Source organism: Streptomyces abyssalis (assembly GCF_001751365.1).
Classification (GTDB): domain Bacteria; phylum Actinomycetota; class Actinomycetes; order Streptomycetales; family Streptomycetaceae; genus Streptomyces; species Streptomyces abyssalis.
On record NZ_LJGT01000037.1, the window covers coordinates 709,798 to 940,483 of the forward strand.

Annotated in this window: 181 protein-coding genes, 5 pseudogenes and 1 riboswitch (1 of these 187 cut by a window edge); of the genes and pseudogenes, 111 read left to right on the forward strand and 75 right to left on the reverse strand. The window is 72.2% G+C overall.

The genetic code is table 11. The features are described from left to right. The 3 genes from AN215_RS06285 to AN215_RS06295 all read right to left on the reverse strand — a co-directional run. Positions 1-672 carry the 5' end (the start) of an acyl-CoA synthetase gene (locus AN215_RS06285; protein WP_070009775.1) on the reverse strand. Its footprint begins 819 nt before the window's first position, so 672 of the gene's 1,491 nt are visible here — the first part of the coding sequence; it begins with the start codon at positions 670-672; its stop codon lies beyond the left edge, outside the window. Between the two features lie 42 nt (positions 673-714). Next, on the reverse strand, positions 715-1,491 hold the full coding sequence (locus AN215_RS06290; protein WP_070009774.1) for a bestrophin-like domain: 777 nt from the start codon (positions 1,489-1,491) through the stop codon (positions 715-717). A 109-nt stretch (positions 1,492-1,600) separates the two neighbouring features. Continuing rightward, positions 1,601-2,407 carry a hypothetical protein gene (locus AN215_RS06295; RefSeq protein WP_139140692.1) on the reverse strand — a complete coding sequence of 269 codons (807 nt, stop codon included), beginning with the start codon at positions 2,405-2,407 and terminating at the stop codon, positions 1,601-1,603. A gap of 316 nt (positions 2,408-2,723) precedes the next feature. On the opposite strand from AN215_RS06295, the gene AN215_RS06300 reads away from it, so the two are divergent. Beyond that, positions 2,724-3,146 carry a hypothetical protein gene (locus AN215_RS06300; RefSeq protein WP_070009771.1) on the forward strand — a complete coding sequence of 141 codons (423 nt, stop codon included), beginning with the start codon at positions 2,724-2,726 and terminating at the stop codon, positions 3,144-3,146. A 91-nt stretch (positions 3,147-3,237) separates the two neighbouring features. On the opposite strand, the gene AN215_RS06305 is transcribed toward AN215_RS06300, so the two are convergent. Both AN215_RS06305 and xylB read right to left on the reverse strand, forming a co-directional pair. Then, complete coding sequence (locus AN215_RS06305) at positions 3,238-4,449, reverse strand: ROK family protein (protein ID WP_079122739.1); 1,212 nt, start codon at positions 4,447-4,449, stop codon at positions 3,238-3,240. A 117-nt stretch (positions 4,450-4,566) separates the two neighbouring features. Then, the gene (gene xylB, locus AN215_RS06310) at positions 4,567-6,015 is read right to left on the reverse strand and encodes a xylulokinase (protein WP_070009768.1); all 1,449 of its coding nucleotides are present in this window, start codon (positions 6,013-6,015) and stop codon (positions 4,567-4,569) included. A gap of 136 nt (positions 6,016-6,151) precedes the next feature. On the opposite strand from xylB, the gene xylA reads away from it, so the two are divergent. Then, positions 6,152-7,318, forward strand: coding sequence for a xylose isomerase (gene xylA, locus AN215_RS06315; protein WP_070009767.1), 1,167 nt, complete (start codon positions 6,152-6,154; stop codon positions 7,316-7,318). Positions 7,319-7,409: 91 nt separating this feature from the next. Here xylA and AN215_RS06320 read toward each other — a convergent pair whose 3' ends face one another. Together AN215_RS06320 and AN215_RS06325 are read right to left on the reverse strand one after the other, a co-directional pair. Next, complete coding sequence (locus tag AN215_RS06320) at positions 7,410-8,444, reverse strand: sigma-70 family RNA polymerase sigma factor (protein ID WP_070009766.1); 1,035 nt, start codon at positions 8,442-8,444, stop codon at positions 7,410-7,412. Between the two features lie 275 nt (positions 8,445-8,719). Then, the gene (locus AN215_RS06325) at positions 8,720-8,995 is read right to left on the reverse strand and encodes an SGM_3592 family protein (protein ID WP_079122740.1); all 276 of its coding nucleotides are present in this window, start codon (positions 8,993-8,995) and stop codon (positions 8,720-8,722) included. Between the two features lie 353 nt (positions 8,996-9,348). Here AN215_RS06325 and AN215_RS06330 point away from each other — a divergent pair, with 353 nt between their 5' ends. Further along, positions 9,349-10,827 carry an amino acid permease gene (locus AN215_RS06330; RefSeq protein WP_070009865.1) on the forward strand — a complete coding sequence of 493 codons (1,479 nt, stop codon included), beginning with the start codon at positions 9,349-9,351 and terminating at the stop codon, positions 10,825-10,827. Between the two features lie 70 nt (positions 10,828-10,897). Here the strand turns inward: AN215_RS06330 and AN215_RS06335 are convergent, their stop codons facing one another. Then, the gene (locus tag AN215_RS06335; protein WP_079122741.1) at positions 10,898-11,965 is read right to left on the reverse strand and encodes a DMT family transporter; all 1,068 of its coding nucleotides are present in this window, start codon (positions 11,963-11,965) and stop codon (positions 10,898-10,900) included. Between the two features lie 408 nt (positions 11,966-12,373). After that, positions 12,374-12,811 carry an ATP-binding protein gene (locus AN215_RS06340; protein WP_245694276.1) on the reverse strand — a complete coding sequence of 146 codons (438 nt, stop codon included), beginning with the start codon at positions 12,809-12,811 and terminating at the stop codon, positions 12,374-12,376. Between the two features lie 186 nt (positions 12,812-12,997). Here AN215_RS06340 and AN215_RS06345 point away from each other — a divergent pair, with 186 nt between their 5' ends. From AN215_RS06345 to AN215_RS06360, 4 genes are all read left to right on the forward strand, one after another. Further along, positions 12,998-13,867 (forward strand): Sco1979 family transcriptional regulator, encoded by an 870-nt coding sequence (locus AN215_RS06345; protein ID WP_070009765.1) that lies wholly within the window; start codon positions 12,998-13,000, stop codon positions 13,865-13,867. Positions 13,868-13,870: 3 nt separating this feature from the next. After that, entirely contained in the window at positions 13,871-14,107 is a 237-nt protein-coding gene (locus AN215_RS06350) for a DUF397 domain-containing protein (protein ID WP_070009764.1), read from the forward strand. A gap of 23 nt (positions 14,108-14,130) precedes the next feature. Continuing rightward, positions 14,131-14,946, forward strand: coding sequence for an SAM-dependent methyltransferase (locus tag AN215_RS06355; RefSeq protein WP_245694279.1), 816 nt, complete (start codon positions 14,131-14,133; stop codon positions 14,944-14,946). Between the two features lie 487 nt (positions 14,947-15,433). Beyond that, positions 15,434-16,234, forward strand: coding sequence for an SGNH/GDSL hydrolase family protein (locus tag AN215_RS06360; protein WP_070009763.1), 801 nt, complete (start codon positions 15,434-15,436; stop codon positions 16,232-16,234). An 82-nt stretch (positions 16,235-16,316) separates the two neighbouring features. Here the strand turns inward: AN215_RS06360 and AN215_RS30265 are convergent. Further along, positions 16,317-17,880: pseudogene (locus tag AN215_RS30265) on the reverse strand (SWIM zinc finger family protein). Continuing rightward, positions 17,877-20,969 (reverse strand): DEAD/DEAH box helicase, encoded by a 3,093-nt coding sequence (locus AN215_RS06370; RefSeq protein WP_245694280.1) that lies wholly within the window; start codon positions 20,967-20,969, stop codon positions 17,877-17,879. Before AN215_RS06370 ends, AN215_RS30265 begins: the two are co-directional and overlap by 4 nt. A 149-nt stretch (positions 20,970-21,118) precedes the next feature. Between AN215_RS06370 and AN215_RS06375 the strand changes: the two genes are divergently transcribed. Together AN215_RS06375 and AN215_RS06380 are read left to right on the forward strand one after the other, a co-directional pair. Continuing rightward, positions 21,119-21,301, forward strand: a complete 183-nt coding sequence (locus tag AN215_RS06375; RefSeq protein ID WP_070009760.1) for a hypothetical protein — start codon at positions 21,119-21,121, stop codon at positions 21,299-21,301. 73 nt (positions 21,302-21,374) lie between these two features. Further along, the gene (locus AN215_RS06380) at positions 21,375-22,277 is read left to right on the forward strand and encodes a hypothetical protein (RefSeq protein ID WP_139140693.1); all 903 of its coding nucleotides are present in this window, start codon (positions 21,375-21,377) and stop codon (positions 22,275-22,277) included. A gap of 91 nt (positions 22,278-22,368) precedes the next feature. Here AN215_RS06380 and AN215_RS06385 read toward each other — a convergent pair whose 3' ends face one another. Then, a complete protein-coding gene (locus AN215_RS06385; protein ID WP_070009758.1) occupies positions 22,369-23,154 on the reverse strand; it encodes a hypothetical protein in 786 nt (261 codons plus the stop codon). An 87-nt stretch (positions 23,155-23,241) separates the two neighbouring features. Here AN215_RS06385 and AN215_RS06390 point away from each other — a divergent pair, with 87 nt between their 5' ends. After that, positions 23,242-24,144 carry an oxygenase MpaB family protein gene (locus AN215_RS06390; RefSeq protein WP_070009757.1) on the forward strand — a complete coding sequence of 301 codons (903 nt, stop codon included), beginning with the start codon at positions 23,242-23,244 and terminating at the stop codon, positions 24,142-24,144. A gap of 43 nt (positions 24,145-24,187) precedes the next feature. On the opposite strand, the gene AN215_RS06395 is transcribed toward AN215_RS06390, so the two are convergent. Together AN215_RS06395 and AN215_RS06400 are read right to left on the reverse strand one after the other, a co-directional pair. Then, positions 24,188-24,799 carry a class I SAM-dependent methyltransferase gene (locus AN215_RS06395; RefSeq protein ID WP_070009756.1) on the reverse strand — a complete coding sequence of 204 codons (612 nt, stop codon included), beginning with the start codon at positions 24,797-24,799 and terminating at the stop codon, positions 24,188-24,190. A gap of 62 nt (positions 24,800-24,861) precedes the next feature. Next, the gene (locus tag AN215_RS06400; protein WP_070009755.1) at positions 24,862-25,290 is read right to left on the reverse strand and encodes a PPOX class F420-dependent oxidoreductase; all 429 of its coding nucleotides are present in this window, start codon (positions 25,288-25,290) and stop codon (positions 24,862-24,864) included. A gap of 128 nt (positions 25,291-25,418) precedes the next feature. Here AN215_RS06400 and AN215_RS06405 point away from each other — a divergent pair, with 128 nt between their 5' ends. Then, positions 25,419-25,811, forward strand: a complete 393-nt coding sequence (locus tag AN215_RS06405) for a roadblock/LC7 domain-containing protein (RefSeq protein ID WP_070009754.1) — start codon at positions 25,419-25,421, stop codon at positions 25,809-25,811. A 261-nt stretch (positions 25,812-26,072) separates the two neighbouring features. Next, positions 26,073-27,170 carry a DUF6397 family protein gene (locus AN215_RS06410; RefSeq protein ID WP_070009753.1) on the forward strand — a complete coding sequence of 366 codons (1,098 nt, stop codon included), beginning with the start codon at positions 26,073-26,075 and terminating at the stop codon, positions 27,168-27,170. Here the strand turns inward: AN215_RS06410 and AN215_RS06415 are convergent. Continuing rightward, a complete protein-coding gene (locus tag AN215_RS06415) occupies positions 27,151-28,017 on the reverse strand; it encodes an acyl-CoA thioesterase (RefSeq protein ID WP_070009752.1) in 867 nt (288 codons plus the stop codon). The two genes, AN215_RS06410 and AN215_RS06415, sit on opposite strands and share 20 nt — an antisense overlap. Positions 28,018-28,075: 58 nt before the next feature. Next, complete coding sequence (locus tag AN215_RS06420) at positions 28,076-30,604, reverse strand: DEAD/DEAH box helicase (protein WP_070009751.1); 2,529 nt, start codon at positions 30,602-30,604, stop codon at positions 28,076-28,078. A gap of 181 nt (positions 30,605-30,785) precedes the next feature. On the opposite strand from AN215_RS06420, the gene AN215_RS06425 reads away from it, so the two are divergent. Beyond that, on the forward strand, positions 30,786-31,580 hold the full coding sequence (locus AN215_RS06425) for a metal-dependent hydrolase (RefSeq protein ID WP_070009750.1): 795 nt from the start codon (positions 30,786-30,788) through the stop codon (positions 31,578-31,580). 172 nt (positions 31,581-31,752) lie between these two features. Here the strand turns inward: AN215_RS06425 and AN215_RS06430 are convergent, their stop codons facing one another. Then, positions 31,753-33,567, reverse strand: coding sequence for an ABC transporter ATP-binding protein (locus AN215_RS06430; RefSeq protein ID WP_070009749.1), 1,815 nt, complete (start codon positions 33,565-33,567; stop codon positions 31,753-31,755). Continuing rightward, complete coding sequence (locus AN215_RS28450; RefSeq protein ID WP_079122745.1) at positions 33,564-35,570, reverse strand: ABC transporter transmembrane domain-containing protein; 2,007 nt, start codon at positions 35,568-35,570, stop codon at positions 33,564-33,566. Before AN215_RS28450 ends, AN215_RS06430 begins: the two co-directional genes overlap by 4 nt. Before the next feature lie 263 nt (positions 35,571-35,833). Between AN215_RS28450 and AN215_RS06445 the strand changes: the two genes are divergently transcribed. Continuing rightward, entirely contained in the window at positions 35,834-36,643 is an 810-nt protein-coding gene (locus AN215_RS06445; RefSeq protein ID WP_107374280.1) for a L,D-transpeptidase family protein, read from the forward strand. A gap of 346 nt (positions 36,644-36,989) precedes the next feature. Then, positions 36,990-38,357: an alpha-amylase gene (locus tag AN215_RS06450; RefSeq protein ID WP_070009747.1), complete on the forward strand. Its 1,368-nt coding sequence runs from the start codon at positions 36,990-36,992 to the stop codon at positions 38,355-38,357. A gap of 85 nt (positions 38,358-38,442) precedes the next feature. Here the strand turns inward: AN215_RS06450 and AN215_RS06455 are convergent, their stop codons facing one another. Continuing rightward, positions 38,443-41,406 carry an FAD-binding and (Fe-S)-binding domain-containing protein gene (locus AN215_RS06455; RefSeq protein WP_070009746.1) on the reverse strand — a complete coding sequence of 988 codons (2,964 nt, stop codon included), beginning with the start codon at positions 41,404-41,406 and terminating at the stop codon, positions 38,443-38,445. Between the two features lie 277 nt (positions 41,407-41,683). On the opposite strand from AN215_RS06455, the gene AN215_RS06460 reads away from it, so the two are divergent. Next, complete coding sequence (locus AN215_RS06460) at positions 41,684-43,624, forward strand: ABC transporter ATP-binding protein (RefSeq protein ID WP_079122746.1); 1,941 nt, start codon at positions 41,684-41,686, stop codon at positions 43,622-43,624. A 130-nt stretch (positions 43,625-43,754) separates the two neighbouring features. Next, the gene (locus AN215_RS06465; protein ID WP_070009745.1) at positions 43,755-45,062 is read left to right on the forward strand and encodes an MFS transporter; all 1,308 of its coding nucleotides are present in this window, start codon (positions 43,755-43,757) and stop codon (positions 45,060-45,062) included. Positions 45,063-45,495: 433 nt separating this feature from the next. On the opposite strand, the gene AN215_RS06470 is transcribed toward AN215_RS06465, so the two are convergent. Further along, positions 45,496-46,788: an exo-beta-N-acetylmuramidase NamZ family protein gene (locus tag AN215_RS06470; RefSeq protein ID WP_070009744.1), complete on the reverse strand. Its 1,293-nt coding sequence runs from the start codon at positions 46,786-46,788 to the stop codon at positions 45,496-45,498. Between the two features lie 159 nt (positions 46,789-46,947). Here AN215_RS06470 and AN215_RS06475 point away from each other — a divergent pair, with 159 nt between their 5' ends. Then, the gene (locus AN215_RS06475) at positions 46,948-47,478 is read left to right on the forward strand and encodes an O-acetyl-ADP-ribose deacetylase (protein WP_070009743.1); all 531 of its coding nucleotides are present in this window, start codon (positions 46,948-46,950) and stop codon (positions 47,476-47,478) included. A gap of 30 nt (positions 47,479-47,508) precedes the next feature. On the opposite strand, the gene AN215_RS06480 is transcribed toward AN215_RS06475, so the two are convergent. The 9 genes from AN215_RS06480 to AN215_RS06520 all read right to left on the reverse strand — a co-directional run bounded on the left by AN215_RS06480 (position 47,509) and on the right by AN215_RS06520 (position 60,439). After that, entirely contained in the window at positions 47,509-48,600 is a 1,092-nt protein-coding gene (locus AN215_RS06480) for a questin oxidase family protein (protein WP_070009742.1), read from the reverse strand. A 199-nt stretch (positions 48,601-48,799) separates the two neighbouring features. Beyond that, the gene (locus AN215_RS29735) at positions 48,800-49,195 is read right to left on the reverse strand and encodes a VOC family protein (RefSeq protein WP_070009741.1); all 396 of its coding nucleotides are present in this window, start codon (positions 49,193-49,195) and stop codon (positions 48,800-48,802) included. Positions 49,196-49,320: 125 nt separating this feature from the next. Continuing rightward, positions 49,321-49,968, reverse strand: coding sequence for a LutC/YkgG family protein (locus tag AN215_RS06490; RefSeq protein WP_070009740.1), 648 nt, complete (start codon positions 49,966-49,968; stop codon positions 49,321-49,323). After that, positions 49,965-51,464, reverse strand: coding sequence for a lactate utilization protein B (locus AN215_RS06495; RefSeq protein ID WP_070009739.1), 1,500 nt, complete (start codon positions 51,462-51,464; stop codon positions 49,965-49,967). The genes AN215_RS06490 and AN215_RS06495 overlap by 4 nt, the downstream gene beginning before the upstream one ends. Beyond that, entirely contained in the window at positions 51,461-52,177 is a 717-nt protein-coding gene (locus AN215_RS06500) for a (Fe-S)-binding protein (RefSeq protein ID WP_070009738.1), read from the reverse strand. Before AN215_RS06500 ends, AN215_RS06495 begins: the two co-directional genes overlap by 4 nt. Before the next feature lie 50 nt (positions 52,178-52,227). Continuing rightward, positions 52,228-53,643 carry a rhamnulokinase gene (locus tag AN215_RS06505; RefSeq protein ID WP_070009861.1) on the reverse strand — a complete coding sequence of 472 codons (1,416 nt, stop codon included), beginning with the start codon at positions 53,641-53,643 and terminating at the stop codon, positions 52,228-52,230. A gap of 200 nt (positions 53,644-53,843) precedes the next feature. Beyond that, positions 53,844-55,889, reverse strand: a complete 2,046-nt coding sequence (locus AN215_RS06510) for a bifunctional rhamnulose-1-phosphate aldolase/short-chain dehydrogenase (RefSeq protein WP_070009737.1) — start codon at positions 55,887-55,889, stop codon at positions 53,844-53,846. Between the two features lie 6 nt (positions 55,890-55,895). Beyond that, positions 55,896-57,068 (reverse strand): L-rhamnose isomerase, encoded by a 1,173-nt coding sequence (rhaI, locus tag AN215_RS06515; RefSeq protein WP_070009736.1) that lies wholly within the window; start codon positions 57,066-57,068, stop codon positions 55,896-55,898. A gap of 137 nt (positions 57,069-57,205) precedes the next feature. Further along, positions 57,206-60,439 carry a family 78 glycoside hydrolase catalytic domain gene (locus AN215_RS06520; RefSeq protein ID WP_070009735.1) on the reverse strand — a complete coding sequence of 1,078 codons (3,234 nt, stop codon included), beginning with the start codon at positions 60,437-60,439 and terminating at the stop codon, positions 57,206-57,208. A gap of 307 nt (positions 60,440-60,746) precedes the next feature. On the opposite strand from AN215_RS06520, the gene AN215_RS06525 reads away from it, so the two are divergent. The 7 genes from AN215_RS06525 to AN215_RS06555 all read left to right on the forward strand — a co-directional run bounded on the left by AN215_RS06525 (position 60,747) and on the right by AN215_RS06555 (position 68,630). Then, complete coding sequence (locus AN215_RS06525; protein ID WP_070009734.1) at positions 60,747-62,282, forward strand: sugar ABC transporter ATP-binding protein; 1,536 nt, start codon at positions 60,747-60,749, stop codon at positions 62,280-62,282. 18 nt (positions 62,283-62,300) lie between these two features. Further along, positions 62,301-63,350 carry an ABC transporter permease gene (locus AN215_RS06530; protein ID WP_070009860.1) on the forward strand — a complete coding sequence of 350 codons (1,050 nt, stop codon included), beginning with the start codon at positions 62,301-62,303 and terminating at the stop codon, positions 63,348-63,350. Positions 63,351-63,364: 14 nt separating this feature from the next. Continuing rightward, complete coding sequence (locus AN215_RS06535; protein ID WP_070009732.1) at positions 63,365-64,423, forward strand: ABC transporter permease; 1,059 nt, start codon at positions 63,365-63,367, stop codon at positions 64,421-64,423. Positions 64,424-64,522: 99 nt separating this feature from the next. Beyond that, entirely contained in the window at positions 64,523-65,608 is a 1,086-nt protein-coding gene (gene rhaS / locus AN215_RS06540; RefSeq protein WP_070009730.1) for a rhamnose ABC transporter substrate-binding protein, read from the forward strand. A gap of 33 nt (positions 65,609-65,641) precedes the next feature. Further along, the gene (locus tag AN215_RS06545; RefSeq protein ID WP_070009728.1) at positions 65,642-65,971 is read left to right on the forward strand and encodes an L-rhamnose mutarotase; all 330 of its coding nucleotides are present in this window, start codon (positions 65,642-65,644) and stop codon (positions 65,969-65,971) included. A gap of 32 nt (positions 65,972-66,003) precedes the next feature. After that, positions 66,004-67,485, forward strand: a complete 1,482-nt coding sequence (locus AN215_RS06550; RefSeq protein ID WP_079122749.1) for an L-fucose/L-arabinose isomerase family protein — start codon at positions 66,004-66,006, stop codon at positions 67,483-67,485. Between the two features lie 128 nt (positions 67,486-67,613). After that, positions 67,614-68,630 carry a LacI family DNA-binding transcriptional regulator gene (locus AN215_RS06555; protein WP_070009726.1) on the forward strand — a complete coding sequence of 339 codons (1,017 nt, stop codon included), beginning with the start codon at positions 67,614-67,616 and terminating at the stop codon, positions 68,628-68,630. A 294-nt stretch (positions 68,631-68,924) separates the two neighbouring features. On the opposite strand, the gene AN215_RS06560 is transcribed toward AN215_RS06555, so the two are convergent. Beyond that, positions 68,925-70,151, reverse strand: a complete 1,227-nt coding sequence (locus AN215_RS06560) for an FAD-dependent oxidoreductase (protein WP_079122750.1) — start codon at positions 70,149-70,151, stop codon at positions 68,925-68,927. Between the two features lie 62 nt (positions 70,152-70,213). Here AN215_RS06560 and AN215_RS06565 point away from each other — a divergent pair, with 62 nt between their 5' ends. Beyond that, positions 70,214-70,636 (forward strand): YjbQ family protein, encoded by a 423-nt coding sequence (locus AN215_RS06565; protein ID WP_070009724.1) that lies wholly within the window; start codon positions 70,214-70,216, stop codon positions 70,634-70,636. 38 nt (positions 70,637-70,674) lie between these two features. Here AN215_RS06565 and AN215_RS06570 read toward each other — a convergent pair whose 3' ends face one another. Next, a complete protein-coding gene (locus AN215_RS06570; protein ID WP_079122751.1) occupies positions 70,675-71,442 on the reverse strand; it encodes an IclR family transcriptional regulator in 768 nt (255 codons plus the stop codon). A gap of 191 nt (positions 71,443-71,633) precedes the next feature. Between AN215_RS06570 and AN215_RS06575 the strand changes: the two genes are divergently transcribed. The 9 genes from AN215_RS06575 (at position 71,634) to AN215_RS06615 (ending at position 80,768) form a co-directional block, all read left to right on the forward strand. Beyond that, positions 71,634-72,653 carry an HpcH/HpaI aldolase/citrate lyase family protein gene (locus AN215_RS06575; protein WP_070009723.1) on the forward strand — a complete coding sequence of 340 codons (1,020 nt, stop codon included), beginning with the start codon at positions 71,634-71,636 and terminating at the stop codon, positions 72,651-72,653. Continuing rightward, positions 72,650-73,840 (forward strand): CaiB/BaiF CoA transferase family protein, encoded by a 1,191-nt coding sequence (locus tag AN215_RS06580; protein ID WP_070009721.1) that lies wholly within the window; start codon positions 72,650-72,652, stop codon positions 73,838-73,840. The genes AN215_RS06575 and AN215_RS06580 overlap by 4 nt, the downstream gene beginning before the upstream one ends. Next, on the forward strand, positions 73,837-74,349 hold the full coding sequence (locus AN215_RS06585) for a MaoC family dehydratase (RefSeq protein ID WP_070009719.1): 513 nt from the start codon (positions 73,837-73,839) through the stop codon (positions 74,347-74,349). Before AN215_RS06580 ends, AN215_RS06585 begins: the two co-directional genes overlap by 4 nt. Beyond that, positions 74,346-75,494, forward strand: coding sequence for an acyl-CoA dehydrogenase family protein (locus tag AN215_RS06590; RefSeq protein ID WP_070009717.1), 1,149 nt, complete (start codon positions 74,346-74,348; stop codon positions 75,492-75,494). Before AN215_RS06585 ends, AN215_RS06590 begins: the two co-directional genes overlap by 4 nt. Positions 75,495-75,586: 92 nt before the next feature. After that, positions 75,587-76,594: an LLM class flavin-dependent oxidoreductase gene (locus tag AN215_RS06595; protein ID WP_070009715.1), complete on the forward strand. Its 1,008-nt coding sequence runs from the start codon at positions 75,587-75,589 to the stop codon at positions 76,592-76,594. Next, positions 76,591-77,622 carry a TRAP transporter substrate-binding protein gene (locus tag AN215_RS06600; protein WP_070009713.1) on the forward strand — a complete coding sequence of 344 codons (1,032 nt, stop codon included), beginning with the start codon at positions 76,591-76,593 and terminating at the stop codon, positions 77,620-77,622. The genes AN215_RS06595 and AN215_RS06600 overlap by 4 nt, the downstream gene beginning before the upstream one ends. A gap of 10 nt (positions 77,623-77,632) precedes the next feature. After that, positions 77,633-78,271, forward strand: a complete 639-nt coding sequence (locus AN215_RS06605) for a TRAP transporter small permease (RefSeq protein ID WP_070009709.1) — start codon at positions 77,633-77,635, stop codon at positions 78,269-78,271. Continuing rightward, a complete protein-coding gene (locus AN215_RS06610) occupies positions 78,268-79,575 on the forward strand; it encodes a TRAP transporter large permease (RefSeq protein ID WP_070009707.1) in 1,308 nt (435 codons plus the stop codon). The genes AN215_RS06605 and AN215_RS06610 overlap by 4 nt, the downstream gene beginning before the upstream one ends. Continuing rightward, the gene (locus AN215_RS06615) at positions 79,572-80,768 is read left to right on the forward strand and encodes an MmgE/PrpD family protein (RefSeq protein WP_070009705.1); all 1,197 of its coding nucleotides are present in this window, start codon (positions 79,572-79,574) and stop codon (positions 80,766-80,768) included. Before AN215_RS06610 ends, AN215_RS06615 begins: the two co-directional genes overlap by 4 nt. A gap of 94 nt (positions 80,769-80,862) precedes the next feature. Here AN215_RS06615 and AN215_RS06620 read toward each other — a convergent pair whose 3' ends face one another. Beyond that, positions 80,863-81,546, reverse strand: a complete 684-nt coding sequence (locus tag AN215_RS06620) for an HAD family hydrolase (RefSeq protein ID WP_070009857.1) — start codon at positions 81,544-81,546, stop codon at positions 80,863-80,865. 140 nt (positions 81,547-81,686) lie between these two features. On the opposite strand from AN215_RS06620, the gene AN215_RS06625 reads away from it, so the two are divergent. Next, positions 81,687-82,775: a lactonase family protein gene (locus tag AN215_RS06625; protein ID WP_070009704.1), complete on the forward strand. Its 1,089-nt coding sequence runs from the start codon at positions 81,687-81,689 to the stop codon at positions 82,773-82,775. Between the two features lie 164 nt (positions 82,776-82,939). Here AN215_RS06625 and AN215_RS06630 read toward each other — a convergent pair whose 3' ends face one another. The 5 genes and pseudogenes from AN215_RS06630 to AN215_RS06650 form a co-directional block, all read right to left on the reverse strand. Then, the gene (locus AN215_RS06630) at positions 82,940-83,941 is read right to left on the reverse strand and encodes a sirohydrochlorin chelatase family protein (RefSeq protein ID WP_171904135.1); all 1,002 of its coding nucleotides are present in this window, start codon (positions 83,939-83,941) and stop codon (positions 82,940-82,942) included. 106 nt (positions 83,942-84,047) lie between these two features. After that, positions 84,048-85,019: an N-acetylglucosamine kinase gene (locus AN215_RS06635; RefSeq protein WP_070009696.1), complete on the reverse strand. Its 972-nt coding sequence runs from the start codon at positions 85,017-85,019 to the stop codon at positions 84,048-84,050. Between the two features lie 104 nt (positions 85,020-85,123). Beyond that, the gene (locus tag AN215_RS06640) at positions 85,124-85,801 is read right to left on the reverse strand and encodes a uracil-DNA glycosylase (RefSeq protein WP_070009694.1); all 678 of its coding nucleotides are present in this window, start codon (positions 85,799-85,801) and stop codon (positions 85,124-85,126) included. A gap of 51 nt (positions 85,802-85,852) precedes the next feature. Next, complete coding sequence (locus AN215_RS06645; protein ID WP_070009693.1) at positions 85,853-86,962, reverse strand: WD40/YVTN/BNR-like repeat-containing protein; 1,110 nt, start codon at positions 86,960-86,962, stop codon at positions 85,853-85,855. A gap of 467 nt (positions 86,963-87,429) precedes the next feature. Then, a pseudogene (locus AN215_RS06650) lies at positions 87,430-88,062 on the reverse strand (TetR/AcrR family transcriptional regulator); the annotation flags it as partial. A 377-nt stretch (positions 88,063-88,439) separates the two neighbouring features. On the opposite strand from AN215_RS06650, the gene AN215_RS06655 reads away from it, so the two are divergent. After that, the gene (locus tag AN215_RS06655; protein ID WP_070009691.1) at positions 88,440-88,841 is read left to right on the forward strand and encodes a peptidase inhibitor family I36 protein; all 402 of its coding nucleotides are present in this window, start codon (positions 88,440-88,442) and stop codon (positions 88,839-88,841) included. Between the two features lie 160 nt (positions 88,842-89,001). Then, positions 89,002-89,511 carry a hypothetical protein gene (locus AN215_RS06660; protein ID WP_070009689.1) on the forward strand — a complete coding sequence of 170 codons (510 nt, stop codon included), beginning with the start codon at positions 89,002-89,004 and terminating at the stop codon, positions 89,509-89,511. Positions 89,512-89,596: 85 nt separating this feature from the next. Here AN215_RS06660 and AN215_RS06665 read toward each other — a convergent pair whose 3' ends face one another. From AN215_RS06665 to AN215_RS06680, 4 genes are all read right to left on the reverse strand, one after another. Then, positions 89,597-90,325 (reverse strand): phosphatase PAP2 family protein, encoded by a 729-nt coding sequence (locus AN215_RS06665; RefSeq protein ID WP_070009687.1) that lies wholly within the window; start codon positions 90,323-90,325, stop codon positions 89,597-89,599. Positions 90,326-90,358: 33 nt separating this feature from the next. Further along, complete coding sequence (locus tag AN215_RS06670) at positions 90,359-91,303, reverse strand: M56 family metallopeptidase (RefSeq protein ID WP_070009685.1); 945 nt, start codon at positions 91,301-91,303, stop codon at positions 90,359-90,361. 65 nt (positions 91,304-91,368) lie between these two features. Beyond that, positions 91,369-92,016, reverse strand: coding sequence for a DUF5134 domain-containing protein (locus AN215_RS06675; RefSeq protein ID WP_070009683.1), 648 nt, complete (start codon positions 92,014-92,016; stop codon positions 91,369-91,371). A 140-nt stretch (positions 92,017-92,156) separates the two neighbouring features. After that, positions 92,157-92,549 (reverse strand): VOC family protein, encoded by a 393-nt coding sequence (locus tag AN215_RS06680; RefSeq protein ID WP_070009682.1) that lies wholly within the window; start codon positions 92,547-92,549, stop codon positions 92,157-92,159. Between the two features lie 46 nt (positions 92,550-92,595). Here AN215_RS06680 and AN215_RS28455 point away from each other — a divergent pair. Beyond that, positions 92,596-93,172, forward strand: a pseudogene (locus AN215_RS28455) (GNAT family N-acetyltransferase). On the opposite strand, the gene AN215_RS06690 reads toward AN215_RS28455, so the two are convergent. Further along, complete coding sequence (locus AN215_RS06690) at positions 93,144-93,827, reverse strand: glycerophosphodiester phosphodiesterase (protein ID WP_070009678.1); 684 nt, start codon at positions 93,825-93,827, stop codon at positions 93,144-93,146. The pseudogene AN215_RS28455 and the gene AN215_RS06690 sit on opposite strands and share 29 nt — an antisense overlap. A 172-nt stretch (positions 93,828-93,999) precedes the next feature. On the opposite strand from AN215_RS06690, the gene AN215_RS06695 reads away from it, so the two are divergent. The 4 genes from AN215_RS06695 (at position 94,000) to AN215_RS06710 (ending at position 98,394) form a co-directional block, all read left to right on the forward strand. Further along, positions 94,000-94,995: an alpha/beta hydrolase gene (locus AN215_RS06695; protein ID WP_245694281.1), complete on the forward strand. Its 996-nt coding sequence runs from the start codon at positions 94,000-94,002 to the stop codon at positions 94,993-94,995. Between the two features lie 102 nt (positions 94,996-95,097). Continuing rightward, complete coding sequence (locus AN215_RS06700; protein WP_070009677.1) at positions 95,098-96,495, forward strand: DUF6421 family protein; 1,398 nt, start codon at positions 95,098-95,100, stop codon at positions 96,493-96,495. Positions 96,496-96,556: 61 nt separating this feature from the next. Then, a complete protein-coding gene (locus tag AN215_RS06705) occupies positions 96,557-97,336 on the forward strand; it encodes an SDR family NAD(P)-dependent oxidoreductase (protein ID WP_070009675.1) in 780 nt (259 codons plus the stop codon). Then, a complete protein-coding gene (locus AN215_RS06710) occupies positions 97,315-98,394 on the forward strand; it encodes a threonine aldolase family protein (protein ID WP_070009673.1) in 1,080 nt (359 codons plus the stop codon). Before AN215_RS06705 ends, AN215_RS06710 begins: the two co-directional genes overlap by 22 nt. Positions 98,395-98,443: 49 nt before the next feature. On the opposite strand, the gene AN215_RS06715 is transcribed toward AN215_RS06710, so the two are convergent. Then, on the reverse strand, positions 98,444-99,163 hold the full coding sequence (locus tag AN215_RS06715) for a lysophospholipid acyltransferase family protein (RefSeq protein WP_070009669.1): 720 nt from the start codon (positions 99,161-99,163) through the stop codon (positions 98,444-98,446). Between the two features lie 176 nt (positions 99,164-99,339). Between AN215_RS06715 and AN215_RS06720 the strand changes: the two are divergent. The 9 genes and pseudogenes from AN215_RS06720 to AN215_RS06760 all read left to right on the forward strand — a co-directional run. Continuing rightward, positions 99,340-99,780 (forward strand): annotated as a pseudogene (locus AN215_RS06720) (thioredoxin family protein); the annotation flags it as partial. A 337-nt stretch (positions 99,781-100,117) separates the two neighbouring features. Further along, positions 100,118-100,903, forward strand: coding sequence for an electron transfer flavoprotein subunit beta/FixA family protein (locus tag AN215_RS06725; RefSeq protein WP_070009667.1), 786 nt, complete (start codon positions 100,118-100,120; stop codon positions 100,901-100,903). Positions 100,904-100,979: 76 nt separating this feature from the next. Continuing rightward, a complete protein-coding gene (locus tag AN215_RS06730) occupies positions 100,980-101,942 on the forward strand; it encodes an electron transfer flavoprotein subunit alpha/FixB family protein (RefSeq protein ID WP_070009666.1) in 963 nt (320 codons plus the stop codon). Between the two features lie 150 nt (positions 101,943-102,092). After that, positions 102,093-103,091: an NAD-dependent epimerase/dehydratase family protein gene (locus AN215_RS06735; protein ID WP_070009665.1), complete on the forward strand. Its 999-nt coding sequence runs from the start codon at positions 102,093-102,095 to the stop codon at positions 103,089-103,091. A 116-nt stretch (positions 103,092-103,207) separates the two neighbouring features. Further along, complete coding sequence (locus tag AN215_RS06740; RefSeq protein ID WP_070009664.1) at positions 103,208-103,921, forward strand: class I SAM-dependent methyltransferase; 714 nt, start codon at positions 103,208-103,210, stop codon at positions 103,919-103,921. A 133-nt stretch (positions 103,922-104,054) separates the two neighbouring features. Continuing rightward, a complete protein-coding gene (locus tag AN215_RS06745) occupies positions 104,055-105,548 on the forward strand; it encodes an amino acid permease (protein ID WP_070009663.1) in 1,494 nt (497 codons plus the stop codon). Between the two features lie 10 nt (positions 105,549-105,558). Next, complete coding sequence (locus tag AN215_RS06750; protein WP_070009662.1) at positions 105,559-106,014, forward strand: Lrp/AsnC family transcriptional regulator; 456 nt, start codon at positions 105,559-105,561, stop codon at positions 106,012-106,014. Between the two features lie 224 nt (positions 106,015-106,238). Next, positions 106,239-107,039, forward strand: coding sequence for a carbon-nitrogen hydrolase family protein (locus tag AN215_RS06755; RefSeq protein WP_070009855.1), 801 nt, complete (start codon positions 106,239-106,241; stop codon positions 107,037-107,039). A 195-nt stretch (positions 107,040-107,234) separates the two neighbouring features. Next, positions 107,235-108,989, forward strand: a complete 1,755-nt coding sequence (locus AN215_RS06760) for a flavin monoamine oxidase family protein (protein ID WP_070009661.1) — start codon at positions 107,235-107,237, stop codon at positions 108,987-108,989. 14 nt (positions 108,990-109,003) lie between these two features. Here the strand turns inward: AN215_RS06760 and AN215_RS06765 are convergent, their stop codons facing one another. The 3 genes from AN215_RS06765 to AN215_RS06770 all read right to left on the reverse strand — a co-directional run bounded on the left by AN215_RS06765 (position 109,004) and on the right by AN215_RS06770 (position 110,908). Next, a complete protein-coding gene (locus AN215_RS06765) occupies positions 109,004-109,696 on the reverse strand; it encodes a DUF899 domain-containing protein (RefSeq protein WP_070009660.1) in 693 nt (230 codons plus the stop codon). A 67-nt stretch (positions 109,697-109,763) separates the two neighbouring features. Then, positions 109,764-109,910 carry a hypothetical protein gene (locus AN215_RS29740; protein ID WP_171904117.1) on the reverse strand — a complete coding sequence of 49 codons (147 nt, stop codon included), beginning with the start codon at positions 109,908-109,910 and terminating at the stop codon, positions 109,764-109,766. After that, positions 109,910-110,908 (reverse strand): RNA polymerase subunit sigma-70, encoded by a 999-nt coding sequence (locus AN215_RS06770; protein ID WP_070009659.1) that lies wholly within the window; start codon positions 110,906-110,908, stop codon positions 109,910-109,912. The genes AN215_RS29740 and AN215_RS06770 overlap by 1 nt, the downstream gene beginning before the upstream one ends. Before the next feature lie 215 nt (positions 110,909-111,123). Between AN215_RS06770 and AN215_RS06775 the strand changes: the two genes are divergently transcribed. Beyond that, positions 111,124-111,780, forward strand: coding sequence for a class I SAM-dependent methyltransferase (locus AN215_RS06775; RefSeq protein WP_070009658.1), 657 nt, complete (start codon positions 111,124-111,126; stop codon positions 111,778-111,780). Here the strand turns inward: AN215_RS06775 and AN215_RS06780 are convergent. Continuing rightward, on the reverse strand, positions 111,777-113,015 hold the full coding sequence (locus AN215_RS06780) for an alpha/beta fold hydrolase (RefSeq protein WP_070009657.1): 1,239 nt from the start codon (positions 113,013-113,015) through the stop codon (positions 111,777-111,779). The genes AN215_RS06775 and AN215_RS06780 overlap by 4 nt on opposite strands. Positions 113,016-113,073: 58 nt before the next feature. Then, the gene (locus tag AN215_RS06785) at positions 113,074-114,003 is read right to left on the reverse strand and encodes an LLM class F420-dependent oxidoreductase (RefSeq protein WP_070009656.1); all 930 of its coding nucleotides are present in this window, start codon (positions 114,001-114,003) and stop codon (positions 113,074-113,076) included. 215 nt (positions 114,004-114,218) lie between these two features. Here AN215_RS06785 and AN215_RS06790 point away from each other — a divergent pair, with 215 nt between their 5' ends. Then, complete coding sequence (locus tag AN215_RS06790) at positions 114,219-114,926, forward strand: class I SAM-dependent methyltransferase (RefSeq protein ID WP_070009854.1); 708 nt, start codon at positions 114,219-114,221, stop codon at positions 114,924-114,926. A 95-nt stretch (positions 114,927-115,021) separates the two neighbouring features. Here the strand turns inward: AN215_RS06790 and AN215_RS06795 are convergent, their stop codons facing one another. After that, positions 115,022-115,822, reverse strand: coding sequence for a DUF5995 family protein (locus tag AN215_RS06795; protein WP_420856110.1), 801 nt, complete (start codon positions 115,820-115,822; stop codon positions 115,022-115,024). Between the two features lie 121 nt (positions 115,823-115,943). Continuing rightward, positions 115,944-117,221, reverse strand: coding sequence for an MFS transporter (locus tag AN215_RS06800; protein WP_070009655.1), 1,278 nt, complete (start codon positions 117,219-117,221; stop codon positions 115,944-115,946). Positions 117,222-117,526: 305 nt separating this feature from the next. Next, positions 117,527-117,657, forward strand: a riboswitch (FMN riboswitch). 215 nt (positions 117,658-117,872) lie between these two features. Between AN215_RS06800 and ribD the strand changes: the two genes are divergently transcribed. From ribD to AN215_RS06850, 10 genes are all read left to right on the forward strand, one after another. Continuing rightward, positions 117,873-119,000, forward strand: a complete 1,128-nt coding sequence (ribD, locus tag AN215_RS06805; protein ID WP_070009853.1) for a bifunctional diaminohydroxyphosphoribosylaminopyrimidine deaminase/5-amino-6-(5-phosphoribosylamino)uracil reductase RibD — start codon at positions 117,873-117,875, stop codon at positions 118,998-119,000. After that, a complete protein-coding gene (locus AN215_RS06810) occupies positions 119,001-119,669 on the forward strand; it encodes a riboflavin synthase (protein ID WP_079122755.1) in 669 nt (222 codons plus the stop codon). A gap of 11 nt (positions 119,670-119,680) precedes the next feature. Next, a complete protein-coding gene (gene pnuC / locus AN215_RS06815; protein WP_420856116.1) occupies positions 119,681-120,340 on the forward strand; it encodes a nicotinamide riboside transporter PnuC in 660 nt (219 codons plus the stop codon). A 74-nt stretch (positions 120,341-120,414) separates the two neighbouring features. Continuing rightward, the gene (locus AN215_RS06820) at positions 120,415-121,797 is read left to right on the forward strand and encodes a bifunctional 3,4-dihydroxy-2-butanone-4-phosphate synthase/GTP cyclohydrolase II (protein WP_070009653.1); all 1,383 of its coding nucleotides are present in this window, start codon (positions 120,415-120,417) and stop codon (positions 121,795-121,797) included. An 86-nt stretch (positions 121,798-121,883) separates the two neighbouring features. Further along, positions 121,884-122,357, forward strand: a complete 474-nt coding sequence (ribH, locus tag AN215_RS06825) for a 6,7-dimethyl-8-ribityllumazine synthase (RefSeq protein WP_070009652.1) — start codon at positions 121,884-121,886, stop codon at positions 122,355-122,357. A 60-nt stretch (positions 122,358-122,417) separates the two neighbouring features. Continuing rightward, complete coding sequence (locus tag AN215_RS06830; RefSeq protein WP_070009651.1) at positions 122,418-122,690, forward strand: phosphoribosyl-ATP diphosphatase; 273 nt, start codon at positions 122,418-122,420, stop codon at positions 122,688-122,690. Positions 122,691-122,804: 114 nt separating this feature from the next. Further along, positions 122,805-123,653 carry an ATP phosphoribosyltransferase gene (hisG, locus tag AN215_RS06835; RefSeq protein WP_070009650.1) on the forward strand — a complete coding sequence of 283 codons (849 nt, stop codon included), beginning with the start codon at positions 122,805-122,807 and terminating at the stop codon, positions 123,651-123,653. Between the two features lie 29 nt (positions 123,654-123,682). Then, positions 123,683-124,129, forward strand: coding sequence for a PH domain-containing protein (locus AN215_RS06840; RefSeq protein WP_070009649.1), 447 nt, complete (start codon positions 123,683-123,685; stop codon positions 124,127-124,129). 250 nt (positions 124,130-124,379) lie between these two features. Further along, complete coding sequence (locus tag AN215_RS06845) at positions 124,380-125,765, forward strand: hemolysin family protein (protein ID WP_070009648.1); 1,386 nt, start codon at positions 124,380-124,382, stop codon at positions 125,763-125,765. Beyond that, entirely contained in the window at positions 125,762-127,015 is a 1,254-nt protein-coding gene (locus AN215_RS06850; protein WP_070009647.1) for a hemolysin family protein, read from the forward strand. The genes AN215_RS06845 and AN215_RS06850 overlap by 4 nt, the downstream gene beginning before the upstream one ends. Here AN215_RS06850 and AN215_RS06855 read toward each other — a convergent pair. Next, complete coding sequence (locus AN215_RS06855; protein ID WP_070009646.1) at positions 126,936-129,005, reverse strand: AAA family ATPase; 2,070 nt, start codon at positions 129,003-129,005, stop codon at positions 126,936-126,938. The two genes, AN215_RS06850 and AN215_RS06855, sit on opposite strands and share 80 nt — an antisense overlap. 505 nt (positions 129,006-129,510) lie before the next feature. Further along, positions 129,511-130,113: a uridine kinase family protein gene (locus AN215_RS06860; RefSeq protein WP_070009645.1), complete on the reverse strand. Its 603-nt coding sequence runs from the start codon at positions 130,111-130,113 to the stop codon at positions 129,511-129,513. 176 nt (positions 130,114-130,289) lie between these two features. Between AN215_RS06860 and AN215_RS06865 the strand changes: the two genes are divergently transcribed. The 13 genes from AN215_RS06865 to AN215_RS06920 all read left to right on the forward strand — a co-directional run bounded on the left by AN215_RS06865 (position 130,290) and on the right by AN215_RS06920 (position 163,964). Then, complete coding sequence (locus AN215_RS06865) at positions 130,290-131,660, forward strand: C39 family peptidase (protein WP_070009852.1); 1,371 nt, start codon at positions 130,290-130,292, stop codon at positions 131,658-131,660. A gap of 330 nt (positions 131,661-131,990) precedes the next feature. Beyond that, a complete protein-coding gene (locus tag AN215_RS06870; protein ID WP_070009644.1) occupies positions 131,991-132,197 on the forward strand; it encodes an MbtH family protein in 207 nt (68 codons plus the stop codon). Between the two features lie 419 nt (positions 132,198-132,616). Beyond that, on the forward strand, positions 132,617-133,663 hold the full coding sequence (locus AN215_RS06875; protein ID WP_338057907.1) for a 3-oxoacyl-ACP synthase: 1,047 nt from the start codon (positions 132,617-132,619) through the stop codon (positions 133,661-133,663). Beyond that, positions 133,660-133,917: an acyl carrier protein gene (locus AN215_RS06880; protein WP_070009643.1), complete on the forward strand. Its 258-nt coding sequence runs from the start codon at positions 133,660-133,662 to the stop codon at positions 133,915-133,917. The genes AN215_RS06875 and AN215_RS06880 overlap by 4 nt, the downstream gene beginning before the upstream one ends. After that, positions 133,914-135,095, forward strand: coding sequence for an acyl-CoA dehydrogenase family protein (locus AN215_RS06885; protein WP_070009642.1), 1,182 nt, complete (start codon positions 133,914-133,916; stop codon positions 135,093-135,095). The genes AN215_RS06880 and AN215_RS06885 overlap by 4 nt, the downstream gene beginning before the upstream one ends. Next, a complete protein-coding gene (locus AN215_RS06890) occupies positions 135,092-136,165 on the forward strand; it encodes an HAD-IIIC family phosphatase (protein WP_070009641.1) in 1,074 nt (357 codons plus the stop codon). The genes AN215_RS06885 and AN215_RS06890 overlap by 4 nt, the downstream gene beginning before the upstream one ends. Positions 136,166-136,177: 12 nt before the next feature. Then, positions 136,178-138,142 carry a non-ribosomal peptide synthetase gene (locus AN215_RS06895; RefSeq protein ID WP_070009640.1) on the forward strand — a complete coding sequence of 655 codons (1,965 nt, stop codon included), beginning with the start codon at positions 136,178-136,180 and terminating at the stop codon, positions 138,140-138,142. Between the two features lie 67 nt (positions 138,143-138,209). Then, on the forward strand, positions 138,210-143,936 hold the full coding sequence (locus AN215_RS06900) for a condensation domain-containing protein (RefSeq protein ID WP_070031122.1): 5,727 nt from the start codon (positions 138,210-138,212) through the stop codon (positions 143,934-143,936). A gap of 37 nt (positions 143,937-143,973) precedes the next feature. Then, on the forward strand, positions 143,974-144,978 hold the full coding sequence (locus tag AN215_RS06905; RefSeq protein ID WP_079122756.1) for a 3-hydroxyacyl-CoA dehydrogenase family protein: 1,005 nt from the start codon (positions 143,974-143,976) through the stop codon (positions 144,976-144,978). Continuing rightward, positions 144,971-152,305, forward strand: a complete 7,335-nt coding sequence (locus tag AN215_RS06910) for a non-ribosomal peptide synthetase (protein WP_070009638.1) — start codon at positions 144,971-144,973, stop codon at positions 152,303-152,305. Before AN215_RS06905 ends, AN215_RS06910 begins: the two co-directional genes overlap by 8 nt. A 25-nt stretch (positions 152,306-152,330) precedes the next feature. After that, complete coding sequence (locus AN215_RS30270) at positions 152,331-153,176, forward strand: condensation domain-containing protein (protein ID WP_245694282.1); 846 nt, start codon at positions 152,331-152,333, stop codon at positions 153,174-153,176. Further along, positions 153,068-162,799, forward strand: coding sequence for a non-ribosomal peptide synthetase (locus AN215_RS06915; RefSeq protein WP_245694310.1), 9,732 nt, complete (start codon positions 153,068-153,070; stop codon positions 162,797-162,799). Before AN215_RS30270 ends, AN215_RS06915 begins: the two co-directional genes overlap by 109 nt. Positions 162,800-162,938: 139 nt before the next feature. Continuing rightward, positions 162,939-163,964, forward strand: a complete 1,026-nt coding sequence (locus AN215_RS06920; protein WP_070009636.1) for a pirin family protein — start codon at positions 162,939-162,941, stop codon at positions 163,962-163,964. 69 nt (positions 163,965-164,033) lie between these two features. On the opposite strand, the gene AN215_RS06925 is transcribed toward AN215_RS06920, so the two are convergent. After that, positions 164,034-164,876, reverse strand: coding sequence for a LysR family transcriptional regulator (locus AN215_RS06925; protein WP_070009635.1), 843 nt, complete (start codon positions 164,874-164,876; stop codon positions 164,034-164,036). 72 nt (positions 164,877-164,948) lie between these two features. Between AN215_RS06925 and AN215_RS06930 the strand changes: the two genes are divergently transcribed. Beyond that, on the forward strand, positions 164,949-166,205 hold the full coding sequence (locus AN215_RS06930) for an MFS transporter (RefSeq protein ID WP_107374285.1): 1,257 nt from the start codon (positions 164,949-164,951) through the stop codon (positions 166,203-166,205). Here AN215_RS06930 and AN215_RS06935 read toward each other — a convergent pair. Further along, a complete protein-coding gene (locus AN215_RS06935) occupies positions 166,202-168,610 on the reverse strand; it encodes a penicillin acylase family protein (protein WP_079122758.1) in 2,409 nt (802 codons plus the stop codon). The genes AN215_RS06930 and AN215_RS06935 overlap by 4 nt on opposite strands. 288 nt (positions 168,611-168,898) lie before the next feature. On the opposite strand from AN215_RS06935, the gene AN215_RS06940 reads away from it, so the two are divergent. The 3 genes from AN215_RS06940 (at position 168,899) to AN215_RS06950 (ending at position 170,975) form a co-directional block, all read left to right on the forward strand. Beyond that, complete coding sequence (locus AN215_RS06940) at positions 168,899-169,315, forward strand: hypothetical protein (RefSeq protein ID WP_079122759.1); 417 nt, start codon at positions 168,899-168,901, stop codon at positions 169,313-169,315. Between the two features lie 89 nt (positions 169,316-169,404). Beyond that, positions 169,405-170,001, forward strand: coding sequence for an alpha/beta hydrolase (locus tag AN215_RS06945; protein ID WP_338057909.1), 597 nt, complete (start codon positions 169,405-169,407; stop codon positions 169,999-170,001). A 140-nt stretch (positions 170,002-170,141) separates the two neighbouring features. Next, positions 170,142-170,975 (forward strand): endonuclease/exonuclease/phosphatase family protein, encoded by an 834-nt coding sequence (locus tag AN215_RS06950; RefSeq protein ID WP_070009634.1) that lies wholly within the window; start codon positions 170,142-170,144, stop codon positions 170,973-170,975. Positions 170,976-171,027: 52 nt separating this feature from the next. Here AN215_RS06950 and AN215_RS06955 read toward each other — a convergent pair whose 3' ends face one another. From AN215_RS06955 to AN215_RS06970, 4 genes are all read right to left on the reverse strand, one after another. Further along, entirely contained in the window at positions 171,028-172,131 is a 1,104-nt protein-coding gene (locus AN215_RS06955) for a PP2C family protein-serine/threonine phosphatase (protein WP_070009633.1), read from the reverse strand. Between the two features lie 187 nt (positions 172,132-172,318). Continuing rightward, positions 172,319-172,972, reverse strand: a complete 654-nt coding sequence (locus tag AN215_RS06960) for a dihydrofolate reductase family protein (RefSeq protein ID WP_070009632.1) — start codon at positions 172,970-172,972, stop codon at positions 172,319-172,321. 179 nt (positions 172,973-173,151) lie between these two features. Beyond that, positions 173,152-175,041: a propionyl-CoA synthetase gene (locus AN215_RS06965; protein ID WP_070009631.1), complete on the reverse strand. Its 1,890-nt coding sequence runs from the start codon at positions 175,039-175,041 to the stop codon at positions 173,152-173,154. A 188-nt stretch (positions 175,042-175,229) separates the two neighbouring features. Next, positions 175,230-175,859 (reverse strand): TetR/AcrR family transcriptional regulator, encoded by a 630-nt coding sequence (locus tag AN215_RS06970; RefSeq protein ID WP_070009630.1) that lies wholly within the window; start codon positions 175,857-175,859, stop codon positions 175,230-175,232. Between the two features lie 502 nt (positions 175,860-176,361). On the opposite strand from AN215_RS06970, the gene AN215_RS06975 reads away from it, so the two are divergent. Together AN215_RS06975 and AN215_RS06980 are read left to right on the forward strand one after the other, a co-directional pair. Then, the gene (locus AN215_RS06975) at positions 176,362-177,264 is read left to right on the forward strand and encodes a TIGR03619 family F420-dependent LLM class oxidoreductase (RefSeq protein WP_070009629.1); all 903 of its coding nucleotides are present in this window, start codon (positions 176,362-176,364) and stop codon (positions 177,262-177,264) included. Positions 177,265-177,400: 136 nt separating this feature from the next. Further along, positions 177,401-178,228: an aldo/keto reductase gene (locus tag AN215_RS06980; protein WP_070009628.1), complete on the forward strand. Its 828-nt coding sequence runs from the start codon at positions 177,401-177,403 to the stop codon at positions 178,226-178,228. Positions 178,229-178,317: 89 nt separating this feature from the next. Here AN215_RS06980 and AN215_RS06985 read toward each other — a convergent pair whose 3' ends face one another. After that, a complete protein-coding gene (locus AN215_RS06985) occupies positions 178,318-179,286 on the reverse strand; it encodes an aldo/keto reductase (protein ID WP_107374305.1) in 969 nt (322 codons plus the stop codon). A 199-nt stretch (positions 179,287-179,485) separates the two neighbouring features. On the opposite strand from AN215_RS06985, the gene AN215_RS06990 reads away from it, so the two are divergent. The 3 genes from AN215_RS06990 to AN215_RS07000 all read left to right on the forward strand — a co-directional run bounded on the left by AN215_RS06990 (position 179,486) and on the right by AN215_RS07000 (position 184,764). Further along, positions 179,486-180,391 carry a LysR family transcriptional regulator gene (locus tag AN215_RS06990; protein ID WP_070009626.1) on the forward strand — a complete coding sequence of 302 codons (906 nt, stop codon included), beginning with the start codon at positions 179,486-179,488 and terminating at the stop codon, positions 180,389-180,391. A gap of 171 nt (positions 180,392-180,562) precedes the next feature. Continuing rightward, the gene (locus AN215_RS06995) at positions 180,563-183,985 is read left to right on the forward strand and encodes an amidohydrolase family protein (RefSeq protein WP_079122760.1); all 3,423 of its coding nucleotides are present in this window, start codon (positions 180,563-180,565) and stop codon (positions 183,983-183,985) included. A 365-nt stretch (positions 183,986-184,350) separates the two neighbouring features. Then, positions 184,351-184,764 carry an HIT family protein gene (locus AN215_RS07000; protein WP_079122761.1) on the forward strand — a complete coding sequence of 138 codons (414 nt, stop codon included), beginning with the start codon at positions 184,351-184,353 and terminating at the stop codon, positions 184,762-184,764. A gap of 79 nt (positions 184,765-184,843) precedes the next feature. On the opposite strand, the gene AN215_RS07005 is transcribed toward AN215_RS07000, so the two are convergent. Both AN215_RS07005 and AN215_RS07010 read right to left on the reverse strand, forming a co-directional pair. Then, positions 184,844-186,586 (reverse strand): bifunctional 3'-5' exonuclease/DNA polymerase, encoded by a 1,743-nt coding sequence (locus tag AN215_RS07005; protein WP_070009625.1) that lies wholly within the window; start codon positions 186,584-186,586, stop codon positions 184,844-184,846. A 111-nt stretch (positions 186,587-186,697) separates the two neighbouring features. Further along, positions 186,698-187,993 carry a glycoside hydrolase family 18 protein gene (locus AN215_RS07010; RefSeq protein ID WP_070009624.1) on the reverse strand — a complete coding sequence of 432 codons (1,296 nt, stop codon included), beginning with the start codon at positions 187,991-187,993 and terminating at the stop codon, positions 186,698-186,700. 395 nt (positions 187,994-188,388) lie between these two features. Here AN215_RS07010 and AN215_RS07015 point away from each other — a divergent pair, with 395 nt between their 5' ends. Beyond that, on the forward strand, positions 188,389-189,564 hold the full coding sequence (locus tag AN215_RS07015) for an acyl-CoA dehydrogenase family protein (RefSeq protein WP_070009623.1): 1,176 nt from the start codon (positions 188,389-188,391) through the stop codon (positions 189,562-189,564). Between the two features lie 120 nt (positions 189,565-189,684). On the opposite strand, the gene AN215_RS07020 is transcribed toward AN215_RS07015, so the two are convergent. Continuing rightward, the gene (locus tag AN215_RS07020; protein WP_070009622.1) at positions 189,685-190,356 is read right to left on the reverse strand and encodes a hypothetical protein; all 672 of its coding nucleotides are present in this window, start codon (positions 190,354-190,356) and stop codon (positions 189,685-189,687) included. Between the two features lie 117 nt (positions 190,357-190,473). Further along, positions 190,474-190,875 (reverse strand): hypothetical protein, encoded by a 402-nt coding sequence (locus AN215_RS07025; protein WP_070009621.1) that lies wholly within the window; start codon positions 190,873-190,875, stop codon positions 190,474-190,476. Between the two features lie 201 nt (positions 190,876-191,076). On the opposite strand from AN215_RS07025, the gene AN215_RS07030 reads away from it, so the two are divergent. From AN215_RS07030 to fxsA, 5 genes are all read left to right on the forward strand, one after another. After that, on the forward strand, positions 191,077-191,517 hold the full coding sequence (locus tag AN215_RS07030) for an Lrp/AsnC family transcriptional regulator (RefSeq protein ID WP_070009620.1): 441 nt from the start codon (positions 191,077-191,079) through the stop codon (positions 191,515-191,517). 68 nt (positions 191,518-191,585) lie between these two features. Next, positions 191,586-193,226: an amidohydrolase gene (locus tag AN215_RS07035; RefSeq protein ID WP_070009619.1), complete on the forward strand. Its 1,641-nt coding sequence runs from the start codon at positions 191,586-191,588 to the stop codon at positions 193,224-193,226. A 671-nt stretch (positions 193,227-193,897) separates the two neighbouring features. Then, the gene (lnt, locus tag AN215_RS07040; RefSeq protein WP_420856106.1) at positions 193,898-195,838 is read left to right on the forward strand and encodes an apolipoprotein N-acyltransferase; all 1,941 of its coding nucleotides are present in this window, start codon (positions 193,898-193,900) and stop codon (positions 195,836-195,838) included. Then, entirely contained in the window at positions 195,835-196,605 is a 771-nt protein-coding gene (locus AN215_RS07045; RefSeq protein WP_070009618.1) for a polyprenol monophosphomannose synthase, read from the forward strand. The genes lnt and AN215_RS07045 overlap by 4 nt, the downstream gene beginning before the upstream one ends. A 3-nt stretch (positions 196,606-196,608) precedes the next feature. Continuing rightward, positions 196,609-197,247: an FxsA family membrane protein gene (gene fxsA, locus AN215_RS07050; RefSeq protein WP_070031124.1), complete on the forward strand. Its 639-nt coding sequence runs from the start codon at positions 196,609-196,611 to the stop codon at positions 197,245-197,247. 154 nt (positions 197,248-197,401) lie between these two features. Here fxsA and AN215_RS07055 read toward each other — a convergent pair whose 3' ends face one another. The 4 genes from AN215_RS07055 to yczE form a co-directional block, all read right to left on the reverse strand. After that, positions 197,402-197,785, reverse strand: coding sequence for an RNA polymerase-binding protein RbpA (locus AN215_RS07055; RefSeq protein WP_028434437.1), 384 nt, complete (start codon positions 197,783-197,785; stop codon positions 197,402-197,404). A gap of 255 nt (positions 197,786-198,040) precedes the next feature. Continuing rightward, complete coding sequence (locus tag AN215_RS07060) at positions 198,041-199,399, reverse strand: MFS transporter (RefSeq protein WP_070009617.1); 1,359 nt, start codon at positions 199,397-199,399, stop codon at positions 198,041-198,043. An 88-nt stretch (positions 199,400-199,487) separates the two neighbouring features. Continuing rightward, positions 199,488-200,330 (reverse strand): glycerophosphodiester phosphodiesterase family protein, encoded by an 843-nt coding sequence (locus tag AN215_RS07065; protein WP_079122798.1) that lies wholly within the window; start codon positions 200,328-200,330, stop codon positions 199,488-199,490. Further along, complete coding sequence (gene yczE / locus AN215_RS07070; RefSeq protein ID WP_245694284.1) at positions 200,330-201,073, reverse strand: membrane protein YczE; 744 nt, start codon at positions 201,071-201,073, stop codon at positions 200,330-200,332. Before yczE ends, AN215_RS07065 begins: the two co-directional genes overlap by 1 nt. Before the next feature lie 122 nt (positions 201,074-201,195). On the opposite strand from yczE, the gene yczR reads away from it, so the two are divergent. Next, positions 201,196-202,695, forward strand: a complete 1,500-nt coding sequence (gene yczR / locus AN215_RS07075) for a MocR-like transcription factor YczR (RefSeq protein ID WP_070009616.1) — start codon at positions 201,196-201,198, stop codon at positions 202,693-202,695. Here yczR and AN215_RS07080 read toward each other — a convergent pair. Then, a complete protein-coding gene (locus tag AN215_RS07080) occupies positions 202,683-204,317 on the reverse strand; it encodes an FtsK/SpoIIIE domain-containing protein (protein WP_070009615.1) in 1,635 nt (544 codons plus the stop codon). The two genes, yczR and AN215_RS07080, sit on opposite strands and share 13 nt — an antisense overlap. Positions 204,318-204,390: 73 nt before the next feature. After that, positions 204,391-204,585 (reverse strand): hypothetical protein, encoded by a 195-nt coding sequence (locus AN215_RS07085; RefSeq protein ID WP_070009614.1) that lies wholly within the window; start codon positions 204,583-204,585, stop codon positions 204,391-204,393. 383 nt (positions 204,586-204,968) lie between these two features. On the opposite strand from AN215_RS07085, the gene AN215_RS07090 reads away from it, so the two are divergent. The 7 genes from AN215_RS07090 to AN215_RS07120 all read left to right on the forward strand — a co-directional run bounded on the left by AN215_RS07090 (position 204,969) and on the right by AN215_RS07120 (position 212,760). Then, on the forward strand, positions 204,969-208,055 hold the full coding sequence (locus AN215_RS07090) for a Na+/H+ antiporter subunit A (RefSeq protein WP_070009613.1): 3,087 nt from the start codon (positions 204,969-204,971) through the stop codon (positions 208,053-208,055). Next, positions 208,052-208,696 carry a Na(+)/H(+) antiporter subunit C gene (locus AN215_RS07095; protein WP_070009612.1) on the forward strand — a complete coding sequence of 215 codons (645 nt, stop codon included), beginning with the start codon at positions 208,052-208,054 and terminating at the stop codon, positions 208,694-208,696. Before AN215_RS07090 ends, AN215_RS07095 begins: the two co-directional genes overlap by 4 nt. Positions 208,697-208,814: 118 nt before the next feature. Beyond that, on the forward strand, positions 208,815-210,512 hold the full coding sequence (locus AN215_RS07100) for a Na+/H+ antiporter subunit D (RefSeq protein WP_245694285.1): 1,698 nt from the start codon (positions 208,815-208,817) through the stop codon (positions 210,510-210,512). After that, the gene (locus AN215_RS07105; protein ID WP_216093808.1) at positions 210,509-211,288 is read left to right on the forward strand and encodes a Na+/H+ antiporter subunit E; all 780 of its coding nucleotides are present in this window, start codon (positions 210,509-210,511) and stop codon (positions 211,286-211,288) included. Before AN215_RS07100 ends, AN215_RS07105 begins: the two co-directional genes overlap by 4 nt. Next, a complete protein-coding gene (locus AN215_RS28465; protein ID WP_216093811.1) occupies positions 211,273-211,683 on the forward strand; it encodes an MrpF/PhaF family protein in 411 nt (136 codons plus the stop codon). Before AN215_RS07105 ends, AN215_RS28465 begins: the two co-directional genes overlap by 16 nt. Then, entirely contained in the window at positions 211,680-212,132 is a 453-nt protein-coding gene (gene mnhG / locus AN215_RS07115) for a monovalent cation/H(+) antiporter subunit G (RefSeq protein ID WP_079122765.1), read from the forward strand. The genes AN215_RS28465 and mnhG overlap by 4 nt, the downstream gene beginning before the upstream one ends. A 211-nt stretch (positions 212,133-212,343) precedes the next feature. After that, positions 212,344-212,760: an ATP-binding protein gene (locus tag AN215_RS07120; protein WP_070009610.1), complete on the forward strand. Its 417-nt coding sequence runs from the start codon at positions 212,344-212,346 to the stop codon at positions 212,758-212,760. A 115-nt stretch (positions 212,761-212,875) separates the two neighbouring features. Here the strand turns inward: AN215_RS07120 and AN215_RS07125 are convergent, their stop codons facing one another. Continuing rightward, positions 212,876-213,223: a hypothetical protein gene (locus AN215_RS07125; protein WP_070009609.1), complete on the reverse strand. Its 348-nt coding sequence runs from the start codon at positions 213,221-213,223 to the stop codon at positions 212,876-212,878. Positions 213,224-213,507: 284 nt separating this feature from the next. On the opposite strand from AN215_RS07125, the gene AN215_RS07130 reads away from it, so the two are divergent. After that, the gene (locus tag AN215_RS07130; RefSeq protein WP_070009608.1) at positions 213,508-213,693 is read left to right on the forward strand and encodes a hypothetical protein; all 186 of its coding nucleotides are present in this window, start codon (positions 213,508-213,510) and stop codon (positions 213,691-213,693) included. A gap of 267 nt (positions 213,694-213,960) precedes the next feature. Then, entirely contained in the window at positions 213,961-215,499 is a 1,539-nt protein-coding gene (locus tag AN215_RS07135; RefSeq protein WP_171904148.1) for a purine-cytosine permease family protein, read from the forward strand. Positions 215,500-215,526: 27 nt separating this feature from the next. Here AN215_RS07135 and AN215_RS07140 read toward each other — a convergent pair whose 3' ends face one another. Continuing rightward, positions 215,527-216,459, reverse strand: a complete 933-nt coding sequence (locus AN215_RS07140) for a class I SAM-dependent methyltransferase (RefSeq protein ID WP_070009607.1) — start codon at positions 216,457-216,459, stop codon at positions 215,527-215,529. 175 nt (positions 216,460-216,634) lie between these two features. Next, positions 216,635-217,702: a ScbA/BarX family gamma-butyrolactone biosynthesis protein gene (locus AN215_RS07145; RefSeq protein ID WP_070009606.1), complete on the reverse strand. Its 1,068-nt coding sequence runs from the start codon at positions 217,700-217,702 to the stop codon at positions 216,635-216,637. A gap of 107 nt (positions 217,703-217,809) precedes the next feature. Between AN215_RS07145 and AN215_RS07150 the strand changes: the two genes are divergently transcribed. The 5 genes from AN215_RS07150 (at position 217,810) to AN215_RS07170 (ending at position 221,826) form a co-directional block, all read left to right on the forward strand. Further along, positions 217,810-218,427 (forward strand): ScbR family autoregulator-binding transcription factor, encoded by a 618-nt coding sequence (locus AN215_RS07150; RefSeq protein ID WP_070009605.1) that lies wholly within the window; start codon positions 217,810-217,812, stop codon positions 218,425-218,427. Next, positions 218,424-219,401, forward strand: a complete 978-nt coding sequence (locus tag AN215_RS07155) for an NAD-dependent epimerase/dehydratase family protein (protein ID WP_070009604.1) — start codon at positions 218,424-218,426, stop codon at positions 219,399-219,401. The genes AN215_RS07150 and AN215_RS07155 overlap by 4 nt, the downstream gene beginning before the upstream one ends. 235 nt (positions 219,402-219,636) lie before the next feature. Beyond that, the gene (locus AN215_RS07160; protein WP_070009603.1) at positions 219,637-220,302 is read left to right on the forward strand and encodes a ScbR family autoregulator-binding transcription factor; all 666 of its coding nucleotides are present in this window, start codon (positions 219,637-219,639) and stop codon (positions 220,300-220,302) included. Between the two features lie 362 nt (positions 220,303-220,664). Beyond that, complete coding sequence (locus AN215_RS07165; RefSeq protein ID WP_079122766.1) at positions 220,665-221,138, forward strand: DoxX family protein; 474 nt, start codon at positions 220,665-220,667, stop codon at positions 221,136-221,138. A 205-nt stretch (positions 221,139-221,343) separates the two neighbouring features. Continuing rightward, entirely contained in the window at positions 221,344-221,826 is a 483-nt protein-coding gene (locus AN215_RS07170) for a DoxX family protein (RefSeq protein WP_070009602.1), read from the forward strand. A gap of 94 nt (positions 221,827-221,920) precedes the next feature. On the opposite strand, the gene AN215_RS30830 is transcribed toward AN215_RS07170, so the two are convergent. Together AN215_RS30830 and AN215_RS07175 are read right to left on the reverse strand one after the other, a co-directional pair. Continuing rightward, entirely contained in the window at positions 221,921-222,277 is a 357-nt protein-coding gene (locus tag AN215_RS30830; protein ID WP_171904149.1) for an arsenate reductase family protein, read from the reverse strand. Positions 222,278-222,307: 30 nt separating this feature from the next. Next, positions 222,308-223,279, reverse strand: a pseudogene (locus AN215_RS07175) (helix-turn-helix domain-containing protein); the annotation flags it as partial. A 94-nt stretch (positions 223,280-223,373) separates the two neighbouring features. On the opposite strand from AN215_RS07175, the gene AN215_RS07180 reads away from it, so the two are divergent. Further along, on the forward strand, positions 223,374-224,321 hold the full coding sequence (locus AN215_RS07180; protein ID WP_070009600.1) for a hypothetical protein: 948 nt from the start codon (positions 223,374-223,376) through the stop codon (positions 224,319-224,321). Here AN215_RS07180 and AN215_RS07185 read toward each other — a convergent pair. Beyond that, positions 224,318-225,319 carry a LacI family DNA-binding transcriptional regulator gene (locus AN215_RS07185; RefSeq protein ID WP_079122767.1) on the reverse strand — a complete coding sequence of 334 codons (1,002 nt, stop codon included), beginning with the start codon at positions 225,317-225,319 and terminating at the stop codon, positions 224,318-224,320. The two genes, AN215_RS07180 and AN215_RS07185, sit on opposite strands and share 4 nt — an antisense overlap. Positions 225,320-225,518: 199 nt before the next feature. Here AN215_RS07185 and AN215_RS07190 point away from each other — a divergent pair, with 199 nt between their 5' ends. The 3 genes from AN215_RS07190 to AN215_RS07200 are packed head-to-tail and all read left to right on the forward strand — an operon-like array spanning position 225,519 to position 230,629. Then, positions 225,519-228,290 carry an alpha-mannosidase gene (locus AN215_RS07190; RefSeq protein ID WP_070009599.1) on the forward strand — a complete coding sequence of 924 codons (2,772 nt, stop codon included), beginning with the start codon at positions 225,519-225,521 and terminating at the stop codon, positions 228,288-228,290. Positions 228,291-228,293: 3 nt separating this feature from the next. Continuing rightward, positions 228,294-229,610 (forward strand): extracellular solute-binding protein, encoded by a 1,317-nt coding sequence (locus AN215_RS07195; protein ID WP_070009598.1) that lies wholly within the window; start codon positions 228,294-228,296, stop codon positions 229,608-229,610. A 23-nt stretch (positions 229,611-229,633) separates the two neighbouring features. After that, entirely contained in the window at positions 229,634-230,629 is a 996-nt protein-coding gene (locus AN215_RS07200) for a carbohydrate ABC transporter permease (protein ID WP_079122768.1), read from the forward strand. The last annotated feature ends 57 nt before the right edge of the window (positions 230,630-230,686 follow it).

The following is a 230,686-nucleotide window of genomic DNA, read 5'->3' on the forward strand; positions in this document are numbered from 1 at the left end:
CCCGCCGCCGGCGAGGGCGCTCGCCACGGCCTCCGGGGAGAACCTCACCAGGTGGTGCAGGGAGCCGCCGCGGCGAAGCGGCCCGAGAAGGCCCAGGACCAGGCCGTGCACGTGGAAGAGGGGCAGCGCGTGCACGACGACGTCGTCGGCAGTCCACTGCCAGGCGTCCTCCAGCGCGTCGAGGGTGCAGGCGACGGCGCGGCGGGAGAGGACGACGCCCTTGGGTGACCCTGTGGTTCCGGAGGTGTAGACGATCAGCGCCGCCGACTCGGCGTTGGGCTCGGGCGCGAGGGACCACGCGGTGGTCGTCTCGGCCTCACCGCTGACGACGACGTCGATACGGGGCGTCCCGCCGAGCACCTCCGGCAGTTCGGCTTCCGGTTCCGCCAGCACGGCGGAGGGCGCGCTGTCGGCAACGACGTGCTCCAGCTCGCGCTCGCCGCTGCGCGGGTTGAGGGGCACCACGGGAACCCCGGCCTGAAGCGCGGCCACCACCGCCACGGCCGTCTCCAGGGCAGGGGTGGCCCAGACCGCGATCCGTCCCGAGTCGCCGATGAGAGCGGCCGTCTCACCTGCCGCTGCGGCCAGTCGCCGGTAGCTGAGGGTCCGCTCGCCGAAGCGCAGCGCCGTGCGGTCCGACTCGGTGTGCAGCGCGGGCAAGAGCAGTGACACCCGGTTCTCCTCAGATGATCCCGACCGTGGACGGTCAGCATCTCATCCGCCTGCGACGCCGCCGCCCGCCTGGGGAAAGAGCGCCGTGAACGCACCGGCCGGGTCGGTCAGCCCCCGCGCGAACGGCTCGTCGAAGTGCCGTACGAGGAAGAGCAGAAAGGCGATCAGTGACGTGAACAGCCCGGCCAGCAGCAACTCCCTCGCCGAACGCTGGATCTGGAGCGCGAAGAGCATCCCGACCGAGACGACCGCTCCGGCGAACAGCCCGAACCAGACCACGCCCGGCAGGGTCGGTTCCGCGCTCGCCGCACGGCCGTTGCGTGCGGCGTCGGCCGCCGCGACCCGCTCCGCCAGCGCCGCGTACGTCTGCTCCTCGCGTGCCGTGCGCGGCTCCCACTCCAGTACGTCCTTACGCAGGTCCGCGAGCAACCGGTCGCCGCGGCCCGTGAGTTCACCGTGCTCCACCATGTACGGCCACTCGGTTGTGACCGCGTGGCGCACATAGGCGTCCACGTCCGACCTGATCTTCTCGCGCTGGGCGGGCGGTGCGATGCGGGCACGCTCGTGGATCTCGTGGAGGGCCTGCGCCTCGTCCTTGGCCACGGCGTCGGCCACGTTGCGGGCTTCCCACACGCCCGCGATGGCCAGTCCGAGCACGATCGCGTACACGACGCCGGTCATCATCGTCATGTACTCGATCACATCGGGGGTTTCGGACGGGTCGTCGTCGTCCGTGCGCCGTTGCCGCAGCACGACGGCCGCGGTGACTACGGCGCAGGCGGTGAGGGTGGCGAGAACCAGGACCAGCCATTCGGGCACGGTTGCACTCCCGTGGTGTCGGCGGGGCAGGCAGAACGGGACCGGGACGAGGAGACGGCGTACAGGCGCGTGTTGCGGGTGAGGTCTGCCGGGTGCGTGGCCGGACGGGTCAGCGGGCGAAGGGCGACGACGGTGGTGAGGGCGGGCCCGAACCGGGGCCCCCGCTCGGGGAGTTGCCGCCGCGCCCGCTGCGGGCGCGCAGCGCGGCGGCCGCGAGCACGGCGGGAGCCACCAGCAGCAGCAGGTACGTGGCGAGGGGGAGCCGGCCCGTGTGGTGCGGCCGGACGGGGTCGAGCCGGGCAGGCGTGGTCAGCCGGGAGCGGGTGGGACCGGGGGAGTGTGAAGGTGCGGCCTCAGCGGCCTCATGTGCCGGGCGGTGCCGGACTCGGTCCGGCGCGGCGTGCCGGGCCGGCGCCGCCGGCTGCTGCGCCGCCGCGGCCTCGGTGGGCCGGCTGCTGTGCGACGGCTCCGGAGAGCCGGTGCCCGCCGGCGGCGACGGCCGCGGGGGGACGGGGGACGGCGGGGGCGTGAACGTGGGCGTCGGGGCGGGAACGGGAGGCGGGGGTGCTTCCGGCCGGCAGGCGCACTCCCCGTGGCAGAGCTTCGCGACGAGTGCGAGCTGATGGTGACCGGCGACTAGGGAGAGGGAAGCGGTGTGGCATCTGCCGAGCCGTGCCTCCAGGGAGGCCCGTGCGCCGCCCGCTTCGAGCGGCAGGCCGAAGCCGTCGGATGCGGGGCCGGGAGGGAGGCCGGCGGCGCCGGCGGAGCTCGGCACGGGTACGGGTACGGGGCCGTCGCCGCCGGCTCCCGTCGCCGTCGGGGACCAGGCCGCTGCAGGTGCGGCGCAGATCAGAGCAAGTGCCGTACCGGCCACGGCCGTTGATGCGGTGCGGTGCCATAGGTGGCGTCGTGTCACACGACCGAGGATGTGGGGCGCCGCGGGCGCACGACACGGCATCCGTCCGGTAATCGCCCGAAGTGCTGAATGGCGCGGGCATGTTGACCAGCTGCGCCGTGCCGTGCCGTGCCCTGTGTGCCGCCGGACCCCGGCCCTGCCCACACCGGCACCGTACGGCCGGCCGCTGTGGTTCGGCCACGTCCGAAACACATGGGCGTCCGCTCCCTGGATTCCTACTGTGATCGCGGGGAGTGAACGAGCCACTGCACAGAGGCTCGTCACCTCCTCATGTCAGGACCCGACACAGTTTTCTCAACGGAGGGGGAGTTCCATCATGCGCAGGATCTTCAAGGCTTCGGCGACGCCGCTGGCGGCGCTCGGTGCGGTGTGCGCGCTGGCGATGCCGGCTGCCGCTGCGCCCGGCGACGGGCCGGCCGCGATGGGCAGCAACGAGACCGTAAAGGTCTACGACAGGTCCAACGGCTACAAGGACTACGCGGGCTACGTGCAGTTCAAGCACAAGGGCGACTGGTTCCACACCTACCGCCAGAAGAGCCCTGGCAACCGCATCTACGTCCAGTACGACAAGGACGACGTCCTCGACAGGGTGAAGACCATTGATGGCGGTCTGATGCCGGGCGACCGCACGAGCCGCAACAAGAACCTTCCCGAGGGGACGGTCTACAACATCAGGGGCTGCGTGCAGGTGGATGGAGCGTCCGACTACTGCTCCGGGTGGAAGAAGTTCACCGCCTGACTCCTATGTCAGGCGAGGGGCGCCGGGCCGGGGGGCCCGGCGCCCTTTGGCCGGGCTGGAGAAGGCACGGCCGTCCACCGCAGTGTCGCTCTCAGTGTGCGACGGCGTACGGCAGCGGGTCGTTGAGCACCGCCCGTACGACCGAGTGCGCGGCCCCGAGTGACGGACCGTCGCCGCCAACGGCCGACACCGCCACCTCGGGCGCCGCGCCCTGCGTGGCCGTCCGCAGACGCAACTCCTGCTCCAGCGCGGGCAGCACCCACGGCGCCAGCCCCGCGAGTGCCCCGCCGAGCAGCACCGAGCGCGGATCGAGGAGGTTGACCGCGCCGGTGAGCGCGATGCCCAGCGCCCGGCCGGCACGCTTCAGTGCCCGCAGCGCGCCGTCGTCGCCGTTCTCGGCGCGGGTCCGCAGCCTCTCCAGCGCCGCGCTGCGCCCGCCCGTGCCGCGCACCGAGACCCCGGCGGCACGCAGCAGCGCGGCCTCGCCGGCGTACTGCTCCAGGCATCCCGACCCGCCGCACGCGCAGCGGGGCCCGTAGGGCTGCACCGGCACATGGCCGAGCTCGCCCGCGAACCCCCTTGTGCCGCGCAGGAGTTCACCGTCCAGGACGATTCCGGCCCCGATGCCGACCTCGGCGGAGACGTGGATGAAGTCCCGCCGGGGCGTGCCCTGGTCGCCGAGCCAGAGCTCCGCCAGGGCACCGAAGTTGGCCTCGTTCTCCACCGTCAGGGGCAGGGGCGGCAGACCCGCCGTTGCGAGATGCGCTGCGATGTCCTGGTCGACCCAGCCGAGGTTGGGGGCCCGTACGACCTTCGTCGAGGAACGTGCGACCAGCCCGGGAACGGCGACGGCCAGCCCCGCCGGGCGCAGCCCCGCCGCACCGGCCTCCGTGGTGACGCGGTCCAGGAGCGAACTCAGGCGCCGCAGCACGGAGTCGGGGCCCGCCTCACCGTTGGGTGTCTCGTCCACGGCGCGGGCGCGGACCCGTCCGCCGAGGTCGACGGCGCACACGGTCAGATGGTCCACACCGATCTCCGCACCGACACCGCACGGGCCCAGACCGGTGAGCGCGAGCGCGTTGCCGGGCCGGCCGACCCCGCCGGACCGCCCCGGCCCCAGCTCGACGAGGAACCCCGCCCGCAGCAGCTCCTCGACGAGGGTGGACACGGACGCCCGGGTCAGTCCGATCCTCGCGGCGATGGAGGCACGTGAGACAGGACCGGCGTCGGCGACCGCGTACAGCACACGGGAGAGGTTGCGCTGACGCATCTCCTGCTGCGAGTTGGGCGGGACGAGTGCCATGTACGTAACGTCCGTTCCTCCGTGGCGGATTGGATGGATCATGTGCCGGGCAGGCCCGGCGCCGAGCGCGCTCGGGGACGCCCACCAGGCCCCGGGGAGGGTTCCGCCGGAGGGCCGTCAGCGCTGTCGCAGCAGGGTATCCGCACCCCCGAGGGTGTCGGCGACACGGGTCACGGTGGCCTCGTCCCGCGGGACCGCGTCGTATGCCGGGCCCTCTGCCGTGCCCCAGCGCCTGGCCACCGTGGCCGGATCCTCCTCAAGCAGCAGCCCCGCCGCCTGGGCCGCCGCCCCGAGCGCCACCAGTTCCTCGGCGCGCGGCACCTGCACGGGCCGGCCCGACAGCCGCCGCACCGTCTCCCGCCAGGCGGTGCCCTTGGCACCCCCGCCGATCAGCAGCAGCGGCGCGCTGTCGTCGGCGCCCCCGTCCGCTCCCGCGCCCTGCCCGTCCAGGACCTCGTCGAGTGCCCGCAGCAGGGCGAAGACCGCCCCGTCGTAGGCGGCCTGCAGCACCTGCCCGGCGGTCGTGTCGTGACGCAGTCCGCTCAACAGCCCTGACGCGTACGGCAGGTTGGGCGTTCGCTCGCCGTCGAGGAACGGCAGCAGCACCGCTTCGCCGCCGCCCTCGACGGCCTCGCGGTGGAGTGAGAGCAGCGCGGCGACACGGTCGACGGCGAGCGTGCAGTTGAGGGTGCAGGCCAGCGGCAGCCAGTCGCCGCGCGCGTCGGCGAATCCCGCGACCGTGCCTGTCGGATCGGTGGGCCGGCGCGTGGAGACCGCGTACACGGTGCCCGAGGTGCCCAGGCTGAGCACCGGCTGCCCGGGACGCAGCCCCAGCCCGAGGGCCGCCGCCATGTTGTCGCCGGTGCCTGCGGCGACCAGCGCTCCCGTGGGCAGCGGAAGGCCCGGCCGCACGGTGCCCGCCGCTTCGCCCGGAGTCAGCACGCGCGGCAGCAACTGCGGTGCGAGACCGATGAGTTCGAGCATCTCCTCGTCGTAGCCGCCGGTGGAACTCGCCCACCATCCGGTGCCGGACGCGTCGCCCCGGTCGGTGGTGGCCTCGCCGGTGAGACGGCCCGTCAGATAGTCGTGCGGCAGCCGGACGGCCGCGGTCGCGGCTGCGGACTGCGGCTCGTTCTCGCACAGCCACGCCCACTTGGTGACCGTGAACGCGGCGGCGGGAACGCTGCCGAAGCGTTCGGCCCACACCGCAGGGCCGCCGAGCTGCCCGATCAGGCGGTCGCTCTGCGGTGCGGAGCGCACGTCGTTCCACAGCATCGCCGGACGCACCGGCCGTCCACCGCCGTCCAGCGTGACGAGCCCGTGCTGCTGGCCGCCGACGGAGACCGCCGAGGCCTGCTGCGCCGCGCGGCCGCACTGCGCGAGAGCGTCTTCCAGCGCCTGCCACCACTCCTCGGGATCGCTCTCGCGGCCCGGTCCCGGGGTCACGGTGTGCGGCGCCTGGCCGCGGGCGACCACCTGGCCGGTGGCGGCGTCCACGACGAGTGCCTTGGCGGACTGCGTGGAGCTGTCCACGCCGATGACGAACGGTCCCTCTGGTGCGGACATGAAACTCCTCAGACTTCGTGCCCCGCCGTCCCGCGGTCTCTTCCCACGCTGCGGCCCTGGGCGCATACTAATTTGTCAACGGTCATGACTAATAGCCGTGTGCGCAACGAAGCGCCACGGAGAGAGGGGCGGCGCGATGAGCTACGAACCGACGCCGGAGGACAGGTTCAGCTTCGGACTGTGGACGGTGGGCTGGCTGGGACGCGACCCCTTCGGCGAAGCGACCCGCGCGCCCCTGGATCCCGTCGAGGCCGTCCACCGGCTCGCCGGGCTCGGCGCCTGGGGGATCACCTTCCACGACGACGACCTCATCCCCCACGGCACGGCTCAGGCCGGACGCGAGGCCCACGTCAAGCGGTTCCGGCAGGCGCTGGAGGCCACCGGCATGACCGTGCCGATGGCGACGACGAACCTCTTCTCCCATCCGGTCTTCAAGGACGGTGCCTTCACCGCCAACGACCGCGACGTGCGCCGCTACGCCCTGCGGAAGACGATGCGCAACATCGACCTCGCTGCCGAACTGGGTGCCCGGACGTATGTGGCCTGGGGTGGCCGCGAGGGCGCCGAGTCGGGTGCGGCCAAGGACGTACGGGCGGCGCTGGACCGCATGAAGGAGGCGTTCGACCTCCTCGCCGAATACGTCACCGAGCAGGGCTACGACCTGCGGTTCGCCATCGAGCCGAAGCCGAACGAGCCCCGCGGCGACATTCTGCTGCCCACCGTCGGGCACGCTCTGGCATTCATCACCCGGCTGGAGCGCCCGGAACTCTTCGGCGTGAACCCGGAGGTCGGCCACGAGCAGATGGCCGGGCTCAACTACCCGCACGGCATCGCCCAGGCCATGTGGGCGGGCAAGCTCATCCACCTCGACCTCAACGGCCAGTCGGGCATCAAGTACGACCAGGATCTGCGTTTCGGGGCGGGAGACCTGCGAGCCGCCTTCTGGACCGTCGACCTGCTGGAGAGCGGAGGCTACGAAGGACCCCGCCACTTCGACTTCAAGCCGCCCCGTACCGAGGACTACGACGGAGTCTGGGCTTCGGCCGCGGGCTGCATGCGCAACTACCTGATCCTGCGTGAGCGGGCGGCCGCCTTCCGCGCCGATCCCGCGGTGCGGGAAGCGCTGCGCGGCTCACGGCTCGACCAGCTCGCCCTGCCCACGCTGGCGCCCGGTGAGACACCGGCGCAGCTCCTCGCGGACCCCTCCGCCTTCGAGGACTTCGACGCGGACGCGGCGGCCGGCCGGGGCATGGCCTTCGAACAGCTCGACCAGCTCGCGATGGACCATCTGCTCAGGGCCTGAACCGTCCGCCGGTGCGGGCACGGGTGCGGGGGCGCGGACACAAGCGGGAAGGCTCCCGCCCGCGGCCCCACACCCGTGCCCGCACCGGAGCTCAGTGCGGGACGGCGTCCGCGGGCACGGAATCGGGCAGCCCGAACGTACGGAAGAGGTCCTCGCCGAAGAACGCGCCCACGTGCGCCACTTCGCCGTCCTCGATGGTGAGCACATGCAGCTGGAACGGCTTGTAGTCGCCGCCCTCGTGCCGGCTGTAGAGCGCGAACCCGGGCTGGCCGTTGGCGGCCACGGGCATCATCAGGCCTTCGCCGGGGCCTATGGGGCACTGTGCGCCGATGAGCCGTGATATGGCGTCGCGGCCCCGGAACCACTCCGGGAACGGAGGCATCTCCCAGACCGCGTCCTCCTTGAAGAGCTGGACGATCGCCGTGACGTCGGAGTTCTCGAACGCCTTGGCGTAACGGTCGAGAAGCTCGCGCTGCGCGGGATCGGTCGGCTCGGACAGCTCCTCCTCCGTGAGGGCTGCCTGCTGCAGCTGCGCGCGTGCGCGCTGCAGCGCGCTGTTGACGCTCGCGGTCGTGGTGTCGAGCAGCTCGGCCACCTCCGCGGCCCGCCACTTGAGGACCTCGCGCAGCAGCAGCACCGCCCGCTGTCTCGGCGGAAGATGCTGCAGGGCGGCGACCAGGGCGAGCCGCATGCTGGAGCGCGAGACGACGACCGCGGCCGGGTCGGCGGGCTGTTCGCCGCGGAACATCGCGTCGGGCACGGGCTCCAGCCACGGGACCTCGGGAGCCTCCACCACGGGGCGTTCCGGATCGTCGCTGGGCGCGCCGATCCCGGAGGGCATGGGCCGGCGGCCGCGGCTCTCGATGGCCGTCAGGCAGGCGTTCGTCGCGATCCTGTAGAGCCACGTACGCAGAGACGAGCGTCCCTCGAAGCGGTCGGCCGCACGCCATGCGCGCAGATACGTGTCCTGCACGAGGTCTTCGGCGTCGTGCACCGAGCCCATCATGCGGTAGCAGTGCGCCAGCAGTTCGCGACGGTACGGCTGCGCCCGGTCCAGCAGGTCGTCACGGCTGAGCGGGACGCCGGCGGAAGCGGTGACGGAGTCGCCGAGGGTGCTGTCTGTCATGATCCAGCCTTTCGCCTTTCGACGCCGCGGATGCGGGCGGTGGAGGTCCGGCGCATCAGTATCGCAATCTTGTGCGATTTTCGGGAGTCGAACGGGGAGATGTCTCGGTTCATACTGCTATTGATACGGACATTCTCGACCCATGAGGCACCCCACCGGAATGGTCCGGCTGGTAAAGAAGAGTCGCGTGAGGGCGAACAGCCGCGGACGGCGCGACCGCTTCCGGTCACTTCGGCAGCGGAACGGCTGGTCCGGACGCGCGGTCTCCGGGCTTCTCAGTCCTCGCCGCGGCGCCGCTTGCGTGCCCGGCGGCGGCTCTTGCTGAAGAACCAGCCCGCGGGTGGAGCGTCGGCACGCCAGGGCTGAGGCTCGGGCGGGCTCTCCCGCCAGCGCTCGCGGAGCATCCGGGTCCGTGCCGCGGGCTCCCTCACCTCGGCGCCCCGGATGAAGTCCTCGTCGAGGTCGAGCTCGTCGTCCCAGTTCGCGCCGCTCTCCCTGCTCTCCTTCGGTTCGTCCCCGTCGCCGCTGCGGCCCCGTGGCTCCATGTCCATGGGCCATGCCTCCGTCTCTTTTGTCCATATCGTCGAGATCTGATATGTGAACGCCTCGACGGGCGCCTGTGTTCCACGCACCTGTCTCCCGGGATACCTCTCACGGAATGCGGACGGAAGCGGGGGCGGGGAAGGGGGCCGGAATGTGTCGGTCCGTGCAATAGCTCCTTAACTCGCGGCATCGCTGAGGAGGCGGGTGATCACTCCGTGTGTAAGTGATGCGGATCACATTGACCGTTCGCTGGTCCTGGCTGTTCAGTGGCCCACTGACTGAGTCCGCAGAGAATTCCTTGGCAAAACCTTTGAATGAAGCTCAGTTCGAGGAATTGCCCAGGGAAATGAAGGAACGTGCGATGGGCATGCGACGGCCGAAAGTAACTGAGAGTGCGGATGAGAGGCGTTCCGAGCAGACGTCCGCCGAGGCGCCCGCCGAGCAGGACTCACTGAGAGCAGGCCTCAAGAACCGGCACCTGTCGATGATCGCGATCGGCGGCATCATCGGGGCGGGCCTCTTCGTCGGCTCCGGCGCCGGCATCGCCAAGGCGGGGCCGGGCATCATCCTCTCCTACGTAATCGCCGGACTCCTCGTCGTCCTCGTGATGCGGATGCTCGGCGAGATGGCGGCGGCCGATCCCTCCTCGGGCTCGTTCTCGACGTACGCCGACCGCGCTCTGGGACGGTGGGCGGGGTTCACCATCGGATGGCTGTACTGGTGGTTCTGGGTGGTCGTCCTCGCGGTGGAGGCCACGGCGGCGGCGACGATCCTCACCAGCTGGGTGCCCGCCGTACCGCAGTGGAGCTGGGCACTCATCGTGATGGTGCTGCTGACCGCCACCAACCTCGCCTCCGTGGGCTCCTACGGGGAGTTCGAGTTCTGGTTCGCCGGGATCAAGGTCGTGGCGATCGTCGCCTTCATCGTGATCGCCGGGCTCGCCGTGTTCGGGCTCATCCCCGGCTCGGAGACCTCGGGAGCCTCGAACCTGACGGAACACGGCGGCTTCCTGCCGAACGGTCCAGGAGCGGTCCTGTCCGGGATGCTGCTCGTCGTCTTCTCCTTCATGGGCAGCGAGATCGTCACGCTCGCGGCCGGCGAGTCGCCCCAGCCGGAGAAGATGGTGCGCCGTGCCACCAACAGCGTGATCTGGCGGATCGGCACCTTCTACCTGGGGTCGATCATCCTCGTGGTGATGCTGGTGCCGTGGAACTCCAAGGCAGTGGTGGACAAGGGTCCGTACGTGGCGACCCTCGACCAGATGGGTATCCCGCACGCCGGCACGATCATGGACGTCATCGTCGTGACCGCCGTGCTGTCCTGCCTCAACTCCGGTCTCTACACGGCCTCCCGCATGGCCTTCTCGCTCGGCCGCCGCGGTGACGCGCCCAAGTCGTTCTCGCAGGTGAACAACAGGGGAGTGCCGGCGGCGGCGATCTGGTCCTCGGTGGCCTTCGGCTTCGTCGCGGTCATCTTCAACTACACCTCGCCGGAGACCGTCTTCCAGTTCCTGCTCAACTCCTCGGGAGCGGTGGCGCTCTTCGTCTGGCTCGTCATCTGCTTCTCGCAGCTGCGGATGCGGCCCGTGATCGAGCGGGAGATGCCGGAGCGGCACACGGTGCGGATGTGGCTCTTCCCGTATCTGACGTACGCGACGATCGCCCTGATGCTCTTCGTCATCGGCTACATGTTCTACGACGACGAGGGCCGCCAGCAGATGGTGATGTCCGTGTCGGTGGCGGCCATCGTGCTCTTTCTCGGCATCCTGCTCCAGCGCAGGCACCGGCTCCAGGAGTCCGACGGGACCCGCGAGCAGGAGAAGGCAGCCGTCGAGAGCTGATCGCACGAAGCCCGGCGTGCGGGCGGCGGCTACCGGAACATCCGGGGCCGCCGCCCGCACGCGTGCGTGCTCAGCTCCGTCCCGTCTCCTGTGACGGGACGGTCTCCGCGCGGGATGCCCTCCGTGAGGCGCGGCGCCGGGCCGGCGGCACAGGGACCGTCACAGTGAGGACGAGCAGCCCCAGCAGGACCAGCCCCGTGCCCGCCCACGCCCACGCTCCGAGACGTTCGCCGACTACGGCCACGCCGAGCGCCGCGGCGACCACGGGCTCGAAGAGGGAGAGCGTCGTCGCCGTGCCCGCCGTGACACGTGCCAGACCGGCGCCGAAAAGTACGTAGGCCACGCACATGGGCACCACGGCCAGGTAGGCCGCGACCAGCAGCCCGCGCGGCGTGCTCAGCAGAGGGCCGCCAGTGACGGCCAGCACCGGCAGCAGCACGAGGGCGCCCAGCCCGAAGAGACCGCCCATCGCCGCGCGGGAGGAATGCCCGGCGCGGATGATGCGTGCCCCATAGCAGGTGAAGACGGCGTACGAGGCACCGGAGAGGAGCCCCAGCGCGACGCCGCCCGGCACGTCGTGGCCGGCCTCCGCGCCGCCTCCGGCGGTCAGCGCCAGCAGCGCACACCCCGCCGCGGCGGACACGGTCGCCGCGAACCAGCGCAGCGTCAGCCGCACCCCGACCAGCAGCCGCTCCAGCAGGGCGGCGAAGACGGGGGAGCAGCCGATGGTCACCACCGTGCCCGCTGCCACTCCAGCCCGGTCCATCGAGGAGTAGAAGGCAAGGGGATACACGGCGACGGCGATGCCGCCGAGGAGCACCCACAGCGGCACCGCGCGCGGGCCGCGCAGCACGCGCACCGCCGAGCGGCCCGCGATCAGAAAGGTGAGAAGGCCGCCGACGCCCATGGTGGCGGCGCCGGTCGCCAGCGGGGACGCGCCGGCGGGGGCGAAGCTGGCGGCCGTGCCGGTGGTGCCCCACAGCGCCGCGGCGGCGAGTACGAGCAGGGGCCCGGCACGGCCCGGGGAGCGGGGGCCGCCGGAGGGTGCGTCCTCGGACGGATGTGTGTGCGGCGCGGACGGGCCGGGCTGTATCTGCGCACCTGCGCGCGATGCCCGGCGGGCAGAGGAGAATGACATGCGGAATGCGTCCTGATCCGTTGAAGGCCGGTGTTGACGGTCATCGGAAGGGCGCAGCAGCCGGCAGCGCTCGGCCCGGCCTCATGGCGCGCCGCGTCGAGCGGCGTGCGGAGGTCGGCCCGGCTGCCGGGGGAGCGGGTGAACGGCCCAGTGCCGTCGGCCCGCGGATGGGAGTGCGCCCTCAGAGGGACGCGGGAGGCGGTGTGACCGCGTGCCAGTAGATCCTGTCCATGCGTGTGAGCGTAGCCGAGCCGGCGGCGGGGCGGGACCCGGGGCGGCCGCACATCACACGGCACAGCGCCACCGCCCCCCGTGCAGGGCGGTGGCGCTGTGCCGTGGCAGCCGGCTCGCGACGAAAGCCGGCGCGTGGCTGTGGCATTGGCCGTGCGGGGCGGCCGGCCGGGGGCCTCAGTGCCCTCTTGCGGCTGGGGAACAGGTCAGCTCCGCCCACACGGAGTGTCCGCCGCCCGGACCACCGTCGAGGCTGCGGCGGATGCCCCAGTCGTCGGCGAGGACGCTGACGAGCAGCAGACCCCGTCCGCTCTCCCCGTCGGCGTCCACAGGGTCGCCCGGACGTGGCCGGAGGGGGTGCGGGCCGCCGCCCTGGTCGGTCACCTCCAGGCACAACCGCAGGCCCACCAGCCAGAGTTCACAGCTGACCTTCTCGCTGGTGGTGTGACGCACGGCGTTGGTGAAGAGCTCGGACACCAGCAACTGGGCGTCCTCGCACACGTGTTGGTCGACTCGCCACTCGTGCAGGCGGTCGAGGACCCGTCTCCGCGCCTGCGCGACAGAGGTGTCGACGGCAGGCAGGCGGAACGCGTCCCGGAGCGGGCGTACCGACACAGCTGAGGGCCGATCTTCTAAAGAGAGGGCGTCATGGGGGGAAGCCACGGCTCCACTATGAGCTTGTCCGGTCACACTTGGCAAGGATCAGTCTGCAAATTACAGAATCGTTCGAGCCAGGCTGTGCCCGCACATGACGTCCATGCCAAACTGCTTGCCCATGACAGGAGTTGGAGGCGAGAGATAGTGGTGGACTCGCGGCCGGGCGGTGGCGCGCCCACCGTTCTGCGGGTGGTTCTCGGCCGGCGTCTGCAGCACCTGCGGGAGAGGTGCGGCCTGTCGTACGAGGAGGCAGGGCAGGCACTCGACGTCACCCATGCCACGGTCCGGCGGATGGAGAAGGCCGAAGTCGGCCTGAAGGTCCTGTACGTGGAGAAGCTGCTGCAGACCTACGGCGTGACCGACCGGTCGGAGGTCGACCAGTTCCTCTCCCTGGCGCGCCAGGCCAACCAGCCCGGCTGGTGGCACCGTTACCGCGACGTGCTGCCCGAGTGGTTCAGCGCGTTCGTGAGCCTGGAGAGCGAGTCGCACGTCATCCGCGCGTACGAACCTCACTACGTGCCGGGGCTGTTGCAGACCGAGGGGTACGCACGGGCGGTGCTGCGCGCCGGGATGCCCCACGCGCCGGAGGAGGAGATCCGGCGGCAGGTCGCGCTGCGGCTGGAACGCCAGGCCGTCCTGGAACGGGAACAGCCGCCCATGCTGTGGGTGGTGATGGACGAAACGGTGCTGCGCCGCTCACTCGGCGGGCCCGAGGTGATGCGTGAGCAGATCGACGCCCTGATCGAGGCCGGCCGGCGTCCGCAAGTGCGGCTCCAGGTCATGCCGTTCGGCGCCGGGCCGCACCCGGCCATGTACGGCCCCTTCCACCTCTTCCGATTCCCCATCGATGAACTGCCGGATGTCGCTTGCGCCGAAAGTCTGGTCGGAGCCGTCTACTTCGACCAGCGCGACGACGTGACGACCTTCCTGGAGGCACTGGACCGGATGTGTGCCCAGGCCGCGCCTGTTTCGCGGACGGAGGCGATCCTCAGTGCGATGCGCAAGGAGATCTGAACCATGGGTCGTATCTACAACGGCATGCCCGCCAAACACCTCGGCACCGAGGGCTGGCACAAGCCCTGGAGCGGCGGTAACGGCGGCAGTTGTGTGGAGGCTCTGAAGCTGGACGACGGGCGGGTCGCCCTCAGGCAGTCCACGGACCCCGACGGGCCCGCTCTCATCTACACCCCCCACGAGATCAGGAAGTTCATCCAGGGCGTTCAGGCCGGCGAAGCCGACTTCCTGCTCGCCTGACCCGCACCACCAGGGAGGACCACGTGTCGGAGACGGGCTTCAGCCCCCAGCAGATCGACACCTCCACGCCGCATCCCGCCCGGATGTACGACTACTTCCTGGGCGGCATGGACAACTACGAGGTCGACAGGGAGGCCGCCGAACGCGTCCTCGGACACGCGCCGTTCATCCGTCCCACCGCGCAGGGGAACCGCGTCTTCCACCACCGGGCGGTGCGGGCCGTGGTGCAGCGCGGCATCCGGCAGATCATCGACATCGGCACCGGCATCCCCACCTCGCCCAACACCCACGAGGTCGCGCGGGCCGCAGCGCCGGACACGCGCGTCGTCTACGTCGACAACGACCCCATCGTGGCGACCTACGCGGGCGCGAAGCTGACCAACTCCGGGGGCGCGGGCTTCGTACTGGGCGACCTCCGCGAACCCGGCGCGATCCTCGACGACCCCGTCACCCGGGACCTGATCGACTTCGCTGAGCCGGTCGCCCTGACACTCCTCGCCGTGGTCCACTTCATCGTCGACGACGAGGGTCCCCGGGAGATTCTCTCCACGCTCACCAGCCGCCTGCCCGAGGGCAGTTGCCTGATCCTTTCGCACATCACCGCCGACTTCGACGAGGCCGACGAGATGGCGAAGGCGTCGGAGGTGTACAAGAACTCGACGGCGCAGCTCGTCGCACGCCGGCACGACGAGGTCATGTCCTTCTTCGACGGCTTCGAGCTGCTCGAACCGGGCCTGGTGAAGCCGCCGTTGTGGCGCCCGGACGGCCCCGTTCCCGGCGCGGACGAGCTCTACGACCACCGGGGCTACGCGGGCGTCGGCGTCAAGGGCGGCGCATAGCGGCGCATTGCGTGAGCGACTGCCGCGACCTGCGGCCGGAGACGGCCACGCCGGGCAGGGCGGCAGCCGTCACGGAGCGGCGGTGTCCCTGCCCGGCGGGCGTTCGTGCGTGCGGCCATGGGTGGGGGCTCCCGCGCACGCGAAGCGACAAGTGCCCTACCGCAGGCGATAGCAGGGCACGCCGGGCGCCGTTCGGGGGCGCCCGGCCCTGCGGCGCGAAACTTCCGACTGCCCCTGCGTGTAGGGATCTTCGCCGGTTGGAAGCTACCTTCCGGTACCCGTGCGTCATGACATGACCGGCCGGTGAGCCGGTCCGGCGCGAAAGCGCTTGCCCGTATCCGAGGTTCCGTCAACAACCTTTCTCCGCAAGGGGTTCACGTTTTCGGCAGCATTCTTGACATGAGCACTTCCAGTTGAGCCCCGCCCCTGATAACTGTGTACATGACAAAGGCACCTCCATGTCGACCCCCCACCATGAAGAGGTCCCATGAATCGACGCAGATGGACGACCGTGGCTGCCGCTTCGGCGTCCTTCCTGGGAGTGACCACCCTCACCGGTGCCGCGCCCGCCCTCGAGCAGGACGCGGCACCGGCGTACGTCGCCCTCGGCGACTCCTACTCCTCCGGTCTCGGAGCGGGCGACTACGGTGACAGCGGTGACTGCAAGCGGAGCGCGAACGCGTACGCGCAGCAGTGGGCCGCGGCCAACTCGCCCTCCTCGTTCGACTTCACGGCGTGCTCCGGCGCCCGCACGGGCGACGTGCTCTCCGGTCAGCTGGGACCGCTCAACTCCTCGACCGGTCTGGTCAGCATCAGCATCGGAGGAAACGACGCGGGCTTCGCCGACACCATGCAGGCATGTGTGCTGCAGGGCGAAAGCGTGTGCCTGGAGAAGATCGAGGAGGCGAAGGGCTACATCGCCGGCACGCTTCCCGGCGAACTCGACTCCGTCTACAACGCCATCAGCGACCGTGCGCCCTCCGCCAAGGTCGTGGTGCTGGGCTACCCCCGCATGTACAAGCTGAACGGTGAGTGCTCCGTCGGCATCAGCGAGGCGTCACGCGCGGCCATCAACTCCGCGGCGGACACCCTCAACGAGACGATCGCCAAGCGGGCGGCCGACCACGGCTTCTCGTTCGGCGATGTGCGCGACGCCTTCACAGGACACGAGATCTGCTCCGGCGACTCGTGGCTGCACAGTGTCACGTTCCCGATCGGGGAGTCCTACCACCCGACCGCGAACGGGCAGACCAGCGGATACCTGCCCGCGATGGAGCAGAACGCGTAACACCACCCGCCGGACCCGTACTTCAGCTGTACGTGTACGGAGGTACGGTGCGGCACCCTCCCCGGCCGGGGCGGGGCGGAGCTCAGGCTCTCCCGTCCCGGCCGGGTTCGCTGTCTCCTGCGGCGACCGCCAGCGCCGCGGCCGGGTCCTGTTCGGGACCTCCCGCAGGCCACCAAGTGCCGTTCCCGTCCCGGCGGTAGGGCCACCAGCGGCCGTCACGCCCGTGGCGGAGCTGGGCTCCGCCGTCGGGTGTGCTCCAGCGGTTGTCCTCGCCGCGCAGCATCCACGCGGGCAGGTCCTCGCCGCGCACTTCCCCGCCGTGCAGATCCGGTGCCGCGTCCGGCGGGCCCGGCGAACGTGGAGCCCCCGGAGGCGGACCGCCCTCTGCCCCCGGTTCCCTCTCCGGTCCGGACCCCGGCTGCGACTCGGGTTGCGGCTCGGGGTCCGCGAGAGCCGTGGCGAGCCGGCCCCGGATCCGCGCCAGTGCCTCCGGGCCCGGGGTCCAGGGCTCTTCCCATACGGACAGCCCCTCGGCACCTCCCAGTTCCCATGCCCGTACGGCCGGCGCCAGCCCGGCCGTGGTGAGCCCGCAGCCTCTCGCGAGCCGCCCGGCGATGCGCTCGCCCGGCCCGTGCGCGGCGAGCCGCACGGCGTCCTCCCGCCGGGTCAGCGGTAGGGGCACCGCACTGTCGGCGTGCGAGGGTGCCAGGGCTTCCTGAAGCATCCGCCGCGCCCTGGCGGCCGCATCCGAGGCGAGCAACTCCAGGGCATCGAGGTCCAGTCCCCGGAGGGGCCGGAGATGTGCCGCTCGCCGGAGAGGGCGGCGTGCCCGGTTCCGCGACCGGCTCGGGAAGGGCGGGCAGCGGCGGCAGGACGGCCGCGAGGGCGTAGGCCTCGGCCGCCGGAACAGCCGCCGGACGACGGCGAGTCGCAGCGCCGCCGACGCCCGGTGCGCCCTCCGCCCGCTCCTCGGCGGCGGGGCCCTCCGGCCCGGCGGTCGCGGCAGCGGCGTCGCCGCGCATGCCGAGGCCGGCGAGGAACCTGCCCTCCGTACGCCCACGCAGCAACAGCAGCGCGAACGGGTCCTCGTCGAGCAGCCGCGCCGTCTGGTAGCACAGCGCGGCGGTATGCGGACACAGGTCCCAGGCCCCGCAGTCACATGTGGCTTCCAAGTCGCCGATACCCGGGAGGAGTTCGACTCCGGCGCTCTCCGCGTCCTCCACCAGGCGCGGCGGCATGTCCCGGTCGAGCAGTGCGGCGACGTGTCCCGCCTCGCGCCCCACGACCACCTGGAGCCGTTCCCACTCGGTGCCGGTGAACTCCCGCAGCAGCACGTCGGCGCGCTGCGGCGCACCGTCCGATCCGTGCACGACGGCCGTGATTCTCCCCGGACGCACCGAGACCGCGCCGACGGTGCCCTGACGCGCCAGCCGGCGTCCCCGGCGCAGCTGTTCGGTCTCCAGCGCCGTGTCCTCCAGCGCCTTCAGCCACCGCACGCCCCACCACGTGCGCGCGAAGGCCCGGCCGCGGGCCGGCGGCAGCGCGGCGAAGATGCGTTCACCGTCGTCGCCGTGCCGCCCGGCCTCCCCGAAGCCGCCGTCGCCGTCGTCCGCCTGCCCGGCCGGCGTTCCACCGGTCCCAGTCATGTGTGGCTCCTTCGCAGCCCCACGAGGTCCGCGAGCTCGCTGTCGGAGAGCTCCGTCAGCGCTGCCTCGCCGGAGCCGAGCACCGCGTCGGCGAGGGCCTGCTTACGCTCCAGCATCGCGGCGATGCGGTCCTCGACGGTCCCTTCGGTGATGAGTCTGTGCACCTGAACCGCCTTGTCCTGGCCGATGCGGTAGGCGCGGTCGGTGGCCTGCGCCTCGACGGCCGGGTTCCACCAGCGGTCGTAGTGGACGACATGAGTGGCGCGGGTCAGATTGAGGCCCGTGCCCGCCGCCTTGAGCGAGAGCAGGAAGACCGGCGCTCCGCCGTCCTGGAAGTCGCGCACCATCTCCTCCCGTTGCGCGACGGGCGTACCGCCGTGCAGCAGGAGCGACGGCACGCCACGGCCGGTGAGATGCCGCTGGAGCAGCCGCGCCATCCGCACGTACTGGGTGAAGACCAGGACACCGCCGGGGTCCTCACCGGCGAGGATCGCTTCCAGCAACTCGTCGAGGAGTTCCAGCTTTCCGGAGCGTCCCGCCAGTGTGGGAGCGTCCTCCTTGAGGTATTGCGCCGGATGGTTGCAGATCTGCTTGAGAGAGGTCAGCAGCTTCACGACCAGGCCGCGGCGGGCGAAACCGCCGGTGCCCCCGAGCTCGGCGAGGCCCTCGCGTACGACCGCTTCGTAGAGTCCGGCCTGCTCGGCCGTGAGCGAGACGGCCCGGTCGGTCTCGGTCTTCGGCGGCAGTTCGGGCGCGACGCCCGGATCGCTCTTGCGGCGGCGCAGCAGGAACGGGCGCACGAGCCGGGCGAGCCGCTCGGCACCTGCGGGGTCACCGCCCTCGGCGGCCTCCGCGTACCGTCTGCGGAAGGTGCCAAGACGGCCCAGCAGCCCCGGCGTTGCCCAGTCGAGGACGGACCACAGCTCCGAGAGATTGTTCTCCACCGGGGTGCCGGTGAGGGCGACGCGTGCCCCGCCTGGGACCGTACGCAGCGCCCTGGCGGTCGCGGAGAAGGGGTTCTTCACATGCTGGGCCTCGTCGGCGACGACCAAGCCCCAGCTCCGCTCACCCGGAAGGGAGGCGAGGCGGGCCGCGTCCAGCCGGATCGTTCCGTAAGTCGTCAGTACGAACTCGCCGTCCTCCAGGCCCTCCAGGCTGCGCGACGGTCCGTGGTAGCGGCGTACCGGCGTGCCCGGAGCGAACCGCTCCGTCTCACGCTGCCAGTTGCCCAGCAGCGACGCCGGGCAGACCACCAGCGTGGGGCCGCTCGTGACGGGATCCAGCTGCCGGTGCAGATGCAGAGCGATCAGCGTGACGGTCTTGCCCAGGCCCATGTCGTCGGCGAGACAGGCGCCCAGACCGAGTGACGTCATCGTCTCCAGCCAGTCCAGGCCGCGGAGTTGATAGTCGCGCAGGGTCGCATGGAGGGCTTCCGGCTGCCGGACGGCGGGAACGCGCGCGGAGTGAGGGTCCGACAGCTCCGACAGGCGGGAGCGAAGCGACTCCAGCGGGCCGGAGGCACGCACCTCGTAGAGCTCGCCCCCGGCCTCGGTCGTCCCCGTCAGCGCCGCGCCCAGCGCGTCGAGGGGGGTGACGCCGGTGTGACGCCGCCGGCTGACGCGGCGGACGGCCGCGGGATCGATCAGCACCCACCGGCCGCGGAGCCGGGCCAGCGGCCGCCCGGTCTCCGCGAGTTGCTCCAGCTCCTGTGCGGTCAGTTCCGTCCCGCCGACCGCGAGACGCCAGTCGAATCCGAGGAGCGTACCGGCGCCCGGCAGCGAGGGGAGACCGGACGGCGGGCCGTCCGCGTCTGCTCGCCGCCCGGTGCCGGAGTCCGCTGTGATGACGGCACGCGTCGTCACGTCACGGGCGAACCGGCCCGGCCAGTGCACCTCCACTCCTGCCGCTTGCAGGGCCTCGGTCACCGGGGCGGAGAGGAGTTCGGAGATCTCCTCGTCGTCCAGTTCGACGCGGTCCGGGGCCGGTGCCGACAGCAGCGGCGTGAGCGAGCCCCAGGCCGCGGCGGCCCGGCGCAGCGTCAGAAGGGTGTCCGTACGGACGCGTGGGCCGAAGGCCTCCGCGGAGCGCGAGGCACCCGGCCAGACCTCGGCGGCGTCGGCCACGATCCCGGGATCGGTGAGGCTGTGCAGCTGGAGCACCGCGCGGAAGCGCGCGGCGTCCGGTGCGGCCTCCACGCCTGGTGCCGTCTCCACGCCTGGTGCGGCCCCGGCGTCCGGTGCGGCCTTCGGACCGGCTGCCGCGGACTCGTCCGCGGGAGAGGGCGCTTCGCGGACATCCTCTTCCGGGAGCCCCGCGACCTCGATGCGCAGGGACAGCCGTACGCCCGCGTCATGTCCGGCGGCGACGTCCGCCGCCCATTCCTGCTGCTCGGGGATGTGCTGCGGAGCGAGGGCCGCGAACGCCGGATGACCTGTGGCGAGGTCCGCCGCGGGCGTGCGGGGCAGCACGTCGGCGACGGCGTCGAGGAAGGCACGGATCTGCTCCTCGGGGGCGGGAAGCAGCAGCGGTGACGCCCCGGAAGGGCTCCCCGCCGCCGCGGGCAGGGGCACGGCGTACGCATGCGCAGGCATCGAGGCCGCCAGCTGCCGCAGCGCTTCGTTCTCCGCCGGCCCGAGAGGGGCCGGCCTCCAGGCGTCGTACCCGGCGGGGCTCAGCCCGGGCAGCAGCCTTCCCTGCGCGGCGAACCGGAGAGCGAGGAGGGCCGCCGCACCCCAGAAGACCGCCGCAGGCGGCCGCTGCCGGTGTCGGTGTTCGTGCTCGGTACGCCGGGCACGGGTGAGCACGGGCAGCGCGTCGCTCACCGTGAGCACCGCGGCGGGGACGGTGTGCGCGCGGAAGGAGCCGTCCTCACAGGGCAGCGCGACGGTCAGCTCTTCCAGCTCCTCGTCCCCGTGTGGAAGCGGTGGAGCCCCGTCCGTACGCCAGAAGGCCACGCGTGAGGTGCGGGGCGGGTCGCCGCGCAGCAGCACCGCTTCCGAGCGGGCGAGGGAGGCGAGCTGGGAGGCGGTGTGGGAGGCGGGACGGTGGGTGGCGGAGGGCGTCGTCACGGTAGGGGTCGCAGTGCCCACGCAATTCCTCAAGTTTGACTAGTCGACTTGAGCCGCCGAGGCTACCTCAGGGGAGCGGCAAGCCGGAAACCCAGAGGGAACCCCTTCGGGCGAATCGGCGTTCTAATGGACAGAGGGCGGGCATGCTGACCTGCCCTGAAGGAGGAGAGATGACCAACAGAGGCAAGATCGCCGTGACGGGCGTGGCTGTCGGGCTGCTCCTGTGGTGGCTGACCACGTTCTGGATCGCCCTCGCCGTGATCGTCGGCGTCCCCGTGATCGCGTACCTGGCGCTCGACCCTTCGCAGCGGAACCGGCTCCGCCGGGTGAGCCGCAAGGAACTCGGCCGCTGATCCCGCCGCTCGCCCCGCGCCGGGGCGGGCGGGTCCCGTACGCAACATGCCGCCGGGTCCATAGAGTTGGGCCATGAGTTGGTTGGCGCTGGAGACCGGCGACGCCGCGACGTGGGGCGGCACCGTGGTGACGTTCGGCATGGCCTGCTACGCGATCGCGCAAGGTGTCGGCCAGCGGCGCGACCTGCGCCGCCAGAACGAACTGCAGGCAGAGGCTTCGCAGTTGCAGCGCCGCCAGATCGAGGCCGCGGAGCGGCACACGCTCGCCATGGAGCAGCTTCTGGGGCAGCTCACGGCCGCGTCCCGGCAGGGGACGCCGGTGCCGGCGGCCGAGCCGCCGGCATGGCAGTCCGTCCCTCCTCTCCCTCCCGCACAGCGGCCTGTACCGCCTCCGCCTCCGCTTTCGAGGCCGGCGCCCGAGGAGACCCCCTCCGCCGAGGACGCGTGGGAAGACGAACGGGAAGAGCCCGCCGAGCCGTCCTCGGGGCGCGAGCCCGGCGGACCCGCCGCCCCGCCGGAGCACCGGCCGCAGCCCGACCCGTACGGATCTCCGGTTCCCGCCGGGCCGCCCGTCTCGGCAGGACCCCCCACCACCCCCGCGTACGGATTCCCGCAGCAAGGCGGGTACGCGGCTCCGCAGGTGCAGCAGCCGGGCGCGGCCCCCTGGGGGGCCGGTCCCGCTCCGTTTCCGCCGGTGCCGCCGTGGACGCCGGCCGGCATCTGGCGTGTCGAGCGGGTCGGGCGCCACGGCTTCGCCCTGCGCAACACCGGCACCGAGACCCGCACGGGCGTCCGGGTCAGCCGCGTGAACCTCCCCTCCTCCGCGCGAGGTGTACCGGAGGACGCCGTCGTACGGCCCGGGGAGTCGGCCGAGTTCCTGATGGCCGCCGAGCGGGGGCAGCCTGTGCCGGGCGCGGTTCTCGTCTCGTGGCACGGACAGCCCGGTGAGGTGGGGGTGCCGGTCCCGCAGGGCTGAACCGGCACGCAGCAGGAGGCCGGAGCCGCCGGACGGGCGGCGAGGCGGACGGTGCGGCGAGCGGAGGCGGGCGAGGCGCGGCGGGGCGGTGTCAGGCGGCGGGGCGCAGCGCCATTCCGTCCAACGCCTCCAGCAGGCCGGGCAGTTCGGCCCCTCGTCCGACCGGCAGGACCTCTCCCGGCTCGTCGTCGAGTAGCAGGAACGCGATGTCGTCGGTGCGTGCCACCATGCTCCAGCCGGGTCCGTCAGCGCGCAGTGTGCGCGCCTCCCCGGAGGCGAAGGCTGAGCGGACGCGGCCGGGCGGCGGCGGGCTGTGCAGATACTCGCGGACTTCCTTCAGCACCCGCTGCACCGACTCGTTGGGGCTCTCGCCCGCGTCGACGAACTCCACGTCGTCCTCGACCTGTTCGCGCCACACCGCCCACTGCAGCGCGATCTCGTCGGCGCCGAGCCGCCGCTGCGCGGGCCCCCAGTGCTCCGTGTCCGGCGGTACGAGCGCCGAGCGGCCGCCGTCCGTCTCCGGCTCCGGCGCGGGGTCGTGGGGCGCGGCCACCCCGGGGGCCGAGACGGCCACGTGCAGCGGCCAGCCCGGCAGCGCCGCGGCCACGGAACGGTCGGAGGGGGAGAGGTCGTAGTCCATGCCGCAGTCCCACGCGGCGATCGCGCAGGCGACGAGGGTGACGTCGTCGGTGGCCACGGTCCAGCGGGCGCCTGAGCCGTCCTGGCCGAGAACCAGCCCGTAGCCCTCGGCGTACGGCTCGAGGCCGAGTCTCGCGCACGCCTCTGGGTAGTCGTCGCCCAGAACGCTCGGAAACTGGGCGGGAGTCAGAAGTACAGCCGTCAGCACAAACAGCGCGTCATCGTCCTCGGCGGCCACGGCGCCTCCCCTTCCGTGAGTTCTGGGGAACCTTAACTCTAGAGTCAGTTCGTTCACAGACCAGGGCTGCTGACGGAGGGACGCGACGTGGGGCGCTACGACCGGCTCAGGCACATCCTGCAACTCGACCCGGAAGAGGACTTCCTGGAGATCTACCGGCTCTCGTCGACGTACGAGTTCCCCTGGGACTTCGCACGCTCGCTGGAGCTGGCTCTCTACCGCACGTACGCGGTGCCGAGCATCGGACGCCTGCTTGCCCGCACGGCGGAGCTGACCGACCGCACGCAGAAGCGCTACGACGACACGGCGCTGCTCCTGGACGCGGTGGTCGAGCACGGTTTCACGTCCGACGAGGGCCGCACCGCCATCCGCCGGATCAACCAGATGCACAACAGCTACGACATCTCGAACGACGACATGCGCTACGTGCTCTGCACGTTTGTGGTGATGCCGAAGCGGTGGCTCGACGCGTACGGCTGGCGGCGCCTGTCACGCCACGAGCAGGAGGCCTCCGCCGCCTACTACCGCACGCTCGGACGGCACATGGGAATCACCGGACTCCCCGGCGGCTACGGCGATTTCGAGACGTGTCTCGACGAGTACGAAGCCGCACATTTCGCCTGGGACCCGGACTCCCGGCACGTGTCGGACTCGACGCTGGAACTCATGGCGTCCTGGTATCCGTCGGCGCTCGCTCCGGCGGTGCGCGGCGCGAGCAAGGCGCTGCTGGACGACTCGCTGCTGCGGGCCTTCCGTTACGGACCGCCACGGCCGGGCGTGCGCGGGCTCGTACGGGGTGCCCTGCGGGCGCGGGCGCGTGCCGTACGGCTGATGCCGCCGCGGCGCACGCCGCACTACGCACGGCAGAACCCGGAGATCAAGGGCTACCCGGGCTATCCGGTGGGCTACCGGCTGGAGGACCTGGGCACGTTCCCCGGGCGTGAGGCGCGGGCCGCCGGCGGATGTCCGGTGCCGCACGGCAAGGCGTAGCGGACGGGCCGGGGCGGGGTCTTGTCCCGGTCTCGTGCCGCGTTCACGGCGTCCGTGCCGCCAGTGCCAGGTAGCGGTCCTCGTCGTCGGCCAGGGACGTCAAGCGCCAGCCCGAACCGGCAAGCAGCGTACGGAGGTTGGGCTCCGCACGGAGGTCGTCCGCCGTCAGGGTGCGGCCCTGGCGCGCGGCGAGCGCCGCACGGCCGACGGGATGGAAGAGGGCGAGAGTGCCGCCCGGACGCACGACACGGGCCAGCTCGCGAAGGCCCCTGCCCGGACCGCCCAGATGGGAGATCAGACCGGCGGCGAACACGGCGTCGAGGCAGGCGTCGCGCAGCGGAAGCCGGCTGACGTCGGCGAGCAGCAGACGCGCACACGAATCCCGCCCCGCGCGCACGGCTTCGGAGATCATCTCCGGGGTGACGTCCGCACCGAGCACGGTGCCGCGGCGACCGGCGGCGGCGCGGAGCGGCGGCAGCGCCCGCCCGGTGCCGCAGCCCGCGTCGAGCACCGAGTCGCCCTCGTGGAGGCCGAGTTCGCCGACCGCCGCCTCGTAGGCGGGGCCGTCGTCGGGGAAGCGTGCGTCCCAGCGGGCCGCGCGGACGGAGAAGAACTCACGTACACGGGCGGTCTCTTCGCTCGGCTCCTGCGGCATGGGCCTCCTGATGACGGACGGACGGACGGGCGGGGTGGGGCACGGGGGCGCGGCGCGGCCGGTCAGTCCGCGATGCCGGAGAGCGCCACGACCTTGCCGATGCGCACTCGTACGAGCAACTCGCCCGGCACGGCGTTGCGTGCGCCGAACTCCGCCCCTGCATCCTCGCCCATGTAACGGGCGCCGATGCGGGTGGCCCAGTGCAGCATTTCGTCCATGTCGCGGCTCAACTCGGCGCGGCCGTCCAGGACCACGAATGCGAACGGCGGCCGTTCGTCGTCCACACAGAGGGAGACGCGGCCGTCGCGGGCGAGATTGCGCCCCTTGACCGTGTCCTCACCTGTGTTGAAGAGCAGATCGCCGCCGTCGAGCACGAACCACACGGGGGCGACGTGGGGGCGTCCGTCCGCGCGCACCGTTGAGAGTTTGCCCGTACGCGTGCCCTCGGAGATGAAGCCGCGCCACTCGTCTTCCGTCATCCTCACAGCCATGGGTCCATACTGCGCCATGCGTACACGGACCGTGGCACTGAGTGCGGCACGTGAGCGTGTGGTTGCTCGCCGCGTTGTGGTGGGTAAGGGTGGCACGGCAGCAGCTGAGGAGAAGGGGGAACGCCGGGATGGCGCTGAACACAGGGCTCGACTGGCTGCTCGATGACCTGACGGAGCGGATCTCGTCCGTACGGCACGCGATGGTGCTCTCGACCGACGGTCTGGTCACCGCGAACAGTCAGACCCTGGAGAAGGCCGACGCGGAGCATCTCGCCGCGGTCGCGTCCGGTCTGCAGTCGCTGGCGAAGGGGTCCGGGATCCAGTTCGGTTCGGGACGGGTGCGGCAGACGATGATCGAGTTCGAGGAGGGGTTGCTCTTCGTGACCTCCGCGGGCGAGGGGAGCTGCCTGTGCGTGCTGACAGGCGACGACACCGACGTGGGGGCTGTCGCCTATGAGATGACGCTGCTGGTGAACCGCGTCGGCGAGCATCTCGGACTGGCGGCGCGTAACGGCATGTAGCCCTGTGACCAGCAGGGTTCGCCGGTCGGGGACGCGCCCCCGGGCCTTGCCTCCCGGGCGGTGCCGTGAAGCGGTCCCGTGCCCGTCCGCCTTGCGGGCCCGCAGGCCGAGTTATCCACAGGCCGGGCGGGATGCATGCCTGTCGTCTACTGTCGTCACTGTGAGTAGCGGGGATCACCGGCTCTTGATCAGGCCTGGAGCAGGTCCGGAACAGAGCTGGGTCCCGGCTGGATACGACGACAGGACGACGGGGGAGAGACCATGCTGGACGATGTCGCGATGAGCACGGCGAGGCGGCAACTGGGCCTGACCTCAGGGGCGATGGAGCTGGCCGTGCAGCTCGGAGAGGTGCGTACCGTCCGAGCTGTACGAGAGGTGCGTGCCGCGGGAGCGGTGGACGCGGTCCGCACGGCGGCGGCCGGCGGGTGGACGCCCGGCAGGGTGCCCCGGGAGGAACTGGCCCGGCTGCGTGCCGCCGAGGATTTTCCGCACGGGCTGCAGGAGCGGCTGCGTGTGGTGGACGCGGGCGGCGGTGCGCGGGTTCTCGGTGTCACAGCGGCACGGTTCGCGCGTCTGGCGCGGGGTGGCTGCTTCAGCCCGGTGCGCTTCTACGTGAACCGCTACGGAACCGTGGTCTGGCTGTATCCGGAGACGGAGCTGCGTGCCTTCGCCGAGAACCGGCCGGAGCTGCTTGCCGGAAGGCTCCCGCGCGGGCTGCGCATGCTGCTGGCGGAAGGGGTGGACCTGCGAGCCGGGCACTGGCGCGGCCGCCGGGTCCGCGCGCTGTGCCGGGAGGCGGACGGGCCATGGGAAGCGGCCGCGGCGCGGGCGGCGCTGCTCGGCGAGGAGGCCCTGGAGGAAGCCGTTCCCGATGCGGGTGAACGGGCCCGGTTGAGCGCCCTCAGGCCTGAGTTGGCGCCGTTCCGGGCGAGGTCTGCCGTCGTGCGGGAGGTGGTGGAAGCCTTGTGCAAGGCGGACGGTGAGGACGAGGTCTTCTGGCAGCGGCTCATGCTCGCCGCCGACTTGGAGAGCGCACGCGCGTCCGGGGAACCCCCGGCGTCAGCGGTGGCCGCGGCTTCCGCGTGCCCGTCCGCTCCTGGCGGCGGCGCAGAGGTGACCGTGGAGGGGCCGGGCGGCGGCCGGGGGGCCGTGAAGGCGCAGGCCGCGCCGCCGGTGCGGGACTCCGCCGGGGTGAGGTCACCGTGCGCGGGCGCCGGCGCAGGCCGCGGCAGGACGCGTGCCGTCGAGCGGAGGGCCCGGGCGCTGACGGTGCTGCGTGCCCGGCGGCAGCGCCCCTTCCCGTCGCGTCCGGACGTGCTGCGTGTACGGAGGCGAGGGCTCAGCCGCCCAGCTTTCTGAACAGGCCCTCCTGCATCACCGAGACGATCAACTGGCCCTCGCGGTCGAAGATCTGGCCACGTGCCAGTCCCCGGCCGCCCGTCGCGATGGGTGACTCCTGCTGGTACAGGAACCACTCGTCCGCGCGGAACGGCCTGTGGAACCACATCGCGTGATCGAGGGAGGCCATGTCGAAGCCCCGCGGGCCCCACAGCGGCTCGACGGGGATGCGTACGGCGTCGAGGAGCGTCATGTCGCTGGCGTAGGTGAGGGCGCAGGTGTGCACGAGCGGGTCGTCACCGAGCGAGCCGCTTGCCCGCATCCACACTCCGCTGCGCGGCTCGACGTCGCGCAGTGACCCGGCGTCCCAGCGCAGCCGCTCGACATAGCGGATGTCGAAGGCCATGCGGCGTTCCATGCGTTCCAGGGACTCGGGGAGTTCGCCGAGGTGGTCGCGGATCTCGTCGGCCAGCTTCGGAAGGGTCTCCGGGTCCGGCACCTCGGGCATCGGAACCTGGTGGTCGATGCCGGGTTCCGGCTGATGGAAGGAGGCGGTGAGGTTGAAGATGGTCCGGCCCTGCTGCACGGCCACGACGCGCCGGGTGGTGAACGAGCGGCCGTCCCGCACCCGTTCGACCTGGTACACGATGGGCACCCCGGGGACGCCCGGCCGCAGGAAGTACGCGTGCAGGGAGTGCACCGGCCGGTGGCCGTCCGTGGTGCGTCCCGCGGCGACGAGGGCCTGCCCGGCGACCTGGCCGCCGAACACGCGCTGGAGGTTCTCCTGCGGGCTGCGCCCGCGGAAGATGTCGATCTCGATCCGTTCAAGGTCGAGCAGCCCGGCGAGCTGTCCGGCTGGGCTGGTCATGGGGAGTGCTCCTCTTCCTGGTGCCGGGGGCCGGCGTTCACATGCCGCGTGCCGGGGCTCACAGCCGGCCCACGTCGATCACCTTGATCACGGCGCGGCCCTCCTCGTCGGAGGCGGTCAGATCGACTTCGGCGGAGATGCCCCAGTCCCTGTCGCCCTCGGGGTCTGCGAAGGTCTGCCGGACGCGCCACAGCGCCTCGTCGGGCACCTCCTCGATCCGCAGCAGTCCGGGGCCGCGGGCGTCGGGGCCGGTGCCCAGGTCGTCGTACTCGTCCCAGTAGCCGTCCATGGCACTCGCCCAGGCGTCCTCGTCCCAGCCGGACTCGGCGTCCAGCTCGCCCAGTTCACCTGTCTTGTCCAGCGCGGCGAGCTCCACCCGGCGGAACATGGCGTTGCGCACCAGTACGCGGAAGGCGCGGGGGTTTGCGGTGACAGGCCGGACGTGGTCGGCGCGTTCCTGCGCCTCCTCGGCGCTCTCCTCCTCGGGGTTGGCGAGCTGCTCCCACTCGTCCAGGAGGCTGGAGTCGACCTGCCGGACCATCTCGCCGAGCCACTCGATGATGTCCTGGAAGTCCTCGGACTTCTTCTCGTCGGGGACGGTGTGCTCCAGGGCCTTGTAGGCGCCGGCCAGGTAGCGCAGCACGATGCCTTCGGTGCGGGCCAGTTCGTAGAAGGAGACGAACTCCGCGAAAGTCATGGCCCGTTCGTACATGTCGCGGATGACCGACTTGGGGGAGAGAGGGTGGTCGCCGACCCACGGATGGGACTTGCGGTAGAGGCCGTAGGCGTGGAAGAGCAGTTCGTCGAGCGGCTGGGGATGGCTGACGTCCATCAGCCGCTCCATCCGCTCCTCGTACTCGATTCCGTCGGCCTTCATCTGTGCGACGGCCTCGCCCTTGGCCTTGTTCGTCTGCGCGGCCAGGATCTGGCGGGGGTCGTCGAGCGTGGACTCGACGACGGAGACCATGTCCAGGGCGTAGGACGGGGATTCGGGATCGAGCAGCTCGAAGGCAGCCAGCGCGAAGGTGGACAGCGGCTGGTTGAGCGCGAAGTCGTGCTGCAGGTCGACGGTGAGCCGCACGGTGCGGCCCTGCGCGTCCGGCTCGTCCAGCCGCTCGACGACACCTCCGTCCAGCAGCGAGCGGTAGATGGCGATCGCTCTGCGGATGTGCCTCAGCTGGGAGCGGCGGTCCTCGTGGTTGTCCTCCAGCAGCTTGCGCATCTGTGCGAAGGCGTCGCCGGGCCGTGCGATCACGGACAGCAGCATCGCGTGGGTGACGCGGAAGCGGGAGCCGAGCGGCTCGGGATCGGAGGCGATCAGCTTCTCGAAGGTCTGCTGCCCCCAGTTGACGAAGCCCTCCGGGGCCTTCTTGCGCACGACCTTCCGGCGTTTCTTCGGGTCGTCGCCGGCCTTGGCGAGCGCCTTCTCGTTCTCGACGACGTGCTCGGGGGCCTGCGCGACGACGAAGCCGGAGGTGTCGAAGCCGGCCCGCCCCGCGCGGCCGGCGATCTGGTGGAACTCCCGGGCGCGCAGCGTACGGACACGGATGCCGTCGTACTTGGTGAGCGCGGTGAACAGCACTGTGCGGATGGGCACGTTGACGCCGACACCGAGGGTGTCCGTGCCGCAGATGACCTTCAGCAGGCCGGCCTGCGCGAGCCGTTCGACGAGTCTGCGGTACTTGGGCAGCATGCCTGCGTGGTGCACGCCGACGCCGTGGCGCACGTAGCGCGAGAGGTTGCGGCCGAAGCGCGTGGTGAAGCGGAAATTGCCGATGATCTTGGCGATCTCGTCCTTCTCCGCGCGGGTGCACATGTTGATGCTCATCAGCGCCTGCGCCCGCTCCACCGCCTGGGCCTGCGTGAAGTGCACGATGTAGACGGGCGCCTGACGGGTCTCCAGGAGTTCCGTGACCGTCTCCGTGAGCCCGGTGGTGCGGTATTCGTACGACAGCGGCACGGGACGGGTGGCGGAGCGTACGACCGTGGTGTCGCGGCCCGTGCGTCGCTTCAGGTCGTCCTCGAAGCGTGTGACGTCGCCGAGCGTCGCGGACATCAGCACGAACTGCGCCTGGGGGAGTTCCAGCAGCGGGATCTGCCATGCCCAGCCGCGGTCCGGTTCGGCGTAGAAGTGGAATTCGTCCATCACGACCTGGCCGATGTCGGCCTGCGAGCCGTCCCGCAGCGCGATGGAGGCGAGTACCTCTGCCGTGCAGCAGATGACGGGGGCGTCGGGGTTGACGGACGCGTCGCCGGTGAGCATGCCGACGTTCTCCGTGCCGAAGATCTTGCACAGGTCGAAGAACTTCTCCGAGACCAGCGCCTTGATCGGAGCGGTGTAGAAGGTGACCTCGTCCCGGGCGAGAGCGGCGAAGTGGGCGCCCGCGGCGACCAGGCTCTTTCCGGAGCCGGTGGGCGTGGAGAGAATCACGTTCGCGCCGGAGACCACCTCGATCAGCGCTTCCTCCTGGGCGGGGTAGAGCGAGATACCCCTTTCCTCCGCCCAGCCGGAGAAGGCCTCGTAGAGGGCGTCGGGGTCCGCGTCGCTCGGCATCTGATCGATGAGGGTGGCTGTCACGCACCCCATACTGCCTTCCTCGCTTCCGCTACCGGGAACCGGTGGCAGTCGCGTGATCATCTGCCGATACGCTGTCTCGCCGACGAGGTGTCAGCGGACCGGGCGATCAGAGCGCGCACGGCGGCCGGTTGGGACCGGGGCCGCTCGCGTGCGGCCCCACCGCGAGCAGCCACAGGGGTGGGGGACGGACATGATGGGACCGGCGCATTCGCTGTCGGGGGCGGCCGCCTGGCTGGGAGTGGGAGCCGGGGCCGCGGCACTGGACCACCCCATGCCCTGGCCGGTGCTGCTGGCGGGTGCCCTGATCAGCTCGGGTGCTGCGCTGGCCCCGGACCTCGACCACAAGTCGGCCACGATCTCCCGAGCCTTCGGGCCGATATCCCGGGGGCTGTGCGGAGTGATCGACAAACTCTCCGAGTCGGTCTACAACGCGACCCGCGGGAGCGGAGAGCGGCGCCGCTCAGGCGGGCACCGCACCCTCACACACACCTGGCCGTGGGCGCTCTTCCTCGGAGCCGGCTTCTCCGCGGCAGCGGTCTTCGGCGGCCGCTGGGCGGTGCTGGTGATCCTCTTCATCCACATGGTGCTGGCCGTGGAAGGGCTGCTGTGGCGTGCCGCCCGGGTCTCCAGCGACATCCTCGTGTGGCTGCTGGGCGCGACGAGTGCATGGATCCTCGCCGACGTACTCGACCAGCCGGGCAACGGCGCAGGGTGGCTCTTCACAGGCCAGGGTCAGGAGTATCTGTGGCTCGGGCTGCCGATCGTGCTGGGTGCGCTGGTCCACGACATCGGCGACGCGATCACCATCTCGGGCTGCCCGGTCCTGTGGCCGCTGCCCATAAAGGGAAAGCGCTGGTACGCGCTCGGCACACCGCGGTTCATGCGCTTCCGCGCCGGGACCTGGGTCGAGAACTGGCTGCTGATGCCCCTGTTCATGGTGCTCGGCGGTGTGGGAGGGCTCTTCGCGCTGGGCGTCATAGGCTGACGCCCAGCGCGGGCAGGGCCGGAGGCGGTCCGTTCCGCGGTGTCTTCACCGGCGCGGCCCCGTCTCCGCCCTGCACAGCCCCGTTCCCGGACACCCCGTTCCCGGACGGCCACTGGTCCTCGCCGGGCATGCTCCGATCCTTCTCGTCCGGTACGCCGGCGCGCCCGGCCGTTCAGCTGTGCCAGGAACGCCACAGCGCCGCGTAGGCGCCGTCCTCCGCCACCAGGGTGTCGTGGCTGCCGAGTTCGCTGATCCGGCCGTCCTCCACGACGGCGATCACATCCGCGTCGTGAGCCGTGTGCAGCCGGTGGGCGATGGCGACGACGGTGCGCCCGTCGAGCACTTGCGCCAGCGAACGCTCCAGGTGCCGTGCCGCACGCGGATCCAGCAGCGACGTGGCCTCGTCCAGCACCAGCGTGTGCGGGTCGGCCAGCACGAGACGGGCCAGGGCGATCTGCTGGGCGTGCGCGGGGGCGACGGAGATCCCGCCGGAGCCGACCTCGCTGTCCAGTCCGTCGGGCAGGGACCGCGCCCACTCGCCGGCGCCCACCGCGCCGAGCGCGGCCCACAGTTCGGCGTCGTTCGCGCCCGTACGGGCCAGCAGCAGGTTGTCCCGGAGCGATCCGACGAAGACATGGTGCTCCTGGTTGACGAGCGCGACATGGCGGCGTACTCGTTCGGCAGGCATCCGCGACAACTCGGCCTCGCCCAGGGCGACATGGCCGGTGCCCGGTCCGTAGATGCCCGCCAGCAGCCGCCCCAGGGTGGACTTGCCCGCCCCCGAGGGGCCCACGAGCGCGACCCGGGTGCCCGGCGGCACGCGCATCGTCACGCCGTGCAGTACGTCGGTGCCGGCGCGGTAGCCGAACCGGACATCCTCGGCGCGCAGTTCGCGGCCACGCGGTGCGAGACTCCTGTCACCGGAGTCCGGCTCGATCTCCCGCACCCCGACGAGCCTGCCCAACGAGACCTCGGCGACCTGGAGTTCGTCGTACCAGCGCAGAATCAGCCCGACCGGTTCGAAGAGCATCTGGGCAAGCAGCGCCCCCGTCGTCAGCTGGCCCACCCCGATCCAGCCCCACAGCACGAACACGCCACCGAGGATCAGCACCCCTGCCACAAGCAGCAGGTTGGTGACGTTGACGACGGGGAAGAGGACGGTGCGCAGCCAGAGCGTGTAGCGCTCCCACGCCGTCCACTCCGTGATCCGCTGCTCGGACAGTGCGATGCGGCGCGCGCCCAGCCGGTGGGCCTCAACGGTGCGGCCCGCGTCGACCGTCTCGGCCAGCGCGCCGGCGACGGCCGCGTATCCGGCGGCCTCGGAACGGTAGGCGTCCGGTGCGCGGCGGTAGTACCAGCGGCAGCCGGCCAGCAGCACAGGCAGCACGATCAGCACGGCGAGCGCCAGCGGTGGCGCGGTGGCCGTGAGCGCCCCGAGCAGCATCGCCGTCCATACGACACCGATCGACAGCTGCGGCACGGCCTCGCGCATCGCGCCGGCCAGGCGGTCGATGTCCGTGGTGATCCGGGACAGCAGGTCGCCCGTGCCCGCCCGCTCCAGCACGCCGGGCGGGAGGGCGACCGAACGCACCAGGAAGTCCTCGCGCAGGTCCGCCAGCATCCGCTCGCCGAGCATGGCCCCGCGAAGCCGCACCTCTCGCACGAAGAAGGTCTGTACGGCGAGCGCGACCAGGAACAGGGCGACGACGCGGCCGAGTTGGAGATCCTTGCTGCCGGAGGTGAGGTCGTCGACGACGCCGCCCAGCAGATAAGGCCCGGCCATCGAGGCCAGAACCGCCACGGCGTTCACGGCGACGAGCGTGACGAAGGCACGCCGGTGCCTCCGCAGCAGCTCGCGCACATAGCCGCGGACGGTGGCCGGCCCTCCGACCGGCAGTGTGGTCGCGTTCTCCGAGGCGGCCGGATCGTAACCGGGCGGTGCGACGCCGAAGGAGGTGCCGCCTGCGGAGGCCGTGGAAGCGGTCATGCGCGTTCGGCTCCTTCCGCCTGTGCGAGCCGCGGGCGGCCGTCCAGTACGGGCGTGGTCGTGTCAGGTGACGAGGCCGCCCCGGCGGCTGCCTCCTCGTCGGGGAGTCCGCCGGTTCCGTCCGGGTCGCGTGTGACGACGGACCGGTATCCGGCGTGGGTGCGCAGCAGTTCGCGGTGGGTGCCCGCGGCGAGCACCTCCGCCCCGCGCACGAGGACGACGACGTCCGCCTGGTCCAGCATGAGAGGGCTGGAGGAGAAGACGACGGTCGTACGGCCCGCGCGCACCCGCCGCAGGGACCGTGCGATGCGGGCCTCGGTATGGGCGTCCACGGCCGAAGTCGGCTCGTCCAGCACCAGCACCTGCGGATCGGTGACCAGCGAACGCGCCAGCGCAAGCCGCTGCCGCTGCCCACCCGAGAGGGACCGCCCCCGCTCGGTGACGGACGCTTCGAGCGGATCGCCGCCGGCTTCGGGGCTGCCCTGCCTGAGCGCGTCCAGTACGTCTCCGCACTGCGCGGCCTCCAGCGCGCGCTGCGCCGTCACCGCCCCCGACCCGGGCACGTCGAGCAACTCCCGCAGCGTGCCCGAGAGCAGCACCGGGTCCTTGTCCTGTACGAGTACGGCGGTGCGGGCGCTCGCGAGCGGCGCGTCGTCCAGCGGGACGCCGCCGAGCAGAACCGATGCGGAGCCGTCGCCCTCCGGCGCATGGCCGCCCAGCCGGTCGGCCAGCCTGCCTGAGACCTCCGGGTCGCCGCACACCACGGCCGTCAACTGCCCGGCGGGGGCGAGCAGTCCGGTGACGGGGTCGCAGAGATCGCCGCCGAGGGGGTCCTCCGCTTCCGGCTCCGGCGCGGGCGGCTGGGCCGGTGCCCCGCGCTCCGGCTCCCGGCCGGTGCGCGTGCCGTTGCCCGCGCCGGAGCCCATGTTTGCGGGGCCCGTGCTTCCGGCGCCGGTCCTGCCGGTGCCTTCGCCCCTGAGGCCGGCCTCGCCCTCTCCGTCCCCGCTCGCCCTGCGCAGCGACAGGACGCGGGCTGCCCGCTGCGCGGACGGCCGGGAGAAGGAGTAGGCCATGGCGAACTCCTGGAAGAGCCGCAGCGGGAAGAGGAGGAAGCTCACGGCTCCGTAGACCGTGACCAGTTCACCCACGCCGATGCGCCCGTCCAGGGCGAGCCGGGTGCCGTGCCAGACGACGCCCGCCAGGAGCAGACCCGGCAGTGCGACCTGAACGGCCTCGATCAGCGCCCACATCCGTGCCGTGCGCACGGCCGCCCGGCGGACTTCCTGCGAGGCGCGCCGGTACCGGGTCAGGAACAGTTCCTCGCCGCCGATGCCGCGCAGGACGCGCAGCCCGGCGACGGTGTCGGCCGCCAGCTCCGTGGCCCGCCCCGCCTTCTCGCGCTGCAGATCGGCCCGGCGCGTGGCGCGAGGCAGCAGCGGAAGGACCGTCAGGGCCAGCACCAGCACCCCCACGGAGACGAGCACTCCGAGCTGGGGTTCGTAGAGGACGAGCCCGGTGCAGACGCCGACCGTGACCAGGAGGGCCGCGCTGAAACGGGAGGCCGCCTCGACGCACCAGCCGATCTTCTCGATGTCGCCGGTCGAGACGGCCACCACCTCGCCCGCCGCGACCCGCTTGGTGAGTGTCGACCCCAGGGCGGCCGTGCGGCGTGCCAGCAGCTGCTGGACACGGGCCGCGACCGTGATCCAGTTGGTGACCGCGGTGCGGTGCAGCATCGTGTCGCCGACGGTCACCGTGACGGTGATGACGGCGAGCACCGCCCCCGCTTCCGCGAGGCCGCCTCCGGAACCGGACACCACTGCCTGCAGGGCAAGCCCGACGACAGCCGGCACGAAGGCCACGGAGGCCATGTGCAGCGTGCCCCAGCCGAGCGCTTTGGCCTGCCCGCGCAGCTGCATGCGGCCCAGCCACAGCAGGAAGCGCGCACCCGACCGCACATCGGGGACGCCCGGGTCGGGAAACGGTAGATCGCGAATCTGCATGACGTCCCAGAGCGGTTCGGTACGAGTGGTGACCCGGTGTGCGTGGCGGCCCGTTGAGGGTGTCGCGGCCGTCCAGCAAGACTCGCCGTGCCGGAGATGTCACGCAACGGGTTTTCCGGCCCGAGCCGCCGGCCGGTCCGGTTTCCGTGACCCGTCCCGGTCATCGGACGGCAGGCCCCTGACCGGCCGTTGGACTGCTCCTCCGGCCCGCCCTTCGCCCGGTCGGCGCTGTCTTCCCGCGCAGTAGTGGGACCATGGGGCCCATGCGCGGGACTCGGGCTTCTCAGGAGTACAACAGGCGGGCGGCGCAGGGCCGTACGGCGGTCGCGCGGGTGGCGAGGTCGGCCGCGCCCGTGACGCTCGCCGCCGCCCTCGCCGTGACGCTCACCGCATGCGGCAGCGCAGGCGGTGCCGACGGCGGCCGTGACACGCCTGCCGCCGGGGAACGGGGCGGCAAGGAGCCCGGTGCGGACGGCGCGCAGAAGACCGACCCCACGCGCATCCCGGGGGTGGGTGACTCGCTGCACAGGGAGATCCCCGAGAAGTCCAGCCAGATCGTGGCCGTCTACGGCAGGGGAGAGGACTCGGCCGTCGCGACGGTGCGGCTGTTCACCAAGAAGGGTGAGGAGTGGACCCGCGAGCGCAGCTGGCCCGCGCACAACGGACGCAAGGGCTGGACGCGCGACCACCGGGAGGACGACAAGCGGAGCCCCGTGGGCGTCTTCACCCTCACCGACGCGGGCGGTGTACGTCCGGCGCCTGACGCGAAACTGCCCTACACCGCGAGTGCCGACTTCACCCCGCCCCCGTACTGGCCGAAGGAGACGCGGAACGACTTCGACCACGTGATCGCCATCGACTACAACCGCGCCAAGGGCACCTCGCCGCTCGACCCGACGCGCCCACAGGGGCAGTCGAAGGGCGGGAGCATCTGGCTGCACCTGGATCACGGGAGCGGCACGTCGGGCTGCGTGAGCATCTCGCGCGAGGGCATGCGGTACCTGCTCCGGACGCTGGACCCGGACAAGCACCCGGCCGTGGTCATGGGGGACAGGGCGGCACTCGCCCGTTAGCGGCCCCGCCGTGGCGTAACCGCCGGTGCCGGCAGCGGGCGCGGCCGTCGGTGCGGGCAGCGCCGGCCGACTCCTCAAACGCTGCCTCAAGTGCTCCTCAAGTGCTGACTCAAAGTGCCGCTCCCGGAACGGCGGTCGGACGGGCAGCCGGAGGTGCCGTCGGACGCCGCGCTGCCAACTCCGCCTGGGAGCAAGAACTTTCAGAAAACCGTTGGAAACGCTTGCTCCACATCTTGACGTGCACGCGAGGGCGGCGGCAGGCTCCTTCCCGAACCCCCCACGGCGGCCTGGCGCGTGGCTGCCTTCCTCGGCACCTCTGTGTCCGACGACGAAGGAGCCGCACACGATGAAGAAGCGTCTGATCTGCGCGAGCACGGCCGCGGTCCTGGCAGCGGGCGGTGTCACCGCCGTCACGGCATGGCCGTCCCACGCGACGCCACCTGGTGAGAAGACGGTGACGGCAACGCTGTTCGAGAGGCCGTTCGCCGAAGTCGGCAAGGCGTGCACGGACACGCTCGGCCCCGCCGGATACGGATACGTCGAGGTCTCTCCGGCAAGTGAGCACATCGAGGGCGAGCAGTGGTGGACCTCCTACCAGCCCGTCAGCTACAAGATCGCCGGACGGCTCGGTGACGCCGACGCCTTCAAGAGCATGATCGCCACCTGTCACGAGGCGGGGGTGAAGGTCATCGCGGACGCGGTCATCAACCACATGTCGGCCGGCTCCGGTACGGGCACGGGCGGCACCCGGTACAGCAAGTACGACTACCCGGGCACCTACGGCGATTCCGACTTCCACGCCTGCCGCAAGGACATCTCCGACTACAACAACCGGGAGGACGTGCAGACTTGCGAACTCGTGAGCCTGTCCGACCTCGACACCGGCAGCGACAAGGTGCGCTCCACCATCGCCGGATATCTGGACGGCCTGCGGGACATGGGCGTCGACGGTTTCCGCATCGACGGTGCCAAGCACATGTCCGCCGACGACCTGAAGGCCGTCAAGGGCAAGATGGCGGACCCCGGCTTCTGGGTCTCCGAGGTCATCCACGGCGAGGGTGAGGCCGTACAGCCGGAGGAGTACACGGGCCTCGGCGACGTCGACGAGTTCCGTTTCGGCAAGCACCTCAAGAGCGCCCTCCAGGGCGGCGACACGGGCGGCCTGAAGAACATCGCCGACGGCAAACTGGAGAGCGGTCAGGCCCGTACGTTCGTCGACAACTGGGACACCGAGCGCAACGGTTCGACGCTCACCTACAAGGACGGCGACCTCCACAAGCTCGCCAACGCCTTCATGCTGGCCCATCCCTACGGTTCGCCGAACGTCTTCTCCGGCTACGAGTGGTCCGACAAGGACGCCGGGCCGCCCAGCGGCGGCGACGGCTGGACGGAGATGCACGCGCAGCAGGAGATCACCGGCATGGTCGGCTTCCGCAACGCCGTCGGGAACGCCGAGATGACCGACTGGTGGTCGGAGGGCGGCGCGCTGTCCTTCGCACGCGCGGGCAAGGGCTTCGTCGCTCTCAACGCGGGTGACGGAGAACTGAAGCGCACCTTCTCGACGTCGCTGCCGGCCGGTACGTACTGCAACGTCGCGAAGGCCGCGCCGGACAAGTGCGACGGCAACACGGTCACCGTCGGGGACGACGGCAAGGCCGAGGCCACGGTCCCGGCGAAGGGCGTGGTGGCGCTGCACGCCGGCGCCAAGTCGTAGGCCGCGCACCGCGGTAGCGCCCGTACGCCACGCCACACCAGGGCCACGCAACACCCGGCGCGGAGCGTGGCGTACGGGCGACGGGTCACTCGGGCCGTGTCGCCCGTTCCAGCTCCAGCAGCACCGAGCGGTAGCCCCGGCCGCCCGTCGCGTGGTCCATGCCGACCTCGCACATCCGGTTCGCCGACAGGTACGCGTCGAAGTCGCGCGCGGTCACCTCCGCCGCCTCAGGCGCCGCCGCGGAAGCCGTCAGCTCCTTGTGCAGCATGCCCCGGTCGCCCGCGAAGCCGCAGCAGCGCGCGTCCAACGGGACGACGACCTCCTCGGCACACGCCTCGGCGACCGCGCGCAACTGCTCGGTGGCGCCCAGGTGTTGCATGGAGCAGGTCGGGTGGACCACCGCCGAACCCGCGCGCCGCTCGATGTCCAGCCGCGGCAGCAGCTCCTCGGCCGCCCACGCGACGGAGTCGACGACCCTCAGCCGCTCGTGCAGCTTCCGGTTGGCGGGGCTGAGGTAGGGCACCACCTCCTCGCCGATGCCCAGCGTGCAGGAGGAGGCGTCCACGACCAGCGGCAGCTCGCCGCCGTCCGTCCAGCGCCAGGCGGCCTCCACGATCCGGTTGGCCATCAGGGCGTTGCCGGCCTCGTACCCCTTGGAGTGCCAGATCGTCGCGCAGCAGGTGCCCACGACGTCGTCCGGAATCCACACCGGCCGACCCGCCCGCGCAGAGACGATCACCATCGACTGCGGCAGCGACGGGCCCACGTAGCCGTCCGGTTCGCCGAAGATTCGGTTGACGCACGCCGGGTAGTAGACGGCGGCAGCTGCGAGGCGGTCCGTGGCGGGCAGCCGCTTCGCCGCGGCCGCGGGGATCTGCGGCAGCCACTCCGGTACGAGATCGGGACGCACCGCCTTGCGAGCCGCGCCCGTCAGGGACTCCAGCAGCTTCTCGCCCCGCCGCGGCATCACCTTGCGGCGCACCCCGTCCGCGGCGGCGACCGCCAGCCTCGCCGACCTCTCCACGAGGTGGAAGCGACGTGCCGCACGCTCGGCGTTGCGCTCCTCACGCGGCGAGTGCCGGCGGTGGCGGAAGTCCTTCATCATCGCGCCCGTGTCGATGCCGACCGGGCACGCCAGCGCACACGTCGAGTCCCCGGCGCACGTGTCGACGGCGTCGTAGCCGTAGCTCTCCAGCAGGCTCTCGTTCACGGCGGACCCGGCCGGCTGGCGCAGCATCTCGCGGCGCAGCACGATGCGCTGGCGCGGCGTGGTCGTCAAGTCCCCACTGGGGCAGGTGGGTTCGCAGAAGCCGCACTCGATGCACGGATCGGCCACCTCCTCGACCTTGGGAATGGACTTCAGCCCGCGCAGATGGGCCTTCGGGTCGCGGTCCAGCAGCACGCGGGGCGCCAGCACGCCGTCCGGGTCGACGGTCTGCTTGATGCGCCACATCAGTTCGGTGGCCCGCTCGCCCCATTCGAGCTGCAGGAACGGCGCGATGTTGCGCCCCGTGGCGTGTTCGGCCTTCAGCGAGCCGTCGAACCGCTCGACCGTCAGCCGGCAGAAGTCGTCCATGAAGGCCGCGTAGCGCGCCACGTCCCCCTCTTCGGCGGCGTCGAACGCGAGCAGGAAGTGCAGGTTGCCGTGCGCGGCGTGGCCGGCGACGGCCGCGTCGAAGCCGTGGCGTTCCTGCAGGGCCAGCAGCGCCTCGCACGCCTCGGCGAGACGGGACGGCGGCACCGCGAAGTCCTCGGTGATCAGAGTCGTACCGGACGGACGGGAACCGCCGACCGCCGACACGAACGCCTTGCGCGCCTTCCAGTAGAAGCCGATCGTCTTCGCGTCGCGCGTGAAGGCGTTGGTCACCGACGGTACGGGCGCCACGAGTTCGAGCTGGGCCATCAGGGCCGCCGCCTCCTCCTCCCGCTCCCGCTGCGCCGCCTCGTCCGGTGTGCGGAACTCCACCAGCAGCGCCGCGGTTCCCTTCGGCAGCTCCGCCCAGTCGGCCGGTACGCCCGCCACGCTCACCGATGCGCGGAGCGTGTTGCCGTCCATCAGCTCGACCGCCATCGCGCCTGCCTCGTTGAAGCGGGGCACCGCGGAGGCCGCGGCCGCGAGCGAGGGGAAGAAGAGCAGCGCCGTCGAGGTGCGGCGGTGGAGCGGGAGCGTGTCGAAGACGACCTCGGAGATGAAGCCGAGGGTGCCCTCGGAGCCGACGGCGAGGCCGCGCAGGATGCTCACCGGGGAGTCTCCGTCGAGGAACGCGTCCAGACGGTAGCCGTTGGTGTTCTTCAGCTCGTACTTGGCGCGGATGCGGGCCGTCAGCTCCGTGTCGGCCTCGATCTCCGCCTTCAGGGCCATGAGCCCCTCGCACAGGGCCGGTTCGGCATGCGCCAGATGCTCCTCGGCGTCCGGCGCGGCGGTGTCGACGACCGTGCCCGACGGCAGGACGAGCGTGAGAGAGGCGACCGTGCGGTAGGAGTTGCGGGTCGTGCCCGCGGTCATCCCGGAGGCGTTGTTGGCGACCACGCCTCCGACGGTGCACGCGATCGCGCTCGCCGGGTCCGGCCCGATCAGCCGCCCGTACGGGGCGAGCGCGGCGTTGGCCCGTACCACCGTCGTACCGGGCCGGATGCGGGCACGGAGGCCGTCCTCGCCGAGCACCTCCACCCCTGCCCAGTGCCGGCGCACGTCGACGAGGATGTCCTCGCCCTGCGCCTGGCCGTTCAGCGAAGTGCCAGCGGCGCGGAAGACCACCTGGCGGCCGTGGTCGCGGGCGTAGGAGAGCACCTTCGAGACGTCACCGGAGTCCTCGGCGACCACGACGACCTGCGGCACGAAGCGGTACGGGCTGGCGTCCGAGGCGTAGCGCACCAGGTCCGAGACCTTCCACAGCACCTTCTCCTCGCCGAGCAGCCGCACCAGGTCGCGGCGGAGCGGCTGCGGCGTGCCGCCTGCCAGACCCTCCGGGACCCGGTCGTGTGCGGGCACGTGACCGGCGCCCGGCTGGGGCCGCAGCGCGCCGTGTCCTGGGTCGAGCAGCGGCATGGTCTCTCCTGGGGACGCGCGTACGGACGGATGTGCGGCCCATGCTAGGGGCAGCCCGCGGGCGCGGTTCCGGCCGGATTCACCGTTCGGAGCCTCCCCGCGCTGCGCGTAGTCTCGAATGACCGTTTGGCGAGCGGCGTCCGGGAGGCAGGGCTTCCGGTCCCTCCCGGAAGCCCGCCGGGCCCCGGGGCCCCGCACCGGCCCCGCACCGGCGCCGCACCCCGGCGTCCCACCCTGACGCCTGCCCGGCGTACGAACCCCGAGCCCGAGGAGCCAGTTGCACCCCGAGACCGCCGAGTGGACCCCCCACCCGAAGGACGGCGAAGCCGGGCACGAGCCCCGGCAGGTGAGGCGCATCCTGCGCATCTTCCGCCCCTACAGGGGACGCCTCGCCGTGGTCGGACTGCTCGTCGGTGCCTCCTCGCTGGTCTCCGTCGCCTCGCCCTTCCTGCTCCGCGAGATCCTCGACGTGGCCATTCCCGACCGGCGCACCGGCCTGCTGAGCGTGCTCGCGCTCGGGCTGATCGGCATCGCCGTGATGAGCAGCGTCTTCAACGTGCTGCAGACGTATCTGTCCACCACCGTCGGGCAGCGCGTCATGCACGACCTGCGCACCGACGTCTACGCCAAGCTCCAGCGGATGCCGCTGGCCTTCTTCACCCGGACCCGCACAGGCGAGGTCCAGTCCCGCATCGCCAACGACATCGGCGGGATGCAGGCCACCGTCACCTCCACCGCCACGTCACTCGTCTCCAACCTCACCGGCGTCGTCGCCACCGTCGCCGCGATGCTCGCCCTGGACTGGCGGCTGACGGCCGCGTCGCTGCTGCTTCTTCCGTTCTTCGTCTGGATCAGCCGCCGCGTGGGGCGGGAGCGCAAGCGGATCACAGCCCAGCGGCAGGCGCAGATGGCCTCCATGGCCGCTCTCGTGACCGAGTCGCTCTCCGTCAGCGGCATCCTGCTCGGCCGGACGATGGGCCGTGCCGAGGACCTCACCCGCAACTTCGCAGGCGAGTCAGAACGCCTCGTGGGACTGGAGGTCCGCTCCCACATGGCGGGCCGCTGGCGGATGTCCGTCATCGGCATCGTCATGGGCGCCATCCCCGCGCTGCTGTACTGGACCGCCGGAATGCTGGTCCACCTCGGCGGGCCCGGCCTCTCCATCGGCACGCTCGTCGCCTTCGTCACCCTCCAGCAGGGTCTGCTGCGGCCCACGGTCTCCCTGCTGTCGACCGGCGTCGAGATGCAGACCTCGCTCGCCCTGTTCCAGCGCATCTTCGAATACCTCGACCTGCCCGTCGACATCCGGGAACCCGCCGCGCCCGTACGGCTGGAGCACGTACGCGGCGAAGTCCGTTTCGAGCAGGTCTGCTTCGCCTACGGCGGCGAGGACGCCCCCGCGACGCTGCAGGGCATCGACCTCACCGTCCCCGAGGGCACCTCCCTCGCCGTCGTCGGCGCCACCGGCTCGGGGAAGAGCACGCTCGGCCATCTCGTGCCGCGCCTGTACGACGTCACCGCGGGACGCGTCACCATCGACGGCGTCGACGTACGCGACCTCGGCTTCGACACCCTCTCGCGGGCCGTCGGTGTCGTCTCGCAGGAGACGTACCTCTTCCACGCCTCCGTCGCCGACAACCTGCGCTTCGCCAAGCCCGGCGCGACCCGGGAGGAGCTGATCGCCGCCGCGGCGGCGGCCCAGATCCACGACCACGTCGCCGCGCTGCCCGACGGCTACGACACCCTCGTCGGGGAGCGCGGCCACCGCTTCTCCGGCGGCGAGAAGCAGCGCCTGGCCCTGGCCCGTACGATCCTGCGCGACCCGCCCGTCCTGATCCTGGACGAGGCGACGAGCGCTCTGGACACGCGCACCGAACGGGCCGTCCAGCAGGCCGTCGACGCGCTCTCCGCCGGCCGCACGACGATCACCATCGCCCACCGCCTCTCGACGGTCAGGGACGCCGGCCAGATCGTCGTGCTGGACGGCGGACGCATCGCCGAGCGCGGCACCCACGCCGAACTCCTCGCCGCGGACGGGCGGTACGCGGCGCTCGTGCGGCGGGACGCCCGGCTCTCCACGCCGCCTTCGCCGGCCCGGGAGACCGCACCGGCTGCTACGGACTCCGGCCCGGCGGCAGAGGCGAGCACCGGCGGGGCGGCCGGCACGGGGGAGGGCGACACGAAGGCCGGTACCGCGGCCGAAGCGCCCGCGCGCTGAACCGCGCGGGCCCGGCACCACCGACGGCGCCGTCCCCACCAGAACGATCAAGTCCGGTGAAGGCGGACAGGTTTCGTGAGCGTGCGTTCACACGCGTGTGCGCACATGAAATCTGGGGAGGCGACGGGCCATGACGCAGCCCACCGATGCCCCGGGGCCCACACAGTCCGGCCCTGCGACGCCGCAGATGCGCCCCGGCCGTCAGTTGCTGGCTGCCTCCGTGGGCAACGCAGTCGAGTGGTACGACTGGCTCGCCTACACCTTCCTCGCCACCTTCATCGCCGCCGAGATCTTCCCCAAGAGCGCCGACAACTCCCTCGTCCCCCTGCTTTCGACGTTCGCCGTCTTCGCCGTCGGCTTCTTCATGCGTCCCATCGGCGGGCTGCTGCTCGGGGCGATCGCCGACCGCAGGGGACGCCGTGCCGCGCTGACGGTCACCATTCTGCTGATGGGCGGCAGCAGCCTCCTGCTGGCGCTGACGCCCACCTACGCTGCCGCCGGGCTGCTCGGCCCCGTCGTGCTCGTCATCGCGAGGCTGCTGCAGGGTCTCTCCGTGGGCGGCGAGTTCGCCGCGGCCACCACCTTCCTCGTGGAGTCGGCCCCGCAGGGCCGGCGCGGGCTCTTCTCCAGCTTCCAGTACGTCTCCACCACCGTCGGGCAGCTCATCGCCTCCGGCGTCACCGCGCTGCTCGTCGCCGGCATCGACGACTCGGCGATGCACCAGTGGGGCTGGCGGGCGGCGTTCGTGCTCGGAGCGGTACTCAGCCTCGTGGGCTTCTGGATCAGGCGCAGCTCGGAGGAGACCCGCAGCGCCGAACAGCAGGCCGCACCGCGGCCGGGCCTGTTCGAGGCGCTGCGCACGCACCCCCGGGAATCGCTGCTCATCTGCGGCATCACCACCGGCGCGACGATCGCCTACTACACCTGGACCTCCTACCTGCCGACGTACGCGCAGGTCAACGTCGGCTTCGACAAGGGCGATTCGCTGCTGATCGGCACCATCTCGCTCGCGTTCTTCGCCCTGCTGCAGCCGCTGGGCGGGCTCCTGTCCGACCGCGTCGGGCGCAAGCCGCTGCTGCTCACCTTCTCCGTCGGCTTCGCCGTGCTGTGCGTGCCCCTGCTGAACTCCATAACCCAGTCGTTCACTTCGCTGCTGCTCGTGCAGTGCGCGGGCATGATCCTGCTCACCGGCTACACCTCCATCGCCGCAGCGGTGAACGCCGAGGTCTTCCCCGCCCGGGTGCGCGCGTCCGGCATCGGCTTCCCGTACTCCGCGACGGTGGCACTGTTCGGCGGCACCGCTCCGTACATGGGCACGCTCTTCAAGGACCTCGGCCGGCCTGAGGCCTTTCCCTGGTACGTGGCCGTGCTGTGCCTGATCTCCGCGCTCGTGTATCTGAAGCTGCCGGAGGGCGCGGACAAGCCCCTGGAGCGGTAGCCGCACTGGACTCGGCGGCACAGGATCCGGGAGCTCCGGCCGGTCGCGGCGTCCGCCGGCCCGCCACCGGGAGGACTCGAATTTGTGAATGTTTCTTCTGAACCATTGCCAATGCGGACAACTCGGCGCACTCTCGGCATCAGGTCTCGTGAGCCGGATACGGCTCAAGGCTCCCGTTCGCTCCTGTGGGGGGTGGCGAGCGGGCTTGCCCCGTCTGCTCCCGCAGTGGAGCGGGCGGGGCCCCTTGTCTTGCGTCCCGGACGTGACGGGAGCACTCTCGGTATCAGCCCTCAGGGCCAGAGCCCCCGCTTCGCCGGACACACCCCCAGTTTGTCCGGCGGAGTGGGGGCACTGCTGTGCCGGCAGGCCCCCTGACCAGGGATGATCAGGGGGACGACCCGGGACGACGGGAGCCCGTCCGGGGCCGGAACAGCTAGCCGCGGTAGAGGAAGTACTGCCGCCGGGTGCGGTCGAAGGCGCGGACCTCGTCCTCCCAGGCCCCGGTGATCTCGTCGGTGTCCTTGCCGGCGTCGAGCATCGTCCGCAGCCGCGTCGAACCGGACAGTTTGTCGATCCAGTACGGGCGGGGGTCGTCGTCCTTGCGCCAGGCGAAGCCGTCGTAGCGTGCCGCCTCGGCCAGCATCGCCACCGCCGTAGGAATGGGACGGTAGCGGCGCGGGTCGGTGACGTGCAGCTGGACGCCCGCGCAGGTCTTGCCCACGTGCTTGCTGAAGGTGGGCACGAAGTAGCCCTCCCGGAACCGGACGCCGGGCAGCTTCCTGGCGTTGAGCCTGTCGCTGTAGTGGTAGTCGAGGTAGGGGGCTCCGATGAGCTCGAAGGGCCGCGTGGTGCCCCGTCCCTCGGAGAGGTTCGTGCCCTCGAAGTAACCCGTGCCCGAATACACGGTGGCGGTGTCGGGGAACGGCATGTTCGGAGACGGCGGCACCCACGGAAGCCCCGTCTCCTGCGCGGGAGCCGATGGGTCCAGTCCCTGGACGCGTACGACCTCGAGATCGGCCTTGCCTCCCTTGCCCTCCCCGGGCAGGAGCTCGCCGTTGAAGTAGCCGGCCAGCTCACCGACCGTCATGCCGTGCTGCTGGATGATCGGCTTCAGACCCACACCGGAGGTGAAGTCCTTCGTCATCATCGGCCCGTCCGCCCGCCGGCCGGCGGGGTTGGGACGGTCCAGGACGATGAAGGCGGCCTTCGTGTCGCGGGCGGCGACCATCGCCTGGTACATCGTCCAGATGTAGGTGTAGAAGCGCACACCGACGTCCTGGATGTCGAAGACGATGGTGTCCGCGCCCGCCTTGCGGAACAGCTTCGCCATCTTCGCGGCGTCCGCGCCGTACGCGTCGTAGACCGTCAGGCCCGTGCGCGGGTCCTCGAACTCCGGCTCGGACTCGCCCGCCTGCGCGCTGCCGCGGAAGCCGTGTTCGGGGCCGAAGACCCCGACGATGTCCAGCTCCTTCCGCGCGGCCATGGAGTCCACGATGTGGCTGGTGTCCCGCAGCACCCCCGTCGGATTGCTGACCACTCCGACCTTGCGGTCGCGCAGCATCCTCCAGCCGGATGCCGCCGCGGCCTCGGCGCCCGTGACGACGCGCCCGTGCGCGGGTCCGCCGGGAGGAGTGGCCGCGGACGCGCTGCCGGCGGTGAGCAGCGGGGCGCCGAGGGCGGCAGCCGTGCCGCCGAGGATCGAGCGGCGGGAGGGGGCGCTGGACATCGGCGGGCGTCCTTCCGGAGAGGGGCGGTCGGGGCAGCGGGTGGCGGCCGGGACACAGCTGGTGACGCAAGTTATCCCACGGTCATGGTGGCTGCCAGGGTGCGCGCACGCCGCCAGTGGTACGCACAATGGCAGCAGCACGGTGGGAGGATGACCCGTATGCCGAATCCGACGAACGCAGGCGTCACGATCGTCCGGGGCGACATCACCGAACAGGACGTGGACGCCGTGGTCAACGCCGCCAACTCCTCGCTGCTGGGCGGCGGGGGAGTCGACGGCGCCATTCACCGCAAGGGCGGAGGCGACATCCTCGCGGAGTGCCGCGAGCTGCGCTCCTCCAGCCATCCGGACGGCTTGCCGACCGGGCAGGCCGTCGCCACGACGGCGGGGCGGCTGCCGGCGCGACGGGTGATCCACACGGTCGGACCCGTCTGGGCCAAGAGCGAGGACCGCTCGGAGCTGCTGGCGTCCTGCTACCGCGAATCGCTGCGCGTCGCACGGGAGTCGGGCGCCCGCACGGTGGCCTTCCCGGCGATCTCCACCGGCGTGTACGGCTGGCCGCTCGACGACGGGGCGCGTATCGCCGTGGCCACCGTGCGCGAAGAGGCGGACGACTTCGACGAAGTGCGGTTCGTGCTCTTCGACGAACGCTCCTACGAGATCTTCGCCGCCGAGCTGTCGGGGCGGTGAGACCGGTGCGCGCCCCGTCCGGGGGTGCGCTCACAGGGCAGGGTCGATGAGCTCGACGGCGCGCAGCGCGGCTGCCAGGGCCGTGCGGCCGTCGGCGTCGTCCCTGTGCTCATCCCATGCGGTGACGTCCACAGCGGTGTCGGTGAGCTTGATCGTGTGCTCGTCGCCGTGGGCCGCCGCACGTTCGAAGACCTCCTCGGCGGTGAGACGCGAGGCCGTCCCGGCGGGCGGGGTCGCGGCGTCGGCGGGGGTGTAGGCGGCGGTGACCGCGGCGGCCGCCGACCAGGCGGCGTCCAGACTCGGCAGCCAGAGATGCTCGGGCAGTGCGGGCAGCGTCCGCAGCACCGCGTTCGGCGCGGTCGCCGCGTGTACGAGCATCACGGGTGAGCCGTGCGCGTGCGTCGCGTAGCGGTGGGTGGCAGCCCGGACGACGTCCTTCAGGCGCTTCTCGGCGTGCGCCGGGTCCTGCCCTGCGGTCGCGGGACGGGCCGGCAGGGCTTCGAGCTGGGCCAGCCGCCCCCGGATGCCGCCGCTCTGGTCCGGTATGGCACGCACGGCGGCGAGACCTTCCGCCGCCGAGTCCGCGGCCGGCAGGAGCGTGATCCCGGGCAGAACCGAGTGGCGGGCCGCCCAGTAGCCGAGTGCGTGTGCGAGCTCCGCCACCCTGGGCGAGGCCGGAGGGCTGCCGGGACCGGCCTCCTCCGGACCGAGCAGCGTCCGCACGGCGTGCCCCACCCGGATCACGCCGTGCGTCGCCGCCGCGCTGATGCCCGGCAGCAGCCGGGGCCACCACTGCGTGAGCACCTCGCGCCAGGGACGTTCCTCCAGCGCACGCGTGAAGTAGCCGATCCAGTCGGCCAGTCGCCCGGGGTCGCCCAGGGCCTCACGCCACACCTCGTCCGTCACACGCGAAGACGGCGAGGGCATCTCCTCGAGGTGGTCCCGGTAGCGGTCGATCCAGCGGTGCACGGCGGGCGCCTGCCCGTGCCGCACCAGCGCCTCGACGGCCATGGGGGCGTGGTTGGTCAGCCAGTCGTCGCGTTCGGGGCCGCTGCTGTGCAGGCGCTCCAGCGCCTCGTCCAGCGTGCCGCTGCTGTCTGTTCTGCCGGTGTCCTTGTTCATGTCCGCCGACGCTAGAGCGCGTTCCGGCGGTGCGTAACGGCCCGGCGGCCCCTCCGCTGGACCCTTCGTGAACGCGACTCGGGGACTAGGCCCCGCGGGGAGAGAGTCCTAGGGCCGTTCGTCCGGCGACCGGTCGCCGGCGCGTGCGTCCGGTCGCCGGTCCGGGACGGACGTCAACGGGCGGGCGGGGGGCGGGGGTTCACCCGGTGAACCCGGCCTGGGCGCCCTGCCGTTCGGCCGCGCTGCGCAGCACGCAGAACTCGTTGCCCTCGGGGTCGGTGAGCACCGCCCAGCCGGAGCCGTCGTCGTTGCGGTGGTCGTCGCTCATCGACGCGCCCCGCTCCAGGAGCCGTTCGACTTCCCGGTCGCGCGATTCCCGCGCGGCCACGCACAGATGGAGGCGGTTCTTCACGGCTTTGGGCTCGGGGACCTTCAGGAACAGCAGCTCCCGGCCTCCCTCCAGGGGCAGGCCCACCTCGGTGTCGCCGGGCTTGTCGTCCGGGTGTACGGGCACGCCCAGGACCTCGCTCCAGAAGCGGGCCAGCGCGTAGGGATCGGAGCAGTCGACGGCGATGTTCTGCAGGGTGGAAGTCACCCGCACAGTCTTCCGTGAGCCCTGACGCCGGGCCACCCGATTCCATGCGGCAGGCGCTGCAGCCGCTGCACGTGTGTCGGGTGTGCGGGCGTCCGAGGGCCACGCGGGCGGCGCGGGCCCGCGGGTCACGGTTCCGGTGAGGTGATGATCACCTCCAGGGTGCGGGGGCCGTGCACCCCCTCGACGCGGTCGAGTTCGATGTCGCTGGTGGCCGACGGGCCCGAGATCCACGTCTGCGGACGGGCCGGGTCCAGCCGTCTCAGAGCCTGCGGCACGGAGTCCACGATCTGCTCCGGGGCGCGCACGACACAGATGTGGTGGTCCGGCACGAGCGAGATGCGGCGCCGTCCCTGGTCCTCTCCCGCGTCCAGCACGATGGTCCCCGTCTCGGCGACCGCCACGGCGCAGCCCGTCACGACGCTGTCCAGTGCGTCGAGTTCACGGGGGGACGCCGCCGGGTCGTCGGCGACCCGCTCGACCTCCGCTGGCAGCCACTCTTCCGGGATGCCGGGGGGCGCCACGACGCTGCGGGCGCCGCGTGCCCGGAGGAGTTCCGCGATCGTGGCGGGCAGTTCCCCGGCGCCGCAACGGTGCACCAGGGCGCGGTAGTCGGCGAGGTTCTCCGCGAGCAGGTCCAGCCGCTCGGCGTCGCTGCGCTCCGCGTGGCTGGTCCAGTAGTCGCGCGGTACGTGCGTCTCGTCGGGGCCCTCGTCGCGCGGCACGTCGGCAAGCGCGCGGCGTACCCGGCCCAGTACGGTCTCCCGGCTGTTCACTCGGGGTCTCCTTCGTGCCCGGCGGTGTCCGGGCCGCGGTTGCGCAGCCACCAGTCGCGGAAGGACTCGGGCGCCGGCCGCGGCAGGTCACGGCTGTCCGACCAGGCCTTGCCCGCGCCGGGCAGCGGAAGCCGCCGCGGCGTCAGCCGCCGGCTGCGGGCGGCCAGGCGCTGCCCGGCACGCAGCGCCCGGGGATGGTCGAACGTCCACCGGGCCGCCCGCATCACGGCACGCTCGGCGGCATGCCCCTTCGCCGGCTTGATGGTGGTCTTCTGCCCGCGGACCGTGACCGTGCCGCCCTCGACGACGCGTTCGCGCAGATGCACGAGGACTTCCGGGATGTCGATGGCGACGGGGCACACCTCGTAGCAGGCGCCGCACAGCGACGACGCGTACGGCAGCGAGGCGTCCAGCTCGCTCTGCACGCCCCGCAGTTGAGGAGTGAGGATGGCGCCGATCGGCCCGGGATAGGCCGATCCGTAGGCGTGGCCCCCGGCGCGCTCGTAGACGGGACAGACGTTCAGGCAGGCCGAGCAGCGGATGCAGCGCAGTGCCTGCCGGCCGACGGTGTCCGCCAGCGCGTCGGTACGGCCGTTGTCGAGCAGCACGAGATGGAAGGCCGACGGCCCGTCCTCGTCGGTGGTGCCCGTCCATGTGGAGGTGTAGGGGTTCATGCGCTCCGCGGTGGAGGAGCGCGGCAGGGTCTGCAGGAAGACCTCCAGGTCCTGCCACGTCGGCACGATCTTCTCGATGCCCACGACCGAGATCAGCGTCTCGGGCAGCGTCAGGCACATGCGGCCGTTGCCCTCGGACTCCACGACCACGAGGGTGCCGCTCTCGGCGACCATGAAGTTGGCGCCGGAGACGCCCACCTTGGCGTTCAGGAACTTCTCCCGCAGATGCAGCCGCGCGGCCTCGGCCAGCTCCGCCGGGTCGTCGCTGAGGTTCCTCGGCGCGGCCCGTCCCCAACTGCCCATCTTCTCGCGGAAGATGTCGCGGATCTGGTCGCGGTTGCGGTGGATCGCGGGGACCAGGATGTGGGAGGGCAGGTCGTCCCCGAGCTGCACGATGAGTTCGGCGAGGTCGGTCTCGTACGCGGAGATGCCCGCCTCCGCGAGCGCGTCGTTGAGCCCGGTCTCCTGCGTGGCCATGGACTTGACCTTCACGACCTCGCTCTCGCCCGTCTCCCGGACCAGCTCCGTGACGATCCTGTTGGCCTCCTCCGCGTCGCACGCCCAGTGGACGTGCCCGCCCGCGGCGGACACCGCTGCCTCCAACTGCTCCAGATAGTGGTCGAGATGGCGCAGCGTACGGTTCTTCAGGGCCGCGCCCGCGGCGCGCAACTGCTCCCAGTCGCCGAGCTCTTCGACGGCCTTGGCCCGCTTGGCGCGGATGGTGTGCGTGGCGTGCCGCAGATTGCCGCGCAGCCGCATGTCGCGCGTCGAAGCCGCGGCGGCCCGTGGGAAGGAGGGCATGCCCAGATACGTACCGCTCACAGTGCTGCCTCCTCGGTACCGGCCAGGATCTCCGCGATGTGTACGGGTCGGGTCGCGGAGCCGCGACGGGTGAGGGTGCCGCCGATGTGCATGAGGCAGGAGTTGTCCACCGTGCAGACCGCCTCCGCGCCCGTCTCCTCGATGTGGCGGGCCTTGTCCGCGCCCATGGCGGCCGAGACGTCGGCGTTCTTCACGGCGAACGTGCCGCCGAATCCGCAGCACTCCTCCGCGCCCTCCAGCTCCACCAGCCGCAGCCCCCGCACGGCCTCCAGCAGCCGGCGCGGCCGGTCGCCGAGGCCGAGCATCCGCAGGCCGTGGCAGGTGGGGTGGTAGGTGACGGTGTGGGGGTAGTACGCGCCGACGTCCGTCACGCCGAGCACGTCCACGAGGAACTCCGTGAGCTCGTAGGTGCGGGCCACGGAGCCGGCGGTCGCCTCCGCGTCGATCCGCGGGTAGTTGTCCCGCACCATCGCTGCGCAGGACCCGGAGGGGACGACGATGTGGTCGTAGCCGCGGAAGACGTCCGCGTAGCGGCGCGCCAGCGGCACGGCCTCCTTGCGGTAGCCCGTGTTGAACTGCGGCTGCCCGCAGCAGCTCTGGCCGCCGGGGAAGCCGACCTCGATCCCGAGCCGCTCCAGCAGCGTGACGACGGCCTGGCCCGTTCCGGGGTAGAGCGTGTCGTTGATGCAGGTGATGAAGAGTGCGACCCGCACGGTCCCTCTTCCTCCTCGTCTTGTCTGCGGCCCGTCTCCGGGCGTCTGGTTCAGCGGCCTGCCCGGACCGCCGCGGCGGCACCGGCCCACTCCTGCGGACTGCCGTGGTCACCGGAGGGCTGGTACGTCCTCAGCGGCAGCGTGTCATACAGGAGCCGCCTGACCAGCCCCGCGTCGTCGCCGATCACCCCGTGCGCACGGGCCTGCACGGCGACGTTGCCGAGCGCGGCGGCCTCCGCCGGACCCGCGACGACGGGCAACCCGCAGGCGTCGGCGGTGAGCTGGCACAGCAGCTCGTTGTGCACGCCGCCGCCGACGACGTGCACCACGTCGACCTCGGTGTCCGCGAGGCGCTGGGCGTCCTCGACCGCCAGCCGGTGTGCGATCGCGAGCGAGTCGAGCACGCACCGGGCCGTCCCGGCGGGGCCGTCAGGTACGGGCCGTCCCGCACGCCGGCACGCCTCGCCGATCCGCTGCGGCATCCTGCCGGGGGCGAGGAACTCCGGATCGCCCGCGTCCACGACGGACCTCAGGGGTGTGCGGGAGCCCGCGTCGCGCAGCAGCGGCTCGAACTCCTGCGGGCTGCCTGCCGATTCCCAGGAGCGCATGCACTCCTGCAGCAGCCACAGGCCCATGATGTTGCGGAGGTAGCGGACGGTCCCGTCGACGCCGAGTTCGTTGGTGAAGTTCGCGCGCCTGCTCTCCTCGGTCAGTACGGGCTCCGCCAGCTCCAGCCCGGCCAGCGACCAGGTGCCGGTGGCGATGTAGGCGAAACGGCCGCTGCGGGCCGGCACCGCGGCGACCGCCGACGCGGTGTCGTGCGAGCCGACGGCCGTCACCGGGACCGGCCCGTCCAGCCCTGTCTCGTCGAGTACCTCCGGCAGGAGCTCCCCGGCCGCGTCCCCGGGACGGCGCAGCGGCGGGAACAGGGACAGGGGCACACCGGCGGCCTCGGCGACCGTCTGCGACCAGTCGCGTGTGCGCGGGTCGATGAGCTGCGTCGTGGAGGCGTTGGTCAGCTCGGTGCCGCGCACACCCGTCAGCCAGTACGAGATCAGATCCGGTATGAGCAACAGCGCCCGCGCGGCAGCGAGTTGAGCGGAATCACGGGCCGCGCCGAGCTGGTACACCGTGTTGAAGGGGAGGTACTGCAGGCCCGTGTGCGCGTACAGCTCCTGCGGCGGGAGAGTCTCCGCGAGGCGGCCGGCCATCCCCTCGGTGCGGGCGTCCCGGTAGTGGACCGGGTTGCCCAGCAGTACGCCGTCGGCGTCCAGCAGTCCGTAGTCCACCGCCCACGAGTCCACACCCACCGACGCCACGGGCCCGGCCCGGCGGAGCCCGTCGAGCACGCCCTGGTGGAGCGCGAGTATGTCCCAGTGCAGCGTTCCGCCCGTACGCACCGGCCTGTTGGGGAAGCGGTGCACCTCCCGCAGCTCCAGCGAGTCCGGCCCGACGGCGCCGGTCATGACCCGTCCGCTGGACGCACCGAGATCGACGGCGGCGAACCGGGCCGCGGTGCGCCGCGACGACGCCGGGTGCGCGGTCGATGCGGAAGGGGCAGGTGACACGGCGGCTGGTCCTCGGGGTCGGGCCCTCGCGGTCCGGGCGGTGGGCGATGGTCGGGCGATGGGCATTGGGCGGTGGACGGTGGCGTGCGGCGGGACGCTCAGCGCAGGAACGCGGCCGGCACGCCCGCGTCGACGGGGATGTGCAGCCCGGTGGTGTGGCTCAGATCGCCTCCCGTGAGGGCGAAGACGGCGTTCGCGACGTGCTCGGGCAGCACCTCCCGCTTCAGCAGCGTCCGCTGGGCGTAGAACTCGCCGAGCTTCTCCTCGGGCACGCCGTAGACCGCCGCGCGCTGCGCGCCCCAGCCGCCCGCGAAGATCCCCGAACCCCGTACGACACCGTCCGGGTTGACGCCGTTGACGCGGATGCCCAGCTCGCCGAGCTCGGCGGCCAGAAGCCGGACCTGGTGCGCCTGGTCGGCCTTGGCCGCGCCGTAGGCGATGTTGTCCGGCCCCGCGAACACGCCGTTCTTGGAGGCGATGTAGACGATGTCGCCGCCCAGTCCCTGCGCCTTCATCACCCGGGCACCCTCACGGGAGGCCAGGAAGGAGCCGCGGGCCATGATGCGGTGCTGCGTGTCCCAGTCGTCCGCGCTGGTCTCCAGCAGCGGCCTGGAGAGGGAGATGCCCGCGTTGTTGACGACGAGATCGACCCCGCCGAAGGCGAGCGCGGCCGCACGGAAGGCCGCCGCGATCTCCTCCTCGGACGTGACGTCGACCGCGGCGGCGACGGCCTTGTCCGGGCCGCCCAGCTCGGCTGCGACCTCCTCGGCGCTCTGTGTGTTCCGGTCGGCGACGACGACGCACGCACCTTCCGCGGACAGCCGGTGTGCGATGGCCCGCCCGATGCCCGAGGCGGCGCCCGTCACCAGCGCGACACGCGTCGCCAGCGGCCTGGGCGGAGGCATCCGGCGCAGTTTCGCCTCCTCCAGCTCCCAGTACTCGATGCGGAACTTCTCCGACTCGGGGATGGGGGAGTAGGAGGAGACGGCTTCGGCACCGTGCATCACATTGATCGCGTTGAGGTAGAACTCGCCCGCCACGCGGGCCGTCTGCTTGTCCTTGCCGAAGGAGAACATCCCCACGCCCGGGACCAGCACGACCGCCGGGTCGGCGCCGCGCATGGGCGGCGAGTCAGGGCCCGCGTGCCGTTCGTAGTAGGCGCGGTAGCCCTCGCGGTACTCCTCGTGCAGCTCCCGCAGCCTGGCCTCGGCCTCCTCCAGGGGAGCCGCGGCGGGCAGGTCGAGGACGAGCGGGGAGACCTTCGTCCGCAGGAAGTGGTCCGGGCAGGAGGTGCCGAGCGCCGCGAGCCGCTGATGCTCCTCGCGGGAGAGGAAGTCCAGCACCGCCCCTGAGTCGTCGAAGTGGCCGATCTGCGGCCGGTCCGCCGAGGCCAGCCCCCGGATCAGCGGTGCCAGCGCGGCGGCACGCTCCCGCCGCTCCTGGCGCGGTAGCGGCCCGAATCCCTCCAGAACGGGGCCGAACGGCTCCGGCCTTCCACGCTCGGCGAGGAAGCGGGCCGCCGTGCCGATGATGTGCAGCGAGTTGCGTTCGCACTCGTCGCTCGAATCGCCCCATGCGGTGATGCCGTGGCCGCCCAGCACGCACCCGACGGCCCCCGGGTTGTCCTCCTTGACGGCGGCGATGTCCAGGCCCAGCTGGAAGCCGGGGCGCCGCCAGGGCACCCACACCACGCTGTCGCCGAAGCAGTCGCGGGTCAGCTTCTCCCCGTCGGCGGCGCAGGCCAGAGCGATCCCGGAGTCGGGGTGGAGATGGTCGACGTGCGGTGCGTCGAGCAGGCCGTGCATGGCCGTGTCGATGGAGGGCGCAGCCCCGCCCTTGCCGTGGAGGCAGTGGTCGAAGGCGGCGACCATCTCGTCCTCGCGGCCGACACCCGGGTAGACGCCCTTCAGCGCGCGCAGCCGGTCCAGTCGCAGCGCGGCCAGGCCCTCGCCGGTGAGGGTGCCGAGGTCGCCGCCGGAGCCCTTGACCCACAGCAGTTCGGTGTCCTGCCCGGTGACGGGGTCGGCGGCGAGACCCTTGGCCGAAGTGTTGCCACCGGCGTAGTTGGTGTTGCGCGGGTCGGCGCCGAGGCGGTGCGAGCGTGCCAGCAGTTCGCCGACCGTGTCGTGCTGTCGTGCCGTCATGCTGAACTACGCTCCCCAGCCTGCTTGTTGGCCGCCCTTGCGTTCCTCGGTGATCCTCTGCGCCCATCCGGAGCGGTGGTACGCGGCGACGGGGTCGGCGTCGCGGCCGCTCTCCTCGCGCACCTGGGCGAGTAGCGGCCGTACGTCGGTGTTGTAGGCGTCCATCAGCACCGCGTTGGCGCCGAGCACGTCACCGGACAGCTGAGCGCTCTCCAGGGCGCCGCGGTCCACGAGCAGGGCCTTCGCCGTGGCCTCCTGCACGTTCATCACGGAGCGGATGATGGCGGGGATCTTCGGCTCGATGTTGTGGCACTGGTCGAGCATGAAGGCGATCCCGGCGGCGTCGTCCATGCCGCCGCCGCGTATCACCTCGCACATGATGCGGAAGAGCTGGAACGGGTCGGCGGCGCCGACCATCAGGTCGTCGTCCGCGTAGAAGCGGGAGTTGAAGTCGAAGCCGCCCAGCTTCCCCTCGCGCAGCAGGAGCGCGACGATGAACTCGATGTTGGTGCCCGGCGCGTGGTGCCCGGTGTCGACCACGACCTGTGCCTTCGGGCCGAGCTTCAGGCAGTGGGCGTAGGCGGTGCCCCAGTCGGGAACGTCCGTGGTGTAGAAGGCCGGTTCGAAGAACTTGTACTCCAGCAGCATCCGCTGGCCCTCGCCCAGCCGGTCCCGTACCGCCGTGAGCGCCTCGGCGAGCCTGTCCTGACGGGCCCGGATGTCGTCCTGGCCGGGGTAGTTGGTGCCGTCGGCGAACCACAGCTTCAGGTCGCGGGAGCCGGTCGCGTCCATGATGTCCACGCACTCCAGCAGGTGGCCCAGGGCCTTGCGGCGGACCGCCGCGTCGGGGTGGGTGACCGACCCGAGCTTGTAGTCGTCGTCCTGGAAGACGTTGGAGTTGACGGTGCCGAGGCCCAGCCCGCGCTCCTTCGCGTACGAGGCCAGCGCGCCGTAGTCCTCCACCTTGTCCCAGGGGATGTGCAGCGCCACGGTGGGCGCGACTCCGGTGTGCTCGTGTACGCGGGCGGCGTCGTCCAGCTTCTCCTCGGGGGTGCGCGGCACCCCCGCCTGCGCGAACACCTTGAAGCGGGTTCCGGAGTTCGCGTACGCCCACGAGGGAGTCTCGATCCGCTGTGCGGTGAGAGCGGCCCTGACGGCCGCCCGGTCCGGCTCTGACATGCGTCTCCTCCGTGTGGCACGGCGGGTTCGGGCCGGGGCCCGCCCGATCCCGCCGTGCCATGAAACGTTTCAGGAAAGCTACTTGCGCAGGTGACCGCCGTCAATAGCCCAGTGCCCCGGGGCCGCACGGCGGGGTCTCATCCGCCGTCCGACACGAACCGGTGCGTGCCCGAACCGGCCTCGAACACGGCGCAACCCTGCCGGGCGTGCAGGAATCGCGCTCCCCGCGCGCTCACGGCCGAAGGGTCCGCGGCCGGTACCCACACCTCGCCGGTGGTGTTGGGCGGCAGGACGACGGTGAGGCGGAAACGGTCCCCGGGGTCGAGGGTCCAGTGGGTGCGGACCGGTCCGTAGAGCGTGTCGTGCCTGGCGTCCACCCTGCGTACTCCGCCGCCGGGCCGCGGCCGCACCAGCGTCCTGCGGAATCCCGGTTCGGCCGGTGCGATCCCCGCCAGGTTCCGGTACATCCACTCGCCCACGCAGCCGTAGGCGTAGTGGTTGAAGGAGTTCATCCCCACGTCCTGGAAGCTGCCGTCGGGTCTGATCGAATCCCACCGCTCCCACATCGTCGTCGAGCCCTTGTCGATCTGATAGCCCCAGGAAGGGAACGTGCGCCGGTGCAGCAGGCGGTGGGCGAGGTCCGTGTGCCCCGTCCCGGTCAGCGCGGGCAGCAGTCGGGGAGTGCCCAGGAAGCCCGTGGACAGGTGCCCGCCGCGGGCCTCGATCAGTTCCACGAGACGGTCCGCCGCCGCGCGCCGCGCCGCCGCCGTCGGCAGCAGGTCCATCGAGAGCGCCAGCACGTATGCGGTCTGGGTGTCGCCCTTGATCCGGCCGTTCCCGTCCACGTACGCGGCGTCGAACGCGTCCCTGATCCGCCGGTGAAGCCTCTCGTACGGGCCGGAGTCCTCCTCCAGCACCCGGGCGGTTTCCGCGACGAGCCCGGTGACGTGGGCGAAGCAGGCGGTGCCGATGACGTCCTTGGGGGTCTCGTCGTCGACGTTGAGCCAGTCTCCGTACCCCTCGGCGGGCCGCAGAAGCCCGTCGCTGTGCTCCTGGAGGTACGCGATCCACCGGCGCATCGCCGGCCAGTTCTCGCGCAGCACGCGCACGTCCCCGTACGCCTGGTGCAGCGCCCAGGGCACCGTCACACCCGCGTCGCCCCATCCGGCGACGCCCTTGCCGAGCGGGCCGGCGAAGGGTGCCACGTCAGGGTAGGCGCCGTTCTCGTCCTGCCCGTCGCGCAGGTCCTGGAGCCACTTGGTGAGGAAGCGCGCGGACTCCATGGTGTAGGCGGCGGTGGGGGAGAAGACGTTGATGTCGCCCGACCAGCCGAGCCTCTCGTCGCGTGCCGGAGTGTCGGTGGGGACCGAGAGGAAGTTGCCGCGCTGGCCCCAAGTGATGTTGGCGTGGAGCTTGTTGAGCATCGGGTCGTCGGTGGAGAAGTCCATCGTGAACGGGGCGGCCGTGTGCATCACCAGGCCGGTGACCGCGTCGCGCGGCGGCCTTCCGGGCCAGCCGGTGACCTCGGCGTAGCGGAATCCGTGGAAGGTGAACCGCGGCTCGTAGGTCTCCCGTCCGCTCCCGTTCAGCGTGAAGGTGTCGACGGCGCGGGCGGTGCGGAGATTGGCGACGTAGAGGGCACCGTCCTGGTCGAGGACCTCCCCGTGCCGCACGTGGATCCGCCGGCCGGTCTCGCCGCCCTCGACGGTCAGGCGCAGGCAGCCGACCATGTTCTGGCCGAAGTCGAACAGGAAGACGCCGGGGCGTACTTCGGTGGTCCTCTCCGGTGAGATCTCCTTCATCACCCGGGTCGGTGCGTCCGTCATCGCGACGACGGCCGGGCCGTCACTTCCGGGGCGGGCACCGGAAGGGACCGCGGGCTCCCAGTGCGCGTCGTCGAATCCGGGCTCCCTCCAGCCCGGGGTCTCGGCGCGGGCGTCGTACTGCTCGCCCATCACGAGGTCGGCCGTCACCAGCGGCCCTCTCGCGGCCCGCCACTGCGCGTCGGTGCCGACACGGGTGGTGCGGCCGTCCTCGTGGACGATCTCCAACTGGGCCAGCAGCGCGGGGTGTTCGCCGTACTGGTGCTGTCCGAACCAGCCGACGTTCCCGGCGTACCAGCCCGGCGCGAGAGTCACCGCGAGGGCGTTGTCACCCTGCCGCAGCGCCTCGGTGACGTCGTAGGTCCGGTACGCCACGCGCTTGCCGTAGTCCGTCCAGCCGGGGGTGAGCCGGTCCTCGCCGACGCGGACGCCGTTGATGTGTGCCTCGTAGAGCCCGAGCGCGGTGGCATGGAGGCGTGCCCTGGCCACGCGCCGGGCGGGGAGCCGGAAGGAGCGGCGCAGCTGCGCGGGCGACTGTTCCGGACGCACCTTGCCCCAGGGGTCCTCGCCCCAGGCGGCGGCCCTCCGGGCGTGTGGCCAGGCGCTGTCGTCGTAGCCGGGGGAGCGCCAGTCGCCGGCGGGCTCCCCGTCCGTGGACCTCCAGGTCGCGTCGGTGGAGAACCGCTCGGTGCCGTCGCCGGTGGTCACCTCCAGTACGGCCAGCAGACCGGCCGGCGACGCCTCGGAGTTGACCGCCTCGAGCGCCAGCGTGTTGGCACCGGGGCGCAGTTCGCGGGTGACGTCGAGCAGCGCCGGCCTGCTCCAGCCCTTCTGCACCGGCAGGGCGTCACGGGAGGCGACCTCGGTCCCGTTGACGTAGGCGGTGAAGCCGTTGTCGGCGGCGACGACGAGCCGCGCCGCACGCACCGTTCCGGATATCCCGGTGCTGCCGCGGAACCAGCGGGTGCCGGCCGGTGCCCGGGAGGACGGGTCGCCCTCGGGGAACCAGATCCACCCGGTCCCCTCCAGCGCGGGCGGCGCGACGAGGGAGGGCGGCGCAGTGATCCACTCCGAGCGCCACTGTGCGGCGTCCATCAGCCCGGTCTCCCACCAGGACGGCGCCGACCAGGGCGAGGGCCCTCCCTCCCCGCCCCACACGCGCACCGACCAGTGGTAGCGCGTGCGGGGCTCCAGGCGCGGTCCGCCGTACGGCACGAGGACCGAATCTCGCGAGGTGACCCTGCCGCTGTCCCACACGTCGGGGTCGGAGAGGCGGCCGGGGCTCGTGGCCACACGGATGCGGTAGGCCTGCTGGAGGCGGTCCGGCAGCCGTGAGCCGAGGCGCCAGGTGAACCGGGGACGCGGGGCGTCGAGGCCGAGCGGCCGGTCCGCGTACTCCGTCGTCGTGGCGGTGACGTGGAGTCCTCCGCCGCCTGCTTCCCCGACGCCGGTGCCGGCGGCGACGGCGGCCGGGGAGCTCGTTCCCAGTGCTGTCGCGGACATGCCGGAGACGGTCGCGGTCGCGAGCAGATGACGTCTGCTGATCAATGTGCACCTCCTGTGGCGGCGCCACCTCGGTGGACGCCGGGTTGGTGAGGGGCAAAACGTTTCAACCGAGCGGCGCCAGGAACGTAGAGCCACCGGCCGCGGGCGTCAATGGCGCCGGTGCGAAGGCACTTGCCTGGAGCGTGACCCTTGACGCGCCTGAGGTGCGGGGCTAGCTTCCCCGAAAGCTCGTTGAAACATTTCATTTCAGAGCAGGCTCCCGCCCCACCGGCACCCGCCGCACCGGGATCACGCCCCGGCCCCACGCCGCGTGTCCGGGCCGCGGTCAGCAGCACAGGAGGAGCAGGACATGACCCAGCCAGAACCGGGGGCGGCCCCGGTGCCGGTCCTCGCCCTGGAGGGGGTGAGCAAGTCCTTCGGCAACGTCCGCGCCCTGCAGGGCGTCGACCTGGCCCTGCACGCGGGAGAGGCACACGCCCTGGCCGGGGAGAACGGCGCGGGCAAGTCCACACTCATCAAGATCCTCGGCGGGGTCCACACGCCCGAGGCCGGCACCGTACGGCTCGACGGAAGCCCCGTCGTCTTCGCGGGCCCCGCCGGCGCGCGCGACGCGGGCATCGCCGTCATCTATCAGGAGCCCATGCTCTTCGCGGACCTGTCCATCGCTGAGAACATCTTCATGGGCCGTCAGCCCCGCCGCGCGCTCGGACGCATCGACCACGGCGCCGTGCGCGAGGCGACGGCGGCACTGATGCGACGTCTCGGCGTCGACCTCGACCCGGACCGCCCGGCCCGTGGACTGTCCATCGCCGACCAGCAGATCGTCGAGATAGCCAAGGCCCTCTCCTTCGACGCCCGCGTGCTGATCATGGACGAACCGACCGCCGCCCTCACCGGCACCGAGACCGCGCGGCTCTTCTCCGTCGTCGAAGCGCTGCGCGCCGCGGGCGCCGCCGTGCTGTTCATCTCGCACCGGCTGGAGGAGATCTTCCGGCTCTGCCGCCGCGTCACCACACTCCGCGACGGCCGGCTCGTGGCCACCGAAGCACTCGAAGGGCTCACCGAGGACGACCTCGTACGCCGCATGGTCGGCCGTGACCTGGAGGAGCTGTACCCCAAGCAGGACACCACGCCCGGCGCGCGGGCCCTCACGGTGCGCAGACTCACCCGCGAAGGCGTCTTCCACGACGTCTCGTTCGACGTGCGCCGCGGCGAAATCGTCGCCCTCGCAGGCCTGGTGGGCGCCGGACGCAGCGAAGTCGTGCAGGCCGTCTTCGGCGTCGACCGCGCCGACGCGGGCGAGGTCGAGGTCGACGGAACGGCGCTGAAACCCGGTTCGCCGACCGCCGCCATGGACGCGGGAGTCGCCCTCGTACCCGAGGACCGGCGGCAGCGCGGACTGGTGATGGAGATGTCCATCGAGCGGAACATCGCACTGACCGGACTGGACAGGCTCGGCAGCGCGGGCATGGTGCGCCGTTCCCTGGAACGCTCCCGCGCGGCCGACTGGGCGGTGCGGCTGCGGCTGAAGTACAACCGGCTCACGGACACCGCGGGCGTGCTCTCCGGCGGCAACCAGCAGAAGGTCGTGCTCGCCAAGTGGCTGGCCACCGAGCCCGGCGTCCTCATCGTCGACGAACCGACGCGCGGCATCGACGTCGGCACCAAGGCCGAGGTGCACCGGCTGCTCACCTCCCTCGCGGAAGAGGGCATCGCCGTGCTGATGGTCTCCTCCGACCTGCCCGAAGTCCTCGGCATGGCCGACCGGGTGCTGGTGATGCACGAGGGACGGCTCGTGGCCGAGATACCCCGGGCGGACGCCACCGAGGAGTCGGTCATGGCGGCGGCCACCGGACGGCCCATCAAGCGACCTTCAGAAAGGTAGGGCCGCGTGAGCGACACCCTGGAGAAGCCGCCGCCGCAGCCGTCCGGCACCGCCCGCGGCGGCCGTCCCGCGCCCCGGCGCTCGGCCCGCTCCCTGACCGACCTGGTCTTCCGCATACGGGAGTTGAGCATCGGCGGCGCCCTCGCGCTGCTGATCCTCGGCACGTATCTCGTCAACCCCGGCTTCCTCGACGACCAGGGCGTGCAGGACCTCCTGCTCAACTCCGCGATCCTGGTGCTGCTCGCGACCGGGCAGTCCGTCGTCGTGCTCACCCGGAACATCGACCTGTCGGTCGGATCCGTCGTGGGCCTGACCGCGTTCGCCTGCGGCAGCTTCGTCTCCGGCACCCAGCACAGCGCGGTCACGGTGGTGCTGCTGGGCACCGGGATCGGCGTGCTGTGCGGGCTGGTGAGCGGACTGCTCGTCAGCTTCGGCAGGGTCCCCGCCCTGGTGGTGACCCTCGGAATGCTCTACGTCATCCAGGGCGCCGGACACGTCTGGGCGCACGGCCGGCAGATCAACGCCGTCAACGTGCCCGACGGCGTGCTGGAGCTGGGCAGCGGCAGCGTCCTCGGGATTCCGTATCTGCCGCTGATCTCCGCCGTGGTGCTGGCGGCCACCGCGTACTACCTGCGCGCCTACCGCAGCGGGCGGGAGCTGTACGCCATCGGCTCCAGCCCCGAGGCGGCACGCCTGGCCGGGATTCCCATCCGCCGGCGGGTGCTCGCGGCGTACGCCTTCTCCGGGGCGGTCGCCGGATTCGCCGGCGCGCTGTGGCTCGCCAGGTTCGGCACCGTCGTCGCCGACGCCGCCAACGGATGGGAGCTGACCGTCGTCAGCGCCGTCGTCGTCGGCGGCATCGCCATCACCGGCGGCGTGGGCACCGTCCTGGGGGCCGCCCTCGGTGCGCTGCTGCTGACCACCATCGGCAGCTCCCTCGTCGTCCTCAAGGTCAACCCCTTCTGGGAGCAGGCGATCACGGGCGCGCTGCTGCTCGCGGCCATCAGCACCGACCGCGTCGTACGCAGCCGCACGACCGAGGCGCTGCGGAAGAGGAGCCGGAATTGAACGCCCCGACGCCCATGACACCCGCGGCAGACGAGACGGCCCCCACGGGTGCGGCCGCGGCGCCCAGCGGTGGCGGTGGCGGTGGCGCTCGTGGCGGCGGCGCGGGCAGGTTCCTTCGCTGGGACACCGCCGTCGGCATCCTGCTGATCGCCGTGATGCTCGCCGGCGCCGGCACCACCGACGGCTTCGCCGAGATCACCAACCTCTCCGCCGCCCTCAACGACATCGCGGAGATCGCCCTCATCGCCCTGCCCATGACCCTGCTCGTCGTCGCGGGCCAGGTCGATCTGTCCGTCGCTTCCATGCTCGGGCTCTCCAGCGCGCTCGCGGGTGCCCTGTGGGACGCCGGCTGGGCGTTCGAGCTGATCGTGCCGCTGTGCCTCGTCGTCGGCGTCCTCGGCGGACTGCTCAACGGCTGGCTCGTCACCCGCGTCGGGCTGCCCGCACTCGCCGTCACCATCGGCACCCTCACCCTCTACCGGGGGCTGGCCTCCGTCGTACTCGGCAACAAGGCCGTCTCCGACTTCCCCGAGGCCTACGCACAGTGGGCCTCCTACACCGAGCCGGTGCCGGGCACGTTCATCCCGTACCCGATCGCCGTGTTCATCGTGCTCGCCGTACTCGCGGCCGTCGTGCTGCACTGCACCGCTGCCGGGCGGGCCTTGTTCGCCATCGGGGCGCAGGAGGACGCGGCACGCTTCGCGGGCATCCGCGTCAGGCGGATCAAGCTCGCGCTGTTCGCCGTCACCGGCTTCATGGCGTCCTTCGCCGGGATCGTCTACACCCTGCGCTACGGCAGCGCCCGCGCCGACAACGGGCTCGGGCTGGAACTGGTCGTCATCGCGTCCGTGCTGCTCGGCGGCATCGACTTCAACGGAGGCAAGGGCACCCTCGGCGGTGCCGTGGCCGGCGTGCTGCTGATCGGCGTCCTCAACAACCTGCTCACCCTCAACGACATCTCCAACGAGATCCAGGTCATCGTCACCGGCGTACTGCTGGTGGCGTCCGTGCTCACGCCGCGGGTGATCGCCCTCGTCACCGAGCGAAGGGACCGGAGGGCGGCCGTCACCTGACGCGGACGGTGGCCGGCCCCGCGGGACCGGCCACCGTCGCCCACGGCCGCTCGCCCGGCTCGACTTCCTTCCCGTGCCCATCAGTTGAAAGGCCCCGCCATGCGAACCACGACACGCCCGCGCCCCCGGCTTCTCGCCGTCGCGGCAGCAGCCTGCACGCTCTCACTGGCCCTCGCCGGATGCTCGGGAACCACCAAGAGCGACGCGAAGGACGACGCCAAGGACGAGGCGCAGGGAGCGAAGGCGGACCCCGACGCGCCGCTGAAGAAAGGGCTGAAGCTGGCCTTCCTGCCCAAGCAGATCAACAACCCGTACGAGAAGATCGTCGACGAGGCCGGGATCGCCGCCGCCGAGGAGTACGACGGCAAGGCCAAGGAGGTCGGCCCCTCCGACGCGAAGGCCTCGTCCCAGGTCAGCTACATCAACACCCTCGTACAGCAGCGGCAGGACGCCATCCTCATCGCCGCCAACGACCCCAACGCCGTGTGCGGGCCGCTGAAGCAGGCGATGAAGCAGGACATCAAGGTCGTCGCCTACGACTCCGACACCGACAAGGACTGCCGGCAGCTCTTCATCAACCAGGCCAGCTCCGAGGAGGTCGGCCGCTCGCTGATCCGCCGCACCGCCGAACAGGTCGGCCACGAAGGCCAGATCGCGATCCTCTCCGCCACGCAGAACGCGACCAACCAGAACGCGTGGATCGAGTACATGAAGAAGGAGCTGAAAAAGCCCGAGTACAAGGACATGAAGCTGGTCAAGACCGCCTACGGCGACGACGACGACCAGAAGTCCTTCCAGGAGACCCAGGGCCTGCTCAAGGCATACCCGAAGCTCAAGGCGGTCATCTCACCGACGACCGTCGGCATCGCGGCCGCCGCCCGCTACATCAGCGACTCCACCTACAAGGGCAAGGTCGTCCTCAACGGGCTCGGCACTCCCAACCAGATGCGCAAGTACATCAAGGACGGCACCGTCGAGGAGTTCTCCCTCTGGGACCCCAAGAAGCTCGGCTATCTCGGTTCCTACGCCGCCGCCTCCCTCGCCTCCGGCCAGATCACCGGCAAGGAGGGCGAGAAGTTCAAGGCGGGCCAGCTCGGCGAGCGCACCGTCGGCAAGGACGGCGAGGTCATCCTGGGCCCGCCCACAGTCTTCGACGAGAAGAACATCGGCAAGTACGACTTCTAGTGCCGGTCACGGCACCAGGAAGGGAGTTGAGCCGTGCAGCGTGTCTGCTTTCTGCTGAAGGTCCGCTCCGGCCGGGTGGCCGAGTACCGCGAGCGTCACTCCGCGGTCTGGCCGGAGATGCTCGAGGCGCTGTCCGCGTGCGGCTGGCACAACTACTCGCTCTTCCTGCGCGAGGACGGACTGCTCGTGGGCTACCTGGAGACGGACGACTTCGCCGCGGCACGCGCCGCGATGGACAGGACGGAGGTCAACGACCGCTGGCAGCGGGAGATGGCCCCCTTCTTCGAACCGGTCGGCTCCTCCGGTACCCGGCGGGCCGACGAGGCGATGACTCCGCTCACCGAGGTATTCCATCTCGACTGACCCGCGGCACACGCAGCGAGGAGCGTCCATTCATGAGCACATCCGCGACCCCCGGTGACGCCACGCCGGGCACGGCCCCCGCCGTGCCGGCCGCGGCCGGTCGTGCGCCCGCCCGCCGCCCCAGGATCGGCCTCGTCGCCGGCGGACTGGGCGCGTACTGGCCCCAGTTCCCCGGCCTGCTGCCCCAGCTGCGCAGATCCGCCGCCCGGGTCGCCGACCGCATGGGCGAGTTCGACGCGGACGTCGTCGACGCCGGTTTCGTCTCCGACGCGCAGGAGGGCGCACAGGCCGCCGAGAAGCTGCGTGCCGCCGGCTGCGACCTGATCGTCGGCTTCCTCACGACCTACATGACGGCGACGATGCTCGTGCCCGTCGCCCAGCGCAGCGGCGCACCGGTGCTGCTGATCAACCTCCAGCCGACCGAGGCCATGGACCACGCCACCTTCGACACCGGACAGTGGCTGGCCTACTGCGGCGCCTGTCCGCTGCCGGAGATGGCCAACGCCTTCGAGCGCGTCGGCGTCGAATTCCGTTCTGTCTCCGGCCACTTGGAGGACGAGCGCGCCTGGCGGCGCATCGGCGGCTGGATACGCGCGGCAGGAGTCCGCGGAGCGCTGCGCTCCTCCCGTCACGGCCTGATGGGGCACCTCTACCCGGGCATGTACGACGTCTCGACGGACCTGACGATGGTGCCCGCCTCCTTCGGCGGACACGTCGAGGTGCTGGAGTTCGACGATCTGCGGGTCAGGGTCGAGGGTGTGGGGCAGAAGGAGACCGCCGCCCGCGTGGCCGAGATCGAGGAGACCTTCGAGCTCGACGCCTCGGTCGACGAGGACGACCTGGCCTGGGCCGCACGTGTCTCGGCGGGACTCGACCGCCTCGTCGACGACTTCGGCCTGGACTCCCTGGCGTACTTCCACCGCGGCCTGGACGGAGAGGTGCACGAGAGGCTCGGAGCGGGGATGATCCTCGGCGCCTCGCTGCTGACCGCCCGCGGCGTCCCGGCCGCCGGAGAGTACGAGCTGCGCACGTCGCTGGCCATGCTGATATGCGAACGGCTCGGCGCGCCCGGCTCGTTCACCGAGTTCCAGGCGCTGAACTTCCGGGACGGCGTGGTCGAGATGGGACACGACGGCCCCGCACACCTCGGCCTCGGCGGACGCCGTCCGCTGCTGCGCGGGCTCGGCGTCTACCACGGCAAGCGCGGATGGGGCGTGTCCGTCGAATGCACCGCTCGCCACGGTCCCGTCAGTCTCGTCGGCGTCGGCCAGACGCGCGACGGCCGCTACCGGCTCGTCGCCGCCGAGGGCCGGGCCGTCCCCGGACCCCTGCTGAAGATCGGCAACACCACCTCCCGCGTCGACTTCGGATGCGACCCCGGCGAGTGGACCGACGCGTGGAGCGCGAGCGGCGTGGGCCACCACTGGGCCCTGGCCACCGGTGAACTGCTGCCGGGGCTGCGCGCGCTGGCCGGTCTGAGCGGTCTGGAGCTGACCGAGGTACGTCCCGGATGAACGGCCCGCCGCGGCGGCCGGACACGGGCATCAGCGGACCGTGCTCCAGCCGGAACCCGGCGTCCGCCGCTCCGGTCTCGGCGTCCCGTCCCCCTGACCGCTGCGTAGCATGAGGGCTCGTGGCAGGAATGGTGGGCATCAAGGACGTCGCGCGAGCGGCCGGGGTCTCGGTCGGCACGGTCTCCAACGTCATCAACCGTCCTCAGACGGTCTCTTCGGCGACCCGCGACAAGGTGCGCTCGGCGATACGGCAACTGGGTTATGTGCGCAGTGAGTCGGCGCGTCAGCTGCGTGCGGGGCGGAGCCGGATCATCGCGTTGCTGGTGCTGGACATGGCGAATCCGTTCTTCGTGGAGGTGGCGAGCGGTGCGGAGCGTGCGGCGCGGGAGGCGGGTCTGGGGGTGATGCTGTGCAACAGCGCGCAGAATCCGTCGGAGGAGGCGGAGTATCTGTCGCTGTTCGCGGAGCAGCGGGTGCGGGGGGTGCTCGTCACTCCGGCGGACACCACCGGCCGCAATCTCGCCCGCTTCCAGCGCCAGGGCATCCCGTACGTCTCCGTCGACCGGGTGCTGCCCAGCGCCGAGGGCTGTTCCGTCTCGGTCGACGACGTGCGCGGCGGCGAACTCGCGGCGCGCCACCTGCTCCAGCACGGCCACGAGAGCATCGTCTACGTCAGCGGTCCCATGCATCTCACGCAGTGCCAGGACCGGTACACGGGTGTCGTGGGCGCGCTGCGTGAGGCCGGTCTGCGTGAGGAGGACGCGCTGCGTCAGGTGGAGTCGGCGCGGCTGGATGTGGCGGCGGGGAGGGATGCGGGGGCGCGGCTGCTGGGAATGTCTCCGCGTCCGACGGCGGTGTTCTGTGCGAATGATCTGCTGGCGCTGGGCGTTCTGCAGTCGCTGTACGAGGCGGGGGTGGAGGTGCCCGGGGAGGTGGCGCTGGTGGGGTATGACGACATCGAGTTCGCGGCCGCCGCGGCGGTGCCGCTGACATCGGTGCGGCAGCCCGCGTACCGGATGGGGCGTGCGGCCGCGGACCTGCTGATCGAGGAGACGGCGGAGGAGACGTCCGGACACGAGCATCAGCGGATCGTGCTCCAGCCCGAGCTCGTCGTCCGCCGCTCCAGCACCCCCGTACGGACCTGAGCGCGCCACGGCGGGCAGGCACCGGCCGGACGGCGGAAGCACACCGGAGCGCACGAGACGGCGCCGCCCCTCCGTGCGATACGGAGGGACGGCGCCGCGGGGACATACGTCAGACGAGCCAGCCGACATAGTGGACGAGACAGGCCAGCGCGTTGGTGATGACGTTCATTCGGTGCTTACTCCTTGTGCTCCTGATTGGGACAACTCACCGGCTCTCGTGGGACGTTGAGCCGGAGACGCATGCGCGGACCGTGGCCCCGCGCTTGCGCACCGTAAGGATCGCCCAACCCGCAGTCACCGGCGCGCGGAATGCGCAGCGGCCAGTCGTTCGGGTGAACGCCCGTCTCCGCGTTCGTACGGCGGCCGGTGCTCGTGAACTGCCGTGGCGGGACCGGGAGTCGGCTCACCGCCGAGGAGCCGGTGGATGTCGCGTGCGGCGGCCCGGCCCGCCCGGTTCGCACCCACCGTGCTCGCCGACGGTCCGTAACCGACCAGGTGGACGCGGGGTTCGCCCACCACCCGCGTGCCGTCCATGCGGATGCCGCCGCCCGGCGCGCGCAGACCCAGAGGTGCCAGGTGCCCGATGGCGGGCCGGAACCCGGTCGCCCACAGCAGTGTGTCCGCCTCCATTCGGCGCCCGTCGCTCCACTCGACGCCTTCGGGCACGATCCGCTCGAACATCGGCTGCCGCACCAGCACTCCGCGTTCGCGTGCCCGGCGCATCTCCTCCGTCATCGGCAGCCCCGTCACGGAGACCACGCTGCGCGGGGGAAGGCCCTGCCGCACGCGCTCGTCGACGAGGGCGACAGCCCGGCGGCCCAGCTCCTCGGCGAACGGCCCTTCGCGGAAGGCCGGTTCGCGGCGGGTGACCCACGCCGTCTCCGCGGCCACCCCGGATATCTCCAGCAGGTGCTGCACGCCGGACGTGCCGCCGCCGATCACGACGACGCGCTTGCCGGCGAAGACCTCCGAGTGCGGGCCCGGATACGTGGCGGTGTGCAACTGCCGTCCGCGGAAGGTCTCCTGGCCCGGAACGCGGGGCCAGAACGGACGGTCCCAGGTGCCCGTCGCGTTGATGACGGCCCGCGCACGCCACACACCCGCCGACGTCTCAACCCGCAGCCGCCCGGTCCGTCCCCGGCCCTCGGCACCGGCTCCGGCTGGGTCCTCGTCCCCTTCCTCGCGGACCGCCCGTACGTGGACGGGGCGGCGCACCGCCAGGGCGAAGGTCCGCTCGTACTCCGCAAAGTACTCACCGATCACGTCGGAGGAGCGGCGCCGCGGGTCGGCCCCGGTCAGCTCCATCCCCGGCAGGGAGTGCATGCCGTGCACCTTGCCGTACGTCAGGGTGGGCCAGCGGAACTGCCAGGCGCCCCCCGGCCGCTCCGCGTGATCAAGGACCACGAAGTCCACGCCGGGCTCATGGCCGAGGCGCCGCAGATGGAAGGCGCTCGACAGGCCGGCCTGCCCGGCCCCGATCACGACCACCGCGACATCCGAGATATCCGCGACATCGTCCATGTCCCCTGCAACGGCCCCGCGCCCTCGGAACTTCCCACGCCCGGACCATGGAGGATGGAGGCATGACCGACGCACTGCAGACCGACGTCCTGCACATCGCCACCGGCTCCGGCGAGACCGTCACCGACCTCACCCGCGAGTGCGAGTCCTTCCTCAGCGGCGCCGCCCGTGGCGGGGACGGGCTGCTGAACATCTTCGTCCCGCACGCCACCGCGGGCGTCGCCGTGCTGGAGACGGGCGCGGGCAGCGACGAGGACCTCCTCGCCGCCCTGCGCGACCTCCTGCCTGCCGACGACCGCTGGCGGCACCGGCACGGCAGCACCGGCCACGGCCGGGACCACGTGCTCCCTGCCTTCATCGCGCCCCACGCCACTCTTCCCGTCATCGCCGGCAGGCTGGAACTCGGCACGTGGCAGTCCGTCTGCCTCGTCGACACCAACGGCGACAACCCGCACCGAAAGGTACGGCTGAGCTTCCTGGGGTGAGCGGGCACCGCGCGCCCTTCAGCACCTGACGCTGCGGCTCAGCCGGGCGGCAGGTCGGCGCTGATGCGCCGGGCCGCCCCTGCCGCGAGCGGCCCGAGCTCGCGGGCACGATCCGCGTCGTAGCGCTGAACGGGCACGGAGATCGCAATCGCGCCGACCGGCCGCCCGTGGGGGTCCACGAGCGCGGCCCCGACGGCGCCGACCCCCGGGCGCCACGCGCAGTCGTTGGTCGCGTACCCGGCCTCGCGCACCCTGCGGAGGTCCTTCAGCACCGCTTGCCGGTCGGCGGGCGTCGTCCCGGAGAAGCGCTCCAGTTCGTCGCCGAGCAGCCGCTCGACCTCCCCGTCAGGCAGCCGGGCGAGGACGGCCCGGCCGCTGCAGCTCGCGTGCAGCGGCACGCGTGCGCCCAAGTGCACCCACGTACGCACCGGTTCGTCGCTGTCCATCCGGTCCACGACGACCAGCTCGCCGTCCGTGCCGTAGCTGACGAGGTGGATGGTCTCGTGGGTCTCGTCCCGCAGCTCCCGCATCGTGGGCAGAGCGGCGTCGCGGAGGCCGAGCCCGACCGAGGCGTGGATGCCGACGGACAGCGCGCGGCCGGTCAGCACCCACCGCGTCGCATCGGTGCGGGACGTGGTCAGCCATTCCGCTTCGCGCAGGGTCACCAGACAGCGGTGGACGGAGGTCTTCGGGATCCCCGTGCTTCTGGCGATCGCGGAGACGCCGACGGGCTGCAGCTCAGCAACTGTCTCCAGAACACGAAGAGTTGTGATGACCGCGCGCATGCCGCTGCCGGCGCCTGGCATCAGTGACCGCCCCCCTTGACCGAGTGCCGTTCCGGATGGTGCCTGCACAACCCTTGACAGTACGTGAGCGCCCTCACCAAGGTAAGGGCGATCGTACCGCCAGATGGTACGTGTTCCGCCTCGCGGAACACCCCTCGTGACGGTCCGATCCGGAACAGCCGGAACAGCCGGAACACGGACAGGGAGTGCTCATGGACGTCGGACGGACGCTGCTGTTCGTCCCCGGCGACCGCCCGGACCGCATCAGGAAGGCCCTGGCGAGCGGCGCCGACTCAGTAGCCGTCGACTTCGAGGACGCGGTCGGCGAAGGGTCGAAGGACGCCGCACGCACCCTGACCGCCGAAGCGCTCACCGGCCTCGTCCCCCTGGAGTCCGGCGGTGCCGGTGGACCCGGCGAGGCAGTGCCGCCGCCCCGTGCCGGGCGACCGGGCGTCCACATCCGCGTCAACGCGCTGGAGACCCCCGAGGCCGAAGCGGACCTCGCTGCGGTCTCGTCCCTGATCGGCAAGGTCCGTCTGGACGGGCTGATCGTCCCCAAGGCCCGTTCCGCGGCCCAGCTCACCGCGCTGGAGGAGATGCTCACCGCAGCCGAGGCGGCCGCGGGCGTCCCGCACGGGCTGCTGTCCTTGCTGCCGGTGGTGGAGAGCGCGGCGGGCGTGCTGGAAGCGGGCGCCGTCGCCGCAGCCGGGCTCCGCGTGCGCATGCTCGTCTTCGGCACGCTCGACCTGGCCGCCGAACTCGGCGTACATCCCACCGCCGACGGCCGCGAACTGCTGCACGCCCGCTCCCAGGTGGTGCTCGCGGCCCGCGCCGCCGGGCTGCCCGGCCCCCTCGACGGACCCCACGCCGCGCTGGACGACGAGGAGGGACTCCTGCGCTCCAGCCGTGCCGCGCGCGAACTCGGCTTCACAGGGCGCGTCGTGCTGCACCCCCGTCAAGTGCGCCCGGTCCGCGAGGCGTTCGCTCCGACGGAACGGGAACTCGGCCGCGCCCGCGAGGTGCTGGCCGCCTACAAGGAGGCCGCCGGGCGCGGCCTCGGAGCGGTACGGCTGAGCGACGGGACGTTCATCGACCGCCCGGTGGTGACCCGTGCCGAGGCCCTGCTCCGCGAGGCGGGCACGGACGTAGCGGGCACTGACTCGGCAGACAGGGCCTCGGCAGGCACGGATGCGGCGGGCCCGGACTCGGACGAGGCGGAGGCGGCCCGGTGACGCCGCCTGCCGCAGCCGCAGGCGCCTCACGCGCGCGGCTCCCGCTGGACGGCGTCACCGTCGTCGCCGTCGAACAGGCCGTCGCCGCCCCGTTCGCGACGCGCCACCTCGCGGACCTCGGCGCCCGCGTGATCAAGGTCGAGCGGCCGGACGGCGGCGACTTCGCACGCGGCTACGACGACGCGGTGCACGGCGAGTCCAGTGCGTTCCTCTGGCTCAACCGCGGCAAGGAGTCGGTGCAGCTCGACCTCAAGGACCCGGCCGCGCTCGAGGATCTCCACCTGCTGCTGGAGCGGGCCGACGCCGTCGTCGCGAACCTCGCCCCTGCCGCGCTCGGCCGTCTCGGTCTCGACGCCGCCGCCCTGCGCGAGCGCCACCCCCACCTCATCGCCTGCCTCATATCCGGATACGCGCCCGACGGGCCCCTCGCCGCCAAGAAGGCCTATGACGCCCTCATCCAGGCCGAGGCGGGAGTGATGTCGCTGACGGGAACCCCCGCGGCACCGGCCAAGGTCGGGGTCTCCATCGCCGACATAGCCGCCGGCAGCTACGCCTTCAGCGGCGTCCTCGCGGCCCTCCGCCACCGCGACACGACCGGCGAGGTGCTGCCCGTCCAGGTCTCCCTCTTCGACGCCCTCACCGAATGGATGGCGCACCCGCTCTACTACACCCGGCACTCGGGCAGCGCGCCCGTTCCCATGGGGACCTCGCACCCTTCGATCGCGCCCTACGGGGCCTTCACCGCCGCCGACGGCACATCGCTGCTGATCGCCGTGCAGAACGAGCGTGAGTGGACGCGTCTGTGCACCGACGTGCTGGACGCGCCGCCGCTCGCGGCCGACGACCGCTTCCGCTCCAATCCCGCACGTGTCGCCAACCGTGCCGCTCTCGACGCCGAGTTGACGCGGCGCTTCGCCGCGCACACCTCCGGGACGCTGACCGGGAGGCTGGACGCCGCCGGGATCGCATGGGGACGGATGACGGCCCTCACCGACCTGCCGTCACATCCCGAACTGGCCAGGGACGGGCGCTGGCTGGACACCGGCACCCCGGGCGGCCCCGTCCGCACCCTGCGTCCGCCCGGCACCCCCGGCGGACGGACCGCCGGAGGCGGGGCGCTGCCGGCCCTCGGCTCGCACACCGCCTCCGTACTCGCCGAACTCCACGCCGACGAGGGAGAGTCATGACCACCCACACCGGCTGGCAGGGCCGGTTCTACGAGGACTTCGTCGTCGGCGACGTCTTCGAGCACCCGCTGGGCCGCACGGTCACGACGACCGACAACATCTGGTTCACGCTGCTCACGCAGAACACCGCGCCGCTCCACTTCGACCACGAGTACGCGCGGCGCACCGAGTTCGGCAAGCCGCTGGTCAACTCCGCCTTCACGCTGGCACTCGTCGCCGGCCAGAGCGTCACCGACGTGTCCCAGAACGTCTTCGCCAACCTCGGCTGGGAGGAGATCTCCCTTCCCTCCCCGGTTTTCGAGGGCGACACCATCCACTCGCGGTCGAGCGTGCTGCGGACGAGGGAGTCCGCGTCGCGTCCCGGCCTGGGAGTCGTCACGGTCCGTACCACCGGCCACAAGCAGACCGGTGAGGTCGTCATCGAGTTCACCAGGACGCTGCTGGTCTACAAGCGCGGCCACGGACCGCGACAAGAGAGCGGCCACGAGAGGGACGAGGAGGGGCAGTGACGAGTGAACTCCGCCGCGACCTGCGCCAGTTGATCGACCGCATTTGCGCGGACCACCCGGACTCCTACTGGCAGGAGGTCGACGCCGCACGCCGCTACCCCGAGGAGTTCGTCGACGCCCTGACACTGACGGGCTGTCTCGGCGCCCTCGTACCGGAGGAGTTCGGCGGGCTGGGCCTCGGCCTCGGCGACGCCTCCGTCATTCTCGAAGGCATCAACGCCAACGGCGGCAACGCCGGCCCCGTACACGCACAGCTCTACACCATGGGCTCCCTGCTGCGACACGGCAGCGACGAGCAGAAGAGGCGCTATCTGCCCGCGATCGCCTCCGGCGAACTGCGGCTGCAGGCGTTCGGGGTCACCGAACCGACCGCCGGCACCGACACCACCAGCATCCGCACCACCGCCGAGCGCACCGGCGACGGCTACGTCGTCAACGGCCAGAAGGTCTTCATCTCACGCGTGCAGCACTCCGATCTGATGCTGCTGCTGGCCCGCACGACACCGCTGGACGAAGTGACGAAGAAGTCCGAGGGGATGTCGCTGTTCCTGATCGACCTGCGCGAGGCCGAGGGCGTCGACCTGCGCCCCATCCGCACCATGGTCAATCACGAGACGAACGAGGTCTTCTTCGACGACGTCCACGTGCCGGCCTCCAGCCTCATCGGCGAGGAGGGCCGCGGATTCCGGTACGTGCTCGACGGCATGAACGCCGAACGCATCCTCATCGCGTCCGAATGCATCGGCGACGGGCGCTGGTTCGTGGAACGCGCCTCCCGGTACGCCAGTGAACGCGTGATCTTCGGCCGTCCCATCGGGCAGAACCAGGGCGTCCAGTTCCCCATCGCGCGGGCACACGTGAACGTCGAGGCCGCGGACCTCATGCGCTGGCGGGCCTGCGACCTCTTCGACGCGGGCGAACCCTGCGGCGCCGAGGCCAACATGGCCAAGCTGCTCGCCGCCGACGCCTCATGGGAGGCGGGCAACGCCGCGCTGCAGACCCACGGCGGCTACGGCTTCGCCGCCGAATACGACATCGAGCGGAAGTTCCGCGAGACGCGGCTCTACCAGGTGGCTCCCGTCTCGACGAATCTCATCCTCGCCCACATCGGCCAGCACGTACTGAAGATGCCGCGCTCGTTCTGAGCCGGCCCCCACCGCGCCCGCGGAACCCCGTCCGACGAGAGAACCCGAGAATCCGGCAGATCCCGCGTCGTCCGAAGGAGGACCCAGAGCACATGACTTCGGCTCCCGGCTACGGGCTGGTGCTGTGCAGCCAGTTCACCTCCGACGACGACGTGGTGGCACGCTTCGCCGAACAGGTGGAACAGGTGCGCTTCGCCCGCGACGCCGGCTTCGGCTCGGTGTGGGCCACGCAGCACTACCTCGCCGACCCGTTCCAGTACCTGCACCCCCTCGCCGTGCTCTCCCGCATCGTCCCCGAGTCAGGCGACATGCGGATCGGCACGGCGATCACGCTGATGGCGCTCCAGAACCCGGTCGACCTCGCCGAGGAGCTGGCCACCCTGGACATCATCAGCGGCGGCCGGCTCACCGTCGGCGCCGGACTCGGCTACCGCGACACGGAGTTCGACGCCTTCGGCGTGCCCCGGCACGCGCGGCTGCGCCGCTTCCTCGACAACCTCGACCTCGTACGCCGGCTGTGGACCGAGGACGAAGTGACCTTCACGGGGGACGCGGTCAAGCTCGACGCCGTACGCCCGGTGCTGCGCCCGGTGCAACGCCCCCACCCGCCGTTCTGGCTCGCCGGGCACACCGACGGTGCGCTGCGCCGCGCAGCGCGGCTGGGCCTGCCCTGGATCGCCGCCGCGGCCCACGTCGACCGCGACTACCTGCACCGGCAGGTGGCCTTCTACCGCGCCGCCTGCGAGGAGCACGGGCACGGTGAGCCCCGCATCCAGGTCCTCCAGGAGATCTACGCGGGCGAGAGCGACGAGTCGGCCGTCGAGGACGTACGTGCCGCGATGACCGTGAAGTACGCCGCCTACCGCGCCTGGGGTCAGGACCGGGTGCTGCCGCCCTCACAGAGCTTCGACGCGGAGTTCGACAAGCTCCGGAAGGGCCGGTTCATCCTCGGCAGCGCCGCCTCGTGCCGGGCGCAGCTCGCCGATCTCGTCGACCACGTGGCACCGGAGAACATCCTGCTCCGCCCGCAATGGCCCGGGATGCCGCAGGAAAAGGTCATGGCCAGCTTGAAACGCCTTAGGGACGAGGTACTCCCATGAACACGAGAGCGATCGGACGGCGGAACTTCCTCTCCGCCGCGGGCCTGGGCCTGGCCGCGGCCGGTGCGGCGGCGTGCGCCCCCGCGAACGCGAAAGGCGGGGGGAAGCGGACGGTGGCCACGTATCTGCCGTCCTCCTACGGCGACCTGTACCCGGGCATCGAGATGTTCAACAAGGCGGCGGCCGAACGCAGCGGCGGACGGCTGGCGTTGGACCTGTACGACTCGGGATCGCTCCTCGGCGCCGAACAGCTCCTGCCCGGGCTGCTCTCCGGAGTCGCAGACGTGATCTTCCAGACCAGCTCGTACGTCTCCTCGACATACCCGGTGCTCGGCGCCATGGAACTGCCCTTCGTCACCGAGGACTACGGCAAGCTCCGCCGCGCCATCGAGCCCGGGCAGCCGCAGTTCGACCTCGTCAACGAGAACCTCGCCCGCAAGGGCGTGCGCATCCTCGGCGGCATGCCCACGACGTTCGAATACCTGTGGACCGTGGACAAGCCGATCCGCAGGCCCGAGGACGTACGCGGCCTGCGCCTGCGCGTCGCGGGCGAGATCGAGGGCGAGACGGTCAAGGCGCTGGGCGGCGCCCCCGTCACCATGGGCTCCGCCGAGGTCTACCAGGCACTGGAGAAGAACACCATCGACGGTCTCGTCAGCTACATCGGCACCGTCGTCTCCCGCGACCTGCAGAAGATCGTCAAGTACGGGACGGCGGGGCACTTCGGCGCCTACACCGTCGACGCGTACTGCCGCAGCGACTGGTACGAGCAGCAGCATCCCGCGGTCCGCAGGGCGCTGGACGCGGCCGGGAAGACGCTGTACCACGAGGGCACCGCCCACATGGTCAAGGTCCACACGGAGGAGTACCTGCCCAAGGTGAAGGCCGCCGGCGTGGAGCTGGTCGAGCCGGAGGGCGCCGGCATGGAGGCCTTCCGCAAGGCGATCGCACCGGTGCACGCGGACTGGAAGCGGCGCCTCGGCGCCCGCACGGCCGCGCAGGCACTCGAATCCATCAGGAACGCGTGAGGGGCCGGGCATGAGCGCACTGAACTCGCTACGCAAATACGTGCTGGCCTGTGCCCTGGCGCTGGCCGTCGTCGCCATGGCCGTCGTCGGACTGATGATGCTGACCATCACCTACGACGTGATCGTCCGCTACGCCCTCGCCGCGCCCACGGACTGGGCGTACCCGCTGAACGCCGCCGGACTGCTCGCCGCGACGTCCCTGGCGGTCCCGTACTTCTACGCCAAGGGCCAGCACATCTCGATGGACCTGGTGCACCGGGCGCTGCCGTCCGGACTGCGCCGTGCCGCCGATCTGGTGACCGCCGCGGCGACCCTCTTCCTCGGGCTGGTGCTCGCCGTGACCGCCTTCCGCTCGATGGCGGTGGCGATCAAGGGCGGTCTGACCGGTGCCGGCACCTTCAGCATCCCCCTGTGGGTCCCCGACGCCGTGCTGTTCACCAGCGGCGTGCTGCTGGCCGTCGTCGCCGTGCTCTTCCCGCCGGGAACCGCGGAAGACGTCGCGGAAGCCGAACACCCGCCCGGCGAGGCCCCGTCCACGGGCGAGGCGCCCGGGGACGCCCCAGCCACCGCGGCACCGTCCGAGGGAGCCCCGGCCCGCGGCGAGGGCCGCGCCGCTCCCGGCACCGGAGAAGGAGAGACCCGCTCATGATTCCCGACTCCGGTGTCGCGGCCCTCGCGGTCGTGCTCCTCCTGCTGCTCATCGCTCTGCGCACACCGATCTTCGTGGCGCTCGCCGTCTCCGGCATCGCCGGACTCATCGGTCTGGACGGCCTCTCCGGCGTCGAGCTGGTGCCGCTCTCCCTCGTCGCGCAGCTCCAGAACTACGCACTCGTCGCCGCTCCGCTCTACATCCTCCTCGGCGAGGTGCTGGCGGTCAGCGGCCTGGGCCGCGACCTGTTCGGCGCGGCGTACCGCTGGTTCAACCGGGTCCCCGGCGGTCTCGGAGCCTCCGCCGTCGGCTCCTCCACGGTCTTCGGCGCCATGTCAGGCGTGAGCATCTCCTCGGTCGCGGTGATCGGCCGCATGGCCGTCCCCGAGATGCTCGCCCGCGGCTACGCCCCGGCGTTCGCCAGCGGTTCCGTCGCCGCCTCCGGGGCGCTCGCGATGCTCATCCCGCCGAGTCTGATGTTCATCCTCTACTCGTCCGTGACGGGCGTGAGCATCGCCGAACTCTTCGCCGGCGGCCTGATACCCGGTCTGCTGCTCGCCGCATTGATGATCGTCTACGTGGTGCTGCGGGCCAAGGTCTCACCGGCGCAGGCACCGAGGGTGGACGAGAGGTTCACCTGGCGGGAGCGCCTCTCGGCGCTGATCAAGATCTCACCCGCACTGGTGCTCATCGTCCTCGTCCTCGGATCGATCTACACCGGATTCGCAACTCCCACCGAGGCGGCGGCCGTCGGCGCGCTCGCCGCGTTCGCCGTGACCGGATGGGTCTACCGGAAGCTGGGCTGGGCGAACCTGCGGACGGTCTTCGTCTCCACCGCGCACGTGACAGCGTCCATCCTGGCCATCGTCGGGGCCGCATTCGTCTTCACCCAGATGCTCGTGGCCGCGCGGATCCCCGATGCGGTCTCCACGTTCGTGGTGGGCCTGGACATCTCGCCGTACCTGGTGATCGCGGCCATCATGCTGGTGCTCGTGCTGCTGGGCTGCCTGGTCGACGCCGCTTCGCTGCTGCTCGTGGTGACGCCGATCCTGGTACCGGCGATCGAGGGACTCGGCTTCGATCCCCTGTGGTTCGGAGTGCTGCTGGTGATCAATCTGGAGATGGCGGTGATCACACCGCCGGTCGGGCTGAACCTGTACACGTTGAAATCCGTGGTGCCCGGACTGGACCTCGCCGACATCTTCCGGGGCATCCTGCCGTTCCTCGCCATCGAGGCCGGAATGCTGGCGCTGGTCACCGCCGCACCCGCGCTCGCCACCTGGCTGCCGGGGCTGATCTCATGATCGCCCGCCTCGCCGACTGGGCCGCGGCGCTCGACCCCCGGGACGCCGACCTCGAACTCGCCCGCACAGCGCTGGTGGACACCGCCGCGGTCACCCTCGCCGCGGCCGGCGAACCGGTCGCCGCCATGACGGCCGGGCTGCCGGAGCCGCTGCGCTGGGCGGCGACGGGACACGTCCTGGACTTCGACGACGTCCATCTGCCCTCCACCTCGCACATCAGCGTCGTGTGCGTCAGCGCGACGCTGGCGTGCGGGGGCGGGCCGCGCGCCTACCTCGCGGGAGCGGGCGTGATGGCCCGGCTCGGCACGGCACTGGGCTGGACCCACTACGGCAGCGGCTGGCACACCACCTGCACAGCGGGAGCACCCGCTGCCGCGGTCGCCGCCGGAGTCGCCCTGGGCCTGGACGAGGACGGACTCCGGCGGGCCATGGCGCTGGCCGTGCCCGCCGCGGGAGGCGTGCAGCGCGCCTTCGGCACCTCCGGCAAGTCCCTCCAGGTCGGTTTCGCCGCCGACGCGGGCGTGCGGGCGGCGCGGCTCGCGGCCGCGGGGGCGACGGCCGACCCGACGGCGCTGGACGACTGGTTCGCCCTGGTCGGGGGTGAGTCGGCGCCCGAGCCGGCAGGGCCCGCCGTCCCCGGCGGACTCGCCGTCAAGCTGCACCCCTGCTGCTACGCGATGCAGCGGCCCATCAGCGCGGCACGCGAACTGCCGGGCGGCGCCCGGCCCGTCGAGGGGATCTCACGTATCACCGTCACCACCCCCGAGGCAGGCATGCAGCCGCTGATCCACCGCCGCCCCCGTACCGGGCTGGAGGCGAAGTTCAGCATGGAGTACGCGGTCGCGACGGCGCTTCTCGACGGCTTCCCCGGCATGGCCGACTTCACGGACGCGGCCGCCGCCCGCCCCGAGGTGCGGCGGCTGCTGGAACGTACCGAGGTGCGCGTACTCCCGGACGGCGCCGCTCAGGGGCTCATGGGAGGCGAGACCCGCGTCGTCGTCGAACGCTCGGGCGGTGAACGGGACGAGGCCGCACTGGAGTTGCCGCAGGGGCACCCGCAGCGTCCCGCGACCGCAGCGGAACTTGCCGCCAAGGTCGCCGCCTGCGTGGGCGAGGAGCGTGCGGCCCAGGTCGCGGAACTGACCTGGGAGGCGGCACCTCAGCTGCTCCGCGACACCCTCCCCGGGCGCTGAACCGACGGCGGGGGGCGAGGCCCGGGCCGGGCCGGGCGGGCGGCAGGTCAGTCCGCGCCTGTGCGTCCTCGGCCCGTCCGCACGCGGCCTGTGCTCACGAGGCCGTGATCCAGCGGTAGGCACGCTCCGCGTCGAACTCGTCCTGGCCGCCCGCGAAGAGCAGCCCCGCCGAGGCGAACCATGCCTCGCCCTCCGTGCCGCGTACGTACGGAACAGCCACGCAGCGCATCCCGGCCCGGTGCGCCGCCTCGGCGCCGGGCGGCGCGTCCTCCAGCACCACGCAGCCTCCCGGCTCCACGCCCAGCCGCCGTGCCGCCTCCAGGAAGACGTCGGGTTCGGGCTTGCCTTCGGCGACCTCCTCCGCGGAGACCCGCACGGGCAGCAGCGCCCCCAGCCCCGACCCCGCGAGCACCGCGTCGATCGCCGCCCGCGAGGAGCCCGAGGCCACGGCGAGCGGATACGCGTCGGCGTGCAGCCGTTCCACGAGGTCCCGCATCGCGGGGAAGACCGGCGTGGAGCGTCCGGCGAGTTCCAGATAGCTGCGGTTCTTCTCCACCAGCAACTGCTCGACGGATGCCGCGATCCGGTGCTCATCGCGCAGCGTCTCCATGGTCTGACGGGTGCTGATCCCGATGAAACGGGTGTGGTCGCGCCATGTGAAGTCCGCGATTCCGTGCGCTGCAAGCACCCGCCGCCCCGCCTCGTAGTAGTGGGGTTCGCTGTCCACGAGGGTGCCGTCGAGGTCGAAGATCACAGCGGTGGCGGGAGAGCTGTCCATGGTCACCAGGGTGCCAAGAGACACTCCGCGGGTGTGAGCAGGGCCGCAGGCGGGTGTGATCGAGTACGCCCCGGCCCCGGTCAGGCGCTGCTACCGTCGGCCAAGATCGCGGAACTCTCTGGCAGGAAGGGCGCAGCGCGGTGAGCGAAACGAACGGGCAGTGGGCCGACAGGGCGTACATCGGATCGTTCACCTCGGCGGGCGGCAGGGGCATCACCACCGCGTCACTCGACCCGGACAGCGGTGCGCTGACGGAGCTGCACCACACCGAGACCGTCGTCCCCGACCCCTCCTACCTCACCCTCGCCGAAGGCCCCGGCGGTCCGGGCAGCCCGGGCGGCCACCTCTACGCCGTCAGCGAGCGAGACACCGGCGGCGCGGCCGTCTTCTCGCTGGCCGACCGGGACAGACCCGAGCCGCTGGGCGAACCGACCCCCGTGCGAGGCGGGGGGCCGACCCACCTGGCGCTCGCCGCCGGCCACCTCGTCACCGCCAACTACGGCTCGGGGAGCATCAGCGCACTGCCCGTACGGGCCGACGGCACGCTGGGCAGCCGCGCGGCCGTGCACCAGCACACCGGAAGCGGCCCCGAGACGCAGCGTCAGGAAGGGCCGCACGCGCACGCCGTCGTGCCCGACCCGACGGGGCGTTGGCTGCTCGCCGTCGACCTCGGCACCGACTCGGTGTGGATCTACGACCTGCGGCGCGCCTGCCCGGAGGGCGAGCCGCTGCCGTACGCGGAGGCGCCGCTGCGCCCGGGAAGCGGGCCGCGGCATCTGGTCTTCCATCCGCGCGGCGACCACGCGTACGTCGTGGACGAGCTCGACTCGTGCGTGACCGTGTGCAGTTGGGACGCGGACACCGGCGAACTCGAAGCCCTCCGCGGCATCGCGACGGTGCCCGACAGCGCCGCCCCGGAACGCAACTACCCCTCGGAGATCGTGGTTTCGCCGGACGGGCGCTTCGCCTGGGCCGCCAACCGCGGCCACGACAGCATCTCGGTGTTCGCCGTCGCCGCCGCCGGCGACTCGATGGAACTCACCGGGACGGTGCCGTGCGGCGGGCACTGGCCGCGCGATCTCGCCCTGCACCCGTCCGGCCGCTGGCTCTACGCCGCCAACGAACGCTCCGGCGACGTCACCTGGTTCGGCATCGACCAGGCCACCGGCACCCCGCGCCGCGCGGGCACGATCGCGGCTCCGGCCGCGAGCTGCGTCGTCTTCGGCTGAGCGGCGCCTGCCGGTGCGGCCACCGGAGGCCACTCATGAAGAGGCGGCGCGCTCCGTCCTCCCCGACGGGCACACCGCCTCCGTTCCGCACCGGTGCGTGTACGGGACACGCGCACCGAAGAGCCCTCCCGGCCGGTGCGTCACCGCAGCCGGGCGTCACCGTCTCAGCGCGCCGCCATGCCCTGCGGCGACTGCTGCTGCGTGATGCCGAGCTTGGCCGCGTACGTCGACGCCACGAGCTTGCCCACCGCCGGGTACGCGCCCAGCGGCTCGGCCACGGCGCAGCCCGCCTCGGCCGCCGCCGCGTCGAGCAGGCCCTCAGGAACCTCGGGTCCGATGAGGCAGGGGGCGACGGCGAGTTGCTGGGAGCCCGACTCGCGCAGCTGTGCCGCCACGCGTGCCACCGCGCCGGCCTCGTCGAGGCCCGCGGCGAGCACCGGAACCGCGAGCCGCGCGGCCAGCAGCATGCCGGTGATCCCCGCGGCCTGCACCGCTTCCTCACCGCCGACGGAGGCGAGGATGATGCCGTCCGCGGCGGTCGCGACGGTGAAGAGCCGCGCCCGGTCCGCACGGGCGAGACCGGCCTCGGAGAGCTTCACGTGCACGCCCTCGGCGAGCAGCGGGTGCGGCCCCAGCACGTCGGTGAGTTCCGCGCCCGTACCGCTGGAGAGCACCGCCTGCCGTATCTGACGCATGCCTGCCGCGTCGGGGCCCGCGAGCAGCGGGATGACGAGAGCGACGAGACGCTCCTCGGCACCCGTCTTCGGGCCCCGGGGCGCCTCGGCGCCCGCGCCGGGCTCCGGCCGGCCGCTGCCGGCGGCCTCCTCGGCGGCTTCGACCGCGGCCAGTTCCGCGGCCCGCTCCTCGGCGGCCTGCTGGTCGGCGGCGGTCTGCGTCAGTACGCCCCCGAGGGTCGGGTACTCCTCGCCGTCGCCCTCCACGTATCCGATGCGGGCATCCATCCCCGGCAGCTCCGAGCGGGCGATGCTGAGGATCTCCTCGGCGATGCTGCGGACGGTGCTGGAAGGGGCGCCGGGCACGGCGAGTACCAGCGCAGGGGCGTTCTCTGGTGCAACGACAGGCTCCGGCTTGCGGTGCCTTCCGGGCCTGCGTGGACGCGGCATTCGTACTGGCAGGCCGTTGTCCGGGTCAGTGGGGGAGCTCATGCGCCCGCATGCTAACGCCTTGTGGGACCTCGCAGTTCAGGCGGGGGAGACTGGCCTGAAATGCCCTTTTAATCGAGGGGTGGCTTGTTCTGATTTGCCGGAATTCTCAACTCACGGACAGCAGAGCGGGATCGCGCGGAAGCCGCAGCGTCCCCTCCGTGAGCCGGGCCGCGACGAGAAGCGCACCGTCCAGCGGACCGCCCGCGGGAGTCACGGCACGGGCATGGGGGACATGCCGGGCCAACTCGGCACGCAACGGCTCAAGGAGCGGTGCGCCCGCCTTGAACAGACCACCGGTCAGGGCGATGACGGCACCCTCGCCGGAGGGGCACACCGCGGCCGCTGCCGCGGCGATCTCCAGCGCCGCCGCGGACATGACCGCGGCGGCGACCGGGTCTCCGTCCGCGGCGCAGGCGGTGACGTCGGGCGCGAAGGACGCGAGCACCGCCGGCCGGTCCGTACGGGGATACAGCTGCGGAGGCAGCCCGCTCAGCGGCGCACCGAAACGGGCCTCGGCGCGCTCCCGCAGCGGCTGTGAACCCCCTTCGCGTCCGTCGAACGCGCGCATCGCGGCCTGCAGACCCGCCTGACCGATCCACGCCCCGCCGCCGCAGTCGCCCAGCAGATGCCCCCAGCCGTCCGCGCGCCGCCAGCCGTCCAGATCCGTGCCCACCGCGATCAGGCCGGTCCCGCCGGCGACCACGGCTCCGGGCAGATCGCCGAGCGCGCCCGCGTACCCGGCCACCGCGTCGGCGGCGAGTGCCACGTGGCGCGTGCCGAACTCCCGGTTCAGCGCACCGGGAAGCGTCGCACGCAGGTCACCGCCCAGCGTGGCCATTCCTGCCGCGCCCACGCAGACGGCGTCAAGGCCTTCGCCCTCCCCGCCTGCCTCGGCGAGCAGCCCGCGTACGGCGGGCACCAGTTGGGCCAGCATGTGGCCGGCGTCGATGCCCTCGGAGCCGGTGCGTACCGGCTCCGAGGAGGTGACGGTGCCCACCGTCTCCGGGGCGGCGCCCGGCTGTGAGGTGCGGGCCAGCGCGATGCGCAGACCCGAGCCGCCCGAGTCGGCGCCGAGCACCCATGAACGTGGCCGCGCCGTACCGTCCTCGGCCGGAGCGCGTGCCGCAGCCCCAGCCGGAACCGCAGCCGCAGCTCGTGCCGCCCGGCCGGGAGACTCCTCCGTCACGGCAGTTTCCAGTCCACCGGGTCCGCACCCTGCTGTGCGAGCAGGTCGTTGACGCGGCTGAAGGGGCGCGAGCCGAAGAAGCCCCGGTCGGCCGACATGGGCGAGGGATGCGAGGACTCCACGACCGGCCGGTTCTGCAGCAGCGGCCGCAGATTGCGTGCGTCACGGCCCCAGAGCACCGAGACCATGGGCCGCTCCCGCGCGGCGAGCGCGCGGATGGCCTGCTCGGTGACCTCCTCCCAGCCCTTGCCCCGGTGAGCGCCGGGGCTGCGCGGTGCAGTCGTCAGCGCCCTGTTGAGAAGCAGTACGCCCTGCCGCGTCCAGGGCGTCAGGTCCCCGTTCGACGGACGGGGGAGTCCTAGGTCGCTGCCCAGCTCGCGGAAGATGTTCTCCAGGCTGCCCGGCAGGGGACGCACGTCCGGCGCGACCGAGAACGAGAGCCCCACGGCGTGCCCGGGAGTCGGGTACGGGTCCTGCCCGACGATGAGGACCCGGACCTCGTCGAAAGGCTGCTGAAAGGCACGCAGTACGTTCTCACCGGCGGGGAGGTAGGTTCTCCCCGCGGCGATCTCCGCGCGGAGGAACTCGCCCATGGAGGCGACCCGTTCGGCCACGGGCTCCAGCGCCTTGGCCCAGCCCGGTTCTACGATCTCGTTCAACGGTCGTGCAGCCACGGGCGGTTACTCTACTGGCTCCGCCGCGGTGCTTCCGTCGCCCGGCGGGCTTCAGTCGATCACCACCGCCCGGACGCACAGCACGTCGGGAAGATGCCCGGCCAGTTGCTGCCAGTTCTCTCCCTCGTCGGCGCTGGCGAAGAGCTCGCCGTTGCGGTTTCCGAAGTAGATGCCGGCCGGGTCGGCGCCGTCCGTGCACATCGCGTCGCGCAGCACCGGACCGTAGTGCGCCGGTTCCGGCAGCCCCGCGCCGAGTTCCTGCCAGGTGGCACCCGCGTCGTCGGTGCGGTGGACCCGGCAGCGGTGCCGTGCGGGAACCCGGTCGGAGTCGGCGTTGAGCGGGAAGACGTACGCGACGCCGCCGCGGCGCGGATGGCTGACGACGGGGAAGCCGAAGTCGGAGGGCAGCGAGTCGCCGATGGACGTCCAGCTCGTCCCGTCGTCGTCGCTGCGGTAGACGCCCCAGTGGTTCTGGAGGTACAGCCGCGCCGGGTCGGCGGCGTCACGTGCGACCTTGTGCACGCACTGCCCGTACTCCGGGAAGCGCATGTTCTCCGGCAGGAACACCGCCTCGACGCCGCGGTTGCAGGGCTCCCAGCTCTTGCCGGCGTCCGCGGTGCGGTAGGCGCCGCCTGTCGAGACCGCGACGGTCAGCCGCCTCGGGTCCCTGGGATCGACCAGGATGGTGTGCAGACCGAGACCGCCTCCGCCCGGCACCCACTCCTTCCGCGTGGGGTGCTCCCACAGGCCGCGTACGAGTTCGAAGCTGCTTCCGCCGTCCTCGGAGCGGAACAACGCGCCCGGTTCGGTGCCTGCCCAGACCACGTCCGGCTCGTCGGCCCCGCCCGGCTGGAGCTGCCAGACCCGCTCCAGGGAAACCTCCGTGTCCTGCGGGAACTTCACGGCCGGTGCGGGCGGCTCCGTCCAGGTCGAGCCCAGGTCGTCGGAGTGGAAGACCGACGGGCCCCAGTGCGCGCTGTCCCCGCCCACGAGGATTCTGGGCGCGGAGCCGCGCCGGGTGTCGAAGGCGACCGAGTAGACCGCCTGAGCGTTGAAGTGCGGGCCCTCGAACTCCCAGCCCGCGTCCCGCCGCGCGCCCACCGGCCGCCGGGCGAGGAAGAGTCCCTTTCTGGTGCCTGCCGCGAGTAGTACGTCTGACATGTCTGATCCCGCCTTCATGACGTCTTTGTCCGAGGTGTGTGAGGTGGGCCATAGTCTGCACCCGGCCACCGACAATGACGCCGGTGCTGCTGTCCCCGCAGGTCAGCGCGGCGCGTGCGAGGGCTTCACGGGTACGGGGCGAGGGGTATGGGACGGACGGCGCGAGGGCCTGTCTCCGGAAGGAGCCTCGGAAGGGTGCCTCGGAACGGGGTCTTCGGGGGCCCGGCGAGGACGGCGTCCCGTCTCCGGTACGTTCCGCGCGTTCAGTTCGCCGAGGGCCGGCGCGGCCGTCCGGCCGGCGGATTCGGCCGTCGCAGCACCTCGTACGGCTGCGACGGGGGCTGCGGCGCCTCCGTCGCAGATGCCTGCACAGGCGCCTGCTCCGGCACCTGCGACGGAGACTGCGGAGCGGCCTGCGGTGCGGCCGCCGTCCCGGTGGCGGCCGGCTGCGGCCCCGCCGCCCGGCCGGGCTGGCCGCAGGCGGGGCCTGCCGGGAGCTCCTGCGGCGGTCTGCCCAGCTCCCACTCCAGCCCGTACCGCGCGAAGAGTTCGGCACGCAGCCGCGCCGTCGGCATCGGCGCACCGGGAAGCAGGATCGCGACCACGGCGCCCATCAGCAGCGCGCGCAGCAGCGGGTAGTCGGCGTCCGGGTCGGATGATCCGTATCGCTCGACGGTCTCCCTCAGCAGCGCCGCCAGCCGCTGCTGCTCGGGGCACTGGACGAATCCTTCCTGCTGGAGGATTCCGGCCATATGCGCACGCATCAGGACGGGCCGGTCGCGTCCCAGTCCGAGGACGGCGTCGATGGCCCGTGCGAGCGACTCGTCGCCGGCGCCGGGTCCCTCCGGCAGCGGCGGGCGCGTCAGGGCCTCTTCGAGCGTGAGGTGCATCAGGCGGTGCACGGCGGACTGGAAGAGCTGGCGCTTCCCCGGGAAGTAGTACGAGATGAGACCGCGCGCGGCGCCCGCGCGGTCCGCGATGTCGCCCAAGGTCGTCGCTTCGAAGCCGCGCTCGCCGACGAGATCGACCGTCGCCTGCAGCAGCCGTTCCCGTGAGCGTCTGCGCAACTCTTCATTGACCGAGGCGCTCCTAGGGGACATCCTGTTAGCTCCAATGTTGACTGGCTCCCAGCCAATATACTCGTGGAGACTTCGGACGCACGCCCCGACCAGGCTGCTTCCGGCCGGACCGCCGGTATTGGGCGACGCGGGGGATCGCCCAATACCGGTCTGACCCCCGGTGCCGCGGCCTCCACCGGCGGCACAGCCTTCCACCGTTCCGGGCCCCCCGCCCCCTCCGCCACGAACCTGCACGGCGCGTGCGGCGGCCCCGGTGCCGTCCCCCGCGGACAGCCGTCCTGATCCTGTCCCCCTGCCGCGTACGTGATTCGGGTTCGGCCGAAACACGTGGCCCGCCCGCACCCGGGCCGTCACCGTCGGAGGTGACACACACAAGCTCGATCACGGGGGAAGCGATCATGCGCACATCGAATCTCAAGTCCTCGGTCACCGCTGCCGCCGCGGTGGCGGCGCTCGGCTGCGGTGCCCTTCTCGCGGCATCCGGCACGGCATCCGGCGCGTCCGCTGCCGCGGCCGGATGCCCGAAGGAGTACTTCTGCCTCTACGACGGCGGCGACCAGTCCGGCCGCATCGTCATGAAGACGAAGGGCAACTGGACGGGAGACGCGTGGGGGACGTCCGTCTTCAACAACGGCGTCCACAGCCCGGGCAGGGACCACGTGCAGGTCACCTGGTACAAGTACCAGGGCGACACCGCGCGCAAGTACACCAAGTGCGTGCACTACGGCAGCCCCGAGGGCAAGACCAACCTCGGCTCGGGAAGCAACGTCACCAAGGTGGTGTGGCGCGGTGAGTGCTGAGCCCCGTGCCCGTAGCGTCAACTCCCTTTGTCCAAACCGTTGTTGAATGGCGGACAAGCAATAGGATGAGTGAACGAACACGCTGAGACGGGCACTTGTGCACGATCTTCCGCTGCCTGTTCTGCGGCCTTCCGGTATCCGCGGCCCCTCAAGGAGAGCCATGCCGTTAGCGGTGGTCTCGCTCATCTGGGATGCACAGAAGTCCTCCGGCTCGCAGCGCGTCGACTACGACGACGACGGCTACCACCTTGTCCGGTTCCCCTACGGGGAGCAGGAGTCCTACGACCCGTGGAACATGCACGCCGCCCGGCGCGGGGGAGACACCTCCGAGTTCCCGGACGCCCGCTCGGGTCTCGTGTACCCGAGCCATGAGGGCTGGGGCATCCTCTCGGCGATGGTCCACTGGAAGAAGGACGGCGATCCGCACGAGTACCGCGCCCGGTTCGTGCGCGATCCGCTCGGGGACGGGTACGACTCGACGGCGACGACGGACGCCGCCGAGACGGGCGGCGGCCAGTACAAGGCGTACCTGTGGCAGATGTTCGTGTATCCGGACGTGCCGATCGGCCTGAAGGTCTCCGCGCGCGGCAAGGGCGACACGAAGATCGCCACGCCGCTCCTGCACGCCCAGTTCAAACTCGCCATCCACACCGACGTGATCACGCCCTGAGACCCGGACGCGGCGACGGCTCAACGCCGGGCGGCGGCCGGGCACAGGACAACGGATGGCCACCGGGCGGCGGGCACTCCCGGCTTCAGTCGTCGGCAGGCGTCCTCGCGGGCTCGGCGGCCTTCCGGTTCTCCAGCGAGATCCACAGCCCCGCGGAGGCCGAAGCGAGCGCGATTCCCAGCATCGCCCCCACGACGGTGTCCGTGAGCCAGTGGACGCCCAGCACGATCCTCGTAAGGCAGACTCCGGCGACCGAGATGCAGACCAGCGCGAGAACCGTCGCCCGCAACGCCTGACCGGCGCCCGAGCGCTGGACCAGCCACAGCACCAGCACGCACGCGACGGCGGCGGTCATGGCGTGGCCCGAGGGCATGGCGGCGAAGTGGGCCGAGTCGACGGGCTGCTGCCATTGCGGCCGCTCCCGGTCCAGAAGTGCCTTGAGGCCCTGCTGAACTCCCACGCCCAGTGCGGCCGTTGCCACGCACCAGACGGCGAGCAGCCGTTCGCCCCGAAGCCAGACCCACACCGCTGCCACGCCGACCAGGATCCGCATGGTCACCGGGTCCCACACCCAGTCGGTGAGGACCCGGTTGGTCCCCGTCCAGGCCGGATTCGCCAGGGCGTGTGCGTGCAGCAGGCCGGCGACGTCTCCGTCCACGCGCAGCAACGGCCTCCAGCCTGCCTCGACCAGCAGGATCACCGTGAGTGTGGCGGTGCCGAGCGCGAGCGCCGTCCACAGCCACCGTGCCGCGGACGCGGGGGAGTTCGCGGTACGTGGCCGGGCCGGAGGCGGAGCATGAGTGGGTCCGTGCATACGTCGATCTTCACCCGGCGGGCACGCTCGCCGCTAACGCAGCGCAGAGAGTCCCGGAACGAAAGCGACAAGCAGGGGCACGGCGGGTACGAGCACGGCCGCCGCGGTCATCCGCAGGCGGCGCGAGACGGTGAGCCGGGGAGCGGCGGACAGCAGACGCTGCACCCTGTGGGGGACTTGAGCCAGCGGCGTGGGGGCCGGCCCGAACACCCCGCGGTCCTCGTTGAGTTCCACCAGGGCGAGGGCGATGGTGAGCCGTCCGTACCGCTTCGACGCGGCGTCGTCGGCGGCCATCTCGACCAGGGTGTGCACCTGGTCGCGGAACGCGGCGAAGACCGGCACCCGGGGGAAGCCCGCCGCGAGCGCGGAGGAGCAGTGCATGAGCCAGTCGTGGCGGGCACGTGCGTGACCCTGCTCGTGTTCCAGTACCGCGTCCAGCTGGCGGCCCTTCAGGCGTCGGAGCGCGGCCGTGGTGACGACCAGGCGCGGTGTGCTGCCGGGCAGCCACCAGGCGTCCGGCCTGTTGCCCTCCAGCACCACCAGAGGGCCTGCGCCGGAGGGCTCCTCGCCGGGCAGCCGCGGGGCGCGCTCGCGCAGTTCGGCCCGCCGCCTGCGGCGCCTCACCCTTGCCTCGTGCACCTCGCGCAGCAGCATCGCGCCCGTCCAGGCGCCGCCGCAGGCCAGGAGCACCGCGAGGCCTCCGGCCCAGGGACCGTAGGTGCCGAGCCCGAGGCCGTAGGCCTCCTCGACGCCGCTCGGCGCCGGCGCGAAGACATGACCCCGTACGACCTGCCACGCCGCCGCGGCCGAGAACGCCATGGCCAGCAGGCAGCACAGCAGCACCGCGGCGACGACGCACTGCCACACCCAGAGCCCGAGCACGGGCTCCCGTTCCGGCCAGGACGAACGGGCCAGTACGCGGGGGGCGACGGCAGCGGCCAGCCCGCCGAGGACGAGCAGCGCCAGCGGGACCATCATGACTGCAGACTATGAGCCGACGGGCGCGGGGCGGTACGTCCACCAGCGCAGAAGTGACCGATCCCTCACAGCATGAGCAGCATCGCCAACATGCCGGTGCCCATGGCGACTCGGCATGCCGCCGCCAGCCCCGGCACGTCGTGCGCCGCGCAGCCGCCGCCGGCCGTCCCGGCCGCGCCGCTCCCGCCGGAGGGCGCGGCCGGCAGCAGAAGCAGCCCCGTGCGCAGCACGTAGGCCGCGTAGTAGACGAGCAGCGCACCCGTCACCAGCGGAAGACCGGAAGCAGCCGCGCTCGCAGCGGCATGCCCCCCGGCGCCTGCCGGGGCGCCGTGGGACGCCTGCATCGCGAGCGCCATGTAGATCATCGCCAGCGCACCCACGAGGTGGTGAAGGTGATGGAAGTGGCGGGGGCGCCGTGGCTGCTCCGGGCCCGCGGGCCCGGGCAGCTGCCCGCCGGTACGCCGTGCCTCCAGCAGCAGCGCCAGCTCCCGCACACTGACGGCGCCGAAGAGCATCAGGAAGACGAGCGGGGACAGTGCCGCGGACACGCTGCCGGGCAGCGCCATCGCCGCCATCCCCAGCCCCATCAGGGCCTCGCTCGTGGCAGCTCGCCGCCGCATCCCCCCGGCGCCCCTCGCGCGCAGGAGGCATACGGCGGCGACGAACGCGCACAGCGCCGACAGCAGCCAGCCGACCGTCGCTGACCCGTGCATCACCACCTCCCCGCCCGCCCCGGGATGAGGCTGCCCGCCGGGACGCCGTCACACGGGAGCGCACGAGGGCAACGAGGGAGCGCTCAGGGGCTCCGACCGGCCCGCCTCGTACGGGCAGGCGCCGGGCCTGAGGCTTCGGCTCAGATCCCCGGCCGGTAACGCATCGGATGGTCCTCGGGAACCTCGACGACGCAGATGCGTACGCCGTCCGGATCGGCGATCCACATCTCGACCAGGCCCCACGGCTCCCGCACGGGACCCCGCAGGACCTCGGCGCCGGCCCCGGTCAGCTCGCGCTCGGCCTCGCGGGCGTCCCGCACCTGAAGCCACAGTGAAAGGCCGGGCGCGGGAGGGGAGTCGGAGCGTCCGGACACCTCCAGGTAGCCGCCGCCGAGGAAGTAGACCGTGCCGCGCTCCGGGCCCGTCCCGAACTCGCGGGCGACCGCGAGCCCGAGCGTCTGCCCGTAGAAGACCCTTGTGCGCTCCGGGTCGGTCGGCCGCAGCAGCATGCGGCTGCTCAGTACGTGCACCATGCCGACCGACCCTAATCCCGGGCGCGGTGCCTTAGGGTCTCCGACCATGGAGAACGTCAAGGAGACCAACGTCGAGGAGACCGGTGAGCTGAGCTTCCGTGTCGCCGGGCGGGAGGACGTACACGCTCTCGTCGCGCTCCTGGAGTCGGCCTACCGGGGCGACTCCAGCCGTGCAGGCTGGACGACCGAGGCCGACCTGCTGGAAGGCCAGCGCACCGACCCCGAGGGCGTCGGCGCCGTCGTCGCCGGTGACGGCAGCATCATGCTGGCCGTCGAGCGGCAAGGCGGTCTCGTGGCCTGCTGCCAGCTGGAAAGGCGCGGCGAGGCTGCCTACTTCGGGATGTTCGCGGTCCGTCCCGACCTGCAGGGTGCCGGGCTGGGCAAGGCCGTGCTGGCGGAGGCCGAACGCACCGTCGCCGCCGAGTGGGGTTCGCGCGAGATGCACATGACGGTGATCCGGCAGCGCGACGACCTGATCGCCTGGTACGAGCGCCGCGGCTATTCCCGTACGGGCAAGGTCACGCCTTTCCCGTACGGCGACGAGCGGTTCGGGATTCCTTCCCCGGCGGGGCGATCTCGCCTTCGAGCTGCTGGTCAAGCCGCTCGGCGCGCTGCCCTCTTGATCTCCGGCATATCGGTCACCAGGCCGTCGAGCCCCAGTTCGCGGACGCGTGCCAGTTCCTCGTCGGTGTTCACCGTCCAGGTGATGACCTTGATTCCGTGGGCGTGGCAGCGCTCCACGGTCTCGGCCTCCAGCCACTGCAGCTCGCACGAGACCATGAACGCGCCGAGTTCCCGGGCCCGTTCGGGCGCGGTGGGCGTCGAGCGGCCGGTGACCAGCACCAGGGGCATCTCGGGCAGGTGCTCGCGGACCTCGCGCAGAGCCTCGTCGTGGAAGGAGATGACGGTGACGCGGTCGTGCAGCCCGAGCTCGGAGATCACCCCGGCCAGGACCCGCGCGGCGGCCCGGTCCTTGATCTCGGCCTGCAGCGGGGACCGTACGGCGTCCACGACCTCCTGGAACACGGGGATGCGTTCGCCCTGCCCGGCGTCGAGTTCGCGCAGTTCGGCCAGGGTGAAGTCGCCGATGGCGCCCGAACCGTCCGTGGTGCGCGAGACGTCGGCGTCGTGCATCACCACCAGCGCGCCGTCCTTGCTCAGATGCAGGTCCAGTTCGATGACGTCGAGCCCCTCGTGCTCGGCGCGGACGAAGGAGCGCAGGGTGTTCTCGGGCTCGACGCCCATCACTCCGCGGTGGCCGACGGTGAGCAGTGACACGGCACCTTCTCTCTTCCCTGTGGTGACGGGCGCACATGGGGGACGTGCGCGGCGGACAGACTAGCCGCCCGGGGAGGCCCGCCCCGTTCCCCGGCCACCCTCGGCGCCACCGGTGGCTCCGGGGCGAACTCCCGGCGGACGAAACGTACATACGCGACGAAGGAGCAGCAACGTGAGTGGCAGCACCGCGTCCCACGGACCCGAGCGCCTCGCCCCGGGAGCCCGCGAGCTGATGGATCTCCTGACAGCCGCCTTCCCCGATGTCGGCGCGACCGTCCACGACGCCGCCGAGGCCCGCCGCATCCTGGCCCTGTCGATGCCGGAGCCGCCGCGGCTGCCCGAGGTGGGGGAGGTCTGCGACCGGCTGATCCCCGGCCCCGAAGGCGCGCCCGAGGTGCCGGTGCGCGTGTACCGCCCGTACGGGGAGGGGCCGGCCCGTGCCGGTGCGCCCACGGTGGTCTTCTTCCACGGGGGCGGCTGGGTGCTGGGAAGTCTCGATTCGCACGACACGACGGCGCGCGCCATGTGCTCGGCGTCCGGCTCCGTGGTCGTCTCCGTCGACTACCGGCTGGCACCCGAGGCCCGCTTCCCCGAGCCGGCCGAGGACGCCTACGCGGCGGTGTGCTGGGCCGCGGAGAACATCACCTCTCTCGGCGGGGATCCGCAGGCCCTGCTGGTCGCCGGCGACAGCGCCGGAGGGAATCTGGCCGCCGTGTGCACGATCATGGCCCGCGAGCGGGGTGGTCCGCGGATCGCGCACCAGTCGCTGATCTACCCCTCCACCGACCCGCTGGCGGAGACGGAGTCCCGGCGCCTCAACGCGGAGGGCTACTTCCTGACCGAGGCGGCCATGCGCTGGTTCGGTGCGCAGTACTTCGGTCCGGACTCCGATCCGACGCACCACTACGCGGCGCCGCTCCGCGCCGACCTGGCGGGCCTTCCGCCCGCACACGTGATCACCGCGGGCTGCGATCCGCTGTGCGACGAGGGCCGGGCGTACGCGGCGAAGCTGCGCGAGGCCGGGGTGGCCGTGACCGAGGCGCACTTCCCGGGGATGTTCCACGGCTTCCTCGCCGTCGGCGAGCTGCTGCCGGACGCCTCGGAGGCCATGGCCGGACTGGGCAAAGTCATTGCGATGACCGTGTCAGACAGGAAGATCGACGGTTGAGACCGGGGTTACGGCGAATGATTTCCTGTTGCTCCACTTGAGAGCACGCTCTGGCCCGGCTACCGTTTCCCTGACGCCAGGTTCTTCTGTGGAGGGGTAGTCATGACGGAAATGCTTTCGTCCAAAGCCGCGGACGCCGGGGACTCGTCCGCAGCACGCGTGGTCGAACACCCGGCATGGGCAGTGCTGAAGGCCGCCGTCGAAGCGATCCGTCCCGCGCAGTCCAAGGACGGCTCGATCGACTTCGAGGCAGAGGGCGCGCCGTCCCGGGCCGCCGTCGAGTCCGATCTGGAGCAGATCTGTAACGCCGTGCGGGACCTGACCCCGCTGCTGCCGCACGACTCCTCGTACCACGAGGCGCTCGTCGCCGACCTGCGCGGCTGGGCGGGGGCCGGTTTCGGCGTCCCGGACTTCCTCGACTCCCTGCTCGCCTTCCAGCCCGCGCAGAACCGTCAGGACGGCCTCCAGCACCTGGTCGTCTTCCCGATGTACACCCAGAACGGCAACCCCGACCGCAACCTCGAAGCCGTCGTGCTGCGCATGGTCTGGCCCGACTGGCTGGCCGAGCTGGAGCGCACCCGCTACGACAACCCGCTCTTCTGCGGCATCACCTTCGAGGACTTCACCTCCGGCTACGACACGAACTCGGCGGTCCTCTTCCCGGAGACGGTCGCCGTGCGCGAGGCGCCCGAGCGCTTCTCGTGGGGCGGCATCTTCTGCGACCGCGAGGCCGCACGCTTCCGCCGCGTCGTCGACGCGGCCTGCGACGTCACCAGCCTGGAGCTCCCCGAGTACGCTCGCGGGCTCGTCACCGACCAGTCGCGCTGCCAGCAGACCTTCGTGCTGTGGGACATGATCCACGACCGCACCCACAGCCACGGCGACCTGCCCTTCGACCCGTTCATGATCAAACAGCGTCAGCCGTTCTGGATGTACGGACTGGAGGAGCTGCGCTGCGACCTGACCGCCTTCCACGAGGGCGTACGCCTGGAGGCCGAGGGCTACCCGCAGGGCCGTGACGTGCAGTTCGCCGTGCTGCTCGACCGCCTCTTCCGCTTCCCGGTCACCGGCGAGCGCAACCGCAACTACGACGGTCTGGGCGGCCAGCTCCTCTTCGCCTACCTCCACCAGCACGGTGCGCTGCGCTGGACCGACAACAAGCTCGCCATCGACTGGGACCAGGCGCGCCAGGTGACGGTGCGGCTGCGCGAGGAGATCGAGAGCCTCTACCGCGCGGGCATCGACCGGCCCAAGCTCGTCCACTGGTTCAAGGCCTACGAGCTGGTCTCCGGCTACCTCTCGCCGCACCCCGGCTCCACCTGGGCCAAGGGCCCCGACGCGCTCGATCTGAGCCTCCCGCCGCGCAAGCTCGTGGACGAGGTGCTTCCGGATGAGTTTCCGCTGAGCATGTTCTATGAGGCCCTCGCGAAAAAGCTCCGATCCGTGATCGCATCGACCAAGGGCATCACAGCGGAGACCCCGCTGCAGGCCGCCGCCTGAGCACACGGGCGGGCGGCAGGAGAAGAAGCGGCGGGGCGTCGAGGACCAGGAGGCGACAGGGATGAGCAACACGACGGCACGCGGATACCAGGGGAACGGCAAAGGCAGCCTCGAAGGGTCCGTCATCGCCGTCGCCGGAGCGGCGGGTCCGGCCGGAGCGGCGGCCCTGCTCCGGCTCGCAGAGGAGGGGGCCACCGTCGTCGCGGCCGACTCCGACGTCGAGCGCCTCGCCCAGGCCGTCGACGCCGCCCGCTTCGCCCACGGCGGCGCGAGCGTCACGGGGGAGACCGTCGACCTGCTCGACCTGGCCGCGACCCGCGAGTGGGCAGCACGTACGGAGAAGGAGTTCGGGAAGGTGCACGGGCTCGTGCACCTCGTGGGCGGCTGGCGCGGCTCGGCGACCTTCGCCGAGACCGATCTGGCGCACTGGGACACCCTGCACGAGCTGCTGATCCGTACGGTGCAGCACACCTCGCTCGCCTTCGAGGCTCCGCTGGCACGCAGCGGCAACGGCCGCTACCTGCTGGTCAGCGCCGCCGGGGCGAGCAGCCCGACAGCGGGCAACGCCGCCTACTCCGCGTCCAAGGCGGCGGCCGAGGCGTGGACGCTGGCGCTCGGCGACTCCTTCCGCAAGGCAGGGGGCGAGGCCGGACCGCAGGCGGCTGCTGCCGTCCTTGTCGTCAAGGCACTGGTGAACGACCAGATGCGGGCCGAGCGCCCCAAGGCCAAGTTCGCGGGCTTCACCGACGTCAAGGATCTGGCGGACACCATCGCCGGCACGTGGAGCAAGCCCACCGAGGAAGTGAACGGACAACGCCTGTGGCTGACCCCGAAGCCGTGACCACCGACGCGAAGCGCCGCCACGACCCCGGCGTGCGCGGATTCGCGAGCGACAATTACGCGGGCGCGCACCCGGAGGTCCTGGCGGCGCTCGCCCTCGCCAACGGCGGCCACCAGCCGGCGTACGGCGACGACGAGTACACGGCGCATCTCCAGCAGACCGTACGCAGCCACTTCGGGCCGCGTGCCGAGGCCTACCCGGTCTTCAACGGCACGGGCGCCAACGTGATTTCGCTGCAGGCGCTGACGGACCGCTGGGGCGCCGTCATCTGCGCCGACAGCGCCCACATCCACGTCGACGAGTGCGGCGCACCCGAACGGGTCGGCGGGCTGAAGCTGCTGACCGTGCCCACCGAGAACGGCAAGCTCACGCCCGAACTCATCGACCGCGAGGCGCACGGCTGGGACGACGAGCACCGCGCGATGCCGCAGGTCGTGTCCATCACCCAGAGCACCGAACTCGGCACCCTCTACACGGTGGAGGAGATCCGGGCGATCTGCGACCACGCCCACGAGCGCGGGATGAAGGTCCACCTCGACGGCGCCCGCATCGCCAACGCGGCGGCGGCGCTCGACCGGCCCATGCGCGCCTTCACCAACGCCGTCGGCGTGGACGTCGTCTCCCTCGGGGGCACCAAGAACGGAATGCTCTTCGGCGAGGCCGTCGTCGTGCTCGACCCCGGCTCCGTCCGTGCGATGAAGCACCTGCGCAAGCTGTCGATGCAGCTCGCCTCCAAGATGCGCTTCATATCCGCCCAGTGGGACGCCCTGCTCTCGGGCGACCTGTGGCTGCGCAATGCCCGGCACTCCAACGCCATGGCCCGCCGGCTCGCGGAGGGGGTCAAGGACGTCGACGGCGTCGAGATCCTCCATCCCGTCCAGGCGAACGCGGTGTTCGCGCGGCTCGCGAACGAGGTCAGCGAGCGCCTGCAGAAGCGTTACCGCTTCTACTTCTGGGACGAGGCCGCGGGCGACGTGCGCTGGATGTGCTCCTTCGACACCAGCGAGGAGGACGTCGACGGATTCGTCGCGGCGCTGCGCGACGAGATCGGCCGCTGAGGCGCCGGCTGTGAGGGCGGCGGGTGCCCGCCGCCCGGTACGGCGAGCGCTACATCGCCCTCGCCTCGGCCGGCGTCGGTGCCGTGCCGCCCATGTGCGCCGGCAGCCACCACGAGTCGTGCGGGCCTTCCGGGACGGCCGGGTAGGCGCGCTGCGCGGCCTCCAGCAGCTCCTGCATGCGCTCGCGCATCCGGGACGTCAAGCCGGCCGCCGGTTCGTCTGCCGTGGTGTGCAGGGGTTCGCCGACGCGGATGCCGACGGGGAAGTGGTTGCGTCCGAAGTCCCGCTTGCGGCCCTTGGTCCACAGCCGCTGCGTCCCCCACAGGGCGACGGGCACCAGGGGCACCCGCGCCTCCTGCGCCATCCGCGCCGCCCCGGACTTGAAGTCCTTGAGCGTGAAGGAGCGCGAGATGGTCGCCTCGGGGAACACCCCGACGACCTCACCCGAATCCAGCGCCTTCAGCGCGTGTTCGTAGGCGCCCTCCCCGCGCGACCGGTCGACGGGTATGTGCTTCATCGCCCGCATCAGCGGCCCCGAGACCTTGTGCCGGAAGACCGAGTCCTTCGCCATGAAGCGCACCAGCCGCTTCGCCGGCAGCGCCGCGAGGCCGGCGAAGACGAAGTCCAGATAGCTGATGTGATTGCTGACCAGCACGGCACCGCCGCGGCGTGGCACGTGCTCGGTGCCCTGGATGTCGAAGCGGAGATCGAGCGTCTTGAACCAGGCACGCGCCGTGGCGATCACGGGTGGGTAGACGAGTTCTGCCATCTCGGGAGCCCTTCCTGTCCGTCCTGTCCGTCCTGGAAGGGAGTGGCTCCCGCCAGGTGCGCAACCGTACCTACGGACGCGTAACTTCTGTCCGACGCAGATGGTTCCCCATCGGCAACCCGATGGCTACACCCGGGGCCTTCCGGTGGCCCGCCGCCGTCCGCCGCTGGGCGGGAATGCCCTCACATGCGGCATGTGCTGCACACTGCGAGGCGGCGGCGTCGCGGCACACCGGGGCCGGGCGCCGGCAGACCCATCGGCACGCGACGGAACGGGAGGACGGAGTGCGGCAGCAGACCGGAGGCGGCGGCGCGCGCCTGGGCGCCGCGGCGCTCGGGCCAGGAGTCCTGGGGCGCCGGGCGACGCTGGTCCAGTTCTCCAGCGCCTTCTGCCAGCCCTGCCGTGCGACGAGACGCATCCTGCGCGAGGTGAGCCGGATGGTTCCGGGCGTGGGTCACGCGGAGATCGACGCCGAGGAACACCTCGCGCTCGTACGGGCCCTTGGCATCGTGCGCACTCCGGCGGTGCTCGTCCTGGACACCGGCGGACGGGAGGTGAGCCGCGCGTACGGCCAGCCACGCAAGGCCGACGTCATCGCGGCGCTGGGCGCGGCGGTGGCGGCAGGGGAGGACCAGGACGCCGCCGCCGGGCGACAGGAACCGGGGGAGGGCGACGGACACGGGCGGACCCGTGATTGATGTCGCATCCCGTGGTCCTTTCCTTGACCCTCCCGCACCGCCTCGGCACGGTGACAGCGCGGTCGCCGATGGCGTCGCCGCGCAGCCGCCGTGATTGAGTTGGGCCCGTGCTCCGGCGGGCCCGGGGGTTGGCAAGGTCACAGTTCCCGGCCTTGAGAACGGGGTACGCGCTATGTGTACTGGCGAGTAATATAGTGAACGGGGTGCCGGTTCAGCGACGGACCGGAACCGTAGGACAAGCAGTAGGAGAGCCGGCGTGAGCCTGAGGATCGTTGTCTGTGTGAAGTACGTGCCCGACGCCACCGGCGACCGGCACTTCGCCGAGGACCTGACCACCGACCGCGAGTCCGTGGACGGCCTGCTCTCGGAGCTGGACGAGTACGCGGTGGAGCAGGCGCTGCAGATCTCCGAGGAGTCGGACGACGCGGAGATCACCGTGCTGACCGTCGGTCCCGAGGACGCGAAGGACGCGCTGCGCAAGGCGCTGTCCATGGGTGCCGACAAGGCCGTCCACGTCGAGGACGACGACCTGCACGGCACCGACGTGCTGGGGACCTCGGCCGTACTGGCCAAGGCCATCGAGAAGACCGGATACGACCTCGTCGTGTGCGGCATGGCCTCCACCGACGGCACCATGGGCGTGCTCCCGGCCATCCTCGCCGAGCGCCTGGGCGTGCCCCAGGTGACGCTGCTGTCCGAGGTCTCCGTCACCGACGGCAAGGTCAACGGACGTCGCGACGGCGACACCGCGACCGAGCAGCTGGAGGCCTCGCTTCCGGCGCTCATCTCGGTCACCGACCAGTCCGGCGAGGCGCGTTACCCGTCCTTCAAGGGGATCATGGCGGCGAAGAAGAAGCCCGTGGAGTCCCTGGACCTGGACGACCTGGACATCGAGGCGGACGAGGTCGGACTCGGGGGCGCCTGGACCAAGGTCGACGACGCCACGGCGCGGCCGCCGCGTACCGCGGGCACCGTCGTCAAGGACGAGGGCGAGGGCGGCAAGCAGCTGGCCGAGTACCTCGCGGGCCAGAAGTTCATCTGAGGCCCGCCCGGCGACGCCGAGTTGACGCGAGAGCCCGCCCGCACAAACCGCCCCACTCTTCCGCAGGAGCAACCCCATGGCTGAAGTCCTTGTCTACGTCGACCACGTGGACGGTGCCGTCCGCAAGCCGACCCTCGAACTGCTCACCCTCGCCCGCCGCATCGGCGACCCGGTCGCCGTGCACCTCGGCCCCGGTGCCGACGAGGCCGCCAAGACGCTCGGCGAGTACGGCGCGGTGAAGGTACTGGCCGCCGAGGCCGGCGAGTTCGCCGACTACCTCGTCGTGCCGAAGGTGGACGCTCTGCAGGCGGCCTACGACGTCGTTTCGCCGTCCGCCGTGCTCGTCCCCTCGTCCGCCGAGGGCAAGGAGATCGCCGCCCGCCTCGCGGTGCGCATCGGCTCCGGGATCATCACGGACGCCGTCGACCTGGAGGAAGGGGACGAGGGGCCGGTGGCCACCCAGTCCGTCTTCGCGGCGGCCTTCACCACCAAGTCCCGCGTCAGCAAGGGCACTCCGGTCGTCACGGTCAAGCCCAACTCCACCTCGCCGGAGGCAGCACCGGCCGCGGGTGCGGTCGAGCAGCTGCAGGTGTCCTTCGGTGAGGCGGCGACCGGCACCAGGATCGTCTCCCGTACGCCGCGCGAGTCGACCGGGCGTCCGGAGCTGACCGAGGCCGCGATCGTGGTCTCCGGCGGCCGCGGCGTCAACGGCGCCGAGAACTTCCACATCATCGAGGAGCTGGCCGACTCGCTCGGCGCGGCCGTCGGCGCCTCCCGCGCCGCCGTCGACGCCGGCTGGTACCCGCACTCCAACCAGGTCGGCCAGACCGGCAAGACCGTTTCCCCGCAGCTGTACGTCGCGACCGGCATCTCGGGCGCGATCCAGCACCGGGCCGGCATGCAGACGTCCAAGACGATCGTGGCCATCAACAAGGACGCCGAGGCCCCGATCTTCGACCTCGTGGACTACGGCATCGTCGGCGACCTCTTCGAGGTCGTGCCGAAGCTGACGGAAGAGGTCAAGACCCGCAAGGGCTGAGCACCGGCCCGGCTGTTCCGCCCGGCCTTCCGCCGGACCGCCCCCGTACGCCGCCGGCGACGGGGGCGGCGTGCGTGCGGCCGGCCCGCACCGGTTTCGCCGAGAGCGGGAAGCGGCCTGCGCGCGCAGGCATACGGGCACAGTCGCAGCATGAGACTGCTGATGCTGGGCGGCACGGAGTTCGTGGGACGGGCCGTCACCGAAGAGGCTCTCGCGCGCGGCTGGCAGGTGAGCGTCTTCCACCGTGGACGGCACGAGGCGCCTCCCGGCGTGAGCGTGCTGCACGGAGACCGCACCATGACGGGCGGCCTGGCCGCCCTGGCTCACGGCGAATGGGACATCGTCGTGGACACCTGGTCGGGAGCACCGAGGGCGGTACGGGAGACGGCCCGGCTCCTGGCCGAGGGCGGCCGGGCGGGACGGTACGTCTACGTGTCCAGCCGGTCGGTGTACGCGGAACCCGTCGCCGCGGGGCTCGACGAGGAGGGGCCCGTGGTGGAGGCGTCCGCTGCGGACGGAGACGTCGACTACGCACGGGCCAAGCGGGGAGGGGAACTTGCCGCGTCGGAGGCCTTCGGCGGTCGCGCCCTGCTGGCCCGTGCGGGGCTGATCCTCGGGCCCTGGGAGAACGTGGGCCGGCTGGCGTGGTGGCTGCTGCGGACGGCACGTGGCGGGGCGGTGCCGGCGCCGGGGCCGCGCGAGCTGCCGATCCAGTACATCGACGTACGGGACCTGGCGGAATGGGTGCTGGACGCGTCGGCAGGAGGCCTCGCCGGTGCCTACAACCTGGTGTCCCCGCCCGGGCACACCACCATGGGGGAGCTGCTTGAGTCGTGCGTACGTGTCACGGGCGGCAAGGCCGAACTGCACTGGAGGAGCCCGGAGTCGGTCCTCGCCGCGGGCGCCGAACCGTGGACGGGGCTGCCGGTCTGGCTGCCGCCGGGTGCCGCGGACTACGACCACATGCACCGGGGCGACGTCTCGAAGGCACTGGCGGCAGGTCTGCGCTGCCGTCCCGTGGCCGAGACGGTGGCCGGCACCTGGGAGTGGCTCGGGCGGCTCGGCGGAAAGGCCCCGATGCGGCCGGACCGTCCGCCGAAGGGGCTGGACGCGGAGACGGAGGCCAGGCTGCTGGCCATGCCCGGGTGACGAGCCCCCCGCAGCCCAGGGCCGGGCCGGAGTATGGGCTGCGTGTGCGGACGGGGTGGGTTTCGTGGTGGGACGAATCGTTTCCGGGCCGGTGCCCGCCGTGCTGCGATCCGTTCATGACCTCATTCACACGTGACGGGCACTCAGGCACCGGTCCCGGCGAATTCACCCGCGACGGCTGCTCGGTGGAGATGTACAAGCGGCTGCCCGGCAACGGCGAGACCGCCGTCATCCTCGAGGCCGTGCCGCCCGGGGCCTCCGTGCTCGAACTCGGCGCCGGGGCGGGCCGTATGACGCGGCCCCTCGTGGCGGGCGGCCTCCGCGTCACCGCTGTCGACGAGTCGGAGGCGATGCTCGCGCACATCGGCGGCGTGGCGGAGACGGTGCACTCCGCGATCGAAGACCTCGACCTCGGGCGGCGGTTCGACGCCGTGACGCTCGCCTCGTTCCTCGTCAACACCGCAGACGACACGCACCGCGCCCGGCTGCTGCGGACCTGCGCCCGGCACACCGCACCGGACGGCTGCGTCCTCCTCCAGCGCGAACGCGACGGCCTCCACACGAGCCTGAGCCCCGGGACGTCGTGGAGCAGGGGCGACATGACGGTGTCGGTCGTCTCCATCGAACCGCTGGACGAGGTCACCTCCCGTACGTGCATCGCCTATGAACTCGGGGATGCACGGTGGACCCAGACGTTCTTCTCGCAGCGCCTGCCCGAACCGCGTTTCGAGGCGGCACTCGCCGAGGCGGGACTGGCCGTGGACGCCTACCTCACCGAGGACCGCACCTGGGTGCGGGCACGCCTGGAGGGCGGTCAGGCCCGCACCTGAACGATTCGCCCCCACCGGCCTTCCGCGCGCAACGGATCGCCGCGTACGCGCAAGGATGCCCAGTTACCGGTCGCCGCCGACGGCTCGTAAGGTCGTGCCGCCACAGCAGATCAACAGCGAGGAGACCGCTGCCGTGTTGGACCAGGGCGCAGGCCCGGCCGCCCCCAAGCCCCAGGACGGGCGGAGCGGCCGTCGGCAAGGGGGTGCCGCGCGGCTGATGCGCCGCAAGCCGGTGGAGACACTCATTGCCGAGAGCGGCCACGGCGCGGGCGGTGAACTGCGGCGCAGTCTCGGCCTGTGGCAGCTGACCATGATCAGCATCGGGGCGACGCTGGGCACGGGAATCTTCGTCGTCCTCGGCGAGGCCGTCCCCGACGCCGGGCCCGCGGTCGTCGTCTCGTTCGTCATCGCGGGTCTCACGGCGCTCTTCTCCGCGCTCTCCTACGCGGAGCTGGCCGGCACGATCCCCGTCGCCGGCTCCTCCTACTCCTATGCCTACGCGACGATGGGCGAGCTGGTCGCCTGGGTCTGCGGCTGGTGTCTGCTGCTGGAGTACGGGGTGTCGGTGGCGGCCGTCGCCGTCGGCTGGGGCCAGTACATCGACGAGCTGCTGCACGGCACGCTCGGCCTCGGCCTTCCCCAGGCCCTCTCGGCGCCGCCCGGCGAGGGCGGGCTCTTCAACGTTCCCGCGCTCGTCGTCGTACTGCTCGCCATGGCCTTCCTGCTCGGCGGCGCGAAGGAGAGCGCACGCGCCAACACCGTCATGGTCGTCGTGAAGATCGCCGCGCTGCTGCTCTTCTGCGGCATCGCCGCCGCGGGTGTCCGGGCGGGCAATTACGAGCCCTTCATGCCGCTGGGCATGGCCGGGGTCAGTGCCGCAGGCGCCACTCTCTTCTTCTCCTACATCGGATTCGACGCGGCATCCACGGCGGGGGAGGAGGCGAAGAACCCGCAGCGTGACCTGCCGCGCGCCATCCTGCTCTCACTGGTGCTGGTCACCCTGCTGTACTGCCTGGTCGCGGCGGTGGCGGTGGGCGCACTGCCCTGGCGGCGGTTCGAGGGCAGCGAGGCCGCGCTCTCGGGCGTCCTGCACAGCGTCACCGGCCAGGGCTTCTGGCCCGCGGTGCTCGCCTTCGGCGCGGTCGTCGCCATCGCCTCGGTCGTGCTGACGGTGCTGTACGGGCAGACCCGCATCCTCTTCGCGATGTCGCGGGACGGCCTGGTGCCCGCGGTCTTCTCCAAGGTCGACCCGCGCAGCGGCAGCCCCCGCGCCAACACCCTCATCGTCTCCGCGTTCTGCGGGACGCTCGCCGCAGCCGTGCCGCTGGGCCGGCTCGCCGACGCCACGAGCATCGGCACCCTCTTCGCCTTCGCCCTCGTCAACGTCGCGGTGATCGTGCTGCGCCGTACCAGCCCGGAGATGCGGCGGGGCTTCCGCGTGCCGCTCTCGCCGCTCTTCCCGCTCGTCGGTCTGGGCCTGTGCGCATGGATGATGTTCTCCCTGGACGCCGTCACCTGGGGGGTGTTCGGCGTCTGGATGGCCGTGGGCGCTGTGGTGTACTTCGGGTACGGGATGCGCCGCTCCCGGCTGAAGACCGCACCGACGCCCGCGCGCACGGAAGAGTGACCGGCCCGCAGTGACACTCGACGACCTCGACGAACGCATCGTCCACCTCCTCTCCGAGGACGCCCGCCGCTCGTACGCCGACATCGGCGCCGATGTCGGTCTCTCTGCCCCCGCCGTGAAACGCCGTGTGGACCGGCTGCGGGCGGAGGGAGCCATCACCGGGTTCACCGTGCGCGTGGACCCGGCGGCTCTGGGCTGGCAGACCGAGGGCTATATCGAGATGTACTGCCGCTCGAAGACCGCGCCCGAAGACATCCGCCGGGCGCTGGCCCGCTATCCGGAGGTCGCATCCGCGTCCACTGTCACCGGTGAGGCGGACGCGATGGTGCAGGTCTTCGCCTCCGACATGCGCCACTTCGAGCAGGTGCTGGAACGCATCGCGGGCGAGCCGTTCGTCGAGCGGACGAAGTCGGTGCTGGTGCTCTCGCCGCTGCTGCGCCGCTACACCGCGGGGGCGCCGCGCTGAGCGGGCTCCGACCTGCTCTTACCGGGCCGGCGCAGATTACGGACGCTCAGTGCAACGATTCGCCGCGGAACAGGCCGTATGCGCAACGGAGGACCTGCTGATGCGCAACGGATGAGCCTTGTCGGCCGGTGCAGGGGACCGTACCGTCGAAGTGTTCCCCCGCACGCCTGTACGTGCGGGCCGCCGCGCCCGCGTCCGTACGCACGAGCACAGCCAGAGGTCCCATGCCGACGTTGCGCCTCGCCCTGCACCAGGGCCCCGCCGGTGTTCCCCGCACCGCCGAGGACGGTCTCGCCGCGCTCGACGACGCCGCCCGAGCGGCCGCCGCGGGGGGCGCCCGGCTGCTGGTCACACCCGAACTGTCCCTGACCGGATACGCGTTGGGGGACGGCGTCGACGGACGTGCCGAGACCGCCGACGGCCCGTCCGCACGCGCGGTCTCCCGCATCGCCGCCGCACACGGCATCGCCGTCGTCTACGGCTACCCCGAACGCGACCCGGACAGCGGCGCGCTGCACAACTCGGCCGCCCTCGTCGGTGCCGACGGGCGCGTCCTCGCCGGCTACCGCAAGACACACCTGTACGGCGACTACGAGACCGGCCACTTCACGCCCGGTGACCGGCTCCTCGTGCAGGCCGACCTGGAAGGCGTCCGCACCGGCCTTCTGATCTGCTACGACGTGGAGTTCCCCGAAGCGGTGCGCGCCCACGCCCTCGCCGGGACCGAGCTGCTGGTGGTGCCGACGGCGCTGATGCGCCCGTACGACTTCGTGGCGGAGACGGTCCTTCCCGCGCGTGCCTGGGAGAACCAGCTCTACGTGGCGTACGCCGACCGCGCAGGCAGGGAAGGCGACTTCGACTTCGCGGGACTCAGCTGCCTCGCCGCTCCCGACGGGAGCGTCCCGGCCCGTGCCGGCCGCGACGAGGCACTCCTCGTCGCCGACGTCGACACTGCGCTGCTCCATGCCTCGCGGGCCCGCAACACCTACCTCACCGACCGGCGGGCCGCGCTCTACACCACCTGAACCCGAACCGTCCGAACCGTCCGAACCGGCCCGAACCGGCCCGAACCGACCGGCCGGTCGCCGGGTCCGGCGCGGCGCCGTGCACAGCCCGGCGCCGCGCCCCCGGACACACGGCCCGCGAACACACCGCCCCTGAACACATCGCCCCTGAACACCCGTGCCCTGAACAGCACCCCGGAGAGGAGAAGTGCGCCGATGACGTCCACCGTGCCCACCGCCGTACACGAGGAGCAGCAGAACACGGCCACGGACGCCGCGCCGCTGACCATGTCAGGGCCCGACTTCCCGTTCGCCTACGACGACTTCCTCGCCCACCCGGCCGGACTGGGATCGGTGCCCGCCACCGAACACGGCACCGAGGTCGCGGTGATCGGCGGCGGCCTCTCCGGCATCGTCACCGCCTTCGAGCTGATGAAGACCGGCCTCAAGCCCGTCGTCTACGAGGCCGACCAGATCGGCGGGCGGCTGCGCACCGCGCGCTTCGAAGGCTGCGAGGACGGACTGACGGCCGAGATGGGCGCCATGCGCTTCCCGCCGTCCTCGACCGCCTTCCAGCACTACGTCGAGCTGACCGGGCTCGAGACCGAGACATTCCCCAACCCCCTCGCACCCGGGACCCCTTCGACCGTGGTCGACCTCAAGGGCCGCTCCCACTACGCCCGTTCGCTCGAAGACCTCCCGCCCGTCTTCCACCAGGTCATGGACGCCTGGAACGCCTGCCTGGAGGACGGCGCCGAATTCAGCGCGATGCAGCGGGCGTTGCGGGAGCGCGACATCCCGCGCATCCGTGAGATCTGGTCCCGGCTGGTGGAGCGGCTCGACGACCAGACCTTCTACGGGTTCCTGTGCGCGTCGGAGTCCTTCGCGTCCTTCCGGCACCGCGAGATCTTCGGGCAGGTCGGCTTCGGCACCGGCGGCTGGGACACCGACTTCCCCAACTCCATCCTGGAGATCCTCCGGGTCGTCTACACCGGTGCCGACGACGACCACCGCAGCATCGTCGGCGGCAGCCAGCAGCTCCCGCTGCGGCTGTGGGAGCTGGAGCCGGACAAGCTCGTCCACTGGCCCGTCGGAACCTCCCTGGCCAGGCTCCACGAGCGGCACGGTGACCGCCAGGAGAGCCGCGTCACGGGGCAGCCACGGCCCGCCGTGACCCGCCTGCGCCGCACGGCCGGCAACCGCATCACCGTCACCGACGCGGCGGGCCACATCCGCACCTACCGAGCCGCCGTCTTCACGGCCCAGTCGTGGATGCTGCTCAGCAAGATCGACTGTGACGACGCGCTGCTCCCCATCGACCACTGGACGGCGGTCGAGCGCACCCACTACATGGAGTCCTCCAAGCTGTTCGTGCCCGTGGACAGGCCGTTCTGGCTCGACGAGGCCGTCGACGACAGGGGCGAGCCGACCGGCCGCGACGTGATGAGCATGACGCTCACCGACCGGATGACGCGCGGCACCTACCTGCTGGACGACGGTCCGGACCGGCCGGCCGTCATCTGCCTGTCGTACACGTGGTGCGACGACAGCCTCAAGTGGCTGCCGCTGGACGCGAATCAGCGCATGGAGGTGATGCTGAAGTCGCTCGGGGAGATCTATCCGAACGTCGACATCCGCAGCCACATCACCGGCAGCCCCGTCACGGTCTCCTGGGAGGACGAGCCGTACTTCATGGGCGCCTTCAAGGCCAATCTGCCCGGCCACTACCGCTATCAGCGGCGGCTGTTCACGCACTTCATGCAGGACACCCTCCCCGAGGACAAGCGCGGACTCTTCCTCGCCGGTGACGACGTCTCCTGGACGGCGGGCTGGGCGGAGGGTGCGGTGCAGACCGCGCTCAACGCCGTGTGGGGCGTGCTGCACCACTTCGGCGGCGGCACCGATCCGTCCAACCCGGGCCCGGGCGACGTATACGACGAGATCGCACCGGTGCTGCTGCCGGAGGACTGAGCCGGAAGGCCCTCTCAGGGCAGGCCGTAGAGCCGGGCGACGTCGGGTGAGTCGAGCCACTTCGAATAGGTGGGGGACTTCGGCCAGCCCTCGGGCGAATCCTGCCATTCCTCCTGGCGGCCCCAAGGCAGGATGTCGATCAACGCGAAGGTGTAGCTGAGCTGTTCGGTACCGCGGCCGTCGGTGTGCCAGGTGCGGTAGACCTTGTCGCCGTCGCGGAGGAACACGTTCACCGCGAAGCCCCCGCCGGGTGGCGCGCCCACGTCGGCGCCGAACGAGCTCTCCGACGACGAGTACCAGTCCATCTTGTTGCCTACTTTGGCCCTGTAGGCCAGCGCTTCCTCGATGGGCCCGTTGGTGACGATGACGAAGCGGGCGTCATAGTTGTCGAGGAAGCCCAGCCGGACGTACTGCGACGTCAGCCCTGTACAGCCGCCGCACTGCCACTCCGCGCCATCGGACCACATGTGGTTGTAGACGATGAGCTGGGAGCGCCCGTTGAATACTTCGGCCAGTCCGACGGGGCCGTCCGGGCCGATCAGCGTGTAGTCCGGGAGCTCGACCATCGGCAGTCTGCGGCGTTGGGCAGCGATGGCGTCGAGCTCACGGGTGGCAGCCTTCTCCCGCACACGCAGATCGTCGAGCGCGGCCTGCCATGTCCGCCGGTCGACCACTGGGGGCAGGGCGCCGGCTGTCTGCTCGGTCACGGTTCCTCCCGGGCTCGGATGGATCTCCTCCGATGTGGTGACCGGAGACGACGGCGGAAATCATCGCTCACGACGGGTGACCGGGTCCGGGCTCGCCGTCGCGCAGCCCCAGCTCCACCCGCCCGGGAGCGACGACGCCGAGCGCGTCGCCCCACACGGCCGCGACCACTGCGACACGCGCGCCACCGCGGAGCGCGAGCGTCCACACCGGCACTACTCCGTGCTTTCCGGCGGCAGGCTCTCAGGCAGCCCGAGCCGCGGGAACTGGTCGTCGTGGAACGTGACGATCTCGGTGATCGCCCCGCCGGTGACGCGCAGGACGTCGATCGTCAGCGGCAGGTACGCGCCCTCCCGCTTCCGCCAGTGGTAGAAGGCGACGGCGGGCTGCCGGTTCACGGAGGTAGGGACGGCGCGCAGGTGCTTCACGCCCTCGAAGCCGCTCTCGATCCAGTCGTTGATCACCGTGTCGCGGCCGACGTACAGCCCCGGCGTGGGAGGCATCGAGCAGCGGACGTCGTCCCGCAGCAGTGCGGCGAGCCCGTCGATGTCCGTGGCAACGCTGAGGTCGGTGTAGCGGCGCACCAGATCGCGCGTCCCGGTGTCCTCCTCGCCGCCGGTCCAGTCCTGCCGCTCGGCGGGAAGGTGCTCCCGCATGCCGGCGCGGGCCCGTTGCAGCGCGCTGTTCACGGAGTTGACGGAGTCCCCGAGGAGCTCCGCGACGTTCTTCGCCGGCCAGCCGAGCACGTCCCGCAGGATCAGCACGGCCCGCGGGCGCGGCGCGAGGTGCTGGACTGCGACCAGATACGCCAGCTCGATCGTCTCCCGCGCGACGGCGAGCGTCTCCGGCTCGTCCGCGTCGCCCGCGGGCAACTCGTCGAGCAACCGGTCCGGGTAGGGCTGCAGCCACAGCACCTCGCCTCCCGTCGCTGGCTCCGGGCGGCGCTTGGCCAGCAGGTCCAGGCAGGCGTTGGTGGCGATCCGGTACAGCCAGGCGCGGAACGTCGACCGCCCCTCGAAGGTCTCCCGCCGCCGCCAGGCGCGCAGGAACGTCTCCTGCACGGTGTCCTCGGCGTCCTCGAACGACCCGAGCATCCGGTAGCAGTGCACGTGCAGCTCCCGCCGGTGCCGCTCCGCCAGCCCCGAGAAGGCCGGCTCGTCGACCTCGCCCAGCCCGCTGACGCCCAGCTCCTCCAGCCGCGTATCCGCACTCATCACGTCATCCTCCCGCCTCGCAAAGTCCCGTCGTAGGTGTGACGGGTCCGGGCGCGACAACTCATCACCAGGGCCGGCCGGCATGCTGATCCACAGAGGGATCGGCGGCGCGTCACTCTCATGGGGGGAGCCGGATGCGCCCACGGACACACGGCTGCGGAGGTCGTTCGGTTCCCGGAGCAGCGGCGACCGGCTGCCGGGGCTAGCCTGCGGGCGTGAGCACCGGACCGGAAGGCCCAGAAGCCGAAAGGTGGCTGGCGGACACCCGGGCGTCCTACGACGCCGACGCCGTCAGCTACGCGGACGAGGTGCGAGACCTCACGGAGAGACTGCCGGCCGAGCGGGACGTCATGGCGCTGTTCGCCGAGCGGGTGCGGGCGAACGGCGGCGGGCCCGTCGCGGACGTGGGGTGCGGGCCCGGGAGGATCACCGCCCACCTGCGGAACCTCGGCGTGGACGCCTTCGGTATCGATCTGTCGCCCCGGATGATCGAGGTGGCGCGGCGTGAGCATCCCGGCCTGCGGTTCGAGGTGGGGTCGATGACTCAACTCGACCTCGCGGACGGGTCGCTGGCCGCCCTGATCGCCTGGTACTCGGTCATTCACGTCCCCGATCACGCGATCGGCGCGGTCCTCGCCGGTTTCCGTCGCGTGCTGCGGCCCGGCGGTCTGCTGCTGCTGGGTTTTCACGTCGGCGACGCCTCACCGTCCAATGCGCAGGAGAGCGGTGAGAGGTGGCCGGAGTCCTGCGTCCGTCGGCGGCAGCCGGGTCAGGTCGCCGCCTGGCTCGACGAAGCCGGCTTCACCGTCGAGACCCACCCCACGCTCACGTCGGCCTCGCGCACGCTGGGCGTGCTGCTGGCGCGCTCCTAGGCGTCCCCGCGGGCCAGGCCGATGAGCCGGCCGAGGACCCGGTCGCCGTCCGCGCGGAGGCCGTTGTGCTCGTACTCGTCGGTGAGCCATGTACGCATGGTCGGGATGAGCTTTGCCGTCTCCTCGGAGAACGCCCGGTCGACGTAGGCGTCGTCGGCGTACACGACCGCTGCGCAGGGCACGCCGCACTCGCGGAGCCGGCCGGCGTCGTAGAGCGCGGGCCATTCGTGGCCGGCGAGAAGATCCGCCGCCTCGCGCAGCGGTTCCAGCTCGCCGTAGTCGCTGAACATCCAGGGGAAGACGTGCTCCCCGGTGAACAGGGTCGGGTCCGCCTCGAACTCGGCGGGCCGGACCCGTTGCGCGGACCAGCGCGTCGCGTGACCGTCGGCGTAACTGGACTCGTGGATCACGGCGTACAGCGGATTGCGGCCGGAGAAGGGGAGGGCCGCGGCGACGTCGTACCCGAACGAGGGGTCCGCCGGGTCCCGTTCGAGCAGGTAGTGCAGTCGTGCGGCGCCGTCGCTCATGCCGAGCATGTGGCCGAGCTGCCGGAACCGGCGGGAGGTCAGACGGTCCCCGGCGGGCAGCCGTACGTCCTGGGAGTCCAGCCGTTCCACCAGCGCGCGCACCCGGTCGCGGTCGGCCGGATGGTGCCGGTAGTAGCGCCTGTTGCGCTCCAGCATCGTCTCGAACGTGGCGCGGTAGACCTCGTCGGGATGGCGTCCGACGGGAGGCAGACCTCCGGTGAAGAGGGCCTCGCGCAGCCCGTGCGGTGCCCGGCACAGATAGTGCAGCGTGCAGAAGCCCCCGAAGGACTGGCCCAGGACGCTCCACTTCTCCACGTCCAGCGCCGCACGGATCCATTCGGCGTCCTGCACGATCGCGTCGGCACGGAAGTGCGTCAGATAGTCGGCCTGCTGCCGAGGTGTCATCCCGGGCAGCACGCCGACCGGTGTGGAACGGCCCGTGCCGCGCTGGTCGAGCATCAGCACCCGGTAGTCGCGGAGCGCCCGCCGCAGCCAGCTCGGCGCCGCCGGCGCCATCGTCGGACGGGGCGCCTCCTGACCGGGCCCTCCCTCCAGGTACACCAGGAACGGAAGGTCACGGCCGCCGGGAGCGGCGACTTCACGGGCGAACACCGTGATCCGCTCGCCGTCCGGCGCGGCGTGGTCCAGGGGGACACTGAACTCGTGCTCCGTCAGGGTCATACCGGGAGCGTGCAGGGTGACAGCCATGTCCCTGATCCTGGCACGCGGCGCCGCTGTCCCGCCGCGTTCCCCCGCCTGGCTGGGTCTACATGCCCGCGTCGCGGACCGCGGCGTACAACTCGCGTCCGGCGTCGATCAGTTCGCCCGCGTCACGCGTCCCGTTCTGCAGGTCGAGGATCGCCTCGTCGACCCCGGCCGCCACGCCCTCGGCGAGGTCCTCGACGATCTGCTCGACGCTTCCCTGGTGCTTCCTGCGGTCGCCGCCCATCGGCTTTCCGGAGACGCGCACGCTGCACCGCTGTACGACGGTGAGGGCATCCGGGTCGCGGCCCTGCCGCTCGGCGAGTTCGCGGAGCGTGGCGCGGTTGCGGGCCACGACGGGATGCGGGGTGAGGGAGGGGAGCCAGCCGTCCGCCCGGCGGGCGATGCGGTCCAGGGTGCGCGAGTTGCTCGCGGCCAGCAGTACGGGCATCCTCCCGCCCGGCGGCTTGGGACCGACATCGGCCGGAGCGAGACGCGTGCGGCCGCCCGTGTACGCGGACGGGCCGGAGCTCCACACCTCCTCGCACACGTCGAGCAGTTCATCGAGCAGCTCACCCCGCCGGTCGAAGTCCGCGCCCGCCGCGGCGTATTCGTCCCGGGACCAGCCGGTGCCGAGCCCCGCGACGAGACGGCCGCCGCTCGCCGCGCTCAACGTGCCCAGCGCACGGGCCAGTCCGAAGGGCGCGTGCAGGGGCGCGACCAGCACCGACGTGCCCAGCCGCACGCGCTCCGTGACCGCCGCGGCCTGCGCGAGGGTGACGAGCGGGTCGGCGACGTGCCGGAAGGTGCCGGGCCAGGGGCGGCCCTCGACGCCGTACATGCCGTCGACCGGGTCCTCGGGCACCAGCGTGCGCTCGAAGACCCACAGGCTGTCGAAGCCGCAAGCCTCCGCCTCCCGGGCGACCGCCGTCACATCCCGTCCGGGCGCGTAGTGCTTCATCTGCGGCAGCCCCAGGCCCAGTCGCAGCGTCATGTCTCCTCCGTACGGCTCGTGTGCGGACGGGAACGTCCCGTCCCGCGAGAGTGCCCCCTTCGAGCATCTTCAGTGCGCCGCAGAAGACTTCGGAGCCGTCGCGATCGGCCCGTCGCGCCCCGGTCGCCTGCCCGCGTGAGCACATCACGGCCACTGCGATGCAACAGTGGGCCACGGCACGTGTACCCAGCAAGAAGGAGTGTCCGGTGAACTCGATGGCGCAACCGGAGGGAGCCGCAGGCGGGTGGCCGGAGCAAGTTGCCGCCGTACGCCGCGAGCTCGCCGGCCACGGACCGCCGCGGAGTCCCGGCGGCGCTCCGGACTTCGCCACCGTGACCCTGCCGGAGCGCGACTGCGATCAGGTGCGCGACATCCTGGTGGACGAGCGAGCCGGCACGGTCGTCGAGATCGGACTCGCCTATGCCGGCTCAGCGCTGGCCATCGGCGAGGCGCTGCTGCGCGCCGGCTCACGGACCCCACGGCACGTGGTGATCGACCCGTTCCAGTACACCGTGTACGACGGTGTGGGGTGGGAGCTGCTGCTCAGCGCCGGCCTGGACGGCGTCGCCGAGCTGGTGACCGAGCCGTCGCAGCGGTTCCTCGCCAGGCTGGCCGGCGCGGGCTTCGCCGCGGATGCCGCGTTCGTCGACGGCAGCCACCACTTCCACAACGTGTTCGTCGACCTCCACTTCCTGAGCGAGATCGTCCGGCCTGGCGGCATCGTGCTGCTCGACGATGTCTGGTGGCCCTCGGTCGCCGCAGCCGCGGCGTACTTCGAGACCAATCTGGGATGGAGGCCGGTGCCGGGCGCTCTGGCCGGCGGGACGGCTGACCCGTCCACTGGCCGGCCGCGGACCAGGGCCTACCGGCTGCCCTCTGCGCACCCGGCGCCCGACTTCAGGGAATTCCGGCCGTTCTGCTGAGCCGGAGCCGGAGCCGGAGACGCTGAGCGACGACGCCCCACCACACACCCGGCATCACACCCGGCATCGACTTGCTCAGCGCTCCGGGCCCGGAACTACTCGGCCGGTGCCCTGTCGGCACCTCGGACTGCGGCCGGACGGGCCGGCGCGCGTCGCGGGGAGCACGGAAGCGGAGTCAGCAGGCACCGCCCGGCCATTCCGACGCTCCCGTCCAGCCGCTCGGTGAACTCACCGGCCAGCTCCGGCAGTACGCGCAGACCCCACAGCGCGCGGAAGGCCATCCATGCCCCCGCGCGGGCCATCTCCAGGCTCCAGGCACCCGTCAGGTGCGTCAGCGGATCGGCCACGTCGAGAAGGTCGGGACCCGGCATCAGTTCCTCGCGGATGCGCTCCTCCAGGAGGGTCAGCAGATCCCCGACGCGTTCGAAGTCGCCCTCCAGCTCCTCCGGTTCGGTCCGCCGGGCACGGCAGGTGGCCAGCAGGGCCAGCGGCAGGTCGTGCCCGACGTGCGCGTTGATCCCGGCCAGGGCGAACTGGAGCGGACGTACATAGGGATGGCGGCGCAGCTGGAACAGCGGACGCCAGGAGGCGGGCGGACGGCTGCCCTCGCGCTGCGCCTCCACGGCCGCGAGATAGCGGCCGGCGAAGCGGGCACTCAGCTCCTCCGTGGACGCGCGGTCGGTGAACCAGCCCGAGTCCAGGCGCCGCCCGAGCTCCTGCGTCACGGAGAGATACACCCGGTTGAACACGGCGACACCGTCGCCCTGCGGCAACTCCGCGCCGATGCCGCGCATCCGCAGCACGACGGAATGCAGGGCGCCGGGCGCATGCGGAGAGGGCTCAGGCGGCAGGTCCGCCGCCCCCGCACGCATGGGTGTCCGTTCAGCTGAGGTCATGTGGGCAGCGTGGCAGCCCTGGTGGCGCGGTGTGGCGGACACGGCCCGCGGGGCGCCCGGACGGGGGACAACCGCCCGGCGCCCCGGGACAGAGCGGTGACGCGGCGCGGACCCGCCGGGGTCAGGGGGTTTCAGGAGCGGAGGCCGGACGCCCTTCCGGGACGGCGGGGGAGTCGCCGGCGGTTGCCGAAACCGTCGTACGCCCCTCCTGACGCAGCACACCCGCACCCACCACGAGCCCGAACAGCAGCACGGTGACCAGGCCGAACGACGCGGACAGCGACGTGGCTTCCGCTATCCAGCCGACGGCGGCGGGGGCCGCCAGGCCCGACGCGTAGGCGAGCGTGGCGACACCCGCGATCTCCTGGCCCGGCGAGGACGAGGGTATGCGGCCGGCGGCGGCGAAGCACAGCGGGACGACCACCGCGACGCCGACCCCGATCAGCGCGAACCCGGTGATCGCCAGCGCCGGGGTGGAGGCGAAAGCCACCAGGACCCCGCCCGCTGCCGCCGTGACACCGCTGGCCCGTACCGTCCTCACCGGCCCCAGACGCCGGACCACCGCGTCCCCGAGGAGGCGGGCGACGGCCATCGTGCAGGCGAAGGCGGTGAACGCCGAGGCGGCCAGGCCCGGATCGGCGTCCACCACATCCCGCAGATAGATGGCGGACCAGTCCATCGACGCGCCCTCAGCGAAGACCGCGAAGAAGCCCATGAGCCCGACGGTGAGGGCGGCGCGGCTCGGCAGCGCGAACCGCGGCGGCTCCTCCGCCGCACTGGCCGCGTCCGCTGCGTCCCCGTCCTGCCCGGCGGCCTTGCTCTGCTCCGGAACGTCCAGCACCCAGCGGGATGCGACGAGCGCCGTGACCGCCATCAACGGGGCCACCAGCCCCAGATGGATCCGTCCGTCGAGACCGCTGTGCGCCGCGAGGGCACCGCCCGCGCCTCCCAGCAGCGTGCCGACGCTCCACATGCCGTGCAGTCCGGACATGACCGAGCGCCCGTACCGCTCCTCGATCTGCACCCCGTGCGCGTTCATCGCCACGTCCATCAGGCCGAGGCCGCACCCGTACACGAAGAGGATCACGCACAGCCACACCAGCGAGGGCGAAAGAGCGGGCAGCGCCACACCGGCACAGCACATCAGCGACAGCCACACCAGTGAACGGCGCGGCCCGTAGCGGTGGGCGAGGCGCGCGGAGAGCGGCATGGCGGCGGACGCACCGACCGTGAGGAAGACCAGCGCCATCCCCAGCCAGCCGTGCCCGAGTTGGAGGTGCTCACGGATCCACGGAATGGCGGTCGCGAAGCTGCCGCTCACACCGCCGTGCACGGCGAAGACGACGGAGATCGCGCGCCGTGCCCGGCGGGTGGCGCCGTCGGGGGCGGTCTGCTGCATGTGCGGGACCCTCCGGGCTGTACGTATGTGTCTCTCCGCTGCGCCGCCATTTGTGCCTTCAGCGCTCCGCTTGTGCCTTGAGCGCTCCGCGCACCGTGTCCGTACCGTGCGGCCTGCGCGATCCGGGCCACTGTACGGGGGGTCGTACGCACCCGAACAAGGGGTTTTCGCAAGGCTTTTGCAAGCGGCTGAAAGCCCTCGCACCCGCCCGGCCTCTCCGCGTGCACGCACTGTGAGTGAGCCCACAGGGCACCCCGGCATGGCCGGGGCGGTGCCGTGGCAGACTGGGGGCGTACCAGTGACGTCAGCGCACTCCGGGGTCGGTGAAAGTCCGAACCGGCGGTTACAGTCCGCGACCCGGTCGCCTCCAGCGGCCGGTTGACCAGGTGGAATTCCTGGACCGACGGTGAAAGTCCGGATGGGAGGCAGTGCGCGGCGGGCCGAGACCGGTACACCGCCCTTGCCGGCGGACGCTGCCGTGCACCGCACGGAGGCGCCCCGTCCTTTCCGCGGTGTCCCGGCCCCGACGAGCCCGTACACATCCCGAAGCGCCCCGGAGTCCGTGCCCGAAGAGGCAGGAGAGACCCGGTGGCCAGCGACGCAGCAGCCGCAGTGTCAGCCCCGTCCGCCGAACCGGCCGAACGGGCCGCCATGCGCCGCGCCGTCGAACTCGCCGCACGTGGTCTCGGTTCCACCAGCCCGAACCCCGTGGTGGGCTGCGTCGTCCTCAGCTCCGAGGGCTATCCCGTCGGAGAGGGCTGGCACCAGCGCGCAGGCGGCCCGCACGCCGAGATCCACGCCCTGGCCGAGGCGGGGGACGACGCACGCGGCGGCACCGCGGTCGTCACCCTCGAACCCTGCGACCGAACCGGCCGTACGGGCCCCTGTACGCAAGCGCTCATCGAGGCAGGCATCGCCCGCGTCGTCTACGCCGTCGCCGACCCCTCCGCGCCCGGCGGGGCGAGCCGGCTCGCCGGAGCGGGCATCGACGTCGTACGGGGGCTGCTGGCCGACGAGGCGGCGGCGGGCAACGCCGCGTGGCTCACCTCGGTGCGGCTGCGGCGCCCGTACGTCATCTGGAAGTACGCCGCGACGCTCGACGGGCGCATCGCCGCCGCCGACGGCTCCAGCCGCTGGATCACCTCCGACGAGGCCCGCGCCGACGTCCACCGGCTGCGGGCCCGCACCGACGCCGTGCTCGTCGGCTCCGGCACGGCGCGCGCCGACGATCCGCACCTCGCCGTGCGCGGCGTGTCCGGAGCGGTGCAGCCGCTGCGCGTCGTCATCGACACCGAGGCCGCCGTTCTGCGGCCCGGCGCCCGCGTCCTCGACACGGCCGCGCCCACGCTCGTCGCCGTCGCGCAGGACGCGGGCGCGGACGAACTCGAAGGCGCCGCCGAGCTGTTGAGGCTGCCACGCGCCGGGGGCGGCCGGCCGGGAGTCGACCTGGCGGCACTCCTGGGGGAGCTGTACGCACGCGAGGTGCGCTCGGTGCTCCTGGAAGGCGGCCCGACGCTGGCCGGGTCCTTCGTACGGGCCGGGGCCGTCGACGAGGTCATCGGCTATGTCGCGCCAGTGCTGCTGGGGGCCGGGCCGGCTGCGCTCGGCGACGCCGGAATCGCCACCATCGCGCAGGCGTTGCGGCTGAAAGTGACCGAAACCGTCCGCGTAGGCCCCGACTTGCGCGTCACCGCCGTCCCGGCGACCGCCGCACGAGCCGCCGCGACCGGCGTTTCCGCCGCCGCCACCGCTTCCACCGCTGCGACTGAGGAGTCCTGAGTGTTCACCGGAATCGTCGAAGAACTGGGCGAAGTCGTCGCCGTGGAGGAGCTGCCCGGTGCGGCCCGCTTCCGTCTGCGCGGCCCCGTCGTCACCGAAGGGGTGCGGCACGGCCAGTCGATCGCCGTCAACGGCGTCTGCCTCACCGTGGTCGAGGCGTCCGGAGGCGAGTTCACCGCCGACGTCATCGGTGAGACCCTCGCCCGCTCCAGCCTCGGCGCCCTCACCGCAGGCTCCCGCGTCAACCTGGAGCGCCCCATGGCGCTGGGCGGCAGGCTCGACGGCCACCTCGTCCAGGGCCACGTCGACGGGACCGGCACTCTCGTGGAGCGGACCGGGGACGGGACCGTACGGGTCCAGCTGCCGCCGGGGCTTGCCAAGTACATCGTCGAGAAGGGGTCCGTCACCGTCGACGGTGTCAGCCTCACCGTCGTCGAGGCCGGCGGGGAACACTTCACCGTCAGCCTGATCCCGACCACGCTGGAGCTGACCACGCTGGGCGTCAAGCAGCCCGGAGACCCGGTCAACCTCGAGGTCGACGTACTGGCCAAGTACGTGGAGCGGCTTCTCACCCACGGCGGGGACACGCCTGCGGGCGTCGCCGGCGCTCATGTGCGGGCGGCCGCGGCGGACGAAGGCGCCGCCGGCGCGAGGGAAGCCCTCCGGTGAACGCCCTGGGGATGCTCAACGACGAGGCGTTCACGGCCTTCGGCCAGCACGTCATCTACTCCGACCTGATCGGCAACGTCATCGGCCTGGCCGCTCTCGCGCTGGGCTGGCGCCGCTCCGTCCTCACCTGGCCCGTGCAGGTGCTGGCCGGCGCCGTGCTCGTCTGCGCCTACTACTCGGCGCAGCTCGCGGGCGGAGTCGGCAAGCAGCTCCTGGTCGTGCTCGTCGCGCTCTGGGGCTGGCACCAGTGGCGACGCGGCAACCGCTCGGCCGAGGACGGCGCGATCACGGTGCGCTTCGCGACCGCACGTGAACGGGGCGTGCTGCTGGCAGGCACCGTGCTCGGCACCCTGGCCGTCGGCGGGCTGTTCACCCTCGTGCCGGAGCTGTCGTGGAACCCCTGGCCCGACGCCTACATCTTCGTCGGCACCCTCGCGGCGATGACCGCACAGGCGCGCGGCCTCGTGGAGTTCTGGTTCGCCTGGCTGCTGGTCGACATCGTCGGCGTCCCGCTGGCCTTCAGCAGCGGGCTTCCCTTCTCCGGACTGGTCTACGTCGTCTACCTCGTGCTCGTGCTGTGGGGCATGCGCAGCTGGTGGCGCAGGACCCGCACGGCCGCGCCCGCGGCCTCCGCACAGCGGGAGTCCGCCGCCGAAGGAGCACGTCCATGAACGGGCCCGGCAGTGCCGCCGGGCCGCTGCCCGGAACAACCGGCCCGAGCGGGCCGCCCCGAGGAGGCGCAGGCATGAGCGCAGCCACAACCGGCTGGTACGCGGACGCGGACGGCGAAGCCGCCGGGACACCCCGGCTCCCGGAGCGCAGCCCCGACGACTTCACCCTCGATCCCGTCGAGCGCGCCATAGCCGACATGGCCCTCGGACGGCCCGTCGTGGTCGTCGACGACGAGAACCGGGAGAACGAGGGCGATCTGATCGTCGCCGCCGAGCGGATCACCCCGGAGGTCGTCGCCTTCATGATGAGCGAGTGCCGGGGCCTGATCTGCACACCCATGGAAGCCGCCGACCTGGACCGGCTGGACCTGCCGCAGATGGTCGAGCGGAACTCCGAGGCGATGGGCACGGCATTCACCGTCTCCGTCGACGCGGTCCCCCAGCACGGCGTCACCACCGGGATTTCCGCCGCCGACCGCGCCACCACCATCCGGCTGCTGGCCGATCCGGAGGCCGTCCCGTCGGACTTCGTACGGCCCGGGCACGCCTTCCCGCTGCGCGCCAAGCCCGGCGGCGTCCTGGCACGGGCCGGGCACACCGAGGCCGGGGTCGACCTGGCGCGGCTGGCCGGGCTGCGTCCCGCGGCCGCCATCGTCGAGATCGCCGGGGAGGACGGCACGATGCTGCGCCTGCCCGAACTCGTCCCCTTCGCCCGCAAGCACGGCCTCGCGGTGATCTCCATCGAGGACCTCATCGCCTACCGCGAGGCCCGCCCCGGCCTCCGGCGTGAGGAACCCGAGCCCGTCGTCCTTCCCGACGAGGCCCTCGTACGGCGTGAGGCCGTCACCCGGCTGCCCACCCGCCACGGCGACTTCCGGGCGTACGGCTACCGCTCCACGGCCGACGGCGTCGAGCACATCGCCCTGGTCGCGGGAGACGTCTCGGACGCCGGCGGGGAGGACGTGCTGGTGCGGGTCCACTCCGAGTGCCTGACCGGCGACGTCTTCGGCTCGCTGCGCTGCGACTGCGGCCTGCAGCTGGAGGCGTCCCTGGAGCGGGTGCAGGCCGAGGGCCGCGGCGTGGTGGTGTACCTGCGCGGCCACGAGGGCCGCGGAATCGGGCTGCTGTCCAAGCTGCGCGCGTACGAGCTGCAGGAGCGCGGCCGCGACACCCTCGACGCCAACCTCGAACTGGGGCTGCCCGCCGACGCCCGCGACTACGCGGCCGCCGCGCGGATGCTCCACGACCTGGGCGTGCGGTCCGTGCGGCTGATGACCAACAACCCGGAGAAGTCCGAGGCGCTCGACCGCTGCGGGCTCCGCGTCGCGGAACGGGTGGTCATGCCCGTCGAGGCCGGCGAGCACAACCTGCACTACCTGCGGACCAAGCGCGACCGCATGGGCCACGACCTGCCGTGGCTGGAGGCGCAGCCCGCCTCGCCCTGCGGCAACCAGTGAACGCCTGACGGCGACGGCGACGACGCCGACACGTCAACGGCGTCGACGGCACAGAGACGACAGCGGATGAGGCAAGGAGCGAGAACGTGAGCGGCAAGGGCTCTCCCGAAGTGAGCGTGCAGGAGTGCGGCGATCTGCGCGTGGCGGTGGTCGCGGCGCAGTGGCACGACACCGTGATGGCCGGTCTCGTGGCCGGCGCCATGCGGGCCGCACGTGAGCTGGGCACCGGCGAACCGGCACTGCTGCGCGTCCCCGGCAGCTTCGAACTGCCCGTCGCGGCCAGGGCTCTGGCCCGGGCAGGCTATGACGCGGTCGTCGCACTCGGCGTCGTCATCCGCGGCGGTACGCCGCACTTCGACTACGTCTGCCAGGGGGTCACCCAGGGCCTGACCCAGGTCGGCGTCGAGACCGGCGTCCCCGTCGGCTTCGGGGTCCTCACCTGTGACAACGAGGAACAGGCCCTCGACCGCGCCGGGCTGGAGGGTTCCTCCGAGGACAAGGGACACGAGGCCACGACCGCCGCCGTGGCGACGGCGGCCGCGCTGCGCTCCGTGGTGTGAGCGGACCGGCCGACCCGGGCGCAGGAGGCCGCCGCACCTCCACGTAGAGTTGGGAACACCATGGCGAACAAGACATTCGAGGAGCTCTTCGCCGAGCTCCAGGACAAGGCCGCCAACGGCGACCCCATCACCTCGCGCACGGCTGAACTGGCCGCCCAGGGCGTGCACTCCATCGGCAAGAAGATCGTCGAGGAGGCCGCCGAGGTGTGGATGGCGGCCGAGTACGAGGGCGACGAGCGCACCGCGGAGGAGATCTCGCAGCTCCTCTACCATCTGCAGGTCCTGATGATCGCCCGCGGCGTCAGCCTTGAGGACGTATACGCTCATCTCTGAGCCGCCCGGACGCCCGCACACGGCTCCGATCCCCGGTTCCCCGCACATCCCGCCGCACGCCCGTCCCGCCCTCCCCACCTGCTTCACGTCTCCCGAGCAAAGGAAGCCCGCACCATGCTGCGCATCGCCGTCCCCAACAAGGGTTCACTCTCCGAGCCTGCGGCGGAGATGCTCCATGAGGCCGGTTACAGGCAGCGCAAGGACCGGCGCGAACTGGTGCTGACGGACAGCGAGAACGACGTCGAGTTCTTCTTCCTTCGCCCCCGCGACATCGCCGTCTACGTCGGTTCCGGCAAGCTCGACATCGGCATCACCGGACGGGACCTGCTGCTCGACTCCGGGGCGCAGGCCGAGGAGATCCTCCAACTCGGCTTCGCCGGCTCGACCTTCCGCTACGCCACCCGCCCCGGCACAGCCAAGGACGTCAGCGAGTTCGGCGGCATGACGGTGGCCACGTCCTTCGCGGGCATCGTCCGCAGCCACCTCGCCGAACACGGCGTGGAGGCGTCCGTCGTGCACCTCGACGGCGCCGTGGAGACGGCCATCCAGCTCGGCGTCGCCGAAGTCGTCGCCGACGTCGTGGAGACGGGCAGCACCCTGCGCAACGCCGGACTCGAGATCATCAGCGAGCCGATCCTGCACTCCGAGGCCGTGGTCGTACGCGGCACCGACGCCTCCGGCGACGACCCGAAGGTCGGCCAGTTCCTCCGTCGCATGCAGGGCGTCCTCGTGGCCCGCCGGTACGTGATGATGGACTACGACATCCGCGCCGAGCACCTGGAGCAGGCCGTCGCCCTCACGCCCGGCCTGGAGTCGCCCACCGTGTCCCCGCTGCACGACCAGGGCTGGGTCGCCGTACGCTCCATGGTGCGTACGAAGGAGGCGCAGCGGATCATGGACGACCTCTACGAGCTGGGCGCCCGCGCCATCCTCACCACCGGCATCCACGCCTGCCGCCTCTGATCCGCCGAGCGCACCCCAGGAGGATCCGGATGTCCGAACTGCCCGCTCTGCCCGTCACGTTCCGTCCGAACCGCACGCGGGCCGTTCTCATCACCGTCGGTGTCGCGCTCTTCGCCGTTCTCACGGTGGTCGCGCTGACGCTGCCGTCCGCCGGCCCGGGGGAGCGGGTCACCTTCGTCTTCACGGGGCTGTGCTTCCTCGGCGTACTGCTCATGCTGTCGCGTCCGCATGTGACCGCCGACGAAAGCGGAGTCACCGTCGTCAACCTGACGACCAGGCGCCGCCTCGAATGGGCGGAAGTGCTGCGCGTCAACCTCCGCCAGGGCGACCCCTGGGTCAGCCTCGACCTCGCCGACGGCACGAGCCTCGCCGCCATGGGCATCCAGCCCGGAATCGCGAGGGAGCGGGCGATCGCCGACGCCGCCGCGCTGCGTGCGCTGGCGGAGAAGCACGGCACGGGAGAGACGGTGCGCTGATGCGCTGACGGGTGTCCCCGGCACGCCCCGCTGCGGAGCGGTCACAGCCTGCTGAGGATCCCGGGGCGGAACCGATTCGTCCGCCGGTTGCCTCTGCCGTGCGCCTCACGGACATGTTTACTCTGGTCGATACGGCGGACCCAGCCGCCCCCCACCGCGACCCGCTACCCGAGGAGTGACCCCCGTCAGAGATGGACGGATCGTCCTGTAGTACCTGCGCTGTGTCCCCCGCCCTCCGGGGAGACACAGCATGACCCTTTCGCTCGCACTCCTCGCCGCCGCGTTCGTGCTGATCCTCGCCAACGGCTTCTTCGTCGCCGCGGAGTTCGGCCTCGTCACGGTCGAGCGGCCGGAAGCCGAACGGGCCGCCGCCGAGGGCGACCGCCGCGCCCGCGCCGTCACCTCGGCCCTGCGTGAGCTCTCCTTCCAGCTCTCCGGCACACAGCTCGGCATCACGATCACCTCACTCGTGGTCGGCATGCTCTGCGAACCGGCCCTCGCGCATCTGCTGAGCGCTCCGCTGACGGCCGCGGGTCTGCCCGAGGGAGCCGTGCACGGTACGGCCGTCACCATCGGCATGCTCGTCGCCTCCGCCGTGCAGATGGTCATCGGCGAGCTCGTGCCGAAGAACTGGGCCGTCTCCCGGCCGCTGGCCGTGGCACGCTTCGTCGCCCGGCCGCAGCGGCTCTTCTCCACCGCGTTCCGGCCCGTGATCACGCTGCTCAACGCCCTCGCCAACCGCATCGTCCGCGCGTTCGGCGTCCAGCCCGCCGAGGAGCTGGCATCCGCCCGCACACCGGGGGAGCTGGTCTCGCTCGCCAGGCACTCCGCGAAGGCGGGAGCCATCGAGCAGGACACCGCCGACCTCTTCGTACGGACGCTCTCCCTGGCGGGCCTGACCGCGCAGCACGTGATGACACCGCGGGTACGGGTGAGCGCGCTGCAGACCGGCGCCACGGCGGAGGACGTCGTCAACCTGACCCGAGCCACCGGCCTTTCCCGCTTCCCCGTCTGCCGTGAACGTCTCGACGAGATCACCGGCACCGCGCACCTCAAGGACGCCCTGGCCGTCCCCGCGCAGGAACGGCTGCGCACCCCCGTCGACGACATCACCGCCCCCGCTCTGCTGGTCCCGGAGACGCTGCCCGTGCAGCCGCTGCTGGAGCGTCTGCGCAGCGAGGCGCCCATCGCGGTCGTCGTCGACGAGTACGGCGGTACGGCGGGAGTGGTCACCCTGGAGGACATCGTCGAGGAGCTCGTCGGCGAAGTACGCGACGAGCACGACGAGCACGACCTGCCGGCGCTCGCCCCCGCCGCGCCCGACCCGGAGGGCCGTCCCGCCTGGGACGCCGACGGAGGCTGCCGCGTCGACGTGCTGCGCCGCATCGGCCTCGACGCACCGGACGGCCCGTACGAGACCGTTGCGGGCCTCGTCGCCGACCGCCTCGGCCGCATTCCCGCACCCGGCGACACCGCGCACCTTCCCGGCGGCACCGGCGGGCCGGACTGGCAGCTGAGGGTCCGGCTCGTCGACCACCACCGCGCCGAGCGTGTCCGGATCGTACGGACCGGGGAGAACGGGCGCGGCGTGCCACCGCCCCCCCGGGCCGTGCCCGCGGAGAGGATCGTGCGGTGAGCGCCCTCCAGCTCCTCTTCGCCGCACTGCTGGTGCTCGGCAACGGATTCTTCGTAGGGGCGGAGTTCGCGCTGGTCTCGGTGCGCCGCAGCCAGATCGAACCGCTCGCGGCGGCCGGATCGGCCCGCGCCCGCCGGGTGATGAAGGGCCTGCAGAACCTGCCGGAGATGATGGCCGCCGCGCAGTTCGGCATCACGGTGTGCTCGCTGACGCTCGGCGCCGTGGCGGAACCGACCATCGCCCATCTGCTGGAGCCCGTCTTCGACGCGGTGCGGCTGCCCGAAGCGCTGATCCACCCCGTCGGATACGTCGTGGCGCTGGCCGTCGTAGTCGTCTGCCATCTCGTCATCGGCGAGATGGTGCCGAAGAACCTCGCGATGGCGGCTCCGGAACGCACCGCGCTGTGGCTGAGTCCCGCCCTGGTCGCCTTCGCCCGGCTGTGCCGGCCGCTGACGGCGGGGCTCGGTGAGTGCTCCAAGGTCGTCCTGCGGCTCTTCCGCGTCGAGCCCAGGGACGAGGTGGAGGCCGCGTTCACCAGCGAACAGCTCACCCGTCTGCTCGCCGACTCCCGCCAGGCGGGACTGCTGGACCACGAGGAGCACGAACGCCTCTCCGACGCGCTCGAACTCGGATCCCGTGCGGTGACGGACGTGCTCCTCGCCCGCCGGTCCCTGGTGACGGTGGGCCCCGGCGTCACACCCCGCCAGGTCGAGGAACTGACCGTGCGCACGGGCTACTCGCGCTTCCCGATCTGCGCGCCCGACGGCGCGTTCATGGGCTATCTGCACGTGAAGGACATACTCGACCTCACCGAGGACGACCGCGCCGTGCCGCAGCATCTGTGGCGTGCCATGACCACACTGCGTGCCGAACTCCCCCTGGACGACGCCCTCGCCGCGATGCGGGGCGCGGCCTCGCACCTCGCCGCCGTGGCGGACGCCTCGGGACGGGTGCTGGGAGTGGTGGCCCTGGAGGACGTGCTGGAGATGCTCGTCGGCGAAGTGCACGACCCGGCGCACGAGTCGGCGGGCGCACCCCCGCAGCAGCGGAGCGGGGGAGGGGCGGCCGGCACCGCGGACACCGGGGAGAGCGAGGTCTCTTCCCCCTCCGCCGGTACGGCGGAGGGGGAAGTGGCGGCCGCGGGAACGGAGGCGGCGGAGGAGGAGCCGGTCAGGACAGCGGAGGCGGCAGGTCCGGACGCGGACCGTCCGGGCCCCGGCCGGAGAGCACCTCACCGTACGCCTGCATGAGGTCCGGAAGCCGGAGGGTGGCCAGATCGTCCCGCGTCGGTGTGCCCGGGTAGCCGGAGAGCCGCAGGTCGCGGTACGCGCAGCTCTTCTCGTACAGAGTGCGCAGGAAGCGGCCGTTGCCCAGCTCGTCGACCCAGCCCTGGTCGACGACGTGCCCGCTGATGCTGCGCATCTCCTCCAGGCTCTCCTCGTCCCACACGTCGCCGTTCTCGGCGGCCAGGACCTCGCCGATCGCGGTCAGTTCCAGCGGCCGGTAGCTGGGGAAGTCGACGCGCGTCGTGAAGCGCGAGGAAAGCCCCGGGTTGGCGGCCAGCAGCCGGTCCATGCCCTCGCGGTAGCCGGCGAGGATCACCACGAGCTGGTCCCGGTTGTCCTCCGCGCGCTTCAGCAGCACCTGCAGGGCCTCGTCGCCGTACGCGTCGCCCTTGCTGTAGCCGGAGTTGGACAGGGCGTACGCCTCGTCGACGAAGAGGACGCCGCCCATGGCCGAGTCGATGAGCTCGTTGGCCTTCACGGCCGTCTGACCGAGGAACTCGCCTACCAGATCGGCCCGTTGGGCCTCCACGAGATGGTCGCCGCCCAAGAGTCCCAGCGCGTAGAACGCGCGGCCGAGTATGCGTGCCACCGTCGTCTTGCCCGTACCCGACGGGCCCGAGAAGACGAAGTGGCGCTTCGGCGGCTGCACCGGCAGGCCCTGCGCGGCACGCAGCCGCGCCATGTGCAGCTGGGCCGAGAGGGCACGCACCTGCCGCTTGACGGGCTCCAGGCCCACCATCCGCTCCAGCTCTTCCAGCGCCTGGGCCAGCAGCACCGGGTCGGAGGGCCCGGTCAGCACCCGGTCGGCCGCCGTGCCGGCGGTGTGCGGCACCATCCGGTCCCGTACGGCGTCGGAGTCGACCCGTACCGGCTCCGCCGGATCGCCCGAGTCCTCCAGGCGCAGCGCGTCCGCGCCGGGATCGACGTCCGGGTCGGCGCTCTCCGCCGGGTCGGGCACGACGGGACCGCCCGGCCCGTCGAGGCCGGAGGCGCCCTTGGTGACACCGGGCCCGCCGTCCGCTGCGGCGGGCTCTGCGCCGGCGGGCTGCTCCGCCGTCTCGGTGCCCGTCTCGAAGGGGGCGTCCAGCCCTTCCAGGCCGTCGGGTCCCATCCGGCCCCCGGCGCCCGTGTCGGTACCGGCGAGCGTGACGGCCGCCGCCAGGTCGCCGTTGTCGCCGAGGCCGTCGCCCTCGGCGATCGTGGTGAGCCGCGCGGCCGTGTCCATGAACGCCGGGTCGATGCGGTGCACCGCGCGGTACAGCGGCAGGGCGGCGGCGCTGCGCCCGGTGCCCTCGCGGGCGCGTGCGAGCCAGTAGCGCAGCTCCTTGCGCTGCGGCTGCTCGCTGCGGCAGCGCATCAGAGCGGCCGCCAGCAGCGGTTCCGCCTGCCCGTACATCTCCAGACGCACCCGCGCCATCCCCGCGAACAGCCCCGCCTCTATGCCCAGCAGAGCGTCGTCGACGAGAGGTTCGGTGTGCGCCACCAGGCGCTCCCAGTCCTTGGCGAGGTAAGCGCGGCACGCGTGGAGGAACCGCACCTGAGGGTCGGTCTCCACGGGGGGACAGTCCGCGAGCGCCCTGTCCAGCTCGGCGACGTGCCGTCCGTCCAGCCAGTGCGACGCGTGCGCCAGCAGCAGATCACGGTCGCTCTCCAGCACCGGCTGCACCCACCACCCCAGCCAGTACCAGGAGTTGAGGTTACGGGCGTGCCGGGAGCGCTGTTCGCCGAAGCGGCCGCGGTTCTGGTACATGCGCAGCAGCGCCGTGGCGGTGTCGGCGCGCAGCGCGTGCAGCCCCAGCCAGCCGTCGGCCATGCCGGGGTCGAGCCGCACCGCCGTGTGGAACTCCTCCTCGGCCTGGGCGTACTGGCCGACGGTGTAGGCGTCCACGCCCCGCAGCCAGGCAAGGTCGGCAGGGGTGTGCAGATGCGGGCCGCCCTGCGTGCCGTAATCCATCACGTCCCCCACGAAACGTCCCCCGTCATCCGCCGACGGCCCGCCCGATCCGTCCCCGGGCCCCCTGCCCCGGAGCCCCGGCGCCTGGGCAGCCGGATGAGGTGTGGGACGAACGTCCGTACTCCGGGCGGGAATTGAGGCTCGTTGCCCCTGGTTTGCCCGATGTCCCGCTGCCCTACGCATCGTACCTGCGGGATCGTCCCGGCCGAAGGGTGGTGCAAGCGGTGCGGGGCGGGCCTGTGGGGCCAATCCGCTGCGAGCGGGTCCGGTCACATACGGTGAACCCCGCCGCGGTGGGATTCGCGCAGAACGGAACGCGGGCAGAACGAAGCCCCCGATCACGGGGGAACAACCGGGGGCTTCGCGTCTGCAGGCGACCTGTACAGACCGCCTGTTGGAAAAGTAATTCCTGTGAGGCTCCCGGGTCAAGCGGCCCTGTCAGGCAGCATGCGGAAGACGGTCCTGGAACCCCCAACGGGTCACCGAGCGTGAGGAGTTGGGACTGTCAGCGGTCTCCCGCGGGCCCCTCACGCACCTGGAATCCCAACTCTCCCTGGCGCACCAGGAAATTCGCAGATGAATACGAGGAGTCCTCCGCGAAGTGCGCTGTCTCCGCGCGCGTCCAGGCTTCCCAGAATTCCTTCAGTTCCGGGCCGTCCCGCTCCCGGCCGCGCCGCCAGGCGTCCCCGGCCGCCATGTCCATCCACAGCAGACAGGCCAGACGCGGGCGCAGCGCGCGCCGTCCCGCGCCGACGCCCTCCAGCACGACCACGGGCGCGGGAGGCAGCAGGGTCGTGGCGTCCGGGCCGTCGGGGAAGGCCGCGCGCGTCCAGTCGTACGCCGTGTAGCGGGCGCTGCGGCCCCGCGACAACGGGGTGAGCACCTGTTCGTCAAGCCGGTCCGTCCAGTCGAAGAAGGCGTCGTGGCTGGCCAGGTCGTCCAGATGGAGTACGGGAGCACCGGCGAGGGCTCGGCTGAGCAGGGCGGCGAAGGTCGTCTTGCCTGATCCGGCATGCCCGTCCACCGCGATCAGCCTGACGGGCCCGCACGACGGGGGAAGTGCCCTCAGCCCGGCGGCGAGCGCGGCGACGGAGCGGGGCCTGGACACCGGATCAGTGTACGGAACCGCCCGAGGGCTGCCGCGGCCTCCCCGTGTCACTGGTCCACTCCAATATTGGTGAGTGCGTCGGGCCGGACTGCTGGCCCGGGGGGCGCCGGAGCGGGGATAGTGGCACTCTGACGCGCACCTGCCGCATGGGAACCGAGGTTGAGGGATCTATGGCCATGAACAGCAGACCCACCACGCGCCGCACCGTACTCGCCGCCGCCGTCGCCACAGCGGCCGTGGCGGCCTCCTCGCCGGCTTCCGCCGCGGAACGGGCCGGCAGGCCCGGGCGAGCGGGAGGCAGCAAGCCGAAGGTCTCGCTGCACAGCTGGAACACCCGCAGCGACTGGGCGGCAGGCAAGGCCGAGGGCACACGCGTGGCCGGGGGCGGCCGTCCCGCCGTCGTCTTCGAGACCCCTATGGGCACGGCGAAGTACAAGGACCCGCACACGGGGGAGAGCGCCACGTGGGAGTACGCCACGTGGACGTCGCCGCTGCGGCCGGCGGGCCTCGCGGCGGGCGAAGTCATCACCTCGTGGAACGCCCACACCCCGAAGGGCACCTGGCTGCGCGTCGAACTCCACGGCGTCTACTCCGACGGCACGAAGACGCCCTGGTACACGATGGGCGTGTGGACCTCCGGCGACGGCAAGGACGTGCCGCGGCGCACTTCCGTCGACGACCAGAGCGACGGCAAGTCCAGTGTGTGGACCGACACCTTCGCCATCGACGAGCTGGACAGCGGGCTGCGGCTGGCGGCGTACCAGGTGCGGCTGACGCTCTACCGCGCGCTGGCCAGCGGGGCCGAGCCGGCCGTGTGGCGGCTGAGCGCCATGAGTTCGGACGTGCCCGACCGCTTCACGGTCCCGGCCTCCAAGCCCGGACCTGGCCGCGGGATCGAGCTGGAGGTGCCGCGCTACTCGCAGGAAGTGCACAAGGGCCGGTACCCGGAGTACGACGGCGGCGGAGAGGCCTGGTGCAGCCCCACCTCCTCGCAGATGATCCTCGAGTACTGGGGCCGCAAGCCGTCGGAGAAGGACCTGGAGTGGGTCGACCCCGACTTCAGCGACCCGCAGGTCTGCCACGCGGCCCGCTACACCTTCGACTACCAGTACGAGGGCTGCGGCAACTGGCCCTTCAACGCGGCCTATGCGGCCACCTACCGTGACATGGAGTCGGTGGTCACCCGGCTCGGCAGCCTCACGGACGTGGAGCGTCTGGTGGCGGCGGGCATCCCCGTCATCACCTCGCAGTCCTTCATCGAGTCCGAACTGGACGGCGCGGGCTACGGCACCGCGGGCCATCTGATGACCGTCATCGGCTTCACGCGGGACGGGGACATCATCGCCAACGACCCGGCCTCGGAGGACAACGAGGCCGTACGACGTGTCTACAAGCGCCGCCAGTGGGAGAACATCTGGCTGCGCACCAAGCGCAAGGACGCGGACGGCAAGGTCAAGTCCGGTACGGGCGGCGTGTGTTACCTGTACTTCCCGACCCGCCTGAGCGGCGGCCAGCGCAAGGTGCTCCGGGAGCTCGGGGTGCGCTGACGGGCCGGCCGGGCCCGTCCGAACAGCGCTGACCGTGTGCCCCGTCCGGCGGGAGACCGCGGACGGGGCACACCCGTGCCAGGGGGCGGGAAGGTGCGACGTCGGAAGCCGGGGGTTTCCGGAAGGGCAGCCGGGGTGTCGTCCCGGCCGTGAATCCGGATCGGAAGGCGAAATCATCCCTGTGCGGGTGAATCACCCTTTCGCCCTTGCAGCGCGGGGAGAGTTCCATTCATCCGCGAAATACTTGCGGGGCGTCCGTGGCTGCGGGAGTATGCACCGCCGAGAGGGTGGGGGAGCGGCTTTCCACTCGCATACCGGGGAGAGAACCTGATGAGCAATCCGTTCGACGACGAGAACGGCTCGTTCTATGTACTCGTCAACGATGACAAGCAGAATTCGCTGTGGCCCGCGTTCGCGGAGATCCCCGAGGGCTGGACGATCGCCTTCGGCGAGGACACCCGTCAGGCGTGCCTCGATCACATCGAGGAGAACTGGACCGACATGCGACCCGCCCACCTGGTGAAGGAGATGGGCTGACGGCGTTCGCCGCGGGCTTCTCGCGGCCCAGCGCGCCCGGGTGGGGCCCGGTTTGCGGCGGCAGTGCGGCTGCCGCGGCGGGCCTGAGCCTTCGCCGGAGACCGGCGCCAGTGGTCTGCACCGGTGAAAGGACCGGCGGCCTGTGACCCCGCCTGCGGATACGTGCCGCCCGTTTTCCGGAATGCATGGTTCCGGCCTGCGCGAACGACTTAATCCGGGCAGAGCGTTCATTCTCGGCGAACTCCCAGGAAAAATCGCCCAGAACGATCCTCCGCGGCGTGCGGAGTCCTCTCCAATACAGGAAAGCGCGGCCGAACGGGCGCCTTTTCGCGGTGAATATCCATTCTGATTTCCGCTCTTCTCCCGGCCGCGCCGTCCCTGTAGCATCCCGCCCGACCAGAAGAATTCGGGGAGGATGCGTGACGCCTCAAGTCGCGGGAGAACGCGCGTTTCCGGTGGCATTGCGGAGCGCCGCCTGGCATGTGCCCGAGGCGGCGGTCGCGGTGCCGGAGCTGCCCGAACTGGCGTCGCTGAGCGCGGGCGAGCGGGGCACATGTCTCGCCCTGGGCATCGAGACGGTACGGGCGGACGACGGCCTGGGTGCGACCGCGCTCGGCGAACTCGCCGCCCGCGAGGCGCTCGACCGGGCCGGGGTCGCCGCCCGCGACCTGGGCGCCCTGATCGTCGTGGAGCCGCGTGCTCCTGAGACGCTGCTCAGCTCCGAGGCGACCAGGCTGCAGCATCTGCTGGGCGCGGAGAGGGCGGTCACCTTCACGGTGGGCGGCCTGGGCTGTGTGTCCATCACGCCGGCGCTGCTGGCGGCACGTGGACTCATGTGCGCCGACCGGGACTTGGGCGACGTGCTCGTCGTGCACGGCAGCAAGCCGGCCACCACGGGCCGCTACCGCCACCCCGTGACGGTGAACGGCGACGGCGGCCAGGCGCTGCTGCTCTCCAGCACCGTCCCCGGGCCCGCTCCGGTGCGGCTCCTGGACATCGTCCAGGAGACCAACGGTGAACACTGGGACCTCTTCCACGTGGAATACCGGGACCGGCCTGCCGGCGAGTGGCGGGAGGTGTGCCGTGACTCCTCCACGTACTCCTTCCGGCTCGCGATGGAGAGCCGCGGCAGGCTGTCGGGTCTGCTGAGCGGGCTGCTGGAGCGCAACGGGCTGAAACCCGGCGACGTCCGCGGCCACCTCAGCCAGAACCTCTCGGCGGCCGGCTTCACCTTCACCGAGGAGTCCCTGGGGATCGGCATCATGCCGGTCTGCCGGGAGAACCTGCGGCGCTACGGGCATCTGGGCCCCAACGACGTCTTCCTCAACCTCTACACGGCGATGGAGCGCGGGGACCTCGCCGAGGGAGACCACGCCGTGCTCATCAACGTGAGCCCGGTGGCGGCCTGGAGCGTGCTGCTGGTCGAGATCGGACCTCAGCAGGAGACGGGAGCGCACGCACAGTGAACGACATCACGCGGGAGATCACGGAATTCCTCTCGGCGGCGCTGCGCAGCGAGGTCGGCCCGGACGACGACTACTTCGCGCTCGGCCTCGCGGACTCGCTCTTCGCACTGGAACTCGTGACCTTCGTCGAGAGCCGCTTCTCCCTGACCGTGGAGGTCGAGGACCTCGACCTGGAGAGCTTCCGCACGGCGAACCGCATCACCCGGTTCGTGCAGCGCAAGACCGGGTCGCCCGAGTTCACCGAGAACCGGTGAACCGGGCACCGGGAACGGGGAGTCCGGCGGTCGCCGAGGCCGCCCGGTTCGCCTCGGAGGTACGGGGCCGCGCCGCCGCCTGGGACCGCGAGGGCGGCCTGCCCGCCGGCGTGCTCAAGGAGGCCGCCGCCGCGGGCCTGCTCGGGGCAGGCATCCCGGAGCGCTTCGGCGGGCAGGGCGTCACGCCCGCCGAACTGGGCGAGATCTGCGCGCACTTGGGCGGCGTGTGCAGCGCGCTGCGCGGACTCGTGACGGTGCAGGGGATGGTCGCGGCGGCACTGCACCGCTGGGGCACCGGGGAACAGCGTGCCCGGTGGCTGCCGGCGCTGGCGGGCGGTGAGCTGACCGCCGGCTTCGCCGCCACCGAGGAGGCCGCGGGCAGCGCCCTTTCGGCCGTCCGCACCCGGATCGAGGACGCGGGCGACGGTGAGCATGTGACGGTCACCGGCCACAAGAAGTGGATCACCTTCGGGCAGGTCGCCCAGGTGCTCCTGGTGCTGGGACAGGACAAGGGCAAACCGGCAGCGGTGGTCGTCGAGGCGGACCGCGAAGGTGTCAGCCGGGAGCCCGTGGGCGGCCAGCTGGGCATGCGGGCAGCGCAGATCGCCCACATCGGGCTCGACGCGGTGCGCGTACCGCGGACCAATCTCGTCGCCCCCTCCGGGCTGGGACTCTCCCACGTCGCGGGCACCGCGCTCGACCACGGACGGTTCACCGTGGCATGGGGCTGCGTCGGCATGGCCGAGGCCTGCGTCGAGGACGCCACCGCGCACGCGGCCGCCCGCACGCAGGGAGGCGAGGCACTCGCCGGTCACCAGTCCGTACGGGCACTGCTTGCGAAGGCCGCGGTCGAGACCGCGGGGGCGCGTGAACTCGCCCGCCGCGCCGCCGAGTTCCGGTCCGGCGGCGCGCCGGGGTCGGTGACGGAGACCATCGTCGCCAAGTACGCCGCCGCCGCGGCCGCCGCCTCCGCGAGCAGCACCGCCGTACAGGTTCTCGGCTCGGCCGGCTGCGAGCCGGACAGCCGTGCCGGGCGGCACTTCCGGGACGCGAAGGTCATGGAGATCATCGAAGGAGCGCAGCAGGTGGCCGAACTCCACATCGCGGAGCAGCTGATGCGCCGCCACGCGGGCAGGGGCCCGGCCCCCGCCTCCCCGGCCGCGGAGGTGCGGGCATGACGGCCGCCGCGGACGCCGCACCGGTCGCCCCCGTCGTCAAGTGCCTCGTGTGGGACCTCGACGACACGCTGTGGGACGGGGTCGTGCTCGAAGGCGACGAGCCGGAGCCCTTCCCCTCCGCGCTCAAGACGCTGCGTGCGCTGGACGAGCGGGGAATCGTGCACGCCGCCGCCAGCCGCGGCGAGTACGCCGTCACCTCGCGGCATCTCGGCCGGCACGGTCTGGAGGAGTGGTTCTGCGACGTGCAGGTCGGCTGGGGCACCAAGTCCGACGCGGTCCGCCGCATCGCGGAAGGACTCAACATAGGCCTCGACACAGTGGCGTTCGTCGACAACGACCCGGTGGAGCGCGCGGAGGTGGCCTCCGCGCTGCCCACGGTCCGCTGCTACCCGGCGGACCAGGCCGGTGCGCTGCCCGACCTGGCCGAATTCCAGCCGGAGTTCGTCACCGAGGAAGCCGGCAGGCGCAGGCAGCTCTACCGCACCGAACGGCGACGCCAGGTGGCCGAGGAGGAGTTCGGAGCCGACCGGCAGGGCTTCCTCGCCTCCCTCGGCCTGGAGATGACCGTACGGGACGCCACCGAGGACGACCTGTCACGCGCCAGTGAACTGACCGTACGGACACACCAGCTCAACACCTCGGGCCTGACGTACGACGCGGACGAGCTGAGGCAGCTGGCGGCGTCGGACGCCCACCGGGTGCAGGTCGCCGCGCTCCGCGACAGGTTCGGCGACTACGGGATCATCGGTCTGGCCGTGACCGAACTCACCGCGGGCGACGCGGTGCTCCGCCTGATGCTGATGTCGTGCCGGGTCGCCTCCAGAGGGGTGGGCACCGTGCTCCTCGACCATCTGGTCCGCGATGCGGCCGCCGGCGGACGTCGGCCCGTCGCGCACTTCGTGCCCACGGAGACCAATCGCAACATGCTCGTCACGCTGCGGTTCGCGGGCTTCGCGCCCGTCACGGACGAGCAGGAAGCCGGCGGGCCGATGGTCCTCGCCGTCGATCCCGGGAGCCTGGCGACCGCGCCGCGGCAGACCCATGTACGAGTCGTCAGCGGAACGGACTGAGGTGGGACCACAGTGGCGCACGAGTCCGCGGAAGCCGTGGAAGGACGGGCCGAGGTGACGGCCGGGCAGCCGTCCGCGGCCGGGGCCGCACCGCCGCCGCTCCTGGAGCGGTTCCTGCGGCAGGCCCGGCATGCGCCCGACGCGACCGCGCTGATCGTCGGCGGCGTGGAGCTGACGTACCGCGAACTCGACCTGGCGTCGGCGGCGTTGGCGGACAGGCTGCGGCGGCGCGGCGCGGGACCCGGCCGCGTCGTGTGCCTGCGCCTCGAACAGAACGCCGTCGCCGTCACGGGAATCCTCGCCGCACTGCGCACCGGAGCGGCCTGGGCGGTGGTGGAACCGGACCAGCCGCCGAGCAGGCTGCGGGCGCTGCTCGCCGACACGGACTGCGCGGTCGTGATCAGTTCAGGTCCCGACCCGGTGCTGGGGAGCGTGCCGTCCGCTCCCGGTCTGCTCGACGTCGCCGGGCTGGAGGCGCGCGAACTCGTCCTGGAGGGCGAGGCGTCCGTCTCCGCGGGCGGCTCGGACCCCGACGGCACCGGCGTGCCCGACGCCGCGCCCGCCTACATCGTCTGCACCTCTGGATCCACGGGAGCCCCGAAGGGCGTGCTGGTCAGCCGGGGCCAGCTGGCCACGTCGATCAGCCCCAGGGAACCGGTCTACGGCTCCGGCCGCTGCACCTTCCTGATGGCGATGCGGATGTCCTTCGACGGGATGCTCGGCGGCATGTTCTGGTCGTTCACGAACGGCCACACGCTGCTGCTCCCCGACGAGAAGCAGCTGAAGCAGGTGCACGAACTGGCCCGGCTGGCAGCGGAGTACGAGGCCACGCATCTCATCGTCGTCCCCTCCTACTACCGGGCGCTGCTGGAGGAGAGCCGGCACCTGCCGGAAACCCTGCGGCTGGTGGTCGTCGCCGGCGAGCCGTGCACGCAGGATCTGGTCCGGCTCCACCACGAGCGGCTGCCCGGCACCCCGCTCGCAAACGAGTACGGCCCCACCGAGACGACCATCTCCTGCACCGTCCAGCCCGGCCTCGACCCGTCCTGGCAGCGGATACCCATCGGCAGGCCCTGGGAGGGCGCCGAGGCACGCGTGCTCGACGAGCGGCTGCGTGAAGTGCCCGCGGGGGAGCGGGGGGAGCTGTACATCGGCGGCGGTTTCGTGGCGCTCGGATACGCCGGGCAGCCCGCCAGGACCGCCGAGCGGTTCGTGGCGGATCCGTACGGACGACCGGGAGCGCGCCTGTACCGCACGGGCGACATCGCGCACGTCGACGAGACCGGCGCGCTGCACTGCCACGGCAGAACCGACCACCAGGTGAAGATCCGCGGCACCCGTGTGGAACTGGGTGAGACCGAGGCCGCACTGGAGGACCACCCGGGCGTGGGGCAGGCGGTGGTGGTGTGCGACAGCTCCCGGGCGGAGCCCAGGCTCGTCGCGTTCCTCACGCCCGCGGTTCCCGGCGAGTGCACACCGTCCTGGCCGGACCTGCGCGCCCACTGCGGCGAATTCCTCGTCGAGCAGGCGGTGCCGGTGCTCTTCCACACGCTGGAGCGGATGCCGCTCAACACCAGCGGCAAGGCGGACCGCGCGGCACTGAAGGCGCTGATCCCGGAGGCGGCGGCCGGGGCGGGCGGGGCCACGGCCGCACGAAGCGGGGGCGAAACCCTCGGGGCCCCGCGGGGCACGTCCGGGCCGGCCGCGGCAGGTCATCTGCGTGGCGTCACGGAGGTCTGGGCGGCCGTGCTCGGGCACGGCGAGTCGGGGGCGCACGACAACTTCTTCGCGGTGGGCGGGAGTTCGCTCAGAGTCATCGACCTGCACAAGCGGCTCGACCAGCGGTGGCCCGGCGTGCTGCGGGTCGGTGAGCTGTTCGACCTGACGACGATCGCATCACAGGCGGAAGCGCTCACGTCCCGGCTCGGAACCACGGACCCGGGGGACGAAGGCCTCCCCGCCGCCTACGAGTTGTGACGCGGGTGCCCGTGGGTCCGGCCGGTGCCGGTGAGCTGTCCATGAACGGAAAGGCGGAGAGATCGGGATGAGCGGTACGGTCAGCGCGGCACGCGGACGCGCCGGCATCGCGGTGATCGGGATATCCACCCGGTTCCCGCAGGCCGACAGCCTCAGCGGGTTCCGCGCGAACCTGCGCGCCGGCCGCGACTCGGTGCGTGCCATGCCCCGCGAACGCATCGAGGCGAGCTGCCAGGACCCCGCCGCCGATTATCCGCACCAGGGGTACCTGGACCGCATCGACCTGTTCGACCACGAGTTCTTCGGGCTGTCGCGGCGCGAGGCGGAAGTGACCGACCCCCAGCACCGGCTGGCGCTGCAGCTCACCCGCGAGGCTCTGGAGAACGCCGGATACGCGGCGTCGCACATGCGCGGCTCACGCACGGCCGTCGTCTTCAGCTCGCCCAGCAACGGCTATGCGCCGCTGGTGCGCGAAGTCGGCACCCTCAGCATGATCGGGAACATCCCGTGCGGACTGCCCGCCCGTGTCTCGCACCTGTTCGGGCTCACCGGCCCCTGCTACGGCGTGGACACCGGATGCAACGGATCGCTCGTCGCCGTACATCAGGCCGCGCGTGAACTGCGCGACGGTGACGCCGACTTCGCCGTGGCCGGCGGCGTGAGCGTACGTCACGTGGTCCCGCCCGCCGCTACGGTCGGTGCCTTCCCCGGCATCGCCTCGCCCACGGCGAAGTGCCGCGCCTTCGACGAGGGAGCAGACGGCGCCGCTGGCGGCGAAGGCGGTGCCGTGCTGCTGCTCACCACCTTGGAACGGGCCCTGGACGAGGGCGCGTTCATCCACGCGGTGATCCGCGGAAGCGCGGTCGTGCACAACGGCCGCCACTCCGCGACCATCGCCACGCCCAGCGCCAGGTCTCAGGCCGAGGTGATCAGGAAGGCCTGGCAGAACGCCGGCGTGGACATCGCGACCGCCGGCTATGTCGAAGCGCATGGATCAGGCACCCGCCTGGGCGACGCGGTCGAGGTGGAAGGGCTGGCTCTCGCCCGCTCCGGAGCGGCGGGCGCCTCCGGGGATCTGCCGGTCGGCTCCGTGAAGACCAACCTGGGACACCTTGACCATGCGGCCGGGATCGCCGGCCTGGTCAAGACGGTGCTGAGCGTCCGGCACGCCGAGCTGTACCCGACGCTGCACTTCACGCGCCCCGCCGAGGACGTCGACCTGCGTGCCGCACGCCTCGACGTGGTGACTTCCGCGCGCGCCTGGAAGGCCGACGTACGCCGGGCGGGCGTCAGCTCCTTCAGCCTCGGCGGCATCAACGCGCACTGCGTGGTCGAGCAGCCGCCCGCGGCGGCCGGGCACCGGACGCCCGCCGTGGAACGGCCCCAGCTGATCGGGGTCTCGGCACGCACCGCGGACGATCTGGTGACGGTCTCCGAGCGGCTGTCTCTCGAACTTCGCGACGCGCCATGGTCGTTGGCCGACGTCGCGAGGACCCTGAACGAAGGCAGGGACCACCACCGGCACCGGATGGGCGTCGTGGCGCGTACGGTCGCGGACCTGGCGCTGAAGCTGGCAGCCCAGGTCACCTGGCGGAGGCTGGAGGCGACTTCCTCACCTGCCTCCGGCGAGGAGGCCCCGGTGTCCGCGGGGGACGGTTCCGCCGGGACGCCCCGCGTCGTACTGCTGCTCTTCGGCGACGCCACGGGCGAACCGGCCGGTGCGGGCGCGCCGCTGCCGGACGCGCTGCCCCTGCCCGGCGGTCCCGCCGCACGGGTACGGGCACAACTCGCCGCGTACGAACGGCTCAAGGAAGCAGGAGTGCGTGTGGAGGGGCTCTTCAGCTCCGGTGCCTCCCGCTACGCGGTGCGGCATCTGCAGGGCAGACTCACGGCCGCCGACACGCAGGCGCTCACCGAGGCGGCGAACGCCTGGACCGGCGAGGGCGAGAGCGGCGCCGACGGCGACGGCGACGGTGCCTTCGGCGGCCCGCTGCGGCTCGACCGGCTCCATGCCGCCGTGGAGGAACAACTCGCCTCCGGGCCGGTGATGTTCGTCGAGCTCGCCGGCCGTGGCGAGATCAGCGACCAGCTCTCCGAGCACCTCAGCGGGCACACCGGCGCCCGGGTACTCACCCTCGGGGACGGCCCCGAGGGCGTGCTGGAGGTGCTGGGCAGGCTGTATGAGGCCCGAGTCGACCTCGACTGGACGGCGTTGAGGCCACAGGACCGCACGTCCGAACCGCGCAGGGTCCCCCTGCCGGGTCACCCCTTCCGTGGTGTCCGGTGCTGGGCGCGCCCGCTGGGCGACGTCATCCGCTTCGACGTCCCCGATGCGGTGGCGCAGGAGCCGAAGCGTCCAGGCGGCGTGCCGGAAGCGGCCGAACCGGCACCGGCCGAACCGCAGCCGGCCGAAGAGGCCGTGCCCGAGCCGCCCGAACCCGGACCGGCCGAGCCGCCGAAGTCCGAACCGGTCCAACCGGCGCCTCCGTCGGGACCCGCGGAGCCCGCACCGGCCGGGCAGCCAACAGGGCCCGGGCGCGTCGCGGCAGGCGAGCCCGGACCCGAGCCCGCACCGGCCGCCCCACCGGCTTCGCCCGATCCGCGTGCGGAGGTGCTGCCCTGGCTGCGCGGGACACTCGCCGAGCTGCTCTACGCCGACGAAGTGGCCCCGGACGCCGACTACTTCTCCATCGGTGGCAACTCCGTCATCGCCCTCCAGCTCATCGAGCGCGTACTCAGCCGGTACGGCGCCTCGCTCAAGCTCGTCGACATCTACGCGCACCCGCTCGTGTCGGATCTCGCCGCCGCCGTCGCCGACCGGATGCCGCCGCCCCAGGACGGCGCGGGCGGACACCTCACGGCTCGCGACGGGTCCACGGCCGGACCGGACACCTCCCCGTCGCCCGTGGCGGCCTCCGCGGCGGCCTCCGAGTCCGCCCACGCGGACGGGCACAGACTGCCGCCCGTCCGCCCGGGCCAGGAACCGACGCTCTCCTACGGGCAGGAGCGCATGTGGTTCCACCACCAGCTCGATCCGGACACGACCCTCTACAACCTGCCCGGTGCCTCCCGGCTGCGCGGCGAGCCGGACCTCGAAGCGCTGCGGCTCGCCTGGGAGGACCTCGCCCAGCGGCACGAGGCACTCCGTTCGAACTTCGCCGAGGTCGACGGCCGTCCGCAGCTGGTGATACGTCCCGAACTCGGCGACTTCTTCCGCGTGCTGGACGTCTCCGGGGAGCCGGACCCGGAGGCGGCGGCCCGTGCCGCCGTGCAGGAGGAGACCCACTGGGTGTTCGACGTGGCCAGCGACTCGCTGGTCCGGGTCACGGTCGTACGCATCGCACCCGGCGACCATCTCTTCTGCTGGACCATGCACCACGGCGTGAACGACGGCTGGGCCCCGCAGATCCTCATGGGGGAACTGCTCCAGTTCTACGAGGCCCGCTGCGAGGGCCGTGTACACCGGCCCGAGCCGCTGCCCGTGCAGTACAGCGACTACGCCCGTTGGCAGCGCGATCTGCTGGAGGGCTCACTGCTCGACGGCGAACTGGACTACTGGCGCGAGCAGTTGCATGATCCTCCCGCTCTGGAACTGCCCACCGACCGGCCGCGGGCCGCACGTATGGACTTCGCCGGCGCGACGTACGGCTTCACCGTCCCTGCTGAACTCGTGCGCAAGCTGCGGGCGTTGGGCAGCGCCGAGACCGCCACCCTCTTCATGGTGATCCTCACCGGGCTGAACGTGCTGCTCTCCCGCTGGTCGGGCCAGCGGGACATCGTGGTCGGCACGCCCACCATCGGCCGCAGCAGGCCCGAACTGTGGGGGCTGCTCGGCTTCTTCAACAACACCATCGCCCTGCGCTCCGACCTCTCGGGCGACGTCAGCTTCCGCGAACTGCTCCGCCGCGTACGGGCCGTCGTGCTGGGGGCGATGGAGAACCAGGAGATCCCGTTCGACAGGGTGGTCCGGGAGGTCGCACCGGACCGTGATCCGGGCCGGAATCCGATCTTCGACGTGATGTACGTCCATCAGACGCTGCCGCCCCACTTCTCCTTCGGCGAGAGCACGTTCAACCCGGGCCGCCCAGGCGGCGAGGAGGACGAGACGCCGCTGTTCCCCGGACTGCCCCCGGGCACGGCCAAGTTCGACCTGACCATGGTCGTCGCGGAGCGTCCGGACGCCGAAGAGCTGGAGGTCGCCGTCGAGTACGGCACCCAGCTCTTCGACGCCGGCACCGTCACCGCGATGACCCGGGCACTGGTGGATCTGCTGTGGGCCGCCGCCGACGACGCGGACGTCAGCCACCGGGAGCTGCCCGCCGGTCCGCCGGAGGAGGGGGAACGGCCCGGGACCGCCCGGACGCCCGCCGCGGCCCCGGTCCAGGCCGCGGCTCCCGCGCCGGCCTCGGCCCCGGTCACCGCCACACGCCCGGTCCCCGCTCCCGCCCCGCCGCCGTCCTCCAACGCCGTCTCCGCCTGCCTCCGGCTGCGCGGCGACGTCGACGCGGCGGTCATGCGAGCGGCGTTCGACGATCTGACGGAGCGGCACGACGTTCTGCGGACCCGCTTCCCGGTCCCCACCGAGCAGACGCTCTCCCCGTTCGCGCGGGACGGAGCCGCCGGCTTCTTCGGCGTGGTGGACGTCTCCGGCCGTACGGACCCGAACGCGGCAGCCCGCGACCTGGCATCGGCGCACGGGCGCACGTCCATCGATCCGGCAACGGGCTCCCCGCTGAGGGCCCTGCTGATCACCACAGGCACCGCCGACCACATCCTCGTGGTCACCACGCACCGTGAGGTCTACGACGGCGCACAGCCCGGCGTGTTCTTCGGCGACCTGCTCACCTTCTACGCCGCCCGCTCCGGCGGACTCCCGCCGGAGCCCGGCGCGCTCCCCGTCACCTACAACGACTACGCGCGGTGGCAGCGCAGCCTGCGGGCGGACGGGCTGCTGGACGGTCAACTCGCCTACTGGCGCGAGAGGCTGGCCTCGCTCAAGGCCTTCGAGACGCCCGCCGACAGGCCGCGGCCCCTGCGCGGCACGCACACGAACGCGTCTCACGGCTTCCGCATACCGGCGCCGCTCGCCGGTGAACTGATCCGCAGCGGCGCACGGGAGCGGCTCCTCGCGGGCATCGCGACGCTGCTGTCCCTCCGTTCGGGCGCGGACGAGATCGTCATCGGCCTCACCGAGGCCGCGCCCGACACCGATTCGCCGCGCCCCGGGGGGCCGGGCACGGTCCGTCCGCCCCTGGGTGAACTCCTCGGCCCGTTCGCCAACCCCCTCGCCCTGCGCATCGATTCGCGCGACGAGCCCGGCTTCGACGCCCTCACCGACCGCGTCCGCGCAGTGATCGAGGCGGCCGAGGCCCACGCGGACGTGCCGTTCGAGGACGTCCTCAAGGCTCTGCGGCTGCCGCGGCAGCCCGGGCGGGCGCCGCTCTTCGACGTCACCTACGCCCACCACGCGCTGCCGCAGGAACTCGGCGCCGCGTCGGGTCTCGACGTACGGGGAGTGAAATGGCCCGGCTCTTCCGCCGCGCGCCTGATGGTTCCCGCGCAGGCCGGCACGTGCGGAGGTGACCTGTCCTGGTCCGTGCTGGAGGGTCCCGCACCCGGCGCGCTGGACGTCTCCGTGGACTACCGCGCGGACCTGTTCGACGCCGGGACCGTGGCCGCCATGGCCGACGGGCTCGTCGCGCTGCTGAGGCTCGGACTGCGCGAACCCGCCGTACCGCTGAGCGAGTTGTGGCCGGCCGCCGCGTCGCCGCACGCGGGGCCGCACACCCGCTGACCCCCGAACGCAACGGACCGAAGGAGGCCACGCGAGAGTGGTCGAACGCAAGGACACAGAGCCGGCCGCACCCGAAGGCCCGGTCGTAGGGGTCGTCGGCGCCGGCACCATGGGCGCCGGTGTGGCCCAGTGCTTCGCACAGGCCGGCCACCGCGTGGTGGTCGTCGACCCCGACGCGGAGGCACGCCGGGGCGGTGCCGAGCGGCTTCGGGCGGGACTGCGGCTGAAGAGCCTGCTGCGCGGCGGTCAGTCCGACGGCGCACGGCAGCGGAACACCTCTGAGGCCGGCGGCGGCGCGGCAGGAGCGGCACGTCAAGACCGGCGGGCGGAGCCAGGCGGCCCCGACTCGGCGGTCGAGCTCGTCGAGTTCTCCGCGGAGCTGTCCGACCTGGCGCAGGCCTCCTTCGTCGTCGAGTGCGCCCGCGAGCGGGAGCCGCTCAAGGAGCAGATCCTGCGCGCACTCGACGAGTTGTGCCCGCCGGAGACGGTGTTCGCGTCGTGTACGTCGGCCATCCCCGTCGCCCGCCTGGGATCCTTCACCGGCCGTCCCGAACGGGTCGTCGGCACGCACTTCATGAACCCGGCACCGCTCAAGGACGCCGTAGAGGTGGCGCGTTCGCCGCACACGAGCGACGACACCCTCGCGCGCACGCTGCGCCTCCTGGAGAGCATCGGCAAGAAACCCCTCGTCGTGGGCGACGGGCCCGGGTTCGTGACCAACCGCGTCCTGATGCTCACCGTCAACGAGGCGGCGTACGTGCTCCATGAGGGGACCGCCGACGCCGAGACCGTCGACCGCGTCTTCCAGGAGTGCTTCGGCCACCCGATGGGGCCGCTGCGCACCGGCGACCTCATCGGACTCGACACCGTCGTGGACACCCTCGACGTGCTCCGCGAACACACCGGCGACGAACGCTTCCAGCCGTGCCCCCTGCTGGCGGAGCTCGTCGCCGACGGCAGCGTCGGCCGCAAGGCCGGCCGGGGCTTCCACCAATATCCCAGCAGCCCGCTCGTCCCACGGGGAGTAACCAGCCATGGCTGACCACCACACTGCGCGCGTCCCGATGTCACCGGCCGGGCGGGAGACCTGGCGCCGCACGCGGACAGCCGCCGGACGGCCCCGGCCGTGCGTCGCCGAAGTCGTCGAGATACGCGGCGCGTTGGACACCGTCCTGTTCGAGGACGCGGTGCGCACGGTGACGACGGAGAGCGAGGCGCTGCGCCTGCGCGTCGCGGAGGACACCTCCGCACAGGGGGAAGCGGACACCCGGGCGCGCGGCGAAGGCCACGGCGAAGCGCACGACGAGAGGCATGCCGGTGGGCTGCACGGGGAAGAGCCGCCGCACCTGGAGGCCTGCGGCGAGTTCCCGCTGCCGCTGGTCGACGTCAGCGCCGAGGCGGACCCCGCGGCGGCGGCGGACGAGTGGGAACGCGCCGAACTGGCACGGCCGCCGGAGCCGGACGGCGCCCTGTCGGCTCAGGCGCTCATCCGTCTCGCGGGCGACCGCTTCCGCTGGTTCCACCGCCACCACCCCTCCGTGCTGGACGCCTTCGGCTGCGCCCTGGTCACCCGACGCGTCGCCGAGATCTACACGGCACGTACGGAAGGCCGGCCGCACGAGGAGGACGAGCTCGTACCGCTGTCCGCCCTGGACGCGGAGGACGCCGAGTACCGCGCCTGCGAACTGCCCGACGAAGACCGCGACTTCTGGCTGAGCCGGTACGCCGGCCGGCCCGAGCCGGTCTCGCTCGCCACCGGCCCCGCAGGTGACGCCCGGGCCGGCTCCTCCCCGTCCGGCCGCGTGCGCTCGCGCACCGTCTCCCTCACAAAGGAGGCGAGTGCACGGGTACGGGCCGCCACACGGCACACCGGCACCGACCCCGGCGCGGTGCTGCTCGCCGCCGTGGCGGCGTACGTCCACCGGCTCACCGGCGCCACGGACGTGGTGCTCGGCCTGCCCGTCGACGGCCGTATCAGCCGCTCCTCCCGCCGCGTCCCCGGCGCGGCCGGTGACGTGGCGGCGCTGCGTGCGGCCGTGGCACCGGGGACCGCCTTCACCCGGCTCGTACGGGAAGTGGCGCTGGAGAGCCGCCGTGTCCGGCGCCATCAGCGGTTCCGGCACGAGGAGCTGTGCGTGCGGCTCGGTGTCGCGGACCCCGGAGGCGGCCTGTACGGACCGGTCGTCGACGTGCGTACCGCGGCCCACGAGATCCGCTTCGGCGACCACCCGGCCTCGGTGCGGCGAACCGGCACCGAAGAAGCCGGTGAACTGCGCGTCGTCATCGACGAGAACCCGGCCGACCGCACCCTCGCCGTCACGTTCTCCGGCGCGGCCGACCGCTACACGGCCGCCGGACTCGACGCGCACCGGGGGAGGTTCGAACGACTGCTGGCGGCGGCCGCCGCGGCTCCGGAGCGTGCGGTGGGGGCACTGGACCTGCTGGACCCCGACGAGCGGCGGACGGTGCTGTCCTGGGCGCAGGGCGGCGCAACGGCCCCTGCGGCCCCAGCGGCGCCCGTAGCCCTGCTGCCCGGCCTGTTCGAGGAGGCGGCGGCCCGGCACGCGGACGCGGTGGCCCTGACCGACCGCTCGGGCAGCCTCACCTACCGGGAAGTCGACGAGCGCGCCAGCAGACTGGCCCGTCTGCTCGTGGAACGCGGTGCGGGCCCCGAACGCGTCGTCGGCCTGATGCTGCCCCGTTCCGCCGGGACCGTCGTCGCGATGCTCGCGGTCCTGAAGGCCGGTGCCGCCTACCTGCCGCTCGACCCCGCCTACCCGGCGGAGCGGCTGCGCTTCATGGTCCGTGACGCACGTCCGTCCTGCGTGGTGACCGACGCCGCCGGAGCGGACCGTGACATCGCCGGAGCCTCGCTGATCGTCCTCGACGACGCCCGTACCGCGCAGGAACTGGACCGCCGTTCGCCCGCGCCGCTCACCGACGCCGACCGCGCCGCACCGCTGCTGCCCTCGCACCCCGCGTACGTCATCTACACCTCCGGTTCCAGCGGAACCCCCAAGGGCGTCGTCGTCGCACACGGCAACCTCAGCGCGCTGACCGCCTGGGCGAAGGACGAGTTCGGGCCCGGCGCACTCCAGCACACCCTGGCCGCAACGTCGTTCAGCTTCGACGTGTCCGTGGCCGAGATCTTTCCGGCGCTCACCACGGGCGGCCGGGTCGAGGTGGTCAAGGACCTCCTGGCGCTGCTGGACGGCGACCCGCCGCGCTGGTCCGGCGGGCTGGTGTGCGCGATCCCCTCCGTACTGGCCAAGCTCACCGAGTACGGCGGGCTCGACCTGTCCGCCTCGGTACTGTCGATGGCCGGCGAAGCGCTTCCCGTCTCCCTCGCCGAGCGCGTGCGCAAGACGATGCCCGGCACCAGGATGCTCAACGTGTACGGGCCCACCGAGGCGACCGTGTACGCGACCGCGTGGGCCGACGGGGCCGCACCGGACGGCGTCACGCCGCCGATCGGGCGGCCCCTCGGCCACGTACGCACCTATGTGCTGGACGGGTCGCTCCAGCCGGTGGAGCCGGGCAGGCCCGGCGAGCTGTATCTGGCGGGCGCGGGGCTCGCCCGTGGCTATCTGCGCCGGCCCGGGCTGAGCGCCGAGCGCTTCGTGGCCGACCCGTACGGCCCGCCCGGCGAGCGCATGTACCGCACCGGTGATCTCGTGCGATGGCTGGACGACGGGCAGCTCGACTTCCTCGGGCGCATCGACGGACAGGTCAAGTTCCGGGGATTCCGCATCGAGTTGGGCGAGGTCGAGTCCGTGCTCGGCCGCCACGGCGCAGTGGCCGAGGCGGTGTGCGCCGTGCGCGAGGACGCCGAGGGCGAACCGAGGCTGACCGCGTACGTCGTGCCCTCCCGGGACAAGGACGGAAGCGCGGAGCCCGAGGCGCTGCGGGAGTGGCTCGCCGAACGGCTGCCTGGATACCTCGTCCCCGCCGCCGTAACCGTGCTCACCGAGCTGCCCCGTACCCCCAGCGGCAAACTCGACCGCGAGGCCCTGCCGGCACCGGGTCCGCGCCCCGTGGCGGCCGAACGGGCCGTACGGGCGGAGCGGCCCGAGCCGGCGCAGCAGCCCGAGCCGGAGCAGCCCGGGCCCGCCGCGCCGGCGGAGTCCTCCGAGCGTCCGGCGCCCGCTGCGGAGGCCCCCGCACCCGCGCCCGCCCGGGAGCCCATGCCTCCGGCGGCGCCGCAGCCCACAGCCGCGCCGCCCGCCGGACCCGCGGCCGCCGCCCCCGCCGCCGTGACGGAGCCCGCCCCGTCACGCGAGGACGTCGTCGCCGGCGTCTTCGCCTCGGTGCTGCGGCTTCCCGAAGTCGCCCCGGACGACAGCTTCTTCGACCTCGGCGGCGACAGCATCGTCTCCATCCAGCTGGTCAGCCAGCTGCGGAAGGCGGGGCTGGTGCTGACCCCGCAGGACGTCTTCGAGCACAAGACCGTCAGGGCACTCGCGTCCGTGGCCCGCGAGACCGGGCGGGGTGCGGAAGGCGGCGAGACCACGTCCGGCGTGGGCGAGGTGCCGCTCACCCCGATCGTGCACTGGCTGCGCGAACTCGACGGCCCCGTCGACGGGTTCCACCAGGCCGTCCTCCTCCAGGTGCCCGGAGGCCTGCGCCAGGACGTACTCACGAAGGCCGTGCAGGTCCTCTTCGACCACCACGACGCGCTGCGGCTGCGTCTGGAGACGTCCGGCAAGGAGTGGCGGCTCGTGGTGCGCCCGCCCGGCTCCGTGCCCGCGGACTCCTGCATACGCCGCATCGACGTCACCGGATCCGGCGGCGACCTGGCCGGTGCGATCGGCCGTGAGGCGGCCAGGGCCAAGGAGGAACTGGACGTACAGGCAGGCACGATGGTGCGGGTCCTGTGGTTCGACGCGGGGCCGGAGGAACCCGGCCGGCTGATGTTCATGGGACACCACCTGTCCGTCGACGGGGTGTCCTGGCGCATCATCGTGCCCGACCTGTCCTCCGCGTACGAGGCCCTCGAATCGGGCACCGAGCCCCGGCTCCAGCCCGTCGGGACGCCGCTGCGGCACTGGGGACGCGCCCTGACCGCGCAGGCCCAGGACGAGCAGCGCCTCGCCGAGCTGCCGCTGTGGACCGGGATGCTCGCCGCCTCCGGGCCGCAGCTCGCGAACCGCCCGCTCGATCCGGCGCGCGACACCACGGGGCGCGCGCGTTCACATGTGCTGACCTACGGGGCGGAGCGCGCCAGGCACCTCTTCACCACCATCCCGTCGGCGTTCCACTGCGAGATCAACGACGTGCTGCTCACCGCGCTGGCGCTCGCCGTGCGGCGCTGCCTCGGCACGGACGGCGAGAGCGGCGACGTGCTGATCGATGTGGAGGGCCACGGCCGTGAGCCCGTCGTGCCGGGCGCCGATCTCTCCCGTACCGTCGGCTGGTTCACCAGCATGTATCCGGTGCGGCTGGCGCCCGGCGCGGAGGCACCGCGCGACCGAGGGGGCGACGGACATGGCTACGGGCAGGAGTTGGGACGTGCGCTGCGGCGCGTCAAGGAGCAGCTGCGCGCGATCCCGGACAAGGGCATCGGCTTCGGCCTGCTGCGCTATCTGAACCCGCAGACGTCGGCCGCGCTCGCCGCCGCGCCTCCCCGGCACATCGGGTTCAACTACTTCGGGCGGTTCCTGCTGCCCGCGGCGGCCGGCGACCGCGACTGGGCACCGGCACCGGAGACCGCGATGAGCGCCGGCGCGGACGCGGACATGCCGCTGACGCACCCGCTGTCCATCAACGCCCTGACGCAGGACGCCGAAGACGGCACCGAACTGGCCGTGTCGTTCGTGTGGCCGGAGGGCGTCGTCGACGACGAGGCCGTACGGACGCTGGCGGAGGCCTGGTTCGAGATCCTCGACTCGCTCGCCGAGTACGCGGCACAGCCCGGCGCCGGCGGACGTACGCCCTCCGACTTCCCCCTGGTCGGCCTCGACCAGGACGAGATCGACGAGCTGGAGGAGGCACACCCGGACCTTGAGGAGATCCTTCCGCTGTCACCGCTCCAGCAGGGCATGCTCTACCACGTACTGCTGGGCGCACTGGCCGACGACGGCGACGACGGCGAGCACGGGGACTCCGCGGACGAGACCCGGAACAACCTCTACACGGTGCAGCTCGCGCTCGACCTGGAGGGCACCCTGGACGCCCGGCTGATGCGGGACGCCGGCCAGGCACTGCTGCAACGGCACGGCAATCTGCGCGCGGCCTTCGTGCACGACGGGATGCGCCAGCCCGTACAGGTGATCTGTGCGGATGCCGAACTCCCTTGGCGGGCCGAGAACTTGAGCGGCCTCACGGGGGAGCGGCTGGAGGCGGAGTCGCTCCGGATGATGCGTTCCGAGCGCGGCCGTCCCTTCGATCCGGCCCGTCCGCCGATGGTGCGCATGATGCTGCTGACGACCGGCGAGAACCGCTGGAAGCTGGTGCTGACCACGCATCACATCCTGCTGGACGGCTGGTCGTTGCCCGTCATCGTGCGGGAACTGTTCGCGCTCTACCGCAAGGCCGTCGGCGCCGCAGGGGGCGACGGCGAGGATCTGCCTGCGATCAGGCCGTTCCGCGAATACCTCGCCTGGCTGGAGGACGTCGAGGGGGACGAGGCGGAAGCCGCGTGGCGTGACGCGCTGTCGGGCCTGGTCACCACCACGCGGCTCGCCCCGGATGAGGACGGACGGGCGCCGCTGCCCGCGGAGCACGTCGCCGTCGAACTGACCGAGGAGACCACGACGGCGCTGGTCGAGATGGCCCGCCGCCACGGAGTCACGCTCAACACGGTCCTGCAGACGTGCTGGGGAGTGCTGCTGGGCCTGGAGACGGGCAGCGACGACGTGGTCTTCGGGTCGGTGGTCTCGGGCCGGCCCGCCGAACTGCCGGGCGTCGAGACGATGGTCGGGCTGTTCATCAACACCGTCCCGACCCGGGTGCGGAAGGTCCCGGACGAGTCCCTGGGCACGCTGCTCGTACGGATCCAGCAGGAGCAGACCCGGCTGATGCCGTACCACCACATCGGCCTGGGCGAGATCCGCGGCATCACGAACATGGGCGACATGTTCGACACCGTGATGGCGTTCGAGAACTACCCCATCGACGGTGTGATGGCGCAGCCGGCACCCGGGCTCACACTGGCGGGCGCCTCGGGGGACGACGCCCCGCACTATCCCCTCGGGCTGATCGTCTCCGCGCGGGGCGAACGTCTCTTCCTGCGCCTGGACTACCGCCCGCACCTTCTCCGGCGGAGCCGGGTGGAGGAACTCTCCAGCCGTTTCGTGCAGTTGCTCACCACCGCGGCACACGACCCGGCGAGGAGCGTGGGTGACGTCGGGTCCGGGGACGGGGACGGCACCGGCGGAGAGCGGAGCGGACGGCAGCAGGGCGAGCAGCAGCAGGAGAAGCGGCACGAAGGGGACCCGCAGCAAGGAGACCAGCAGCCAGGGGAGCAGAAGCAGGAAGAGCGGAACCAGGGCCAGGAGCACGAGGCCAGCGGTATAGGGGTGCTGCTGCCGCTGCGCGACACCGGCACCCGGCCGCCGCTGTTCTGCGTGCACCCGGCGGCCGGCATCGCCTGGTCGTACGCGGGACTCACGACGCCTCTCGGGGCCGGACAGCCCGTGTACGGCCTCCAGGCGCGTGGTCTCGACGGTACGGAGGTGCTGCCCGCCACGATCGCGGAGATGGCGGCGGACTACCTGGCGCAGGTGCGCCAGGTGCAGCCGTCCGGCCCGTACCACCTGTTGGGCTGGTCGTTCGGCGGGCTGGTGGCACACGAGATGGCCGTACAGCTGCAGACGAGCGGTGAGCGGGTCGGGCTGCTGTCGGTGCTCGACGCCTTCCCCTCGGCACCGGACGGCGGCTCCGGTGCGCCGACGCCGTCCGGCGCCGGGACGCCCGGGGCGGGGGAGGAGCCGCCGGCGGACGGCGGCGTGGGCACGGTCCTGGGGCTCCTGCTGGAGTTCTTCGGCTACGACCCTGCCGCGTGGGCCGGTGAGACGCTCACGTACCCGAGGTTCCTGGAGATCGCACGGGACCGAACCGGGCTGCTGGCCACCTTCGACGAGTCGCGGGTCGCCGCGATCTGCCGGATCTTCCTCAACAACGGCACCCTCTCCCGTGCGCACGCACCGGGCCGGTTCGCCGGCGACGCGCTGGTCTTCGCGGCGCGTGAGACCGATGCCCAGCTGGCCGCAGAGCTGTGGCTGCCGTATCTGGACGGCGGCAAGCCCGAGGTGCGGACCGTCGGCCACTCGCACGGCGAGATGGGGCGCCCGGACGCGCTGGGCGAGATCGGCAGGGTGCTGCTGCCGCGCCTCCAAGGTGACGAGACCACGCCCGGGACCACGCCGTGAGCGGCCCGAGGGGAACGAGGCCGGCATGAGCGTGCTCCCGGCCGGGCGCGAGGGCCTGCCCCTCACCGCCGCCCAGTCCGGCATGTGGATGGGCCAGGCCCTCGCGCCCGGCTCCGTGCGCCACCACGTCGGGATCAGCGTCGAGGTCGCCGGAGCACTGCACCCGGAGACCTTCGAGACGGCGTTCCGGCACGTCATCGCGGAATCCGAGGCGCTGCGGGCACGCTTCACGGTGGGCCCCGACGGCGAACCCCGCCAGCACACGGGGCCGTTGCCGGAGTGGGGCGTGCCGTACGTCGACCTGAGCGGCGAACGGCATCCGCGCCGTGCCGCGACGGCGTGGATGCGCGCCGACCTGGCACGGCACTTCGACCTGGAACGCGGACCGCTCTTCCGCGGCGCGCTGCTGAGGCTGTCCGCAAGCAGCACGTGCTGGTATCTGGGAGCACACCACCTGGTGCTGGACGGCTTCAGCTCCTCGCTCTTCTCCCGGCGGCTGAGCGGCGTTTACGCGGCCATGGAGAACGGACAACCGCCCACGGCAGGGGAGTTCGGGCCGCTGAGCGCACTCCTGGACGACGAGGCCGCCTACCGGGCGTCGCCTGCTCACCTCGCGGACCGCGGCTTCTGGCTGGGGCGCACGGCCGCCCGGCCCGGCCCCGGTGATCTCGCATGGACCTCCGCGCCGCGCGNGTCGGGATCAGCGTCGAGGTCGCCGGAGCACTGCACCCGGAGACCTTCGAGACGGCGTTCCGGCACGTCATCGCGGAATCCGAGGCGCTGCGGGCACGCTTCACGGTGGGCCCCGACGGCGAACCCCGCCAGCACACGGGGCCGTTGCCGGAGTGGGGCGTGCCGTACGTCGACCTGAGCGGCGAACGGCATCCGCGCCGTGCCGCGACGGCGTGGATGCGCGCCGACCTGGCACGGCACTTCGACCTGGAACGCGGACCGCTCTTCCGCGGCGCGCTGCTGAGGCTGTCCGCAAGCAGCACGTGCTGGTATCTGGGAGCACACCACCTGGTGCTGGACGGCTTCAGCTCCTCGCTCTTCTCCCGGCGGCTGAGCGGCGTTTACGCGGCCATGGAGAACGGACAACCGCCCACGGCAGGGGAGTTCGGGCCGCTGAGCGCACTCCTGGACGACGAGGCCGCCTACCGGGCGTCGCCTGCTCACCTCGCGGACCGCGGCTTCTGGCTGGGGCGCACGGCCGCCCGGCCCGGCCCCGGTGATCTCGCATGGACCTCCGCGCCGCGCGGGGACGAGGCGGACGCGCGGCACGCCGCCGCGGACGGACTCGCGCTGCGCCGCAGCGCGGTGCTCCCTCCGGGGGCGTGGCGGACGGTGCGGGACCAGGCCCGGCGGCTCGGCGTGCGGTGGCCCGTGCTGGTGACGGCCGCCGCAGCGCTGCACGTGTACGCCCGTACGGCAGGCGGGAATCGCGGTCGGATCGGCGATGGACGCGGCGGGGGCGAGGTGATGCTGGGCCTGCCCGTCACCTCACGGACGGGCGAGACCGTACGCACCGTGCCGGGCATGGCATCCAACGTGCTGCCGCTGAGGCTGGCGGTCGACCCGGACAGGCCCGCGGCCGAACTCGTACACGGCGTGGCCGCCGAGATGAAATCCGCGCTCGCCCACCAGCGCTACCGCTGCGAGGACCTGCGCCGCGACCTCGGACTGACGGGCGGGGGGCGGCTGTTCGGGCTGGCCGTGAACGTGCTGCCCTTCGACTACGGTCAGCAGTTCGCGGGACGGCCGATGGTCATGCGCAACGTCGCGATCGGCCCGGTCGAGGACCTGTCCCTCACCGTCCACCGGGACTCAGGCCACCGGGACTCACGCCACGCGCCGGACCCGGCATCGGCCGGCGGCGGAACGCTGCGCGTCGAACTGGACGCGGATCCGGCCCGGTTCACGGAGGCCGAGGCGGCGGCCGAGGCACGGCGCTTCGTCCATCTGCTGCGCGGGCTCGTCCACGGGCCGGACCTGCCCGCCGGGCGGATCGACCCTCTGACGGGCGGTGAACGGCGGCTGTTCGTGCCGCGGGGCGCCGCCGTGCCGCATCAGCCGCGGCCGTCCCTGACCCTGCCGGAGCTGGTCGAGCGCTGGGCGGCGCGTACACCCCGGGCGGTGGCGGTCACCGCGGGGGAGACCCGGCTGACGTACGGAGAGCTCGACGCGCGCGCCAACCGGCTCGCCCGATGGCTGATCCGGCGCGGCGCGGGCCCCGAGCGCATCGTCGCCGTACTGCTGCCGCGCTCGGCCGACCTGGTGACCGCGATCCTCGCAGTGTCGAAGACAGGTGCCGCCTATCTGCCGGTCGACCCCCGCTGGCCCGAGGAGCGTGTCCGTACGATCCTCGCCGACGCACAGCCCCTGCTGACCCTTTCGCCGGACGAACTCGACCGCGCCGAGGGCGAGTCGGCGGACCTGAGCCCCCGGACAGAGCACGGGCCCCCGGAGCCCCACACGCCTGATGCGACCGTCACCGACGCGGACCGGTGCGCGCCACTGACGCCGTCGCACGCCGCCTACGTCATCTACACCTCGGGTTCCACCGGCCGCCCCAAGGGCGTGGTGGTCTCCCACAGCAGCATCGTGACGCTCCTCGAGGACGCCGCGGCCCCGTTCGGCTTCGGCACCGACGACGTGTGGACGATGTTCCACTCATGCGCCTTCGACTTCTCGGTGTGGGAGATGTGGGGCGCCCTCGCACACGGCGGGCGACTGGTCGTCGTCGGCCACGACGTGAGCCGCTCGCCCCGCGCCTTCCTCGACCTGCTCGTCGCGGAGGGCGTGACCGTGCTCAACCAGACGCCCTCCGCATTCCTCTCCCTCGACCGCGCCGATGCCGAAGAACCGCGAGGCGGCCGTGAACCCGCCCTGCGACTCGTCGTCTTCGGAGGCGAGGCCCTGCGCCCTGAGCTGCTGCGCCCATGGCGCGAGCGGCACGGTGCGTCCGCGCCCCGCATGGTCAACATGTACGGCATCACCGAGACCACCGTGCATGCCACTCGGCTCGGCCTGGACGACCGTCATCTCGCCGGACGCGGCAGCCCGGTCGGGAAGGCCGTAGCCGGCACGCGTCTGTACGTGCTCGACGCCCGGCTGCGACCCGTGCCGCCCGGCACGACGGGCGAGCTGTACGTGGCGGGCGCCGGCGTCGCCCGCGGCTATCTCGGACGTCCGGGCCTGACCGCGTCACGCTTCGTCGCCGATCCGTTCGGGCCGCCCGGTTCGCGGCTCTACCGGTCCGGAGACCTGGTGCGGTGGCGTGCGGACGGCGGACTGGAGTACGCGGGACGAGCCGACGACCAGATGAAGGTGCGCGGCTTCCGCATCGAGCCCGGCGAGATCGAGACCGCCCTGGCAGGCGCCCCCGGTGTCGCGCACGCCGCTGTCGCCGCCAGGCAGGACGGCGACGGCGCGGCGCAGGAGGCCCGGCTGGTGGCCTACGTGGTTCCCGAGGGCGGCGCACCTCAACAGGGCCGCGCAGCCGGGCCGTTCGAGGACTCCGGTGCCGCCCTGCGCGAGCATCTGCGTCTCCGGCTGCCGGAGCATCTCCTGCCGTCGGTGTTCGTACGGCTGGACCGGCTGCCCCTGACGGCCAACGGGAAGCTCGACAGGTCCGCCCTTCCCGCTCCGGCCGGGCGCGCGACGCCGCACACCGCGGCGGGGCGACAGCCGCAGAGCCCGCAGGAGCGGCATCTCGCCGCGCTGTACGCGGAGTTGCTCGGCGTCGGCGCCATCGGTGCGGACGACGGCTTCTTCGACCTCGGCGGCGACAGCCTCCGCGCCACACGCCTCGTCAGCAGGGTCCGCGGCGAACTGGACGCCGAGATCGACGTACGGGACGTGTTCGAGCACCCGACCGTCGCGGGGCTCGCCGCCCGGCTGCGGACAGGTGTGCCCGCTGTTGCCCTGGCCGCCGCCGACCCGGCCGGGGTGCGGCCGGCGAGCGTGCCTCTGTCGCACGCACAGCGCCGGCTGTGGTTCCAGCAGTCATTGACCGGACCGGACGCCTCGTACAACGTGCCGCTGGTGCTGCGGATGAGCGGCGACCTGGACAAGGACGCCCTGCACACCGCCCTCCTGGATGTGACCGGACGCCATGAGCCGCTGCGCACGGTCGTACGGACCGGCGCCGCGGGCCCGGAACAGCATGTGCTTCCGGAGGGAGAGGCCCGCGTATGGCTGCCCGAGACCGAGACCGGGACCAGGACCGGGACCGGAGCGGACGGGCTCGACCAGGCTCTGGACGCCGCGGCCCGGCACGCCTTCCGGCTGGAGAGCGAACCGCCCCTGCGGGCCCAGCTGTTCTCCCCCCGCCCTCGGCCCGGAGACCCCGACGGGCCCGGCGAACACGTACTGCTTCTGCTGCTGCATCACATCGCCTGCGACGCGGCCTCACTCGAACCGCTCCTCACCGACCTCGCCACGGCCTACGCCGCGCGCCGCGACGGGCGTGCGCCGCAGTGGGAGCCCCTGCCCGTCCGGTACGCCGACTACGCGCTGTGGCAGCGCACCGTCCTCGGCACGAGCACGAGCACGAGCACGAGCATGAGCACGGACAGGGACACGGACGCGGACGCGGACACGGGCAGCGGCGGACCGGGACCCGACGGCAGCGGCCCCGCCGGCGCGCGGACCGCGGCCGGGCACGGCCTCGAACACTGGACGCGCGCACTGGAGGGCCTGCCACGGCGAATAGCCCTGCCCGCCGACCGGGCCCCCGACCCGGAGGACGCCGACAGCAGCGGCGACAGCGTCGAGCTGCGCATACCGGCCGGTGTGCACGCGCGGCTCGCGGATCTGGCCGCCTCGGAGCAGGCCAGCCTCTTCATGGTGGTGCACGCCGCGCTGGCCGCGCTGCTGACCCGGCTGGGCGCCGGTGACGACATACCCGTCGGCACCGCCGTGGAAGGGCGGACCGACGCGAGTCTGAACGGCCTCGTCGGCTTCTTCGTCAACACGGTCGTCCTGCGCACGGACACCTCCCGCGCACCGACGTTCCGTGAACTGCTCTCCCGCGTACGGGAATCGGACCTCGCCGCGTTCGCACACCAGGACGTGCCCTTCGACCTGGTCGTCGAAGCGCTCAACCCCGAACGCAGCGCACCAGGACAGCCCCTGTTCCAGGTCATGCTGACGCTCACGCAGGCACCGCCGGAGCACGTCGCACTGCCCGGGCTGACGACCACGGTCGGTGCCGTCGGCACCGGTGCCGCCAAGTTCGACCTCTGCCTGAGCCTCTACGAGCACCGTGGTGCGGACGCCGGCTGCCTGGGACTCGACGGGCGGCTCGAATACCGCAGCGCCCTCTTCGGCCACGGCACCGCCGAAGCGCTCGGCAGGCGCTTCGAACGGCTCCTGGAGGAGGTGTCCGCCGGCCCTGACACTCCCGTCCACCGGCTGGACGTCCTCGGTGGCAGGGAGCGGCACCGCTTGCTGGCCGAGTGGGGCACCGCCGGCGCCCTGCCCGGCTCCGCGCACCGCACCGTTCCGCAGCGATTCGCGGAGCAGGTGCACGCCACACCGCACGCGGTGGCCGTGCGCGCACCCGGCTCCGACGGCCAAGGGGCCCTGACGTACGCCGAGTTGGACGCACGGTCCGAACGGCTCTCCCGGCGGCTCGCCGGCGCCGGGGTGGGAGCGGAGACGCCCGTCGCGGTCCTCATGGAGCGGTCCCCGGCCCTCGTCGTGACGCTGCTGGCGATCCTCCGGGCAGGAGGTGCGTACGTACCGCTGGACGCGCGGGCGCCACGTGCCCGGCAGGAGCAGGTCGTGGCCGAGTCGGGGGCGCCGCTGCTCCTGGTCGGCAACGGGCAGCAGAGCGGGGGCAGTTGGCCGGGAAATCCCCATGTACTGGAGGTGCAGGGAACCGCCGGCCCGGTGGAGGGCCGGGAGGACGGCGCGGCGCCCGGAGGCGGCGGGGGGCCTGCACCCGTGAGTGCTCCCGGCGGCCCCCCGGCCGGCCCGGCGGGACCGGCCGGTCTCGCCTACGTCATGTACACCTCGGGGTCGACCGGCGTGCCCAAGGGCGTGGCCGTCACTCACGCCGACATCGTCGCCCTGGCGCTCTGCCCGTCCCCGGGTGGCCAACGGGGCACGCCCCGGCGGACGTTGCTGCACTCGCCGCACTCCTTCGACGCCTCCACGTTCGAGATGTGGGCGCCGCTGCTGACCGGCGGAGAGGTCGTCGTCGCGCCGCCGGGCGAACTGGACGTGGTGACGCTGGAACAACTCCTCACCGCAGGACACGTGAACACCCTCTGGCTCACCGCGGGCCTTTTCCAGCTGGTCGCCGAGGAGAACCCGGCGGCCCTACGGGGGCTCGACGAGGTGTGGACCGGCGGCGACGTGGTCTCGCCACGCGCCGTCGGCGCGGTGCGCGCGCACTGCGCCGGCACCCGCGTGATCAACGGATACGGCCCGACCGAGACGACGGCCTTCGCCACCCGGCACGCCGTCGGCGACTCCGACGCGGACAGGCGCGGAAAGGACGGAACCGACTCGGGCACGGCCTCGGGCCCCGGCACGGGGGTGCCCATCGGAGGACCGCTCGACGGCATGCGCGTGTACGTCCTCGACGAGGCCCTGCAGCCCGTACCGGAAGGCGTGGCCGGGGAGTTGTACGTGGCGGGCGCCGGTGTCGCACGCGGCTACCTTGGCCGGCCCGGCCTCACCGCGGAACGCTTCGTGGCTGATCCCTTCGCCCCCTTCGGCACCGCCGGAGCGCGCATGTACCGCACCGGCGACCTCGTGCGGTGGCTGCCCGGCGGAGTGCTGGGCTTCGTCGGCCGCGCCGACGGCCAGGTGAAGCTGCGCGGCTTCCGCATCGAGACGGGAGAGGTCGAGGCTGTGCTCGCGGGACACTGCGGAGCGGGTCAGGTCGCCGTCGTCGCCCGCGACGAACCAGGGCCCGGAGGCGACGGGCCGGGCGAACGGCGCCTGGTCGCCTACCTGGTGCCCGCCGACGGACAGGCGGCGGACACCGTCGACTGGGAGGCCCTGCGGGAACACGCCGGGCGGCTGCTGCCGGACTACATGGTTCCCACCGCGCACGTCGTGCTGGAGCGCCTGCCCCTGACCCGCAACGGAAAGCTCGACCGTGCCGCGCTGCCCGTACCCACGCGTCCCGTGCCCGTTGGCGCAGGCGCCGCCCCGGGAACCGAGCGGGAGCGCGTGCTCTGCGACATCGTCGCCGGACTGCTGCGCCTGCCGTCCGCCGGCGTCACCGACGGATTCTTCGACATGGGCGGCGACAGCATCACGGCGATCCAGCTCGTCAGCCGGGCACGCTCGGCCGGACTGCGCTTCAGCGTGCGCGACGTCTTCAAGCACCCCACGGTCGCCGAACTGGCCACCGTCGCCCAGGAGATCAAGCGCCGCAGTCCCCGAGCCGGACCCGTGGACACGGCCGCAGGGGACACGAGCACCGCCGGTGCGGACGCGGCCCGTGAAGCGGACGGCGAAGCCGCAGCCTCGGCGGCCGTGGCGGAGGCGTGCGGCCCGGTGCCGCTCACCCCGGTCATGCACTGGTGGCGCGAACACGGCGGCGAGACCACGAGGTTCAGCCAGCACATGACGCTGCGTGCCCCACTCGGTCTGACACGGCAACGGCTCACCGCGGCGGTGCAGGCGTTGCTCGACCACCACCACGCGCTCCGGCTGCGGTTCGCGGCGCCGCAGGGGCCCGGGGAGCACGCCGGGCCGTGGACGCTCGAAGTGCCGCCGCCGGGTGCCGTGCGGGCCGAGGACTGCGTCCGGTACGTCGGCTCGCGGGACGGCGTCAGGCACGAGAGCGATCACGGAAGGGAGCTTTCCGAGGCGGTGCGCGCGGCGCAGGAACGGCTGGACCCGCGGGCGGGGCGGATGCTCCAGGCCGTCTTCGTCGACCGTGGCCCCGAACGCCCGGGACGTGTCGTGCTCGTCGTGCACCACTTCGCCGTCGACGGCGTCTCCTGGCGCATCCTGCTGCCCGACCTCGCCTCCGCGTACCACGCCGTGGCAGCCGGGAGGCGGCCCGAACTGCCGCCCGCGACAACGTCGTTCAGGCAGTGGGCCCGGCTCCTGGCCCGCCAGGGCGAGGAGGGCGCACGCAAGGACGAGACGGCACTGTGGTCGTCGGCCCTGCCCGGGGCCGGCCCGGCGCATGCGGACACCGCAGCCCGCGCGCCCGCGGGAACGGGAACCGGCCTTGCGGCAACCGGCCCTGCGGGAGCGGGCCTTGTGGGACCGGCCCCCGCGGGAGCGGGCACCGGCGTGGAACGGCTGCGGGTGACGATGCCTCCGGGGCGCACGCGTGCACTGCTGACCGAGGTCGGTGCCGCCTTCCACTGCGGAGCGGAGCCAGTCCTGCTCACCGGCTTCACGCTCGCCATGGAGGAGTGGCGCCGCAGACGCGGGCTCGCTCCCGGCGACGTCGTGCTCGACCTCGAGTCGCACGGCCGCCCGGACGGGGACGGCACCGCCGGCGCCGACGGGGAGGAAGGCGTCGAACTCTCCCGTACCGTCGGCTGGTTCACCAGCGTCCACCCGGTACGGTTCGAGTCCACCGGATGCGACTGGGGCGACGTGTGGAACGCGACCCCGGCGCTCGGGCAGGCGCTCAAGCGGGTGAAGGAGCGGCTGCGGGCCGTCCCGGAGCGAGGCGTGGGCTACGGAGTCCTGCGGTACCTCGACCCCCGTACTGGTCCAGGGCTGGCCGGACTCGGCACCCCGCAGCTCGGGTTCAACTACCTCGGCCGCTTCGGTGCCGCGGACGACGCGGACTTCTCGCCCGCGGACGCCGGCGGCGGCTTCGCCGGCGGCGACCACGCGGACAGCGACCGGAACGGCCACGCGGACAGCGACCGGACCGGCCAGGCGGACCTGCCGGACCGCCGGGACGAAGGCGGCACCGGGACGCACGCGGCGCTGCCCGGCGGCCACCTCATCGACGTCAACTCGCTGACGGCGGACGGCTCCGACGGCCCTGTGCTGAGCGCCGAATGGTCGTGGGCCGCAGGGGTGTTCCGTCGCGCGGAGATACGGGAGCTGGCCGACCTGTGGTTCAGCGCCCTGTACGCGCTGGTGGCGCATGCGGCCTCTCCCGGCGCGGGCGGCCGCAGCCCCTCCGACCTGCCGCTGACCGGGCTGCGGCAGGTGGAGGTCGACCGGCTGGAGGAGAGCTACCCGCACCTGACGGACGTACTGCCGCTGACGTCCCTCCAACAGGGCCTGGTTTTCCACTCGTTGTTCGCCCCTGGCAGCCCGGACGTGTACCAGGCGCAGATCGTGCTCCGGCTGCGGGACGAGCCGGACGCCGACGCGATGCGCGCCGCCGCGAGAGCGCTGCTGGAACGCCACCCGAACCTCGGAGCGGCCTTCGTGCACCAGGATCTGCTCCGCCCCGTGCAGGTCCTGCAGCGCACCGTCGAACCGCCGTGGCGCGAAGTCGACGTGACAGGAGTGGCCGCCGGACGCCGCGAGGCGGTGATCCGGCGCCTCCTCCACGCGGACCTGCGCCGCCGGTTCACCCTGGACCGGCCGCCGCTGATGCGGTTCAGCCTCTTGCGCTGCGGGGAGAGCGACCACCGGCTCGTGCTCACCAATCACCATCTGCTGCTCGACGGCTGGTCGATGCCGCTGCTCGTGCGCGAACTGTTCGCCCTGTACGCCGTGCACGCGGGCAGCGCCGCACGGACCTCTCTCCCCGCGGTCACCCCGTACCGCGAACACCTCGCCGTGCTGGCCCGCCTTGACGAGGATGCCGCCCGTGCGGCCTGGCAGGAAGCGCTCGACGGCGTCGACGCCGCGACCAGGCTGACCGGAGGCGAGATCAGCGCGGGAGCCGTGCCGCCGCAGCCCTTGCACATCGTGCTCCCGGACGAGACGACCGCGGCCCTGCGCCGTACCGCGGCAAACGGCGGCCTCACCCTCAGCAACGTGCTCCTCGCGGCGTGGGCGCTGCTGCTCGCCCGCTCCTGCGGGACGCGCGACGTGCTCTTCGGTACGACCGTCTCCGGACGGAGGCCCGAAGTCGCGGGCATGGAGTCGATGATCGGCCTGTTCATCAACACCGTTCCGGTGCGGCTCACGGTCGATCCGGGAGAGACCGTCCAGGAGCTGCTGGCCCGCTTCCAGCAGGAGCAGGCCCGCATGCTGCCACACCACCACCTGGGTCTGGGCGACATCCAACGCATCGCGGGGCGGCGGGAGTTGTTCGACACCCACGTGGTCTTCGAGAACTATCCGCTGGACCGGTCCGGTCTCGAGGAGCCCGTGCCGGGCCTCCGCGTCGAGGCCGTCGAGGGCCGGGACGCCGCCCACTACCCGCTCACACTGGTGGCGTTCGCCGGTGAGGGAGGTCTCGCCCTGCGCTTCGACTACCGCCCCGACGTCCTGGACCGGGCACGCGCCGAGACGATCGCCGCCGGCCTTCAGCGCATCCTCACGGCCGTCGCCGCCAGGGACACGGTGCCCGTGGCGGACGTGCTCTCCGGCTGAGAAGAAGACCGGTGGCGTCGGCGGGACGCCGTTCGCGTGCGGCGGGACTGGGGCCAGAGGGCCGGAATATTTGAAGCGTAAACTTCATTGTCGAGGGTGCACCAGTTCTCTGGCAGTCTCTGGCATCCAGGAGGTCACCATGCCGGCCGTCACCGCAGACACCTTCACCCTGCCGCGCGTCCCGTCCCCCGCCGGCGGGAGCACCCGGTGGCGGGGCGTCGTCAGGACGGTCACCGCCCGCAGGCAGCTCGAAGGCGAGGGCTTCGAGGTCCGGCGGCCCTTCCCCGGCATGGACCTCTCCGCCGCGGACCCGTTCTTGCTGCTCGACCACCTCGGCGCGGTGGAGTACGGGCCGGGCGAAGCCAAGGGCGCCCCCTGGCACCCGCACCGCGGCTTCGAGACAGTGACCTACATGCTCGACGGCGCGTTCGAGCACACCGACTCCACCGGTGGCGGCGGCCTGATCACCGAAGGCGCCACCCAGTGGATGACCGCGGGCGCCGGCGTGCTGCACTCCGAGCTGCCCCCGCAGGACTTCGTCGCCAAGGGCGGCCTCTTCCACGGAGTCCAGCTGTGGGTCAATCTGCCCAAGTCCCTGAAGTGGACGCCCGCCCAGTACCAGGACATCACCGCGGGAGAGACGGTCCTGCTCTCCAGCGACGACGGCGGAAGCCTGCTGCGCGTCATCGCGGGTGACCTCGCCGGACACCGCGGCCCCGGCGTGACCCGCACCCCCATCTCCTACGTCCATGCCACCGTCAGCCCCGGCGCGCGGCTCGCACTGCCCTGGCCCCCGGAATTCAACGCCCTGGTCTACGTACTGGCCGGGCGCGGCACCGTCGGCACGGAGCGGCGGCCGCTGGAAGAAGGGCAGCTCGCAGTCCTCGGCCCCGGTGAGGCCCTGTCCCTGCAGTCGGCGGACGGCCAGGACTACAACGGCAGCCGCACCGGCTGGGAGGTGCTGCTTCTCGGCGGGCTGCCGATCCGCGAACCGATCGCCCGTTACGGGCCGTTCGTGATGAACACCAAGGCGGAGATCGTCCAGGCGGTGGAGGACTTCCAGAACGGCCGCCTCGGCAGTACCGCACCCCGGCCCGTGCCCCACCGCACCACCACCGACACGGCCCTGGGCGGCGAGGACGCCACGGAGGAGGAGCCCGGGTGACGCCCCGTCAGAGCCCACGCACGCCCCCGTACCCCGCACCTGGCCGTCTCCGGGCCTCGGCCGCAGGGCTCAGATCATGCGCCGCAGCGCGGTCTCCACGGCATCGATCAGCGGATCGCCTTCGGTCCGCGGGTGCCGTACGAGACCGAACTCGACGTCCGGCAGGGCGGGCAGGGCGTCCGCGTCGTGGCAGGCCATGGCCGGTTCGAGGTTCGCGGGCATGAGCGCGGCGACGCCGAGACCGGCGCGTACCGCGGCGAGCACACCGGCCAGGCTGTTGCTCTCGAACGCCACGCGCCAGCGCCGGTCGGCACGTTCCAGCGTTTCCAGCACCGACGTACGCCAGGAGCAGGGGTTCGAGAACAGCACCACCGGCAGCGGATCGGCGGTCACGTCCACACCCTGGCCGGCCGCCCAGGCCAGCGGACGGCGTACCGTCCAGCGCGGCGGCCCGGGAATGTCCGGCACCGCGTCCAGTACGAGCTGGACGCGGCCCGCATCGTAGGCCTCCCGCGTCGCGGTGCTGGACAGGCTGAGCACCTCCAGCGTCGCGCCGGGGTGCAGCCGGGCGAGGTCGGCGAGGGCCTGGGGAAGCCGGGACGCAGCGAGGTCCTCGAGCAGCCCGATGCCGCAGTGACCGGTGAGCGCGCGCCCCGTTTCGGTGAGGGCCTGTGCGGAGAGCGCGAGAATCCGCTCGGCGTAGGGCAGGAGCTCCTCACCGGCGCGGGTCGGTGAGACGCCGGACGGCGACCGGTGCAGCAGCGGACTGCCGACGGCGCTCTCGAGCTTGCGCAACTGCTGGCTGAGCGAGGGCTGGCTGTGGCCGAGCGCCGTCGCGGCACGGCTGATGCTCCCCGACCTCAGGGCCGTGACGAACGACCGGAGCAACGTGATCTCAAGGTCCCTGGCCATAAGAATTCATGATACCGGCTCCAGTGAATTAATGACTTTCTATGGCCTGGGGATTGATCTAGCGTCAGGCAGATGACCGGATACCGGCAGGTCCTCACCGTGCCAGGGATGGCACAACTGCTGAGCATTTCGCTGCTCGCCCGCCTCGCGATCACGGCTGACGTGATGGCGCTGACGATGTACGTCGTGCTGGGCCTCGACCTGAGCTACGCGGCGGCGGGAGGCGCCGCGGCGGCCATGACCGCGGGGATCGCGCTGGGCGGGCCGCTGCTAGGCCGCATGATCGACCGGCGGGGTCCCCGTGCCGTACTGCTGGTCACCGTCGTGGTGCAGGCCGCGTTCTGGCTGGGCGTACCGGCTCTGCCGTACGGGCCCCTGCTGGGCGCCTCCTTCGCGGCGGGACTGCTGATGGTGCCCGCCCAGCAGGTCGCCAGGCAGGCGATCGCCGCGATGACGACGGCGGGACAGCGCCAGGCTGCCTTCGCGCTGGAATCGCTGCAGGGCGAGCTGTCGTACATGGTGGGTCCGCCGATCGTGATCCTCTGTGCGGCGAAAGTGTCCCCTGACGTGGTCGCGTGGGGCGTCGGCGCCGCGATCGTGGCGGGTGGAGCGGGACTCGCCCTGCTCAACCCGCGGGTGCGTGCGGCGGACGAAGTGGATGCCGGCAAGTCCGGCCGTCCCCGCCGCCGGGAGTGGCTCGGCCCGGACATGATCGCCGTGCTGGTGATGGCGTTCGGCACCACGATGCTGCTCAGCGGTACCGACCTGGCGATCGTCGCCACCCTCGAGGAAGCCGGCCAGGTGTCCTGGGCCGCCGCGGTCGTGGCCGTGTACGGAGTGGCGTCGATAACCGGCGGTCTGGTGTACGGCGCGCTGCCCCGGCCGCTGCCCACATGGCTGCTGCTCGGTCTGCTCGGGCTGGCGACCCTTCCCGCCGGGCTGGCCCACGACTGGCCATGGCTGTGCGTGGCCGCTGCCGGTGCGGGGCTGCTCGCCGCGCCGACTCTCTCCGCAGTGGCCGAAGCGGTGAGCCGGCTCGCGCCCGCCGGTGCGCGCGGCGAAGCCACAGGCCTGCAGTCCTCGGCGCTGAGCGCGGGCTTCGCGCTCGGTACACCGGCTGTCGGGGGAGCGATCGACCTGTCCGTGCCGGCGGGCGGCTTCGCGGCGGCCGGGCTGGCCGGCCTCGCCGCCGCGCTGGCCGGCTGCCTGCTGTCCCGCCGCCCGCCCGCCCGCACACGGCCTCCCTCGGGAATCCCGGATGATCCGCACTTTGAGCCGCGCGGGAGCGGCGCCCGGCCCGGCGCCCGGGAATCCGCCACGGCAGGCTAGGGGCCGGCGTCCCGCGCCTCCGGTACGGGCTCCAGCATGAGGACGCGCTCCGTGTTCTCCTCGACCGCGGAGCGGCTGTACAGCAGGGGGAAGGCGCCGTCCTGCGCCCAGTCTGCGAACAGGTCGCGGTAGTGGCGGCTGCCGGGATCGCCGGACTGGCCGGGGGAGTTCATGGCCAGCGACCGGTCCCAGGCGCCGACGTCGACGACGAGCCGGAACGTGGCGCCTCCGCTCTGGCGGAAGCCGGAGGTGTAGGCGGCGGCCCCGACGGTGTCGCCGCTGCCGCCGCGCGGCACCGGCCCCAGGGACATCCACTCCGGCTCGTCTCCCGTCCGCTTCCGCACGAGGTCCGCCAGCGGATGCCGCAGGAGGCTGTGGTGCAGCTCGCCCCAGCGCCAGGCCCCCGGATCCGTCCCGAGCAGACCCTCCGTCTCGGCGTACGCGGCGGCGAGGGTGTCCTGGATGATGCCGCGCACGGCGTGCCGTGGGTCGGGACCCAGCCTTTCACCGGGTGTGAGCAGCAGATCCAGATCCACCCGGGCGTCGGCTGCGGCGTCCTCGGCGGGCATGATCCGCGTGAGCGCCCGCCGGGACTCTTCCCCCGGCAGCAGGTGCTCCAGGGCGGAGCCGAGCAGGGCCGGACGCAGGTGACGCCGGAACCAGATCTCGAAGAGCGCCGCGGCCGCGGAGTCCGGTGTCAACCGCGCGTCCCAGCCGCGCAGCAACTCCAGCGCCCCGGCCGTGCGTGCGTCGTCGCCGGCCGCTCCGTGCAGCAGGGGCAGGATGCTGCGGGCCGGGATACTGAGCTGATCGGTCTGCAGCCGCACGCACTCCGCGACGGTCCAGTCGTCACGGCTCTCCAGCGTCTCGGCGATGCGCCGGTACCGGTAGGGCGCGTACCAGTCGTAGGTGACGGTCGGTTCCGAATCGCCGTACGCGGGCGGCAGGTTCATCTCGTTGGCCGTGGCGAGCCAGCCGGAGCGGGGGTCGCGAACGGAGGGGAGGGTGCCTGGTGCCTGGTGGCCCGCCCATTCGTGGCTGCCGTCGCCCGGCACGGGAAGCGTCCCGTCCCAGCCTTGACGGACGGGCACGCGCCCGGCGGGGCACCAGCCGATGGTGCCGTCGTCCGCCGCGTACACCTGGTTCTCACCGGGGGAGCCCCACCGCCGCATCGCGTCGGTGAACTCGGCGGCGTTCTGAGCCCCCATGTAGTTCATGCTGCCCAGGTAGGGGGCCATGCCGGGCTCCAGCCAGGCCGCCCGTACCGCGAACGCCGCGTTCCGCTCGGGCAGTTGACGGATCACGGGACCGTGCCGCGTGAACCACAGCTCGGCTTCCACGTCCTCGCCGCCTGCGACCGGGACCGTCTCCGTCACCCGGACCATGGACTCCCAGCCGCCGCGGTAGCGGTACCGGGTCGGGTCCGCCGGATCGGTGGTGTAGACGTACAGGTCCTCCTGGTCGATGGGGAAGATCGTGAGCCCGAAGGCGATCCGGCCGTTGTGCCCGATGGAGACGCCGGGCAGCGCGGGCTCGCCGGCGCCGATCACGTCCAGGCCCGGGGCCGAGAGATGCACCAGGTAGCGAAGCGAGGGCAGCGTGAGCGCGCGATGAGGGTCGTTCGCCAGCATCGGACGGCCCGTGGCGGTGCGGGAGGCGCTCAGCACCCAGTTGTTGCTGCCGTCCAGGCCCGCACGGGACGCCGTCTGCTGTCCGCCGGGCGGCGCCGCCCACGGGGGTACGGTCGCCAGCCGGTACACCCGCAGCACGTCGTCGGGGATGACGGAGAGATCCAGCCCGTCCGGCACCCGCAGCCGGTGCGGCGACGGTTCGCGTACCCGCCGCAGATCCTCGGCCTCCGGCCCGAAGTCGCGCAGCGTCAGCGCACGCGAGACCTCCTCGCCGAGGTTGTAGTGGAGCCCGTGGCTGCGGATACGGGCCACGTCGGACGGGTCCCAGAAGGAGGGCCCGTAACCGAGCAGCGCGAACTCGGGCGGCAGCGGGGCCTGTCGGCGCCGGCACAGCTCGACGTAGGCGTTGATGCCCGCGGTGAACGCCCGGGCCGCCGGCTCGACGTCCGGACCGTAGGCGCTCCATTCCTCCTCCATGGTGCCGCGGTAGAGGAAGAGCCTGGCGGCGCGGTCACCTTCGAGGTACTCCTCGCCGAAGACCTCCGAGAGCAGCCCCAGTCCGCGGCGGCGCCACAGGTCGAGCTGGAAGAGGCGGTCGCGGGCGGCGTTGAAGCCCTGCGCGAGGAAGAGATCGCGGCGGGAGGCGGCGTACAGATGCGGCACGCCCCAACGGTCGATGCGGATCTCGACGGGCGCCGAGAGCCCCGGCACCCGGAAGGCGGTCCGTGACCCCGCCGCGTCCCGGCTCTCCTGTGAGTCCTGTGTGTCCGTCACCTTCTCCGACCCTCCTGTGCGGCATGTTCCGGCCGTCCCCGCCAGCCGCGGCCCGTGCGGTCGCTCCTGACGGCCTCCGGCGGAACACCTGCCCGCAGGAAGCCGCCGGCAGGCACCCGTGCCCCGCCTCCCGGGGCGTACATGCGACGGCGTCCACCGAGTCTCCTGCAGTGATCGCGGGGTACACACCACGGAAGCGGTGGCGGCCCGACGCGTACGCCACGGGCGCCGCCAAGGACGAGAACCTGACGAGAACACCGGCGACGGACGACGGCGAGGCGGAGCAGAGTGCACGTGAAGATGTTGCGGATGCTGGGAGCGGCCACCGCCCTGTACGGACTGGCGGTGACGGCCAGGCCGGAGCTGCTGGCCCGCCCCTCGGGACTGGCCGACCCGGAAGGACGGGTGGCGGAGGAGACGCGCATCTCGCTGCGCCCCCTGGTGTGGCGGGACGTCGCCGGCGGCCTGGCCATGCTGTGCGCGCCGGAAGGGCCGGCGCTCCGCACCGCCGCCGTGGTCAGGATCGCCTCCGACTTCGGTGACGCGGCGCTCCTCGGCTCGACGCTGCCAAGGAGCACGCGTGCCAAGGCCGTTGCCGTATCGGTCGGTTGGGGTGCCCTGTCGGTGGCGGCGCTGTGCGCCCCCGGACGTACGGGGCAGCGGCGCGGCTCCCGCCCTGGCCGGTGTGCCGGGGCGGCCCGGTGAGCGCGCCCGGTGCGCCCCCTTCGCGGTCCGCGCCGGCGCCCGCGCTGATACCGCACGCGAAGATCCGTCATCCCCGCGCCGCCGTGCTGGTGCTGCACGGGGGCCGCTCCGAGGGCCCGGAGGCACCGCCGCGGCTGAACCTTCCAGGAGCCCGGATGAGGCTCTTCCTCCCGCCCCTGGCCAGGGCGTCCGCCGGGCACGGCGTGCTGCTGTGCCGGGTCCGCTACCGGTGCCGCGGCTGGAACGGTGAACGCGAGGACGCCGCACGTGACGCCCGCTGGGCGCTCGGCGAACTGGCCCGCACCGTGGGCGAGTTGCCGGTGGTGGTCGTCGGACACTCCATGGGCGGCAGGGCCGCGCTCCGCGTGGGCGGTGCACCGGGCGTACGGGGTGTCGTGGCGCTCGCCCCGTGGTGCCCGGAGGGTGAGCCGGCCGCGCAGCTCGCCGGCCGTCGCGCCGTACTCGTCCACGGCGACCGTGACCGCGTGACGGACCCCGAGGCCTCCCGCCGGTTCACGGCCCGGGCACGTGAGGCGGGCGCCGACGCCCGGTTCGTCCCGGTGCCGGGCGGCGACCACGCGATGCTGCGGCGGTCCGCCGCATGGCACCGGACCGTCGCCGAGGAGGTCATGGCGATGCTCGGCCTCAGCATGTCCGCCGCCCGGCGGGCGCCCCGGGAAGGGTGAGGCACACGGCGGGGCCGGCGGGGCTCCGCCCCTCCGGCCGCACAGCCGTCCGTCCTGACAGCAGCCCGGGGGCAACGCTTCCCGTCATGATGCGGCAGCCGCGCTGAACGGCCGCCGTGCGGCGGTGATACGGATGTCCCATGGATCTGCGCGTCATGACGTTCAACCTCCGCTTCGCCGACTACGACAGCGCCGCACCGCACTCGTGGAGCCGCCGCCGGCCCGCCGTGGCGGCCCTCCTGCGGCAGGAGGCGCCCGACCTCGTCGGCACCCAGGAGGGTCTGCACCGCCAACTGCGCGACGTCCACGAGGACATCCAGCAGCCGGGCAGGTCCTACGACTGGATCGGGACGGGACGGGAGGGCGGCAGCCGCGGTGAGTTCATGGCGCTCTTCTACGACACCGCCCGCCTGGAACCCGTGGAGTACGAGCACTTCTGGATCGCCCACGATCCGTACTCGGTCGGAGCGAAATGGCCCGGTGCGGGCTCGCCGCGGATGGTGACCTGGGCCCGCTTCCGCGAGAGGACGACGGGCCGCGAGTTCTACGCGCTCAACACCCACCTGGACAACGCGAGCGCGGAGGCCCGGCTGGCCGGCGCCCGCCTGCTCGCCCGGCAGATGCACCGCCCCGAGCCGCCCTTTCCGCCGTTCGACGCCGCCCTGCCGCGCATCGTCACCGGCGACTTCAACGCCCCGGCGGTCAGGGAGCCCGGCGGCGTCTACGAGACGCTGCTGACCGAGGGCGGGCTGGCCGACACCTGGACCGCCGCTCCGCCCGGGGCGCGCAGCGAGGAGCACGCGACCTGGCACAACTACGCCGGACCCTCCAGGCCTGGCGCGCGCATCGACTGGATCCTCACCTCACCCGGAATCCGCACGAAAGCCGTCAAGCTCAACACATTCACGCTCGGCGGCGAACATCCCAGTGACCACTTCCCCGTACAGGCCGACCTCGGGTTCGGCGACGACTGAGGGCCCGTGACACCGAGGGCCGCGGGGGACACCCCGGCCCTCGACGCGGCGTTCACGGCAGGCGCTCGATCGCGATCACGGCGGCGTCGTCGTCGAGCGGTCCGCCGACATGGTGTCTGAGGTCCCGCCTCAGCCGCTGCAGCAGAGCATCCGGGCCGGAGACGCTCCATTCGGTGATGCGCTCCGCGAGCGGATAGAAACGCCCCGAGGAGTCACGTGCCTCGGTGATGCCGTCCGTGTAGAGCAGCAGCAGATCTCCGGCCTCCAGCTCGAATCCGTCCACGTGGTAGTCGGCCGTGATCATCCCGCCGAGACCCAGCGGGGGAGCGGGGCGGTCCGGCTCCAGGGTCATGACGCCGCCCTTGCGCAGCAGCAACGGCGGCGGATGTCCGCAGACGACCATGTCGCATCGGCTGTCCTCGTCGGGGATGTCGAGCAGCGACGCGGTGATGAACGTCTCCTGGGACGGCTCCGCGCCGACGGGATCGGCGAGATTCCAGGTGACGCTCTCATCGAGCAGAGCAGCGGTCTCCGCCATGCCCTCACGGTGGCGGACGGCCGCCCGGAACGCCCCGAGGAGAAGGGTGGCGTCGCCGACGGCGGACATGCCTTTGCCCCGCACGTCACCGATGATCAGGCGGGTGCTGGAGCTGGTGCGTGCGGCGGCGTACAGATCTCCGCCGATCCTGGCCTCGGCCTCCGCGGCCACGTAGAGGGAGGCGATCCGCAGGGGCCCGATCCGCTCGGGCAGGGGCCGCAGGGCCAGCTGCTGTGCGGTCTCGGCCACCTGCCTGACCTTCGACAGTTCCCGCGAGCGCCGCTCCCGGACGATGCAGTAGCCCACGAGTGAGGCACCCACGAGGACCAGAGCCGCGATCTGCGCCTGGTGGTTGGCCGAGAAGATTTCGTCCCGGTCGCGCAGGACCCCGATGACCGACTGGGCGACCACGGCCAGTACGGCGATCATCCCGGTCGCCCAGGGCCCGGCGAACGAAGCGGTGATGGCCGGCGCGGCCACCAGCAGCGGACCGAGATGGATGTGGGCCGGCGCGATCACATCGGCCACGGCGACGATCACCAGAAAGGCGACCGGGACCGTGAGCATCCAGTGATTTCCGCGCACGGACCGGCGGAGATCAGCGAACCGCTGCGACATACCTACTGCTTACCCCCGCCGTGCCCTCGGCGCAGAACGGCGCACTGGACGTACGTATGAACGGGACGGCCGGGTGCTCCCACGGGTGTGGGCGGCACCGTCCGGCATGCGCCGCTCGCCCGGGGACGGCGTCCTCAGCCGCGGAGGCGGCTGAGGACACGGTCGCCCGAACCGGGCTCGCCGCGGGTCACCTCCGCACCCGATGGCGGAGCCAGGCGATGCCGTCCCGCAGCGTCTCGTTCGTGACGAGTTCCAGCGCCCTGCCGGTGCCCCGCGCGTTCCCGTACCAGCGCTGCCCGTCCCGGTCGGCGGCGAGGCACGGGTGCACCAGGAGACTGACCTCGTCGAGCAGATCCGCCGCCAGCAGCGCGCCGATGAGGGAGCCGCCGCTGTCCACCCGTACGACCCCGGCCCCCTCTCGCCCGGCGAGCGTCTCCAGCACCGCGCGCAGGTCGACCCGTTCGCTGCCGGTCACCAGCTCACGAACCTGACGCGACGCGGGACGGGGCGGGGTGCATGCCGAGTGCAGGGCGAGGACGTCCGACCAGTGACCCGCGGCCCGCAGCTCTTCCCAGCGGCTGATCCGGCCCCCGCCGTCCACGACGGCGAGCAGCGGCCCGTCAGCGGCTGGACCCGGACCGGGCGGCGCGGAGGCCAGCGTGGCTTCCTGGGCGAGAAGAGTGCCGGAGCCCGCCAGCGTGACGTCCTCCTGCCAGGTGCCCGCGAGTTCGTAGAAGAGCCCGACGTCCGGTTCGAAGCCCGTCGTCACCCCCTCGGGAGTGACGGCCACGTGCGCCACGACATGCGGGCGTGCCGGTGCGGGGGACGGAGTCGTCGTCATGGCAGCGACAGTAGGGCGGGGGTCTGACAACGGGGGGACGGGCGGAAAGACCGGCCCGGCCGGCGGGGAGCGGCCGGGCCGGAGGCAGCCGCTCCGCCCCGGAAGCCTCGCCACCGGAGGCCCCGGCCCCCGGAAGCCCAGCCCCGGGAGGCACGCCCCTGTCCTGCGGCTCTGCCGCTCTACTGCTTCCGCAGGGCCGGCCGCAGTGCCTCCAGCACGTCCGGGTCGTCGATCGTGCTCGGTACGGGTTCGTCCGTGCCGTCGGCGATGCTCCGCATGTTCTTGCGCAGGATCTTCCCCGACCTGGTCTTGGGCAGTGCCGCCACGACCGCGACGTCCTTGAGGGAGGCGACCGCGCCGACCTGGTCCCGTACGAGCTGCACCAGCTCCCCGCGCAGCCGCTCCTCGTAGCCTTCCGCGGCGGCGTCGACCCCGGACTTCAGCACCACGAACCCGCGCGGCACCTGCCCCTTCATCTCGTCGGCCACGCCGATGACGGCGCACTCCGCCACGTCGGGATGACCGGCCAGGGCCTCCTCCATGCCGCCGGTGGACAGCCGGTGACCGGCGACGTTGATGACGTCGTCGGTACGCCCCATCACGAACAGGTAGCCGTCCTCGTCGAGATATCCGCCGTCGCCCGTGAGGTAGTAGCCGTCGAAGGCCGACATGTACGACTCCACGAACCGCTCGTCGTCGTTCCACAGGGTCGGCAGCGCGCCGGGCGGCATCGGGAGCCTCGCGACGATGGCGCCGTTGGTGCCCGGCGGCACCTGCTTGCCGTCGCCGTCGAGGACCTGGACGTTCCAGCCCGGCAGCGGCCTGGTCGGCGACCCGGGCTTGACCCGCAGCAGTTCGATCCCTGCGGGGTTGGCGACGATGGGCCAGCCCGTCTCGGTCTGCCACCAGTGGTCGATGACGGGGATGCCCAGCAACTCCGAGGCCCAGCGGTACGTTTCGGGATCGAGGCGTTCCCCGGCGAGGAAGAGGTACTTCAGCGACGAGAGGTCGTACCGGCGGGCGAGCTCCCCGTCCGGGTCCTCCTTCTTCAGCGCACGGAAGGCCGTGGGGGCGGTGAACATCGACCGCACGCCGTATTCGGACGCCACGCGCCAGAACTGGCCCGCGTCCGGTGTGCCGACCGGCTTGCCCTCGTACAGGACCGTTGTCGCTCCGGCGAGCAGCGGCGCGTAGACGATGTAGGAGTGCCCGACGACCCAGCCGACGTCGGAGGCGGTGAAGAGCGTCTGGCCGGGGCCCACGTCGTATACGTTCGCCATGCTCCAGGCCAGGGCCGTCGCGTAGCCGCCGCTGTCGCGGACGACACCCTTGGGCTTCCCGGTGGTTCCCGAGGTGTAGAGGATGTAGAGCGGGTCCGTGGAGCGTACGTTCACGGGGGCGGCGGGTGAGGCGCCGGCGCACGCCGCAGCCCAGTCCACATCCGTCGCGCCCATCTCCGCCTCGGCCTGCGGACGTTGAAGGATCACCTGGCGCGCGGGCTTGTGCGCGGCGAGCCCGATCGCCTGGTCCAACAGGGGCTTGTACTCGATGACGCGTGAGCCCTCGATCCCGCACGAGGCGGAGACGACGACGGTGGGTTCGGCGTCGTCGATCCGCACGGCGAGCTCCTTCGCGGCGAAGCCGCCGAAGACCACCGAGTGCACCGCGCCGAGCCGCGCGCACGCGAGCATCGCGACGGCGGCCTCGGGCACCATCGGCATGTAGATCACGACCCGGTCGCCCGCCGAGACACCCGAATCCCGCAGCACGCCGGCGAAGACGGCGACCTCGTCGCGGAGCCGTTCGTAGGTGTACGTGGTCTTCACGCCCGTGACAGGGGAGTCGTACACCAGCGCCGCCCGGCTTCCGTGGCCCGCTTCGCAGTGACGGTCCAGCGCGTTGTGGCAGACGTTCAGCTCGCCGTCGGGGAACCAGCGGTAGAAGGGCGGCCGCGCATCGTCCAGAGCCTTCGACGGCGCCCTGTGCCAGTCCAGCGCGGCGGCCGCCTCCAGCCAGAACCGCTCACGGTCCGCGACGCTCGCTCGGAAGATCTCCTCGTAGTCGCCCACCCTGGCCTCCTTCCGGGCGTCCTGCCGTGGGCCGCCCGCTTGTGCGTTGTCGTCCGACGGTGAGCGTGCCCAGCGGGAGCCGGCCCATGGCAACGCCGCGGGGGCCCGCCGCCGACGCCTGCGGCGCCGGAAGCGCCGTCCCGCCGCCCGGCGGGTACGCCGACGATACGGCCACGGTCGGCGCCGGGTCAGCCTCCCGGACGGGAGCCGTCCGCTCGGACGGGGACGCCGGACCCGTGCTGGGCCGGCTCCTCCCGGCCGCCGGCGGCGAGCAGCGCCGCGGCGGCGTCGCGGGCCCGCAGGGCCGGTGCGGGTGTGTCGGTGATGGCGGCGACGGTGATCGCTCCGTCGAAGAGGACTAGGAGCTGAGTGGTCAGGCCCTCCGGGTCGGGGGCCTTGGCGTCGTGGACGAGCCCGGAGAAGAAGCGCCGCAGGGCGGCCTTGTGGCCCTGCACGATGGCTGTGACGGCAGCCGAGTGCGAACCCAGTTCGCCGAAGGCGTTGTTGAACGCGCAGCCGCGGAAGCCGGGCTCGCTGACCACGGTGTGCAGCCATTCGAAGATCCCGAGGATCTTCTCGTCCGGCGAGGAGAGGCTGTCCGCATGCTCCTCCATCGACCCGCGTGCGATCTTGTCCCGGCGGCGCAGGTACGCCTCGACGAGAGCGCCTTTGGAAGGGAAGCACCGGTAGAGACGTTTGAGGGGGACGCCCGAGGCGTCGCGGATACGGTCCATTCCCACGGCCTGGACACCCTGCGCGTAGAACAGCGCGTCAGCGGCATCCAACACACGTGTCTCGACACTGACTTCGGTCTCCATCCCCGTCCCCGTCACACTTGAGAACCACCGTTCTTCAGACTACTCTGCATGGAAGAGAACGGCCGTTCTCGGGTTGCTCGTCCGTGGGTGTCAGAAGTCGCCGCTTCGGCGCGACGATTGCAAGGGGGGTCCACGGACGAGCGGCACCTCGCCTCGAGGAGGCGACTGCGGCCGGACCGGCCGGTGGACTTGGGGGACGGGGGACCACCGGCCGGGCCGGCGAACCGCGTGAGCGGCCGCGAGCGCAGTCCTCCGCATGAGGCAGATCCCGGCCGCGGTGCGGCAGTTGTCCGTCCCCGGCCTGCCGCGGGCACGCGGCTGTGCGTTCGCGCCGGCGCTGCCCGGCGGTATCGCCGCCTCCCGGCTGCTGCCCGAACTGCCCGTCGCGCGCTACGGGCATCGTGCTCGTCCACGGCGTCGCGCCGGTGGCGCCGGCCGGGTCACCGATGTACAGCGAGCGAGACGGCCCCACCGCAGGGCCGCGAGAACAAGGAGACTTCGGGTGCGTTACGGCGTCAACATCCTCAACTTCGGCACGGGCACGGAACCGGCCACGCTGCTGCGCTGGGCGCGGTATGCCGAGGAGCGGGGTTTCCACTTCGCGATGATCTCCGACCACGTCGCGGTCACCGAGGAAGTGGCGCAGCAGTACGAGGCGCCGTTCTACGACCCGTTCACGACGCTTGCCTGGCTCGCGGGACACACCGAGCGGATAGAACTGGGCACCACCGTCACCGTGCTGCCCTTCCGGCACCCGCTGCTGACCGCCCGCGCGGCGGCGAACATCGACAGGTTCAGCGGAGGGCGTCTCATCGTCGGCGTCGGGGTCAGCTGGAGCGAGACCGAATACAGGTCGCTCGGCGTGGAGTTCGGGCGGCGCGGAGCGATCACGGACGAGTATCTGGACGTGGTCACCAGGGCGTGGCGGCACGAGAAGATCTCACACCACGGCGAGTTCGTCACCTTCGACGACGTCTCCACGGGACCGCTGCCCGTACGCGTGCCGCCCGTGTGGGTCGGCGGCGCCGGCAAGGCGGCGCTGCGCCGAACCGTCAGATACGGCGACGCGTGGCATCCCCTGAATCTGCGGATGCGGTTCATCCGCGAGGAGGGGCTCCCCACGCTGCGCCGGATCGCCGAGGACGAGGGCAGGCCCGTACCGCAGTTCGCGCCGCGGCTGCCGCTGAGGCTGACCGGCTCGGCGCTGGAGGAGGAGACGCGCCTGGCGGGCCAGGGAACCCTCGAGCAGATCCGGCGGGACCTGGACGGCCTCGCGGAACTCGGCGCCACGCACGTCCTCTTCGACACCTACCGGGGTGAACCGGCCTCGATGCGGCCGCAGGAGGAGGACGAGCGCCTGCTGGAGACGGTGGCGGAGCACGTGCTCTCCCTGGCCAAGCCGTAGCGGACGCGAACCCACGCCGCGGAGTGCAAGCGGAACTGGTGGTTCCTTAGGGTGGGATCCGTCCGTACGATCCACACCGGCCCACCGTGATCCGCCGCGATCCACAGCGTCACGCCGAGGAACCGAGGAACGCCACGTGAGCACAGTCCCGGAAGTCACCCTCAACAACGGAATCCGCATGCCGCAGCTCGGCTTCGGCGTCTACCAGGTGCCGGAGGACGAGACGCAGCGCGTTGTCGCCTCCGCACTGGAAGCCGGATACCGCAGCATCGACACAGCCGCGCTCTACCGGAACGAGGCCGGGACCGGCCGCGCGCTCGCCGAGTCGGGCATCCCGCGCGATGAGCTCTTCGTGACGACGAAGCTCTGGAACACCGACCAGGGTCACGACGCCGCGCTGCGGGCCTTCGAGGAGTCCCTGGCGAAGCTGGGCCTGGACCATGTCGATCTCTATCTCGTCCACTGGCCGCTGCCCGCACGGGATCTGTACGTGGAGACCTGGCGTGCCCTGGAGAAGGTGTACGCCGAGGGACGGGCCCGCGCGATCGGCGTCTCCAACTTCCACCCCGCGCACCTGCGCCGGCTGACGGAGGAGACGGACGTCGTCCCCGCCGTCAACCAGATCGAGCTCCATCCGCGCCTCCAGCAGCAGGAGTTGCGCGCCTTCGACGCGGGACTGGGCATCGCCACCGAGGCCTGGTCGCCGCTCGGCCGCGGCAACGGCGTCCTGGAGGACCCGGCAGTCACCGCCATCGCGGAAAAGCACGGCAGGACCCCGGCGCAGGTCGTGCTGCGTTGGCACCTCCAGCTGGGGAACATCGTGATCCCCAAGTCGGCGACGGAGTCGCGCATCCGGGAGAACCTCGACGTCTTCGGCTTCGAACTGGACGAGGAGGACATGGCCGCCGTGGAGCCCCTGGAGACGGGTGCACGCGTCGGGCCCGACCCCGACACCTTCAACTGACCTGATTCAGGGCGGTGTTGCGTGCCCGGGGCGCCGTCCACCGGCCGGGCAGGCCCAGGCCGTTGGACGGGCCGGGGCCGTGGCCCGGCTCAGCCGGCTGACGGCCCCTGGGCCAGCAGCTCCTCGATGCGCGTAAGTTCCTCGTCCGCGAACCCCAGCCGCTCGCTCGCGGCGACACTGTCCGCGAGCTGTTCCGGGCTGCTCGCGCCGACGAGAGCCGACGTGACGCTGTCGCGCAGCACCCAGGCCAGCGCCATCTGCGCCAGCGACTGCCCGCGATCCCGGGCCAGTTCGTTCAGTCCGCGCAGCATGCCGACGGTCTCGCCGGTGATCTGGTCGCTGCTGAGGAACGGGCTCGCCCCGGCAGCACGGGAACCCTCGGGCACGCCGTCGAGGTACCGGCTGGAGAGCAGCCCCTGGGCCAGCGGTGAGAAGACGATGCATCCGGCACCCAGTTCCGTCAGCGTCTCCAGCAGACCCGTCTCCGGCCCGCGGTCGAGCATGGAGTAGCGCGGCTGGTGGATGAGGAGAGGCGTGCCCAGCTCCCGCAGGATGCCCGCGGCCTGCCGGGTCTGCTCCGGCGAGTAGTTGGAGACGCCCGCGTAGAGCGCCTTGCCCTGCTGCACCGCGGAGTGCAGCGCGCCCATCGTCTCCTCCAGCGGGGTGTCGGGGTCCGGCCGGTGCGAGTAGAAGATGTCGACGTGGTCGAGGCCCATGCGGCCCAGGCTCTGGTCCAGTGAGGCGAGGAGGCTCTTGCGTGAGCCCCATTCCCCGTACGGACCGGGCCACATGAGGTGTCCCGCCTTGGTCGAGACGACTATCTCGTCCCGGTAGGGACGCAGGTCCTGCCGGACGATCCGGCCGAAGGCCGTCTCCGCGGCGCCGGGCGGCGGGCCGTAGTTGTTCGCCAGGTCGAAGTGCGTGACTCCCAGGTCCAGGGCACGGCGGACGATTGCCTGCTGGCGGTCCAGCGGCCGGTCGGTGCCGAAGTTGTGCCACAGGCCCAGCGATATCGCGGGCAGACGGAGGCCGCTGCGGCCCGTACGGCGGTAGGGCATCGTCTCGTAGCGGCCGGCGTCGGCTTCGTACACGGGGGTGTCTCCTCATCGGGGTTGCGGATGCCGCGGTCGGCAGAACGGCCAAGTCCCGGCCACCGGCTAGAGGCCGGTGGACCACGGACCACTCCACCCTCGCCCGCCGGAGGCGAGGAGTCCAATAGAAGAAAGCGAATGGATTCAGCGACTATGGTTCTCAATCGTGGAACTACGGCACCTTGAGTACTTCGTCACCGTCGCCGAGGAACGGCACTTCACCCGCGCCGCCGAGCGGCTGCTGGTCTCCCAGTCCGGGCTGTCGGCGTCCGTGCGCGCGCTGGAGCGGGAACTGGGCGCCAAGCTGTTCGTACGCACCACCCGCAGCGTCGAACTGACCGGCCCCGGCAGGGCGCTGCTCGCCGAGGCGACCCGGACGCTGGCGAGCGTCCGCGCCGCCAAGGAGGCCGTCGCCGCGGCCCAGGGCCTGCTGCGCGGCACCCTCGCCGTCGGCACCGAGCAGTGCATCGCGGGCGTGGACGTGCCGCGTCTGCTGGCCCGATTCCGTGCGGAGCACCCCCGGGTGGAGGTCAGGCTGCGCCAGGCCGGCTCGGGTCTGCTGGCCGAGGCTGTCGGCACGGGCAGGCTCGACCTCGCCTTCATCGCCCTGTGCGGGCCGCCGCCGCACGGCGTGAGCCTCACGCCGCTCACCGAGGAACCGCTCGTCCTGCTCTGCCATCCCGGGCACGCCCTCGCCGGGGGAGAGGGCGCACGGTGGGCGGAGCTGAAGGGCGAGGCACTGGTGGACTTCCAGCCCGACTGGGGGGTGCGCCAGCTGACCGACCGCGCCTTCGCCGGCGCCGGCGTGGAACGGCAGGTCGCGCTGGAGGTCAACGACGTGCACAGCCTCCTCGAACTGGTGGAGCAGGGGCTCGGAGTCGCCGTCGTCCCCCGGCACTTCGCACGCAAACCGCAGGCCGCCGGGCTGTGTGCCCTGCCGCTGACGGAGGGGCCGCAGCCGCTGTGGGAGGTGTCCGTCGCGCGGCCGGCCGGGGACGCCGCCAGCCCCGCCTCCCGGAAACTCTGTGCGCTGCTGGACCTTCCCGACGGCGGGTCCGAAGCCCCCGCGTGACGTTCCGGGGCAGAGGCAAACCCGGAGACATCTCTCCCAACGCCCTTACACTGGCGCGATGTTGACCAGCACTCCTGTACTGGACACCGTCGGTGCCCTTCCGCACGCGGACACCTGCCTTCACCCCTGCCACCAGCGTTCCCACTCGAGACCGGTGCCCCGGGAGGACCGATGACCCCCACAGACCCCGTCGGCCCCGTCGGCGACCCCGCCGTACCCGAGTCCCGGACCACGCCCGTACCCGAGGCCACCGCTGAACAGGCCGCCGCCGCCCGACCCGTGACCGCCTCCGGGCCGGCTGCCGCCTCCGGGCCGGCCGGCACGGCGGGCACCGCCGCGCGCCCCGGCACCCGCAGCCCGCTGTCCCGCGCCGCGCGGCTCTCCCGCCGCCGCTTCCTCGCCACGACCGCCGCGGGCGCCGCCACCGCGAGCGCAGCGGGAACCGTCGTGGGCACCGCGGGCACCGCAGCCGCCGCGACCCCCGCCGCCGCACCGGCCGGCAGCCCTACCCGCATCACGCTCTCCTTCACCGCGGCCACCAACGGCGCCGCCACCCTCGCCCCGGGCGGTGACCGCCTCGTCGCGGAAGTGCAGAACATCCTGTGGTCCGTGCCCCGCGAGGGCGGACGTGCCGTGCCGCTGACCGCCCCCGAACTCGAGCCCACCCGGCCCGAGTTCTCACCCGACGGCAAGCAACTGGCCGTCTGCGCCTTCCGCGGCGGCGGATTTCACCTGTGGACGCTGCGCCCCGACGGCTCCGGACTCCGGCAGCGCACCGACGGCCCCTGGGACGACCGCGGCCCTGCCTGGTCCCCGGACGGCACCCGCATCGCCTTCTCCTCCGAGCGCGGCGGCGACACGGTCACCGGCAGCCCGTACCGCATCTGGATCCTCGACGTACGCACGGACGAACTCACCCGGCTGACGGGCCTGCCCGGCCAGGACGGACCGCATCAGGACGGCCCCTGGGAGGACTTCGACCCGGCCTGGTCCCCGGACGGCAAACGCGTGCTGTTCGTGCGCGGCACCCCCGCGGAGGGTGAGAACGGGCCGGTGCTGCGCAGCCGCACGGTAGCGTCCGTACGCGCCGACGGCGGGGGAGCGGTGCGCACGGAGTACACCGAGAAGTCCGAGGCCGACGTGATGACGCCGGCCGTCTCGCCCACGGGCGGGCTCGCGCTGCTGCGGACCACGCCCTCGCCCGAGGCCTCCTGCACTCTGCTCGTCGACGGCGAAGTGCTCGCGGTCGACGGCGAGGTGCTGCCCGTGCCGCCCCGCTGGGTCTCCGCCGGGGAGCTGCTGCTCACCGTCGACGGGCAGTTCAGCCTCGTACGGACCGCCGCTCCCGGGGACTCCGAACGCATCCCCTTCGCCGCCTCGTTGCCCGTCGAGCGCCCTCGGTACCGCGTCAAGGACTACGGCTTCGCGGCGCAGGCCGGCGGCAGCGCAGCCGTACGTGCCCTGCACCTCCCGGCCCTCTCGCCCGACGGCTCCCAGGTCGCCTTCGCCGCACTCAACTCCATCTGGGTCGCCCGGACTTCGGGCCACTCACGCCCCCGCAAGGTGGTCGAGGGCGCGACCACCCGCTATCCGCTCGCGCCCACGTGGACGCCCGGGGGAGAGGGTCTCGTCTACGCCGACGACCGCGACGGACTCCTCGCCGTACGCCGCCGGGATCTGCGCACCGGGGAGGAGGAGGTCCTCTCAGCCGGCGGCCGCGTCTTCCCCGTCCTCTCCCCGGACGGCTCCCGCCTCGCCTGTCTCGACATGACGGGCAACCTCCTCGTGCGCGATCTACGCGGGGAGAAAGAACGGGTACTGGCCGAGCCTCTCGGCGCCGCCGGACTGCCGGGCAGACCGAGCTGGTCGCCCGACGGCCGCCACCTCGCGATCTGTGACCGCAACCGCCTCAACCAGCGCTTCCGCGAGGGCTACAACCTCATCCGCATCATCGACGCGCGCAGCGGCGAAGACCGGCTGTACCCTCTCGCCCCGCACGCCTCGCTGTCCGACCGCTACGACAGCGGCCCCGTCTGGTCACCGGACGGCGCGCATCTCGCCGTCGTCAGCGAGTCCGCGCTGTGGCTGCTGCCCGTACGTCCCGACGGCACGCCCCGCGGCGAGCCGCGCCGCATCACGGACGAGAGCGCCGACCACCCCTCCTGGTCCGCCGATTCGCGCACGCTGCTGTATCTGTCGGCGGGAAGGCTGCGCCTCCTCGACGTCCGCAGCGGCGACGTCCGTACGGTTCCGGTCCGGCTGCGGCACCGGCCGCCGAAGGCCCGCGACACCGTCGTACGGGCAGGGCAGCTCTGGGACGGCACGGGCGGAGAGGTCCGTGAGGACGTCGACATCGTGGTGCGCGGCGGACGCATCCGGGCCGTACTCCCGCACGCAGCGGGACGTGCCGCGGCCCGGCACGTCGACGCATCCGGGCTGACGGTCCTGCCCGGCCTGTGGGACTCGCACACCCACCCCTGGCAGAGCACCTACGGCGGCCGTCAGACCGCAACGCAGCTCGCATACGGCATCACCACCGCCGTGTCCCTCGGCGGTTTCGCCTACGAGCAGGCCCGCATCCGTGAAGCCGTCGCGGGCGGCACCCTCGCGGGGCCGCGGCTGCTGGCCACCGGTGAACTGCTCGACGGGGCGCGCGTCGCCTACAGCATGGGCCGCCCGCACCGCACCCGTGCCGGGCTGCGCCGTTCACTGGAGCGCGCGGAAGGGCTCGACTGGGACTTCGTCAAGACGTACGTGCGGGCCCCCGGCTGGATCATGGCCGAGGCGGCACAGTTCGCACACGAGCGGCTCGGCGTGCGCGCCGGCAGTCACCTGTGCACACCCGGCATACAGCTCGGCGGCGACCTGACGACCCATCTGCAGGCCACACAGCGCCTGGAGTTCGGGCACGCGACGACGGCCACCGGGCGCGCACACCAGGACGTCGAGGAGATTTACACCGCGCAGGGCGCCCGTTTCCACCTCGTCGCCACCCCGTTCGCCGCCGTGCCGCTGCTGGGCGCCGATCCGTCACTCGCCGACGATCCGAGGGTGACGCGGCTGATGCCGCCGTGGGACACAGGAGCCGTCGAAGAGCTCGCCGGCACACCGCCCACACGTGCCCAACTGGACACGCTGGCACGGGAGACAGCGATCTACCGGCGGGTGCTCGACGGCGGCGGGCTCATCGCGCTCGGCACCGACCAGCCCCTCGTACCCGTCGGCCTCCACCTGCACCTCGCGCTGCGCGCACTGCACCGGGGCGGCCTGTCCCCTGCGGAGACGCTGCGCACCGCGACCGTCATGCCCGCCCGGGTGTTCGGCGCGGAGGACGACCTCGGGACGGTCGAGGCGGGCAAGCTCGCGGACCTCACCCTCGTCGACGGCGATCCCTTCAAGGACTTCGACGACCTCGTACGCACGGTGTCGGTCCTGCGCGGCGGCGAACTCTTCGAAGCCTCCGAGCTGATTGCCTCCTTCCCCGAACGCGGAGGGGAGAAGGACACCGCGACGGCGGCCGGCGGCATCGCCGCCGACTGGCGCCGCGTGAGCCGGCAGTTGCGCCGTGAGGGCTGCTGCGACATGGGCACCTGACGGGTCCCGCGCACCATGGCGGGGCTGCGGCCTTCTGTCCCGTGATCCTCGGACACCCGGCGGCTGCCGGCGGCCCGCGTGGGCCGGGCCCCTGCACCCGCCGCAGCCGCCGGGTGCAGGGGCCCGCCCACCTCACCGTCTCCGGATCCCTCCGCCGCAGGCAGGGTGTGGGCCCTCTCGCCGAGGTCGCTGGTGATCGGTCCGGCGACGCAGGGCCGTACGCCGAGCGCGGGCCACGACCCGGCGAAGCCGGAGTGCCTGGAGCCACCCGGGACCGGGTTCCGCCGAAGCCTCGTCCTGCGGTCGTGGCCTTGTCCTGCGGGCTCCTGCCCGCGGGCGCGGGACGGAGGCTGTTGACTGGGGGAGTGGAGTGCATCTTCTGCGACATCGTGGCGGGCCGCCGCGAGAGCCACCGCGTCCTCGACGCCGAGGACGCGGTGGCCTTCCTCGACGCCCGGCCGCTCTTCCCCGGCCACACCCTCGTCGTCCCCCGCGCTCATCACGAGACGCTCACGGACCTGCCCGTCCCGGACGTGGGTCCGTTCTTCACCCAGGTACGGCGCGTCACGGCCGCCGTGGAGACGGGCATGGAGGCAGCCGGTTCGTTCGTCGCCGCGAACAACCGCGTCAGCCAGTCCGTGCCGCACTTCCACGTGCACGTCGTCCCCCGCAACAGAAAGGACGGACTGCGAGGCTTCTTCTGGCCGCGCAGCCGCTACGGCAGCGAGGAAGAGGCCGCGGCCGTCGCGGCCACGCTGCGCTCCGCTCTGGCGCCGTGACCGACCGGCCCGGCCGGGAGAGTGCGACTCGCGGGCGGACCGGCCCGCGGGGTGGGTCTCTGCCGGCAGCGGCCACCGGTCACTTGGCGTCGGCATAGCACTCGACGACGGCCGTGCTGAAGGCGAACCGCACCGGCGTGTCACCGAACGCGGCGCGTCCCGCCCGCTCTCCCGCGTCCCTGACCGCCTCCGCGACCCGTTCCGCGTCCCGCGCAGGGCAGTGCACGATCACCTCGTCGTGCTGGAAGAAGACCAGCTCCGCCGCCGATCCCGCCAGCTCCTGACGCAACGCGGCCAGCATCAGCACCGCCCAGTCGGCAGCGCTGCCCTGCACCACGAAGTTCCGCGTGAAGCGGCCGCGTGCCCGTGCAGCACCACCACCGGCGCCGGCGCCGTCGGGCGCCACGGGCGGTGTCTCCCCGCCGCCGTCCCAGGCTGCCTCCGCCTCCGGCCCCGTGCCCCCGTCCTCCTCACCGGCCGGGGACCCGGCCGGCGGACAGGTACGGCCCAGATGCGTGCGCACCAGCCGCCCCTCCTCGCCCGCTCTCGCCGCCTCGTCCACATAGGCGACCGCTCGGGGGAAGCGCCGGCGCAGCGCGGCGAGGTTCCGCAGCCCGTCCCCGCTGGTCTGCCCGTACACCGCGCCCAGCAGCGCGAGCTTGGCCTGCGCGCGGTCCCCGCCGAAGGCCGTGTGGGACAGAGCCGTGTACAGATCCTCACCGCTGCCCGCGACGGCCATCAGCCCCGGGTCGCGCGAGACCGCGGCCAGCACCCGCGGTTCCATCTGCCCGGCGTCGGCCACGACCAGCCGCCAGCCCGGATCGGCCACGACCGCCCGCCGCACCACCTTCGGGATCTGCAGCGCACCGCCGCCGTTGGTGGTCCAGCGGCCGGACGCGGCACCGCCCGGGACGTACTCCGCGCGGAAGCGGCCGTCCCGGACCCAGGAGCGCAGCCACGACCAGCCGTGCGCCGTCCACAGCCGGTAGAGCTTCTTGTACTGCAGCAGCGGCCCGACCGCCGGATGGTCGACGCCGCGCAGCTCCCACGCCCTCGTCGAGGACAGCACGACGCCCGCCCTCGCGAACGCCCGCAGCACGTCCGCCGGCAGATCGGGACGGACCCGCACCCCCGGCCCGAACGCCGCAGATATCTCCTCCTCCAGCTCGGCGAGCCGCCTCGGCAGCCCGCCGCCCCCGTACCGCTCGCCGAGCAGTTCGTCCAGCAGCTCACGGTGGACGTCCGCCCGCCAGGGCACGCCCGTACGCCCCATCTCCACCGCGACGAGCGTCCCCGCCGACTCACCGGCCAGCAACAGCCGCATCCGCTCCGGGTGTTCGGCCGCCTGCGTACGTTCGAGCTGCGCGGCGTACACCTCCAGCAGCGCCGTCATCGGGCCCACACCCTCGGGCAGCGGGGCGGGACCAGCGTCGAACAGCGACGGCGCCTCCTTCGCTCCCCGCGTGGCGGCGGGAGGGTCCTGCGGCACCGGCAGACCGTGCAGGCGCGCCCACGCAGCAGCCAGGGACCTCGGGGCGCCGGCCCGCCCCTCGTGCCCCAGCAGCAGCGCCTCGGCCGCCTCGACGTCGTAGCACCGCTCCACATGCACGCCCGCCTCGGACAGCCGGGGGTGCACGGCAGCGCTCGACCGCCACACCCACCGGCCCACCCCCGGACGGGCGCGCACCGCGGCCACGGCCGACTCCTCGGTGCGCACGGGACCGGCGGGCATCCCGCGCCCGTCCAGCGGGCAGACCCGGGCACGCCCGTCCTCGCACTCGGCCAGCGCCCACCGCACGGCCGTGCCCAGGTCATCCGTCATGCGCGTGAGTCTCGCACCGGCCACTGACAACGCCCCGCGCCCCGTGAAGCCACGGGGCGCGGGACGGTGACGGCCGCGGACCAGGGATGCGGGCCAGGGCGCGGACGCCTTCTAGCGGATGGCCTTGATCAGCTCGCCGTCGGGAGTGTCACCGCTCAGCTCCCAGACGAAGGAACCGCCGAGCCCCTTCTGCGTCGCCCAGTCGCTCTTGCTGCCGATGGTCCCCGGGGTGTCGTAGCTCCACCACTGGCTGCCGCAGTGCGCGTAGGCGGTGCCCGCGACGGTGCCGGTGGAGGGGCAGCGGCTCTTGAGCACCTCGTAGTCCTCGATGCCCTGTTCGTACGTTCCGGGCGCCGGGCCCGTCGCGGTGCCGCCCGGTTCCGCCTGGCTCACGCCGTTCCAGCCGCGCCCGTAGAAGCCGAGCCCGAGCAGCAGCTTGCTCGCCGGCACCCCCATGCCGGTCAGCTTCTCCACGGTGGCCGCGGTGTTGAAGCCGTCCTTGGGGATGCCGTCGTACGAGGTGAGCGGCGAGTGCGGAGCGGTGGGCCCCTGGGCGTCCCAGGCGCCGAAGTAGTCGTAGGTCATGGGCAGATACCAGTCGACGTACTGCGCGGCGCCCTTGTAGTCCGCCGCCTCCAGCTTGCCGCCGTCGGAAGCGTCGGCGGTGATGGCAGCCGTCACCAGCTTCTCGCCGCCGAACTTCGCGCGCATCGCCTTCATCACCTCGGTGAAGGCCTGCGGGCCGCTCTCGTCACACGTCAGGCCGCAGGCGTTGGGGTACTCCCAGTCGATGTCGATGCCGTCGAAGAGACCGGCCCACCGCTCGTCGTTGAGGAGCGAGTGACACGACTCGGCGAACGCCGCCGGGTTCTTGGCCGCTTCCGCGAAGCCGCCCGACCACGTCCAGCCGCCGAAGGACCACAGCACCTTCAACTGCGGGTGCTTCTGCTTGAGTTTGAGCAGCTGGTTGAAGTTGCCCCGCAGCGGCTGGTCCCAGGTGTCGGCCTTTCCGTCGACGCTCTGGTCGGCCGTGTACGACTTCTCGTAGTCGGCGAACGCGTCGCCCACGGTGCACTTGCCGCCCTGCACATTGCCGAACGCGTAGTTGATGTGGGTGAGTTCGGCGGCGGAACCGGAAGTGTCGATGTTCTTGACGTGGTAATTGCGCTGGTAGACGTCCCAGTTGGCGAAGTAGCCCACCAGTTTGCCGTCGGCTGCCGACTGCCGGTCGGCTCCGGCGGACTGCGCGGCGGGGGCCGGGGCCGCGCTCGCCCCGGCGCCCGGGAGCGTGGCGGCGAGAACGGCCGCGACTGCCGCGGCGACGAGTACGAGGAGCCGGCGCCGGGTGCGGCGCCTGGGAGGAGCGGACGAGGAGGATCTGCGACGTCGTGCGAACGGTCCGGTCATGGCTCTCCTCAAGGGAGTCGGGGGGTGGGAGTGAGATGTGGGGAGACGATCCGCTCATCCCTGTCTGCGTGTTGGGGGGGGGTGATCCGCCACAAGTGGGGGGAGATTCCAGCCGGAATCTAGAAGGACTAGACCATTGAGTCAATGGTTTGAACCAATTCGAATCCGCCCCGCCGTCCGCACACCGCCCGCACCCCCGGCCCGCCGGTGACGCGATGCCCGCGATCGGGCATACTTTTTTCGCCGCAACCCCTGGTCAGCCGCCGTCGCAACCCGGCGGGGCGCCATGGCGAAGCGGCCTCGCACAGGTCCCGGTTCCGGCCACGGGCCTGATACGGCGGCGCACCACACCCCGGTCCGCCGCCGCAGCCCCCGAACAGGAGGAGAGCGTCGTGATGCCCCAGTACGGACCGCAGCCCGTCCAGCGCCGACTGCCCACGCAGGAGGCCCGCGACCTGCTGGACCTCGTGCGCGAACTGGTTCAGCGCGAGATCCGTCCCCACGCGGACGAGGAGGAGGCCGCCGGCCGCTTCCCGCGCGAGATCTTCACCCTGCTCTCCGAATCGGGCCTGCTGGGACTCCCGTACTCGGAGGAGTTCGGCGGCGGCGACCAGCCGTACGAGGTCTACCTCCAGGTGCTCGAAGAGCTGGCGGCCGCACGCCTGACCGTCGGCCTCGGCACAAGCGTCCACACGCTCGCCTGCCACGCGCTCGCCGTCTTCGGCACCAAGCAGCAGCGGGCCGACCACCTGCCCGGCATGCTCGGCGGCGGCTCGCTCGGCGCCTACTGCCTCTCGGAACCCTCCTCAGGATCGGACGCCGCGTCCCTGCGCACCCGCGCCACGGCCGACGGGGACGAGTGGGTCCTGGAGGGCACCAAGGCGTGGATCACCCATGGAGGGATCGCCGACTTCTACACCGTCCTCGCCCGTACGGGCCCCGACGGCCCGCGCGGCATCACGGCGTTCCTGGTGCCCGGAGACGCGGCGGGACTCAGCGCGGCGGCGCCCGAACGCAAGATGGGACTGAACGGATCGCCCACGGCCCAGGTGCACTTCGACGGTGTACGGACCGGCGACGCCCGCCGCATCGGCGAGGAGGGCCAGGGTCTGACCGTCGCGCTGTCCGCCCTGGAATCCGGGCGGCTGGGCATCGCCGCGTGCGCGGTGGGCGTCGCGCAGGCCGCACTGGACGAGGCACTCGCGTACATGCTGGGCCGGGAGCAGTTCGGACGGCCGATCGCCGACTTCCAGGGCCTGCGTTTCATGATCGCCGACATGGCCACGCAGATCGAGGCCGGGCGTGCCCTCTACCTGAGGGCGGCACGGCTGCGGGACGCGGGAGTTCCCTTCGGCCGGGAAGCCGCCATGGCGAAGCTGTTCTGCACCGACACCGCGATGCGCGTGACCACTGACGCGGTGCAGCTCCTCGGCGGCTACGGCTACACCGCCGACTTCCCCGTCGAGCGCTACATGCGCGAGGCCAAGGTCCTGCAGATCGTCGAGGGGACCAACCAGATCCAGCGCATGGTGATCGCCCGAGGGCTCGCGGGCCCCGAGAGCGACCGGTAGGCGCGGTCAAGGCTCCGCGGCACCGTGAGGCCACGGAGCCGTGACCTTGCGACGCGGCCGGGCCCGTCCGTCCCTGCCCCGCCGCTGCGCGCGGCAGGGGCGGTTGGTGGGGCGTGCGGGCTAGGCCGCCTCCCTCACGTCCTCCACCACCTTCTTGTCGAGTGCCGCACGCACCAGCGCCGCCGCGAACCGGGCGCGGTCACGCTCGGCGACAAGCCCGGCCAGCTTCCCGGGCGACGTGGGCAGCCCCAGCCGCTCCGCGCCCTGCTGCGCCTTGGCGTCGAAGTACGGCCCGTACTCGGGCCACACCTCCTGTGCCTCCCGCAGGAAGATGTCGATGCCCGTCGGCCCGATGCCCGGCACCTCACGGAGGCGGTCCGCGGTCCTGGGGTCCTTCCGCATGCGCCGCAGGTCGCCCTTGAACTCCTTCAGGAGCAGCTCCGCGCCGTGTCCGAGCTGGGTGGACGTGCGCTCGTCGTAGCGCCGGTAGCCGCCCGCGCCGAGGGCGTCGACCCGCTGCTGCCAGGTCGCGTCCGCCATCCGCCGGGCGTCCTTCATTCCCGCGTCGGACAGGGCCCGCGACGCGGCGACGGCGATGTCGGCCCGGATACGGGCGGAGAGCAGCAGGGAGAGCACCAGCAGGCGGTACAGCGGCGACGGTGTGTCGCGCAGGGTGATGCCCGCCTGCTCGGCGTACGTCTGGCCGTGCGTCTCCAGCAGCGCCCGTACCGTCGCCCGGTCCCCGTACCGCCGCGCGGGCTTGGCTTCCGGCCTGGTCTGTGTCTGTGCCATCGGGGCCTCACTCGGCTGTCGCCTTCAGAGGCGATACGGGTGCCCAGTCAAGGCGCCGGGTCCACCCGCGACCCGTACGGGACGGAATCGCCGGGCCCCGAGGAGACAGCCTGCCGGTCATGCCCCCAGCCGGTCGGCCCCGCTCAGCAGCGGCCTCGTGCGCGGGCCGCCCGCGTGCGAGAACGGCTGCTTCCGCCAGTCCAGCCCCTCCGGCAGGGTCAGCAGCGCCGTCAGACCGTGCTCCCGGTTGACGTCGCCGTCGGCGGCGGCCGCTTCACGGGCAGCGCGGCCGGATCCCTGGCACACCGTCAGCCCGAAGGGGTCCCACGGTGAGGCGCACAGCGCGTGCTCGGGGAGCCGCTCCTCCTCGGCGAGCAGCGCGATGGGCTGCCCGCAGTCCGGGCAGGTCACCCGGAAGATGTCGTAGATCCCGTCCTCGTACGCCCCGTCGGCCGCAGCTTCGTCCTCCGCCGCGGCCGCGGCCTCCGCGGAAGTGCGGATCCGCTTCTCAGTGCGCATGCAAAGCCCCCTCTGGTGGACCTGCCGGGCATCTCGCCCCCGGCCTCAGCAAGCACTTCCCGCGGCGTCATTCGCATAATCGCCGCACGCCCGGGGACACGGGAGCACCCGTGTGGCCTTGCTCACACAACAGGTCCGTATGTGCGCTCCTTCCTGCGCCCGGTGTGCCGGAGTGCGCCCGGCACAGTAGGTTGACCTGCTGTGGAGGAAGTGGACCGCCAAATCGTCGATCTGCTCGTCAAGGACGGGCGGATGAGCTACACGGACCTGGGCAAGGCGACCGGCCTGTCCACCTCGGCCGTGCACCAGCGGGTGCGCCGGCTCGAACAGCGCGGAGTCATCCGCGGATACACCGCGCTCGTCGACCCGGAAGCCGTGGGCCTGCCGCTCACCGCGTTCATCTCGGTGAAGCCCTTCGACCCCAGCGCACCCGACGACATCTCCGAACGCCTCGCCGAGGTACCGGAGATCGAGGCGTGCCACAGCGTCGCCGGCGACGAGAACTACATCCTCAAGGTCCGGGTGGGCACGCCCACCGCGCTGGAGAACCTCCTCGCCCGCATCCGCTCCCTCTCCGGCGTCTCCACCCGTACGACGGTCGTTCTCTCCACCCCGTACGAGGCCCGGCCTCCGTCCGTCTGACGCGCGCCGCCCGTACCGGCCCGGACCCGGCCGGTACGCACCGGCGGCCTGGCGGGAGACTTGTCGCCATGACTGAGCGCACCGCCGAGGGGCACGAGACCCGCACCGTTCTGCTGCGCGGCGGGGAGGTGCACAGCCCCGCCGACCCGTTCGCCACCGCGATGGTCACGCAGGGCGGCAGCATCGCCTGGATCGGTTCCGAGGGCGCGGCCGACTCCTTCGCCGACGGAGTCGACGAGACCGTCCACCTCGACGGCGCGCTCGTCACCCCCGCGTTCACGGACGCACACGTGCACATCACCGCCACCGGCCTGGCACTGACGGGCCTGGACCTGACCGGCGTCCCCACCCTCCGCGAGGCTCTCTCCCGTGTCCGCGACTACGCCGCCTCGCGCCCCGCCGACCCCGTACTGCTCGGCCACGGCTGGGACTCCACCCACTGGCCCGAGGGCCGCCACCCGGGACGCGCGGAACTGGACGAGGCGGCCGGCGGCCGCCCTCTCTATCTCTCCCGTACGGACGTCCACTCGGCCCTCGTCACCACGGCGCTCCTCGAACTCGTCCCCGGCGTCGCACAGTTGACCGGCTTCGCCGACGGCGAGCCCCTCACCGGCGACGCCCACCACGCCGTACGCGAACGGGCCTACGGCACCCTCACACCCGCCCGCCGGACCGAGGCCCAGCGCGCCGCGCTCGCCCACGCCGCCTCGCTGGGCATCAGCGACCTCCACGAGTGCGCCGGCCCCGGCATCTCCGGCGAGGACGACTTCACCGCTCTCCTCGCACTCGCCGCTCGGGGCAACGGCCCCCGTGTGCACGGCTACTGGGCCGAACCCGTCGCCTCCGCCGCGGACGCCGCCCGCATCCGCGCCCTGGGTGCCGTGGGCGCCGCCGGGGACCTCTTCGTGGACGGCTCGCTCGGCTCCCGCACCGCCCACCTGGTCTCGCCGTACGCCGACGCTCCGCACACCGGCAGCGCGTACATCGACGCCGACGGCGTCGCCGCTCACGTCGCCGCATGCACCGAGGCCGGACTCCAGGCCGGCTTCCACGCCATCGGGGACGCCGCCGTGGCGGCGGTGACCGACGGCGTACGTGCCGCGGCGGAGCGCGTCGGCACGGACCGCGTGCGCGCGGCCCGGCACCGCGTCGAACACGCCGAGATGCTGGACGGCCGAACCGTCGCCGCCTTCGCCGAGTTCGCCCTCACCGCGTCCGTGCAGCCCGCGTTCGACGCGGCGTGGGGCGGCCCCGACGGCATGTACGCCGCACGCCTCGGAGAGGAGCGCGCCGCCGGCCTCAACCCCTATGCGGCACTGCTGCGCGCCGGTGTCCCGCTGGCCTTCGGCTCCGACAGTCCCGTGACACCGCTGGGCCCGTGGGAGGCCGTCCGTGCCGCCGCGTTCCACCGCACCCCCGCACACCGCATCTCCGTACGCGGCGGCTTCACGGCGCACACCCGCGGCGGCAGGCGCGCGGTGGGCTCGGACGACGCGGGCGTGCTCGTTCCCGGCGCGCCGGCCGACTACGCGCTCTGGCGCACCGGCGAACTCGTCGTACAAGCGCCCGACTTGCGGGTCGCGAACTGGTCGACCGACCCCCGCTCCGGCACCCCGGGGCTGCCGGACCTCACGCCCGGGAACGGGCTGCCCGTGTGTCTGCGGACGGTCATCGGGGGACGCACCGTCCACGAGCGGCCGAACGAGTGATGTATGAGTGTCCGTTACGGCCCGCCGACGCCCCCTCAGACTGTCGCCCCCGCGCCGCTTCCGCCGTACTGACCTGCTGATTCGGCGAAACGCCGCAGGTAGCGTCGCTGTTGACAGGCGATGCCCGCCGACGGGTAGGTTCGGCCAGGTCCACCACAGGACGTCCGGCTTGCCATTCCGCGCAGTCGTCGAACGCCGCTGGGCCAGGGGGTGGTGTACCGCACCGGGACATCACCACTGGGAGCCAGGTCCAGCGCCCGCGGCACGGGGGCGGAAGGTCGAGGCTGGCCGGCGGGTGTGACCCGGGTGGGGCCCGGATGCTCAGTAGACAACGGCTCGGTCGACTCGCAGCCAGCGGGTCCCAGGTCGGCCCGAAGGGCACCGGGCCCCGACCCGCAGACATTCACTCAGGACGCCGCCTCCAGGGCCCGGCTTCCGGCCTCCGCATCGGGGCTCCCGGGGCTCGCCACGGTCCCGTCCGGCCCTCCGCCGGTCCTTCCGGTCTCCTCTCCCTACGTTCGCCGAACTGCCGCAGCCGCATGCGCGCCCGTTTCCGCCGGCCCCGGCTCAGCGCTGCTCCGCCTGTGGCATTACCGGCCCAGGCCCCGCGGAGGCGGGTCGCCGTTATACGGTCGCTTCACCACCGCACGACCTGCAGGAAGGGCGCGACCTTGCCATCGGGTTCCGACACCACCGCCGCATCCGCCGCCGGCGGTCAGTCAGCCGAACGGCCGGCCGGCACGGAGGAGGCGCGCCCGCACGGCGTGACGCCGAACGGCGACGGAGCCGGAACGGAAGCCGCCGGCGGAGCCGGAACAGGAACCGGAGAGCCCACCGCGGCCCAGGACCCGGTCGCCCCGGACGCGGGGGACCCCTCCGGCCCCGCCCGTGACGGCGAGGCCCCCGCAGCGGTGCCCGCGGGGCGGATGCGCAGGCTGCGCGCCCTCATATGGCGTGAGGCCCCGCGGACCGCCGTCGCCGTCCTCGCCGGAATCGCACTGGCACTGGCCTTTCCTCCGTACGGTCTGTGGCCGCTGTCGCTGCTGACGGTCGGCGCGCTCAGCCTGCTCACCCGCGGCCGGACCCTCCGCCAGGGCGCGTGGACCGGATTCGCCTTCGGCTGGCCCTTCTTCGTCGTCCTGCTCAAGTGGCTCAACGTCGTCGGATGGGACGCGGTGCTGGGGCTCGCCTTCATCGAGTCGCTGTTCATCGCCGCGCTCGGTGCCGCACTCGCCGTCACCTCCCGGCTTCCGCTGTGGCCGCTGTGGGGCGCCTGTCTGTGGGTCGCCGAGGAGTGGGCCCGCGACCGCGTCCCCTTCGGCGGCTTCCCCTGGGGCCGGATCGCCTTCGCGAACACCGGTTCGCCCTACACACCGCTCGCCGCGCTCGGCGGGGCGCCGCTGGTCACCTTCGCCGCGGCCCTGACCGGTACGGCCCTGGCGGCGGCCGCTCTCGCCCTGTGGCGTCTCCGCAGCACCGGCGGGACCCGCCCGGAGGGGGAAGAGGAGACAGTCCCGGCGGCCTCCGCCGTCGCCGTCCGTACGGGAGCCCGCCGCCGGACGCTGCTGCCGCCGCTCGCCTCCCTCCTCGTCGCGGTCGCCGTGACCGCCGCCGGGTACGCCGTGCCCGTACCGACCGCGGCGGACGACACGGCAGACATCGCCGTGGTGCAGGGCAACGTCGAGCAGCCCGGCATGAACTTCCTCGGCCGGCCCATGAAGATCCTCAACAACCACGTCGACGCCACCCTCGAGCTCGCACGGAAGATCAAGGCGGGCAAGGCCGAGCAGCCCGAGCTGGTCATCTGGCCCGAGAACTCCTCCGACCTCGACCCCTACCGCTGGCCCGAGGCCCGTGACCGCATCGACGAGGCGGCGAAGGCCGTCGGCGTCCCCATCCTCGTCGGGGCGCTCGTCGACCACCCCGGGACCAAGGGCTACGTCGAGAACCAGGGCATCGTGTGGGACCCGGAGAAGGGCCCCGGAGCCTCGTACACCAAGCAGCACCCGGTGCCCTTCGGCGAGTACGTGCCCTTCCGGGACGAACTGAGCAAGGTCATCACCCGCCTCCAGCAGATCCCCCGGGACTTCTGGCCCGGCGACCGCTCGGGCGTCCTGCAGACGGGGCCGGCCCGCCTCGGCGACGTGATCTGCTTCGAGGTCGCCTACGACGAGATCCCCCGCGACACCGTCAACGCCGGCGCCCGCGCCCTCGTCGTCCAGACGAACAACGCCACGTACGGCAGGACCGGCCAGCCCGAACAGCAGCTGGTGATGTCCAAGCTGCGCGCGGTCGAACACGGCCGGGCCGTCGTCACGGCGGCCACCAGCGGCATCAGTTCCGTGGTCGGCCCCGACGGCACGATCAAGCAGCGCACGAAGGAGTTCGAGCGCGACGTGATCAGCGCCGAGCTGCCGCTGCGCGATGAGATCACGACGGCCGACCGCGTCGGCGCCGTCCCGGAGTGGGTGCTCGCTATGGTGGGCGTTCTCGCCTGTGCCGCGGCCTGGTTCGCAGGCCGGCGCGGCCGGACCGACCACCGGCCCGCGCAGCGGACGGGGCAGGTGCGGCAGACCGATGCACGGCGGAAGCAAGAGGGGCAGCAGCGGTGACGGACGGCGGACAGGCGCGGCGGTACGGCCCGCTCGGCACGGTTCTGGTGATCATCCCGACCTACAACGAGGCCGACAACCTCGAATCCGTCACCGCCCGGGTGCGCGAGGCCGTGCCGGAAGCCCACATCCTCGTCGCCGACGACAACAGCCCGGACGGCACCGGCAAGGTCGCGGACGAACTCGCCGTCCAGGACGAGCACATCCACGTCCTGCACCGCCCGGGCAAGCAGGGCCTGGGCGCCGCGTACCTCGCCGGCTTCCGGTGGGGCATCGAGCACGGCTACGGCGTACTGGTCGAGATGGACGCCGACGGCTCCCACCAGCCCGAGGAGCTGCCACGCCTGCTCACGGCCCTCAAGGGCGCCGACCTCGTACTCGGATCCCGGTGGGTGCCGGGCGGCCGGGTCGTCAACTGGCCGGTCTCACGCCGGTTCATCTCCCGCGGCGGCAGCACCTACTCGCGGCTGATGCTCGGCCTGCCGCTGCGCGACATCACCGGCGGCTTCCGCGCGTTCCGCGCCGAGACGCTCAAGGGGCTGGGCATGGACGCGGTGGCCTCGCAGGGCTACTGCTTTCAGGTCGACCTCGCCCACCGGGCGGTGCGCGCCGGGTTCCACGTCGTGGAGGTTCCCATCACCTTCGTCGAGCGTGTTCGGGGCAACTCCAAGATGGGCCGGGACATCGTCGTCGAGGCCCTGTGGCGCGTGACGGTCTGGGGCGTGGAGGGCCGTGTGAAGCGTGCCCTCGGCCGCAGGCACACTTGAGGCATGACGAGCCGCGCACCGTACCCTTACGAGCCGCCCCACGACGAGCAGGGCTCCGGCCGTTCCGCCGACGGGCAGCAAGGACGGCGGGGCCCGCGCCGTTCACGGGCCCGTACGTTGTTCCCGCTGGGAATGGCGGCGTGGGCGCTGCTGGAGATCTGGCTGCTGACGCTCATCGGGGAGACGCTCGGAGGCTTGGCGGTGCTTGGCCTGCTGGTCGCCGGCTTCCTGCTTGGCGCCTTCGTGATCAAGCGTGCCGGGCGACGTGCCTGGCGGCGGCTCGCCGAGAGCGTCCAGCAGGCGCAGCAGGCCGCGCAGACCGGACAGGCACCGCCGGAGAGCGCTGAGAGGTCCGGCGGCGGCAACGCCCTGACGATGCTCGGCGGACTGCTGATCATGGTGCCCGGTGTCGTCTCGGACGCGGCCGGGCTGCTGTGCCTCTTCCCGCCCACGGCGTCCTTGATGAGGCGTACTACTCAGCGCTATCTGGAGCGGCGTTCCGGTTTCGCGCCCGGCACCGTCGGCGACGCCTACCAGCAGGCCCGCCGCGCGGAGGAGCAGATGCGCATCCGCAGGCCTGACGGCAAGGTCGTCGAGGGAGAGGTCGTGCGCGACGACGGACCGGAGCCCCCCGCCCGCTGAAGCCCGCGGAAGTGCGGGTCCGCCGGACAGGGGCGGGCGGCTGCGGACACAGCAGAGCGCGGGCCGGTGACCTGCGGACAGGTCACCGGCCCGCGCTGCGCCTGCGGACCGGCTGAAGCCGGACGGTCCAGCCGCCCGGTGCCGGCCGGTGTGGCTACGCGGACTTGCGCTTGTTGTTGCCGTCCCGCGGATGCACTGCGAGGTTCATCGTCCCGGACCTGAGTACGGCCAGCCGCTCCGCGAGAACCTCTTCCAGCTCCTCGCGGGTGCGCCGCTCCATGAGCATGTCCCAGTGCGTACGCGCGGGCTTGCCCTTCTTCTCCTCAGGCCCCTCGCCGTCCACCAGGAGTGCCTGTGCGCCGCACACCTTGCACTCCCACTCCGGCGGGATCTCGGCCTCGACAGAGAACGGCATCTCGAAACGATGTCCGCTCTCACATGCGTACTCCACGGCCTGGCGCGGTGCCAGGTCGATACCGCGGTCGGTCTCGTAGCTGGTCACCACGAGTCGCGTGCCGCGAAGAGCTCGCTCACTCATGAATTCGTGCCTCCCGGGCTTGTCGCCCACAGGACAGGTGTCGCTGTCGTCGTCATCTGCTCAACGTCCGGTCGGCGGTGAAGATTCCCGGATCGGGATATGCGTCGCCCGTCGTGCCGCCCTTCGTGTACCCACCAATGACCGGTTCGTCACAACTGACAGGAGATGTCACCCAGCGTTCTCATCTCATTGGCATGCAGTAACGGTCCATCCGGCGAGCCGAGGGCGTACACTACCGCGCCGCCCCCGCAAGTCCTAAATCCGGTCCGGCTGGGGGTTGCCCGCGGCTGCCGCCGCCCGTCCGACCGGTACCCGCAGCAGCAGGACGAAACCCAGTACGAAGAAGACGACCAGCGAGATGATCGCAGCCCTGTAGCTTCCCGTCAGCTGGTATGCGAGACCGAAGACGAGCGGGCCCAGCCAGCTCGTCCCGCGGTCGCTCACCTCGTAGAGGGAGAAGAACTCCGCCTCCTTGCCCGCGGGTACCAGTTGGGAGTACAGGGACCGCGAGAGGGCCTGGCTGCCGCCCATGACCAGGCCGATTCCCGCCGCGAGGGCGAAGAAGAAGACCGGTGCTCCGGCCGGCAGGAAGTAGCCCGCCCCGACGATCGCGGTCCACGCCACCAGCGAGCCGAGCACGGTGCGCTTCGCCCCGTGACGTTCCGCGATCCGGCCCATCAGCAGAGCGCCCGCCACCGCCAGGATCTGAACCAGCAGCACCGCGCCGATCAGTGTCGTCTGGTCCACGCCCAGTTCCTCCGAGCCGAACACCGACGCCTGGGTGATCACCGTCTGCACCCCGTCGTTGTAGACGAGGTAGGCAAGGAGGAAGAGCATCGTCAGCCGGTAGCGCCGCAGTTCGCGGAACGTACGGGCAAGCTCCCGCCAGCCGCTGAGCAGCGAGATGCGGGAGCCCGGGGCCGCCGTCCCGGGCCGCTCCCGCAGCCGCAGCAGCGGCACCACGGTGAAGACCGCCCACCACGCGCCGGCGGAGGCCAGGCAGATCCGGACCGCGGAGCCCTCGGAGACCCCCAGCGCGTCGTGCTGGAGGAACAGCGCAAGATTCGCCACCAGCACCACGGAGCCGGCCGCGTAGCCGAACGCCCATCCGCGGGAGGAGACCTTGTCCCGCTCCCCGGGCCCGGCGATCTGGGGCAGGAAGGCGTTGTAGATGACGGCCGACGTGGCGAACGAGACGTTGGCCAGCACCAGCAGCACACCGCCCAGCAGATATCGGTCGCCCTCGAGGAAGAACATGGCGGCGGTGGCGCCCGCTCCGATGTACGCGAAGACCCCCAGGATCGGTTTCTTCCGTCCCGTATGGTCCGCGATCGCGCCCGCCAGCGGCATCACCAGCACCGACAGCAGCACCGACGCCGAGACCGTGTAGGCGAAGTAGGAGCCCGCACGGACGGGGAGGCCCAGCGGATGCACGTAGCCGTCGGCGTCCGCCGCCGCTTTGGCGATCTCCGTCAGATACGGGCCGAGGAAGACGGTCAGAACGCTGGTGGAGAAGACGGAGTTCGCCCAGTCGTAGAAGTACCAGCCGCGTTGCTCCCGGCGGCGTTCGGCCGTGCCGTCGCCGGCACCTGTCACGACAGCGCTCACAGCCATCCCCCTCGCTCCCCGGCACTGTGCGCCGCGCCGGTACGCGCCGCCCGGGCACGGGAGCGTGCGGGCGCCGCGGCGCGCAACCGCCGGTCTACCGGGGGCCGGGCCCGTGCATCCACGCACCCCGCTCGGAGAGGACGTCGCGCAGTGTCTCGATGTGATCGGTCACAATGCCGTCAACTCCCAGGTCGAGCAACTCCCGCATCCGGTTTCCTTCGTTCACTGTCCATACGTGCACCTGCATCCACCGGGCGTGTGCGGCCCGTACGAACGCCCGGTCCACCACCCGGATCCCCGAACGGTGTTCGGGGACCTGCACGCACACGGCGCTGCCGCGCACCGCGCGCGCCGGCACCAGCCCGTACGAACGCAGCCGCAGCCGCACCACCCCCCGCGTGCCGAGTGACGTCGCAAGCCGCGGCCCGGCCAGGGCCTGGGCCCGCGCGACCCGCTCCTCCTCGAAGGAGCCGACGCACACCCGTGCCCACGCGTCCTGCTCGGACAGCAGCTCCAGCAGCGGTACGAGCGCGGCCTCCGCCTTGACGTCGATGTTCCAGCGCACTCCCGGGAAGGCCCGCAGCAACTCCCGCATCAGCGGCAGCGGTTCGCGTCCTCCCACGCGTGCGCGGCGCACCTGCGACCAGGGCAGCCCGCTGATGGGTCCGCTCGCGTCCGTCATCCGGTCGAGCGTCTCGTCGTGGAAGGCGACGAGACGGCCGTCGGCGGTCGCGTGCACGTCCGTCTCCAGATAGCGGTATCCGAGACCGACCGCGCGGGCGAAGGCGCTGTGCGTGTTCTCCAGCCCGTCGGCCGCGCCGCCGCGGTGGGCGAGGGCGAGCGGCCCGGGATGGTCCAGGAACGGGTGGCGCGGAGTGCGCCGGAGGGCTGCCGGTTGCGTGGAGAAAGCGGGGGAGGCGTGCGGGTCGCTGCTCATCACCGCCGCAGTATCGCGCCCCTGCGCCACCACGCGCGCCGTTGCCCCCCGGTCGCGTGCTCCTCCTGCGGGGTCGTCGCCGTCCCTTGTGCCACCACGCGGGAGGTGCCCGGGGTGGCGGGCTCCGCCGGGTCGCGCCTGCCGGGCAGCGCGAACACCCGCAGGAAGAGCTGCGAGAGCGGGCCGATGCCCAGTGCGTACACCACCGTTCCGGCGCCGGCCGTGCCGCCCAGCAGCAGCCCGGACACCAGTACGGTCGCTTCGATCGCCGTGCGCACGACGCGGACCGAGCGGCCGGTGACCCGGTGCAGGCCCGTCATCAGACCGTCCCGCGGGCCCGGCCCGAAGCGGGCGGAGATGTACAGGCCGGTGGCGACTCCGTTGAGCACCACGCCGGCCGCCAGCATGGGAATCCGCAGCGCGAGGCCCTGCGGGCCGGGAACGAGCCAGATCGTGACGTCCATGGCCAGGCCGACCAGGACGACGTTGGAGACGGTGCCCAGCCCCGGGCGCTCCCGTATCGGCACCCACAGCAGCAGTACGGCGGCTCCCGCGATGACCGAGACCGTGCCGATCGACAGACCGGTGTGCTCCGCGAGCCCTTGGTGCAGTACGTCCCACGGGGGCAGGCCGAGCCCGGACTGCACCATGAGGCCGATGCTCGCACCGAACAGCAGCAGGCCGGCGTACAGCTGCACCAGGCGGCGGCCGATGCGTCCTGCGGAACCCGTCGGACGTGACAAGGTGGCTCCCTCCCCGGTGCGGTGCCCGTGCTTCTGCTGGCGGTGGTGGGCGGCTGCGTGGCAGTCTGGAGCCACGAACCAGGCCACATCCATGGCCAATCGGAGGAAGGTGGACCGCAGAGATGGTGCAGTGGACCTCGGCCGTGGGTGCTCCTCAGCTGGCCAGGCTTCTGGCGTCCCAGCGCGCTGCGACGGCCGCGGACGCCGGGCACCGGGTGCCTGCCTACCGGTCGCTGGCGGACGGTGTGCGCCTCCTCGTGCTCGAAGGCCGCATTCCGGTGGCCGCGCGTCTGCCCGCCGAGCGGGAGCTGGCAGCGGCCCTGCGCGTCAGCCGTACGACCGTGGCCGCCGCCTTCGAGGCGCTGCGCAGCGACGGGTTCCTCGCCTCGCGGCGCGGTTCGGGCAGCTGGACGGCCGTGCCCGCGGGCAAGCCGCTGCCCACGCGCGGACTGGAGCCACTGCCCCCCGAATCCGCCGGGTCGGTGATCGATCTGGCCTGCGCCACCTTCCTGGCGCCCGAGCCCCACCTCACCGACGCGTTCCAGGGCGCGGTCTCGGACCTCGCGCCGTACACGGACACCCACGGCAACTACCCCGGCGGCCTGCCCGCGCTCCGTGAGGCGCTCGCAGCCCGCTACACCGCACGCGGCGTGCCGACGATGCCCGAGCAGATCATGGTCACCACCGGCGCCATGGGCGCCGTCGCCGCGCTCGCACGGCAGCTCGTGCCGCGCAGTGAACGCGTCGCCGTCGAACACCCCTCGTACGCCAACGTCCTGCATCTGCTGCGCGACGCCGGCGCCCGCCTCGTGCCCGTCCCCATGGCGGACGGTCTCACCGGCTGGGACCTGCCCGCCTGGCGGCAGGCGTTCCGCGAGAGCGCACCGCGCATGGCCTACGTCATCGCCGACTACCACAACCCGACCGGCGCTCTCGCCCCCGACGGCCAGCGGCGCGAGATGGTCGCGGCCGCACGCGCCGCCGGCACCGTCCTCGTCGCCGACGAGTCCATGACCGACCTGACCCTGGACGAGGACGTCGAACTGCCGCGCCCGATGGCCGCGTTCGACCCGGGCGGCTCCTGCGTCATCACCGTCGGCTCCGTCAGCAAGGCGGTCTGGGCCGGGCTGCGCATCGGCTGGGTCAGGGCCGCACCCGAGGTGATCCGCAGCCTCGTCGCCGCACGCGTCTACGCCGACCTGGGCAGCCCCGTGCTCGAACAGCTCGCCGTGGCACGGCTGATGACGGGAGACGGCTGGGAGGCGGCGGTCGCGGCGCGCCGCGCGGGAGCCCGTGCGAACCGGGACGCGCTCGTCTCCGAGCTCCACGACAGGCTGCCCGACTGGGAGTTCACCGTTCCCAGCGGCGGGCTCACGCTGTGGGCCCGCACCGGCGGCCTTTCCGGTTCACGCATCGCCGAGGCGGGCGAGCGCATCGGTGTGCGGGTGCCCGCCGGGACGCGCTTCGGCGTCGACGGCGCCTTCGAGGGTTATGTGCGGCTGCTGTTCACCGTCGCGGGCCCGGTCGTCGGCGAAGCCGTCGCCCGCCTGGCAAAGGCGGCCGACCTCGTCCGTACGGGAGCGGTCGCCGACGGGGACGTGCCCCGCACCTACGTGGCCTGAGACGCCGCCCCCGGCTTCGTGCCCGGCCGGTGACCCGGGCCGTCCGGCGCGCCGCTCTGTGCGGCCTGACCGCCCAGCGCCCTGGCGTGAGCCGCGGCGAACGGGGGCAGCAGCGCCAGCACCGCCTGCCGTTCGGCCTCGCCGGCAGCGTCGTCCAGCGGGTCGGGCGCCGCGGGCACCTGCAGCCGCAGCACCGCTCCGGCGCCGAGCCGGGCGAAACCCCGCCCGGGCGGCGCATCCGGGCCGGGCCGGGAGACCGTCGCCTCTCCGAGCACCGCCCACGTCTCCTCGGGAGAGGCGGCACCGAGCAGCACGCGGGCCCTGGTGTACGAGCGCACGGCACGGGCCAGTCCGTCAGCGTTCTCAAGGTGCTCGGCGACGGCGACCGTGACCTGCGCCGCCCGCCCGTGCCGCAGCGGCACCTGAAGCAGCTCCTGAGGGTCCCGCCGCCCTTCCGCACGTGCGAGGTGGCTCAGCGTCGCCGGCCGGTCGAGGACCACCCACAGCGGGCGCCGTACATCCTCCGGAACGGGGCGCCCCGCCTGCCGTGCGCGGCTCGCCGCCGACAGCCGCCGCTCCGTCTCGTGCACCGCCCACTCCAGCGACGCCACCGCACCGGCGGGCGACGTCTCCACGGCGAGTACGCCCTCGCGCCCCGCCAGCGACGCGAACTCGCCGGAGCCGCCGCCGTCCACGACGAGCACCTCGCCGTGCTGGAGGGCCTGGAGCACCACGGACCGCAGCAGCGTGGTCGACCCTGCTCCGGGCGCCCCGGCGACCAGCAGATGCGGCTGTGCCGAACGCGCGCCCGTACGCCACACCACCGGCGGGACGTCACGCGCCCGCCCCCCGTCGGCCACCGGCATGCGGCGGTGGACGGCCTCGGCGTCGGTGAAGCCGAGCACGATCTCACCGGGGCCCGTCACGAACCGCTGGGCGCTGATGCCCTGGGGAAGGGGCTGCGGGACCGTCATCTCCAGCAGGTTGCGCTCCTCGTGCCATGCGAAGCGGTATTCACGGTCCCGTCCGGACTTGGTGGTCAGCCGGCGCTCCACCGCCAGCCGGTGCGCGGAGTCGCTGTCGGGGAAGTGGGCCGGATAGCGCACCAGGAGACGTCCGATGCGGCCGTCGTCGGTGAACTCCACCTCCTCGAAGGCCCGTTCCCACGCGCCGTCGTGTGCGTACAGAGGTTCGGGGCCGGGGTCGTCCCGCAGGGCGAAGCACGGCACCAGCGCCTCGTACACCGCCTGCAGGCGTTCGTTCTCCGCGTCCTCGCAGCCGGGTCCGCCGGCCGGCCTCGCGCCCTCGCGCCCGTGCCATGCGGCCGTGCCCACGACGACGGCCACGGCGAAGGCCGGCCCCCACGGCAGCAGGCCCACCACCATGACCCCCACCGCGGCGAGGAAGAGCACCGGCCCCCGACGGTCCTTCGGGGCCTTCGCCCACCAGCGCAGCACCAGCATCGTGAGCCGGGCCAGGCCCCGTACGAGCATGATCAGCGGATGGAGCACGTCCAGCGCACCGTCGGCGCCGGCCCGCAGGGCGCGGTGTGCGGGACGTACGGCCGGACGTACGGCAGCGCCCGTACCCGCCGGCCGGCGGGGGAGCGGCCAACGCACCACGGAACCTCCTGTGACGAGTGCGGCGCGCGGCGCGCAGCGCGAGCGGAACACGCACCCGCTGCGCGCGCTCGCGCTAGAACTTCAGACCGCTCAGCAGTCCGGCGAGGCTGGCGCCGCCCTCCTTGATGCTCGGGGCGATCGCCGTGCCCGCCAGATAGAAGCCGAAGAGCGCACACACCAGCGCGTGGGAGATCTTGAGTCCGTCCTTGCGGGTGAAGAGGAAGATGATGAAGCCGAGCAGGAGGACGCCGGAGACACTGAGGATCATGGGGGACTCCTGATGTAGGGGATTTTCACCCTGAGTGCTCCAAGAGTCACAGAAAGTGCCTGAGCGGGGAAACTGGCAGACGGGTGATTTGCGGGGCGGGGACCGGGTCGAGGCCCGCCCCTCGCGCCAACTCCCCGACGCGCACCGCGTGTTGACTTCCGGGGTGTGACGGGTGCCGGGTGGGGCGCAGCGGGCGCCGGTGCGGCCCCGTCGGCGTGAAACCCCGCGTGAGTCCGTGCACGTGTCCGGACGCCGCGAGAGCCCGGTCGTGCGGTGCTGCTGAGGATCGTTTGCCGCGCCGCTCCGGCCGCGGGACGCGTTGCGGACAGCTGCGCTGTGCTTTGTCCCCAGATTGACTGATTCGTCATGGAATCATCTGCGCTGTGCTGTCGCTGATCCTTCTTCACTTCGCCGGGGCGTGCTGTGCTCCGCTCCTGGTGCGGTGGCTGGGCACGCGGGCGTTCCTCGTACTGGCGCTGATCCCGGCGGCGGCACTGGGGTGGGCGGTCCGGCAGTACGGGGACGTGGCGGCGGGGGAGGTGCGCGTCGAGCGGTGGCCCTGGATGCCGGCCCTCGGCGTGGAGCTGGACCTGCGCTGCGACGCGCTCGCCCTGCTGATGGTGATCGTCGTCGGCGGCATCGGTGCGCTGGTGCTCGTCTACTGCGCGGGCTACTTCAGCAGCGCGGCGTTCTCGCTGGGACAGTTCGCCGGGACGCTCACCGCGTTCGCCGGCGCGATGCTCGGGCTCGTTCTCGCGGACGACCTGATCGTCCTGTACGTCATGTGGGAGCTGACCACCGTCTTCTCCTTCCTGCTCATCGGCCACGTACCCGAGCGGCGGCCGAACCGCCTTGCCGCGCTCCAGGCGCTCATCGTGACGGTCGCGGGCGGCCTGGCCATGCTGGTCGGCCTGCTGATGCTGGGCCACGCGGCAGGCACGTACCGCATCTCGGGCATCCTCGCCGACCCGCCGCCCGCGGACGGAACCGTGGCGGCCGCTCTCGTACTGATCCTCGCCGGGGCCCTGTCGAAGTCCGCGGTGTGGCCCTTCAGTTTCTGGCTGCCGGGCGCCATGGCCGCGCCGACCCCGGTGTCCGCGTATCTGCACGCCGCGGCCATGGTGAAGGCCGGTGTCTATCTCGTCGCGAGGCTGGCTCCCGCGTACGCGCACGCCCCGCTCTGGCAGGTGACGGTGCTCGCCCTCGGGTCGGCGACCATGCTGCTCGGCGGCTGGCGTGCGCTGCGCGAGAGGGACCTCAAGCGGCTCCTGGCCTACGGGACCGTCAGCCAGCTCGGCTTCCTCACCCTGCTGACCGGCACGGGCACACGCGACACCGCGCTCGCGGGTGCCGCGATGCTGCTGGCGCACGCCCTGTTCAAGGCCCCGCTCTTCCTCGTCGTCGGCATCATCGACCACGCGACCGGCACCCGGCAGATGGACCGGCTCTCGGGGCTGCGCCGCTCCATGCCCGTGGTGTGCGCCGTCGCAGTGACGGCGGGGGCGTCGATGGCCGCGTTGCCGCCGCTGCTCGGGTACGCCGCCAAGGAGGCCGCGTTCACCGCCTTGATGAATCCCGGCGGTGCGGATCTGCCGGGCGCGGTGCCGGTCGCCGTGACGACCGCGGTGACAGCGGGTTCCGCGCTGACGACGGCGTACACGCTGCGGTTCCTGTGGGGGGCGTTCGCCGCGAAACCCTCGGGGGAGGGCGTACGTGCGCCCACCGCGATGCGCGCCCGGACGGGCCTGCTGCTGACCGCGCCCCCCGGACTGTGCGCGCTCGCCGGAGTCGCCCTGGGCCCGGGCGTCTTCAGCCTCGGAGGGCTGCTCGGCAGGTACGCCGACACCTTTCACGGCGCGGGTGAGCCGTACCGGCTGGCGCTGTGGCACGGACTCAACTGGGCGCTCCTGCTGTCGGCCCTGGCCTGGGCCGCGGGCGGGGCGCTCTTCCTTGCGCCGCACCCGCTGGAGCGTCTGGGGCAGCGGCTGGCGGTGACCGACGGCAAGCGCGTCTTCGCCCGTTCGCTGTCGGCGCTGGAACGCACCGCGCTCGAGGTCACCGGAACCGTGCAGCGCGGATCACTGCCGGTCTACCTCGGGACCGTCCTCGCCTTCCTGATCACCGCACAGAGCATCGCCATGATCCTCGCCCCGCCCTGGCGGCACGTCGAGGAGGTGCGCTGGTTCGACTCGGTGCCGCAGCTGGGCGTGGCGGTCGTCGTCTGCCTGGTGGCCGCGCTGTGCGTATCCGCGCGCCAGCGCATGACGGCCGTCGTGCTGGCCGGTGTGACCGGCTACGGCACGGCGGTGCTGTACGTGCTGCACGGTGCGCCGGATCTCGCGCTGACCCAGTTCGCCGTGGAGACGGTCTCCCTGGTGGTGTTCGTGCTCGTACTGCGCCGGCTGCCCGCCCGCTTCCCCCACGAGGGGCGCACCAGCGTGCTGCGGCGCGTCACACGGCTCGTCACGGGACTGGCCGCCGGAGGGTTCGCCGCTGTGCTGACGTACGTGGCGGGCGCGGCGCGGGAGGCCGGCCCGTCCGGCCCCGGACTCACCACGGCCACAGCGGACCACGGCCTGAAGAACGTCGTCTCCACGACGCTGGTGGACCTGCGCTCCTGGGACACCCTGGGCGAGTCCGCCGTTCTCGGCGTCGCCGCCGTCGGCGTGACCAGCCTCGTCTTTCTCCGCCGCCGCACCGGAAGTCCCGTCACCGCATGGCCCGCCGCGGCAGAACCCGTGCCGCCCGTGACCGCGGCACCAGCCGGCGGCAGGGCGGCGCACGCGCGCCACGGCCGGGACGACGGTGGAGGCGGCGCGCAGCGTGCCGGTCACGTGTGGCCCGTACGGGCGGAGCGCGGGGAGCACGGTGAGCCCGGCCGGCCCGGGGGAGGTGGTGTAGGTGGAGCGGGGGCGCCGCGCAGGGGCGCGGGTGCGATCCCACGGCGCATGTGGCTGAGCGCCAGCGGCACGCTCGACCCCGAACGGCGCTCAGTGATCTTCGAGGTGCTGGCCCGGCTCCTCTTCCACCCCATCGTGGTGCTCTCCCTCTACCTGCTCTTCTGCGCCGAGAACCTGCCGGGCGGCGGGTTCAGCGCGGGCCTCGTCGCCGGGCTCGCGCTGGCGGTGCGCTATCTGGCGGGCGGACGGTACGAACTGGACGCGGCAGCGCCCGTCGACGCCGGTTTCCTGCTCGGACTCGGGCTGATGACGATGACGGCGACCGGGCTCGCCGGGCTGGTGCTGAGCGGTTCCGTGCTCCAATCAGGCATCTACCACGGGGAGTTGCCGGTCGTCGGCAAGTTCCACGCCGCCAGCCCCGTGCTCTTCGACACCGGCATCTACCTGCTTGTTCTGGGCGTCGTCCTCGACGTACTGCGCAGCCTCGGCTCCGAGATCGACCGGCGCGTCGAGAGGACTCTGCGGGACGAGAACCGCGGAACGCGCGCGGGCGGGAAGGCCGGGAGATGAACGAGACGGTCGCACTCGTGGCCACCGGCGGCGCACTCATCGCAGCGGGCACCGTGCTGCTCCTCAGCCGCCCGCTCACCCGCATCGTCCTGGGCACGGTCGTGATCGGCAACGGCGTCAACCTCCTGCTGCTGTCCACCTCCGGCGCCGCGGCCCGGGCCCCGCTGCTCTACCGGGTCTTCGGCCCCCGGCGCATCGCCGACCCGCTGCCGCAGGCGTTCGTGCTGACGGCCATCGTCATCACCCTCGCGCTGACCGCGTTCCTCTCCGCCATGGCCTACCGCGCATGGCAGCTGTCCGGGACGGACGACGTACAGGACGACGTGGAGGACCTCCGCGTCGCATACCGCGCCGAGCACGGTGAGGATCGTGAGGAGCACCGTGAGGGCGGCGCGCGGCGGCTCCCCATGGAGCGTGAACGGCGCGCCCGGCGCCGGGAGCTGCTCGGAGCCGCTGAGGAAGACGGACAGGCAGGCGAGGGGGGCACGTTGAGGCACCCGCGGCGCTCGGACACCCACTTTCACGAGGCGCGGCGCCGCGCCCGGGCGGAGACGCGGGCGCACCATGCGCTCGGTGCCCGCACTGAGGACGAGACAGCCGGCGACGACATGTGGGAGACGATCCTCGGGGCGGACCGTTGAACACGCACAGGCCGCCGGGCATCACCGGACCACCCGACGCGCCCGGCCCGGCAGCCGGTTGCGGCCGCGCCCTCGCCGCCCGCCGCTCCGCGCGTCCCGCCCCCCGCGGAGGCCTCCGGTGATCGCCGCGCTTCCCCCGGGTTCCGACACGGGCTCCGCACTCGTGGCCCTGCCGGTGATCCTCCCGCTCTTCGCCGCCGGGCTGAAACTCGGCATCGGCGTGCGGCTGCAGCGCACGCAGCGCGTGATCAGCACCGTCGTCCTGGCCACCGTCCTGGCCGTCGCGCTCGTGCTGCTCGTGGACGCCGACACCCACGGCCCGCAGGTCATGTACGCCGGAGGCTGGCAGCCGCCTGTCGGAATCGTCCTCGTCGCCGACAGGCTCTCCGCGCTGATGCTGGTGATCTCCTCGGCGGTGACGCTGTGCGTGCTGCTCTACTCCGTCGGCCAGGGCATGGCAGACCAGGAGGAGGGCACACCCATGTCGGTCTTCCACCCCTCCTACCTGGTCCTGGTGGCCGGGGTCTCGGACACGTTCCTCGCCGGCGACCTCTTCAACCTCTACGTCGGTTTCGAGATCATGCTCACCGCCAGCTACGTACTGCTGACACTGGGCGGCACGGTCACACGCATCCGCGCGGGAGCGACGTACGCGATCGTCTCGCTGCTGTCCTCCGTGCTCTTCCTCGCGGCGGTCGCCGTCGTCTACGCGGCGACGGGCACCGTGACCATGGCGGAACTCGCCGGCCGGTTCGACGAACTGCCGGACGGCGTCGCCGTTCTGGCACAGATCTCGCTGCTGACGGTGTTCTGCACCAAGGCGGCCGTCTTCCCCCTGGCAGCCTGGCTGCCCGACTCCTATCCCACAGCGCCCGCACCCGTCACCGCCGTGTTCGCGGGGCTGCTGACGAAGGTCGGGATCTACGCGATGCTCCGCACCCAGACCCTGCTCTTCCCCGGCGACCGGCTCAGCGACGTCCTGATGGTCCTGGCCCTGTTCTCCCTGCTCGTGGGCATCCTCGGGGCGGTCGCACAGACCGACTTGAAGAGGCTGCTCTCCTTCACCCTCGTCAGCCACATCGGTTTCATGGTCTTCGGCATCGCCCTGGCCACCCGCGCCGGGTTCGCCGGTGCCGTCTTCTACGTCGTGCACCACATCACCGTGCAGACCACGCTGTTCCTCGTCGTCGGACTCGTCGAACGCCGCGGCGTCACCACCGACCTGAGGCGGCTCGGCGGGATCGCGAAGCTGTCGCCCGCCCTCGGCCTCGTCTTCTTCGTCCCGGCCATGAACCTCGCAGGGGTGCCGCCGCTGCCGGGATTCCTGGGCAAGTTCGGGCTGATGCGCGCGGGCGTCGTGCAGGGCGGCGCGATGGTGTACGTGCTGATCGCCGCCGGTGCCGCCACGAGCCTGCTCACGCTGTACGCCCTGGCCAAGGCGTGGAATCTGGGCTTCTGGCGGGCGGCACCACCACAGCTGTACGTCGTCGGGGTGGTGCTCGACACCGTCGAGACGGACGAGGAGGACTCACCGTCGGAGCAGGAGGCCGGCGGGGACCAGGGCGGCGCGGCGCCGGGCGGCAGCGGGGCCGTCGACGTGGACGTGCTCGAGGGGCGCGCCGGGACGGCCAGTTTCGGGGGTCGCGCCATCACCACTGGACAGCCACCCGCCGCGATGCTCGTACCGACCGCCGCGCTGGTCGCCTTCGGCCTGCTCTTCACCGTGCTCGCCGGGCCGCTGTCGTCCCTGACCGCTCGCGTGGCGGGCGAACTGACCGCCCGTACGCCCTATGTGACGGCGGTGACGGGGCGATGAGCGGACCACCCGGCTCGGGAGACGCACCGGCAGTCACCCACGGACGTGCGGCGGGGAACGTGCCCGTAGCAGGCCGCGGGCGGCTACGGGCAGCACAGTGGCCGATGGTGCTCGGGCTGACGGCCCTGTGGGTGCTGCTGTGGGGCACGCTGAGCATCGCCAACGTCGTGACGGGCGTGCTCGTCGGCGTCGTCGTTTGTGTGGTCTTTCCGCTGCCGCCGATCGAAACGCAGGTACGGCTCCGGCCGGCCGGCATCGTGCGCTTCGTCGTCCGCTTCGCCCTCGACATGGCCGCGTCCAGCTGGCGGCTCAACACGTACATCCTCGGGCCGCACAAGCCGCTGTGCGCTGTGCTGGCGGTACGGATGCGAAGCCCCAGCGACCTGATGCTGACGGCGACGTCGGTCGCCGTCGCGGCCGTCCCGGGCAGCAACGTGCTCGACGTGCACCGGGCTTCGGGGACGCTCTACATCCATGTGGTGGGCGCGGGGAGCGAGACGGCCCGGGAGCGTGCGCGGTACGAGGTGCTGCGTCTGGAGGACCGCATCGTACGGGCCTTCGGTACCCGCGCGGACCTGGCCGCACTCGACGCATGGGACGGGCGGGGCCCGTCGTCCGGACCGGGCCCCGGACCCGGTCAGGGACCCGGACCGGGGGAGGGTCCGGGACGCGGCGAGGACGGAGGACGCGGCGAGGACGGAGGACGCGGCGCGGGCGGTGGAGGCGGCGGCGCCGGAGGTACCACGGGGAGGAGCGGGCCGTGGACACCGTCCTGAGCGTCGTGATCGCCGTGCTGCTCGCCTCGGGTGTGCTGGTCACCGTACGGCTCGTGCGCGGGCCCTCGACCCTGGACCGCGCCGTCGCACTCGACGCCCTGGTCGCCGTGGTGATGGCCGGGATCGGAGTGCTCACGGCGGCACGCGGGATCCCGTACTACCTGCCGGCGCTGCTGGTCCTGTCCTTCCTGGGTTTCACGGGCTCGGTGAGCATCGCTCGCTTCCTCGCGCTGCGGGACGAGGCGGGCAGCGAGGACGCGGACGTGGGCGACGACGGCGGGGGCGCGGACGACGGCGAGGGCGGAGACGGAGGGCGCACCGCCGCTCCGGGCAGCGGCCGCGGCAGGGGCCCGAGGCTCCACGGCCGTGGGCGGGAGAAAGGGAGCGGCGGATGAACTGGACGGCGACCGCGGATGTGGTGGCCCTGGTCTGCATGCTCGCGGGCGCGGTGCTGTGCCTGCTCGCGGGTATCGGGCTGGTGCGGCTGCCGGACGTGCTGACGCGGATGCACGCCGCCACCAAGCCGCAGGTACTGGGCCTGCTGCTCGTCCTCGTCGGAGCCGGGCTGAGGCTGCGCAACGTTGCGGACCTGACGACGCTGGTCCTCGTCGGTCTCTTCCAGCTGCTGACCGTCCCCGTGGCCGCGCACATGGTCGGCCGGGCCGCCTATCGCACCGGAAGGACGGACCGCGAGCACCTCGTCGTCGACGAACTCGCTACGGGGCCGTACAGGTCATCCGGGAGGCCGGGCGGATCCGGCGGCGCGTTCGGCGCGTCCGACGGTGGGGTCGGCGGGCCGGCAAGGCGGGACGCACGGGACGGTTCGGACCGTCCGGACGGCTGACGACTCCGGTGCCGGGTCGTCGCCCCGCCCGGGCCGCATTCGACAGGAACGTGACGGAAGGGTGGATTTCCGGTGTCCGGATGCCTTCGGGGCGGTCCCGCGGTGAATGCCCACGCCGCCCGCCGGGAAGGAAAACCCGCAGGTCTCGATTCGCGTGGCCGGCCTTCCGCCCTCCCGGGCGGCACGTCGGCACCGAGGGGAAGTGAACGTCATGCGCGCGAGTTCGCGCCGGCCCCGGCGCACCGCACGCGTCGAGTACACGCTGCCGCGGCGGGCCGCATCCGCCCGCTGGGCCCGCCAGTTGACCACCGGATTCCTCACCGGCACCAGGACTCCGCCCGAGGCGGCGCGAGGTGTGGAGGAGGCACGGCTGGTCGTCTCCGAACTCGTCACCAACGCCACCCTGCACGGCAGGGGCCGTTGCCGGCTGCGGCTGAGCAGCGGCGAGGGCACCGTCACCGTCGAAGTACGCGACGACGGCCTCCGCTTGCCCCGCCTGCGCCGGGCGGGACGCGAATGCGAGAGCGGCCGGGGCATCGCGATGGTCAGCGGACTCGCGCGCCGTCTGGACGTCACGGCGGCACGCGGGGGCGGCAAGACCGTCAGCGCGGTCCTGGACGCCGCCTGAGCCGAGTGCCTCCGTGCGCCCGTCCCGCACGTGCAGGGTGACGCGGTCGCTCCGACGGCAGCGTTTCGACTGCTCTACGGCTCGACTGCCCAACTGCCAGGACGGCGGCGGGCGTTCAAGGCTGCCGTGACCACGCCGCCCATGCGGAGGCGACGTCCGAGTGGAACCGGCATCGCTCGTCCGCGCCCAGCGGCGTGCGGAAACCGTCGTGCGCACCGACGATGTGGAAGCGGAGCCGTCCGCCGGCGGGCAGCAGCCGGGGAAGCTCGGCGGCGGGCAGATTCTTGTCCCAGTGGACCGAGTTGAGGTCGAGGTAGAAGTGCGTCCTCTCGTCCGTGACGCGGGCGCACAGGCTGTAGTGCAGCACTCTGAGGGTGGCGGCGCACAAAGTGCCGCTCACCGCCACCCACACGCGCCGGCCCGCGACGGCCAGGACCCGGACCTGTATCGTCGCCGTCCCCATGAAAGCCCTTGTTCAGACCGTACGTTCCGTCGTGGCGGGTGCAACACCCGTACCGCTCCGGTCCGTACACGGATCACTTCGGTGCATGCGCACCCCGTCCGGCGCACACAAGTATCACCTCCGGCACCGCATTCGGGCAGGTGGGTGACCGACGGGCACGTTCTCCCCGCATTTCCTCACGAGACCGCCCCGTTCATGTGCCACGGCCCTTCGCGCGGCAGCCGGCCGGCTGCGGAACGTAATCCGCTGGGCAGCGGCAACGCCGTTCGGCAGTATCCCCGGTCATGGGAGAACGCGGTTGCTTCGCGCAGGACGGCTACGGGGCGCGCTTCGAGTGGGGCCCGTTCGTTCCCCGGCTGGTCCTTCCGTCGCCGAACGGGCCCGCTGTCAGCGCCACGGCCCCCGATCACGGAGGCGGCATGGTGGTCGCCGCGTCGCTGCGCAACGCAGCCGCCGTGGGGCTTCGGTGAGGACGCCGGCATCGCTGCCGAGTCCGGCACTTCCGCCGTGGTCCCCCTCCTCACCGGGGGAGCCTTCGCATCCGCGACGTGACGCGCCGGGGTGCGGCACGACGCTGGTGGTGCCTCAACGGCGCGGCGCCGGTGCGTACTTGACGCGGCCGGAAGCCTGGCAGCAGGCTCCATCCGTCGGATCGGCGGAACGGGGGCGCTGTGCCTGGTACGGAGGCGGGCTCGTCGCACGGAGCGGTGCGGGAGAAGCCCGCGCGGAAGATCGCCGTGGAGGCCAACGGCCTCGACGTCATCGGCGACGCCGAACGCAAGGGCCGCCCGGCGCAGCTGTTCTGGCCGTGGTTCGCCTCCAACGTCTCGGTGCTGGGCCTGAGTTACGGCTCGTTCGCGCTGGGGTTCGGCATCGGCTTCTGGCAGGCCCTGGCAGCCGGCGTCGCGGGCATCGTCTTCTCGTTCCTGCTCTGCGGCTTCGTCGCGGTGGCGGGGAAGCGCGGTTCGGCTCCGACGATGGTGCTCAGCCGCGCCGCGTTCGGAGTGCGGGGCAACAGGCTGCCGTCCGCGGTCTCCTGGATGCTGACCGTCGGCTGGGAGACGGTGCTGGTGGTCCTGGCGACGCTCGCGACGGCGACCGTCTTCGACAGGATCGGCTGGGGCGGAGGGACCGGCACGAAGATCGCCGCGCTGGCCGCCGTCTCCGTGCTCACCGTGCTGGCCGGCGTCATCGGCTTCGACCTGATCATGCGGATGCAGACGGCCATCACCGTGGTGACCGCCGCGCTGACCGTGGTCTACATCGCCCTTGCCGCCGACGAGATCCGCTGGGAAGCGGTCCGGGCGCTGCCCGCCGGATCCGCCCAGGACGTCATCGGTGCACTCGTCTTCCTGATGACGGGCTTCGGGCTGGGCTGGGTCAACGCCGCGGCGGACTACGCCCGTTACCTGCCCCGGCGTACCCCGGGCAGGGCCGTCGCGGGCTGGACGGCGCTCGGTGCGTCGGCGGCCCCGGTGGTTCTCCTCGTCTTCGGACTGCTCCTCGCGGGCTCCTCGCAGGATCTGAGCGAGGCAGTGGCGGCCGACCCCATCGGTGCGCTCACCGGCGTGCTGCCCGCCTGGTTCCTTGTGCCGTTCGCACTCGTCGCCGTGCTGGGGCTGGTCGGCGGCGCCGTGCTGGACATCTACTCCTCCGGGCTGGCGCTGCTCGCTGTCGGTGTGCGCGTGCCGCGTTACGCCGCAGCCGCCGTGGACGGCGTCCTGATGATCGCGGGGACCGTCTGGCTCGTCTTCTTCTCGGAGGACTTCCTGGGCTCCTTCACCGCGTTCCTCACCACTCTCGGCGTCCCCGTCGCTGCGTGGTGCGGCGTCATGCTCGCCGACCTGGCGCTGCGTTCCCGCCCGTACGACGACGGTGACCTGTTCTCCCGCAACGGGCGCTACGGCGACGTACGGTGGCTGCCCGTCGCCGTTCTCGCGGTGGCCACGGCGGCAGGATGGGGTCTGGTCACCAACTCCGGTGCCGGGTGGCTCTCCTGGCAGGGCTGGCTGCTCGGGCCGCTGGGGCTCGGCGGCACCACCGGCCCCTGGGCGTCGGCGAACCTCGGTGTGCTCGTGGCGCTCGCTCTCGCCTTCGTGGTCACCTGGGCGGGCCAGCGCCGGCGGGTCCGGGCTCAGGAGAGCGCACCGCCCTCGCAGCCGGCAGCGAAGGCGGCACCGGCGGCCGCTCACGCACCGGCAGCCGCGCCGGGACCGTCTGGTCCCGAGGACGCCGGTGACGGCAGCGCCCCGTCGGGCTCAACCGGCGGCCGGTGAGGGCCCGTTGAGCCCGTTCGTCCGCGTTCACCCGTAGGCGGCCGGTCCCGTGCCGATGACCACCGTCGCACCCAGCTCGTCACACCTGGCGACCCGCGCAGTCAGCCCGTCACCCTCGAACGCCGCGGCAGCCGCACCGGCCTGCGCCTCGCTCGTCTCCACCAGCAGATGCCCGCCGGGGGCCAGCCACCGGGGTGCGACCGCCGACACCCGTCGCAGAACGTCCAGACCGTCCGTTCCGCCGTCCAGCGCCCCCATCGGTTCGTGGACGCGTGCCTCCGGCGGCAGCAGACTCACCGAATCCGTCGGCACGTAGGGCACGTTGGCCAGCAGCACCTCGATGCGTCCGCGCAGCCTGGACGGAAGGGCGTCGTACAGGTCGCCCTCGTGGACACGGCCGCCGGCTGCGGCGACGTTGCCGCGTGCGCAGCGCACCGCAGCGGGGTCGATGTCGGCCGCGTGCAACTCCAACTCGCCCCGGCTGCACGGCTCGTGAGCCGGTTCCCGCCCCCACTGCCGTCCCCGCTCCCGTCCCCGCTCCTCTTCCTGCTGCGTACGACTGGCCACCACGGCGGCCAGCGCGGCACCCAGCGCGCCCGATCCACAGCACAGGTCGACCACGACCGCGCCGGCACGCGTGAGCGCCGCGGCCTGCCGTACGAGGAACTCCGAACGGCGGCGCGGCACGAACACCCCTGGCCCCACCGCCGTCCGCATCCCGCAGAACTCCGCCCAGCCCAGGACGTGTTCGAGGGGCGTGCCCGCCGCCCTGCGTTCCGCCATGTCCTCGAGCTCTCCGGGCGTAATGGCGGTGGAGAGCATCAACTCGGCCTCGTCCTCGGCGAAGACACAGCCGGCCTCACGGAGGCGGGAGACGAGGGCGGAGCGGGAGCACGACGGAAGCGGTGACGAACGCGCGGACGAACCCGGCGACGAAGGAAGCGGAGGAATGAGCGACATGCGGGAGCCTCTCGGGATTCCGGAGGATGCTCCCGGCTGCCGGCCCCCGCACGAAGTGAAGGCCGGGCCCGCCTCAGCGGGGAAAGACGCCCGCGGCGGGGAGGGAAGCACCCCGTTCCACAGTGGTGATCGGTCCCACCTCCCCGGCGACGCGTATGTCCTGAGAGCGGCAACACTACCCGAGCGGCCGAGGGCTCGCAGCGGCCCCCGAGGCACCGTCCCCGGCCTCCGTCACGAAGCCGACGACAGCGGTGAACGCCTCCTCACCGTGCTGCGTGACGCTCACCGTCAGCCTCCGCTCACCGTCCGGACGGCCGTCTCCCGGGTCTTTGTCCTCCCCGGGGCCGGGCGAGACCTCGGCGAAGCTGGGCGCGTCCAGGTCGACGTAGCGGTGGAACTCGGCCTCCATACGCGTCAGCCGCGGCCTGTGCGGCGCCGCGGCGAGATGCGCGCACTGCCGGGCGGCCTCCATCAGCAGCATTCCGGGTACGTGGTCGACGGGGTGGTCGAACAGCCAGGGACTGGTGGTGAGGATCCGCAACTGACGGCGGCCCGCGCCCCTGTTGCCGTCCCCGTCCCCGCCCCCGTCGGGGATTCGTCCCCGGTTGCCGTCCGCGTCCGCGGCGAGCACCACTTCGTTGTCGCGCTCGCGCCCCACGAGCACCGGAGCCAGCGGCGGCGGAGGGACGATCGCGGCGGCCATGGCCTCAGGGGGCGCGGGAGTGCCGGGCCCGCGCAGCCGGCCGTAGACCTGGGGGCTGTGCGCGCTGTAGACGGTGGACGCGCTGCCCAGAGTGCGCCCGGCACAGCTGACGGTCATCGCCAGGGATATCCGCCGCAGCCGTGCACCGGGAACCGGCGCCTGCGAGGCGGACAGGTGCAGCACCACTTCGGCCGGGCTGTCGCTCACCGGTAAGAACGGCGCGGCGAAAGCGCAGTGGTGGTGGTCCCAGATCAGCTGATGCCCCCGCGGCACACCGTATGCGGCGTGCGCGATCAGCGGCAGCGCCTGACGCGTCGTCTCGACCAGCAGCAGCGGATCCTGCAAGCCGGCGCCGTCGGTACGCCAGAAGCCGTGATCCCGCGGCCACTGCGCACCCACCTCGAACTCCCGCTCACCGCACCGCCGCCAGCCGGTCAGCAGCACTTCGGTGTGCGCCGTCTTGTGTACGAACTCCCGCGGCACCGGCCACGAGTACGCTGTGCTCTCCGGCAGGTGGGGAACGGCGGGGATGAAAGCCATTGCGGTCCTCCGCTGGACTGTGTCCGAAGAATGTGACAGTGACCTGTGTGCCTGAAAACGATAGAACCTTCTGGGGGCGTCGGATGGCGGCGGCAAGAGCGAAGCCGATGCAGCAACGAGCTGTTGAGACGCGGCAGTTGATTCTCGAAGCGGCTGCCGAGGTCTTCGACGAGGGCGGCTACAAGGCTGCGAGGATCTCCGAGATCATGCACAGGGCCGGTACCACCCAGGGAGCCCTGTACTTCCACTTCACCTCGAAGCTGGATCTGGCCCGCACCGTCATGCTCGCCCAGCGCGCTTCCGTCGTCCTGCCGCCCGGACCGGACGGCCTCCAGCGCCTGATCGACACGACCCTCCTCCTCGCACACGAGCTGCAGACCAACAAGCTTCTGCGTGCCGGGGTACGGCTGGCCGTGGAGCAGGAGGAGATCGGCTTCCACGACGACGCCCCGTACCGGGAGTGGGCGGAGGTCTTCCGCGGTCAGCTCGTCGCCGCGGCCGAGCGCGGTCAGCTGCGCAACGGAGTCGAGGTGGAGCGGCTCGCGGTGCTGCTGGTCGGCTGCTACACCGGGGTGCAGCATTTCTCCAAACTCTCCTGCAGGCGGGCCGACTTGCCCGACCGCATCGCGGACCTGTGGCAGTACATGCTGCTCGGGATCGCCCCTCCGCAGGTCGCGGCGGACATGGTGGTCAACCCTGACACCCCGCTGCTGGCGGCCGGATGACCGTGCGGGTGGCGCTGACGGGTGCGAGCGGCTTCATCGGTTCCGCGGTACTGCGCCGGCTCGTCCCGCATGAACTCACGCCGCACGAACAGGGAGACGTGGAGGTGCGGGCGCTCACGCGCCGTGAGCTGGAGCTGCCCGGCGGGATGGAACAGGTCCACGCCGACCTCGCCCGGCCCGCCACCCTCGCCGGAACCTGCTCCGGTGCCCGGGTCCTCCTCCACGCGGCCTCGTATGTCGGCCCCGACGACCGACTCTGCACGCAGATCAACGACGTGGGGACCGCCGCGCTGATGGACGAGGCCCGCCGCGCCGGTGTGGAGCGCGTCGTGCAGCTCTCCACCACCGCCGTGTACGGACGCGGCCCCCACCATGGCGCGGCGGTCGAAGACGTGGTGCCCGCCCCCGCTTCGGCCACGAGCCGCAGCCGCCTCGCGGCAGAAGAGCACGCACTGCGCCAGGACGCCCTGGTGCTGCGGGCCGGTCTGATCACCGGAGCGGGAGACCGCTGGCTGGTGCCGGCACTGGTCGAACTGGCCCGCCGAGTACCGGGATACTGGCGGGGAGGGCACGCGAAGCTCTCCCTGATCGACGTGGACGACCTGGCGCGTCTCGTCGTACGGGCGGGATTGCCGCCCTCCGGCACCGACCGTGTCCGCGCCGCCGTCCGCGGCGTCCACCACGCCGTGCATCCCGTGCCCGTGCGCAATCGGGACCTGCTGGACACGCTCGCCATGCTGGGCCTGATGCCGCCCGTGCGCGGCGAGTTGACGTGGCCGGAATGCCTCGCGCTCCTGGACGAGCACCCCGGACGCATCAGCGAGCGTCAGCTGAACCTGCTCGCTTTCGACCACCACTACGACACCGCCCTGTGGGAAGCGTGCGAATCAGCCCCGGGACAGGGCCCGTTGGACGCGCTCGCCGACGCCGCTCCCTGGTACCGCGCACATCTCGCGCGGACTGCACGTCCCTGACGCCCCGGACGGAACCCGCCTCCGGCGTCCCGGTCCCCGGGCCCCGCGGACCCCGGGGTCACGACGGCGACGCTTCCCGCCGACCGGCTCCGTCATCCCGTCCGGTCCCTTCCGGCCCCAAAAAACAGAACACTTTGTATGTTTGTGGGGGCGGCAGCTTCATCTTCCCCGGCGGCTGCCGCTCCTGACGGTCCGTCTCCCCGCGGACCGGATCGCATGAAGGGACGACAGCCGAATGAGGCAAGAGCGCGCGGAACTCACCCGGCAGGCACTGACGATGGCGGCGGCGAAATCGTTCGACCGCCTCGGCTACCAGCGCACCACGCTCTTCGAAGTCAGCCGCGGCGCAGCGATGAGCAAAGGCGCTCTCTCCTTCCACTTCGGGAGCAAGGAGGAACTGGCCGACACCGTGCGGCGCGAGGCGTGTACGCGGTCCTGCCGGGCCGCCGAGCAGCTGCGCGCCAAGGAGCAGCCTGCGCTGCAGACCCTGATCGACCTGACCCACCTGGTGGCGCACCAGCTTGAGGGCGACCACCTCGCCAGGGCCGCGGTCAAGCTCGCCCGTGAGCTGGACACTCCGCCCGACCCGGAGATCAACCCGCTCGCCTGCTGGCAGCAGATCTTCACCGACGTGGCCCGCGAAGCGGAGAAGGAGGGCACGCTGCGGGGCGAGGCCACCACGGAAGCGGTCGCCGAACTCGCCTTCTGCCTCGCGTCGGGAGCCCACTCCGAGCAGAGCAGCCGCACGGAGGACTCCGGCGTCGACATCCGCCAACGTCTCGCCGCCCACTGGCAGTTGCTGTTGCACGGGCTCGTCACGTCGCCGGGTGGCCTGTGGAGCGCCGGTACCGAGAGGGACTGGCTGCTGGCCGTCTCGGGGCAGCAGGCATCAGCGGACTGAGCGGCCCGGCCGAGCACACCGGATCACGGACATGCGGCCGGCCGGCCCTTCGGTGTGATGCCGGGAGCCCGGCCCGGCATCACGGTGGCGCCCCGCGCCGTCACGGAAGGTGAGCATCGTTCGCGGCTGTCCGTCGTGCAGGGCCGTCGCGGCGCAGGATGTTGACCATGATGGACAACTGTCTGCGCTGCTTACCGGCCACGTGATACGCATCTCACAAGCCCCGGCGCTCCCCGCGCGGGGGTGCCGCCCTCGCTTCCGCTGTGGCGGGGGAGTCCGCCGCGGGTGTTCCGGTGGTGGCAGGTCAGCCGCCGGGCGCGCCCCGGGTACCGCTTGTGCACCGTCCGCAGAAGGAGTCCATCATGGCGCACGCGAGCGGCGTTCCGCCGACCTCTCACGCAGGCCCCTCGGCCTCCCGGTCCTCGCGCCCCAAGGGGCCGGCCCGCATTGCCCTCGAAGTCGTCCTGTGGGCCGTGCAGTTGTACGTCGCCTACTTCATGGTCACGGTCGGAGCGATTCCCGCTCTGACCGCCGACTCAGGAGCCAAGGGGGTCTTCCAGGACATCGGCCTCGGCCTGTGGCTGATGTATCTGACCGGTGCGCTGGAGCTGCTCGGCGCGATCGGTCTCCTCACGCCGTGGTTCTCGGGTCTCGCAGCGTTCGGGCTGATCTTCGTGATGTCGGGCGCGTGCATCACGCACCTGACTCTCCACGACGGCAAGGGCGTGGAGACGCCGGCGATGATCCTCATACCGCTCGTCCTCATCGTCATCGGACGGTGGTCGACGGTGAAGAAGCTGGGCTCGTGGCTCACGGGCGGCGGCAACCGGCGCTGAGCCGGCCGCTGCCACGGACGGACCGTCCCCGCCGGGACGGGGCGGCCCGTCCGTCCGCGGCCTGCCCCCGGACCTCGCCGACGTCCGCCTGTGCCGCCCGGCAGGGTCCGCGTGAACACGCGCGTTCCGCCGCGATGAGAAAGGTGCGGCAGGCCGGTCTGCTCCGGTGTGTGCATCCCGTACGCGCACCCGAGAGGAGACCGCCATGAACCAGTCAGCCGGCACGCCTTCCGGATCCGCGGCACCGTCCTCGGGCCGTGCACCGGGTCGGCCCGCCGTCCCCCGCGAACGGGGCAGGCACCTCGCCCTGCTTGCGCTGCAGGTGATACTCGGACTGTTCTTCGTCATCGCCAGCGCGGTCCCCAAGCTGATCGCCCACTCGTCGGCCACGGACGGCTTCGAGGAGATCGGCTTCGGCATGTGGTTCATGTACCTGATCGGCCTGCTGGAACTGGCCGGCGGGATCGCGCTCGTCACGCCGTGGCTGTCGGGTCTCTCCGCGATCTCCCTCATCGCCCTGATGATCGGGGCATTCATCACGCAGATGACCGTCTTCGACGGCGAATACGCCGCCACACCGCTGCTGTTGACCGTCCCGCTGGCTCTCATCGCATGGGGCCGCAGGGACACCCTGGCGGCACTGCCCACGCTCCTGCGGCGCAACGGCCGTGCCCGCGAAGCGAGTTGAGCGAGTTACAGGTCGGGCGAGCTACAGCGGGAAACGGTGCGTCCACCGTTGAGGGACCACGCGTACCGTTGACGACCGATCAGCCGTAACGGGATCAGCTGAGAACGGACCTGACCGACTCCGGCGAGCGGCCCACCACGGCGCTCCCGTCGTCCGCGGTGATGATCGGCCGCTGGATCAGGGAGGGGTGGGCCGCCAGCGCGTCGAGCCACCGGCCGCGGCTGTCCGCGTCGCGCGGCCACGACGCAAGACCCAGGTCGGCGGCGGCCGGCTCACCGGTGCGGGTGATGTCCCAGGGATCCAGCTCCAGCCGCGACAGGACGTCCTCCAGCTCCGCCACGGTCGGCGGCTCGTCCAGATAGCGGCGCACGGTGTACTCGGCGCCCTCTTCGTCCAGCAGCGACAGCGCCGAACTGCACTTGGAACAGGCGGGGTTGATCCAGATCTCCATACTCCGGTCCTTTCGCTCGGACGGCGGTGCCCCGCCGGTCGTCGCCGGACCACCGCCGCGGAAGGCACGGCGGTGGGCTGCCGGGGCCACGCCCCGGCGGGCGGCGAAGTGATGCCGCAGTGTGTCGGCACTGCCGAAGCCGGAGCGCACCGCAACAGCTTCGACGGGGAGCGGGGTGTTCTCCAGCAGTTCCTCGGCCAGCTGCAACCGCTGGTCGAGGATCCACCGGTGCGGCGTCGTCCCGGTCGCGTCCTTGAACCGCCGGGCCAGCGTGCGCGGTGACATCGCGGCGCGTGCGGCCAGTTCTTCCACCGTCAGCGGCCGGTCCAGGTTCTCCTGCATCCAGTCGACGAGTTCCGTGAGGCCGTAACCGGTACGGGCGGCAGGCACGGGCATCTCGACGAACTGGGCCTGCCCGCCCGCGCGATGGGCCGGAACGACCATGCGGCGCGCCAGGGCGTTGGCGGTGGCGGCCCCGTGTTCCCGGCGCACCATGTGCAGGCAGGCATCTATGCCCGCTGCCGCCCCTGCGCTGGTGAGAACGGGGCCGTCTTCGACGTAGAGCACGTCGCTGTCCACCCGGACACGGGGATGGAGTCGGGCCAGGCGGGCGGCGAACTGCCAGTGCGTGGCGGCCCGCCGCCCGTCGAGGATCCCGGCGGACGCCAGCAGGAATGCCCCCGTGCACACGGACAGCACACGGGCACCGCGGGCGACGGCTTCACGGAGCGCCTCGAGAAGCGGCTCGGGCGGATCGTCCTCCAACTGCGGCCACGCCGGAACGGTGACCAGGTCCGCGGCCGCGATCCGCTCCGGACCGTGCGCGACCTGCAGTGTGAAGCCCGAAGTGGTCATGACCGGGCCGGGCCGGGCGGCGCACAGCGCGAAATCATGGACGGGGAAGCCGTCGTCCGAGCGGTCCAGCCCGAAGACCTGGGCGACGACGCCCAGTTCGAAGACGGCAGCCTGCCGCCCGACGAGGGCGACCACGTTGCGGAGCACCCGGTCAGCATGGCAGGAATTCATGGCAGAAAATACCCGTGCACTGGCAGTTCTGCCACTGTTGCGGGACTGAGTCCGGCAGCAGGATCCCGGTATGGACAGAACCAGACACCACGCCGGAACGGACTCCTCCGTCGGCGGCTTCCCGCTCCCCGGCACGGGCGGCCCCGCCGCCGTCGCCGTCCCCGCGCCGGACAGCGGACACCAGCGATGGGCGGGCGCACCCAGCGCTCACCGGGATACCGACAGATCGATTCTGCTCGCCTACCGTGTGCGGGCAGGGGAGGACCACAACGTCGTCGCCCGCTCCGCGGACGGCGTCACCTTCACCACGCTCACCGTCCTCACCCCCGGCCGGCTCGGCGCCGCCATGGTCGAGCGCCCCGCACTCGTGCGTACCGGCAGCGGTGCCTGGCGCCTCTACGTGAGCTGCGCGACGCCCGGCAGCAAGCACTGGTGGGTCGGCGTGGTCGAGGCGGCAACCCCGGAAGGACTGGGCGTCGCCCCGGTCACGCCGGTGTTCGAGGGGGACCGGCACACCGCTGTGAAGGACCCCGTCATCCGAAGACGCGGTGACCGCTGGGAGGCGTGGCTGTGCTGCCACCCCCTGGACGAACCGGGCGAGGAGGACCGGATGTCCACCGCCTACGCCACCAGCCGCGACGGGCTGCGCTGGCAGTGGCACGGCACCGTGCTCACCGGAAGGCCCGGCGCATGGGACGCGCGGGGCGCACGGCTGACCAGCGTTCTGCCCGACGGGCGTGCCGCCTACGACGGCCGGGCCTCCGCCGAGGAGAACTGGCGTGAACGCACAGGAGTGGCGGCACCGTGCGGTGCCGGCCACGGCCCGGGCAGTGCCGGCGACACCCCGCTTCTGGCCCCGGTCGGCGACGCGCCGGCCTGCGACGTGCGGTACCTGGAGGCACTGCCCGCGCCCGGGGGCGGATACCGCATCTACTACGAGGCCCGGCTCCCGGCCGGAAGTCACGAGCTGCGCACCGAGACCGTCCCCGCGCCGGGGCAGGTGCCGGCTTCCCGCTAGGAGGACTCGTCCACCACGGGGATCTCGCCGGAACCGCGCGCGATCAGCTTCGTCGGCAGCGTCGTCCTGCCGGGGGCGGGGGAGTGGCCCGCCATCCGCTCGAACATCAGCCTGGCCGCGGTGCGTCCGATCTCCTCGACGTCGTGGGAGATCACCGTGACGGGCGGGTCGATCAGGTCGGCCGTCTCGAAGTCGTCGAAGCCGACCATCGCGACCCGCCGGGTCAGGCCCAGCCTCCGCAGCGCCCGTACGGCACCGATGGTGCACTGGTTGTTGAGCGTGAACAGCGCCGTCGGCGGCTGCCCGGAGCCGAGAAGATCCAGGCACGCGTGCATGGCCTCCTCGGCGCAGCGCGCACCCAGACGCGTCAACTCCTCGGCGTATGCGACCTGTTCGGTGCGCAGCGCGGCACGGTGGCCGCCGATGCGCTCCGCGACGCTGAAGATCCGCTCGTCGTCTCCCACCACGCCGATCCTGCGGTGACCTTGGCGCAGCAGATGTGCCGTCCCCGCGCGGGCTCCCTCGGCGTGGTCCGTGAGCACTGCGTCGGCGGCGATGCCGTGGGGTGGCCGGTCGACGAAGACGACGGGCACTCCCGCCTGCTGTTCCGGCCGGAGAAAGCCGTGGTCCTCGCCGGCGGGCACCACGATCAGGCCGTCGACGCGCCGTGAACACAGCGCGGTCAGCGTCTCGCGTTCGCGGGCGGCCGTTCCCGACGAGGCGGTGAGCACGAAGCTGCCCTGCTGCCGGGCGATCTCGTCGATCCCGTGCACGAGGCTGTCGTGGAAGCGGGTCCCGGCCTGCGGGAGCGCGAGCCCGATGGTGCTCGTACGGTCGCTCTGGCGCAGACCGCGCGCCAAGTCGTTGCGCCGGAAGCCGAGTTCGGCCATCGCCTGCAGGATGCGTTCCGCGGTGGCGGCCGAGACGCCGTCCTCGCCGTTGAGGACGCGGGAGACGCTCTTGATGCTCGTGCCGACATGCGCGGCGACGTCCTTCATCGTCGGGCGTCCCGCCCGCCCGCCGGTCCTGCCTGTCCCGCCCACCGCTGACGGCACCCCCTCGTCGTCCACTGCCGCGCCGCGGCGCCGCAAGCTCTTCCGTCGTCCCTCTTGACGCAGCGGCCTCACCAAGTGTGCACTGCTCCCGCGACTACGTCAACGTTGACGTATACCCGGAAGCCCTCTGAACAGGAGAAACGTGCACGTCCCCGCCTCCCCGCCGCAGCGCACGGCAGCCCAGGAACCCCTCGCAGTCGTGGTGCCGCACACGCACTGGGACCGCGAGTGGTACAGCCCGTTCGAGACGATGCGTTTCGCGCTCGTACAGTTCCTCGACGAGCTGATCGACGTTTTGGAGGACGAGCCCGCACTGCCGGCCTTCCTCCTCGACGGCCAGGCGGTGATCCTCGAGGACTACACCGAGATCAGGCGGGACCGGCGCGAGCGGCTCACCGCGCTGGTGGAGGCCGGACGGCTGCGCCCCGGACCGTTCTATGTACAGCCCGACGAGTTCCACGTCTCCGGCGAGGCGCTGGTGCGCAACCTGCTCATCGGCTGCCGCGTGAGCCGCGAGTACGGGCATGTGATGCGGGAGGGATATCTGCCGGACACCTTCGGGCACGTGCACCAACTCCCGCAGATCCTGCGCGGGTTCGGCATCAGCACCTTCTACGCGATGCGCGGCTTCGGGGAGGAGACGGAGGCCGCCGGCAGCGAGTTCCACTGGGACGCCCCCGACGGATCGCGCGTTCGCGTGCACTGGCTCGCCGAGAGCTACTCCAACGCCGCCGTCCTCACCGGCGATCCGGCAACCCTCTCGCTGCACCACGGCATACTCGTCGGCTACGACCGCCTCGGCGAACTGCTGGAACGTCTCGGGGCGCGCTCGCAGACCGGCGTACTGCTGCTGCTGAACGGCGGCGACCATCTGCGGGTCCAGCAGGGCGTGCCCGGCATGGTCCGCTCGCTGGACGCCGCCCAGGCAGCCTCCGGCGGACCCAGGCTCCGGCTCGGAGGCCTGGAGGAGTTCCGCCGCCTCACCGACGAACGGCCGCCGCCGCAGGCCGAGTTCAGCGGCGAGCTGCGGTACGGCCGCAAGCACGACGTCTTCGACGGCATCGGCTCCACGCGCACGCCCATGAAGCGGCTCAACGAAGCCACCGAGGCCGCGCTGTGCGGCATCGCCGAACGGCTCGACGCGGTCGCCGCCGTCCAGGACGGCCGCTCCCACCTCGACTCACTGCGCCACGCCTGGCGCGAACTGGTGAAGAACTACGCCCACGACTCCATCTGCGGCTGCTCCGTCGACGAGGTCCACGAGGAGATGCACGTCCGCTTCGCCCGTGTGCGCCAGATCGCCGACGCCGTCACCGCCGACGCCCTGGCCCGTGTCGCCCACACCGCCGCGGCGGCAGGACCAGTGCACGGCACGGGAATTCCCCTCGCCGTGTTCAACCCGAGCGCCTTCCCGCGCTCGGGAGACGTGAGCGCCGACGTGGTCCCCGACCTCCAAGCACCGCTGGGGGAGCGGAAGTTCGGATGGACCCAGTCCCCGGAGCGTACGGACTGGAACCGCTACGCGCTCATCGGCCCCGACGGCAGGCGCCTCGGCTTCACCGCGGCCCCGGCTCCCGAGGTCCGGGTCGAGGACACCCTCGACCGCCGCAAGGAGATACACCGCGACCGGCTGACCTTCCATGCCGCCGACGTGCCAGCACTCGCCCCCGCCCTGTACCGTCTCGTGCCCCTGGACGAGGCACCGGCAGCGCCGCCGTCAACGCCGTCCCCGCGGACGGTACGAGAGGGGCGCAGCCTCGAAAACGGCCTTCTGCGCGTCGAGTTGGAGGCCGAAGGCACCCTCGCCGTCACCGACCTGGCCACCGGCCGCCGCCACACCGGCCTGCTCGAACTCCTCGACGACGGGGACGCCGGAGACGAGTACGGCTTCGGCCCGCTCCCCGGCGACCTGCCGGTCTCCTCGCGCACCGCCGGCTGGCAGGTGACCGACGGCCCGTCGCACGACGCACTCCTCGCCCGGGCCGAGCTGACCGTCCCCGTGGCCCTCGCCCCCGGACGCACCGCCCGCAGCGGCCACTCCACCGCCCTGCCCGTCTCGCTCACCGTCCGCCTGCCGCCCGGTGCCGGCCGCGTCGAAGTGGACGTGACCGTCGAGAACAACGCGGAGGACCACCGGATGCGGCTGCGCCTTCCCACGGGCCTGCACACCGGTCATTCCGTCGCCGAGTCCGCGTACGGCCTCATCCGCCGCCCTGCCGCACAGCCCGGCGGCGACGGCTGGCGGGACAGGCCGACCGGCGCCTTCGCCATGCGCCGCTTCGCAGCGCTGGAGGACGAGGACGGCACAGCGGGCCTGGCCGTCTTCACCGAGGGCCTGCACGAGTACACGCACACCGACGGCCACGTGCTGGAGGTGACGCTGCTGCGCTCCGTCGGCTGGCTGGCACGCCAGGACCACCCGCTGCGCCCCCACAAGGTCGGTCCCGAACTGCCCACGCCCGCCGCCCAGTGCCCGGGCAGGCACACCTTCCGCATCGCGCTGCGCCCGTACCAGGGAAGCGCGGAGACCGGCGATCTGTACCGCACCGCCGAGGAGTTCGCCCTGCCGCTCCTCACGCACGCCGTTCAGGGAAGCCGCCCCGGCCCCGCGCCTCAGGACGCGCCGCCGCCGGGTTTGAGCGTCGGCCCCCGGGAAGCCGTCGTCACCGCGGTCAAGAGCGCCGAGGACGGCGACGGAACGGTGCTGCGGCTCTTCAACAGCGCGGACAGGCACATCACGGCCACGGTCACCCCCGGATTCCCGCTCGGCGCCGTGCAGTTGTGCGACATGGAGGAGAACCCGCAGCAGGAGCAGCCGATCCGGCCGGACGGAACCCTCCGGCTCCCGCTTGCCGCCGGCCGGATCACCACACTGCGACTGCACCCGACAGCACAGACGACCAGGAGGCGATGAGGCATGCGACACCCACCGTCACGGCCCGCCCCCTCGGGCGGCCTCACCCGGCGGCACCTGCTCCACGCAGGCGGTGCCGCAGCCGCGCTCACTCTCGCCCCGGGCTGCGCGTCATCCGGGAGCGGCCCCAGGAGCGCCGGCTGGCAGGCAATACCGCCGTACTCGCTGCAGGCCCCGGACCCGAAACGGGCCGCCTACCTCAAGCGGCGCCTCGCGGCGCACCGCAAGCGTTCCCCGTACGGCATCGAACCGCTCGTCAGCAGCAACGACACCTCCGCGGCCATGGCGAAGCTGCTGCTCCAGGCGTCCCAGGGCCGAGCACCGGACATCGCCCAGGTCGACTCGTACATCTTCGGCCGCATCGCCCCGTACGCACAGCCCGTACAGCGGCACATGAAACGGCTGGGCCTGCGACTGGAGGACTGGTTTCCCACGATGCGCCGCGAGATGGAGCGGCGGCCCGGCGACGTGCGGGGCCTGCAGTTCACCTCCGACCTGAGGGTGCTGTACTACCGCCGCGATCTCGTCCGTACCCCTCCAAGCGACTGGGACGAGATGATCGACATGGCGCGGCCTCTCGCCCGGCGCGGCTACTCGGTGCTGTTCCCCGCTGGACGCAGCGAAGGCGCCGTCACCACGACGCTGTGGCCGGCCTACTGGAGCCAGGGCGCCGAACTCTTCGGCAGCGACGGAGAACCCGCCTTCGCGACGGGCAAGGGCTACGAGGCGATGCGCTCCTGCCTGAGGTCGGTGGAGCGCGCCGTCGGCGCCGGAGTCGTGCCGCGCCGGGTGGCCGGTTTCGACCAGGAGGACGACGAGAATCCCGACATCGTCGCCGGCCGCGTCGCGATGTTCCTGGGCGGAAGCTGGCAGGCCGCCGCTCTCGACGGCCTCATGAAGGATCAGGACTTCTTCCGTCGCTGGGGCGTGGCGCCCATGCCCGCCATGGGCGGTGGCCGTCACGTCAGTGCCACCGGCGGATGGCTGTGGGCGGCTTTCACCGACGACGAGGAGAAGATCGCCGCCGGGCTCGACTGGGTCGGCTCCGCCTACGTCGGCGACCGCGGCATGGCCGAGTGGTGCTCGCTCGGCGGCTATCTCCCGCCGCGGCAGAGCATCTACGGCGACGACGCGTACGAACAGGACCCGTTCACGCCCGTCTTCCGCGAGCACATCGTCCGCTACGGCAGGGCACGCCCGTCGGACCGCAAGTACCAGGACGTCTCCCACACGCTGCAGATCGCCCTTTCCGGTGTGGCCTCCGGGACCGCCGGTGCGACGGAGGCTCTCGACCAGGCTCTCGACCGGCTCGTGGGATGAGCCGAGCAAGGGAGGAAGAAGCGATGGCCACCACCGTGAACCCCGCGGACCCCGAGGGCCCCGCGGACCCCGGGTCCGGGCTCGGGCTGCGGGACCGCCGAGTCCCGCGGCGGCCGCGTTCGTCCGGGCGCTCGGGAGGCGTGGCGGGCTCGTCCTGGCCGTGGCTGCTGCCGCTGGGCACCGTGCTGCTGGTCGTGCTCGTCTATCCGGTGCTCGAGATCGTGCGGCTGAGCTTCACCGATGCCAGCCTCGTGACGGGCGAGCCCTACAGCGTCACCTCCGAGACGTACACCTCGCTCGTGACCGGCACGGACTTCCGTCACACGTTGCAGGTGACGTTCCTGTTCGTACTGCTGAGCGTCGTCTTCCAGCTGCTTCTCGGACTCGCCGTCGCGCTGCTCGTCCACGGCGCGGAACGCCGGGGGCTGCGCGGCGTCGTGGCCACGCGGGCCGTGGTGCTGACGGCTTGGGCGATCCCGGGCGTGATCATCGGCGTCATCTGGAGCCTGCTCTATCAGGAGACCGCGTCGGGAGTCCTGAACCACGGGCTGTCCCTGCTGGGATTCTCCGGGAACACCCCGTTCCTCTCCGACCCCGACAACGCCCTCGTCTCCGTCATCGTCGCCAACATCTGGCGGGGCACGGCCCTTTCGATGATCCTTTGCTATGCCGGGATCAAGACCGTCCCGGACCAGTTGTACGAGGCGGCCCGCATCGACGGTGCCTCGCCCGTGCAGACGCTCTTCCGCGTCACGCTTCCGATGATGCTGCCCATCCTCACCATGAACCTCGTCCTGGCGACGGTGGAGACCTTCAACAGCTTCGACATGGTGCTCTCACTCACCGGCGGCGGACCCGGCACGGCCACGCAGGTCCTCGCCCTCGACGTCTACGACCAGATCTTCCGTCAGCTGAACCTGGGCAGGGGAGCGGCGATGGCCGTCGTCCTCATGGCCGTCAACGTCCTCGTGATCGGCCTGTACGTGCGGCTGACCGAACGTCAGGAGAAGGAGATATGAGCCTGAGCGACCACAACTCTCCGGCGTCAGGGAGCAGTCGACCGGGCCACGTCCGAA

Excerpts from the sequence above, each read along its gene's own strand:
- AN215_RS06300 (WP_070009771.1), top strand. The coding sequence starts at position 2,724 with ATGCGCAGGATCTTCAAGGCTTCGGCGACGCCGCTGGCGGCGCTCGGT.
- AN215_RS06305 (WP_079122739.1), bottom strand. The coding sequence starts at position 4,449 with ATGGCACTCGTCCCGCCCAACTCGCAGCAGGAGATGCGTCAGCGCAAC.
- xylB (WP_070009768.1), bottom strand. The coding sequence starts at position 6,015 with ATGTCCGCACCAGAGGGACCGTTCGTCATCGGCGTGGACAGCTCCACG.
- xylA (WP_070009767.1), top strand. The coding sequence starts at position 6,152 with ATGAGCTACGAACCGACGCCGGAGGACAGGTTCAGCTTCGGACTGTGG.
- AN215_RS06320 (WP_070009766.1), bottom strand. The coding sequence starts at position 8,444 with ATGACAGACAGCACCCTCGGCGACTCCGTCACCGCTTCCGCCGGCGTC.
- AN215_RS06325 (WP_079122740.1), bottom strand. The coding sequence starts at position 8,995 with ATGGACATGGAGCCACGGGGCCGCAGCGGCGACGGGGACGAACCGAAG.
- AN215_RS06330 (WP_070009865.1), top strand. The coding sequence starts at position 9,349 with ATGGGCATGCGACGGCCGAAAGTAACTGAGAGTGCGGATGAGAGGCGT.
- AN215_RS06335 (WP_079122741.1), bottom strand. The coding sequence starts at position 11,965 with ATGTCATTCTCCTCTGCCCGCCGGGCATCGCGCGCAGGTGCGCAGATA.
- AN215_RS06350 (WP_070009764.1), top strand. The coding sequence starts at position 13,871 with ATGGGTCGTATCTACAACGGCATGCCCGCCAAACACCTCGGCACCGAG.
- AN215_RS06360 (WP_070009763.1), top strand. The coding sequence starts at position 15,434 with ATGAATCGACGCAGATGGACGACCGTGGCTGCCGCTTCGGCGTCCTTC.
- AN215_RS06375 (WP_070009760.1), top strand. The coding sequence starts at position 21,119 with ATGACCAACAGAGGCAAGATCGCCGTGACGGGCGTGGCTGTCGGGCTG.
- AN215_RS06380 (WP_139140693.1), top strand. The coding sequence starts at position 21,375 with ATGAGTTGGTTGGCGCTGGAGACCGGCGACGCCGCGACGTGGGGCGGC.
- AN215_RS06395 (WP_070009756.1), bottom strand. The coding sequence starts at position 24,799 with ATGCCGCAGGAGCCGAGCGAAGAGACCGCCCGTGTACGTGAGTTCTTC.
- AN215_RS06400 (WP_070009755.1), bottom strand. The coding sequence starts at position 25,290 with ATGGCTGTGAGGATGACGGAAGACGAGTGGCGCGGCTTCATCTCCGAG.
- AN215_RS06405 (WP_070009754.1), top strand. The coding sequence starts at position 25,419 with ATGGCGCTGAACACAGGGCTCGACTGGCTGCTCGATGACCTGACGGAG.
- AN215_RS06410 (WP_070009753.1), top strand. The coding sequence starts at position 26,073 with ATGCTGGACGATGTCGCGATGAGCACGGCGAGGCGGCAACTGGGCCTG.
- AN215_RS06415 (WP_070009752.1), bottom strand. The coding sequence starts at position 28,017 with ATGACCAGCCCAGCCGGACAGCTCGCCGGGCTGCTCGACCTTGAACGG.
- AN215_RS06420 (WP_070009751.1), bottom strand. The coding sequence starts at position 30,604 with ATGGGGTGCGTGACAGCCACCCTCATCGATCAGATGCCGAGCGACGCG.
- AN215_RS06425 (WP_070009750.1), top strand. The coding sequence starts at position 30,786 with ATGATGGGACCGGCGCATTCGCTGTCGGGGGCGGCCGCCTGGCTGGGA.
- AN215_RS06430 (WP_070009749.1), bottom strand. The coding sequence starts at position 33,567 with ATGACCGCTTCCACGGCCTCCGCAGGCGGCACCTCCTTCGGCGTCGCA.
- AN215_RS28450 (WP_079122745.1), bottom strand. The coding sequence starts at position 35,570 with ATGCAGATTCGCGATCTACCGTTTCCCGACCCGGGCGTCCCCGATGTG.
- AN215_RS06445 (WP_107374280.1), top strand. The coding sequence starts at position 35,834 with ATGCGCGGGACTCGGGCTTCTCAGGAGTACAACAGGCGGGCGGCGCAG.
- AN215_RS06450 (WP_070009747.1), top strand. The coding sequence starts at position 36,990 with ATGAAGAAGCGTCTGATCTGCGCGAGCACGGCCGCGGTCCTGGCAGCG.
- AN215_RS06455 (WP_070009746.1), bottom strand. The coding sequence starts at position 41,406 with ATGCCGCTGCTCGACCCAGGACACGGCGCGCTGCGGCCCCAGCCGGGC.
- AN215_RS06465 (WP_070009745.1), top strand. The coding sequence starts at position 43,755 with ATGACGCAGCCCACCGATGCCCCGGGGCCCACACAGTCCGGCCCTGCG.
- AN215_RS06470 (WP_070009744.1), bottom strand. The coding sequence starts at position 46,788 with ATGTCCAGCGCCCCCTCCCGCCGCTCGATCCTCGGCGGCACGGCTGCC.
- AN215_RS06475 (WP_070009743.1), top strand. The coding sequence starts at position 46,948 with ATGCCGAATCCGACGAACGCAGGCGTCACGATCGTCCGGGGCGACATC.
- AN215_RS06480 (WP_070009742.1), bottom strand. The coding sequence starts at position 48,600 with ATGAACAAGGACACCGGCAGAACAGACAGCAGCGGCACGCTGGACGAG.
- AN215_RS06505 (WP_070009861.1), bottom strand. The coding sequence starts at position 53,643 with ATGACCGGCGCCGTCGGGCCGGACTCGCTGGAGCTGCGGGAGGTGCAC.
- AN215_RS06510 (WP_070009737.1), bottom strand. The coding sequence starts at position 55,889 with ATGACGGCACGACAGCACGACACGGTCGGCGAACTGCTGGCACGCTCG.
- rhaI (WP_070009736.1), bottom strand. The coding sequence starts at position 57,068 with ATGTCAGAGCCGGACCGGGCGGCCGTCAGGGCCGCTCTCACCGCACAG.
- AN215_RS06525 (WP_070009734.1), top strand. The coding sequence starts at position 60,747 with ATGACCCAGCCAGAACCGGGGGCGGCCCCGGTGCCGGTCCTCGCCCTG.
- AN215_RS06535 (WP_070009732.1), top strand. The coding sequence starts at position 63,365 with ATGACACCCGCGGCAGACGAGACGGCCCCCACGGGTGCGGCCGCGGCG.
- rhaS (WP_070009730.1), top strand. The coding sequence starts at position 64,523 with ATGCGAACCACGACACGCCCGCGCCCCCGGCTTCTCGCCGTCGCGGCA.
- AN215_RS06550 (WP_079122749.1), top strand. The coding sequence starts at position 66,004 with ATGAGCACATCCGCGACCCCCGGTGACGCCACGCCGGGCACGGCCCCC.
- AN215_RS06555 (WP_070009726.1), top strand. The coding sequence starts at position 67,614 with ATGGTGGGCATCAAGGACGTCGCGCGAGCGGCCGGGGTCTCGGTCGGC.
- AN215_RS06560 (WP_079122750.1), bottom strand. The coding sequence starts at position 70,151 with ATGGACGATGTCGCGGATATCTCGGATGTCGCGGTGGTCGTGATCGGG.
- AN215_RS06565 (WP_070009724.1), top strand. The coding sequence starts at position 70,214 with ATGACCGACGCACTGCAGACCGACGTCCTGCACATCGCCACCGGCTCC.
- AN215_RS06570 (WP_079122751.1), bottom strand. The coding sequence starts at position 71,442 with ATGCCAGGCGCCGGCAGCGGCATGCGCGCGGTCATCACAACTCTTCGT.
- AN215_RS06575 (WP_070009723.1), top strand. The coding sequence starts at position 71,634 with ATGGACGTCGGACGGACGCTGCTGTTCGTCCCCGGCGACCGCCCGGAC.
- AN215_RS06585 (WP_070009719.1), top strand. The coding sequence starts at position 73,837 with ATGACCACCCACACCGGCTGGCAGGGCCGGTTCTACGAGGACTTCGTC.
- AN215_RS06595 (WP_070009715.1), top strand. The coding sequence starts at position 75,587 with ATGACTTCGGCTCCCGGCTACGGGCTGGTGCTGTGCAGCCAGTTCACC.
- AN215_RS06600 (WP_070009713.1), top strand. The coding sequence starts at position 76,591 with ATGAACACGAGAGCGATCGGACGGCGGAACTTCCTCTCCGCCGCGGGC.
- AN215_RS06605 (WP_070009709.1), top strand. The coding sequence starts at position 77,633 with ATGAGCGCACTGAACTCGCTACGCAAATACGTGCTGGCCTGTGCCCTG.
- AN215_RS06610 (WP_070009707.1), top strand. The coding sequence starts at position 78,268 with ATGATTCCCGACTCCGGTGTCGCGGCCCTCGCGGTCGTGCTCCTCCTG.
- AN215_RS06615 (WP_070009705.1), top strand. The coding sequence starts at position 79,572 with ATGATCGCCCGCCTCGCCGACTGGGCCGCGGCGCTCGACCCCCGGGAC.
- AN215_RS06620 (WP_070009857.1), bottom strand. The coding sequence starts at position 81,546 with ATGGACAGCTCTCCCGCCACCGCTGTGATCTTCGACCTCGACGGCACC.
- AN215_RS06630 (WP_171904135.1), bottom strand. The coding sequence starts at position 83,941 with ATGAGCTCCCCCACTGACCCGGACAACGGCCTGCCAGTACGAATGCCG.
- AN215_RS06645 (WP_070009693.1), bottom strand. The coding sequence starts at position 86,962 with ATGTCAGACGTACTACTCGCGGCAGGCACCAGAAAGGGACTCTTCCTC.
- AN215_RS06655 (WP_070009691.1), top strand. The coding sequence starts at position 88,440 with ATGCGCACATCGAATCTCAAGTCCTCGGTCACCGCTGCCGCCGCGGTG.
- AN215_RS06660 (WP_070009689.1), top strand. The coding sequence starts at position 89,002 with ATGCCGTTAGCGGTGGTCTCGCTCATCTGGGATGCACAGAAGTCCTCC.
- AN215_RS06665 (WP_070009687.1), bottom strand. The coding sequence starts at position 90,325 with ATGCACGGACCCACTCATGCTCCGCCTCCGGCCCGGCCACGTACCGCG.
- AN215_RS06670 (WP_070009685.1), bottom strand. The coding sequence starts at position 91,303 with ATGATGGTCCCGCTGGCGCTGCTCGTCCTCGGCGGGCTGGCCGCTGCC.
- AN215_RS06675 (WP_070009683.1), bottom strand. The coding sequence starts at position 92,016 with ATGCACGGGTCAGCGACGGTCGGCTGGCTGCTGTCGGCGCTGTGCGCG.
- AN215_RS06680 (WP_070009682.1), bottom strand. The coding sequence starts at position 92,549 with ATGGTGCACGTACTGAGCAGCCGCATGCTGCTGCGGCCGACCGACCCG.
- AN215_RS06700 (WP_070009677.1), top strand. The coding sequence starts at position 95,098 with ATGACGGAAATGCTTTCGTCCAAAGCCGCGGACGCCGGGGACTCGTCC.
- AN215_RS06705 (WP_070009675.1), top strand. The coding sequence starts at position 96,557 with ATGAGCAACACGACGGCACGCGGATACCAGGGGAACGGCAAAGGCAGC.
- AN215_RS06715 (WP_070009669.1), bottom strand. The coding sequence starts at position 99,163 with ATGGCAGAACTCGTCTACCCACCCGTGATCGCCACGGCGCGTGCCTGG.
- AN215_RS06730 (WP_070009666.1), top strand. The coding sequence starts at position 100,980 with ATGGCTGAAGTCCTTGTCTACGTCGACCACGTGGACGGTGCCGTCCGC.
- AN215_RS06735 (WP_070009665.1), top strand. The coding sequence starts at position 102,093 with ATGAGACTGCTGATGCTGGGCGGCACGGAGTTCGTGGGACGGGCCGTC.
- AN215_RS06740 (WP_070009664.1), top strand. The coding sequence starts at position 103,208 with ATGACCTCATTCACACGTGACGGGCACTCAGGCACCGGTCCCGGCGAA.
- AN215_RS06755 (WP_070009855.1), top strand. The coding sequence starts at position 106,239 with ATGCCGACGTTGCGCCTCGCCCTGCACCAGGGCCCCGCCGGTGTTCCC.
- AN215_RS06760 (WP_070009661.1), top strand. The coding sequence starts at position 107,235 with ATGACGTCCACCGTGCCCACCGCCGTACACGAGGAGCAGCAGAACACG.
- AN215_RS06770 (WP_070009659.1), bottom strand. The coding sequence starts at position 110,908 with ATGAGTGCGGATACGCGGCTGGAGGAGCTGGGCGTCAGCGGGCTGGGC.
- AN215_RS06780 (WP_070009657.1), bottom strand. The coding sequence starts at position 113,015 with ATGGCTGTCACCCTGCACGCTCCCGGTATGACCCTGACGGAGCACGAG.
- AN215_RS06785 (WP_070009656.1), bottom strand. The coding sequence starts at position 114,003 with ATGACGCTGCGACTGGGCCTGGGGCTGCCGCAGATGAAGCACTACGCG.
- AN215_RS06790 (WP_070009854.1), top strand. The coding sequence starts at position 114,219 with ATGGCGCAACCGGAGGGAGCCGCAGGCGGGTGGCCGGAGCAAGTTGCC.
- AN215_RS06795 (WP_420856110.1), bottom strand. The coding sequence starts at position 115,822 with ATGACCTCAGCTGAACGGACACCCATGCGTGCGGGGGCGGCGGACCTG.
- AN215_RS06800 (WP_070009655.1), bottom strand. The coding sequence starts at position 117,221 with ATGCAGCAGACCGCCCCCGACGGCGCCACCCGCCGGGCACGGCGCGCG.
- ribD (WP_070009853.1), top strand. The coding sequence starts at position 117,873 with ATGCGCCGCGCCGTCGAACTCGCCGCACGTGGTCTCGGTTCCACCAGC.
- pnuC (WP_420856116.1), top strand. The coding sequence starts at position 119,681 with ATGCTCAACGACGAGGCGTTCACGGCCTTCGGCCAGCACGTCATCTAC.
- AN215_RS06820 (WP_070009653.1), top strand. The coding sequence starts at position 120,415 with ATGAGCGCAGCCACAACCGGCTGGTACGCGGACGCGGACGGCGAAGCC.
- AN215_RS06830 (WP_070009651.1), top strand. The coding sequence starts at position 122,418 with ATGGCGAACAAGACATTCGAGGAGCTCTTCGCCGAGCTCCAGGACAAG.
- hisG (WP_070009650.1), top strand. The coding sequence starts at position 122,805 with ATGCTGCGCATCGCCGTCCCCAACAAGGGTTCACTCTCCGAGCCTGCG.
- AN215_RS06840 (WP_070009649.1), top strand. The coding sequence starts at position 123,683 with ATGTCCGAACTGCCCGCTCTGCCCGTCACGTTCCGTCCGAACCGCACG.
- AN215_RS06845 (WP_070009648.1), top strand. The coding sequence starts at position 124,380 with ATGACCCTTTCGCTCGCACTCCTCGCCGCCGCGTTCGTGCTGATCCTC.
- AN215_RS06855 (WP_070009646.1), bottom strand. The coding sequence starts at position 129,005 with ATGGATTACGGCACGCAGGGCGGCCCGCATCTGCACACCCCTGCCGAC.
- AN215_RS06865 (WP_070009852.1), top strand. The coding sequence starts at position 130,290 with ATGAACAGCAGACCCACCACGCGCCGCACCGTACTCGCCGCCGCCGTC.
- AN215_RS06870 (WP_070009644.1), top strand. The coding sequence starts at position 131,991 with ATGAGCAATCCGTTCGACGACGAGAACGGCTCGTTCTATGTACTCGTC.
- AN215_RS06890 (WP_070009641.1), top strand. The coding sequence starts at position 135,092 with ATGACGGCCGCCGCGGACGCCGCACCGGTCGCCCCCGTCGTCAAGTGC.
- AN215_RS06900 (WP_070031122.1), top strand. The coding sequence starts at position 138,210 with ATGAGCGGTACGGTCAGCGCGGCACGCGGACGCGCCGGCATCGCGGTG.
- AN215_RS06910 (WP_070009638.1), top strand. The coding sequence starts at position 144,971 with ATGGCTGACCACCACACTGCGCGCGTCCCGATGTCACCGGCCGGGCGG.
- AN215_RS06920 (WP_070009636.1), top strand. The coding sequence starts at position 162,939 with ATGCCGGCCGTCACCGCAGACACCTTCACCCTGCCGCGCGTCCCGTCC.
- AN215_RS06925 (WP_070009635.1), bottom strand. The coding sequence starts at position 164,876 with ATGGCCAGGGACCTTGAGATCACGTTGCTCCGGTCGTTCGTCACGGCC.
- AN215_RS06930 (WP_107374285.1), top strand. The coding sequence starts at position 164,949 with ATGACCGGATACCGGCAGGTCCTCACCGTGCCAGGGATGGCACAACTG.
- AN215_RS06950 (WP_070009634.1), top strand. The coding sequence starts at position 170,142 with ATGGATCTGCGCGTCATGACGTTCAACCTCCGCTTCGCCGACTACGAC.
- AN215_RS06955 (WP_070009633.1), bottom strand. The coding sequence starts at position 172,131 with ATGTCGCAGCGGTTCGCTGATCTCCGCCGGTCCGTGCGCGGAAATCAC.
- AN215_RS06960 (WP_070009632.1), bottom strand. The coding sequence starts at position 172,972 with ATGACGACGACTCCGTCCCCCGCACCGGCACGCCCGCATGTCGTGGCG.
- AN215_RS06970 (WP_070009630.1), bottom strand. The coding sequence starts at position 175,859 with ATGGAGACCGAAGTCAGTGTCGAGACACGTGTGTTGGATGCCGCTGAC.
- AN215_RS06985 (WP_107374305.1), bottom strand. The coding sequence starts at position 179,286 with ATGCCCTACCGCCGTACGGGCCGCAGCGGCCTCCGTCTGCCCGCGATA.
- AN215_RS06995 (WP_079122760.1), top strand. The coding sequence starts at position 180,563 with ATGACCCCCACAGACCCCGTCGGCCCCGTCGGCGACCCCGCCGTACCC.
- AN215_RS07005 (WP_070009625.1), bottom strand. The coding sequence starts at position 186,586 with ATGACGGATGACCTGGGCACGGCCGTGCGGTGGGCGCTGGCCGAGTGC.
- AN215_RS07010 (WP_070009624.1), bottom strand. The coding sequence starts at position 187,993 with ATGACCGGACCGTTCGCACGACGTCGCAGATCCTCCTCGTCCGCTCCT.
- AN215_RS07015 (WP_070009623.1), top strand. The coding sequence starts at position 188,389 with ATGCCCCAGTACGGACCGCAGCCCGTCCAGCGCCGACTGCCCACGCAG.
- AN215_RS07020 (WP_070009622.1), bottom strand. The coding sequence starts at position 190,356 with ATGGCACAGACACAGACCAGGCCGGAAGCCAAGCCCGCGCGGCGGTAC.
- AN215_RS07025 (WP_070009621.1), bottom strand. The coding sequence starts at position 190,875 with ATGCGCACTGAGAAGCGGATCCGCACTTCCGCGGAGGCCGCGGCCGCG.
- AN215_RS07035 (WP_070009619.1), top strand. The coding sequence starts at position 191,586 with ATGACTGAGCGCACCGCCGAGGGGCACGAGACCCGCACCGTTCTGCTG.
- fxsA (WP_070031124.1), top strand. The coding sequence starts at position 196,609 with ATGACGAGCCGCGCACCGTACCCTTACGAGCCGCCCCACGACGAGCAG.
- AN215_RS07055 (WP_028434437.1), bottom strand. The coding sequence starts at position 197,785 with ATGAGTGAGCGAGCTCTTCGCGGCACGCGACTCGTGGTGACCAGCTAC.
- AN215_RS07060 (WP_070009617.1), bottom strand. The coding sequence starts at position 199,399 with ATGGCTGTGAGCGCTGTCGTGACAGGTGCCGGCGACGGCACGGCCGAA.
- AN215_RS07065 (WP_079122798.1), bottom strand. The coding sequence starts at position 200,330 with ATGAGCAGCGACCCGCACGCCTCCCCCGCTTTCTCCACGCAACCGGCA.
- yczR (WP_070009616.1), top strand. The coding sequence starts at position 201,196 with ATGGTGCAGTGGACCTCGGCCGTGGGTGCTCCTCAGCTGGCCAGGCTT.
- AN215_RS07085 (WP_070009614.1), bottom strand. The coding sequence starts at position 204,585 with ATGATCCTCAGTGTCTCCGGCGTCCTCCTGCTCGGCTTCATCATCTTC.
- AN215_RS07095 (WP_070009612.1), top strand. The coding sequence starts at position 208,052 with ATGAACGAGACGGTCGCACTCGTGGCCACCGGCGGCGCACTCATCGCA.
- AN215_RS07105 (WP_216093808.1), top strand. The coding sequence starts at position 210,509 with ATGAGCGGACCACCCGGCTCGGGAGACGCACCGGCAGTCACCCACGGA.
- mnhG (WP_079122765.1), top strand. The coding sequence starts at position 211,680 with ATGAACTGGACGGCGACCGCGGATGTGGTGGCCCTGGTCTGCATGCTC.
- AN215_RS07120 (WP_070009610.1), top strand. The coding sequence starts at position 212,344 with ATGCGCGCGAGTTCGCGCCGGCCCCGGCGCACCGCACGCGTCGAGTAC.
- AN215_RS07125 (WP_070009609.1), bottom strand. The coding sequence starts at position 213,223 with ATGGGGACGGCGACGATACAGGTCCGGGTCCTGGCCGTCGCGGGCCGG.
- AN215_RS07130 (WP_070009608.1), top strand. The coding sequence starts at position 213,508 with ATGGGAGAACGCGGTTGCTTCGCGCAGGACGGCTACGGGGCGCGCTTC.
- AN215_RS07140 (WP_070009607.1), bottom strand. The coding sequence starts at position 216,459 with ATGTCGCTCATTCCTCCGCTTCCTTCGTCGCCGGGTTCGTCCGCGCGT.
- AN215_RS07145 (WP_070009606.1), bottom strand. The coding sequence starts at position 217,702 with ATGGCTTTCATCCCCGCCGTTCCCCACCTGCCGGAGAGCACAGCGTAC.
- AN215_RS07150 (WP_070009605.1), top strand. The coding sequence starts at position 217,810 with ATGCAGCAACGAGCTGTTGAGACGCGGCAGTTGATTCTCGAAGCGGCT.
- AN215_RS07155 (WP_070009604.1), top strand. The coding sequence starts at position 218,424 with ATGACCGTGCGGGTGGCGCTGACGGGTGCGAGCGGCTTCATCGGTTCC.
- AN215_RS07160 (WP_070009603.1), top strand. The coding sequence starts at position 219,637 with ATGAGGCAAGAGCGCGCGGAACTCACCCGGCAGGCACTGACGATGGCG.
- AN215_RS07165 (WP_079122766.1), top strand. The coding sequence starts at position 220,665 with ATGGCGCACGCGAGCGGCGTTCCGCCGACCTCTCACGCAGGCCCCTCG.
- AN215_RS07170 (WP_070009602.1), top strand. The coding sequence starts at position 221,344 with ATGAACCAGTCAGCCGGCACGCCTTCCGGATCCGCGGCACCGTCCTCG.
- AN215_RS30830 (WP_171904149.1), bottom strand. The coding sequence starts at position 222,277 with ATGGAGATCTGGATCAACCCCGCCTGTTCCAAGTGCAGTTCGGCGCTG.
- AN215_RS07180 (WP_070009600.1), top strand. The coding sequence starts at position 223,374 with ATGGACAGAACCAGACACCACGCCGGAACGGACTCCTCCGTCGGCGGC.
- AN215_RS07185 (WP_079122767.1), bottom strand. The coding sequence starts at position 225,319 with ATGAAGGACGTCGCCGCGCATGTCGGCACGAGCATCAAGAGCGTCTCC.
- AN215_RS07195 (WP_070009598.1), top strand. The coding sequence starts at position 228,294 with ATGCGACACCCACCGTCACGGCCCGCCCCCTCGGGCGGCCTCACCCGG.
- AN215_RS07200 (WP_079122768.1), top strand. The coding sequence starts at position 229,634 with ATGGCCACCACCGTGAACCCCGCGGACCCCGAGGGCCCCGCGGACCCC.